The following is a 225,966-nucleotide window of genomic DNA, read 5'->3' on the forward strand; positions in this document are numbered from 1 at the left end:
TGGCAGTGGTCCGTGATTGGGTGGGCGCGCGTTCGGTGGCTGACATCCTCGCCCTGCTCGACGCCATCGATATCCCCAGTGCCAAGGTCCAGCGCATCGACGAGGTGCTGGCCGACCCGCAAATCCAGGCGCGCAATATGGTCATCGAGCAGCAGCACCCGCGCTATGGCACCTTGCGCCTGCCCAACCTGCCGTTTCGCTTTTCCGACTGTGACACCACGATCCACCAAGTGGCCCCGGACCTCGGCCAGCACAATGCCGAAGTGGCCGCGGCGCTTGGCTTCAGCCCTGAAGAAATCACCGCCATGCAGGCAGACGGTGTGCTGTTTACCCACGGAGATGCACGATGAGCGACTGTTACGCAGTGATCGGCCGGCCGATCAACCATACCAAGTCACCGCTGATTCATGGCCTGTTCGCCCAGGCCAGCGGCCAGCACCTGGAATATGGAGCCATCGAGGGCTCGTTGGAAGGCTTCGAGGCCCAGGTGCTGCAGTTTCGCGGTGACGGCGGGCTGGGCATGAACATCACTGCGCCGTTCAAGCTGCGCGCCTTCGAGTTGGCTGACCGGCGCAGTGAGCGTGCGCAATTGGCCCGTGCTGCCAACGCACTCAAGTTCGAAGATGGCTGCATCGTGGCCGAAAACTTCGATGGTATCGGGTTGCTGCGCGACATCGAAGACAACCTCGGTGAACCGCTGCGCAACCGCCGCGTGTTGCTGCTCGGTGCCGGTGGTGCAGTACGTGGGTCACTTTTGCCCTTTCTGCAGGCGGGGCCCAGCGAGCTGGTGATTGCCAACCGCGACATGAGCAAAGCCCTTGCTTTGCGAAACGAACTGGATCACCCGAGGTTGCGTATCAGCCGATACGAAGCGCTGCAAGGGCAAACCTTCGACATCGTGGTCAACGCCACTTCCGCCAGCCTGGTCGGGGAACTGCCGCCGTTACCTGGCGCGGTACTGGGCGAGACGCGGCTGGCCTATGAGCTTGCGTATGGCAAAGGCCTCACGCCGTTCCTGCACCTGGCGCGGGAGGCCGGTGTGGCACGGGTTGCTGATGGCGTGGGCATGCTGGTCGAACAGGCCGCAGAGGCGTTTGCCTGGTGGCGAGGGATACGGCCCGAAACCCGTGCTGTGATCGATCGCCTGACGATCCCGCTGGAGTGAGCCATGGCCGCCAATGTCCTGATGCTGCACGGCATCAACCACAACATGTTCGGCAAGCGCGACCCGCGCCAATACGGCTCCGCGACCCTGGCCGACATTGATCAGGCCTTGCAGGCGCTGGGAGAAGAGCTGGGGGCGAGGGTCGAGAGCTTCCAGACCAACTTCGAAGGTGCCCTGTGCGAACGTATCCACCAGGCCGTTGAGGGCCGGGTGGATGCGGTGCTGATCAATGCCGGGGCATGGACCCATTACAGCTATGGTATTCGTGACGCATTGGCCATTCTCGAAGCGCCGGTGGTTGAAGTACATATGTCCAACATCCATGCTAGGGAGCCGTTCCGACATCATTCGGTATTTGCCGAAGTGGTGCGCGGGCAGATCTGCGGGTTTGGCGTCGAGACCTACCTGCTGGCATTGCGTGCGGCCATGAAGATGATCTGAACGTTCGCGTTGCATGGCACCGGCTGTGCCGGTGTTCGCGGGTTAACCCGCTCCCGCAGGATGAGCGGTTTGCTCAGGTCCCGGTAGCGTCCCGACGCGACAGAGCCCCATGACCCACCAGAAGGATTTGTAACCTTGGCCAGCCTGGCAACAACCAACACCCCCCGCCAAGCCACGTGCATCGCCTTGCTGGTCGCTATCACCTTCTTCATGGAAAACCTCGACGCCACCGTGATTGCCACGGCCTTGCCGCAAATGGCCAGTGACTTCGGTGAAAGCGCTGTCAGCCTGAACATCGGCATCAGTGCCTACTTGTTGGCAGTTGCGGTGTTCATTCCGCTCAGTGGCTGGGTGGCCGACCGCTTCGGACCGCGACAGGTATTTGCCGGGGCCATCGGCCTGTTCACCGTGGCGTCGTTGCTGTGCGGCATGGCCCCGACCCTGGAAACCTTCGTCGCCGCCCGGGTGCTTCAGGGCATTGGCGGTGCCCTGATGGTACCTGTGGGCCGGCTGGTGGTGCTGCGCACGACCGAGAAGAAGGACCTGGTGAAAATGCTCGCAGTGATCACCTGGCCCGGCCTGGTGGCGCCCGTATTGGGCCCGCCACTCGGCGGCCTGATCGTCACGCATTGGTCGTGGCCCTGGATCTTCTACCTGAACATCCCCCTCGGGTTGCTGGCCATTGCGGCTGCCTGGGTACTGATTCCGAATGCGCGGTCAGATGAAAAACGCCGTTTCGACACGCTGGGGTTCGTTTTCCTGGCATCGTCCTGTGCAGCGTGGCTAGTCGGCCTGGAAATGCTTGGCTCGCTGGCGGGTGGCAGCTTGGGCGCCGGGCTGGGACTGGTGTCGCTGGGCGGCTTGCTGACTTGGTTGGCAATTCGCCATTGCCGGCGTCATGCTTCGCCGCTATTGCCACTGGATACCCTGTCTATTCCCACGTTCAGGGTCAGCATCGTGGGGGGGACCTTGTTCCGCCTGTCGATCAGCGCCTTGCCGTTCCTGATCCCGTTGCTGCTGCAGATTGGTTTCGGCTTGTCGCCAGTGGATGCCGGGCTGCTGGTACTGGCGATCTTCGCCGGCAACCTGGCGATGAAGCCGTTTACCACCGGGTTGCTGCGCCGCTATGGTTTCCGCCGCGTGTTGCTGGTCAACGGGCTGATCGGGGTTGGTTGCATTCTGGCCTGCCTGGGCTTGCAGCAAGGCATGCCGTGGTACTGGATGGCCGTGGTGTTGTTCGTGGGCGGGCTTTCGCGCTCGATGCAGTTCACCACGTACAACGCTGTCGGTTTTGCCGAAGTGCCCAAGCAGCAGATGGGCGAGGCTTCGACGCTGTTCAGCATGTGCTTCCAGCTGGCGATGGCGTTGGGTGTGGCGGTGGTGGCACTGCTGTTGCGCGTGGCGATGATGGTGCGGGGCGGCGAAGGCGAGATGACAGTCAGCGACTTCCACTGGGCGTTGATTGGCGTTGCGTTGATTGCCTGCGTGGCGTTGGCGGATGCCATTCGCTTGCCGAGCAATGCCGGGGAGCAGGTCCTGCGCACCTGAAACCTGGGGCTGCTTCGCACCCCATCGCCGGCAAGCCAGCTCCCACATAGCCCGCGCTAAATCTGGCCGGTGACATGGGCGGTACAGGCAATGCAACTCTGCAAGGTATCGCGTAGCTTGACAACGCCATCAAGCGCCAGCGCCTGGGCCGCAAGCTGTGGCATGGGCTCGATGCGCACGCCGAGGTGCTCGGTGGCCAGCGATTCGTCTTCCGGACGAGGTGAAGCGGGAGAGGTCATGGTGAGTAGCTCGCTTTGTTATTTATGCGTCTAACAGCACGGTCTCAGTCGCATTCGTTGAGTTTTGAATGGGAGGTGTGGGCTACTGCAACCGGCTTTGGCCGCAGCAGCCCGGGTACATCAGTTGCCGCTGACCAGCTGGTGTGCCAACTGGTTGTGGCGCTCCAGCACGCGTGGCAGGTCGACGGTGGCCAGCTGGCCGTCCTTCACCACGACGCGGCCGTTGATCACGCTGGTGTGCACCTGGGTCGGGGTGCAGAACACCAGTGCCGCCAGCGGGTCGTGGTGGCCACCGGCATAGGCGACGTGGCCGAGGTCGAAGGCGACGAAGTCGGCCACCATGCCCGGGGCAAGGGCGCCGATGTCATTGCGGTTGAGCACCTTGGCGCCGCCGAGGGTGGCGATTTCCAGTGCTTCGCGGGCGGTCATGGCGTCGGGGCCGAAGCCTACCCGCTGCAGCAGCAGGGCCTGGCGCACTTCACCGATCATGCTGGCGCCGTCGTTGGAGGCAGAGCCGTCGACCCCAAGGCCCACCGGTACGCCGTGGTCGCGCATCTTGCGTATCGGGGCAATGCCCGAGGCCAGGCGCATGTTCGAGCATGGGCAGTGGGCGACGCCGGTGCCGGTGCGGGCGAACAGCTCGATGCCGTGCTGGTCGAGCTGCACGCAGTGGGCATGCCATACGTCGTGGCCGACCCAGCCGAGGTCCTCGGCGTACTCGGCAGGGGTCATGCCAAACTTCTCGCGGCTGTAGGCGATGTCGTTGACGTTTTCGGCCAGGTGGGTGTGCAGCGACACCCCGTACTGGCGCGCCAGCACGGCGGCTTCACGCATCAGGTCGCGGCTGACCGAGAAGGGCGAGCACGGCGCTACCACGATGCGGCGCATCGAGCCGTGGCTGGCATCGTGGTAATCCTCGATCAGGCGCTGGGACTCCTTGAGGATGTCAGCTTCCTTTTCCACCACCGAATCAGGCGGCAGGCCACCCTGGCTCTGGCCCACGCTCATGCTGCCGCGCGCGGCGTGGAAGCGCATGCCGATCTCGGCGGCGGCGTGGATGCTGTCGTCGAGCTTGCAGCCGTTGGGGTAGATGTACAGGTGGTCGCTGGAGGTGGTGCAGCCCGACAGGATCAGTTCGGCCATGGCGGTCTGGGTCGACACCGCGATCATTTCGGGGGTGAGGCGTGCCCAGATCGGGTACAGGTTGGTCAGCCAGTTGAACAGCTCGCCGTCCTGGGCTGCTGGCACCACGCGGGTGAGGCTCTGGTACATGTGGTGGTGGGTGTTGACCAGGCCTGGGATGACCACTTTGCCGGCCATGTCGAGGATGACGTCGGCCTGTTGTGGCAGGGTATCGGTGGGGCCGACTTGTTTGATCAGGTTGTCTTCGATGTACAGTCCGCCGTTCTTGATCTCGCGGCGTTCGCCGTCCATGGTGACCAGAAGTGCAGCGTTTTTGACGAGGAGGGTTTTCTTACCGGTTGCAGATAACATGGCTTAAGCCCGTTGCAATACGCCTTGGCGATTACCGAGGTCGTAGGCGAGGGATAATGTAATCAGGAACCCAGTAAGTTGTATACACTCAAGTGCTATTAATGATTTTGATTCATTCAATTCGTGAAAAATAACCAAAAATAGGAATTTAATTTATCAATAGACTGGCAGGATCTTTTCTGGAGCCTGTTTCGATGTCTGCTTTTGAATCCCGCCTTGGGGCTACTCCCACTGGCCGTATTGCTGCAATCAGCGTCGCGGTCCTTGCCTTTTCGGCCTTCTTGATCGTGACCACCGAGTTCCTGATTGTCGGCTTGTTGCCCGCGCTCAGCCAGGACCTTGGGGTTTCCATTTCGATGGCGGGGCAGTTGGTCACGCTGTTTGCCTTTACTGTGATGCTTGCCGGCCCGTTCTTGACAGCGGCATTGGCGCACCTGGACCGCAAGCGTTTATTCATCACCATTCTGCTGGTATTTGCCGCAGCCAATGCATTGGCTGCGGCCTCGACCAGTTTCTGGGTGCTGGCCATTGCCCGGGTCGTCCCGGCACTGGCGTTGCCGGTGTTCTGGGGCACGGCCAGTGAAACGGCCGGCCAGTTGGCCGGGCCTGATAAAGCAGGGCAAGCCATTTCCAAGGTGTACCTGGGCATCTCGGCGGCGATGTTGCTGGGTATTCCGCTGGGCACCGTGGCGTCCAATGCCGTGGGTTGGCGTGGCGCATTCTGGATACTGGCCGCGCTGTCATTGCTGATGGCGCTGGCCATGTGGGTGTGGATGCCGCACGTTGCCCGCGCGGCAAAAGTCGACTTCATGCAGCAGGCACGCATTTTCAAGGAGCGCTATTTCCTCGCCAATGTCCTGCTTTCGGTGGTGGTGTTCACCGCAATGTTCACAGGCTACAGCTACCTGGCCGAGCTGCTGCAGCGGGTTGCGGGTGTACCACCCGCGCATACCGGTTGGTGGCTGATGGGCTTTGGCGCGGTGGGCCTGCTCGGCAACTGGATCGGTGGACGGGTCGTGGACCGTTCACCGCTCAGGGCAACGGCGCTGTTTCTGCTGCTGCTGGCCATCGGCATGGCGGCGATCGTGCCGCTGGCCCATGCAGGCCTGGTGTTCTGCCTGGCACTGGGGGTGTGGGGTGTGGCCAACACCGCGCTATACCCCATCAGCCAGGTACGGGTGATGGGGTCTGTGACGCATGCCCAGGCTTTGGCCGGTAGCACCAATGTGTCGGCGGCCAATGCGGGCATTGGCCTGGGCGCCGTCCTCGGTGGCTTGACCATCCCTGGCCTGGGTATCGAATACCTGGGCTACGTAGCCGCAGGCGTGGCCGTGGTGGCGCTGGGGCTTGTGCCGCTGGTCGGCGGCCTTGCGCATCAGCGCGCATCGCTGGCCCGGGTACCATGAGGCGCCAGCCGAGGCAGCAGGTAGTCGAGCAGGGCGCGGACCTTGGGTAGCCCCTCGCGGCTTTTGAGCCATACCAGATTCATTGGCAGGCCGTCGGTGGCCAGCGCGGGCAACACTTCGACCAGCCGCCCTTGATCGAGGTGTTGCTGGGTCAGCCAGGTTGGTAGCTGGCCGATACCATGACCGGCCAGCACTGCTGCAACTTCCCCTTCACCGTCCCCCACCGCGATGCGGGGTTGTACGCTGCGTCGTTCCATTTCGCCAGGTTGGCGGCCCTTGAACAGCCAGGGGCTGACCATGCCATCGGTATGGCCATAGCCGACGCAGTGGTGGTATTCCAGGTCGCGTTCGTCTTGTGGCACGCCGTGCTTTTCCAGGTAGGCGGGTGCGGCACAGAACATCAGGCGCTGGGCACCGAAGTACTGGTGGCCAAGTGCGGCCGGCCAAGCATCCGGGCCACCGATTCGCACCACGATGTCGATACCTTCGTGCACCGGGTCGACAAAACGGTCAGAGAAAGACACGTGCGGTTGCAGCAATGGGTGCAGGCGGATGAAGTCCAGAATCAAGGGCAGCACATGCAGGCGGCCGTAGGAGGCTGGCAGTTCTATCCGGATTTTGCCATGGGGTTCGTTGTCGCTGGCGACCAGTGCGTGCTCGACCTCTTCCAGGTCGGCCAGGACCGAGGTGCAGGTACGGTAGAAGATGACGCCAGCCTCGCTGAGCGACAAGGTGCGTGTGGTGCGGTTGAACAGCCGTGTGCCCAGGCGGGCCTCCAGCCGGGCCACGCTCTTGCTGATGGCCGAGCTGGTGAGGTTGAGCCGCTCTGCGGCTGCCGTGAAGCTGCCCAGATCAGCGACGGCAACGAATACGTCGATGCCTTTAAGGCGTTCGGAGGAGTACATGGCTGGCCTTGTTGATGAATTGAGTTCCATTGTCAGTGGAGCATAGTGAATTCTGACAATGAAATTTCATCAATGGCCTGCGCCTGTAACGGCCTCTTCGCGCAGGCCGGCTCCCCCATTGGCCGTGTGAGCTTTCGAGGGTATGCGGCAGCCTGCACGCCTGGCACGGCTAAGTTGCACCGTGCCTGCTCAGCAGGCTCCCTATCACACCGCGTCGCGGCTGCTTACGCCATCGAGCAACCGCGCAATCCTCAGCGGGTTACCGTTTTTCAACGCATCCGGCAGCAGTGCATCGGGGTAGTTCTGGAAGCAAACCGGGCGCAGGAAGCGGTCGATGGCCAAGGTACCGACCGAGGTGCCGCGTGCGTCGGAGGTGGCCGGGTAAGGTCCGCCATGCACCATTGCATCGGAAACCTCTACACCGGTCGGGTAGCCGTTGAGCAGCAGGCGCCCGGCCTTGCGCTCCAGCAACGGCACCAGCGAGGCAAAGGCCTCCAGGTCATCAGGCTCGGCAATCAGGGTGGCGGTCAGCTGGCCCTGCAGGTGGCGCAGCGCTTCGGCCAGTTGCTCGGCATCGGCCACCTCCACCACTACGGTGGTCGGGCCGAACACTTCCTCCTGCAACAGCGGGTCGCCGTTCAGTAACAGGCTTACGTCTGCCTTGAACAGCTGCGGCTGGGCCTGGTTGCCGGTTTGTGGCTGCCCGGCCAGGTGCTGGATACCCGGGTGTGCCAGCAGGTGCTGGACACCGTTCTGGTAGCTGCGCAGGGTGCCGGCGTTGAGCATGGTCTGGGGGCCCTGGTCGGCCATGCGGGCTACCAACGTTTGCAGGAAAAGCGCGAATTGCGGCGACTGGATGCCTACCACCAGGCCCGGATTGGTGCAGAACTGCCCGCAACCCATCACCACCGAGGCGGCCAGTTCGCTGGCTACCTGCTCGCCACGGGCTTGCAGCGCCTGAGGCAGGACGATCACCGGGTTGATGCTGCTCATTTCGGCAAACACCGGGATCGGCTGCGGGCGTGCCGCCGCCATGTCGCACAGGGCGCGGCCACCGCGCAGCGAGCCGGTGAAACCGACCGCCTGGATGGCCGGGTGCTTGACCAGCGCTTCGCCCACGCCGGCACCGTAGATCAGGTTGAAAACACCTGCCGGCATACCGCTGCTGGCCACCGCGCGGTCAATGGCACCAGCCACATGGGCGGCAGTAAGCATGTGCCCGCTGTGGGCCTTGAACACCACCGGGCAGCCAGCGGCCAGCGCCGAGGCGGTGTCACCGCCAGCGGTGGAGAAGGCCAGCGGGAAGTTACTGGCACCGAACACGGCCACCGGGCCCACGCCGATGCGGTACTGGCGCAGGTCCGGGCGCGGCAGCGGGGTACGCTGGGGCTGGGCACGGTCGATGCGTGCGGCGTAGAAATCGCCTCGGCGTACCACCTCGGCAAACAGGCGCAGCTGGTTGCTGGTACGGCTGCGTTCGCCACGGATGCGGGCTTCGGCCAGCGCGGTTTCGCGCATCACATGCTGGATGAAGTCGTCACCCAGTGCGTCCAGCTCGTTGGCAATGGCGTCGAGGAAAGCGGCACGCTGGGCCGGGCTGGTGGTGCGGTAGGCGGGGTAGGCGGCGTCGGCGGCCTGCACGGCAGCCTCTACTTCGTCGCCGGTCGCCTGGTGGAAGGCGTAAGGCAGCGGCTCGCCGGTGTGGGCGTCGACGCTGTTCAGCAGCACGTCACCGTTGCCGCTGAGTTGGCCGGCGATATGGTTCAGGCGATGTTCGATGGACATTTCGTTTCCCGTTGGCAATGACAGTCGTTGCACCGGGACTGTAGGTGGCGAACGGGGGGCTGAATAATGATTAATGCGGATCGGGTGATAACGACCAGTTATCACCCAGCGTGTAGCGTCACTCCGCCATCTGCAATTCCGGCAGCTTCACCCGGAACGCGCGGGTCAGCCCCATCAGCACCACCAGGCCCATGCCCATCCAGCACAGGCCGATGGTGAACGACAGGCTGGTCAGGCTGCTCCACAGCCACAGCGTGCTGAGGAAGCCCAGGCCGGGGATGGCGCCGTACAGCAGGTAGTTGCGGCCACCGCGCAGTTTCTGGTCGACCAGGTAGTGCTTGACCACCGCCAGGTTCACCGCCGAAAAGGCGAACAGCGCGCCAAAGCTGATCATGTTGGCAACGGTGTCGAGGGTGATCACCAGGGCGATCAGCGACAGCAGGCTGACCACCAGGATGGCAGTGGCTGGCACGCGTTTTTTCGTCACCAGTTGGCCGAACGCCCGCGGCAACGCGCCGTCGCGGCCCATGGCGAACAGCACGCGCGACACGCTGGCCTGGGACACCATGGCCGAGGCGAAGCAGCCGGCCACGTAGGTGGCAGTGAAGGCCGTTACCAGCAGTTCGCCGCCGACACGGCGCATCACATCCACCGAGGCCGAATCCGGGTCGGCGAAGCTGCCCCAGTCGGGGAACACCATCTGCGCGCAGTACGACACCACCAGAAACAGCAAGCCGCCGATCAGCGAAACCGTCAGGATCGCCACCGGAATGCGGTAGGTCGGGTTGGTCGTTTCTTCGGCCATGGTCGAGACGGCATCAAACCCCAGGAAGGACAGGCACAGTACGGCAGCGCCGGTCATGATCAGCGGCACGCTGAAGCCTTCGTGGTGGAAGGGCGCCAGCAGCGACACCGGCTCCGCCTGCCCACTGAGCTTGAGCACGGACAGGGCGACGAAGACGACGATGAACACCAGCTGCACCACCACCAGGATCCAGTTGACCCGGGTGATGGACTCGATGCCGATCAGGTTGAGGAAGGTGACCAGGGCAATGGAGCCTGCCACCCACACCCAGGCGTGGATGGCCGGGAAGTATTCCGACATGTAGATGCCGATCAGCAGGTAGCTGAGCAGCGGCAGGAAGATGTAGTCGAGCAGCAGCGTCCAGCCGGTAATAAAGCCGATGTGGCTGCCGAAGGCCTTGCGCGTATAGGTGTAGACCGAGCCGGAGTAGGGGTGGGCCTGGACCATGCGGCCATAGCTGTAGGCAGTCAGCAGCATGGCGGCGAGGGTGAGCAGGTAGGCGGTGGGCAGGTGCCCTTTGGTCATCTGGGTGACCAGCCCGTAGGTGGTGAATACGGCCAGGGGCACCATGTAGGCCAGGCCGAACAGGACCAGGGCAGTCAGCCCCATGGACTTGCGGAAGCGGCCGGTGTTGGCGCCGGGATGCGCGGCGGTGTCATGTGAGGGGCTATGGGCTGTACTTGTTGTTGTATGCATTGCTAACTCCTGGAAGGGGATGCAAGACACCGCAGTACGCGAGCAGGCTCGTTACCGGTGGGTGAAGTGCAAGGAGGTCGAGCGGAAGGCTCGCAGCGCTGGGGTGGGTTGATGCTCCCACACCCTGCAGGTACCCGGAATCACCCTTTGGGGTGAGCGGGTACAGCCTCGCCCGGCTCACCCCAAAGGGTGATTTCGGCGCCTGCAGTGGCGTGGGAGTATCTGGTCAACAACGCACCGCACTGGCGGCGGTGCCACTGAATAGAAACGGCAGGCCCACAGTGACTAATCAATTGCTTTCAGAACAGTGGTTCGAGCACCTGGCCAAGGTCACCGAGGCAATCGGCCGACCGGGCTTTGCCGCCAACCTGTTTGCCGCACTTGGCGTTATCCGGCCGATCCAGGCGACCACGGTGTACCTGTACCCGCACGACGGCATGCCTTGTGCGCTGTTCGAGCAGGACGACAAGGCGCCCTGGCAGCCTGAGGGCAATGTCAGCCGCTACTTGTCCGGCTTCTACCTGCTCGACCCGTTCTACGGTGCCTGTGTGGAGCAGGTAGCGTCGGGGTGCTATGGGTTGTTCGAAGTGGCACCCGACCATTTCGAGGTCAGCGAGTACTACCAGTCGTTCTACCGGCACTCGCACCTGGAGGATGAGCTCAACTACATCCTGCAGGTTGCGCCTGGGCAGAGCCTGGCGGTGTCGCTGGCGTTCACCGAGAAGCTGGATGCACACAGCCGCGAGCTGTACGGGCGCATCACGCCCTGGGTGCTGGCGGTGCTGAGCAAGCACTTCGCCGGGCTGGACAGCCGCGCCGGGCGCTTCGAGAACATCCTCGAACAACGCATCCACGCGGCGCTGAACAACTTTGGCAGCTCGCTGCTGACCGAGCGTGAGTGCCGTATCGCCCAGTTGATCCTGCGTGGCCACTCGACCAAGTCGCTGGCCGAGCGCCTGGGCGTGTCGGAAGACACCATCAAGTCGCACCGCAAGAACGTCTACGCCAAGCTCGACATCGGCACCCAGTCCGAGCTGTTTTCCCTGTTCATCGACGCGCTGGCCAATGCGCAGGGCGTGCTGGGCAAGGACCCGCTGGAAAGCTACATGGGCAAGCTGCGCTGAGCGACAGCCACCCTGCAACCCCACCGCAAAGGAAAACCAACAATGAATGCGCCTTTCGCCCCGCAACGCCAGACCCGCGACTACCAGGCAGCCGATGCCGCGCACCATATCCATGCCTTCCTCGACCAGAAGGCGCTGAATGCCGAAGGCCCGCGGGTGATCGTCGGTGGCGAACGCCTGCACCTGTGGGACAGCGAGGGCAAGCGCTACCTGGATGGCATGTCTGGCCTGTGGTGCACCCAGCTCGGCTACGGGCGCCGCGACCTGACTGTCGCTGCCGCCACGCAGATGGACCAGCTGGCCTACTACAACATGTTTTTCCACACCACCCACCCGGCGGTGATCGAACTGTCCGAGCTGCTGTTCAGCCTGCTGCCCGGCCACTACAGCCATGCGATCTACACCAACTCCGGCTCTGAAGCCAACGAAGTGTTGATCCGTACCGTACGCCGCTACTGGCAAGTGGTCGGCCAGCCGAACAAGAAGGTCATGATTGGCCGCTGGAACGGTTACCACGGCTCGACCCTGGCGGCTACGGCGCTGGGCGGCATGAAGTTCATGCACGAAATGGGCGGGCTGATCCCGGATGTTGCGCACATCGATGAGCCGTACTGGTACGCCGAGGGGGGCGAGCTGACCCCGGCCGAGTTCGGCCGCCGCTGCGCCTTGCAGCTGGAGGAAAAGATCCTGGAACTGGGCGCCGAGAATGTTGCCGGCTTTATCGCCGAGCCGTTCCAGGGCGCAGGCGGCATGATTTTCCCGCCGGAAAGCTACTGGCCGGAAATCCAGCGCATCTGCCGCCAGTATGACGTGCTGTTGTGCGCCGATGAGGTGATTGGTGGCTTTGGCCGCACCGGCGAGTGGTTTGCCCATGAATACTTCGGTTTCGAGCCCGACACCCTGTCGATCGCCAAGGGCCTGACCAGCGGCTATGTGCCCATGGGTGGCTTGGTGCTGAGCAAGCGTATTGCCGAGGCGCTGGTGGAACGTGGCGGGGTGTTTGCCCACGGCCTGACCTATTCCGGCCACCCGGTGGCGGCGGCGGTGGCGATTGCCAACCTGAAGGCGCTGCGCGACGAAGGCATCGTCACCCAGGTGAAGGATGACACCGGGCCGTACCTGCAGCGCATCCTGCGCGAGGTGTTCGCCGACCACCCGTTGATCGGCCAGGTGCAGGGGGCCGGCTTGGTGGCAGCGTTGCAGTTCGCCGAGCACAAGCCGACGCGCAAACGCTTCGCCAACGAGAACGACCTGGCCTGGCAATGCCGCACCTTTGGTTTCGAGGAAGGGGTGATCATTCGCTCGACCCTGGGCCGGATGATCATGGCACCGGCCTTGATCGCCAACCACAGCGAGCTGGATGAGCTGGTGGAGAAAACCCGCATTGCCGTGGACCGCACCGCTCGGTTGGTTGGCAAGCTCTAAGCCGTTGCCAAGGGCAACCGGTTTCCCCTGTGGGAGCGGGCATGCCCGCGAACACCGGCGAAGCCGGTGCCATCCTCCGTGTCGCCTGATTCGCGGGCACGCCCGCTCCCACAGAGGAGGCGAGGCGCGCTTGCGGACTGTGTGGTACCTGTTACTTCCGCAAAAATGATCGCCACCGCGGTCGCCTGGAGTACAAATGTACACCCTCGAATTCTGGCAACAACGCGCCTCGGACCTGTACCTGCCATCCCAGGCGCTGATCAACGGCAAACCCGTCAACGCACAGGATGGCGCCACGTTCGCCGCCATCAACCCCGCAACCAACACCGTACTGGCCCAGGTCGCCGCCTGCGGCCAGGCCGAGGTCGACCTTGCCGTGGCCAGCGCACGTCGGGCCTTCGAACAAGGCCCCTGGCCGCGCATGGCCCCAGGCGAGCGCAAGAAGGTGCTGCTGCGCCTGGCCGAGCTGATCATGGCCCATCGCGAAGAACTGGCGTTGCTTGACTCGCTGAACATGGGCAAGCCGGTGATGGACGCCTACAACATCGACGTGCCGGGCTCGGCCCATGTGTTCGCCTGGTACGGCGAGGCGCTGGACAAGCTGTATGACCAGGTGGCGCCCACTGCTGCCAATGCGCTGGCCACCATCACCCGCGAAGCCCTCGGCGTGGTCGCTGCAGTGGTGCCATGGAACTTCCCGCTCGACATGGCCGCCTGGAAGCTCGCCCCGGCGCTGGCTGCCGGTAACAGCGTGGTGCTCAAACCTGCCGAACAATCACCGTTCTCGGCCCTGCGCCTGGCCCAGCTGGCGCTGGAAGCCGGTGTGCCGGAAGGCGTGCTGAACGTGGTGCCTGGCTTGGGCGAGCAGGCTGGGCAGGCGCTGGGCCTGCACCCGGATGTGGACTGCCTGGTGTTCACCGGCTCCACCCAGGTGGGCAAGTACTTCATGCAGTACTCGGCGCAGTCCAACCTCAAGCAGGTGTGGCTGGAGTGCGGCGGCAAGAGCCCCAACCTGGTGTTCGAAAACTGCCAGGACCTGGACCTGGCGGCGGAAAAGGCCGCATTCGGTATTTTCTTCAACCAGGGCGAAGTGTGTTCGGCCAACTCGCGGCTGTACGTGCAGCGCTCCATCCATGACGAATTTGTCGAGCGCCTGCAAGCCAAAGCCCGCCAGTGGTTGCCGGGCAACCCGCTGGACCCGGCGAGCCGTGCTGGTGCCATTGTCGATGCCGAACAAACCGGCCGCATCGAAGCCGCCATTGTGCGCGCCGGGCAAGAGGGCGCACGGTTGGTGTGTGGCGGTCGGCGCCTGACCATCGAAGGGTCGGACAACTACATCGAGCCGACCATTTTTGCCGGTGTCCATGGCCGCATGAGCCTGGCGCGGGAGGAAGTGTTCGGGCCGGTGCTGGCAGTCAGCGCCTTCGACACGGAAGAAGAAGCGGTGCGCCTGGCCAACGACAGTATCTATGGCCTGGCGGCTTCGATGTGGAGCGATGACTTCAACCAGGTGCACCGGGTAGCGCGGGCGTTGAAAGCCGGTACCGTGTCGGTGAACACGGTCGACGCGCTGGATGTGACGGTGCCCTTCGGCGGTGGCAAGCAGTCGGGGTTCGGGCGCGACCTGTCGTTGCATTCGTTCGACAAGTATTCGCAGCTCAAGACCACCTGGTACCAGCTGCGCGCCTGAGGTTCGCAGAGCACCTGGTCGGTTGCAGAAGCGGCTTGTGTCGCGAAAGGGCCGCAGAGCGATCAGAGAGGGAAGTGGAGTTGCCTGAGGGCATGCAGGCGCTGATTGTCGGGGCGTTGGTCATGCTGGAACAGCGGGTTTGAAGCTTATGTGACGGCTGTGCGGCTTTTACTGGCCCAGGTTAATTTTTTGTCATCTCGGCAGAAAGCCCACGCGCGCTCTACACTGCTGCCAAGATGGACCAGGGCTACTTGCCACCATTCGGCCCGTCACGCTGCCTGCGAATGGCCCTGGCCAGCATGATCGTTCTGGCTGCTCCTTCAAACTGCCACACATGGAGTACCTGGAATGGGCTGCGTGTCGAATGGCCGTGTTGCCGGTAAAGCCGGGCGTGGCATCTCGCTGCAATGGCTGGTAGCGCTGGCCGTCGTGCTGGGCATGCTGTTGCTCGGCGCCGCCTTGGCTTGGCAGGGTTATCGCGGCATTCGCCAGACCCTGGTAGCCGCTGCCGGCGATGCCGCCCAGCAAGTTGGCAAGACCATCGACGAACGCGCCCGGCGCCTGATCGACCCGGCACAAAGCAGTATCCGCCTGCTGGCCCACAACCCCGCTGCACATACCCAGGCACAGCGCTTCGAACGGCTGCCACAGCTGGTCGAGACGCTGGATGCCAACCGCATGCTCAGTGCTGCCTACATCGGTTACACCAATGGTGATTTCCTGCTGGTGCGCCGGCTGCGGGACCCACAGCTGCTGCAGCGCTTTGCCGCGCCGGCGGGCACGGCGTTTCTGGTGCAGAGTGTCAGCCGGGGTGAAGGCGGGGTGGTACAGGGCGAGTGGCGCTACTACGACATGGCGTTGAACCTGTTGCAGGCTCAGGCCAAACCCGAATACCGCTACGACCCACGCACGCGGCCGTGGTTCGCCGAAGCCAGCGCACAGCCCGGTACCGCGCTAACCCCGCCCTATGTGTTCTTCACCACCCGCGAGATCGGCCTGACCATGGCGCAGCGCAGCGTTGATGGTGGTGCAGTGATCGGCATGGATGTTTCGGTCAACGACCTGGCCAGCGAAACCCAGGGGCTGCGCATCACCCCCAGCACCGAGATTGCCGTGGTCGACGACCAGGGCAGCGTGGTGGCCTACCCGAACCTGCAGCGGGTAATCGTGCATGAAGGGCAGGGCCTGCGCCTGTCGCGTGTTGGCGAACTGGGCGTTGCAAGCCTGCAACACCTTTACGCTGACCAGCAGCAAGGCACCCGGGCACAGCCCTATCACGTGCATGGCCAGACCTGGTATGGCATGCGCATCCCGCTGACCAACCTGGCCGGGCAGGACCTGCAGGTGCTGATTGCCGTGCCGGCCCATGAGTTATTGGCCGGTGCGCGCAAGGTGCTGTTCGAACAGTTGCTCTGGACCGCTGCGCTGATGGCCGTGCTGCTGGTGCTCGGCGGGGTACTTGGGCGGCGCATCGGTCGCCCGTTGAAGGTGCTGGCCGAGCAGGTGCAAGGCTTGGCCGGCTTCGACTTCAGCCGCGAAGTGGGGGTGAAGTCGCGGGTGACCGAAGTACGCGAACTGAGCCATGTACTGAGCCGCATGTCTGGCACCATCCGCAGCTTTCAGGCCATTACCCTCGCGCTCAGTCGCGAGCGCGACCTCGAGCATATGCTCGATGGCGTACTCACCCACCTGGTGCAGGCTGCCGGGGCCGATGCTGGTGTGGTGTACCTGTTTGACGCCGAGCACGCGCTGCTACGCCTGGCCGCCTCCTGCCGCGGTGAGCAATACCCGGCCGAGCTGGCCGTGGATGAAGCTGCCCGGCCCACGCTGCCTGCTGCCGTGAACCAAGCCCTCGGCCTGCACGAGCGCAGCCTGGCTGTGGTGCTGAAAGACCGTAGCCAGGCGCTGTTGGGCATCCTGGTGCTGCAACTGGACGACGACCAGCTGGGCCAGCCGTTCCGGCAGTTTGTCGAGGAGCTGTCGGGTGTGGTGGCTGTGGCCATCGAGACGCGCCAGCTGGTCGAAGCCCAGCAACGCCTGATGGATGCCATGATCAAGCTGCTGGCCGACGCCATCGACGCCAAAAGCCCTTATACCGGCGGCCATTGCGAGCGGGTGCCGCAGCTGGCGCAGATGCTGCTGGACCAGGTAGTAGCCGCCGACACCGGCCCCTATGCCAGCTTCAACATGACCGAAGCCGAGCGCTATGAATTTCGCGTGGCGGCCTGGCTGCACGATTGTGGCAAGGTCACCAGCCCCGAGTATGTGGTGGACAAGGCGACAAAGCTGGAAACCCTGCACAACCGCATTCACGAGGTGCGCATGCGCTTTGAAGTGCTGTGGCGCGATGCCGAGCTCGCGTACTGGCAGGGCCTGGCCAGCGGTGCCGATCAGCGGGCGCTGCAAGCCAGCCTGGTACAAAGCCAGGATCGGCTGCAGAATGACTTCGCCTTCGTCGCCCAGGCCAACATCGGCGGCGAGTTCATGCAGGACGCCGACATCGAGCGTTTGCAGCAGATTGGCCAGCGCCGCTGGCAGCGCCACTTCGACAACCGCCTGGGCATTTCCCGCGACGAGGCGGAGCGTTTTGCAGGTTTACCGCAACCTGCACTGCCGGTAGACGAACCCCTGCTGGCCGACCGGCCGGAGCACCGCGTGCCCTGGGGTGAACGCAAACCACCGGTGGCCAAGGGCGACCCGCGCAACCACTGGGGGTTCGACATGCGCCTGCCAGCCCATGCCAGCGACCATGGCGAGCTGTACAACCTGTCGATTCGACGCGGCACGCTGAATGACGAGGAACGCTTCAAGATCAATGAGCACATCGTGCAGACCATAATCATGCTCAGCGCGCTGCCGTTTCCACGCCAGCTGAAAAGGGTACCGGCCATTGCCGGCAACCACCATGAGAAGATGGATGGCAGCGGTTACCCGCGCCGGCTGGGGGAGCAAGACCTGGGCATTGCCGAACGGGTGATGGCGATTGCCGACATCTTCGAAGCGCTGACCGCAGCCGACCGGCCGTACAAGCCACCGAAGACGCTGTCCGAATCAGTAAAAATCCTGGTGTTCATGGCCCGCGACAGGCACATCGACGGGCAACTGCTGCACCTGTTCTTGAGCAGCGGGGTGTACCGCCAGTATGCCGAGCGTTTCCTGCGCGCCGAGCAGATCGACGAGGTAGATGTGCCTTACTGGCTGGCGCAGATATCCGCTTCGAGCGCAGCAATGCCTGCCACCTGATGCAAGCATCGGCGACAAAACATCAGATAAGGCTGACCGGTGTCCGCCGCAGCAGTTTCAGCGCCTGTAAGATCGAGCGCCGCCCGCGCGGCGCTCGATCTTACAAACGCTGCAAACCTTTCGGCGTACCTCACTCGTACCCTTGCACCCCGGCAATGTGCCGCCCGGCCACATAACCAAAAGTCAGCGCCGGGCCCAGGTTGATGCCACCCGACGGGTACCAGCCACCAAACACGCTGGCCATGTCGGTACCTGCAGCATACAGCCCCGGGATCGGCTGCCCGGTCTCGTCCAGCACGCGGGCACTGCCATCGGTGCGCAGCCCGGCAAAGGTGCCAAAGCAGCCAGGCTTCACCTTCACCGCATAGAACGGCCCATGCTCGATGGGCGCTACACAAGGGTTGGGCCCTTTGTGCTGCGGGTCCCCCTGTTTGCGGTTGAACGGTGTGGAACCACGGCCGAATGCCGGGTCCTGGCCGTTGCGGGCGTGGCTGTTGAAGTCATCGACCGTGGCGCGTAACCCGGACGGGTCGATGCCACACGCCTGGGCGAGTTGTTCGAGCGTGGCGCCGCGCTTGAGGTAGCCGCTGCGCACATGCGGCCCTACCGGCAGCGGTGCCGGGCGGGCGTAACCCAGGCCATAGCGGCGCAAGAAGCGATGGTCGCAAACCAGCCACGAGCACACCTCCTCGTCCGACGGCACCGCCGCGACCATGGCTGACACATAGTCGTAATAGCCATGCGCTTCGTTGACAAAGCGCTTGCCGTTGGCCAGCACGCCAATGATGCCGGGCTTGCCGCGCTCGATGATGTGCGGGAAGTGGCCGACGCTGCCGTCGCGGTGCGGCACCTGCGAAACCGGTGCCCACGCCACTGGCGATTTGAGGTCGGTGGCAACCACGCCACCGGCCGACTCGCCCAGGCGCAGCCCGTCACCGGAACAACCCTGCGGCGGCAGGGCCAGGTTGTCGTGGCCGCTGGCATCACGCGGGAAAAGCTGCCGGCGCCGGGCGCTGTCGTTGGGGAAGCCACCTGCCGCGAGTACCACGGCCTTGGCCCGGATCTGCCGGTCGCCCTGCGGTGTGCCCACCAGCACCCCGCGTACCTGGCCCTCTTCGACCAGCAGGCGTTTGGCCGGCGCCGACTCCTGCAGGTGCACGCCCAGGTCTTGTGCCGACTTGGCCAGGCGCGCCACCAATGCCACGCCGTTGACCAGGTGCATCGCCCGGCCATACCGGGCCAGGTGATACAGGTGGCGGCCAAAGCGCTTGCACACGTGCAGCAAGGCCTTGGGCGAGCGGGTCAGGTTGAGGAAGGCGGCCAGGTCTGCGCCGGCCATGATCGGCATGCCCATGAATGAGGTTTCGCGCAGGGTCTTGCGCAGGCGCGGCAGCAAGGCGCCCACCTGGCGGGCGTCGTACGGCGCGGCAATTACCTGGTGCCCGCCCTGGGCCGCACCGGGTGTGTCGCCATGCATGTCCGGGATGCCGTTGCCGTCGGCAAACTGCAACGCTGTGTGTTTTTCGAAGAACGCCACCATATGCGGGCAGGCTTCGAGGAACGCATCCACACGCTCGGCGTTGTAATTCGCCCCCAGCTCATTGCGCAGGTAGGTGCGTGGCTGCTCGATGTCTTCCACAATGCCAGCCCGCTGGGCCAGCGGGTTGCGTGGCACCCATGCCCAGCCGCCCGACCACGCGGTGGCGCCGCCAAACACGGGTTCCTTCTCAAGCACGATCACCTTCTGCCCGTGCCAGGCAGCTGTCACGGCCGCAGCCAGCCCGGCGGCGCCGGAGCCTATGACCAGTACATCGTATTCGGTATCGAGAGCAGCAGAAGGCATTGCGGCGTTCCTGTTTTGTTATTAGAACAAGGTTCCATATTTTTATCCGCAGCTGCTCGGCCCGCAATGGCCTGGCAGCCTGGAAGGGCAACTAATGGGCGATAACCGGACATTTCCCGGGAGGCTGGCTGCGCGCTCTACCGCTTATATGGAATCATCTTCTAGAATCCGCAAAAAAATCAGGGAACTGTGTCATGGCTGGTAGTCAGATCGAACGCGCCTTCAGTCTTGTAGAGAGCCTTACCGGCGAACCTCAGGGGCTGCCCTTGCAAACCCTGGCCGAGCGCCTGGACATCCCCAAAAGCGCGGCCCACCGCATGCTCACCGAGCTGGTGCGGCTAGGCTACGTGCGGCAGAACCGCGATAACAGCCGCTACCAGCTATCGGCCAAGCTGGTGGCGCTGGGCTTTCGTTACCTGTCCAGCAACGGTGCCGACATCATCCAGCCGATTCTCGACCGCCTGGCCCAGGACAGCGGCGAACTGGTGCGCCTTGGCGTGATCGACGGTACCCGCCAGACCTGGATCGCCAAGTCCCAAGGCGCCCGCTCCGGGCTGCGCTACGACCCGGACATGGGCCGCGATGCGCCACTGTTCTACACCGCCTCCGGGCATGCCTGGCTGGCCAGCCTGGACGATGAACAGGCGCTGCAGATGGTGTTGCGCCAAGGCATTGCCGACCCTGCGCAGTTCGGCCCGAACGCGCCACGTTCCACCGAGGAGCTGCTTGCCTACCTGCACCGTGCCCGCGAACAGGGTTATGCCTGGGTCCAGGAAACCTCGGCCATCGGTACCTCGGCCCTGGCGGCGGTGGTGCGTCGCCCGCAAACGGACGAGGTGATTGGCGTATTGAGCATCGCCGGGCCTAGCGCACGGATGGCGCAAAGCCGCCTGGCAGAGCTGGCGCCGCTGTTGCTGGCGGCGGCGCAAGAGCTGTCCGCAGCCAGCCGGGCAAGCGAATTGTTTGCCTGAAGGCACATTACTGGTCGATTACCGCACAGTCTGTTCTACCGGTTCTTCTGAAAAGCTGAACTTGGTTCTAAATTGTCGATTGTTGATTCTGGAATTCGGTTTCAGAATCTGCCCAACAACAACAACGACAAGAGGACAGGCTGTTGAAAGCACCCCTTCGTATTGCCTTGATTGGCGCCGGCATCATGGGCCGCCAGCACTATCAGCACCTGCGTAACGTGCCGCAAGCCCAATTGTGCGCGGTGGCCGACCCGGGCCCGCAGGCCGAGGCCTTTGCCGCCGAGTGCGGCGTGCCCTGTTTTGACGACCACCGGCAGATGCTGGAGCGTGTGCGTCCCGAGGCGGTGATCGTTGCCAACCCGAACAACCTGCATGTGGCTACCGCGCTGGATTGCATTGAGGCCGGCGTGCCAGTGCTGGTCGAGAAGCCGGTGGGCGTGCACCTGGATGAAGTCCGTGCGTTGGTAGAGGCATCGCGTAGTCGGGATGTACCCGTGCTGGTTGGCCATCACCGGCGCCACAACCCACTGATCGCCAAGGCGCACCAGGTGATTGCCGACGGCAAGCTCGGCCGGCTGATCAATGTCACCGCATTGTGGCAACTGCAAAAGCCAGACAGCTACTTCGACACCCCATGGCGTCGCGAGCCGGGGGCCGGCTTCTTGCTGACCAACCTGATCCACGACCTCGACCTGCTGCGCCATCTGTGCGGCGAGGTGGTGCAGGTGCAGGCGTTCACCCGTAACGATGTACGCGGTTTTGCCAACGAAGACAGCGCCGCGGTGCTGTTGCAGTTCGCCAACGGCGCATTGGGCAGCCTGACCGGCTCCGACGCGGTGGCCGCTCCGTGGAGCTGGGAGCTGGACTCCGGCGAAAGCCCGATCTACCCGCGCCAGGATGGCCAGCCTTGCTACCTGCTGGCTGGCACCCAAGGGGCGCTGAGTATTCCCCAGCTCAAGCGCTGGCACTACGCCGAGGCGGGGTCTGGCTGGCACACACCGCTGCTGCAGAGCGAAGAAACCATTCCTGCCGGCGAGGCATTGACCTTGCAGTTGCAGCATTTCGTGCGGGTTGCCCGGGGTGAGCAGGCGCCGCTGATCGACGCTGCCGACGGTGGCCGCACCCTGGCGCTGATCGAAGCCATCCGCCAGGCAGCTGAAAGCGGCCAGGCGTGTGCCCCCGAGCAGATTGCCTAAGCAGACCCTGACTTGATTTTGGTGACGAACAATGACTGATCGAATTTTCTCCCTCGCCGCCCTGACGGTGCTCGAACTGTCCCCGCCGGACATGGTTGAGGCAGCTGCCCGCGCCGGTTACAGCCACGTTGGCCTGCGCCTGGTGCCGGCCACCGAGCAGGAGCAGCACTTCCCGCTTGTGGCCGACGCCGACCTGCGCCGGCAAACCCAGGCGCGCCTGCGCGACACCGGTATCAAGGTGCTCGACCTGGAAATACTGCGCCTGAAGCCCGAAACCTGCGTGGCCGATTTCGAACCGATTCTGGCGGTAGGCGCTGAGCTGGGTGGCACAGAGCTGCTGGTAGCCGGCAACGACCCGGATGAAGCCCGTCTCACCGAGCGCTTTGCCGCGTTGTGTGACCTGGCAGCGAGGTATGGCATTTACCCGCATCTGGAGTTCATGCCCTGGACCGATGTGCGTGACCTGAGCCAGGCCATGCGGGTGGTGGCCAACGCCGACCGCAGCAATGGCTGCGTGCTGGTGGATGCCTTCCACTTCAATCGCTCCCGGTCTTCGCTGGGCGACCTGGCACAACTGGCGCCGCAGCGCATGCGCTACGCCCAGCTGTGCGACGTCGCCGGCCCGGTACCCGCCGACATGGACGAGATTCTGCGCCAGGCGCGAAACGAGCGGCGCTTCCCTGGTGACGGCGATGCCGACCTGGTCAGCCTGCTGCGCGGCCTGCCGCCCACGGTGCCGCTGAGCCTGGAAATCCCCACACGGCAGCTGCTGGAGCAAGGAATCAGCGGCGAACAGCGCGCGCGCATGGCGCTGGAGAAGGCCATGGCGGTGCTGGCCACCGTCTGATTTCGGAACCATCACACAGTCTCCCGCTTAACCCCTGTAGGAGCAGCCTTGTGCTGCGAAGAGGCCGGTAAGGCTAAAGATTATCTTCGGCTGCAATGGCCTCTTCGCAGCGCAAGGCTGCTCCTACAGGGCTTGTGTTTCCCCTTGCAATCAACGCTGCCCCGACAGAAAACGCGCTTTCACGGTCTGATCAGCAGACCAAAAAAAGGGCCCGCAAGGGCCCCGTAGAGGTAAGTGGCTAGCGCCCTCAGGCGCTCTCCTGTGCTGGCCACCGTCTGATTTCGGAACCATCACGCAATCTCCCGCTCAACCCCTGTAGGAGCAGCCTTGTGCTGCGAAGAGGCCGGTAAGGCTAAAGATCATCGTCGGCTGCAATGGCCTCTTCGCAGCGCAAGGCTGCTCCTACAGGACTTGTGTTTCCCCTTGCAATCAACGCTGCCCCACAGAAAACGCGCTTTCACGGTCTGATCAGCAGACCAGAAAAAGGGCCCGCAAGGGCCCCGTAGAGGTAAGTGGCTAGCGCCCTCAGGCGCTCTCCTGTGCTGGCCACCGTCTGATTTCGGAACCATCACGCAATCTCCCGCTCAACCCCTGTAGGAGCAGCCTTGTGCTGCGAAGAGGCCGATAAGGCTAAAGATCATCTTCGGCTGCAATGGCCTCTTCGCAGCGCAAGGCTGCTCCTACAGGACTTGTGTTTCCCCTTGCAATCAACGCTGCCCCACAGAAAACGCGCTTTCACGGTCTGATCAGCAGACCAGAAAAAGGGCCCGCAAGGGCCCCGTAGAGGTAAGTGGCTAGCGCCCTCAGGCGCTCTCCTGTGCTGGCCACCGTCTGATTTCGGAACCATCACGCAATCTCCCGCTTAACCCCTGTAGGAGCAGCCTTGTGCTGCGAAGAGGCCGGTAAGGCTAAAGATCATCTTCGGCTGCAATGGCCTCTTCGCAGCGCAAGGCTGCTCCTACAGGACTTGTGTTTCCCCTTGCAATCAACGCTGCCCCGACAGAAAACGCGCATTCATGGTCTGATCATCAGACCAGAAAAAGGGCCCGCAAGGGCCCCGTAGAGGTAAGTGGCTAGCGCCCTCAGGCGCTCTCCTGTGCTGGCCACCGTCTGATTTCGGAACCATCACGCAATCTCCCGCTTAACCCCTGTAGGAGCAGCCTTGTGCTGCGAAGAGGCCGGTAAGGCTAAAGATCATCTTCGGCTGCAATGGCCTCTTCGCAGCGCAAGGCTGCTCCTACAGGGCTTGTGTTTCCCCTTGTAATCAACGCTGCCCCGACAGAAAACGCGCTTTCACGGTCTGATCAGCAGACCAAAAAAAGGGCCCGCAAGGGCCCCGTAGAGGTAAGTGGCTAGCGCCCTCAGGCGCTCTCGACCTTGCGTGGTGCCATGAAGTACATCCACACCAGCGCCAGGAAATACATGGCCGGAATCATCGTGAACAACACGGCATAGTTGTTGTTGGTGGCGGTCAGCACGCTGCCGACGATCTGCGTCATGAACATCCCGCCAATCGCCGCGCACATGCTGCCGAAGCCGAACACCGTGCTCACCAGGTGCTTGGGCGTGTAGTCCATCACCAGGCTCCAGATATTCGCTGTCCAAGCCTGATGCGCGCCGACCGCCAGCGAGATGGCGGCCACTGCGACCCACAGGCCACTTGCGTTGGCGGCAAAGACGACGCTGACCATGGTGCAGGCAAAGATCAGCATCGACACCAGCCGTGCGGTGGTGGCCCGCACGCCACGGCCGATCAGCCAGGACGACAGGATGCCGCCGCCGATGCTGCCAAAGTCCGCCGTCAGCCAGATGATGATCAGCGGGATGCCCATCTGGGTCACATTGATGCCCAGGCTGTATTGCTGGTTCAGAAACGGCGGCAGCCAGTACAGGTAGAACCAGAATACCGGCGCAGTGATCGCATAGGCCACCGCAAACGCCCAGGTGCCACGCAGGCGCAGGATACGGCTGAACGGCACGCGGGTAGGCTCGGGTTCATCGTCCTGCTGGATGTACTGCACCTCGCTCTGGCGCACGCTGGGGTGGTCTTCAGGGTTGTAGTACTTCAGCACCCACAACACCACCCACACCAGGCCCAGGCAGCCCATGGCGATGAACGCGGCCTGCCAGCCCCACACGGCGAGGATCAGCGGCAGCAGGGCCGGGGTGACCATGGCGCCGACGTTGGTGCCGGCGTTGAACAGGCCGGTAGCGATGGCCCGCTCACCCGCCGGGAACCACAACCGCACGGTCTTCACACAGGCCGGGTAGTTGGCGGCCTCGGTCAGGCCCAGGATGAAACGGCAGACCATGAAGCCCGCCGCTGAAGTGGCCAGGCCATGGGCGCCAGTGGCCAGGCTCCACAGCAGTACGGCGAAGAAGAAGGCGCGTTTAACCCCAACCTTGTCGATCAGCCGGCCCTGCAGCAGAAAGCCGATGGCATAGCCGACCTGGAACCAGAAGTTGATGTTGGCGTAGTCCATCGCCGTCCAGCTCATCTCCTTGGCCAGCACGGGCTGCATGATGCCAAGGGCGGCGCGGTCGATGTAGTTCAGGGTGGTGGCGAAGAACACCAGGGCAAGCATGCCCCAACGGGTCTTGCCGACGCCGAAGGCGCCGCGAAGCTTGTCGCCAATCGAACCCTGGTGCATCCGGGGCGCGGCGGGGGTGGTCTTGGTGTGGTTCATAAACTGCTCGTTTCTTGAAATTGTATTCAGCTGCGGTACTACAGGTGCGTGACCAAGTCCAAGGCAGGGGGCACGCAAGGCCGGTGCATGGTGCGCAGTGAAGGCGGCAGCGTCAATTCGAGAGACGGGCTACTGTTCGGTTACCGAACGGTTGCGTTGCCCTGTGGGCGCGGCAGGGATTCACGTCATTAAAGGGTAGAAGGCTTTCACCCTTGTTGCTTGATGGGCGCAGTCCAAGCAGGGAAGGGCAGGCTGTGCTGCACAGCATGGCTACAGGCCAGGTTTGTGGGTGCACACCGACCATGCAGTTGCCCAGCTTTCGACCTCGGCACGGCCATACTGCTTGATCCACAACCTTACGGTTTTGTGCAGGGTGCTTTTTGCTTCTACTTCCTCCCCGGTATGAGGGTTTATGTAGTATTTGCTTTGCCGAGCCCTGTAACGTGCGGGCGATACGACAGGGGGCGGTTGTTGATAGACACCGTAATCCTGGTTCGCGATTTCACTCTCGATGATGGCCAGTATGTTCGATAGATTGAACTGATATTCGGCAAGCAGGTTGTGGAGTTTGCTTTCGAATTCGAATTCGCGGATGAGGCGCGGGTCGATTTTTATGAATGAGAGTTCGGACTTTTTGGTCGCGAGTAGTCGTTCGAGGGCGCGGAACTCGGCGAGGCGGGACATGGTTAATCTCCATCGGGTGATGAGGTTAGTGTTAGGGGTTGCCGAACGGAAATGCAAGCGACGAAATAATTTGAAGGATTTTTCTTGGTAAACCACCATGGCTTTGTTTTTCGTGGAGTTGTTTAGCTTTATGAGCTTTGTGTAAGGATATTCCGACGCCGGAGGAACTAATGGTTTCAGGAGATTACCGCGGCTATGTCATGACCTACGACTACGCCGGTTACAACGCGCTGGCCGCATAGGACGGCGTGGAGCGATTGGGCTGCTGGGCGCACGCACGGCGCAAGTTCGTTGAAGCACAGAAAGTGCAACCCAAGGGCAAAACCGGGCGGGCAGACATCGCACTGAATTTGATCAACAAGCTTTATGGTATCGAGCGCGACCTTAAGGACGGCAGCGATGAAGATCGCAAGCTGACCCGCCAGGCGCGTAGCCAACCGGTGCTGGCCCAGTTGAAAAACTGGATAGAGAAAACGCAGCCACAGTTCACGACCCAGAATGCGTTGGGTAAAGCCATCAGCTATCTGGCCAGCAACTGGAGCAAGTTGGAACGCTACGTTGAGCACCGCTACTTGCCTATCCACAACAACACAGCCGAACGTGCCATCCGGCCGTTTGTCATTGGCAGAAAGAACTGGCTTTTCAGTGACACGCCCAAAGGCGCTACAGCCAGCGCACAACTTTACAGTCTGGTCGAAACCGCCAAAGCCAACGGTCAAGAGCCCTGTGCGTGGCTGCGCCACGCACTGGAATGCCTGCCGCATGCGTCTTCAGTTGAAGACTACGAAGCGCTGCTACCGTGGAATTGCACGCCTCAAATACGTAGCTGAGTGCTTTGCCCATCTTTGGCAAGGTGGTCCCATCGGACTTCATGACCAACGTGGATTTGCCCACCGTGATACTCAGCTCGTCGCCTGCGGTGATGTTGAAGCGGTTGCCGACGATCACGGACTTGTGGATGCCGACCTGTTCGCTTTGGCTGAGGCCAACCGTCGTGTTCATGACCGCGCCGACACTGACCTGATACCCCGCCCCAATGGTCAACGCCTTCGCCAGTCCGATCGTCTCCGCCTTGGCAAGCACGATGGTTTCGGTCTTGTTCGCACCGATGGTCACACTGCGGTTGGCGCCGATGCTGATGGTTTCGTTCTTGCCAACGTCTTCGGTACGGGGGTCACCAATGGAAATGGTTTCGTTGTGGTCTACGCGTTCGCTGCGGTTGTTGCCAACGGGCAGGTGCGTGTCGATGCCGGCGTTGCGCTCGAACCGCGTAACGTCGAGCTCATGTTCCAGTCCGCGGATGGTGCCCTGCGGGCATGGTCGACCAAAGGTAAGCGCTCCATGAACCGTTCGAGATGCGCGCTCTCATCATTGGCAGCGTTGGTCATGCCACGACGCTGGGTCTGGGTCAGTACCTCGGCAATCAGGTTGTCGCTGGCATCGTAGCGATAGGCCTTGTCCAGCAGCGGCAGCACTTCAACAGAGGCATCGCGGTAATGGATGGCCTTGCCGGCCAGGCGACCGCTGTTGTCGTAGTGCGTGCGCGTGACCAGCTTGCCTTGAGTGCGCAGGACTTCGTCATGCACCGCATCGCGCTCGAAATCACTGATGACCCGGCCGTTGAGGTTGATCTGGTGCAGGTGCCCGCTGCCGTAGTACAGGTGGTTGAGTTCGCGCTGGTCGGGCAGGACCAGCGTCTGCAGGTTGCCCAGCTCGTCATAGCGGTACTGCAGCAGGCCCGCGCTGTTGGTTTCGCTGAGCAATTGCTCGTTGGCGTCGTAGGTGTAGTCGAGTTGCTGTTGTTCTCCTTTGTTGTCCGTGAAGGTGATGGACAGGAGATTGTCGGCAGCGTCGTAGCGGTAGTCGGTGGTGCCATCTTCAGTGCGCTTGCTGAGAAGACGGCCGATTGCGTCGCGCTCGAAGTCATGGCGGATGGCGGTCGTGCGTGTCGGCGGAGCGTTGTCGGACAGGGGCGGCTGTTCGTCAGGCGAGGGCACATGGGTAAGACGAGTGACCTCATCCAGCAAGTTGTAGGCATAGAGGCGGCCACTGCCATCCAGGTCCTGTTGCGCGACCAGCCGGTCCAGTTCATCCCAACCGAAGCGGTATGACTCGCCATTCTCGTTGGTGAGTTGCAGTAACCGACCATAGGCGTCGTAGCGGAACTTGACGCTGTAACCCATGGCGTCCGTACGCTCGACTAACCGGCCGCTGCGGTTGTAACGGAACTGCAGGCTTTTTTGCGCAGGGTCGATGTAGCGCGTCAGTTGACCAGCGACGTCAATTTCATAGCGATCGATGCGACCGTCCGGGCGTTCGCTTTCTACCAGATAACCACGTGCGTCATAGCGGAAGTGGGTATGTTCGCCCCGGGCGTTGATGCTTTCGCGCAAGCGGCCATGGGCGTCGTAGTGATACAGCGTCTGGGCATTGCTGCAGTCGCGGTAGCTGAGCAACTGACCGCAGGTGTTCCAGCTCAGGTACTTGTTCTTTTCGAGGACATCGGTGATCTGGGTAACGCGGCCTTCCGGGTTGTACTGATAGTGTGTTTTGCGGCCCAGCGGGTCCTGCTGCCAAAGCAGGTTGCCGTGGTTGTCGTAGCCGTATTGCCGAGTCCGCCCGCCTGTATCGGTGACCTGGACCGGCAATGCCCAATGTCGCAAGTATTTGATGTGTTCGCTGCGGCCGAGGGCGTCGCGGGTTTCGATCAGGCGACCGATATCATCGTAGCTGTAGCGCCATTCGCCCCCTTGTGGGTCGATGCTTTTCAGCAGTTGGCCGGCGACGGTCTCCTCTTGCCAGCAATTGCCGAAAGGGCGATGTATTTGTACACCTCGTACATCGCCCTCCAATAACAACGAAGGATGTTGGCCAAGGCTATCGATGACGAAGATCTTGCCGTACTCGAGGTGCCGGGTCGCGTGGCAAAACAGATTTTAATCTTATTCCTCAAATTGAATTTTGACGCCGTGACATGTTATGCCGGTTTCAAATGTTTTTCGTATTGCTAGTTCGATGCTGTCTGTGATGAACTCGTCAAGGCTTTTGTAATTTGAGTATTGAGGTGTAATTGCTATAAATTTTTTCTCGTCTATAGCTAGGAAGTAACCGAGCTCCTTTGGGGGTAGGCCATATAATGCGTTTTCAAGGCTGGGGGCTGGGATAGAGATTGAGATTTCAAATTCGTTGTCAGATGGGTATCTTGTTGTGCGCTTGTAAATGCCAATCTTATCAGTGGTTCTAATGGTTGCGGAGATTAAAATATTCCACCCATTAAGCTGTTCAGTGTTTATAGTTGGTCGCATTTTTGCTATGTATTGATTGATTCGGTCAGTAATGTCCTTGATGTTGATTAAATCGTTAATGCATGGTGCCTCATTGGAGATAATGCATTTTATCGAGTTTGGCATGGTTGTCCTCTGGGGTTGTTCAGATTTTGGTTCAACTAAGGGCACGGTTTAGGATTGTAGCGGTTATCTCGCTCTTTGTTGTGCGGTAACGCAAGCCCCTGATTTCTAAGGGTGCGAACTCTTTCTGCTTCAATTTCTTTCATTTCGCCCTTGGTGATGCTTTGGTGCGTGCTGATGATTTTCGCGTATGCATTCTCGAAGGTAGGGTCTTTTCGCACTTTCCTTGCGCTTGCATGAGCTCTTCTATTTGCCCCATTAGCCATGACATCTTCTGCTTTGCCGATGCCAGTTTTGGCATGACCACCCACCGGGTCAATTATGTCGTACAATACCCAGTCCCCGATAGAGCTGTGATTGTTCTTATTCCACCCCCATGGATCGATCCAAGTGAGACCGTTTGATGCGTATAAGTATAGGTTTGTGCCGCCCGCTAGTCCTATCGGATCTGTCTGTATAAATCGAGCTATATCTGGATCATAAAATCTAAAAGTGTTGTAGTGCAGTCCCGTTTCTCGATCAAGACTCTGCCCTTGATACCGTAGGTTCTGCTCTCTCGCCTGACATGGACTGCGCCACTCCTCCCGCGTCTTCCCCCATCCCTGGTAGTCGCTGCGCCAGATTGCATTGCCATCAGCGTCAGTCAGCTGCTCTGGCAGGCCTGCCAAGTTGGTGTGGAAATAGTGAATTGCCTCGCGACCCGGTCTACCGTCGATGCGTGCTAGCGGTTCATAGCTATTCGGAGTGGCATACACATACAAGCTGGCCAAACCACTCTGCACCTCTTGAAGCAAGCGCAGCCCTTGCCAGTGGAACAACACCCGCCGGTGCGGCTCTGGGTAATCCTTCTGATAAACCTCCTTGCTTATCCGCCTCCCCAACGGGTCATAGGCGAACACCACACGCTCCCGCTCGCCACTGCGGTACTGCTCCACGCAAACCAGCCGCTGCTCGGCGTCATACTCGAAATACTGCACCCAGTTGCTGCCGATCCGCTTCTCGCACAGCCGCCCAAAGCGGTCATAGCGGTAGCGCTTGTCCTGATACACCAACACCCGGTTGTGCTTGATCAGGCCATTGAGCTTGGGCCCGTCGAACAGGTTACCGGCCTTGTCATACTTGAAATCCTCGACCTGCGTGGCTTGCCAGTGGGGGCGCGACTGTTGGACGGTTTGCAGTTGCTCGTTGAGGTCGTAGCCGTAACGGTTGCGTCCCGAGTAGCTCTTGCCGGTGTGTGGCAGGTCATTGAAGCACCCGATGATCCGTTCGAGATGCGCGCTCTCATCGTTGGCAGCGTTGGTCATGCCACGGCGCTGGGTCTGGGTCAGTACCTCGGCAACCAGGTTGTCGCTGGCATCGTAGCGATAGGCCTTGTCCAGCAGCGGCAGCACTTCAACAGGGGCGTCGCGGTAATGGATGGCCTTGCCGGCCAGGCGACCGCTGTTGTCGTAGTGCGTGCGCGTGACCAGCTTGCCTTGAGTGCGCAGGACTTCGTCATGCACCGCATCGCGCTCGAAATCACTGATGACCCGGCCGTTGAGGTTGATCTGGTGCAGGTGTCCGCTGCCGTAGTAAAGGTGGTTGAGCTCACGCTGGTCGGGCAGGACCAGCGTCTGCAGGTTGCCCAGCTCGTCATAGCGATACTGCAGCAAGCCCGCGCTGTTGGTTTCGCTGAGCAATTGCCCGTTGGCGTCGTAGGTGTAGTCGAGTTGCTGTTGTTCTCCTTTGTTGTCCGTGAAGGTGATGGACAGCAGATTGTCGGCAGCGTCGTAGCGGTAGTCGGTGGTGCCATCTTCAGTGCGCTTGCTGAGAAGACGGCCGATTGCGTCGCGCTCGAAGTCATGGCGGATGGCGGTCGTGCGTGTCGGCGGAGCGTTGTCGGACAATGGCGGCTGTTCGTCAGGCGAGGGCACATGGGTAAGGCCAGTGACCTCATCCAGCACGTTGTAGGCATAGAGGCGGCCACTGCCATCCAGGTCCTGTTGCGCGACCAGCCGGTCCAGTTCATCCCAACCGAAGCGGTATGACTCGCCATTCTCGTTGGTGAGTTGCAGTAACCGACCATAGGCGTCGTAGCGGAACTTGACGCTGTAACCCATGGCGTCCGTACGCTCGACTAACCGGCCGCTGCGGTTGTAGCGGAACTGCAGGCTTTTTTGCGCAGGGTCGATGTAGCGCGTCAGTTGACCAGCGACGTCAATTTCATAGCGATCGATGCGACCGTCCGGGCGTTCGCTTTCTACCAGATAACCACGTGCGTCATAGCGAAAGTGGGTATGTTCGCCCCGGGCGTTGATGCTTTCGCGCAAGCGGCCATGGGCGTCGTAGTGATATAGCGTCTGGGCATTGCTGCAGTCGCGGTAGCTGAGCAACTGACCGCAGGTGTTCCAGCTCAGGTACTTGTTCTTTTCGAGGGCATCGGTGACCTGGGTAACGCGGCCTTCCGGGTTGTACTGATAGTGTGTTTTGCGGCCCAGCGGGTCCTGCTGCCAAAGCAGGTTGCCGTGGTTGTCATAGCCGTATTGCCGAGTCCGCCCGCCTGTATCGGTGACCTGGACCGGCAATGCCCAATGTCGCAAGTATTTGATGTGTTCGCTGCGGCCGAGGGGGTCGCGGGTTTCGATCAGGCGACCGATATCATCATAGCTGTAGCGCCATTCGCCTCCTTGTGGGTCGATGCGCTTGATTAGCTGCCCCGCGATAACTTCCGCCTGCCAGCAGTTGCCCACAGGGTCGATGTGTTTGTAGACCTCGTACAGTGGGCCCCAGTAGTAGTGATCACGACGGTTGAGGTTGTCCGTGACGAGGGTTTCGCCGTCTTCCAGGTTGTACTCGAACCGGTACTCTTCTCCATCGCTGCCCCAGTGGCGAATCACCCGCCACTCGTGATCGGGTTGGGGTTCCAGCAGCGGTGGCAAGCGGTAGGGCGTACCGTCTAAGCGCTTGGGAGTAGGGCGCTTTGAGGGAGTGTCGAAGCGAGCCCATTCGTATTCACGGACAGCACCGCTAGCCAGTTGATGGCTATTGAGATAGCCCTCGGGGGTGTAAGTGAAGCGGCGGACCCGTTGCTCCGTCGCATCCAGTACCTCGTGCAGTTGCCCGCTGTCGGTGTAGCGATAGCTAACCAGCAGTTCGCTGTGTTCTACAGTCGGTGTTCCGCCGCCCTTCAGGAACACCCGCGATATGTCTCTGACCCGTCGGGAATGCCTGGCGTCATAATGAAGCTGCACGACCGTTTGGCCGTAGTTGTCATAGAGGGCTTTCAGGCGCCCTTGTTCGTCGTACAGCAGGTCTATGCAATTGAGGTTGCGGTCGCCGAGCCTGATCAGCCGTGAGCGTTTCGGGTTCAGCGGGTCGGTATCGAAGACCCGATAAAGCCCTTCATTGATATCTTCGACAACGGTCTGACCGTCCTCCAGCTGAAAGAAGGCCAAGCCGTCCACTACACTGACGAAAGCGTCACCGGCACTGATGCGTCCCAGTTCCAGTCGGTTACCGGCGTTGTCGATGTAGATCCATAGCTCTCCGCCTTGTGGATGTGGAACGCGAGCTAACTCCACCTCATAGGGAATACTCCAGCCCATCCCGAATAGGCCTTCAGCACGCATGTCTTTGCTGTCGTAGCGCCGCGCCCATTGGATGCCCAGCAAACCTGGGAGGCTGAAATCGATGTCCTCCGGGCCCTCCTGCAGCTTGCTCCCCGTCGCAACGGCAACCGGATTCCCTACTGTGCATCCTTTGGTGCGCCCAAACCTTCGGGAGATGAGTATCCCCGCAATGATTCCCGTGAACATCGCAATCTTGCTCTTGCCATTGCGAATATCCCGTACTGTCGCTGTGCCTCCACCAATGCGCACATTCGGTGAGACGTTTTCATTCACATCAATCGTGGCATCACAGGTGGTCTTGTCACCTGAGCGCGCAGCAGGTTGACCTTGGATGAATACTTTGTCTGACCCTTGCGCGATATAGGTTTCGGGCATGGGCGGATGGCGGCTGCATGAGATCTGATCCTTGCTTTTGTCTTGCGCGCCAGCGTCCTTTGGTGTGGTGACGGGTGGCTGGAAGATATCGCGGATCGCCATGCCTAGTCCCACAAACGGGACTAGGTAGGGCACCGCTGCCATGGCCATGGAACCCACGTTCTCCAGAATTGAGGGTTCTACCTGCCCGCCATCGGCTGCTCCTCCGCCAGGTGGCCCAGTTATTCCAGCGGCCCGTGCAGCAGGCTTACTGTTGATGAATACCTTATCTGATCCGCTTTCGATCTTTCCGAAGGGCGTGGGTCCTTGCACGCTGTTACCTAGATTGTCGCAAAAACTGGAGATGGCATCGCCGATAGATTGGTTGTCATCAACGGAGAGAGTGCTCAACGCACCGATCGCCGCCCCCACGACAATACCGATGACGATACCTCCTGTGCCGGCAGTGGCGACAGTGCCGAAAACGGCAAAACTTATGGCGGTCGCTGCGGCTGCAGTGGCTGCGGCATAAATAGCGGCCTCGGCGACCGCGCTGATTATTTCAGCCCAGAGGGAGGGATGCAGTATTTCGTCGCCCATGCGGGCGGCGTGAACGATCTGCGCCATGGGTGGGTAACTCCAAGCGATGGGGAAGGTGTTGTTTTGCCCAGGCTAGGGCCTTAGTTGAATCGAAGCTTTTGCTTAATTGCGCGCCAGTGCTTGATGTCATCGGTGCTCAGTGGGCCTGGCTTGCTGTAATTGAGTACCAGTAGGCGATGCTGACTTGGAATCAGGCAGGCTACTTGGAGCTGGAAGTGAGTCCTGGCGCCCACCAGGAATTCAATGGCCATCTCGCGGGCTTCAACCGGATGATCATCAGCACCCAAATGCGCGATCTTTGCAGGCGTGATGATTATTGCCTTGGACTTTTCACGCAGTATTCGCAGTTGGTCTTCGACGGCGTCGTCCAACGTCTTGTCATTGGCGACGGGGCTACGAGCCATCACCAATGTGGTGTCTCGGGCACGAAAGCGCAGCATGTTCAGCGTCAGGTCTTCGGGTAGTTCCTCACCTAGGTCAAGGATCAGGTCGTGAGTCAGGTATTCAGTCATTGTGGGAGTCCTTTCAGGAACTAATCAGGTGCCAGTACGTGTGATTCGCTACTCAAAGTGCCCATCTACATCGGCCTTGAGTGCACCGCTGTCGCGGCCATTCGCGGTGATAGCCGCGGCTCCGCCTTCAGGATTGAGGTCGAGCTTCGCAGCAGGTGTGTTGATCTGGCCGCTCTGCTGGCCAGTAAGGTTGAAGGTCTCGCAGGTGATGTTGAGCGTGCCATTGGCCTGCATCTCGATCAGGGTCTTGCCGCACTTGAGGCGCAGGGTGTTGCCTGCTTCGACTTCGTAGTCGCCCGCGATGAGGTCGTTCTTGCCGCCACCTACTTTCAAGGTGTCGTTGGCTTTTACGGCGCGCAGTCGGTTGCGGCCGATGGCGACCGATTCGTCCTGGCCAATCTGGTGTGTACGATCGACGCCCACGGAGAGGGACTGGTTGTTATTGACCAAGGTGTTCTGATCTTTCTGGGCGTGAACGAACACCTCCTCCTTGCCCAACTCATCCTCGAACCGCAGCTCGTTAAATCCATCGCCCTTGTGGGTCTGGCTCTTGATGGTCATGCGCGTTTTGTGATCGGGCAGGTCGTAGGGCGGCAGTTGGTCACCGCAGTAGGTGCGCCCGGTGATCATCGGCTGGTCGGGGTCACCATTGACGTACTGGATGATCACGTCCTGGCCGATGCGCGGGATGGCCATCGAGCCCCAGCTGCCACCGGCCCAGCTTTGAGATACGCGCAGCCAGCAGGAACTGAACTCGTTGTTCTGGCTTTCGCGGTCCCAGGGGAAACTGACTTTTACCCGGCCCCATTCATCGCAATAGATCTCTTCGCCCGGTGGGCCGACGACGGTGGCCATGTGTGGGCCGTCGATTCGCGGTTTTTCCAATGGCGCAGGGCGCCATTCGGTCCGACCGGGGACCAGCACGGCGGTCTGCTCGTAGCGCGTGCTTGCATCGACGTCGGCGGCTTCTTCCTGCAGGCTGGTGAACTGGGTGCCTTTATGGATGACCGTGTTCACCCGCCAGTGCGCATTGAGGTCTTTACGCGGATGGCCGGTCAGGGTGAAGCTAAGACCAGGCTGTAGGCGCACGTCATCGCCCTGGACCTCGGCAATACGTACATCATGGCGCAGCGCTGTGATGCGGTTTTCAGTGAACGGCTTGCCCACGGCATCGCGTTTATAGCGGCCTGGGTATTCGAAGTATTCGTACTCTTTGGACTGATGGTCCAGGAAGGGCCCGGCGGCTCTGTGCTCCTGGCGGTAGGCAGGGTTGGTAAAGGTGTAGTCGCGCTGCACTTGGCGGGCAGTACGCACCTGCTCGCTGTAGCGCAAGCGGCGAAGGCAAGGCGTGGCTTGATCGCCGCCGCTGTCGGCGTGGTACAGCACGCTGTCAGGGCCTACAGGCTCGTTGTCATCGTAGAAGCCTTCGTCTTCATCTTCGGCCTTGATGGCACCATGGCTGATCAGGCCGAAGGACTGCAGCCGATCCGTGATGATCAGCTTGTGCAGCTTTTCACTGTGCGCGAAGCGGTAGACGAAGCCTTCTTCAGCCGCCAGGCGGGCGATGAACGCCAGGTCCGTCTCGCCGGCCTGAACGCAGAACTCGCGGACCTGATGGTCCATGCTGGCGCGCAGTTCGTACTGGTTGATACCTTGGCGCTGGAGCATCAGCTCAAGAATTTGCGGCACGGTCTTGTGCTGGAAGATGCGCCAGTTCGAACGCAGGTTGGCGCGGGCCAGCTGGGGCTCGATCAGCGCGTCATAGTAGGTGCGGTAGAAGCCACTTTCCGCCTGGCTGAAACGACTGACCAGACCGTGCACGTAACGCACCGGGCGTTCCGCTTCCCAGATGGTGAAGAGCACGGGTTTGTCGAGCAGGTGGCCGAAATCGATATCGTTTTCGAAGCTGATCAACTTCAGCTCCAGTTCGAAAGGTGTGCTGATCCCTTCTCGGAGTTCGAACGACACCACTTCGAATTCAGCTTCGCCAACCAGCGGCTGGAGGCTGTAACGCAAATCAGATTGGCTAGGCATGAGTAGTCCTTGTCAGCCGGCTAAGACTCAGAGCTCAGGCAAGCTCAAGGTAATGAGGACCACTTTAAAGTCGGAAGTCGAATGGCTAAACAAACAAGGTGTTGGGCAGTTTAAGAAAACATCAGAAACTTCTGAAATCTGTAAGTGGATGTGATTTTTCCACGACGCGATGTGGCAGGGTGGAGGGATGAGTGAATGGTGAGTGCTTTGAAGTAAATGAAGTATTGGGAAGCCGTGTGCTCTGAGGGGTAGAGCGTGGCAGGCGGCGTACCTGACGCCTGGGAGAGGAGCTGTAGCAACTGCCTTGTGCGGGGTTCTCTACTGGTTTTCAGGCCTTACCATCAACGTGCGAATTCAAAGCGCTGTGCCTTATCTTTATCGCTGCTCTGGTCATTGATTGGTTACGTAATGATTAGGCTCACACCCGCATTTGCGGGTCTTCTTGCTTTTTTACAGCCTCGTCTTCCCCATCTGGAACTTGAAGCTGTTGGCTGTTTTCGACTACCAATTTTCCCCCCCGCGTCTTGACCAACGAAACCACCACCCCACCCAGCAACAACCCGAACGTCACCCCCAACGACAGCAGCGCCGGCACCTTGCCCACCATGCCGTGATAGAAAATCTTGCAACCAATAAAGATAAGCACCAGCGCCAACGCATACTTGAGGTAAACAAACCGGTGCATCAACGCCGACAGCGCGAAGTACAACGAACGCAGCCCAAGAATGGCAAAGATGTTCGAGGTGTAGACAATGAAGGGGTCCTGGGTAATGGCGAAGATTGCGGGCACGCTGTCGACGGCAAACACCAGGTCGGCCAACTCGATCAGCACCAGTGCCAGGAACAACGGGGTGGCATAGCGCAGCGCCTTGCTGTGGCCGGCCGGGGTCTGGTGTACGAAGAAGTGCGAACCGTGGATCTGGTCGGTGACCCGCATGTGCCGGCGAACGAACTTGAGGATCGGGTTGTTGGCCAGATCAGGGTGGCTGTCTTCCTTCGATAGCGCCATCTTCACCCCGGTAAACAGCAGGAAGGCACCGAAGATATACAGCACCCAGGCAAAGTTCTGCACCAGCGCGGCGCCCACGCCAATCATGATCGCCCGCAGGAACACCACCCCCAGGATGCCCCAGAACAGCACACGATGCTGGTAGCGTCGGGGGATGGCAAAGTAGCTGAAGATCATCGCCATGACGAACACGTTGTCCATCGACAGCGACTGCTCGACCAGGAAACCGGTGTAGAACTCCAGCGCCGACTGGGCGCCCAGCTGGTACCAGACCCCGGCGCCGAACAACACGCCAACGCTGAAGTAGCCCGTGTACAGCAGCAGGCTTTCGCGCATTTCGATTTCCCGGTCGTGGCGGTGCAGCACGCCCAGGTCGAGCACCAGCAAACCGATGACGATGGCCATGAACACCAGCCACAACCAGGCGTTGGTACCGAGTACAGGGGTGGTGAGGAATGCTTGCAGAGCTGTCATGAGCCCCTCCTTGAATGTCGACGTTGCATGGCAACAGTGATCCGACATGGCGGCTTGGCAGCCGTCAGAGGGGCCCGGTATCACATGAATTTGAGCCTAGACCCGATTGCAGGAGATACCGAATGGGGAGCTGTTACATTTCTTTGCCAGAGCCCCCTGCATCAATTCAATACACCCACACCTCGACCCGCCGATTGCGCAGTCGCCCTTGCTCCAGCTCATTGCCGGCCACCGGCAGTTCATCGCCCATACCCGTCACTTCCAGCAACTCCACGCCATCGCGCGCCAGCTCGCGGCGCACTGCCTGGGCCCGAAGGCGCGAGAGCAGGGCGGCGCGGCCAGGCGTTTCCTTGGGGTCGCCAAACCCTACCAGCACCGCTTTGCTCTGCAGCTTGCCAGCCTGGCGCAGGTACTCGGCCACCCGCTGCACGTCGCGCAGGGCCTTGTTGTCGAGGCTGGCGCTGCCTTCCTGGAAACGGAAGTTCACGCTCAGCCGTTGCGCCCGCTGGGCCAGGGTGCGGTAGCGCGGCGGCATGTCGGCCAGGGGCGCTACTGCCAGGGCCTTGATCTGCTGCGAAACAAAGCCCTGCTGGGCGACGATCGCCTGGCCGGCCGGGCTCTGGGCAAAGTCGGCCAGGGCCCTGGCCTGTGGCTTGGGGTTGGCCGGCAAGTAGAAGTACAGGCGCCGTGACAGCGGGTAATCTTCACTGGCTACCAGCGCGCGCTCCGGCAGCATGGCCGGTGCGTCACCTTCGGCTACCGCCAGCACCTTGGCCCCGTGCACCGCAGCCAGGCTGCTGAAGCCGATGGCCTTGCGGTCGGTGGCCACCTGCGCGGCCAGTTCGTCACTGGACTCGAAACGCCGGGCCTTGGCTGATAGCTCGTTGTGCTGGGGCTCTAGCACCAGCGCCTTGAACGTCTCGAAGGTGCCGGAGCGGTCGTCACGGGCGTACAGGTGGATGGCGCCGCCAGCAATGCCCAATTGCTCCCAGCGTTGGATCTGCCCGGAGAAAATCTGCGCCAGTTGCTGCGTGTTCAACCGAGGTAGCGGGTTGTCGGGGTGGACGATGACCGCGACACCGTCCAGCCCGATCACTTGCTCGGCGCTGGCAGCACGCAGGTCGCCAAGGGCCTGAAGCTGGCGCACCTCGCTGTCGTTGATCGGCCGCGAGGCAGCTGCCAGGTCGGCGTCGCCACGGCCGAGGGCGGCGAAGCCGGTGCTGGACCCGTGGGCGGCGATGTCGATGCGCACGGATTGGCCATGTGCATCGCGTGCGGTGATCACGGTCTCGTTGGCCCGCTTGCCGGGTTGCTGCTCGATGGCGGTGGCTTGCTGCGCGCGCAATTGCCCCTGCACCAGCGCTGGCAGCAAGGCCGCGCCGATGGTGTTGGAGCCTTGCGCACGCATGTGCATGGGCTCGGCCAAGGTCGCAAACGGGATCAGGGTGAGCAGCAATACAAGCAGGCGGGGCATGCCGGGTGGCCCTGTGGCATAGAGTTGGCCGGCAGATTACGACAGTGGCGTGATGATAATGTGACAGTCCGTAGGGGAGGGCTCTGCCCTCCATTCGCGACACAAGGCCGCTCCCACAGGCGACCGCGATTCCTTGTGGGAGCGGCCTTGCGTCGCGATAGGGCCGCAAAGCGGCCCCGGTTATCTCAATGCGCCCCGGCGGATTTGCTCAGGTCACTCTCGGCCCACTCGGTATAGATGCACGCATCCGCCACCGCCCAGCGCACTTTCACGCTGTCGCCCGGCTGCATCGGCATGCCCGCGGCCGACAGTGCCTTCACCGTCAGCTCGGTACCCCCTGCAGTCACCACATGGCAGGTCTGGCTTTCACCCAGGAACAGCACTTCGCCAACCTTGGCACTGACCTCGTTCCAGCCCGCCGGCAGCGGCTCGCGCGCAGCCTGTTCGGCGGTCAGGGCCAGGGCTTTTTCCGGGCGCACCATGATCAGTGCATCTTGCGAGGCGGCCAGGCCCGGGGTCAGGCGAATGGCCACTGGTTGGCCCTCGAAGCTGCCGGCGCCATTGCTGCTGGCCTTGATGCGCAGGAAGTTGGAGTTGCCCAGGAATGAGGCGACAAAGGCATTCGGTGGGTTCTGGTACAGGTCGTAACCGGTGCCCAGGCCGACGATCTTGCCATGGCTGAAGATGGCGATGCGCTGCGACAGGCGCATGGCTTCCTCCTGGTCATGGGTGACGTAGACAATGGTGATACCCAGCCGGCGGTGCAGTTGGCGCAGTTCGTCCTGCAGGTCTTCGCGCAGTTTCTTGTCCAGCGCGCCGAGCGGCTCGTCCATCAGCAGGATGCGTGGTTCGTACACCAGTGCCCGGGCAATCGCCACGCGCTGCTGTTGCCCGCCAGACATCTGCGACGGCTTGCGGTGGGCGAACTGCTCCAGCTGTACCAGCTTGAGCATGGCGTCGACCCGCTTTTTGGTCTCGCTGGCGCTCAGCTTGCGGATGGCCAGCGGGAAGGCGATGTTGTCGCGCACGTTCAGGTGTGGGAACAGCGAATAACGCTGGAACACCATGCCGATGTCACGCTTGTGCGGTGGTACATTCACCAGCGACTGGCCATCGACCAGGATTTCGCCGCTGCTGGGGGTTTCGAAGCCGGCCAGCATCGACAGGGTGGTGGATTTGCCCGAGCCGCTGGAACCGAGGAAGGTCAGGAACTCGCCGTCCTGGATTTCCAGGTCGAGGTTGTCCACGGCGGTGAAGTCGCCGTAGTGCTTGTTCAGGCCGCGCAGGCTGACCAGGGTCTTGCCTGGCGCGTTGTCTTTGATCACTGCACTCATTGTTGTTTTCTCCGCGCGCTCAGGCGTTTGTTTCGGTGCGCCGGCGCAAGGCGGCGGCAATGAACATGACAAGCAGCGACAGGCCGATCAGCAGGGTCGAGGCCACGGCGATGACCGGGCTCAGGTCCTGGCGCAGGGTGGTCCACATCTTCACCGGCAGGGTCTGCAGGTCGGGGCTGGCCATCATCACACTCAGCACCACCTCATCCCACGACACCAGGAAGGCGAACAGGCCGCCAGCGATCATCCCCGGGCGAATGGCCGGAAAGGTGACCTTGAAAATCGCCTGCAGGCGCGAGGCACCGCAGATCACCGCCGCATCCTCGATCGACTGGTCGAACAGCTTCAGCGAGTTGATGATCGAGATGATGGTGAAGGGCAGGGCGACGATCACGTGGCTGACCACGAAGGCGAACAGCGTGCCGGTGTAGCCGAGCTTGAGAAACAGTGCGTACACCGCCACGGCGATGATCACCAGCGGCACGATCATCGGCATGGTGAACAGCCCGTACAGCAGCTCGCGGCCGGGGAAGCGGCCACGCACCAGGGCGAATGCGCTGGGCAGGCCCAGCAGCACGGCGGCGACGGTGGTCAGCACGGCCACTTTCAGGCTGGCCAGTGCGGCGTCCATCCACTCCGGGTTGGAGAAGAACTGGCCGTACCACTTGAAGGTCCAGCCCGGGGGCGGAAACACCAGCCACTGGGACGAGCCGAACGACAGCAACACGATGAACACCACCGGCAGCAGCAGGAAGGCCGCAATGACCCCGGTGGTCAGGTACAGGCCCGTACGCAGCGGGCGGCCCATGGCATTGGGAGACAGGAGCATGGCGGTTTACCTCGCGTTGCCAACCGGGGATTCCGGCTGCAGCTTCAGGTACAGGTAGAAGAGCACCAGGGTGATCGCCACCAGCAGTGCGGCAGCGGCGCTGGCCAGGCCCCAGTTAAGGAACGACTGCACCTGCTGGATGATGAATTCGGGCAGCATCATGTTCTGCGCCCCGCCCAGCAGTGCCGGGGTGACGTAGTAACCGAGCGACATCACGAACACCATCAGCGCGCCGGAGAACAGCCCCGAACGGCACAGTGGCAGGAACACCTTCCAGAAGTTGGTCCACGGGCTGGCGCCGCAGATGGACCCGGCCTGCAGCACCATCGGGTCGATGGCGTGCATGGTGGCCTGCAGCGGCAGCACGATGAACGGGATCATGATGTAGCTCATGCCGATTACCACGCCGGTGAGGTTGTGCACCATTTCCAGCGGGGTATCGATGATACCCATGGCCATCAACGCCTTGTTGATCACACCCGAGCTTTGCAGCAACACCAGCCACGAGTAGGTGCGCGCCAGCAGGCTGGTCCACATCGACAGCAGCACGATGTTCAGCAGCCAGCGGCCCCAGCCCTTGGGCACCAGGGTGATCGCCCAGGCCAGCGGGAAGCCCAGCAGCACGCTGATCAGGGTGACCACACCGGCCACCGAGAAGGTGTTGAACAGCACCCGTGCGTAGGCCGAGTTGGCGAACAGCTGCTCGTAGTTGCCCAGCCCCGGCGTTGGCTCCAGCACCCCGCGCAGCAACAGGCCGACCAGTGGGGCGAAGAAGAACAGGCCAAGGAACAGCAGGGCCGGCAGCAGGTTGCGGCTGCCCTTCCAGCGCTGGCTCATGCTGGCGCGGCGAGGGGCCGTCCCGGGGGCGCCGGTGCCCGTGGGGGCACCTTGCGCGTTATGCAGGGCGTTGATGGCGACTTTCATTTGACCAACCACTCATTCCAGCGGGCCGCGATGGCCTGACCGTTCTTGGCCCAGTAGGCGAAGTCGAGGGTGACCTGGTCCTGGGCGTAGGCAGTTGGCAGGTTGGGCGCAAGGTCCTTGTCCAGCTTGGCCACGCTGTCGACGTTGACCGGGGCGTAGGCGGTCTTGTTGGCGAACTCGGCCTGGCCCTCGGCGCTGCTGGCGTTGGCCAGAAACTTCATGGCCGCGTCCTTGTTCTTTGCGCCTTTGGGGATGACCAGGAAATCGGCCATGACCAGGTTCTGTTTCCAGCTCACACCTACCGGTGCACCGTCTTGCTGCAGGGCATAGACACGGCCGTTCCAGAACTGGCCGAGCGAGGCTTCACCCGAGGCCAGCAGCTGCTGCGACTGGGCGCCACCGCCCCACCAGACGATATCTTTCTTGATGGTGTCGAGTTTCTTGAAGGAGCGGTCCAGGTCCAGCGGGTACAGCTTGTCCGGCGCTACGCCGTCGGCCAGCAGGGCCAGTTCCAGCACGCCCGGGCTGGGCCATTTGTACAGGGCGCGTTTACCCGGGTAGGTCTTGGTGTCGAACAGTGCAGTCCAGTCCACCGGCTTGTTGGCACCGAGCTTGCCTTCGTTGTAGCCCAGTACGAAGGAGAAGAAGAACGAGCCGACGCCATGGTCGGAGACGAAGCGCGGGTCGATCTTGTCGCGCTTGATCTGGGTGAAGTCGAGGGGTTCCAGCAGGCCTTCGCTGGCGGCGCGCAGGGCAAAGTCGGCTTCGACATCGACCACGTCCCATTGCACGTTGCCGCTTTCGACCATGGCCTTGAGCTTGCCGTAGTCGGTGGGGCCGTCCTGCACGACCTTGATGTCGGTGGCTTTGGTGAAGGGTACGGCCCACGCTTCTTTCTGGGCGTCCTGGGTGGTACCGCCCCAGCTGACGAAGTTCAGGCTGTCAGCGGCCTGGGCGGCCTGACATGCCAGGGTCAGCAGGCTGGCGGACAGCACTGCGGTTACACGTTTGCTCAACAGCATGGTTACGCCCTCGTTGCTTTTGTTATTCGAGGCGGGGCTTGTGGTGCGCCCGCCAACAGTGTTCGGGGAGCAGCTAAAACAAAGTGTCTTGGTGGCCGTTTGTAATTGTAGGTGCCGGCCTGCAGATTCAAGGTCTACGGGATATCATATTATGGTATTCCAAACTTTTGGCAAGGGGTATGAGGCGACCGGCCATCACCCCGGCCTTTGCCAACTGCCGCAACCCTTTGTAGGAGCGGCCTTGTGCCGCGAAAGGGCCGCTCCTACAAGGGGGCTGTGTCAGGTCGGGAGGCCTGGCTCGAACGGGATGCTCTGCACCACTTCCAGCTCATACCCTGCCAGGCCGGCGTACTTCAGTGGTGGCCCCAGGTGACGCAGCTTGCCCACACCCAGGTCCTGCAGGATCTGCGCCCCGGTGCCTACTTCGGAGTACACCTTCGACTGCCCACGCTGGTACGGCCTTACCGGCTGTGTCAGCTGTGGTATACGCTCAAGCAAGGCTTGGGAGGATTCATGGTTGGCCAGGATCACCACCACGCCAGCGCCTTCCTCGGCCACCTTCTGTAGCGCCGCCCACAGTGTCCAGTTGGCGGGGCCTGCGTATTCGGCACCGACCAGATCGCGCAACGGGTCGATGACGTGCACCCGCACCAGGGTCGGTTGCTCGCGGCGGATGTCGCCCATGACCATGGCCATGTGCACGCCACCTTCAATGCGGTCCTCATAGGTGACCAGACGGAAGGTGCCGTGCACGGTCGGCAGCTCGCGCTCGCCGATGCGCTTGATGGTCTGCTCGGTGCTCAGGCGGTAGTGGATCAGGTCGGCGATGGTGCCGATCTTGATGCCATGCCGGGCGGCGAACACTTCCAGGTCGGGGCGCCGGGCCATGGTGCCGTCGTCATTCAGCACCTCAACGATTACCGACGCCGGGCTGAAGCCGGCCAGGCGCGCCAGGTCGCAACCTGCTTCGGTGTGGCCGGCGCGGGTCAGCACGCCGCCTTCGCGGGCGCGCAAGGGGAAGATGTGGCCGGGTTGCACCAGGTCTTCGGGGCGGGCGTTGGCAGCCATGGCCGCCGCCACGGTGCGCGCCCGGTCGGCGGCGGAAATGCCGGTGGTGACGCCGGTGGCCGCCTCGATCGACACGGTGAACGCCGTGCTGAACACGCTGCCGTTGGCCGGTACCATCTGCTCCAGGCCCAGGCGCTGGCAGTGTTCGTCGGTCAGGGTCAGGCAGATCAGGCCACGCGCTTCGCGGGCCATGAAGTTGATGGCCTGGGCGTCGCAACGCTCGGCGGCGATCAGCAGGTCGCCTTCGTTTTCCCGGTCCTCGTCATCCACCAGCAGGACCATCTTGCCTTGCCGGTAGTCCTCGAGAAGCTCCTCGATGGTGTTGAATGCCATGTTGCACGCTCACTGTGGTGGGGTGATTTTTATGGTATACCATCATACACAAATATCGCCGTAACAGGAGAGCAGCGCATGAAGGCCTACTGGATCGCCCATGTGGACGTGACCAACCCCGAGCAGTACCAGCAGTACACCCAACGCGCGCCGGCAGCCTTCGAGGCATTCGGCGGTCGCTTCCTGGCACGTGGCGGGCGCAGCGAGGCGATGGAAGGGCGGCCTACCCCACAGCGTAGCGTGGTGATCGAGTTCGATTCGTACGAGCAGGCGGTGGCGTGTTATCGGTCCGCGCTGTACCAGGAGGCGTGCAGCCATCGCCAAGATGTGGCTAAAGCCGAGGTGATCATTGTCGAAGGGTTTGAACCCTGATGTTGAGCTGATGGCCCTTTCGCGGGTTTACCCGCGAAGAGGCCGGACCTGCCTGACGGCATTCCAGCCTCTGCTGCATGGGTGGATAAGGTTATTGAAGGTGGACTTTGAGTTCACCGGCCGCCTGGCGCATCGCCGCCTTCACTGCCGGTACCTCGCTCAGCGGGTTGAGCAGGCCGTAGTCGTGGATCATGCCGTTGTAGCGCACCGATGTAACGGTTACCCCAGCAGCGTTCAACTTGCGGGCATACGCTTCGCCTTCATCACGCAACACATCGAACTCAGCCGTTTGCACCAGCGCTGGCGGCAAGCCCTTGAGCTGTTCACTGCTGGCCCGCAGCGGCGAGGCGTAGATCTGTTCCCGCGCCTTGGCATCGGTGGTGTAGCTGTCCCAGAACCACTTCATCATCCCGGTGGTCAGAAAGTGCCCTTCGGCAAACTGCTTGTACGATGCCGTCTCGAAGCTGGCATCGGTCACCGGCCACAGCAACAGCTGGAAGCGCAGGGCAGGGGTGCCGGCCTGTTTGGCTTTCAGCGCCACGACTGCCGCCATGTTGCCGCCGACGCTGTTGCCGGCCACCGCCAGGCGCTTGCCGTCCACGCCGATCTCCTTGCCATGCTCGGCCACCCAGCGGGTCGCAGCGTAGGCCTGGTTGATCGCCGTCGGGTAGTGCGCTTCCGGCGACGGGGTGTAGTCCACATAGACCGCCACCGCACCCGAGCCGACCACCAGGTCGCGAATCAGCCGCTGGTGGGTCGGGAAGTCGCCAAGCACCCAACCGCCGCCGTGGAAGAACATGAATACTGGCAGGTCACCCTTCACATTGGCCGGGCGTACCACTTGCAGCTTGATCGACTCGCCGCTGGCCTGGACGGTGCGTTCCTTTACTTCGATACCGGAGAGGTCGACCTTGACCGAAGCCTGGGCCCCCGTCAGCACTGCCCGGGCGTCTTTCGGGCTGAGTTGTTCCAGAGGCTTGCCGCCGCCTTGTTCCAGGGCTTCGAGAAACGCCTGGGTGTGCTGCTCGACACCTGGGCTACCAGCAGCGAAAGCGCTGGAAACGGACAGGGCCAGAAGGGAGGCGGTAAGGGTTTTGTGGACAATGTTCATGAGCGAATCCTTTTCCATGCAAGTGTTGGTAGTGGGCGTCTTGCCTGGCCTGTTGGGCCATCGCTGCGACTTGTGCGTAGGTTAGGCAGATGCACTGGCGGGAAAAAGCCGCTATAAAGCGTTTTACTGTCACCATGAGCGAGACAATGAACCCCTACGAAGACATGCGCATCTTTGCCCAGGTCCTGGAGGCCGGCAGTTTTACCGCCGCCGCCGACCGCCTGGGCATGTCCAAGCAATCGGTCAGCCGGCGCCTGATGCAGCTCGAAGAGCGCTTGGGCGTACGCCTGCTCAACCGTTCCACCCGGCGCCTGGACGCCACGCCGCTGGGCCAGCACTACTACCAGTCGGCGCTGCGCCTGCTGGGCGAGGTGCAGCAGGTGGAACACGACATCAGCGGCCAGGCCCAGGCCCTGCGCGGCACCTTGCGGTTGAGCGCACCGCTGTCGTTCGCCATGTCGCACCTGGGCTGCCTGTTGACCGAGTTTTTGCAATTGCACCCGCAAGTCGATGTCGAGGTGGACCTCAGTGATCGTGCCGTGGACCTGATCGGCGAAGGCTACGACCTGGCGCTGCGGATTGGCGCGCTGGAGGACTCCAGCCTGATTGCGCGGCGTATTGCCAGTGTCGAGCGGGTGTATTGCGCGAGCCCGGCGTACCTGCAGGCGCGGGGTGTACCGCTAACACCGGAGGATCTGGCCGGGCACGACTGCCTGCCCTATGGTCATTCTCGACAGGTGCAATGGCAGTTCCGCCAGGGCGGCAAGGCGCAGGCGATTCAGGTGACAGGGCGCATGCGTGCGAACAACGGCGAGTTGCTCAGGGATGCCGCTATCGCCGGGATGGGGGTGACCTACCTGCCGACCTTCATCGTTGGGCAGGCGTTGGCGGATGGGCGGCTGGTGAATGTGCTTGAAGAGTGGACGCCGCCTGCCTTGCAGTTATCAGCGGTGTATCCGCAGCACAGGCAGGTGGCGCGGCCGGTGCAGGGGTTTGTGAGCTTTTTGCGCGAGCGCTTGGTGCAGTTGTAGGCCAGCCTCGGCACCTTGCCGCGAAGCGCAACGCCAGCGGCAAGGCGAGCGCCCAGATCGGCGCCAGGATCAAGCCAGATGGCGGCCCAGCTTGAGGCGCCAGCGCGCCGGCAAAGCGCCCAGCAGGCGCAGCACCAGTATGAAGGTGGCGGGGAAGGCGATTTCCAGCGGCCGGCGTGGCAGGCGCGCGATGATATGAGTGGCGGCGCGTTCGGCGCTCCATAGCTGGGGCATGGGGAAGTCGTTGCGTCGGGTGAGGGGGGTGTCGACGAAGCCGGGACTGACCAGGGTGACATCGATACCTTCGCCCGCCAGGTCGATGCGCAGGGACTCGACCAGATACCGCAATGCCGCCTTCGACGCGCCATAGGCGCCGGCGCGCGGCAGCGCCAACCAGCTGACCGAACTGCCCATCACCACCAGGTGTGGCTGCTGGCCGCGGCGTAGTAACGGTAGGGCGGCGGCCAGGCAAAGGCTGGTGCCGGTCAGGTTGGTACGTATCACTCGCTCGACCAGCGCCGGGTCGAAGTGCCCCGGCTCCAGGTACTCGCAGGTGCCCGCATTGAGGATCACCTGGTCCAGTGCGCCCCAGGCGCGCTCGATCTGCCCGGCCATCTGCGCCACTTGCCCAGGCTGGTCGATATCGCCCACGGTCAGCAGTACTTGCCCCGGGAACTGCGCGGCCAGTGCCGTCAGCTTGTCTGCGTGGCGTGCACCCAACGCCACCTGATGGCCTTGCTCCAGCAAGTGCAATGCCAGCGCAGCACCAATGCCGCTGCTGGCACCGGTGAGCCAGCAACGGCTCATGCCAGCCTGCCTTTGAGCCAGCGAATGGCGCTGCCCATGACCGGCACATGCTCGTACAGCAGCGCGCCGGCGTCGAAGTAATCCTGGTGAAAGTGCACCCGCTCATGCCAGCGCAGGTGGCTGCACCCCTGCAGGCTGATCAGTTGCCCACGGGCCAGCTGCGGGTGGCGATATTGCAAGGTCCAGCGAATGTAGCCGTGGCCCGGTTCCAGCTCGTCGGTGCCTTCGAAGCGGTAATGGCACTCGGGCACCTTCGCGTACAACTGGGCGAAATAAGCCCGCAGTGCGGGTAGGCCGGTTACCTGGTGCAGAGGGTCGCGAAATGCTACGTCCTCGCTGTACAGGTCGTTCAGCAAGTCGAGGTTGTGTGTATCGAGCGTGGCAAAGCGTTCGGCGAAGGATTGCAGGTAGCTGGACATGCACAATACCTGTACAAATTAGGTTCTTTGTACAAGGTATAGTGCAGGTCGCTGTAGAAATCTATACAGAATAATTTTTCTGTATAGTTTTTTCGTTCGACATGAGATTTTCAGCGCCTGGGAGATCGAGCGCCGCCCGCGCGGCGCTTCGCAGCACAAGGCTGCTCCTACATTTGTTTCGGGCCAGTAACGCCTGTGGCTGGCGCGCTCGACCGCCTTGTTCAAGCCCTGCGCCAAGGCGTTCGCGCGAAGATCTCACAGAAATAATTGGCCCGACATAGTTGTAGGAGCAGCCTTGTGCTGCGAAGCGCCGCGCGGGCGGCGCTCGATCTCCCAGGCGCTGAAAATCATGTGGTGAACTCACCCAGCCCGATCAAACCGCCATCGAACTCATCCATGGCATCCAGCATCGCTTCGCGCAAGTAAGCCAGCGATGCCCGATCGAACAGCAACTGCAACGCCGGCCGCTCGTCACTGCCCACATTCACCACAATCACATTGATCCGTGCCGCTGAAGTCTGCGCTACCGCCCCGACCGGAAACGCCTCGGCACGTAAATCCACCCCGCACAACTTGGCCATCACCGCACTGCCATGCACCCCTGACAGCTGCAACCAGGCATGGCTGTCCTGGCGCGGCAGCAGGTAGTTACGCTGTGCATCCTGCACCCACTCGGCTTCTGCGGCAGCCACCCGTGCGCCTTCGTCGGCCAGGCTGCCCAGCAACAGGTACTCGGTCTGCGACAACCGCGCTACCCAGCCGCCGTCGTCCTGACGCGCGGCCTGGTTCGGCTGCTGAGGTAAACGGTAGCCACGTTGCTGCAGGTAGGCAGCACTGTCGCCCCCGCGAAAGCCGACCCGTGCCACATCGGTCAGGTCAGTCAACGCACAGGTGTGCAACAACTCGGCCCGCGGGCTGCGAGGGATAAACGCTTCGGCTTGCAAACTGGTCATGGCTCAGAGCTCCTGGCGCAGGTTGTCGGGATCGTGGAACGGCAGTTGCACCACCTTGGCGTGCACCATCGCGCCGCCTTCCACGCGGATCGGGATGTGCATGCCGGGGGTGGCCTGGTGGGCGCCGGCATAGGCCAGGCCGATGATTTGCCCCAAGGTTTGCGAGTACTCGCAGGAAGTGACATTGCCGGTGATGTCCGGCCCGTCCAGTACCAGGTGCCCCTCAAGTGGCTGCGGGCTGCCCTGTGGCAGGGTGAAGCCGACCAGCTTGCGCTTGAGCGGCTGCGCCTCAAGGATTTCGATGGAACGCTTACCGACGAAGAACGGCTTCTTGCGGCCGATGGCCCACTGCATGTCGATCTCTGCCGGGTGGGTCATGCCGTCGGTGTCCTGGCTAATGATCACATGGCCTTTTTCCAGGCGCAGCAGGCGCTGGGTCTCGACACCGAACGGGCGAATACCCAGGTCCGTACCGGCTTGCATCAGGGCGTCCCACAAGCGTTCGGCATGGCGCGCCGGCACATGCACTTCATAGCCCAGTTCACCGACGAAACCGACCCGCAGGATGCGCGCCGAAATGCCAGCCACCTCGCCCTGGCGTACGCCGAGGTAGGGGAAGGCTTCTGCCGACAGGTTCACGTCTTCGCACACCTTGGCCAGCACCTGGCGTGACAGTGGCCCGGCCAGGTTGACGGCGGCCAGGGCAGCGGTGACGTTGGTGATGTCCACGTCCAGGCGCCACTGCGCGTTCCACTTCAGCATCTGTTGGTAGATGCGGTCGACACCGCTGGTAGTGGCGGTGACATAGAAGTGTTGCTCGCCCAGGCGTGCGCAGACGCCGTCGTCTATCACCACGCCCTGTTCGTTGGTCATCAGCGCATAGCGGGTGCGGCCGACAGGCAGCTTGGCAAAGCCGAAGGTGTACACGCGCTCCAGCAGTTCTGCAGCGTCGGGGCCGCGTACGTCCAGGCCGCCCAGGGTAGAAACGTCGATCAGGCCGACTTTTTCGCGCACATGGCGGGCTTCTTCCTGCATGCAGCGCTCACGTTCCTCTGGCTTGCCGTAGTAGGCCGGACGTTGCCAGATACCGGCAGGCATCATTTTCGCCCCGGCTTGCAGGTGGCGACGGTGCATGGGTGTTTGCCGGTATGGGTCGAAGGCACGACCGGCGACATGCGCCAGCTTTTCGGCCTGGAACGGTGGGCGCGCGGTGGTCACCCCGGTCTCGCTGATGCTGCGGCCAGTGGCATGGGCGACCAGGCGTGCAGTGGGCAGCGCCGAGTGGCGCCCCTGGGACGGGCCCATGCCGACCGTGGAGAAGCGCTTGACCAGTTGTATGTCACGGTAGCCACTGCGGGTGGCGTTGACGATGTCGCGCACTTGCAGGTCTTCGTCGAAGTCGACGAAATCCTTGCCTTTGGGGTGCGGGAAAATCGGCCAGGGGAAATTGACCTTGGCTTCGGCGCTGAACACCGGCTGCGACGGCGCTTGCAGGCCCAGCGCTGCCAGTGCATCGGCGGCCCCGCGTGTGGCATCGGCCAGCACGTTGGCCAGCGCGTGACGGCCGTTCACCGAGCCTGCGATATCCAGCCCGGCCGGCAGGTGGCTGAGGGTGAACTCGTCACGGTTGACGTCATAGGCCAGCTTGCCACCGGCCTGGCACAGCAACTGATACACCGGCATGTAGCCCGCCGACATGCACAGCAAGTCGCAGGCCAGGCGCAGGCCATGCGCGCCGACCTTGCCCTGGCCGGTGATCGGGCGAATGTCCACGCCGCTGACATGGCGCATGCCTGTTTCGTGCAGCGCTTCGTACACCGTGCTGCCCAGGTGCACGGGGATATCGCGGCGCTTCAGTTCGGCAGCCAGTGCGGCATCGGCTGGCGCTGCGCGCATATCGACCACGGCAGCCACGGCCACGCCTTGCTCCTGCAGGTCGAGGGCGGCCAGGTAGCCATCATCGTGGCCGGTGAGGATCACCGCGCGCTGGCCCGGCTTGACCGCGTACAGCTTCATCAGCCGCTGGGCGGCGCTGGTCAGCATCACCCCCGGCAGGTCGTTGTTGCGGAACACCACCGGCTGGTCGAACGAACCGGCCGCCACCAGGCAACGGCTGGCGCGTACCTTGTACAAGCGCTTGTGCTGGATCACCGGCAGGTAATTATCGGTGAACCAGCCGTTGCAGGTGGCCTCCAGCAGCACCTGGATGTTCGGGTGGCCCTCGAGGGTGGCCAGCAGCTCCTGGCGCAGGCTGGCGGCGCGGGTGCCGGCGATGTCGAAGCGGGCGTAGGTAAGCGAGCCACCCAGCACAGGCTGTTGTTCGATCAGCAGCACCTTGGCCCCGGCATTGGCCGCGTCCAGCGCGGCGCGCAGGCCGGCGGGGCCGCCGCCGATGACCGCCACATCAACGAACAGGTAGGCTTTGTCGTAGTACTGCGGCTTGAAGCCAAGGTCGAGCACGCCCAGGCCGGCCTTCTTGCGAATCAGCGGCTCCCACACCTTCCACATGCCCTTGGGCTTGTAGAAAGAGCGGTAGTAGAAGCCCACCGGCATGAAGCGTGAGAACTTGCCCAGGTAGGCGTCACGGTCATGCGTCAGGCTGCCGTTGAAGTTCTGCCCTTCGACCACCTGGCCCTCGCGGGCGGCTTCCAGGTCGGCCAGCACGTTGGGTTCTTCAGGCAATTGCACCAAGGTGTTGGCGTCCTGGCCGGCCATGCTCAGCGGGCCGCGTGGGCGATGGTATTTGAACGAGCGCGACAGCAGCCAGCGGCCGTTACCCAGCAGGGCGCTGGCAATGGTGTCACCGGCAAAGCCTTGGCAGGCCTGGCCGTCGAACTCGAAGCGCAGGGGCCGCTCGCGGTCGATCAGCAGGCCCATGGGCACGGGGAGGCGGGTAGGGCTGTTCATCCGGCGATCTCCGGGGTGGCGGCGGGGGTGAAGTCGACGCGGCGGTCGAACAGTGCTTTCGGGTCGAAGGTGCGCAGCACCTGGTCGCTTCCCGTGTGGCGCTCGGCCAGGAACCAGTAGCTGGAAGCGTTGTGCAGCCACCACTCGGTCACCACCCCGGCCAGGTTGTCGCTGTTGAACACATAGTCGGCCCACTCGGCGTCGCTGCAGCTGGCCGGGTCGGGCATGTGCTTGAACTCGCCGCCGTAGGTGAACTCGCTGATGTTGCGCGGGCCGTTCAAGGGGCAGGTCAGGATCTTCATCGTCGTTGCTCCTAGTGGCTGGCCGCAGTGGCGCCCATTTCGTTGACTTGCTGGAAGCGGCTGAAGCGCTCCAGGGCGAAGGGGGCGATCATTTCGGGTACCTTGCCGCCGCTGGCCACCAGCTCGGCCATGGTCTTGCCGCAGATGGGCGTGGCCTTGAAGCCCCAGGTTCCCCAGCCGGCGTCCAGGTAGTAGTTGTGCACTGGCGACAGGCCCATGATCGGGCTGTAATCCGGGGTCATGTCGGTCATCCCGGCCCACTGGCGCATCAGCTTGGCGTTGGCCATGAACGGGAACATCTCGATGGCGTGGGCCAGCAGGCTTTCCTTGAGGTCGAGGGTGGAGCGGGTGTTGTACAGCGGGTAAGGGTCGGAGCCGCCGCCAAAGACGATTTCCCCACGGCTGGTCTGTTGCACATAACAATGCAGCGCCGACGAGCTGACCAGCGGATCGAGAAATGGCTTGAACGGTTGGGTGACCATGGCCTGCAGCGGGTAGGTGTGGATCGGCGCACGGATGCCTGCCTTGGCCATCAGCAGCGAACTGGCGCCGGCCACGGCCTGGACCACGCAGCCGCACTGCACCGTGCCACGGTTGGTCTTCACCGCTTCGATGCGGCCATTGCGAATCAGCAGGTCCTGTACTTCGGTCAGCTGGTGGATTTCCACGCCGCGCTTGGCCGCCTGTTTGGCGTAGCCCCAGGCCACTGCGTCATGGCGTGCGGTGGCACCGTCGATGTGCCACAGGCCTGCCAGCACCGGCAGGTGGCCAGGGTCGAGGTTGAGGCTGGGCACCAGTTCGCGAATCTGTTGGCGGTCGATCATTTCGGTGCGCCCGCCAAAGTGTTTGTTGACCTCGGCACGCTGGCGGAAGGCGCGCACGGTGGCATCGGTGTGCGCCAGGGTGAGCTGGCCGCGCTCGGAATACATGATGTTGAAGTCGAACTCGTTCGACAGGTTCTGGAACATGCGCACCGATTCTGCGTAAAAGCGCACACCCTCGCTGGTGAGGTAGTTGGAGCGGATAACCGCGGTGTTGCGTGCGGTGTTTCCGCCTCCCAGGTAGGCCTTTTCCAGCACGGCGACGTTGGTCACGCCGTGGTACTTGGCCAGGTAGTAGGCGATGGCCAGGCCGTGGCCGCCGCCGCCAATGATCACCACGTCATAACGAGGCTTGAGTTCGCACGGTGGCGGCAGGTCGACCTCCACCGGGTAGTCGGCACTCAGGCCGTATTTCAGCAGGGCGAAAGGCATGCGGTGCGCTCCTGGTGGGCGGCCTGTTGCTGCAGGTCGAGGGCGAGCAGGGTGTTTTTCATCAGGTAGGCGATGGTCATCGGGCCGACGCCACCGGGCACCGGAGTAATGCCGGCGACCTGGGGCAGGGCAGCGGCGAAGTCGACATCACCGACCAGGCGGCTGTGGCCGCCATCATCGACGCGGTTGATGCCGACGTCGATCACCACCGCGCCGGGCTTGAGCCAGTCGGCACCTATCAGCCGAGGTTTGCCCACTGCGGCCACCAGGATGTCGGCCTGGCGGCACAGCGCCGGCAGGTCGCGGCTGCGCGAGTGCACCACGGTCACCGTGCAGTCGGCCTGCAGCAGCAGGGCAGCCATGGGCTTGCCGACAATGTTCGAGCGGCCGACCACCACCGCATGCTTGCCGCGCAGCTCGCCACAGGCGTCGCGCAGCAGGCGCATGCAACCGTTGGGGGTGCACGGGGTAAGCACATCGCGGCCCTGGGCCAGGCCACCAACGTTCTCGCTGTGGAAGCCGTCCACGTCCTTGAGCGGGCTGATGGCTTGCAACACAAAGTGCTCGTCGATGTGCGCGGGCAACGGCAGTTGCACGAGGATGCCGTTTACTTCCGGGTCGCGGTTAAGGCGGTCGATCAAGGTCAGCAGGTGGGCCTGGGTGGTGTCGGCGGGCAGGCGATGTTCCAACGAGCGGATGCCCACCTCTTCGGCGCGCAGCACCTTGTTGCGTACGTACACCTGGCTGGCGGCATCGGCGCCCACCAGCACCACGGCCAGGCCTGGTTGCACGCCGCCCTGGCGCAGTTCCTGCACCTGCGCGCGCACTTCGGCCAGCACCCGCGCGGCGGTGGCCTTGCCGTCGATCAGCTTGACGCTGGGAAGGGCGCTCATTTGAAGATCACCGTGCGGTCGTGGTTAAGGAACACCCGGTGTTCCAGGTGGTATTTCACGGCGCGGGACAGGGCGATGGTCTCGGTGTCGCGGCCAATGGCCACCAGGTCGTCTGGCGCGTAGGCGTGGTCAACGCGCTGTACTTCCTGCTCGATGATCGGGCCCTCGTCCAGGTCGCTGGTCACATAGTGGGCGGTGGCGCCGATCAGCTTGACCCCGCGCTGGTAGGCCTGGTGGTAGGGCTTGGCCCCTTTGAAACCGGGCAGGAACGAGTGATGGATGTTGATCGCCCGGCCCGACAGCTGGCGGCACAGGTCATCGGAGAGGATTTGCATGTAGCGCGCCAGCACCACCAGTTCGGTGCCGGTGTCCTCGACGATGCGCAGCAGCGCGGCTTCCTGTTCGGCCTTGGTGTCTTTGCTCACCGGCAGGTAGACGAAGCGAATGCCCTGGCGCTCGGCCATCGGGCGCAGGTCCAGGTGGTTGGAAACCACGGCGGTGATGTGCATGTCCAGCTCGCCCTTGGCGTGGCGGTACAGCAGGTCGGACAGGCAGTGGTCAAACTTGCTCACCATCAGCAGCACACGCATGGGCCGGGCGCTGCTGTGCAGGCTCCATTGCATGTCGAAGCGTTGGGCCACGTCGGTAAAGCCGGCCTCCAGCTGCGGCGTGTCACCGCTGATACCGGTGTTGAAGCGGAACACGGCGCGCATGAAGAAGCGCCCATTGTCCTCGTCGTCGAACTGCGCCATCTCGCTGATGTAGCAACCGTGCTCGGCCAGGTAGGTGGTCACCGCGGCGACGATGCCAGACACGGCCGGGCAACTGACGCGCAGGATGAAGTGATCGGGAGCGGGGTGCATGTCGGATAGGCCTCGTGATGGAGTGGGGCAGGTCGGGCACAAGGGCAAAAGAAGCTTCGCGAGAGCGCGAAGTGGTGTTTCTTCGTAGGAATATAAATTTCCTTTAGGCGATTTATAGGCGAAATGAGGGGTGCCGGTCTAGCGGTTTGTGAAATTTTTTATCCTGACAGGAAAGTTTTTTTGAAGCCTTTGCCGGGCTATGCTTGCTCCATGACTACACCACCGCCTCTGCGCCAACCTTGCCCTCCTGGTGCCTGCGACTGCGGCCGCGAATACTTGGTCGATCACCCGCAGGCGGCCCGGCGCATCCTCCTGCTGACCCGACAGGAAGAAAAGCGCCTGCTTGAACGCCTGGAAAACCTCAAGGACCTCGAGGACCTGCAACGCCTGCAGCAACGCCTGTACGAAAACCTCGGCATCCGCGTGCACATTGCCCCCGGCTACAACGAAGTGCGGACCATGCGCGGTATCGTCATTGAACTGGATGACCAGCCGGGTCTGTGCCGCAAGACCCGGCAGTCGATCCCGGCAGCAATTCGGCGCGGGCTGGAGCGCAACCCGCAGGTGGCCTTCCGTCTGCTGGATACCCACGACCTGCTGCGTGATGCCTGAAGTGGTAGCCGCTCCTACAGGGGCTCGAGTCAGGCCTACACTAATTTTTTTGCCACTTGCTACGTCTACTTGAAAGCCCCCCCTGCACCAGGCGTGCGGCGGCACTTACCATTCAAGGAGACAGGCAATGACTTCCGTTTTCGACCGCGACGATATTCAGTTCCAGGTAGTGGTCAACCACGAAGAGCAGTACTCGATCTGGCCGGACTACAAGGCCATCCCCAACGGCTGGCGTGCCGTGGGCAAGAGTGGTTTGAAAAAGGACTGCCTGGCCTACATCGACGAGGTGTGGACCGACATGCGCCCGCTGAGCCTGCGTCAGAAAATGGCCGAAGCCGCTACTCAGTGACTGCCCTGAACCTGCTGTGCCTTCCGTATTCCGGGGCCAGCGCCATGGTCTACAGCCGCTGGCGGCGCAAGCTGCCAGCCTGGCTGCAAGTACGCCCGGTGGAGCTGCCCGGTCGTGGTGCGCGCATGGCCGAGCCGCTGCACACCGACATGCAAGCCCTGGCCCGGCAACTGGCCAGCGAGCAGCGCCTGGCGGCCAATGCCCCCTATGCGCTGCTTGGGCACAGCCTGGGCGCGCTGCTGGCCTTCGAGCTGGCCCATGAACTGCAGGCATTGGGCTGCCCGCCACCCTTGGCGCTGTTCGCCTGCGGCACGGCGGCGCCCACGCGTCGTGAGGACTACGACGGCAAGAGCTGGCGCGAGCCCAAGAGTGACGCCGAGCTGATCAGCGAGTTGCGCGAGCTTCAGGGTACGCCCGAGGAAGTGCTGGCCAATGCGGAGCTGATGAGCCTGACCTTGCCGACCCTGCGCGCGGACTTTTTGCTCTGCGGCACCTACGCCTACCGCCAGCGACCGGCGTTGCAGTGCCCGCTGCACGTGCTGGGCGGCGCGGATGACCGGGCCAGCGACGAGCAATTGCAGGCCTGGCGCCAGGAAACCCACGGCGAGTTCTCGCTGCGGATGTTCCCCGGCGGCCACTTCTTCATCCATGAGCAGGAGGACCATGTGCTCGGCGCGCTGACTGCTTCGCTGGAACCGCTTCGGCTTTCTGCCTGATTGACGTCACCGCTTGCCTGGGGGAGGCTAGGCCTTTTCCCAGGCAAGGGGCGGACAATGCTGATCGATTCACACAAGGCCACGCTGCTGGTCGTCGACATCCAGGAAAAACTCATCGGCGCCATGAGCGACCCCGAGGGCACCCGGGCACGGGCGCGCTGGTTGCTGGCTGCGACTACCGAGCTGGAGTTGCCGACGGTGATTTCCGAGCAGTATCCCAAGGGGCTGGGGCATACCGTGGCGGATCTTCTGGCCGCAGCCCCGGCAGCCGAAGTGGTGGAAAAAAGCCATTTTTCCTGCGTGGCCGCCGAGTGCCTGCCGGCCAGCCTGATGGCGCGGGAGCAGGTGATCGTTTGTGGTATGGAAACCCATGTCTGCGTGCTGCAGACGGTGCTTGGCCTGCTGGCGTTGGGCAAGCAGGTGTTCGTGGTCGAGGATGCCTGCGACAGCCGCACGCCGGCCAGCAAGGCGGCGGGGCTGGCGCGCATGCGTGCTGCCGGGGCCCAGGTGGTGACCCGCGAGATGGTGCTGTTCGAATTGATGGGCAGTGCTAGCCACCCGCTGTTCCGCCACATCAGCAAAACCTACCTGGTCGGTGAACAGCCCTGAACGGCCGGTTACTGGCTGCCGGGTTGATGGCCCTGGCGCTGCTGCAAGGTTGTGCCGGGCGCCGTGAACAAGCACCGGAAGCAGACCCGGCCAAGGTCCGCGCCCAGCTGCTGCGGTTGCTGCCTGCGCAGGCCAGGGACCGCGAGGGCTGGGCCAGGGACATTCAAGTGGCATTCGAAGCCCAGCGCATTGCACCGAGTAAAAGCAACCTGTGCGCCGTGTTGGCGGTGACCGAGCAAGAGTCGACCTTCACTGCCGACCCGCAGGTGCCCAACCTGGGGCGTATCGCCCGTGAGGAAATCGACCGCCGTGCCGCACGCCTGCATATTCCCAGGCTGCTGGTCGACGGCGCTCTGAAAACACCTTCGGGCAACGGCCAGAGCTACCAGCAGCGTTTGCAGGCAGTGCGCAGCGAGAAGCAGCTGAGCGAGCTGTATGACGAGGTCATTGCCCGTGTGCCGCTGGGCAAGACTTTGCTGGGCGGGCTGAACCCGGTGCACACCGGCGGGCCGATGCAGGTCAGCATCGACTTCGCCGAAAAGCATGCGCAGGCTTACCCCTACAGCCATGACGGCACGATTCGCCAGGAAGTGTTCACCCGGCGCGGCGGTATGTATTTCGGTATTGCCCACCTGTTGGGCTACCCGGCCAGTTATGAACGCCAGTTGTACCGTTTTGCCGACTTCAACGCAGGCTGGTACGCCAGCCGCAACGCGGCGTTCCAGGCGGCATTGAGCAAGGCGACCGGCGTGCCGCTTGCCCTGGACGGCGACCTGATTGCACCGGGGGCGATCATGCCAGGCACCACCGAGCAGGCCGCGAGAAAGTTGGGGGTGAAGCTGGGGCTGCGTAACCCGCAGATTCGCAGCCAGCTGGAGGAGGGCGACAGCCTGGCGTTCGAAGACAGCAAACTGTACAGCGGAGTATTTGCCCTGGCGGATGCCAAGGCCGGTAAACCGGTGCCACGGGCGGTATTGCCGGGGATCGAGCTGAAGAGCCCGAAGATCACCCGCAAGCTGACCACGGCATGGTTTGCCGGGCGGGTGGATGAGCGTTATCAGCGGTGCATGAAGCGTTAGTCATGTGTTGCCTGTGCCGGCCTCTTCGCGGGTAGACCCGCGAAGAGGCCAGAGCAGGCACCGTCAGCTTTCGCCCAATGCCCCAACCACCTGGTCGACACTGGCCTTCAACCCTGCAAACGCATCGTCAGGGTCACTTTCCACCACCACCAGTTTCGCCCCGGCTGCCTTGATCACTTCGGCCACTGCCGCGTCCGGCTGTCGGTGGTCCAGCACCAGCGCCACATCCTGCGCTTTCAGATTTTCCTCCAATGCCTTGAGCGCGACAGCATCCCACTCGGCCGGCAGCGGCTGCTCCACCACGTCCAGGTTCAACCCGCTGGCGAGGTAACCCAGCCGCTCGGACAGGCTCACCACGGTCAGGTTGTCGACCTTGGCCAGGCGTGTCTGGCTGCTGGCCGAAAGCTCCAGCAACTTGCGTTTGAGGCCCGCCAGGTTGCCCTGGATTTTCGCTTTGTCACTTGGGGCCAAGCGCTCCAGATCGTTGGCCACCACATCGGCCATACGCCCCAGGTTGGTCGGGTTGAGCCAGGGGTAGGCGCCATAGGCGTCATCACCCGAGACCGCAATCCCTGGCAGCGCACCATCCACCGGCCGTGCGGCATCGATTTCGACGATGCGGATGTTGCTGCGCCGGGCCATCGGGTACAGCGGGTCGTCACGCCAGATCGAACGCACGCCGATCACTGCGTCGGCCTGTTGTGCGGCTTTTTCCAGGCTGGCCCCACCGCGCCCGCTGAAGTACGACGGCTGGCGGCTGGCCGGCAGGTTGGCCGGCGCCGCACGTTTTAGCTGTACGGCAGTGCCGTCGAGCAGGGCGCTGGCCAGGCTGTGGGTGACGGGCAGGGTGGTCAGCACTTGTGTGGCAAAAGACAGCGACGGCAGGCCGGCCAGGGCCAGCGTCAGGGTCAGGCGTTTGAAGTTCATGCCGGGTTTCCTTGCAGGCGGGGGACGAGGGCGCGGGCCAGGGCGGCCAGGGCAAAGCACATGCCGGCGACCAGGATGATCGCGGCGCCTGACGGCACCGGCAGGTCGAAAACGATCGGCAGCAGGATGCCAAACAGGGTGCTGATGGTGGCAATCACCACCGACAGGAAGAAAAAGCCCTTGAGCGACTGGCTGACCAGGCGAGCGGCGGCAGCGGGGATGACCAGTAGCGCACCGACCAGGATGGCCCCGATCACCTTCACGGCGGCCACGGTCACCAGGGTCACCAGCACCACGAACAGGTAGTCCAGGGTTTTCACCGCCACCCCGCGCACGGCCGCCAGCTGTGGGTTGAAGCTGGCCAGCATGATGCGGTTGTACAGCGGCAGCGCCAAGGCCAGCACCAGTACCGCGACGATGCCCAACACCACCAGGTCCTGGCCGCTGACGGTCAGCACCGAGCCGAACAGCACGTTTTCGAGGATGTGTACGTTGATCTTGCCAGCCAGCATCAGCAGCAAGCTGGCACCCAGCGCCAGCGACACCGACAGGAACACGCCGATCAGCGTGTCCGGCGACAGCCCGGTGCGGTTGCGCAGGAAGTTGAGCAAGATGCCGAACAGCAGGCAGTAGCCGAACAGGCTGCCATAGGGGCCGGTGTAGGGCTCGCCCAGCAGGATGCCGATGGCCACGCCGGTCAGCGCGGCATGGCCCACTGCCTCGGAGAAGAAGGCAAAGCGCTTGACCACCACCAGGGTGCCCAGGCCGCCCAGCACCGGGCCGATCATCATGCCGGCCAGCAGGGCGTTGACCACGAAACCGTAGGCCAGTGCCTCGGGCAGGTAACCAGCGGTAGCCCATTCCTGGACCAGTTGGCGAAATGCTTCAAAACTCATGAGGCAAGGCTCTCGCTACGCGGGTGAACAGAGAACAGGCCGAGCAGGCGCTCCGGGGTCAGGGCCTGGACGGGTGGGGCGTCGAACAGCACCTTGCGGCTCAGGCCGGTTACCCGGTCAGCAAGGCGCAGCACGGCTTCCAAGTCGTGTTCGATCCACAGCACGGTGGTGCCAGCCTGGCGCCAGCCCTTGAGCAACTGCTCGAACACCTGGATACCGGCTTCATCGAGTGCCGACATGGGCTCGTCCAGCACCAGCAACTGCGGCTCGGGGATCAGGCCCTGGGCCAGCAGCACGCGCTGGCGCTCGCCCCCGGACAACGCACCCATGCGCCGCTTGCGCTTGTCGAGCATGCCGACCCGCGCCAGCGCCGCGTCGATGGCCGGTTGCACGCGCCGCGACAGGCCGAGAAAGGCCGGGCGGCGCTGGCACATGGCGGCCATGAAGTCGTCCACGGTCATTGGCAGGCCGCGGTCGAACTCCAATGCCTGCGGCACATAGCCGATCACTTCGCGTTCGCTTGGCCAATGCAGGGTGAGTTGGCCCTGATGCGGCATCTGCCCGAGCAGGGTCTTGATCAGCGAGCTCTTGCCGCCGCCGTTGGGGCCGACGATGGCGTGCACGCTGCCAGCGGCCACGCTGAAACCGACCTGTTCCAGGATGCGTGTGCGGCCCAGCGTCAGGTCGATGCCGGCGAACTCGATGCGCGGCCCGAAGCCCGTCACCAGGTTGGCGGCGGCGGTCATGCGCGGTTCTCCTGGATGGCGCGGACCACGGTGTCGAGGTTGCGCTTCATTTCCACTTCGTACTTGTCCTTGGTGTATTCGCCATAGGAGATGTGCGTGAGCGGGTACAGACGCACGCCAGATTCGCGCTGGATGGTCTCGACGTAGGCCGACGGGAAGTCCATTTCCGAGAAGATCACCCGCACGTCCAGGGCCTTGAGCTGGTCGATGGTCTTTTTCAGCTGGGCCGGGCTGGGCTCGATGCCATGGGCAGGCTCGACCACGGCCGTCACCTCCAGGCCGAAGTCGCGTACCAGGTAGTCGTAGGCGGCATGGATGGTGGCAACCCGGAAGGTGGCGCTGGGCGCCTCGGTGACCTTGGCCAGGGCTTCGGCACGCAGCCCGCGCAGGCGCTTGGCGTAGGCGCGGGCGTTTTGCGTGTACAGCTTGGCGTTGTCCGGGTCGAGCTTGCCCAGTTCGCGGGCGATGTTGTTGACCTGGGCGATGGTGGTGCTGATCGACAGGAAAGTGTGCGGGTTGACCACCTTGCCTGCGCCACGGGCGGCAATGCCGGTGGCCGCCAGCAACGGCACGTTCTGGTTGGCTTCAATGGTGTTGATGCCGGGCTTTTCGCTGGCGGCGATCATGCGGTCGGCGAAGTCGTCGTGGCCGACACCGTTGAGCACCACCACATCCAGGGTGCCGATGCGCTTGATGTCCTCGGCCCGTGGTTCGTAGGCGTGGGGGTTGAAGCCCGCTGGAATCAGCGGTACCACTTCGGCCTTGTCGCCGACGATGTTGGTCACGTAGCTGTAGTAGGGGTGCAGGGTGATGCCGATGCGCAGCGGCTTGCCGTTATCGGCCAGGGCCATTGCCGGCAGGGCAAGGGCCAGGAGCAGGGCGAGGGCGGAGCGGAACATGGGGAAGTCCTTGGGTTCAGTGACGGTGTTCGCGGGTAACCCCGGCGTCGTAGTGGCTGACCACCTGCTGCCAGCCAGCGGCGATCAGGGCCGCCTGGCCGAGGTCGTCCGGGGTCATGGCGGCGCTGTCGCGGCGCAGCCAGACATCGGCCTGGCCAGTGCTGTCGGCCGGCAGGATCAGCAGCAGGCTGCCGGCGACTTCCGGGGCCTGGCTGCGGCCCAGGTAAGCGCCGGGCTCCAGCCACGACCATTGGTGGCCGCCGCGGCTCTGGCTGCCGGCATCGACCACGAAGGGTGGCAGGCCTTCTTCGGCCAGGGCCTGCACGCTAGGCACGGCAGCGTTTTCTTCACGCAACAGCTGGATTTCGTCGAAGGCCACCCGCAGGTCGGTGTACAGGCCTTGTTCGGCGGCGGTGAGGTCACGCCGGGCGTCGATCTGGTGGCTGGCGATGGTCTGTTCGTCTTCGCGCTCGCCACGCAGCAGCACTACGCTGGCAGCGAGCACCACAATCAGCAGGCTGATCAAAAGCACGTACAGGGTTTCGTGCCCGGCGCCGGCCGGGCGAATCACTTGGGCGCGGCTCATGGCTGGGCGATATCGGCGTAGTCGACTTCAACCACGTGCCCGGGGCCTGCATCGAACAGCACGTAGAACTCGCCGTCCGGGCGCTTGAAGGTGAGCGTCGAGTCGTCGCCAAGCTTGCCGCCGACCAGCACTTGCTCGTCATAGCCGATCACATCCAGGGTCACCCCCGGGGCACCGCTGCCGTCCGAGAAACCGCCGGTGCACTTGACCTGGCCGCCGGCCGTTTCTTCGCATTCGCACATCGGGTTGTGCGCCAGGGCGGGGCCGGCGGCCAGCACCAGCAAGGGCAGGGCGAGGGATCGCATCAGCTGTTTCATTTCTTGCCTCCTTGTTTTTCGAGCCAGGCCACGGTGGCTGGCGATGCTTTGGCCAGGGGGACCGACGCCTGGTGCATGCTGCCGTCCCAGCCTTCCAGGGTGATCCAGATCTGTGCGTCGGGTTTGGTGCGGGGCGGGATGGGCAGGTTGGTGCCCATGCGATAAGGCGCACCGAAGAAGATCGTGCCGGCGGCACGCAGGCTGCGCGGTTTGCCTATGCGCAGGTAAACGGCCTTGACGTCATTGATGCAGGCTTTGCATAGCGCCGCGTTGAAGGATTTGAAATTGCCAGCCGGGCCGTCTTGGCGTGGTGCTTCGTCACGCAGTTCAGCCAGGTCCAGGGTATAGGGGCCTGCCTGGATACCGGTGATCATGTTGGCCCCCAGCCCGGCGTCGCCACGGAACAGCTTTGCGTCGTTGAAATACTTGGGCATGAAGCCCAGCGGCACCAGGATCAACAGGATGTTCAGGTGAAAACGCCACTTCAGCCACCATTGCTTCAGTGGGCGGGCGGGCACGGCCTGGGCGTGGCTCATGGTTGGGTCTCCAGGGAGGTCTGGGCGCGCGCAGCGCGGGGTGTGCGTTCGCTGCGCTTGAGGGCGGCGGCGGTGGCCTGCGCGGTGCGTTTGGTCCAGATCAGCAAGCCGCTGAACACCATCAGGGTGAGCACCAGGCCGAAGAAGAACCAGATCAGCTTGATCGGCAGGCCGCCGAAGTCGCCGGTGTGCAAGGGGCGCATGGACTCGGTGACGAACTCCAGCGTCGAGCGGTCGCTGAGCAGGAACTGGCTGTCGACGTTGCGCGTGTAAGGGTTGACGTGGGCGCTCTGGAACATCAGCGGATACCAACCGCGCCCGCCCATTGAAACATGGCTGTAAGCGGTGGACGGCAACGAAACGAAGCTGATTTCGAGGCCCGGGATGGCCAGGCCGGCGATGCGCGCTGCCTCATCAATGTCAATGCGCGGGGCAGGGCTGCCATCGGGTGTTTGTGGCACATCTTCGCGGGCGATCACTGGCACGATGGGCCGGCTGGAAATGGTGATGTGGTTGTCGAACAGGATTGCCTGGATCAGGAACCAGGTACCGGTAATGGAAATGACCGCAATGAACCAGATCGACCAGACGCCCGCCAGGCGATGCAGGTCGCCCCAGAAGATGCGCGAGCCATGCCCCGTGCGTACCGGTTTGAAGAAGCCCTTCCAGAACTTCTTGTACACCACCAGCCCGGTCACCAGCGATGCCAGCATGGGCAAGCCGAGAATCGACACCAGGTACCAGCCCCAGCTGAAACCGTTGGTGAAGGGCACCAGCCACCAGCCGTGCAGGGCGCGGGTGAAGCCTTCGAAGTTGAAGTCGGGGGATTTGCCCTGGATGGCGCCGGTGTACGGGTTGACGTACAGCGTCGGGCTGGTGCCGTCTGGCAATGTCACATCCGCCGTGAGGGCAAAGTGAGAGCCGTCGGGTTGTCTGAGCGACTCCACGACCATGTCCGGATCGGCTTTGTGCATGGCGTCCAGCACCTGCTGGAAGCTGAGGCGCTCGGCGTCGGCGTAGGGCTTGCTGGCACGCACATCGGAGTTGGCGAGCCAGACAATTTCCTGGCTGACCACGGCGAGCATGCCGGTAAAGCAGACGATCAGCACAAAGAACCAGATCGGCAGGGCGAGCCAGCTATGGACCAGGAACCACAGCCTGGATTTGGATTTTTTCGGTGATTTGGCCATCAGACGGTCTTCTGCATTGGGTGGTCGAGCGTGTGCCCAACCAAAGAGGGCTGTACTGATAAGGACGAATGAGAATTGAAAACCTGCCGTTTTAAATGCAAGCAAATGTTTCTAAGCGCAAAGCCGGCCTGCGCGCGAGGCGTCAGCCGGCCTTGAAAGGAGATGTTGCAGAGGGGTCAGGCGCGGGTCAGGGCCACGGCAGGTTGCGGTTTGCCGTGCAGCTGCGCCAGGTCCTGGTACAGCGCACGGCCAATTTCCGCAGCGCGGGCCGGCAGCACCGAGAGCAGCGTGTCGCTCAGGCCGTGGCTGTTCTCGCAGAAGCCCTGCAGGTACACCGAGGCCTGCAGGTCGGGGCTGGCCAGCACTCGGTAGTTGCGGTCGACGCTGAAGTCGTCCAGGTAACCGGCCAGCGGTGCCAGCAAGTCACGGTGCGAGCGGCGCTCGTAGCCGGTGGCGAGAATCACCGCGTCGTAGCGGTGGGTTTGCTGCTGGCCGGTGGCGAGGTCGCGCAGGGTCAGTTCCAGGCCTTCGCGGGTAGCCACAACGGCTTCGACCTGGCGGCGGCACAGCACGTTGTGACGGTGCTGGTGGGCGACCTTCTGCCGGTACAGGATGCCGTAGATACGTTCGATCAGGTTAAGGTCCACCACGGAGTAGTTGGTGTTGTGATATTCGCCCAGCAGTTTGCTGCGCTGGTCGGCCGGTTCGTTGTAGACCAGGTCGGTGTAGTCCGGCGAGAAGATCTCGTTGACGAACGGGCTGTCGTCTGCGGGTTTGAGCGCCGAGCCACGTAGAATCATGTCGACCTTGACCGACGGGTAGCTGTCGTTGAGGTCGATGAATGCCTCGGCGGCGCTTTGCCCCGACCCGATCACCGCGATGCGCATCGGTTTGCCGGCGGTGCACGGCAGCTTATTTAGGCTGCTCAGGTACTGGGAGTGATGGAATACCCGCGGGTCGTCCTTGAAGGCACCGAACTTTTCCGGGATTTTTGGCGTGCCGCCGCTGCCGACCACCACTGAGCGGGTGCGGCGGCTGTATTCGCGGCCCTGGGCGTCGCGCGAGACCAGGCGCAGGTGCTCGACCCGGCCAGCCTGCACCTCCGGTTCGATGCGCAGCACTTCCTGGCCATACACCGCCTGGGTGGCGAAGTGTTCGGCGGCCCAGCGCAGGTAGTCGTTGTACTCCAGGCGGCAGGGGTAGAAGGTGCCGAGGTTGATGAAGTCGGCCAGGCGCTGCTTCTGGTGCAGGTAGTTGACGAAGCTGTAGGGGCTGGTGGGGTTGCGCAACGACACCAGGTCCTTGAGGAACGAGATCTGCAGCTCGCTCTGGGTGGCCAGGGTTTCGCCGTGCCAGCGGTAGTCCTGCTGCTTGTCGATGAACAGTGCGTCGAGGGCATGGCCCTGGGACTCGGCGAGTTCTTCCAGGGCAATGGCCAAGGCCAGGTTGGAAGGGCCGAAGCCCACGCCGATCAGATCTTTGATGGTTTCCTGCTGTGAGGACTGGCTCATGGCTGCGATTCCCTGAATGGTCGAATATGGACGCCCGCCGGGGCTCCGGCTCCTGCGCAAGTACATGTGTTGGAACGAGCCAGTCGCGGGGGAATTTAAGCGGGCTAAAGAACTGCGAGGGGGGGCCGATAGGGTGGTTACGGCAAGGACCTATCTTTCGGCAGGGAATCGACATGAGCGGCATCACGGCAAGCAACCTGATGATCAATGGCATTTCAGCGCAGACGCTGAGCGCGAACGCAACGACCGAACGCGAACAGGCAAAACAGGCTGGCGAGGCACTGGGCCCCTTGAGCATCAGTAGCGATAGCATGAAGGTTTCTGCGGGTAGCCAGGCGCAACCTACGGACAGTGAAGATAGTGGTGAGTCCGAGGCCGTAACCGAGCTGCGTCAGCTGATCAAGGACCTGCAGAAGCAGCTTGTCGAGGAGCAGAAGCAGTTGGCCGCATTGCAGAACAGCAAGATGGATGACGCTGCCAAGGCGGCTGCGGTGGGCGCCAAGCAGGCGAGCATTGCCACCATCAATGGGCAGATCATGGCTGCCACGGCGCAGTTGCTGGAGCTGTTGCAGCAAGAGGGTGGCAGCAGCTCGGGCGGGATGGTCAGCGCCACGGCCTGACTGTCTTACGCAACAACCTGTAGGAGCGGCCTTGCGTCGCGATGGGCCGCAAGGCCGCTCCTACACACAGCGCCAGATACAGGCGGTTATTCGGACGCCAAGCGCCCCTTGCTCTGCCGGTCGCTCTTGTACTGCATGGCCACTGCCGGTGCCGGCTTGGCGGCACCGGTCTCTAGCCACTGGCGCATGCGGCTGGCATCGGCGAAGTGCGTGTACTTGCCGAAGGCGTCGAGGATGACCATGGCCACCGGGCGGTTGTCCATGCGGGTCAACAGCACCAGGCAGTGCCCGGCTTCGTTGGTGAAGCCAGTCTTGGTCAGTTTGATGTCCCAGTTGCTTTTGTTTACCAGGTGGTCTGTGTTGCGGAAGCCCAGGGTGTAGTTGGGCTTGCGGAAGGCCACGGTCTTCTCGCGGGTGGTCGACAACTCGCTCAGCATCGGGTACTTGCGCGAAGCCATCAGCAATTTGGCCAGGTCGCGGGCGGTGGACACGTTCTGCGTCGACAGGCCGGTCGGCTCTACGTAGCGGGTATGTGCCATACCCAGGCTGCGGGCCTTGGCATTCATCGCCTTGATGAACGCCGGATAGCCGCCGGGGTAGGCGTTGGCCAGGCTGTTGGCGGCACGGTTTTCCGACGACATCAGGGTAATCAGCAGGGTTTCGCGGCGGTCGAGCTGGCTGCCCAGGCGCACGCGCGAATACACGCCTTTCATTTCCGGGTTGTTGGCAATGGTCATGGTGAGCATGTCATCCATGGGCAGCTTGGCATCCAGCACCACCATCGCTGTCATCAGCTTGGTTACCGAAGCGATCGGCACCACGCGGTCGGCGTGGCTCGAATACAGCTCCTGGTTGGTATTCAGGTCGATCAGCAGGGCGCTGCCTGAAGCCAGATGCAACTTGGACGGGTCACGTTGGACTTGGGCCGGGGGTTGTGCAGCAGCAGTCGACGGAAGGGTCGCGGTACCTGTGAGCAACAGCAGCAGGCTGAGGATGGACAGGGATGTTTTCACGTTGAGGCTCACTAAAAGTTGGTATGTCGTTGGCTGTGCAAGGGTTTTCCCCAAAAACCGATACATTCTGGAGTATGGCTGAATTGCTGTCGAATGCCTTATGACTAAAGGGCGTAAGGTGAACGAAATTTAATCCTTTACCAATTCTGTACCAATTACGTTCTTTTCCAGTTTCGCTCGTAGAACGCCGCGAACACCTGGTTGCACCGGGAAAAGTTATCGTGCATCCACTGGATCAAGGGCTCTGCCTCTTCGAGCGTGAAGGGGTCTACCTGCTTCTATTTCTTGCGCGGCAATTCAATCGATGCCGCCGGGTTCCTGTCCACCACTTCGTCATACACTGCAGCGCATGGCCACAACCACGGCAGGCCTCGCAGCGCGGTAGTGAATAGAGGGCAGTGGGGTAAAAAAATGGAGCTTTCGTTCGTGGCCAGTGGTCAAGCTAGTTGGATAGGCCTAATTCCAAATGAAGGGGTCTGCCAGTCCGGGTTACACCAACCACCAGCCGGCGATGAAGGAGGGCTTTATGCGAATGAGGGGCCACGTGTACTGGGCTTGGGCTGACCCGACACTGCACCACCAAAGTCATGAAGAAACACTGAGTGACGGCACTCGTATTGATGTTCGGGTGAGGCTTTGCCGACCTGGCGGGACGCAGATGTTCTTGGGGATTTATGCGCGGTCAGGGATGGCGTTATACGAAGAGGCATACACCTCTCAGCCAGGCGAGTCGATGACGAGGATGCTTGCTAGGGGAGTGGCTCAAGCTCGTCGCATCGCTGCCGAGGGCGCGTCAGGATGCGATGAGGTGGGCCGCTATGCCCTTGGCCAAGCGCCAAGGTTTCCAGATTGAAAGATGATCGAACAATCGGCTGTAGTTACCCGCCAGCCCTGCAACCGCGAGGTATACAAACCACTTTCGCAGCATTCTGGAGAACTTTCTTTTAATGAATCGCAACAATCGGCACACCTTGAAAAATGGCCCTGTCGCAAAAACGAAAAAGCCCAACCAAGTGTTGGGCTTCAGGTCACTCCTCAACACCAGCAGGAATGACAGGATCGGGCAAATTTACGGCACGGCGACATGACACTGCAAGCCCTTTCGAGCGCCTGTTTCCTGCCGCTTCACCGGGCGGACTGATCCGCTGCTGCCGCTAGCGTTAAGGCAGCGTGATACCGCACATCAATCTGTGCGCAAGATCGGGAACTGCGCCGCTGGATTGCGTGATTCGGCGTTCATCAATGCGCACGCAGTCGCGGCCTCGGACTTGTTGATAAAGCTGCGCTTGAGCCGCTGTTTCTCCTGATTGTCGTAGATATCGAAGCCGCCCGAAGTTGTGGCGGCATAGAACCGGTTGCCAATGCAGAAGGACTCGCCTTCCACTGGCACAGCAGGAACGATAACGAATCTTGGTTGCATGTTTCGCGCCTCCCCAGGCAGATAGCTAATTATTAGTCTGAGAGCGGGAAGGCAACAATATGACTCATCGAGACTAATCAATGGCGTGGCGTGTCACGCGTGTCAACCACGCGCTTTTGGTCAGCCGGCATCCCGATGCAATCTGTGACGGGCGGGGCATCGGGATGCCCCTCCCGGCTTTCAAGGCTCAGCGATGGATCAGCGAGAGCTCGCTGATGATGCAGACCGAGCCGTCAGTGGCCGGCGTTGCATCGGTATAGTCAACCTGGTTGTAGATGCCGCCGTGGAATTCGAACAGGCGCGACGCCCAGGTGCTGTCGAGCTGTAAATCACCAGAGGCGCCGGACACCCCGTTGCATTTGGCCGATACATTCACCACGCCTGCAGACGTGGTGTGGATGCTCACGTTGAACTGCGCCCCCAGAGGCACCCCTTTGAGCACAGTCGAGTTTACCGGGTCGGTCTGGTTGTAGGTCTGCCGAAACCCCAGGGTGATGTTGCCTTTGTTCCAGAACACCTTCAACGGCGGGCTGTCATCCCCACGCACGTGCATCTGGGCGATCACCACCTTCAGCGCCGAGTTGACCTTGGTCAGGGTCATGGTTTGGCGATTCCAGTGATCCTGGGCGCTGGACAATGTCCAGTCTTCGGTTTCTGTCCACTCGCAGCGGGTCCTGCGGGTGCTTTTGCTCGAAGCACCTTTGGTAGGGGCTGAAAGCTGGATTGAGCCATCGCTGAGTACCGTTACCACACTCGGCAACCGCGCGATCGCTTCGGCGCCGTTGAGTTCGAGTGCTACAGGATTGGTTGAGGAGACGGCCACCGGGGTGGCGATGGTGAGGTTGCTGATGTCTACGGTCATGGGAGCTCCTGACGAAAAAGTGGCTTGAATGACGAACCGATCGAGCAGCCTTGTATCTGGCTGTCGAATTGAACATTAGCCACAAGCTAAAAAATGGTCAATAGCCAGCAGCTAAATAATTTCGCTCTGAGACAAATTACCTGCTGGCGAAATTTTTCTGTGACAGGGCTTTACGCTGGATTTGGCGGTGAGATAAGCTTTCCTCGAGCACTGTACGAATATACAGCTATCAGGATGAGAATATGTCTAAGCACATGAAGGCAGCACCCCAGCAGCATCAGGAAATGACCGGAGTAGAGCGGCTTAGCCTGCGGGTGTCGTCGATGATCAACCACCCGCTCGCACAGACGCAGCGCTGGGTCGTTGTGCATCGCCTGGATACCGACGGTGATGCGGAGTGGGAGGAAGTGATGGGCCTGCTGTCCGACACGCCAGAGTTGGACCTGACGTTCAACGACGACGAAAGCGTCACCGTGCGCTGGGAGCGTAGCAGTGTGGAGGAGCGTGACGACTTTATCGTCGAGCAGTTCAGCAAGGAGGAGGTTGAAGCGGCAGCGCCTTTCTGAGCGTTATGCAAAGCCCGCCTGGGTGGCGGGCTTCGGCTTCATACCAGGTGCGCATTCCACACCAACAGCACCCTGGCCTGAATGTAGGTTTCTTCCCGGCGAATCATGCGGTCCTTGTGCCGCGAGTTGTCGGAAATCATCTCGAAGTGGTCATCGTCAGCGATCTGCAATCGCTTGATGTAGATGTGATCACCCCAAGAGAAGAAGTAGATGCCATCGCCGACAAACTCGCGGATGCTGACATCGACGATCAGCGGGTCGCGGTGCTTGATGGTCGGCTCCATCGACTGACCCCAGCCGGTGATCATCTTCAGGTGGTGGTGTTCAGTGAACGCCACACCCAGCTCGCGAAGATGGCTGGGGCTGACGCGAACATCCTTGAACATCTCAGGGTAGTCGTGGGGGATCTGGCCGCCGCCCATGGCGGCCCGCACATCGTAGTGGGCGATCCACACTTCGTCACCGACCAGGCCCGGGCGAACAAAGTCAGCCTTTACCAGCGTGGCATCCTGCGGTTCTTCTGCAGCGGCCAGCAACCTTTGCCGGGTTTCTTCAGGGATTCCCTTGCCGCTTCGGGCAAGCATCTGCTTGACCAGGTCGGCCGCCGAAAGCTTGCCTTCGCCCGCTTCGACCGACGGCTGCACGGGGTCGCCTGCCGACAGTGCGTCGAACCAACCCCGGGGCAGGTCTTCGATGCCCTCGATTCTGCGGGCCACATCATCGCCCAGGTTTTTCGCGGTCTTGTCGGAAAGAATCTGGCTCAGGTGTGCAGGCGCCATCCCCCAGCGTTCTGCGCAGGATCCCTTCTTCTGGCTGCCGATAAGCTTGACCAGGTTGTGCTTGCGAATGTCGTAGATGTCCATAGGGCGAAGCATGCCAGTGTTTAGCTTGCTGCTAAATGTGCGCATGGCTAAATTAGCTCTTGTTGAAATGTTAGCTGTAGGCTAAATTAAATCCATCAACAAGAAAAGCCACTGAGGCATTTTTGTCCAGGGCTCGTCGCATCATCATCGGTAATGAGGTTTACATGGATCCGACCGACCTCGGCCCGGGCACAGTCACTTGGCTGAGCGGCACGGGCACTGTGTTGCTAGGTGCATTTCTATGGCTGCGCAAGTGGCTGTCCCGGGATGCAGCCGAGCGTGCGATGGACAACGCAGATATTGCAGTTATCCGCCGCCTGACCGAGTTGCTGGATAGTGAGCGGGACGCCCGCCGAGAGGCAGAAGCCAAAGCTGATCAGTTCGCCAGGGAGCGCAACGATCTGGTGCTCACCGTAGGGCGGCTGCAAGGCAAAGTACTGGCGCTGACCAGCCAGCTGCGGCGTAGCTCACAACGCTGAGCCAACACTGAGGTGACAGGGCCGGCAAAAACCAAAAAAAAAGCCCGCCAAATTGGCGGGCCATAAGGGCGTAGGGAGCAACGCACAACAAATTCGGTCAGGCAACCAGGGTGCCTGGTTGCAGCTGTTCAGCCAGGGCTTGGGCCGAGGCAAGGGATGGCATTGGCCCGCTCACGGCTTCGCCGTTGCGCACCAGGTACCAGCATGCCAGCAGGCCCTGCTCACGCAGTGAAGTGGGGACGGCGCTGCCGACAACGGACATGATCTGGATAGTGGCCATGAGGACCTCCTGTGAAACATGGCTCTACCATACGCAGCGGCCTGGGCGGTTTGAAATCAACTTCCTCGATAGTGGTCATTAGTTCTATCAACCGTTACCAGCGCGGTGGGCCGTAATACACCGGGGGCGGGCCGTAGTAGGTGCGGTAGCCTGGGGGCGGTGGCGCCGGCGCGTAGTACGGCTGGTAATACACCGGCTGCGGCGGTGGTTGCACGTACACCGGCGGCGGCGCGTAATAGACCGGCTGGCGTTCGACGTACACCGTACGGTCACGCCCGCCATAAACCGTCGCGCCGACCACTGCGCCGACCACCGCCGCACCCAGGAGCGGGCCCGGCCCATACCAGCCACCGCCGCCATGGCCGCCGTGGGCAGCAGCGGGCCCGCTGATGGCCAAGGCGCCGACCAGCAGGGCGATTCCGGGAATGTGACGGTTCATAAAGCAACCTCGCAGAGAAACCCCACGTTCGGGGCCTTATTAATATGACTCCAGTCTCTGTCAGCTGAGCACAGGGGAACGGTAAAGGTTGTGTAAGGGACGACCAGTGGTTGGCTCTGTTACGCTGAACAAACGTTTCAGTTATGACAAAGGAGCAGGTTATGTCGACAACTCCCAGCAGGGATACCGTGCTGTGCATCTCCCTGGCCGGGCGCCCCGGCACCTTCGGCGTTCGTTTTCACAACCACCTGTACCAGCAGTTGGGCCTGGACTTCTACTACAAGGCCATGCGCACCGATGACCTGCCTGCGGCGGTGGCGGGGATCCGCGCGCTGGGTATCCGCGGTTGCGGCGTGTCGATGCCGTACAAGGAGGCCTGCATGGCACTGGTCGACGAAATCGACCCGTCGGCAGCGGCCATCGAGTCGGTCAATACCTTGGTCAATACCGATGGCCACCTGAAAGCCTACAACACCGATTACCTGGCCGTGCGCCAGTTGCTGGCGCAGCATCAGGTCGATCCGGGCACCGCCTTTGCCTTGCGTGGCAGTGGTGGGATGGCCAAGGCCGTGGCCAGTGCCCTGCGTGATGCCGGCTTTGCAGAAGGCATCATCGTTGCGCGCAACGAGCAGGCCGGTCGGCAACTGGCGGATGTGTGCGGCTATCGATGGGTGGCGGAGCTGGGCGACATCTGCCCGCCGATGCTGGTGAACGTGACGCCGATCGGTATGGCAGGCGGGCCGGAGGCAGAGGCGCTGGCGTTTGCCGAGCAGGCCATAGCGGCGGCGGAGCGGGTGTTCGATGTGGTGGCGATGCCGGCACAGACGCCGTTGATCCGCCGGGCCCAGGCCTTGGGCAAGCCGGTGATCACCGGGTTGGAGGTCATTGCGCTGCAGGCGCTGGAGCAGTTTGTGCTGTACACGGGTATCAGGCCGACGCGGGCGCAGGTGGATGCCGCAGTGGCTTACGCCCGGGATATCTAGTTACTCCTGTGCTGGCCCCTTCGCGGCTTTAGCCGCGAAAGGGCCAGTACAGACCATAGAAGGGTCAGAACACCCTGTGCCCGTCATCCAGCTGCTGGTCGACCAGGGCGCGGCCATGGGCCAGCGACACATGCTGCGCATTCTCAAGGCTGGAGAAAAACTTCATCGGCATCGACAGGCGCTTGCTGGTATGCCCGTCGGGCGCGGTGATCAGGCAGCCGGCGGCATAGGGCAGGGGGGAGTCGGGGTGGGGCATCACGCTGGCGGTGATGGTGTGCTCGCGGTATTCACAGTGAAGAGATTGCATCGTCCTTACCTCGCTGTGGCATGTGAAGCAGTTACCTTCATATACCACAGCAAGGGGCCGGGAGTTCCCGGCCCGACGAGCGAACGGCGACGAACGCTTAGCCCTTGAGCTCGGTCGGCTGGATCACTTCGACCCAGTAACCGTCCGGGTCCTTGACGAAGGCCAGGTGGTTCATGCGCCCGTCCTGCAGGCGTTTCTGGAAGGGTACTTCCAGTGCTTCGAAGCGCGCACAGGCGGCGCGCACATCCGGCACGGAGATGCAGATGTGGCCAAACCCGCGCGGGTCGGTGTTGCCGTTGTGGTAAGCAAACTCGGCATCGTTTTCGGTGCCGTGGTTGTGGGTCAGCTCCAGTACGCCAGGGATCGACTTCATCCACTGGTGGCGTGCGGCGTCATCGGCGGGAATCTGCGCCGGGTCAACCAGGGCCAGGAAGTACAGGCTGAAGGCGGCTTCCGGGAAATCGCGCTTGTCCACCAGGCGGAAGCCCAGCACGCGGGTGTAGAAGTCCAGCGACTTCTCGATGTCCTTGACCCGCAGCATGGTGTGGTTGAAGACGAATTGGGCGGTAGCGGCATCCGGTTGGGCGGTGACGCCAGGCAGGGTTTGCAGATCGTGCAGGCTCATGGGAACTCCTGAGACGGGGCCGGGCGCAGGGCACCGGCAAAACAGACAGGCTGGCCATGATACGGCAGTGCGCTGATTGCGCAAATGAAAGCGCCCTGCACAAGGCAGGGCGCTAGAATTAGAGGCCCGCATGTGCGGGCGCGTGGGGTCGCTAGTCCTTTAGCTGTCTCGATACTGAGCCAGCCCTTGTGAAAAAAGTGTGAAGCAAGTGTGGACGTTTCATCAGCGTACCCAGCTTTCTACCGTGGCGCCCCCGTACTGTTCTTTCCAGGCCTTGAGGCCCCGGTGGTTGCCACCTTTGGTCTCGATCCGCTCGCCGGTGTGCGGGTTCTGATAAACCTTTACCACGCGCGGGCGGCGCTGTTGCTTGGGCGCTGTGCTGGTACCCCTGCTTACCGCCTTGGGGTCGAGGATGGCGATGATATCGCGCAGGCTCTTGTCATAGCTTTTCATCAGGCCGACTAGTTTCTGCTCGAATTCGATTTCGCGTTTGAGGCCGGCATCCTTTTTCAAGGCTTCCAGTTGCGCCATCTGCTCCTGGAGCGCTTTTTCGGCAGCACGAAACTCTGCAAGTCTGGACACTGTAATCACTCCTGTACGTCGGTCGTGGCAGGGCGTGACGAACATTGAATACGCATAAAAACGCCAGCCACGCGGGTGGGTTCCGCTGTTCGCTGATATCGAGTGTAGTCATTCATGGGTACTTGGTAAACTGCTAACTTTTGTAAGTAAGGCGGGAACTTTCCTAGTTTTGCGTGCGGTATTTTCCGGGTTTTTTGCACCTGCCCTTCGGCACGTTTAGACCATGGTCCAATGGCCTGTGCCAGAGCCTTTGCGCGATCATTTCAGATGATGGCCGGCGATTGTTCGGCCTTGTCGCAGTGCCGTGGCCAGTTCGTGCCACAGTGTGTTAACTCGCCTTTGATTCTGGATGTTTCCTCGCATGTTTTCCCCTTTCCCCCTCGCCCCTGGGCGCCGTGTTGCCGGCCTGTTCCTGTTGTGTGCCGGCGTCAACGCCCAGGCCGCCGGTTTTCTTGAAGACAGCAGCGCCAAGATTGAAGCACGCAATGTCTATTTCAACCGGGATTTTCGTGACGGCCATAGCAGTTCCAGCCAAGGTGCGTCCAAGCGGGAAGAATGGGCGCAAGGTTTCATCCTTAATGTCCAGTCGGGTTATACCCAGGGCCCGGTAGGTTTTGGCGTGGATGCGCTGGGCATGTTCGGTTTCAAACTCGACTCCAGCCCGGCCGACAGTAACAGCGGCTTGCTGCCTTCTTCCGGGCATGATCCTCGGCACTCGGCTGACCAGTACGCGAAGATGGGGCTGGCGGCCAAGGTCAAAGTGTCCAATACCGTGTTCAAGTACGGCTCGATGATGCCCGATGTGCCCTTGCTCAAATACAACGATGGCCGCCTGCTGCCTACCATGTTCCATGGCGCCATGCTCACGTCTGAGGAAGTGCGCGACTTGAAGTTCACCCTGGCCCGCCTGGACAAATACACAGCGCGGGATTCCACCGACCGCCAGGACATTCGCGTGCACTGCAAGAACAAGCGCTATGCCTGCGATACAGAAGCCGACCACTTCGACCTGGCCGGTGTCGATTACCGCTTCAACGAGCGAATCAGTGCCCAGTACCAGGTGGCCAAGCTGGAAAACATCTACCGCCAGCACTTCCTCGGCCTGGTCGCCAGCCAGCCGTTGGCGGTGGGCAGCCTGTCGGCCGACCTGCGCCTGATCAAGAGTGATGACATTGGCAATGCCCGCGCGGGTGCAATCGACCATCGCGCCTTCAGCGGCATGCTCGGCTACAGCCTGGGCGGCCACAAGATCAGTGCCGGCTGGCAGCGGATGTATGGCGACAGCGCCATGCCCTACCTGGATGGCAGCAACCCGTACCTGGTCAACTATGCCCAGGTCAACGACTTCGCCGCCGCTCAGGAGCGTTCCTGGCAGGTGCGTTACGACTATGACTTCAAGGCGCTGGGCGTGCCCGGCCTGACCTTCTTCACCCGGTACATCAACGGCGACAATATAAAGGTGCCGGGCAGCAGCGCCGAAGGCAAGGAATGGGAGCGCGACACCGAGTTCAAGTACCAGGTGCAAAGTGGCACTTTCAAGGATGTCAGCGTGCGCCTGCGTAATTCCACCTACCGCAGCAACTATGAAAAGTGGGCGCGTGACATGGATGAAACACGGGTCATTGTCAGCTACAACTTCTCGATCTTCTAAGCGGGCATTTTGCCAAATACCAGTAGCCGCCTGACAATGGCTGCTGGTTCCCGCAAAGGGCAGGGCGATGAAAGACCTGTTGTTGATCGGAATTGGCGCGGGTGACCCGCGCCAGATCACGTATGAAGCCGTTGATGCGCTGCGTAGCGCTTGTGTGTTCTTCGTGCTCGACAAGGGCAGCGACAAGGATGAACTGGTACGCCTGCGCAAGGCCATTGTGCAACGTTACCGTCCCGAAGGTGGCTATCGCCTGGTGCAGGTGGCCGACCCCTCGCGCGATGGCCAGGCGGATGACTACCTTGGCGCGGTGCAGGACTGGCACCGGCAGCGTGCTGCGCTGTACGCCCAGCTGATCGAGCGAGAGATTGGCGATGGGGAAACCGGCGCTTTTCTGCTGTGGGGCGAGCCGACCCTGTACGACAGCACCCTGCGTATTCTCGATCTGGTCCGCGAACGCGGCGTGGCGCTGCGCCTGCAGATAATCCCTGGCATCAGCAGTGTGCAGGCGCTGGCGGCGCGGCACCAGGTGCCGCTCAACCGCATCGGCGAGCCTCTGACCGTGCTGCCAGGGCGGCGCCTGGCCGGGCAGGGGCCTATCGACAATGTGGTGGTAATGCTCGACGGGCAGTGCGCGTTTGCCCAGCTTGATGACCCGGAGCTGGTGATCTACTGGGGCGCGTACCTGGGGACCGAGGATGAAGTGCTGATTGCCGGGCCCTTGCAGGCGGTGAAGGCACGCATACTGGAAGTGCGGGAGCAGGAGAGGCGGCGCAAGGGGTGGATCATGGATACCTATCTATTGCGCAGGGAGCTGTGAGCTGTGTTGCCTGTACTGGCCGCTTCGCGGGTAAACCCGCGAAGGGGCCGGCCCAGGCCGCCCCAATCTCAAACCGGACCGAGAATGGCCATCACCTTGTCGCGCAACTGGTCGATGCTGAACGGCTTGCCGATCAGGTGCATGCCCTCGGGCACATTGATACTGTCGGCATAGCCACTGGCGAACAGCACGGGCAGCAACGGGCGCAACTCGCGTGCTTTAACCGCCAGTACCTCACCGCGCATGTCCGGCAAACCCACATCGGTCATCATCAGTGCCAGTGTCTGGTTCGGGTCTTCGAGCACGCGCAGCGCGGCTGCGGCGTCTTCGGCTTCGATGACCGAGTAGCCCAACTCGTCGAGCACTTCGACCATCAGCATACGGACGATGTCGTCATCTTCGACTACCAGAAGGTGCATGGCTTGGGTCCTGTGCAATGAATGTCTTTAATCTGTGCTCCGGTTGGCAGCAGAAGTTCCCGAGGATACCGATCCCTGCAATCAGATGGAACGATTGGCGCACTGCGCCTTCAAATACTGGCTAAATGCCCTGCCAGACCCGGTAAAGCTGGTTAGACTCGCTTATCAGGACGGCGCAGTGGCAGATAACAACAATCCGCCACTCTTTTCCAATGGACTTTTCTTGCTCGGGCGTTTTCACATGATTCAAGCAGCCTCGATGGACCAGCGAAGCTTCCGCAAACTGTTGAGCCGTAACATCGGCCTACCCTTGGGGGTTGGCCTGCTGGGCGCGGTGGCCTTCGTCGCGGTTATCAATTACCTGCTTTCGGCCATGCAGTGGGTCGAGCATACCGACCGGGTGATCGGCAATGCCAACGAGACGGTCAAACTGTCGATCGACATGGAAACCGGTATGCGCGGCTTCCTGATCACGGGTGACGAGCGTTTCCTTGACCCCTACGAGGTGGCCAAGCCACGTATTCTCGGTAGCCTGCAAAGCCTGCGCGCGATGGTCGAGGACAACCCGCAGCAGGTTGATCGCATCGACCGGCTGATTGCCTTGCAGCACGCCTGGAACGACTTCGGCAACGAGATGATCACCCTGCGCCGCAGCCAGGGCGATTACCAGGCCTCAATCGGCAATGGCCGGGGCAAGCGCATCACCGATGAAATCCGCAAGGAATTCGATGGCCTGATCAGCACCGAACAACAGCTGCGCATGGCCCGGAACGAAACAGTCAGCTCGGTTACTGTGACGGCGATTTCGGCCTTCGTGCTGTTCATCGTCAGCCTCAGTGGTTTGCTGGCGTACCTCGGCCGTCGAGACCTGCTGGCCCTGTCGACCAGCTACGATGAAAACCTTCAGGCCCAGCAGCGCTCGGCGCAGCGTCTGGAGCACCAGGCCTGGTTGCGCAACGGCCAGACCCAGCTGGCTCAACAGGTGCTCGGTCAACTGACCTTGCCCATGCTCGGCGACAACATCCTGCGCTTCTTCGCTTCTTATCTGGGCAGCGTGGTGGGCGCCGTGTATGTGCGCGACGAGCATGGCCGCCTGGTGCGCGTGGCCTGTTATGGCATGGGCGCCGAAGAGCAGGCCCGCGAGCAGATCAGGCTGGACCACGACGGCCTGTTGGCCCAGGCGGTGCGCGAAGGCCGCCTTTTGCGCCTGGACGACCTGCCAGAAGACTTCTATCGCCTCAGTTCCGGCCTGGGCAGCGGCTTGCCGCGCAGTGCGCTGCTGATGCCGGCCACCGAAGACGGTCAGATCAACGGGGTGATTGAGCTGGGTTTCCTGCGCCCCCTGCAAGAACGCGATGAAGAGCTGCTGGAACGCGTCGGCGGCAACCTCGGCATGTCCATCGAAAGCGCCCGTTATCGTCAGCGCCTGCAGGAAGTGCTGGCCGAAACCCAGCAACTGAATGAAGAGCTGCAGGTGCAGCAGGAAGAACTCAAGACTGCCAACGAAGAGCTTGAAGAGCAGTCACGAGTGCTTAAGGAGTCCCAAGCCCACCTGGAGACCCAACAGGCCGAGCTGGAGCAGACCAATGAGCAGTTGTCGGAACGCACCGATGCGCTCGACCGCAAGAACGATGAACTGGGCCGGGCGCAGCTGGAATTGCAGGCCCGCGCCGACGATTTGCAGCGATCGAGCAAATACAAGTCCGAATTCCTCGCCAACATGTCCCACGAGCTGCGCACGCCGCTGAACAGCTCGTTGATCCTGGCCAAGCTGTTGGCAGAAAACGGCGAAGGCAACCTCAGCGAGGAGCAGGTCAAGTTCGCCGAATCCATCTACTCGGCCGGCAACGACCTGCTCAACCTGATCAACGACATTCTCGACATCGCCAAGGTCGAGGCCGGCAAACTCGAAGTACGCCCCGAAACTACCCAGGTCGAGCGCTTGGCAGAAGGCTTGCGCGGCATGTTCCAGCCGCTTGCCGGCCACAAAGGCCTGGCCTTCGAGGTCAAGGTCGAGCCGCAGGTGCCGGCCACCCTCTTCACGGACCGTCAGCGCCTGGAGCAGATCCTCAAGAACCTGTTGTCCAACGCCATCAAGTTCACCGAGCGTGGCCAGGTCAGCATGAACGTCAGCTTCCAGGCTGGCAGCGGTATCGTGTTCGCCGTGCGCGACAGCGGCATCGGTATTGCTGCCGATCAGCAGCAGGCGATCTTCGGCGCCTTCCATCAGGTCGATGGCACCAGTAACCGCCGCTACGGTGGCACCGGCCTGGGCCTGTCGATCTCCCGTGACCTGGCGCATTTGCTCGGTGGCCAGATCAATGTCGAAAGCACCCCTGGCCAAGGCAGTGTGTTCAGCCTGATTCTGCCGGAACGCTACGCCGCCGAGGCCGAAGACATCGAGCCGCAAAGCCTGCGCCCTGCCGTCGACGCGTTGCCGCCTGCACCGCAAGTGCCGGTGTCCTCTGCTGCCATGCGCCCGGCACCGACCTTTGCCGACGACCGCGAGCGGGCACCCTTCGATACCCGGTGCATTCTGGTGATCGAAGACGAGCCCAACTTTGCCCGCATCCTCTTTGACCTTGCGCACGAACTGGGCTACAGCTGCCTGGTGGCTCATGGTGCCGACGAAGGCTTCGAACTGGCGGCCCAGTACATACCGGATGCCATCCTGCTGGACATGCGCCTGCCCGACCACTCGGGCCTGACCGTGCTGCAGCGCCTCAAGGAGCAGGCCGGCACCCGCCATATCCCGGTGCACATCATTTCGGTGGAAGACCGCGTCGAGGCGGCCATGCACATGGGCGCGGTGGGGTATGCGGTGAAGCCCACCAGCCGCGAGGAGCTCAAGGAAGTCTTCGCTCGCCTGGAAGCCAAGCTTACGCAAAAGCTCAAGCATATCCTGCTGGTGGAGGACGACGACCTGCAGCGCGAAAGCATCGCCCGGCTGATTGGCGACGACGACATCGAGATCACTGCCGTGGCCATGGCTCAGGATGCCTTGGCGCTGTTGCGCGAGAACATCTACGACTGCATGATCATCGACCTCAAGCTGCCCGACATGCTCGGTAACGAGCTGCTCAAGCGCATGACCGCCGAGGATATCCGCTCCTTCCCGCCAGTAATCGTGTACACCGGGCGCAACCTGACCCGCGAAGAAGAAGCCGATCTGCTCAAGTACTCGCGGTCGATCATCATCAAGGGCGCGCGTTCGCCGGAGCGCCTGCTCGACGAAGTGACGCTGTTCCTGCACAAGGTAGAATCGCAGCTGTCCAACGAACGCCAGCGCATGCTCAAGACTGCGCGTAGCCGCGACAAGGTGTTCGAGGGGCGCAAGGTGCTGCTGGTGGACGACGACGTGCGTAATATCTTCGCCCTGACCAGTGCCCTGGAGCACAAGGGTGCCATCGTCGAGATTGGCCGTAACGGCCGCGAGGCCATCGAGCGCCTGGAGCAGCATGACGACATCGACCTGGTGCTGATGGACGTGATGATGCCGGAAATGGACGGCTTCGAGGCCACCCGGCTGATCCGCCAGCAACCGCGCTGGCGCAAACTGCCGATCATCGCCGTGACCGCCAAGGCCATGAAGGATGACCAGCAGCGTTGCCTGCAGGCCGGAGCCAATGATTACCTGGCCAAACCGATCGACCTGGACCGTTTGTTCTCGTTGATTCGTGTATGGCTGCCGCAACTGGAGCGAATTTGATTAGCGAACGTAACACCGACATTGAAATCCGCTTGCTGATCGAGGCCATCTACCTCAAGTACAGCTACGATTTTCGCAATTATTCCGGCGCCTCGATCAAGCGCCGGATCCTGCATGCGCTGCGCCAGTTCGACTGCCTGACGGTATCGGCGCTGCAGGAGCGCGTACTGCACGACCCCGGCATGTTCATGCAGTTGCTGCAGTACCTGACGATCCCGGTCAGCGAGATGTTCCGCGACCCTGACCACTTCCTTGCCGTGCGCAACGAAGTGGTGCCGCTGCTGCGTACCTGGCCCTCGATCAAGGTCTGGATCGCGGGCTGCAGCACAGGCGAGGAGGTGTATTCGATGGCCATCCTGTTGCGTGAGGAGGGCCTGCTCGAGCGCACCATCATCTACGCCACCGACATCAACCCGCATTCGCTGGACCGGGCCAAGCAGGGTATCTACTCGATGCAGAGCATGCGCGAGTACGAGGAAAACTACCGTCTGGCCGGCGGCCGTCGTGACTTTACCGAGTACTACACAGCGGCCTATGGCAACGCCATCATGGACAGCAGCCTGCGCGACAACGTGACCTTCGCCGACCACAGCCTGGCCACCGACAGCGTGTTCTCCGAGACCCAGCTGGTGTCGTGCCGCAATGTGCTGATCTACTTCAACAAGGAGCTGCAGGACCGCGCCCTCGGGCTATTCCATGAGTCGCTCTGCCACCGGGGTTTCCTGGTGCTGGGCAGCAAGGAGTCGGTGGACTTTTCGGCCTACAGCGACCGGTTCGAGCCGCTGGTCAAGCCCGAACGGATCTTCCGGAAATCATGAACGGCGTACGCGCAGTGGTGATCGGCGCCTCGGCTGGAGGCGTGGCGGCATTGTTTGAAGTGCTCGGCGCGCTGTCACCTGCGTTTGCCCTACCCGTGCTCTGCGTGCTGCACCTGCCGGACGACCGCCATAGCCAACTGGCCGAAGTGCTGCAGCGTCGGCTGCATCGGCCGGTGCACGAGGCACGTGACAAGGAACGCATCAGCAGCGGGCAGATCTATGTGGCGGGTCCGAGTTACCACCTGTCGGTGGAGCACGACCTGACGCTGTCGCTGAGCCAGGAAGAACCCGTTCATTTCTCGCGTCCAGCAATCGATTTTCTGTTCATCTCGGCGGCCGATGCCTATGGCGACGGCCTGCTTGGCGTGCTGCTCACCGGTGCCAACGAAGACGGCGCCAGGGGCCTTGCCTATATCAAGAACAATGGGGGCCGCACGATAGTCCAAGACCCTCGCGACGCACAGGTCGCCCTGATGCCGGAGGCCGCCCTGGCCCTGCACCAGCCCGACCATATCCTTACTCTGAGTGGTATCGGGCAGCTGCTCGCGACCCTGGAATACAGCGCATGCTAAGCCACACCACCGCCAAACTGCTGATTGTCGACGACCTGCCGGAAAACCTGCTGGCGCTCGATGCCCTGATCCAGGGCGACGACCGCGAGGTGCACCAGGCCCAGTCTGCCGAAGCGGCGTTGTCGTTGCTGCTCGAGCACGAGTTCGCGCTGGCCATCCTGGATGTGCAGATGCCGGGCATGAACGGTTTCGAACTTGCGGAGCTGATGCGCGGCACCGACAAGACCAAGAACATCCCGATCGTTTTCGTCAGCGCCGCAGGTCGCGAGATGAACTATGCCTTCAAGGGCTACGAGAGCGGCGCCGTGGACTTTCTGCACAAGCCGCTCGATACCCTGGCGGTAAAAAGCAAGGTCTCGGTGTTCGTCGACCTGTTCCGCCAGCGCAAGGTGCTGGGCCGGCAGCTGGAAGCCCTGGAGCATAGCCGCCAGGAGCAGGAGCTGTTGCTCAGCCAGCTGCAGGTGGCGCGATGTGAGCTGGAGCATGCAGTGCGCATGCGTGACGACTTCATGTCGATCGTCTCCCACGAAGTGCGTACGCCGCTCAATGGTCTGATCCTGGAAACCCAGTTGCGCAAGATGCACCTGGCACGGGGCAACCTGGATGCCTTCAGCGCCGACAAGCTGCAGGCCATGGTCGAGCGCGACGAGCGGCAGATCAACAGCCTGATCCGGTTGGTCGAAGACATGCTGGATGTTTCGCGCATCCGTACCGGTAAATTGTCGCTGCGTCCCAGGCTGTTCGACCTCGGCCAACTGGTGCGCGGGTTGGTGGAAAACTTCACCGCCCAGGCGATGGCCCTGGAAACACACATCGAACTGCAGCGCTGTGAAGCATTGAAGGGTGAGTGGGACGAATTCCGGATTGAACAAGTAGTGGCCAACCTGTTGTCCAATGCCATGCGTTACGGCGAACGCAAACCGGTGCAGGTGCGGGTGTTCGAGCAGGAGGGCATGGCCTGGGTGCAGGTGCAGGACCACGGCATCGGTATCAGCGCCGCCAACCAGCAGCGGATCTTCCAGCAATTCGAGCGGGTCGCTGCCCAGCAAGCCACCGGGGGCTTGGGTTTGGGGTTGTACATCTCCGAACAGATCGTGCAGGCGCACGGTGGCCGGATACGGGTTGAAAGCGAGGAAGGCAAGGGCGCCACATTCACCCTGCAATTGCCGCTGGCAACATTCAAAGAACAAAACGACCAGGCTCGGGCAACCTCTGCGTAAGCCTGGGGTCTGATGGCCAACTGTAAGAATTTCAAGGCGTTAACATGAGTGAAGATGCACAAGATGTGGTGTTGGTCGTCGAGGATGAACCGGCGATTCGCATGATTTTGCGTGATTACCTGGCAGGTGAGGGTTACCACGTGCTGGTGGCCGAAGATGGCGAGCAGGCGTTTGCCATCCTGGCCAGCAAACCGCACCTGGACCTGATGGTGACGGACTTCCGCTTGCCGGGTGGCATCTCCGGGGTGGAGATTGCCGAGCCCGCGGTGAAGCTGCGCCCGGACCTGAAGGTAATCTTCATCAGTGGCTACCCGGCAGAGATTCTCGAGTCAGGCAGCCCGATCACCCGCAAGGCACCGATCCTGGCCAAACCGTTTGACCTGGACACCTTGCACGAGCAGATCCAGAGACTTTTGCGTTAAAGCGGGTGGCCCTATCGCCGGCAAGCCAGCTCCCACAAGTACTGCACAGGCCTTGAGATCTGCAGCGTAACTGTGGGAGCTGGCTTGCCGGCGATAGGGCCAGTACAGGCTATCGCAGGGTCCGCTCTATACCACCTGCCAACATGCTCTCCATCAGCCCCAGCCCCTGTTCCTCGGGCAATGCCTTCAACATCCCCGGCAACTGGTTCAGCAGCGTCGCCACCACATGCGCTGTGGCCACCAATGCCTGCCCCTGCAACTTCGCCTGCGGCGCGATCAGCCTCAGCAACCCCGCCTCATAACGTTTGCGCAACAAGGCCAGGCGCGCCTGCTGGTCATCGCTCAGGCAGCACAAGTCGCGCTCTGCCAGCCGAAACTGCATCGGCCGCTCGGCATGCAATTGCCAGTGTGCTGCAATCAGGCAGCCCAGTGCCGAGGCCCCGCGTGCCATGGCCCGGCGGCCTTGGTCCAAAGTGGCCTGCAGTTCTTCGTATAACTCCTCGATCAAGTCGTACAACAGGTCCTGCTTGCTGGGAAAGTGGTGGTACAGCGAGCCTGCCGTCAGCCCCACATGGGCCGCCAGCTCGCGCATGCTGACCTGGCCAAAGCCCTTTTCGGCAAACAGCGCCATGGCCCGGTCACGTCGCTCCTCAAAGCTGGCACAGCGCATTGCGGCATTGACCGGGGGCATGGCGGCTTGTCCTCAGTAGGTGAAGAAACCGCGGCCGGTCTTGCGCCCCAGCCAACCGGCCGCGACCATTTCCTTGAGCAGCGGGGCAGGTCGGTACTTGCTGTCGCTGAAGCCTTCATGGAAGGCCTCCATGATCGCCAGCAGGGTGTCCAGGCCGATCAGGTCGGCCAGGGCCAGCGGGCCGATGGGCTGGTTGCAGCCCAGGCGCATGCCGGTGTCGATGTCCTCGGCGCTGGCCAGGCCTTCCTGGCGCACGAAGATCGCTTCGTTGATCATCGGCACCAGGATGCGATTGACCACGAAGCCTGGGCGGTTACCGGCGGTGATCGGCGTCTTGCCGACCTTTTCGGTGACCACCAGTGCCTGGGCATAGGTGCTGTCGCTGGTCTGCAGGCCGCGGATGATCTCGACCAGCGCCATCATCGGCACCGGGTTGAAGAAGTGCACGCCAATGAAACGCTCGGGGTGCTCGATGCTGGCGGCCAGCTGGGTGACCGACAGCGACGAGGTATTGGTAGCGATCAGGCAGTCGTTGGCGACGTTGGCGGCCACTTGCTGCAGGATGCGCTGCTTGAGCTGCAGGCTTTCGGTGGCGGCCTCGATCACCAGCTGCGCGCTGCTGAGCTGGGCGTAGTCGGTGCTGGTGCGGATGCGCGTTTTTGCCGCTGCCGCTTTGTCCGCATCCAGGGTGCCTTTGCTGACCTGGCGCTCGAGGTTCTTGCTCAAGGTGGCCACGCCGCGCTCCAGCGCCGCGTCGGAAACATCCACCAGCAGCACCTGGTAGCCAGCTACTGCACACACCTGGGCAATACCATTGCCCATGGTGCCGGCGCCGATCACGGCGATCTGTTCAATACTCATGTGTCAGGCTCCCTCAGACGCGCTCGAAGACCACGGCAATGCCTTGGCCGCCACCGATGCACATGGTGGCCAGGGCGTAGCGACCCTGGATGCGCTGCAGTTCATGGATGGCCTTGGTCGCGATGATCGCGCCAGTGGCACCCACCGGGTGGCCCAGGGAAATGCCCGAACCGTTGGGGTTGACCTTATCCGGGTCGAAGCCCAGCTCGCGGGCCACGGCGCAGGCCTGGGCGGCGAACGCTTCGTTGGACTCGATCACGTCCAGGTCCTGCAGTTTCAGGCCGGTCTTTTCCAGCACCTTGCGGGTGGCCGGGATCGGGCCCAGGCCCATCAGCTCGGGCTCGACACCGGCGTGGGCGTAGCCCACCAGGCGCGCCAGCGGCTTCAGGCCCAGGCGACGCACCGCGTCACCGCTGGCCAGCACCAGGCCGGCCGCGCCATCGTTGATGCCGCTGGCGTTGCCTGCAGTCACGGTGCCGTCCTTCTTGAACACGGTCTTCATGCTGGCCAGTTGCTCGGCGGTAACGTCGCCACGCACGTGCTCGTCCACGGCGAACTGTACGGTGCCTTTGCGGCTTTTCAGCTCCACCGGGACGATCTGGCTGTCGAAACGGCCTTCGGCAATGGCGCGGGCGGCGCGGCGCTGGCTGGTCAGGGCCAGTTCATCCTGCATTTCGCGGGTAATGCCGTGTTTGGCGGCGACGTTTTCTGCGGTGATGCCCATGTGGAAGTGTTCGAACGGGTCCTGCAGCACGCCGACCGTGTAGTCGATGCCTTGCAGGTCGCCCATGCGCGCGCCCCAGCGTGCCTGCGGCAGCAGGTACGGGCCACGGCTCATGGACTCGGCACCGGCGGCAACGGCCACATCGGCATCACCGAGCAGCAGGCACTGGGTGGCAGAGACGATGGCCTGCAGGCCCGAGCCGCACAGGCGGTTGACGTTGAAGGCAGGTGTTTCCTTGGGGATGCCGGCGTTCATCGCGGCAACCCGCGACAGGTAGGCATCGCGCGGTTCGGTCGGGATCACCGTGCCCATGACCATATGGCCGATCTGCTCGGCGGCCACGCCCGAGCGCTCGATGGCGGCGCGGGTGATGGTAGTGGCCAGGTCGGCCAGGGGCAGGTCCTTGAGCGAGCCTCCAAAACCACCGATGGCGGAACGCACGGCACTGACGACGTAGATTTCTGGGCTGCTCATAGAGGCTCCGTAAGCTTAGGCATGGCGGGACCGGGCCAGGCTCTGCGAGAATGGCCGGCGGTCCCGGAGTGGGATCGAGTCTAGGCAAAGGCTCTGTTGCAGCCTATGCCGGATCTGTTCAAACAACCTGGCACTTTTTGCCACTCAGCATAGACAGCGAAAACCACCATGCGCGCTAGCGATTCGGTCGCCGTGTACTTTCTCAATGCCATGCTCCACGCCCTGCGCGACTGCCCAGCCGAGCGTGATGCGCAGCTGCGTGCCGTTGGCATCGACCCGCAATTGCTCGAACAGCCCCAGGCACGCGTACCGGCCAAGGCGTTCTCCGAGCTGTGGTTGGCACAGATTCAGCGCCTGGACGATGAGTTCTTCCGCCTCGACAGCCATGGCATGCCGCTGGGCAGTTTCGCCCTGATCTGCCGGGGGCTGATCCTTGAACCGAACCTGGAAAAGGCCTTGCGTCAGTGCCTGGGTGGCTTCGGCCTGTTCCTGCGCGACCTGCGCGGCAGCCTGACGGTGCGCGCTGGGCGCGCGCTGATCAGCGTGCAGTCGAACATTGCCGACCCACTGACCCGGGTGTATGCCGAGGAAACCTACCTGGTGCTGATGATCGGCATGCTGTGCTGGCTGGCCGGGCGGCGCATCGCCATCGACCGCACCGAGCTGGCCGTGTCGCGCCCGGCCCAGGAAGACGACCTGCTGCTGTGGGGGCCGGACTTGCGCCTGGGCAGCGGGCGTACCGAAGTGGAGTTCGACAGCGCCTACCTGCGTTTGCCAGTGGTGCAGGACCTGGCGACCCTGAAAACCTTTCTGCGCAGTGCGCCGCAGGGGTTGGTGATCCGCTTTCGCAACCAGAACGGGCTGGTGGCGGAGGTGTACCGGCATTTGCGCGCCCGGCACTATGGGCAGTGGCCGACCTTGGCGGCGCTGGCGCAGCTGCAGGGGATCAGTGCCAGCACGTTCCGCCGGCAGCTGGAGCGGGAAGGGCGGTCGTACCAGCAGATCAAGGATGAGGTGCGCCGGGCGATGGCCTTCGAGCGGTTGCGCGAGGGGGTGTTGAGCATTGCCGAGATAGCCGAGCAGGCCGGGTTCCAGGAGCCGAGTGCGTTTCACCGGGCGTTCAAGAAGTGGACCGGGCAGAGCCCCGGCAGCTATAGGGCGCGGTTGGCCGGGCGTTAGTTGTTCCCTGTACCGGCCCTATCGCCGGTACGGTGATCAATGAATGATCAGGCCGGTACCATGGCAAACCCGACCCCGAAGCGGTTCCAGGCATTGATGGTGGCAATCGCCAGGGTCAGGTTGGCCACTTCGGTCGGTTCGAAGTGCTCCTGCAAGGCTTCATATTCCCCCTGGGGTGCCCCACGCTCCGGCAGGCGGGTCAGGCTCTCGACCCAGGCCAGCGCCACACGTTCACGGGGGGTGAAGTAGGCGGTTTCGCGCCACACGCTCAAGGTCTGCAAGCGTGCTTCGGTCTCACCGGCCTTGCGGGCATCGTTGGCGTGCAGGTTGACGCAGTAGGCGCAGCCGTTGATCTGCGAGGCCCGCAGGCGCACCAGCTCCAGCAGGGAGCTCTCCAGGCCGCTCTTGGCCAGGGCCTGTTCCAGGCCGACCATGGCTTTGTAGGCTTCCGGGGCGTGCTTGGCCCATTCGATACGGTTGTGCATGGCTGTCTCCAAAAGGTGTGGGGTGGGAATGGCTCTACTGTAGCGCTGCCCTTTGGCCTCCCCGATAGCCAATTGCACACATAAGCCGGAGGCCAATCGTCCATTCAGGTGGCCACTGGCAAGCATCCAATCTCTTCATTTCTGCCAGGGTTGGCAAGCCGGGATAATGGCCCGGTCCTGCTACCAGAGAACCGATGCACAATGAGAGCTGCTTTGAACCTGTTGCTGGTGATTCTGCTGGCGCTGAACCTGCGGCCGATCCTGACCAGTATCGGCCCGTTACTCGAACCCATGCGCGCCAGCACCGGCTTGGGCTACCAACAGGCCGCCCTGCTGACGGCGTTGCCGGTGCTGTGCATGGGCCTGGTGCCGTTGCTGCAGCCGTGGCTGCGACGCTGGATCAGCGAGCATGGCGGCATGCTCGGTGGCCTGGCTGCAATTGCCCTGGCCTGCCTGTGGCGCCTGCAACTGGACAGCGCCTGGGCGTTGATTGCCAGTGCGGTGGTCGCCGGCCTGGGCGTGGCGGTGGTGCAGGGCATGATGCCGGGCCTGGTCAACCGCTGGTTTCCAAGCCGCCTGGCGGGGGCGATGGGGCTGTACTCGGCAGCGTTGATGAGTGGTGGCGGCATGGCTGCCGTGCTTGGCCCGCATATCAGCGGCCACTTCGGTCACTGGCAGGTCGGCCTGGGCCTGTGGGCGATCCCGGCACTGCTGGCGCTGCTGGCCTGGGCCGTGCTGCGGCCTCGGCAGGGGCCGCCAAAGCTGGCCGGGGCCGCTGGCGGGCACTGGTTCGGCACGCGCCGGGCCTGGTTGCTGGCCTTGTACTTCGGCCTGATCAATGGCGGCTACACCAGCATGGTGGCGTGGCTGCCGGCGTACCATATCGAGCACGGCGGCAGTGCTCAGGGCGGCGCAGACCTGGTTGGCCTGATGACGGTCTTCCAGGTAGCCGGTGCACTGGGCTTGCCGCTGTTGCTGCGGTGCTGGGCTGACCGCCGCCCAGGCCTGTGGTTGGCGCTGGCAATCCAGCTGTCCGGCTTCCTTGGCCTGCTGCTGGCACCTACGCAGGCTTCGGGGCTGTGGGTTGCGATGATCGGTTTTGGCCTGGGCGCCTGCTTCAGCCAAAGCCTGACGCTGACCCTGGAGCACCTGAAGACGCCCGCCGAGGCCGGCAGCCTGGCGGCGTTCGTGCAGGGCATCGGCTTCATCATCACCGGTATCGTGCCGTATATCACCGGCTGGCTGCGTGACATGAGTGGCGACTTCCAGGCGTCGTGGACGCTGCTCACCGTGACGGTACTGGCCATGCTGCTGGTGACCACCTGCTTCAACCCGCGTGGCTATGCCGCAGCCATCGCGCGCCCAGTCCCAACAGGCAAGCCCGTGCCAGTCAACTGAGGCGTTGCAGGGTATCGCGCACCCGGTCCAGTGCCGGGTCGATGTCCAGCAGTTCGATGGCGCCGAAGCCTAGCAACAGCCCCGGGCGTGCCGGCGCTTCGCTGAAGAATGGCGCCAGTGAATACAGGCCGACCTCTACCTTGCGTGCGAGGTTGGCCAGCACTTCCACATCCACCCCGGGCGCAGCCAAGGCGCTGAGGTGAAACCCGGCGCTGGCGGGGATTGCGCTGAACCATGGTGCCAGGTCGCCACCCAGGCGCGCCAGGATGCGCTCGCGGCGAGCGCTGTAGACCTCGTGGCAGCGGCGGATGTGCTTGTTCAGGTGGCCTTCGCCCAAAAAGCGCGCCAACGCCCACTGCAGCAAAGTCGGGCTGTGCCAGTCACTGAGGTGCTTTGCCACGCAGGCGGCCTGCAGCACGGCTGGTGGCAGCACGGCATAACCCAGCCGCAACTCGGGTAGCAGGGTTTTGGAAAAGGTCCCCACGTAGGCCACCAGGCCATGCCGGTCGAGGCGCTGCAGGGCATCCGAGGCTGGCCCGTGGTAGCGGAACTCGCAGTCGTAGTCATCTTCGATGATCAGTGCGCCCAACTCGGCGGCTCGCGCCAGCAGGGCATGCCGGCGCGGCTCGCTCATGGGCATGCCCAGCGGGAACTGGTGCGAGGGTGTTACGTAGATCAGCCGGGTGCCGTCGGCGATCTGCTCCACGCACAGGCCTTCATCATCTACCGGCACCGATTGCAGGTGTGCCCCGAGGGCCAGGAACAGTTGCCGTGCCGGCGGGTAGCCGGGGTCTTCCATGGCCACCTGGCAGCCTGGCTCGACCAGTACCCGGGCAATCAGGTCCAGCGCTTGCTGGGCGCCGTTGCACACCAGCAGGTCGGCCGCGCTGCAGTGCACGCCGCGGGCGTAGGCGATGTGGTGGGCAATGGCTTCGCGCAGCTCCGGCAGGCCCTGCGCCTGGAACTGCCGCTCGGGGTGACGCTGGCTGCGGCGCAGGGCGTAATTCAGGCAGCTGCGCCATTGGTCGAACGGGAACTGCGACTTGCTCGATGCCCCGCCGACAAAGTCATAGCGCGAGGGCGTTTGCAGCTGGCGTTGGGCGAGCACGGTGGCGCGCTGCTGCCAGCGTTCAAGGGATGCGGCACCGGCCAGGGGAACGCTGGCGGACTCATGGCTGCGCCGTGGTTGGCGCGGGGTGATGAACGTGCCACGGCCGACCACGCCGCTGAGCAGGTTGTCGTAGCTCAGCCGTGAGTAGGCCTCGGCCACGGTCTTGCGCGATACGCCCAGTTGTTCAGCCAGCAGGCGGGTGGGCGGCAGTTGGGTGCCAGCGGCCAGGTGGCCGCTGTCGATACCGGCGCGCAGTTGCTGGTAAAGCTGATCGGCCAGGCCTTTGCGGCCTTCCAGACGAATGTGCAGTTCCATGGGGTGGTCCGGAGCGGGGGAGTGCTCAGGATAGCGGATTGGACAGGGAAGGGCATGGGGCTGCAAAGCAGCCCCAAAATGCTCAGAACCGGGCGGTGCTCACGGTGATATAGCCCTTGTCCGCCACCGCGATGCGGATCACTGTCTCGTCCGCTGGCGCCTGGCGGTTGCGCTTGATACGCACGCCATCCACTGCGGCAGCTTTCAGGTGTTCGGTAATGGCCCGCCCGTTCGGGTCGAAGAACACCTCGCTGGCCAGCAACTCGATACGTTCGATCAGTTGCCGAGAGTGCTCGTCGGTGGCGCAGAAGAACATCACCCCCGACAGGTGGGGGTCTTCGTCGGGGTTGCTGATGTCATGGGTCAGCATTTCGCGCAGGCTGCTGCGCAGTTCGGCAATGGAGCGGGCGTACAGGTGCATACGGAACCTCCTCTGGATCGCGACCTTGCGTTGTCCAACACCGATCTTGTTTTCTGTGTGCAGAGGCAGCAAGTAGGACGCTTCTGAGAGGGCTGTGGGAAATTTCTGAATGCGCCGAACTACCGCCCTTGACTGGCAGGTGGTAGAGGCCGGCGGCAAAATTCGCCGGCCTCCACCGATCCCGTGTTGTGGCCGCGTAGCCTCATCTAGCGTTGAACCTCCTGCTTGAAGCGCAACCGCCAGCCATGCAACAACGGTTCGGTATAGCCACTCGGCTGCTCACGCCCCTTGAACACCAGCTCCCGCGCAGCGCGGAAGGCATGCGATGCCTCGAAACCGGCCGCCATCGGCCGATACGCCGGGTCCCCTGCATTCTGCTGGTCGACCACCCTGGCCATGCGCTGCAGGGTCGCTTCGACCTGTTCGTCATCCACCACCCCATGGTGCAGCCAGTTGGCAATGTGCTGCGCCGAAATGCGCAGGGTGGCGCGGTCCTCCATCAGGCCCACATCGTGAATGTCAGGCACCTTGGAGCAGCCGACCCCTTGCTCGACCCAGCGCACCACGTAACCGAGGATGCCTTGGCAGTTGTTGTCCAGCTCGGCCTGGATATCTGCGGCACTCCACGCCCGTTCCGGGCTGACCGGAATGCTCAGCAGATCATGCAGCAACGCCTGGCGCTGGGCGCCCAGGTCAACCTGTTCAAGCGCCTGTTGCACGGCGGCGACGTCTACCTGGTGGTAGTGCAGCGCATGCAGCGTGGCGGCAGTGGGCGACGGTACCCAAGCGGTGTTGGCACCGGCCTTTGGCTGGGCAACCTTTTGTTCGAGCATGGCCGCCATAAGGTCAGGCATGGCCCACATGCCCTTGCCGATCTGCGCCTTGCCGCGCAGGCCACAGGCCAGGCCGACCAGCACGTTGCTGCGTTCGTAGGCCTGGATCCAGGCGGTGCCTTTCATGTCGCCCTTGCGCAGCATGGCGCCGGCTTCCATGGCGCTGTGCATCTCGTCCCCGGTGCGGTCGAGGAAGCCGGTGTTGATGAACACCACCCGTGATGCGGCACTGGCGATGCAGGCCATGAGGTTGACGCTGGTGCGCCGCTCCTCGTCCATGATGCCCATCTTCAGGGTATGCGCAGGCAAGCCCAGCAGGGCCTCGACACGGCCGAACAGCTGGTCGGCGAAGGCCACTTCGGCCGGCCCGTGCATCTTCGGCTTGACGATGTACAGGCTGCCTTCGCGGGAGTTGCCGCGGCGCTTGAGATCGTGCAGGCCGATCAGGCTGGTGACCACGGCATCGAGGATGCCTTCGGGGATTTCCCGGCCATCGCGGTCATGGATGGCCGGGTTGGTCATCAGGTGGCCGACGTTGCGGATGAACAGCAGCGAGCGGCCCGGCAGCGTCAGGGGTTGGCCGTTTGCACCCTGGTACTGGCGGTCGGCGGCCAGGGTGCGGCTGAAGGTCTTGCCGCCTTTGCTGACCTGCTCGCTGAGGTCGCCCTTCATCAGGCCCAGCCAGTTGCGGTAGACGTTGACCTTGTCGTCGGCATCCACGGCAGCTACCGAGTCTTCGCAGTCGATGATGGTGGTCAGTGCGGCTTCCAGGGCGATGTCCTTGACCCCGGCCAGGTCCTGTTGGCCGATTGCACTGGTCGGGTCGATTCGGATTTCGAAATGCAGCCGGTGGTGCTGCAACAGGATCGCCGTGGGTGTGCTCGGCTCACCCTGGTGGCCATGAAGTTGTGCTGGATTCTGCAACCCGACCTGGCGGCCGTCGGCCAACGTCACGTGCAGCGTACCCTGGTTAATCGCATAGGCCTTGGCGTCGCTGTGTGATGCACCGTCGAGTGGGGCGCTAGCGTCGAGGAACTGCCGGCCATAGGCAATCACCTTGGCGCCGCGTACCGGGTTGTAGCCCTGGCCGCGTTCGGCGCCAGCGGTTTCGGCAATGGCATCGGTGCCGTACAGCGCATCGTAGAGGGAACCCCAGCGTGCGTTGGCGGCGTTGAGGGCGTAGCGAGCATTGCTGAGCGGCACGACCAGCTGCGGGCCGGCTTGCACGGCGATTTCGCGGTCGACGTTGGCGGTGTTGATCTGCACGTTTTCGGGGGCGTCGACGATGTAGCCGATGCCTTGCAGGAAGTGCTGGTAGGCGGCTATGTCGTGGATCGGGCCGGGATGCTGGCGGTGCCAGTTGTCCAGCTCGGTTTGCAGGCGCTGGCGTTCGGCGAGCAGGGCGCGGTTTTGCGGGGCGAGGTCGTGGACCAGGGTGCTGAAACCTTGCCAGAAGGCGTTGGCTTCGATGCCGGTGCCGGGGAGGACTTCGTCTTCGATGAAGCGCTGGAGGGTGGGGGCGATCTGGAGTTCGTTTGGCATTGTGTGTTCGCTCGATGTTCGGTCTTCGGAAATTCAGTCGCCTGTGCGGGCTTCTTCGCGGGCTTGCCCGCTCCCACAGGTACTGTGCAGGGATTCAGACCTGTGCGATGCCGGTGGGAGCGGGCAAGCCCGCGAAGAGGCCGGTACAGAATTTACAGGGCAGCAGCCCCAGCCTTGGCCACCTGGGCGTCCTGTTCGGACTTGACCCCGGACACGCCAATGGCACCCACCACCTGGCCATCCACCCGCAATGGCACGCCACCTTCCAGGCTGGTCAGCAGCGGTGCGGTGACGAATGCGGTACGGCCACCGTTGACCATTTCCTCGTAATCCCGTGTTTCCTTGCTCCCCAGCGCGGAAGTCCGGGCTTTTTCCACGGCAATGTAGGCACTGGCCGGCGCACAACCATCCATGCGCTCCAAGGCCAGGGGATGGCCACCGTCGTCGACCACGGCGATGGTCACGTTCCAGTGTTGGGCCAGGGCTTCCTGGCGGGCGGCGGTCAGCACACGGGCGACTTCGGCCTGGCCGATAACGAACTTGCTATGCATGAGGGGTCTCCGGGTTCAAGGCTGCTTCGACGATTTCGATCCAGTGCCGTACTGGCGTGCGCCCGGCCCCGTCGAGGTGGGCCTGGCAGCCGATGTTGGCGGTGGCGATGACTTGCGGTTTGCCGCTTTCTAGTGCGTTGAGGCGGTTGTCACGCAGTTGCAGCGATAGCGCTGGCTGGGTCAGCGAATAGGTGCCAGCCGAGCCGCAGCACAGGTGGCCGTCCGGCACCGGGGTCAGGGTAAAGCCCAGGCGCGTCAGCAGCGCCTCTACCGCGCCCCCCAGTTTCAGGGCGTGTTGCAGCGTACAGGGGCAATGGAAGGCCAGGCGTTGTTCGGCGCACAGGCCCAGTTGCTCGACCGGCTCATCGCGCAATACTTCTACCAGATCGCGGGACAGGGCGCTGACCCTTGCTGCTTTGGCTGCGTAGCGCGGGTCGTGCTCCAGCAGGTGGCCATAGTCGCGCACGAACGCGCCGCAGCCGCTGGCGGTTTGCACGATGGCCTCGGCGCCTGCTTCGATGGCCGGCCACCAAGCGTCGATATTGCGCCGTGCACGTTGCAGGCCTTGCTCCTGGGCATTGAGGTGGTAGTCCACCGCGCCACAGCAGCCGGCTTGGTGGATGGGTTCGATGCTGATGCCCAGGCGGTCCAGCAGGCGTGCGGCGGCGGCATTGGTATTGGGCGACAGTGCCGGCTGCACGCAGCCTTCCAGCATCAGCACCCGGCGTACATGGCGCGGTGCCGGGCGCTGGCCGGGTGGGGTCATCCGCGCCGGCAGCTTGCGCTTGAGCGTGGCCGGCAACAGCGGGCGCAGGGCTTGGCCGCCGCGGGTCAGGGCCTTGAACAGTGCCGGGCGCGGCACCACCGCGCGCAGGCCCTGGCGCAGCAGGCGCTGGCCAAGCGGGCGTGGTACCTGCTGTTCGACCACGGCGCGGCCGATGTCCAGCAGGTCGTGGTACTTGACCCCGGATGGGCAGGTGGTTTCGCAGTTGCGGCAGGTCAGGCAGCGGTCCAGGTGCAGTTGGGTGCTGGCGGTTACCGGCTCGCCTTCGAGCATCTGCTTGATCAGGTAGATACGCCCGCGCGGGCCGTCCAGTTCATCGCCCAGCAGCTGGTAAGTGGGGCAGGTGGCGGTGCAGAAACCACAGTGCACGCAGGACCGCAGGATGCTTTCGGCTTCGTCGGCGCGGGCCAGCTGGCGGGATGTTTCGCTCAGGTTGGTTTGCATGGTCTGGCCTCACAGGTCCGGGTACAGGCGGCCAGGGTTGAATACCCCCTGGGGGTCGAGCTGCTGCTTGAGGGCGCGGTGGTAACGCATCAGTGCGGCGGGCAGGGGCGGGCTGCTGGCTGCACCGGGGGCGTAGCAGGTGGCGTGGCCACCCACCTTGGCGACGTGGTCGCGAATTGCCTGCGCCGGTGCGCTGGATTTCAGCCAGCGCTGGGCCCCCCCCCAGTCGATCAGTTGCCGGCCGGGCAGGTGCAGCTCGCCGGTGGCGTTGGGCAGTGACAAGCGCCAGAGCGGCGCAGGGTCGTTGAAGAACGCCAGGCGCTGTTCGCGCAGGTCGCTCCAGAAACCGCTGTCGAGGGTATCGCCGCCCAGGCGCTGACGTGCCGACTGCACCGAGCCTTCACCGCCTTCCAGGCGCAGGTACAGCGCGTCGCCGTCATGGCAGGCGGCGCTGATCGGCAGTGGCTGCTGCCCCCACTCGGCCAGCGCTTCCAATGCCTGGTGGCAGCCCATCGGCAGGCGCAGGCTCAGGCATTCGCGCGGCCGGGGCAGCACTTTCAGGGACACCTCCGTCAACAACCCCAGGCAACCAAAGCTGCCCGCCATCAGCCGAGATACATCGTAACCGGCCACGTTCTTCATCACCTCGCCACCAAAGCGCAGCAGTTTGCCGTGACCGGTGATCACCCGCGTGCCGAGCACGTAGTCACGTACCGACCCGGCCCACGGCCGCCTGGGGCCGGACAGGCCCGTCGCGACCATGCCGCCCAAAGTGGCCTCGGGGCCCAGGTGCGGGGGTTCGCAGGGCAGCATCTGGCCAGCCTCGTGCAGGGCTGCTTCTATGTCGCGCAGCGGTGTGCCTGTCCGGGCGGTGAGCACCAGTTCGGTCGGGTCGTAACTGACGATGCCACGGTGGCTGCGGGTGTCGAGTACTTCGCCGGCCACCGGGTTGCCGAGCATGGCCTTACTGTTGCTGCCCTGGATACGCAGTGGCGTGCCCTGGTTCAAGGCCTGGTTGACCTGCTCCAGCAGGGCCTGGCTGATGTCGCGGTTCATGCTCATCAGAAGCGCTCCAGGTCGGGGAACGGCAGTTGGCCGTGGTGCACGTGCATGGCGCCGAACTCGGCGCAGCGGTGCAAGGTGGGAATGTTCTTGCCGGGGTTGAGCAGGCCCTGGGGGTCGAAGGCGGCCTTGACCGCGTGGAACAAGGTGATTTCATCGCTGTTGAACTGCGCGCACATCTGGTTGATTTTTTCGCGGCCTACGCCGTGCTCGCCGGTAATGCTGCCGCCCACCGCCACGCACAGTTCGAGGATCTTGCCGCCGATGGCTTCGGCCCGCTCCAGCTCGCCGGGCAGGTTGGCATCGAACAGGATCAACGGGTGCATGTTGCCGTCGCCGGCGTGGAACACGTTGGCCACGCGCAGGCCGTATTCGCTGGACAGGTCACTGATGCCCTTGAGCACCCGCGGCAGTTCGCGGCGTGGGATGGTGCCGTCCATGCAGTAGTAGTCCGGGGAGATGCGCCCCACCGCCGGGAAGGCGTTCTTGCGCCCGGCCCAAAAACGCACCCGCTCGGCCTCGTCGCAGGCCAGCCGTACCTCGCGGGCGCCGGCTTGGGTCAGCACGGCGGCCACCCGTTCGCAGTCGTCGTGCACATCGGCCTCCACGCCATCCAGTTCGCACAACAGGATGGCCGCCGCGTCCACGGGGTAGCCGGCGTGGATGAAGTCTTCGGCGGCGCGGATTGCCAGGTTGTCCATCATCTCCAGGCCGCCTGGAATGATGCCGGCAGCGATGATTTCGGCCACCGCCCGGCCAGCGTCTTCGACACTGTCGAAACTGGCCAGCAGCACCCGCGCCACCTGAGGTTTGGGCAGCAGTTTCACGGTAACTTCGGTGACGATGCCGAGCATGCCTTCAGAACCGGTGAACAGCGCCAGCAAGTCGAAGCCGGGGCTGTCCAGGGCGTCGCTGCCCAAGGTCAGGTGTTCCCCTTCGACCGTGAGAATGTCCACCTTGAGCAGGTTGTGCACGGTCAGGCCGTACTTCAGGCAGTGCACGCCTCCAGCGTTCTCGGCGACGTTGCCACCGATGGAGCAGGCAATTTGCGAGGAGGGGTCTGGTGCGTAGTACATACCATGGGGTGCGGCGGCCTGGGAGATGGCCAGGTTACGTACGCCGGGCTGCACACGGGCGTAGCGGCCCTGCGGGTTGACCTCCAGGATACGGTTGAAGCGTGCCATCACCAGCAGGATACCCTTGGCCAGCGGCAGGGCACCGCCCGACAGGCCGGTACCGGCGCCACGCGCGACCACCGGTACGCCGCGCTGGTGGCACAGCTTGAGCAGCGTCTGCACCTGCTCCAGGCGCTCGGGCAGTACTACCAGCAGCGGTACCGTGCGATAGGCCGACAGGCCATCGCATTCGTAAGGTTTGAGGTCTTCTTCGCGGTGCAGGATATCGAGGTCCGGCAGGGCACTGCGCAGTGCCTGCAGCAGCTCTGCCTGGTCCACGGCGGGCAGCGCGCCATCGACGCGTTCGTCGTACAGGATATTCATCGGCTTACTCGGCAACGGTTTTTGTTGTTGTTGGCAAAGCGGTCACCGTTGCAGCCTGCGCGTGCCAGCAGCAGTGGTCGAGCATGGCAGGCACTGGTCCTACCAGTTTTTCTTCGGTCTACTGGTTATTGATGGGTTTACCCGGCTAGATTGGAGCACGTTGTCTAACTGGTCCTACCAGCAGGAGGGTGCGCAGTGGTTACTGATGGCAAGGCCAAGGTCGCCGACCAGGTGGCCGAGCGGGTGGAGCGACTGATCGTCGACGGCGTGCTGAAGGTGGGCCAGGCCCTGCCTTCGGAGCGGCGGCTGGTAGAGAAGCTGGGTTGTTCACGCTCGGCCCTGCGCGAAGGGCTACGCATTTTGCGTGGGCGCGGCATCATCGACACCGAGCAGGGGCGAGGCTCGTTCGTTGCCGACCTGACGGGGCAGGCGGGTACCACACCGTTGATGCACCTGTTCAGCTCGCAGCCACGCACGCTGTTCGACCTGCTGGAGGTGCGGGCGTTGCTGGAGGCCGAGTCGGCGCGGCTGGCGGCGTTACGCGCCACCGAGGTCGACCGCTTGCTGATTCGCCGGCGTTATGAAGAAATGCTGGCGGCCCACGAGGCGGCAGAGGCGCTGGACGCCCGTGAGCACGCCCGCCGTGACCATGCCTTCCACCGGGCTATCAGCGAGGCGTCGCACAACCCGGTGCTGGTACATACCCTGCAATCGCTCAGTGACCTGACCTTGAGCACGGTGTTTGCGTCGGTCAACAACCTGTATTGCCGGCCGGCGCAGAAACGCCAGATTGATCGGCAGCATGCGCGGCTGTATCACGCGGTGATGGAGCAACTGCCGGAGCAGGCGCAGCGGGCGGCGCGTGAGCATATCAACGGGATACGCGACAGTTTGCGGGAGATCGAACAGGAAGAGCAGCGTTTGGTGCGGGCAACCATGCGCATGGATGGTTGGGGGTGATGCTGCCTGTGCCAGCCCTTTCGCGGGCTTGCCCGCGAAAGGGCTGGCACAGGATTGCCTCAATGATCGGCTATGCGGTCATCCTGGGAAAGAATAGCCCTGGCCAGCTCTTCATCATTGGCCTGCAGCCCAGGATGGTCCTTGCGGGCCTGTTCCAGCGCCGACTCTACATAGGCGCCACGGATTGCACCGCCGCTTGCTACGAAGGCAGAAAGCTCGTCACGGGCCGGGATGATCCGTTTGTCGTCCTTGAAGGTCGAATACAGCGAAGCGGAAACACCGGCTGAGGTGGCGACGTCGCCCGCATCGACGCGGGCCAGGGCAGCACCAGCAGGCAGCAGGAGCAGCAGCGCAGGGGCGAGGAGTAGGTGGCGCATGTCGAGTTCTCCAATAGCGTGAAGCACAGGGAAATAAACCACTCAGTGTTTAAGAGGGCCGGGGGGGCGGGTAGTTCCCTTTGCTGGCTGGAGATTGTCGGGGCCGCCGCGCGGCCCCCGAGGTAGGGTCAGGCCAACTGGTAGGTGGTCTTCACCCGGGTAAAGAACACGAAGGCGCCATCGACGTAGCGGTTTTTGGTGACAAGGGTCATGCAGTGCGAGTCCTTTTCTCAGAAACCTGGCGGGCGACGAAGTCGCTGATGTTGTCCACGGCGCTGTCCATCAGCTGCTGCATGGCGTCTTCGCTGCTCCAGGCGATGTGCGGGTTGAGCAGGAAGTCGTCGCGGTCGATCAGTTCGAACAACGGGTTGCTGGGGTGCAGCGGCTCCACTTCCACTACATCCAGCGCCACACCGCCCAGGCGCCGCTGTTGCAGCGCCTGAATCAGCGCCGCTTCGTTGACCACGCCGCCGCGGCCGGTGTTGACCACGATGGCATCGGGCTTCATCAATGCCAGCTGCCCGGCATCAATGAGGTTGTGGGTTTCTGGCGTGAGCGGGCAATTGATCGACAGCACGTCGCAGCTTTTCAGCAGCTCGGCCAGCGGCCGGCAATCGGCGCCCTGGCGCTTGCCGCTGCGGTCTTCGAACAGCACCTGCATGCCGAATGCCCGCGCCAGGTGTGCCAGGCGCAGGGCAATCGGGCCGCTGCCGATGATTGCCAACTGCTTGTCGCGCACATCGCGGATGCGGTGGTTGAAGTAGATGTTCTGGTACGGCTTGTCGCCGGCATGCACCTGGCGCATCAGGCGGGTGAACGCGGCCGGGCGGCGGAACAGCTCAAGGATCATCGCCAGGCTGTGCTCGGCCACGGTGTTGGCGGCATAGCCCGGTACGCTCGACACTTCGATGCCGTGGGCTTCGCAGTAGTCGACATCGACGATGTCGCGGCCGGTCAGGGCCAGCGAGATCATCTTCAGCCTGGGCAGCTGGCGCAGGTGCTCTTCGCGCAGGGGTACGCTGCAGGTCAGCGCCACCGTCGCGTCTTTCAGGTGCTCAAGCATCTGGTCGGGGTGGGTGTAGGCGTACTGCTGCCAGGTGTGATCGCAGTCGGGGCGCTTGAGGCGGGTGGAAGGCGCCAAGCCTTCGTCGTCAAGGAAGACGATATGTTCGCTCACGGTCTTGTCCTTATTTTTTCTGCGCGGGCACGTAACCGGCGGGCGCCATGCCCACAAGCTGGCGGGTGATGAAGCCGGCATCCTGGTCGTGGTCTTCCAGCGATTCCTTGCGCACCAGTGCATCGCGAACCAGATGCGCGCCAAAGAAGCGCAACGGCTCTGGCGGCAGCAGCTTCATCTTCTGGTTGACCAGGCCACAGTTGGTCCACTCGTCGTTGGCATGGGTGGCCAAGGACTTGATGATGCGGCTGGCAAACACGGTGGTGGCCACGCCGTTGCCGGAAAAACCGATGCCATAGCTGACGGTCTGGTGATGGTCGAGGTAGCCGAAGTTGGGCAGGCCCTTCATGGCCCGGTCAATCGGCCCGGTCCAACTGCTGACCACCGGTACATCCTGCAACTGCGGGTACAGGCGGCGCAGTTCGGCAGCGACCTTGTCGGCGGCCGGCGAGGGTTTTTCATACAGGTCGCCGATGCGCCCGGCATAGGCGAACTGGCCCAGCGGCTTGCCGAACACCACGCGCCCGTCAGGGGTGTTGCGCCAGTAGTTGAGCACGGTGCGCGAGTCGGTCATGCATTCGCCGCCGCTGAAACCGATGGCGTCGAGCTTGGCCTTGACCGGCGCGGTGGCAACCATGTCGCTGGACATGATCGCGATCATCCGGCGCAGCTCGGGAAATTGCGCGCCCCAGGCGTTGAGCGCCAGCACCACGTGGTTGGCTTTTACATGGCCTTTGGCGGTGTGCACCACCGGGTGCTTGCCACGCTGCAGGTGAGTGAACGGCGATTTCTCGAAAATCTGCACGCCCAGTTTCAGTGCCACGCAGCGCAGGCCGCGGGCCAGCATGGCGGGCTGTACGGTCGCGGCGTTGGGGTCGAAGATGCCGCCCAGCACCAGTGGCGAGCCGACGCGGCCGCGAATGGTCTGGCGGTCCAGTTCCTGGAACGGGTTTACGTCGAGTTTCTGCAGGCCGTCGGTGAGCACGCGCCAGGAGTTCATCTGCCGCTGGTTGGTGGCCGTCCACAGCCAGCCGTCCTTGCGGTACTGGGCGTCGATGCCGTGCTCCTGGCAGAAGCTGCCGATCTCGTCGATGGCCGACTCCGCCGCCTCGCAGATGCGCCGCGCCTCGACATCCCCGCAGATGGTGCGCACCGACAGGTACTTGCCCCACCAGTTGGTGGCCACGCCACCGTTGCGCCCGCTGGCCCCCGAGCCGCAGCGGTCGCGCTCGACGATGACGATGGTTTTTTCCGGGTGCGCCTGTTTTAGGCGGATGGCCGACCACAAGCCAAGGAAGCCACCGCCGACGATGCACACGTCGGCTTGAATCGAGTCCTGCAGGGCAGGGGCCAGGTCGTTGTCCAGGTCCAGCGCCTGGGCATACCAGAATCCACGGTACATGAGGGGTGCCTCTGAGCATGTTTGTCTTGTGCCTACATGATGCTCAGCCGGGGCTGGGGGCTGATATTACAGCCATGACAATTGATAGAACGGCGCCGCCTTTTGTCACGGATTTCCTATTTGTGGGGATGCATATGATATGACGGACGCAGGGCGCGCTTTAGAATGGCACCATTACCGATGTAACGAGGCCAGCGTCCATGTTTGCCGAACAACAAGAACAACCGGTACAAGCCCACGCCATCACTGCGCAGGTCAAGCCCGAACTACGGGTAGGCTTCGTGCTGATGAACCACTTCACCCTGGTGCCGGTGGCGGGGTTGGTGGACTCGCTGCGCTTTGCTGCGGACAAGTCATTCCGCAGCCAGCAGGTGTTGTGCCAGTGGGACTGGATGACGCTGGACGACCAGCCGATCACCGCCAGTTGCGGCATGCCCATTTCGCCGACCAAGCCGCTCAACCTGTTTGCCCAGTACGACTATGTGGTGCTGGCCGGTGGCCTGCTGGACGAAACCCGCAACCCGCCGGCCTGGCTGCTGGATGCGCTGCGTGAGGTGCATGCGGCGAATATCCCGATAATCGCCTTGTGCTCGGGGTCGTTCGTGCTTGGCAAAGCCGGGCTGCTCGATGGCCGGCGCTGTGCGCTGCATTTCACCTTGCGTGACGAGTTCAAGGAGCGTTTTCCACTGGCCACGGCGGTGATCGACAAGAGCTACGTGGACGACCGCGGCATCATCACTTGCCCGGGCGGCACGGCCATTGACCTGGCGGCCAACCTGATCCGCCGGCATTGCGGCGCAGTGCGGGCGCAGAAGGGGCTGGAATACCTGCTGGTGGATGAGCGCGCCGAAGAGCAGGAGAAGACGGCCAGCGAATGCGTGTACCAGAACGACCGCGTGCAGCGGGCGATCAGCTTCATGCGCGCCAACCTGGATGCCTCGATGACGCTCAAGGCCGTGGCTGAAGCGGTGGGCACCCACCCCCGGCAGTTGCACCGTGAATTTGTGGCTAATACTCAGGAGCCGCCGGCCAACTACTGGCGCAAGTTGCGCCTGGACCATGCCCGGCGGTTGCTGGTGAACACCAGCCAGAACATCACCACCATTGCGTTGGCGTGCGGGTTTTCCGATGCGTCGCACTTTATCTTGTGGTTCCGCAAGCAGTATGGCGAGACGCCGTATAGCTTCCGCAAGCGCAGGCATGAAGTGGAGCGGTTTGACTGGCATGGCGACAAGGCGGGGTTGGACCCGGAGCTCTAACAAGTTATCGCGGTCAGCGGTAGGAGCGCGTGGGTATCAGGGCTGGCCGATGGCCTGCATCCCCATCCGGCTGGTCCGTTTGCCGGGGCTGATACGTTCGATCATCCATTTGTTCCTTAGAACAGCACGTAAGTCTTGCGCAGGGTTTCGCGAATGTCCCAGACACCCTCGCAGTTCTCCGGGAACAGCACTGCGTCGCCGGCGCGCAGCTCTACCGGCTCGCCACCGTCGGGGGTGAAGGTGCACCAGCCGCTGACAATGTGGCTGAACTCACGGTTTTTCAGGTGCCGGCGGAACACGCCCGGGCCGCTTTCCCATACGCCGATGCTGGCGCCGACGGCTTCGTCGGTCTGGTCCTGGGCGGTGGCTGCCTGGGCGACGGGTTCACCGATCGGCAGGCGGGCCGGGGCAGGGGCACCCAGCGACGCGAGAGGGGCATTGCGCACGACAGTCAGTACTTGGTTCACGAAAAGGCCCCTTCAGGCTTTACGAACAGCGGGTTTGGCAGCGGTAGTGGTGCGGGTGGGGTTACCAAGCGCCGCGGCTTGCTGCAGGTCGAGCTTGCTGGTCTCGGGGGCGAGCCACCAGGAAATCAGGGCGCCGAACAGCGAGATCAGGGCGGCAGCGAACATGGTGTTGGCAATGCCGTAGGAGGCCAGGGATATCGGCACCAGGTACGTGCCCACGGCCGCGCCGATGCGTGACAACGAAGTGGCCAGGCCCACCGCTGACGCACGGATTTCGGTGGGGAACAGCTCGTTGGGGTAGACGTATTCAAGCACCTGGGCGCCGCCGATCAGCACGGCATAGGCGCCGAACAGCACCAGTACGGTGGTTGGCGAGGCATCCGGGAACACCCCCAGCAGCACCAGCGACATACCCGACCAGAGGAAGCTGTGGATCAGCATGTTGCGCCGGCCCAGGCGGTTGATCAGTTTGGTGGCCACCAGGCAGCCCAGGGTGAACAGCAAGGTGATGGCGATGGAGCCAAAGGCCGCCCAGTCACCGGTCAGTTGCAGTGCCTGCAGCACTTTGGGGGCAAACGAGTAGATGGCGAACAGCGGCACGATCGCGCAGGTCCAGAACAGGGTGACAAAGGCCATGCGCTTGCCGTAACCGGAGTGGAACAGCGACCACACCGACACCGGTTTGTCGCTGGTCTGCTCTGGCAGGTCAGCAATGGAGTAGTCCGGGCCGTAGACTTTCTTGATCACGGCGTCGGCTTCGGCGGTTCGGCCTTTGCTCAGCAGCCAGCGAGGCGATTCTGGTGTGCCACTGCGGGCAACCAGGAACAGCGCACCGGGTATCAGGGCGCTGGCCAATACATAGCGCCAACCGTCTTCACCGCCCACGCGCAGCAGCAGTTCGCCGACCATGTAGGCCACGGCGGCACCGGCAAACCACATCAGCACCATGGCCGCCAGCAACGGCCCACGTTGCTTGCGTGGCAGGAACTCGGCCAGCAACGACGTGGCGATCGGGTAGTCGGCACCGACCGCGATACCGATCAGCAACCGCCAGGCGAACAGGGCCCAGGCCGACTCGACCCAGAACTGCGCCACTGAAAAACCGACGATGGCGACCAGGTCGATCAGGTACAGGACCTTGCGCCCGTACTTGTCAGTGAACCAGCCACCGAGAAAACCACCCAGGAAGACACCAATCAATGCTGACGCGGCGATCAGCCCTTCCCACAGGGCCGACAGCTGCAAGGCATTGGTAATTTGCAGCATGGCGACGCCGATGATGCTCAGTACGTAGCCATCGAGAAATGGCCCGCCAGCGGAATAGACCGTTAGTTTGCGGTGGAACCCGTTGAGCGGCGCATCTTCTACGGAGCGTTTGGAAACGGACATACGGCTTACCTCTTGTTGTTATGTGGTGCACTAACGTGGCGGCACTATGGCACCGGCTGGCGCGGGCGCCCTATAACGGCTCGGACGAGTCATGGGATGGGATGACCGGGTGTGCCGAGGACTGGCGGATACCACTGGCCTACCGGCACCAGGCGGAATTGAGGCATTTCGAGGAGGATACGGCACGCGTCTGTCGGCAGCTGTAGTGGGGGAGCTGAGTCATGGGCTGTTATTTTTGCCAGTAGATCTTGTAATTGATCGAGATCATCCTCCAGCTCAGAGGACTAGCGAAGTGAGGTGAGCCGTGAGCGATGTGACACCGTTACGAACCCAGGCATATGACCCTTATGGTTTTTCTCCATTGGGCTTGGAACAGGGGGCGCTCGGTTTTAACGGGTGGTCCAGGCAGTCCATTGCTGGGCTGTATTTGCTAGGTAATGGATACAGAGCATACACCCCGGCCCTCAGGCGCTTTCTATCACCAGACAGTTGGAGCCCATTTGGTCGAGCTGAAATCAATAGTTATGTTTACTGCAAGTGCGATCCTGTCAATTTTCAAGATGACTCTGGACATATGCCTGGCAGGGAGCGGGGGCGGCCGGTTGCTCGAAACAATCACAGGCGTCTCAATTCTAGAGGCTCATCTTCGTCGGATAGCACGTCAAGATCCAGGTCACTCATTAATCTAGGTCATTACTCGACACATCCTATAGTGAGACAAAGAGGGGGCAGTCCCGTGAATAATGCGGGCCAGTCCCCGTCACCTCATCGGCGCTCGTCTTCGTCTGCAGTGATAGATATGACCCCCCCGGAGGCTTTGCAGCGAGTTCCTGTGGATATTGGGAGCTTGAGTGATTTTACTGACGTTTTTTCCAGAGAGTCGCTCGACGGTGCTGGAGGTAATTTAAGTATGCAGCGTCCTGAAAGCGCCCATTTAAATAGTATGATTAACGCCGGTTTGGGATTGGATGAGGAGCTGTTTCTAAGGAATATTGATATTCGTACGACTGCAGGTATACAAGGGGGGGAAAGCTTGTCGAGTCAAACCCTTGAAAGCATAAATCGAGAGCGTATGGACCAAATCAAAAGAAAAACGGGCTCGCAATAATTAAAAATCTATCAAGGCGAGCCATGCAGTTATCGTTCACGACAGTAGTGGGCAGTTTATCCCTCTGCCTGCCCTGAGCGTGTCAACAACCCGTCCAGCACCACTTCGCATGCCGCACCCCAGGTAGCGCTTACCGGCTGATGCATCAGCACCGCCAAACCATCAGCGGTGAAAGTGCCCGGCGTGGCAATGGCCTGGCCCAAGGCCTTCAGCGTGTACGCCGGCTGCTGCCCGGCACTGGCCACGCAGTCTTGCAGGTTACCCAGCACCAGCGCACGTGCTTCGGCTGCGGGCAGGCCTTTGTCCATCAGCCACTGTTGCAGGTCGTGTAGCAGGAAGTAGAACCAGCCATTCATACACGCCGCCACGGTGGCCAGCTCGAATTCTGGCTCGCCGTGCAGCACCACCAGTTTGCCCAGTGGCCCCAGGTACTGCGTGGTGAGCGCATCGGGTGGGCAAACCACTACCGTGGACTGGTTGTACTGCGCCGCGTACGACAGCATCGCACGCACACAGAGGGCGCCAGGGAACGCAGTGGACAGCTGTGCAAGGTTGACCCCGGCGGCGAGCGAAACCAGGCGTTGGCCGGGGCGCAGGTGTAGCTCATCTGCCAGTTCGGCGAGCGAATGCGGGCGCACGCCAAGGATCAGCAGTTCTGCCTGGTCGACCACTGCCTGGTTGCTCGGCAACACCTGGCAACCATGCTCCTGGGCCAGCAGGGCTGCCCGTTGCGCATTGCGCGGTGACAGCAGGATGGGGCCCTCGAAACCGCTGCGACGCAGGCCGATGACCACTTTTTCGGTGAGTTCGCCCACCCCGAGAATGCCAAGGCTATGCATGGTGCCTCCTTGTCAGCTTTCCAGGCCGGCACGGCGCTGGCCCCAGTGCAGGTTGAGGTTGACGCCCGCGCTCAGCAGCGGCTCCGGCGGGTTGCGGTTGGGGCCTGCGGAGCCCAGCAGGAAGTCGATCAGCTCGTCGCGTTCGCCGCTCAGCCAGTCAGCCAGCAGGCTGCCGGTAGCGGTGCCACGGGTGATGCCAAGGCCGTTGCAGCACAGCGCCGCGTGCACGTTGGGTGCGAGGGTGCCGAAGTGCGACAGGTGGTTGCGCGACAGGCACATCGAGCCACCCCAGGTGTATTCGAACGCCATGCCCGAAAGCATCGGGAAGCGCCGCTCGAACGAATCGCGATGCTGGCGCCCGGCACGGGCGATGTGGCGTGGGTTGGCGCGGCCGTCGGCATTGAAGCTGAAGCTGTTGCGCACCAGCAGGCGCTGGTCCGGGGTGCGCCGCAGGGTGCTGCCGAACGGGTCTGCCGGGATGATGCCCCAGGTGTTCTTGCCGCCCAGGCGGGCTTGTTCGTCCTCGGTCAGCGGGCGGGTCATGCTGGCGTAAGTGAAGATCGGCAGCAGGCGGCCAGGCAGGAAGCCGAAGTACGAGGCGAAGGCATTGTTGGTCAGCAACAGCTGGTCGGCGACGATCTCACCATTGGCGTGCTTGAGGGTGATGCGCCGGCCCTGCTCGATGTGGGTGATGGTGGTGCGTTCATGCAGGGTCACGTTGCCCGGCAGGCTGTCGGCCAGGCCTTTGGCCAGGGCGGCGGGTTGCAGCAACTGGGTGCCCGGGGTGTACAGCGCCTTGCGGTAGAAGGTGGTGCCGAAGTGCTCGGGCAGGTCGCGGGCATCGATCATCTGGTAAGGCTGGCCGAGTTTTTCCAGGCCGCTGCGGTAGGCTTCGAGCACCGCCAGGCCTTTGTCTTCGACGGCCGCCTGGTACTTGCCGTCCGGGCGGATCTGGCAGTCGATGCCGTGCTGGTTGATCAGCTCGCGCAAGATCGCCTGCGCGCGCAAGTTGAGCTTGAGGTTCATCCGCGCCGTGGGCAGGTCGCCGATGTAGTCGGCGGCGCCGATATCGTGGGGCAGGTCGATGGCAAAGCCGGAGTTGCGCCCCGAGGCGCCGAAGCCGACTTCCTGGGCGTCGACCAGGATCACCTCGTCGTCAGGGTGATGCAGGGCCAGTTGGCGCGCAGCGGCAAGCCCGGTGAAACCCGCGCCAAGCACCACCCAGCGCGCCTCGCTCCGCCCCCGGTGCGCAACGCGTGGCTGGCGCGGCGGGCTGAGGTGGAACCAGCCGCAACCGTTGTCGTCCGCAGGGGTAGAGGTGTTTCTGTACATGGTTTTTATCCCTGTTGTTTTCTCCACTATGGCATTGGCGGCTGGGCGGGGACTATGACGGGAGGGACGGGGAATGGGATGTTTTGGCTGAGGGCATTGACCGTTCCGGGCCGGGCGTGATCTGCTCGGGCTTCATGATCATTCAAAGGAAATTGAAGGTCCCACCATGCCCGACTACAAGCTGCATTGCTTCGCCGAATCCGGCAACGCCTACAAGGCTGCGCTGATGCTTGAACTCACGGGCCAGGACTGGCAGCCGGTGTTCGTCGACTTCTTTCATGGCCAGACCCGGGAGCAAACCTGGCGTGACGAGGTGAACGAGCAGGGCGAGGTGCCGGTGCTGGAGCACGCGGGCAAAACCTTCACCCAGTCTGCGCTGATACTGGAATACCTTGTCGAACAGACCGGCCAGTTCGGCCCGCGTGACGATGACGAAAAGCGCGAGATCTGGCGCTGGATGCTGTTCGACAACCACAAGTTCACCAGCTATTACGCCGCGCTGCGCTTTCTGTTCTGCCTGAAAAATACCGGCGAAACGGACGTGACCCGGTTCCTGCGCGAGCGTGCCACGGCGGCTTACCGCATTGTCGACGCGCATTTGGCGAAGACGCCGTTCATGGTTGGCGGCCGGCTGACCATCGCCGACCTGTCGTTGGCGGGGTATGTATTCATGCCGGAGGACACCGGCATCCCGTTGGCGGAGTTCACCCATATCGAAGCGTGGAAGGCGCGGATCCAGGCGCTGCCAGGCTGGAAGCACCCGTATGAGCTGATGCCGCGCACGGCATCCTGACCCCTTCGCGGGCACGCCCGCTCCCACAGGGGCAGCGCAGGCTCAACCTTTACGAGGCCCTTTATGGGAGCAGCTGTCTTGCACCATCACTCAGGTTGCCGCATCGCCTTGTAGGAGCAGCCTTGTGCTGCGAAGAGGCCGGTAAGGCTAAACATTATCTTTGCCTGCAATGGCCTCTTCGCAGCACAAGGCTGCTCCTACAGGGCTTGTGTTTGCCTAAATTACACATGCACTACCAGCCTCAGATCGACAACCGCACCACCCGGTTGTCCAGCACCTGCTGCTCCTGCCCGCGCCGCTTGTTCACCACCAGCTCGCCAATTGCAATCAGCCGCGTGCGCGTGATGTTGCGTGACAACCCCAGCAACTGCGCGGTATGCACCTGGTTGTAATGGCAGAACCGATAGGCCGAGCGCAGCAGGGCGTTTTCCACTTTCTCGTACAGGTCGCCCGACTGCTCCTCGTACAACCGGTTGAACGCCCGCTGCAGCAAGTCCTCCACACCATTGCCTGCTGGCTCCTCTTCTTGCCGCTCGATGCGCAGGTTGGACAAACGCAGGTCTTGTGCCTGTATCGTACCGTCGCCACAGGTCAGCAAGCTGTGGTGAATCACGTTTTCCAGCTCGCGGATATTGCCCGGCCAACTGTATTCCACCAGCTTGGCCTGGGCCTTGGGGCTCAGTTCCACCGGCCCGTAGCCCAGCCGGTCGCTGTAACTGCGGATGAAGTGCCTGGCCAGCGGCAGGATGTCACCCGGGCGGTCGCGCAACGGGTGCAACTGCAAGGTCACTACGTTCAGCCGGTAGTACAGGTCCTCACGGAAATGCCCGGCGTTGATGGCCTTTTCCAGCTGCACGTTGGTTGCGGCCAATACCCGAACGTTGATCGGGATGCTCTTGCGCGACCCGAGCCGCACCACCTCGCGCTCCTGCAGCACGCGCAGCAGCTTGACCTGGATCGGCAGCGGCAGGTCGCCGATCTCGTCGAGGAACAGCGTGCCGCCGTTGGCCTCCTCGAACCAGCCGGCCTTGGCCGACAGGGCGCCGGTGAAGGCGCCTTTTTCATGGCCGAACAGTTCGGCTTCCACCAGCGATTCAGAGAACGCGCCGCAGTTGACCGCAACGAACGGCCCGTTGCGCCGGCCGCTGAGGTTGTGGATGTGGCGTGCCACCAGCTCCTTGCCCGTGCCGGTTTCGCCAATGATCAGGACGCTGGCCTCGCTGGGGGCGACCTGTTGCAAGTGGGCGAGCAGCGCCTGCGACCTGGGGTCTTCGAAGACCTGTGCGGTCGCCCTGATCGAGGTAGCCAGTGTCGGTGACGGGGGGAGGGTCAGCAGTTGCATGGGCAGTCCTCAGGAGTAGAAGGATGGGGCAGGGCGTTTGCCGTTGAGGGCCCACTCGCCGAGTTCGTGGATGCGGTAGTCCACCGGGTCGTGCAGGGTTTGCGTGCGCAGGTTGCGCCAGTGCCGGTCGAAGCGCAGCGAGGCATGGGTGGCACGGGCACCGGTGACTTCGAACAGGCGGTTGCAGATGTCCAGGCCGTGGCGGCTGGCGGCGACCTTGGCGGTGCCGATGGCCAGCGCGAGGTCGCCGCGCTCCTCGGCGGTGAGCGCATGTTCCTTGGCCCAGGCGGCGTCCAGTTGGCGTGCGGCCCGTTCGATCAGCAGGCGCACGCTTTCCAGGCCGATCCAGAACTCGCCGTAATGGCGCAGCACGTAAGGGTCTTCGGCACTGCTGGCGGCGCTGGAGCGGAACCACGGCCGGCTTTCCTTCAGGGTGTACTGGCGGGCTTCGTCGAAGGCGCCCTCGGCAATGCCGAGGAACAGATTGGCGAAGTGCAGCTGGGCAATCAGCGGCCGCAGGGCAGCAAACGGCGTGCTCAGGGGGCCCGGGTCGAGCAGCAGTTCATTGTGCTCGACCCGCACCCGCTCGAACGTGGCGCTGCCACTGTCGGTCTGGCGCTGGCCGATGTTGTTCCAGTCGCGGTGCAGGCTGATGCCGGTGCGGCCGCTGGGAATGGCGGCGATCAACAGTTTGCCGCCGACACGTTCGTCCACCGCCGAGGCGATGAGCATCTCCGAGTCGCTGGCGCCGGAGCAGAAGCTTTTCTTGCCAGAAAACTCGCACCAGCCGTCGAAGTGCTTGACCACCGTGCGCGTGTCCAGCGGGTTCAGGGCATTACCCCAGAACCACTGTTTGCGGGCGGTCTGTTCAAACCACGGCTGCCACTGGTCCGGGCGTGCGAACAGGCGCACGGTCGCCAGCATCAGGTGGTGAAAGCCGAATACATGGGCGATGGAGCTGTCGACCCGGGCGAACTCGCGCACCACCGCGAAGGTTTCGTGCCAGTTGGCGCCCTGGCCGCCGAAGGCCTGCGGGATTGCCAGCGACAGCAGGCCGCTGCCTCGCAAAGCATCGCGCTCGGCTTTTGGCGTGCCGCCGCGCTCGTCGCGCTCGACGGCGGTCTGGGCAAACTGCCCGGCCAGTTCGCGGGCGATGGCCAGGGCCGGGCGCAGGGGGGCATTTACAGGTGCATTCATGGCCGCTCCTCAGGCGCTTTTACGCAATGCGTGGTGGGCGCCGAACAGCGGCACGGCACGTTCGGCGGCCAAGCGGATACGGGCGGCGAGGGCATCGCTGGAAACCCGGTAGTCGGCCAGTTCCGCCTGGCTGGCGAACACGCCGATGGGCAGGGTCAGGGCCTGCAGGAAGCTGAACAGCGGGCGCAGCTGGTGGTCGAGCACCAGTGCATGGCGTTCGCTGCCACCGGTGGCGGCGAGCAGTACCGGGGTGTCGACCAGGGCGTCCTGGCCGATCAGGTCGAACAAGTGCTTGAAGTGGCCGGTGAAGCTGCCGCGGTACACGGGGGTGGTCACCACCAGCAGGTCGGCCTTTTCCACCAGGCGCAGTTGCTGTTCGACGGTGTCGGGCAGCTCGCTGCGCCACAGTGCGCTACCCAGCGGGCGGGCGATGTCGCCCAATTCGATCAGGTGCGGCTTGATGTGCAGGTGTTCGGCCAGTTCGGCGAGGATCGCCTCGGTCAAGGCCAGGGTGCGCGATGGGCGGGAAGTGCCGCCGGACAGGGCTACGACGTTCAGTGGGGTGCTCATGGGCAGGTCTCCGGTTCTGGTTGAGCGGGACTTTGCGTGAGCAATCGTCGTGCCTGGTTTTAATGTTCTTTGGGATCAACGGGTTAGCGCAAGTTCGTGTCTGCGCGGGTGTTGCCGTGCGGGCGTTTTCTGTTGATCGGGTGTTGCGCTGCAGACAGTTGGCCGGGTGTTGGCTGCTGTACAGTTGGGAAGGTTATAAAGGATTACTCTTCTCAAAAAAAAGAATAAGAAGTCATATTCTTATGCGACTAATTTTTTTTTGCGCCTGTCTGGGCAACGCAGGGCGGATAGGAGCGACCTTGCGCCGCGACGGGGCGCGGAGCGGCCCCGGCAATCTCAAGTGTGCGGCACGCCCCGAGCAGGCACCCCGCCCGCATACTCCGGCTTCAGATGCCCTTGCTCATCCAGCAGGTAAGCATCCATTACCTCGCGCACCACCGGCCCCGCCACCCGGCCCCCAGCCTCACCGTTCTCGATCATCACCGCCACCACCACACTCGGGTGGTCGGCCGGTGCAAAGCCGACAAACAGGGCGTTGTCGCGGTGGCGCTCCAGGGTCTTGTTGCGGTTGTAACGCTCACCCTGCTTGATCGCCACCACCTGCGCGGTACCACTCTTGCCGGCGATCCGGTACTGCGCGCCTGCCGCAGCGGCGCGGGCAATACCGCGCGGGTCGTGCATGACCATCTGCATGCCCTGGCTGACCTGGTCCCAGGCATGCTTGTCGTGCAGCACGATGTTGGGCATCGGGTTGGGGTCCACCGGCGCATCGCCACCCACGGTCATGGCCAGATGCGGGCGATGCCACACGCCCTTGCTCGCCAGCAGGCTGGTGGCCTGGGCCAGCTGCAGCGGGGTGACCTGCATGTAGCCCTGGCCGATACCCAGGATAAGGGTTTCGCCCGGGAACCATGCCTGGCGCCGGGTGGCGCGCTTCCACTGGGCCGACGGCATCAGCCCGGAGGCCTCTTCGAACATGTCCAGCGACACCTTCTGACCCAGGCCGAATTCGGCCATGTAGTCATGCAGGCGGTCGATGCCCAGCTTGTGCGCCAGGTCGTAGAAGTAGGTGTCGTTGGACCGCATGATGGCGGTGTACATGTCCACCCAGCCGTCGCCGCTGCGGTTCCAGTTGCGGTACTTGTGGTCGTAGTTGGGCAGCTCGTAATAGCCCGGGTCGAACACCCGGCTGCCGGGGGTGATCACGCCGCTGTCGAGGCCGGCGATGGCCACTTCCGGCTTCACCGTAGAGCCCGGGGCATACAGGCCGCGCAGCACTCGGTTGAACAGCGGGCGGTCGATGGAATCGCGCAGTTCGGCGTACTGCTTGAAGCTGATGCCCTTGACGAACAGGTTGGGGTCGAAGCTGGGGTTGCTGACCATTGCCAGCACATCGCCGTTGGCCGGGTCCAGTACCACCACCGAGCCACGCCGGTCGCCCAGCGCCTTTTCTGCGGCCACCTGCAAGTGGGCGTCCAGGGTCAGGACAATGTCCTGGCCCGGGGTCGGGGCCTTGTGGTTGAGCACGCGCATCACCCGGCCCTGGGCGTTGGTCTCGACCTCCTCGTAGCCCACATGGCCGTGCAGTTGGCTTTCGTAGAAGTGCTCGATACCGGTCTTGCCGATTGACTGGGTGCCACGGTACTCGGTGCTGTCCAGGACCTTGGCTTCTTTCTCGTTGATGCGCCCCACGTAGCCTACCGAGTGGGCGAAATGCCCAGCCAGCGGGTATTCGCGGATGAACTGCGGTTCCACCTCCAGGCCCGGCAGGCGGAACTGATTCACCGCCACCAGGGCGATCTGCTCTTCGCTCAGGCCCACCATCAGGGTCACCGGTTCGAACGGCTTGCGGCCACGGCGCAGGTCTTTGTCGAACTGCTTGCGGTCGTCTTCGGTCAGGCCTAGCACCTGGGTGAGGGTGTCGAGCACCTTGGCCGAGTCGCCACCGGCCCGCTCGCGGGTCATGGTCAGGTCGAAGCTGGGTTTGTTGTCGGCCAGCACCACGCCGTTGCGGTCGTAGATTAGCCCGCGTTCGGGGGCGATGGGCAGCACGTGCACACGGTTGTTTTCCGACACGGCGGTCTGCTGGTCGTGCTGCAGCACCTGCAAGACATACAGCCGCCCCACCAGCACGGCGACCAGGCTGAAGACCAGGATGGCGCAGGCCAGGAGCCGACGATTGACCAGGTGTTTTTCCTTTTCGTGGTCCTTGAGGGGGATGGGTTGTGGCATCAGTAGCTCTTTTCAGCAGGTATCGCGGTGGCTGTGCGGGCGCGCGATCGGGCCGGGGATGCTACGCAACCGCTACCGCGCCCTCAAGGCGAGCGGCGGCTGGCGCTGGGTGGATAACGGCTGTTCGCCCCGCAATCAGGGCGCTGGCGGGGAACATGAAGATTTGTTCATGGCAGCTCAGTCCTTAAGGGCCAGGTATGGATTTTTAGTGTTTTATGGATCCATAGATCTGGAGTGTTCGGTAAACGAACAAAAATTGGACTAGGTGTTAAATTATTAAGTCGCTGATAAACAAGCAGAAAATGTAATGACTATCAATTTTCAGTCTTGGTCATAAGAGATTTTCTGGGAGTGAGCGCATGCGGCCTGTTGTTTGTGGATCCATTATCTGGTTGATTAGCGCCTGACAACGGCCGGAGCCCTCCTGCCGTACGCAATAACAATTACAAAAAGGGTTCAGTCATGAATGGCTATCCAGCGGCCCGGAACTGTCAGGGTTCCCCCCGTCTTGCCTGCGCGTGCGCATCTGTCCTCCCGCCTGTGGCCAACCGGCAGGTGACTCCATGAATACCGATCTCAAGCAACGCCTGGACAACGACCCGATGGGCCGCTTCCAGTACTTGGCCATTGGTATTTGCATCGTCCTCAACATGATCGATGGCTTTGACGTACTGGTCATGGCCTTCACTGCGTCGTCGGTGTCCGCCGAGTGGAACCTGAACGGCGCACAGGTCGGGCTGCTGCTCAGCGCCGGCCTGTTCGGCATGGCGGCCGGTTCGTTGTTCCTCGCACCGTGGGCCGACCGCTTTGGCCGTCGCCCGCTGATCCTGCTGTGCCTGGCGCTTTCCGGCATCGGCATGCTGCTCTCGGCAATGAGCCAGAGCCCGTTGCAACTGGCGCTGCTGCGTGGCCTGACCGGGCTGGGCATCGGCGGCATCCTGGCCAGCAGCAACGTGATTGCCAGTGAGTACGCCAGCAAACGCTGGCGCGGCCTGGCGGTGAGTTTGCAGTCAACCGGTTATGCCCTGGGGGCGACGCTGGGTGGTTTGCTGGCGGTATGGCTGCTGGGGCATTGGGGCTGGCGCTCGGTGTTCCTGTTTGGCGGCATTGTCACCGTGCTGGTGATCCCGCTGGTGCTGTTGTGGCTGCCAGAGTCGCTGGACTTTCTGCTGGCGCGTCGCCCGGCCAATGCCTTGGCACGGGTCAACCGCCTGGCCGTGCGCCTTGGCCAGCCGGCGCTGGCACAACTGCCAACAGCCATGGCAAGGGAGCAGGGCGCTCCCCGCGGCTTCCGGCAACTGCTGACACCTGCCATGCGCCGTACCACACTGGTGATCTGGTTGCTGTTTTTCCTGGTCATGTTCGGCTTCTACTTCGTCATGAGCTGGACGCCGAAACTGTTGGTCGCCGCCGGCCTGTCGGCACAGCAGGGCATCACCGGCGGGGTGCTGTTGAGTGTTGGCGGCATCCTCGGCGCGGCGCTGATCGGTGGCCTGGCTTCGCGCTGGCCACTCACCCGCGTGCTGGCCCTGTTCATGCTGATCACGGCGGCGCTGCTGGTGCTGTTCGTGGTCAATGGCGCGTCGGTCAGTGCCGCCTTGGCGCTGGGGTTGCTGATCGGGCTGTTCTCCAATGGCTGCGTGGCCGGCCTGTATGCCCTGTCGCCGGTGGTTTATGACGCCTCGGTGCGCGCTACCGGCGTGGGCTGGGGCATCGGCATCGGCCGTATGGGCGCAATCCTTTCGCCAACCGTGGCCGGCATGTTGCTCGATGGCGGCTGGCAACCGCTGCACCTGTACGGGGTGTTTGCCAGCGTCTTCGTGCTTGCCGCCGGTTGCCTGCTGTTGCTGCGCCCCGCGGCCAGCACGGCGCGGCCAGTGCTGGCCGACGCCTAAGCCTGGCCATCGATGATCGCCTGGGCGACCGTGGCGTAGAACCATTGCAGGGCGGCGGAGTTGTCGCTGTTGGGGTGCCAGTTCAGCGACACGTTGAACTCGGCAACCTGGAACGGCAGCTCAAGCATTTTCAAACCCCCGTCCTGCATGAACAGCCGGCCGATCTGTGCCGGCAGCACGGCGAGCAGGTCGGTACCGGGGATGATCTTCGGCAGCACCGAGAAGTGCGGCACCTGCAAGCTGATGCGCCGCTGCAGCTGCATGCTGGTGAGCACGTCTTCGACACTGCCGTGGCCGGTGGTGCGGGTAACGCTGATATGGCGCTCGGCAATGAACTGCTCCAGGCTCAGTTCATTGCTGATGCGTGGGTGGTCGCAGCTGAGCAGGCATACATAACGTTCGCGCATCAGTACCTGGCTACGCGTGCCCGGCACCGGCGGGCGGCAAATGGCGGCGTCGATCTTGCCGCTGGCCAGCCAGTCGCCCACCTGGTCGACCTGCAATGGCAGCACCTCGACTTCAGCCTGCGGGGCATCGCGGTTCAGGCGCGCCAGAATCAGCGGCAAAAAGCCCATTTCGCCAAGGTCGGAAAGGGCGATGCGAAACCTGCGTTCGGTGGTCGCGGGGTCGAACTGGCGGGTGCTCTGCACGGCACCTTCTATGCGCGTCAGTGCGTCACGCAGGGTGCCGTACAGCTGCTCGGCAACAAAGGTCGGCTGAATGCCGTCACGCGTGCGGCTGAACAGGGCGTCGTCAAAAAGCTCGCGCAGGCGGGCCAGACCATAGCTGACCGAGGGCTGGGTGACGAACAGGCGCTCGGCGGCAAGGGTGACGCTGCGGGCCTCGTACAGGGTGACGAAGGTGCGGATCAGGTTCAGGTCGATGTGGCTCATGGGGCGCTGGCTTCACATAGATAGGTTTTATTTTTAGTAAAGATAGTATCAATTTGATCAATCTGGCCGTGGCTGCAAAAGTAACCCGAATTCCAAAAACAAGCTGCAAGGGGCTTTATGAAAACTGTTCACGGCGCCACTTACGACATTCTTCGCCAGCATGGCCTGACCACCATCTTCGGCAACCCCGGCTCCAACGAGCTGCCGTTTCTAAAGGGCTTCCCGGAGGATTTCCGCTACGTCCTCGGCCTGCACGAAGGCGCCGTGGTCGGCATGGCCGATGGCTACGCACTGGCCAGCGGCCAGCCCACTTTCGTCAACTTGCACGCTGCTGCTGGTACCGGCAATGGTATGGGCGCCCTGACCAATGCCTGGTACTCGCACAGCCCGCTGGTGATCACCGCCGGCCAGCAGGTGCGCTCGATGATCGGGGTGGAAGCGATGCTGGCCAATGTCGATGCCGCACAGCTGCCCAAACCACTGGTCAAGTGGAGCCACGAGCCCGCTACCGCGCAGGACGTGCCGCGCGCCCTGAGCCAGGCGATCCACACCGCCAGCCTGCCACCACGCGGGCCGGTGTACGTGTCGATCCCATATGACGACTGGGCGTGCGAAGCGCCAAGCGGTGTCGAGCACCTGGCACGGCGCCAGGTGAGCAGTGCCGGGCTGCCGTCGCCGGCGCAGCTGCAGCACCTGTGCGAACGCCTGGCAGCGGCGCGCAACCCGGTGCTGGTGCTGGGCCCGGATGTCGATGGCAGCGCCGCCAATGGCCTGGCTGTGCAGTTGGCCGAGAAGCTGCGCATGCCGGCCTGGGTCGCGCCTTCTGCGTCGCGCTGCCCGTTCCCCACTCGGCATGCGTGCTTTCGCGGGGTATTGCCGGCAGCCATTGCCGGCATCAGCCACAATTTGGCCGGGCACGACCTGGTCCTGGTGGTGGGGGCTCCGGTGTTCCGCTACCACCAGTTCGCCCCAGGCAACTACCTGCCGGCCGGCTGCGAGCTGCTGCACCTGACCTGTGACCCGGGCGAAGCGGCGCGCGCGCCCATGGGCGACGCCCTGGTCGGCGACATTGCGCTTACCCTCGAAGCCGTGCTGGACGGCGTGCCGCAGAGCGTGCGGCCGATGCCCACCGCTTTGCCTGCTGCTGAACCGGTGGTGGATGACGGTGGCCTGTTGCGCCCTGAAACAGTGTTCGACCTGCTCAACGCTCTGGCGCCCAAGGACGCCATCTACGTCAAGGAGTCCACCTCTACCGTGGGGGCGTTCTGGCGCCGCGTGGAAATGCGTGAGCCGGGCAGTTATTTCTTCCCCGCAGCCGGTGGCCTGGGTTTTGGCCTGCCAGCTGCCGTAGGCGTGCAGCTGGCATCGCCTGGCCGGCGGGTGATCGGCGTGATCGGCGACGGCTCGGCCAACTATGGCATCACCGCGTTGTGGACCGCCGCGCAATACAACATCCCGGTGGTGTTCATCATCCTCAAGAACGGCACCTACGGCGCGTTGCGCTGGTTCGCCGATGTGCTGGACGTCAACGATGCGCCCGGGCTGGACGTGCCTGGCCTGGACTTCTGCGCCATCGCCCGTGGCTATGGCGTGCAGGCGGTGCATGCGGCCACTGGCAGCGCCTTCGCCCAGGCCTTGCGTGAAGCGCTGGAGAGCGACCGGCCAGTGCTGATCGAAGTGCCGACCCAGACCATCGAGCCCTGAACCCGACACACACGCACACCACGCGACACCCACAAAAACAAGAACCGAGGTGGCTATGAAGACGACTTCCGTAAGTGAAGTGATCGATGCTGCACCCTTCAATCGCACGCACCTGCTGATACTGCTGTGGGGCTGTTTCATCATGCTGTTCGACGGCTATGACATGGTGATTTACGGCTCGGTGGTGCCACGCCTGATGCAGGAATGGCAACTTAGCGCCATCGAAGCCGGCACGCTCGGCAGCTGTGCGCTGTTCGGCATGCTGTTCGGCGGTACTTTGCTGGCGCCACTGGCCGACCGTTTCGGCCGGCGCAAACTGATCATCCTCACCACACTGCTGGCCAGCCTGGCGGCGTTCATGACCGGGCATGCAGAAACCCCGCTGGAGCTCGGTGCCTGCCGCCTGGTGACTGGGCTGGCCCTGGGCGCGCTGGTGCCCAGCGCCGTCAACCTGATCAGCGAGTTCGCCCCGCAAGGGCGGCGCAGCACCATGATCACCGTGATGTCCAGCTTCTATTCGGTGGGCGCAGTGCTGTCGGCTTTGCTGGCGATCGCGGTGATCCCGCAGTGGGGGTGGCAAGCTGTGTTCTATGTGGCTGTGCTGCCGGTGCTGGCCGTACCGTTCATGCTGCGCTACCTGCCGGAGTCGGCTGCGTTTCTTGAACTCAAGGGGCGCCGCGCCGAGCTTGAGCGGTTGCTGGTGAAGGTCGACCCGGCGTTTCGCCCGGGCACCGAGTTACGTTTGGCGGGCAGCGACCAACCGGTAGACAAGGCGCGCCTGGCGCAGTTGTTCGGCCCTGGTCAGGCCCTGGCCACCTTGTTGCTATGGGTGGCGTTCGCCATGTGCATGCTGATGAGCTACGGCCTCAATACCTGGTTGCCCAAGCTGATGGCGCAGGGCGGCTACCCCTTGGGCTCGAGCCTGGCGTTTCTGGTGACGCTGAACATTGGCGCCACGGTGGGTGCATTGTTTGGTGGCTGGCTCGCCGACCGCCTGGGGGTGCAGCGCACGCTGGCGCTGTTCTTCGTGCTGGCAGCGCTGTCGCTGGCGGCGCTGGGGCTCAACCCGGGCCCGCTGTTGCTGAACCTGCTGTTGCTGATCGCCGGCGCTACCACCATCGGCACGCTGGCGGTAATCCATGCCTATGCCTCTATCGCCTACCCGGCGCATATCCGCTCCACCGGGGTGGGCTGGGCTGCGGGTATCGGCCGCCTCGGCGCCATCGCCGGGCCCATGCTGGGTGGCAGCCTGCTGTCGATGCAACTGCCGATCCAGCAAAACTTCCTCGCCTTCGCCCTGCCTGGGGTGATCGGTGCGCTTGCCATCGCCTTCATCCAGGTGCGTGCGCCACAACAGGCCAGTGAGCCTGAAGCTGCCAACAAACCTACGTGCTGACCAAGGAGCCTTGCATGTCTGCCAATTGCCCTCGTTATCAAGACCTTCAACTGCTGCCGATTGCCGGCCAGTGGCGCGCCGGCAGTGCCGGCAAGCCCCTGAATGTGTACAACCCGTACAACGACGACTTGTTGCTTGAGGTCCAACAGGCCAGTCGTGCCGACCTGGATGCCGCCTATCAGGAGGCAGCCCGGGCACAGTCGAAATGGGCGGCACTGGGCCCCGCCGCACGCGCGGCGGTGCTGTACGAAGTAGTGGCGATATTTGATCGTCGGCGCGACGAGATCATCGACTGGATCATCCGCGAATCCGGCAGTACCCGGCTCAAGGCGCAGCTGGAATGGGGAGCGGCGCGGGCAATTGCGCTGGAGTCGGCATCGTTTCCGTCGCGGGTGCACGGGCGCATCGTCGAGTCCAACGTGCCGGGCAAGGAAAGCCGCGTGTACCGCAGTGCCCTGGGTGTGGTCGGGGTCATCAGCCCGTGGAACTTCCCGCTGCACCTGACCCAGCGCTCGATTGCCCCGGCGCTGGCGCTGGGCAATGCCGTGGTGGTCAAGCCTGCCAGCGACACCCCGGTGTGCGGCGGCCTGCTGCTGGCGCGCATCTTCGAAGAGGCAGGGCTGCCAGCCGGGGTGCTCAGTGTGGTGGTCGGCGCGGGCGGCGATATCGGTGATGCCTTTGTCGAGCACCCGGTGCCGGCGCTGATCACCTTCACTGGCTCCACCCCGGTGGGGCGTGGCATTGGCCGTATTGCGAGCGGTGGCGAACACCTCAAGCACGTTGCCCTGGAGCTGGGCGGCAATAGCCCGTTCGTGGTGCTGGACGATGCCGACCTTGAACAGGCGGTGAATGCTGCCGTGTTCGGCAAGTTCCTGCATCAGGGGCAGATCTGCATGGCGGTGAACCGGATCATCGTTGACGACAGCCTCTACGACGCTTTTGCGCAGCGCTTCGTCGAGCGTGTCAGGGCGCTGGTGGTAGGCGATCCGGACTCGTCAGCTACGGTGATCGGGCCGGTAATCAATGCCCGGCAACTGCAGGGCCTGCTGGACAAGATCAGCCTGGCACGCGGCGAAGGTGCCGAGCCGCTGTACGAGGGCGGGGTCGACGGCAACTTGCTGGCGCCGCATGTGTATGGCGAGGTCACCGTCGACATGGACCTTGCGCGTAACGAAATCTTCGGCCCCTTGGTGGGCTTGCTGCGCGCGCGTGACGAAGCGCATGCCCTGGAGCTGGCCAATGCCAGCGAATTCGGCCTTTCCAGCGCGGTATTCAGCCGCAACCTGGAGCGTGCCGTGCGCTTTGCCCGCCAGGTGCGTGCAGGCATGAGCCACATCAACGACATCCCGGTGAACGACGAGGCCAACGCGCCGTTCGGCGGTGAGAAGAACTCGGGGCTTGGCCGTTTCAACGGGGACTGGGCCATCGACGAGTTCACCCGCGATCACTGGGTAAGCGTGCAGCACGTGCCGCGCCAGTATCCGTTCTGATGCATTGAACCACTGAGTAGCGCCCGGCCCGGGCCGGGCATTCATGCAGCCATTCGACCACGGGCTCTGGGCAGCCTGCGGGGGGGCGGCTGCGCCCAAGTAACGCGGAGAACAATAATAATGATGCACACACACTGCACCCTGGCCCGTTCGGCCTTGGCGGTTTCGCTGGCGCTTGGCCTGGGTTTGCCGGCCTGGGCCGAGGAGGGGGGCTTCCTTGAAGATGCCAAGGCCGGGCTGACGCTGCGCAACTACTACTTCAACCGCGATTTCCGTGACCCGGGGGCGGCCAAGAGCAAAGTCGAAGAATGGGCCCAGGGCTTCATCCTCAAGTTCAGCTCTGGCTACACCCCGGGGCTAATTGGTGTTGGCCTGGACGGCATCGCCATGTTCGGCATGAAGCTGGACAGTGGCCGCGGTACCAGCGGTTCCGAACTGCTGCCGGTGCACGACGACGGGCGTGCGGCCGACAACTATGGCCGCGCAGGGCTGGCGGCCAAGCTGCGTATTTCATCGACCGAGCTGAAGGTGGGTGAACTGCTGCCGGATATCCCGCTGCTGCGTTACGACGATGGCCGCCTGCTGCCGCAAACCTTCCGTGGCGCCATGCTCGACTCGCGGGAAATCGAAGGCCTGAGCCTGCAAGCCGGCCAGTACCGCGAGGTCAGCCTGCGCAACTCGTCCGATATGCAGGACCTTTCTGCCTGGGCCGCGCCCGGGGTCACCTCGGACGGCTTCAACTACGCTGGCGCCGAGTACCGCTTCAACCAACAGCGCACCCTGATCGGCGCGTGGCATTCGCAGTTGGAGGACATCTACCAGCAAAGCTACTTCAACCTGCTGCACAGCCAGCGAGTGGGCGAGTGGACGCTGGGGGCCAACCTGGGTTACTTCATCGACCGTGATGACGGCCAGGCGCGCATCGGCGATATCCAGAGCCGCACGGGCTACGCCTTGCTGTCAGCTTCGCACAGTGGTCACACGTTGTACGTGGGGTTGCAGAAAGTGAGTGGCGACAGCCAGTGGATGTCGGTGTACGGCAGCAGCGGGCGCACCTTGGGCAACGACATGTTCAACGGCAACTTCAGCAACGCCGACGAGCGTTCGTGGCAAGTGCGCTACGACTATAACTTTGCCGCGCTGGGTGTGCCGGGGTTGCTGGCCATGGTGCGTTACGGCCATGGCGAGAATGCCACCACGGCGGCAGGCAGTAATGGCAAGGAGTGGGAGCGTGATACCGAGGTGAACTACACGGTCCAGAGCGGAGCGTTGAAGAACCTCAACATCCGCCTGAACAACGCCACCAACCGGCGCAGCTTCAACAGCGATTTCGACCAGACGCGCCTGATCGTCAGCTACCCGCTGACGCTCTAAGCCGCAATATGCCCGGTGAGCACGGTCCTTGTAGGAGCGGCCTTGTGTCGCGATGGGCTGCAAAGCAGCCCCCGGGTTTCAGCACAGATGCATCAAATGAGGGGCTGCTTCGCAGCCCATCGCGACACAAGGCCGCTCCTACAGGTACCGCGCAGACTTTTAGAATTTGAGCAAGTTACCAGGCCAGCAACAACCCCTCACCTTGCGCTAAGATGCTCGCTCATGTCCCTGGAAGTAGCCTGGATGAGCAAGCCCGGTCAAATGGTGCTGGTCGCGTTGCGCAAGATGATCGCCTCGGGCGAGCTGGCGGCCGGCGAGCGCTTGATGGAAGTCCCCACCGCCGAGCTGTTCGGCGTCTCACGCATGCCGGTGCGCATGGCGTTTCGTACCCTCGAGCAGGAAGGCCTGCTGGTGCGTTTTGGTGGCCGGGGTTTTCAGGTGCGCTCGGTCAGCGCCGATGACATCGCAGGTGCGGTCGAGGTGCGCGGGGTGCTGGAGGGGTTGGCCGCTCGCCAGGCCGCAGAGCGTGGCTTGTCAGCGCAAGCACGCGCGGCGCTGCAGCAGTGCCTGGTCGATGGCGACCAGCTGTTCGACAAGGGCTTTGTGACCGAAGACGACCTGCAGGCCTATCACGACCTGAACATGCGCTTTCACCAGGTGATCATCGAAGCCAGCCACAACCCGGCCATCGCCGATGCCCTGGCACGCAACGACCACCTGCCGTTCGCCTCGGTCACCGCACTGGCCGTGGACCGCCATGACCTGGCCCGCGAGTACCGGCGCTTCAACTTTGCCCATATGCAGCATCACGCGGTGTTCGACGCCCTGGCCAATCGTCAGGGTGCTCGCGCCGAAGCGATCATGCGCGAGCACGCCAATGCCACCTTGCGCTACGCCGAAACTTTTGGTGGGGCAACGGCGGACGCGAGCATGAAAGTCATCCTGCCCTCGTCGTAAACCGGTTCAGATATCCAGCACCAGCAGGGGCGACTTCGAGCGCGAGCAGCAGGGCGTGAACTGATCGTTCAGCGCCTGCTCCTCTTCGGTGAGGAACATGTCGCGATGGTCCGGCGTGCCTTGCAGCACGCGGGTCAGGCAGGTGCCGCAAATACCCTGCTCGCACGACATGGCGATCTCGATACCGTGCTGTTCCAGTACCTGCACCACGGTCTGGTCGGCTGGCACCTCGAACACTTGCCCCGTGCTGTTCACCTGCACCGAAAAACTACCGTCGTTGCTGGCATCCACGGGCGCCGCGGCAAAGTATTCGCGGTGCAGGTTGGCCTCCTGCCACCCCAGCCCCTTGGCGCTGGCCAGCACATGCTGCATGAAACCGCCGGGCCCACATACATACAGGTGCACATCGTCTTGCGGGTTGCCCAGCACCCGGGCGATATCCAGCGCGGTTTCCGGTTGCTCGTCAAAGTGCACGAACAGGCGGTCAGCGAACGGCGCGTTGTGAATGCGCTCGACAAAGGCCGCACGCTCGCTGGAGCGGGCACAGTAGTGCAGCTCGAAATCATGGCCGCCGTGGGACAACTGCTCGGCCATGCACAGGATCGGTGTAATGCCGATGCCACCGGCAAACAAAAGGCTGCGCCGCGCGCCCTCGGCCAGCGGGAACAGGTTGCGCGGCGTGCTGATGCGCAGCCGTGCACCGGCCTGCACCTGCTCATGCAGGCTGCGTGAGCCGCCCCGCGAGGCCGGATCGTTTAGCACGCCAATCAGGTAGCGGTGGCGCTCTTCGGGGTGATTGCACAGCGAATACTGGCGCACCAGCCCATCGGGCAAGTGCACGTCGATATGTGCGCCAGCGCTGAACGGCGGCAGCAGGCTGCCATCCGCCGCCGCCAGCTCGAAGCTGCAGATACCTTGCGCTTCATCGTTACGGGACACCACTACGGCATCGATCATTTCGGCTGTTCCTCAGGCAGGGGTGGCGCTGGTAGCGATCAGTTGCGGTTGCGGCGCACGCTCTTTGGCGATGATCCGCTCCAGCACCTTGCGCGACTGCACGCCGCCAGCATCGATGTTCAGCTTCAGCAGGTTGCGCTCGGGGTAGGCCAGCAGGTTCTGTTGCTGGCGTTCGAGCATCTCCAGGTCTTCGCTGAAAATCTTGCCCTGGCCCTCACGAATGTCGTCGGTCAGGGCCTGGTCGTGCGCGGCGAAGTTGCGCGCCATGCCCCAGAAGTACCAGATCGAGGTGTCGGTTTCCGGAGTGATGAAATCGACCACGATGCTCGACGCCTTGTGCTGCGCTTCGGCGTGGTAGCCACCCTTGCCGGCATGGGCTACGCCCACTTCGATCAGCACATGGCTCGGCGGAGTGAAGCGACAGATCTGCCAGCGATCCACCGGCACGTCGTCGGCCAGGCCGTTGCCACGCAAGGCCATGCGCCAGAAGGGCGGGGCCATGATGTTTTCCATGTGCCGGGAGGTAACCACCTCGTCGCCGGTGACGGTGGTGACTGGCGGCGCCTCGTCGATTTCCTTCTGGCCGATGCTGGAGGCATGCACGTAGGTTTCGTGGGTGAGGTCCATCAGGTTGTCGATCATCAGCCGGTAGTCACAACCAATGTGGAACAGCCCGCCGCCGTACGCCCACTCATCATTCACCGCCCATTCCAGATGCGGGATCAGCGCCGGGTCGGCCTGCGCCTGGTCGCCGGGCCAGACCCAGATGAAGCCATAGCGTTCGACGGCCGCAAAGGTCTTGTTGCAGGGAAAGCCACGCACTCGCTGGCCCGGCATCGAGACGGTCTTGCCGTCGCAACCCATGACCAGGCCGTGGTAGCCACACACCAGGTTGCCGTCCTCGACATAGCCCAACGACAACGGCGCGCCGCGGTGGGGGCAGAAGTCCTCGACGGCGGCCACTTTGTTTTCTTGGGCGCGGTAGAACACGATCTTCTCGCCGCAGATCTGCCGTCCAAGGGGCTTGGTGGTGATCTCGTCGGGGGTGCAGGCGACGTACCAGGTGTTTTTGGGGTACATGGGGAGGCTCTCCAGGGTTTTGTTTTTATTTAATGGATCCATTAGAGGCATGATGCAGACTTGTGGTCAATAAAATCTAGCGGTTTATGCTGGGTATTGTGCGATTATCGAATTTATATGGATCCATTAACTTCGTGGCGTAAGAGATAACCATACGACGAGGCGGGGGAGGATGGCTTCGCACCACTGCGTGTCGGACCTGCTATTACTAAGCAAACGCATACCATAAAGGCCCGTCGATGCTCGCCATCGAACAGCTCCACAAATCATTCCCCACCCCCCAAGGCCCGCTCCCTGTCCTGCAGGGCGTGGACCTGCGTCTGGCACGCGGTAGCAGCCTGGCGCTGATGGGGGAGTCGGGCAGCGGCAAGAGCACGTTGCTGCACCTGATTGCCGGCCTGGACCGTGCCGACAGCGGCCGTATCCTGATCGATGGCGTCCCGCTCGACGGCCGTTCGGAGGCGTCGCTGGCGCAGTGGCGACGGGAGGGGATTGGCCTGGTGTTCCAGCAATACAACCTGATCAGTAGCCTGGACGTGGCGGCGAACCTCGCCTTTCAGGCCAGGCTGGCTGGCAGGCATGACCCACAATGGGTGGGTTACCTGGCAGAGCAGTTGGGCTTGGCAGGTTTGCTGGCGCGCTACCCTGAGCAGTTGTCCGGTGGCCAGCAGCAACGGGTCGCCATCGGCCGCGCCCTGGCTGGGCGCCCGGCTTGGCTGCTGGCCGACGAACCCACCGGCAGCCTTGACGAAGCCAGCAGCGATGAGGTGCTGAGCCTGTTGCTGCAACTGGTCGCCGAGGCCGGCAGCGGTGTGCTGATGGTGACCCACAGCCCCCGGCTGGCGGCACGCTTGCAGGGGCGTTGCCAGCTGCAGGCCGGTCGCGTTCAGCCAGAGTCGGGGTGATGAGGCTTTTGTCGCTGGCCCTGTTGGCGTTGTTCAGCCATTGGCGGCGCCATCGTGTGCAGTTTTTCAGCATCTTCACCGGGCTGTGGCTGGCCACGGCGCTGTGGACGGGCGTGCAGGCGCTGAACAGCCAGGCACGCAGCGACTACGCCCGCGCCAGTGCCGTGCTGGCCGGGCCGCTGCAGGCGCAGCTGGTGCCGCGCAACGGTGAGCGCTTCGACCAAGGGCTTTACGTGCAATTGCGCAAGCAGGGTTGGCCAGTAACGCCCGTGCTGGAAGGGCGCTTGCGTTTGCCTGGGGGGCCCGCGCGCAGTGTGCGCTTGTTGGGCATCGAACCTTTGAGCCTGCCGCCGGCCAGCAGCATTGCCGGTGTGCAGCCGCAAGCATTCGATGTGCAAGCGTTCATCGGCACGCCCGGGCAAGCGTGGGCCGGGCCAGACACCTTGCGGCAACTGGGCGCAGAGCGTGGGGCAGCGGTGCGCGACAGCGAAGGGCAATTGCTACCCCCCATGATCCTGCAGCCTGCATTGGCGCCTGGGGTGATCGTGGTCGATATCGGCCATGCCCAGCGGTTGCTGCACGCGCCTGGGCAGTTGTCGCGGTTGCTGGTGGCCGGAAAGCCAGGGCCGCTGCCTGCTGATATTGCGGTTTACCTCGAACTGCAACCGCAACAGGACGACGGCGGGTTGCAGCGGCTGACTGAGAGCTTTCACCTCAACCTGACTGCTCTCGGCCTGCTGGCGTTCGTCGTAGGCCTGTTTATCGCCCATGCCGCAATCGGTCTGGCGCTAGAACAGCGGCGTGGGTTGATCCGCAATCTGCGCGCCTGTGGCGTCAGCTTGAACACCCTGCTGTGCGCCTTGATGCTGGAGCTGGGTCTGTTCGCCGTCCTGGGCGGGCTGGCCGGTGTGGCCAGCGGGTATGTGCTGGCCGCGTGGTTGTTGCCCGATGTGGCAGCCAGTTTGCGCGGCCTGTACGGCGCCCAGGTTGCCGGTACCCTGAGCCTGCCCGCGTGGTGGTGGCTGGTGGGGGTGCTTGTGAGTGTGCTGGGGGCATTGCTGGCAGGGCTGGGCAGTGTGTTACGTGCAGCCCGGTTGCCATTGCTGGCGTTGGCGCAGCCTCAGGCTTGGCGGCTGGCGCAGGGACCATGGTTGAGGCGCCAGGCTTGCATAGCGGGCGTCCTGTTGCTGCTGGCCTTGGGCTGTGGCGTGCTGGGTAACCGCCTGGCCAGCGCGTTTGCCATGCTGGCTGGGCTGTTGCTGGCGGCGGCGCTGTTGTTGCCGGCCTTGCTCGACCGGGCTCTGGCCTTGCTGACGCGGTATTGCCGGCGGCCTTTGGCGCAATGGTTCGTCGCCGATAGCCGCCAGCAACTGCCGGCACTGAGTTTGGCACTGATGGCACTGTTGCTGGCGCTGGCTGCCAGTGCCGGCGTGGGCAGCATGACCGAAGGCTTTCGCAAGACCTTTGTCGGCTGGCTGGACCTGCGCCTGTCTGCCGACCTGTACGTCAGCCCTCGGGATACAGGCCAAGGTCTGGAAATTGCGCAATGGCTAGGGCAGCAATCGGCAGCCAGTGTGGTGCTGCCCGGCTGGCGGGTAGAAACGCAGTTGCAGGGCTGGCCGGTGCAGCTTCAGGGCATCGTCGATCACCCGGGCTACCTCAAGCGTTGGCCGTTGCTGCAGGAGCAGCCTCACGCCTGGGAAGCGTTGGCCGGCGGGCATGCGGTGATGCTCAGCGAACAGCTGGCCAGGCGCCTGAAGGTGCAACTGGGCGACCGCCTGGCGCTGCCTTCAGAGGCGATGACAGTGGTGGGGATCTATGCCGATTACGGTAACCCCAAGGGGCACGTGCTGGTCAATGCCAGCTGGTTGCGCACGCACTGGCCGCAGGCCACGCTGACCGGTTTGAGCGTTGATCTGCCCGCTGAGCAATTGCCCGTCATCAAGGCTGCGTTGCAGCAGCGTTTCGCCCTGGACGACAGCCGCGTAGTGGAGCAGGCGCGCCTGAAACGCTGGTCTACCGAGGTGTTCAACCGCACCTTTGCCGCCACTGCCGCGCTCAACAGCCTCACGCTTGGCGTGGCCGGCGTGGCGCTGTTCATCAACTTGCTGACGTTGGGCCAAACGCGGCTGAGCCAACTGGCACCCCTGTGGGCGCTGGGTGTGCAGCGCAGGCAACTGGTGTGGTTGAGCCTGGGGCAGACACTGATGCTGAGCAGTTTCACGGTACTGCTGGCCATTCCGTTGGGGGTGTTGCTGGCCTGGTGCCTGGTGGCGGTGGTCAACGTGCAGGCGTTCGGCTGGCGCCTGCCGCTTTACGTATTCCCCGTGCAGCTGCTGCAACTGGCCGCCTTGGGGTTGTTCTCCAGCCTGTTGGCCAGCGCCTGGCCGCTGTGGCAACTGGCGCGCCGCCAGCCCCGCGAACTGTTGAGGCCGTTTACCGATGAAGCGTAACGCCTTGCTGTTGCTATGCGGCCTGCTATGCGCTTGTGACCCGCCAGCGCCACAAAGCTATGCCGGGCTGGGGCAGCAGGCAGACGGTTTCAGCCAGGTGGCCCGCGCGCATCGCCTGGAATTCCCGCGTGACCATGGCGCGCACGATGGCTTTCGCATCGAATGGTGGTACGTCACCGCCAACCTCAAGGACGTCCAGGGGCGTGACTGGGGCGCCCAGTGGACCCTGTTCCGCTCGGCCCTGCGCCCCGGCCCTGAAACCACCGACTGGAACAGCCCCAACCTGTGGATGGGGCACGCGGCCCTGACCGGGCCGGGTGGCCACCAGTCTGGCGAAACCCTGGCCCGCGGCGGTATCGGCCAGGCCGGCGTGCAGGCCCAGCCGTTCCGGGCGTGGATCAATGATTGGTCGTTGCAGGGCAGGGCGGGCATCGAAAGCCTGCAAATGGCTGCCGGTGGCGAAGGTTTTCGCTACGCCTTGCGTTTGCGCAGTGATCGCCCCCTGGTGCTGCACGGCGACCAGGGTTACAGCGAGAAATCCGGCAAGGGGCAGGCTTCTTACTATTACAGCCAGCCGTTTTACCGTGTGCACGGGGAGGTAGAGCGTGATGGCATGTGCATCGCGGTCACCGGCCAGGCCTGGCTGGACCGGGAATGGAGCAGCCAGCCGCTGGCGGCCGGGCAAACGGGGTGGGACTGGTTTTCCCTGCACCTGGACAGTGGTGCCAGGCTGATGTTGTTCCAGGTGCGTCAGGCTGAGGGCGATGCCTACCGCGCCGGCACGTGGGTTGGCCCGCAAGGTGAAGTGGTAGCGCTGCAAGGCGCGCAGGTTCAGTTGCAGGCCCTGGCCTGGGCCGAGCAGAAGCATGGCAAACAGGTACCGACGCGCTGGCGGGTGCAGGTGCCGGCGCATGGGGTGGATGTGCAGGTCGAGGCGGTGGAACCACGGGCCTGGATGGACACACGGTTCCCGTACTGGGAAGGGCCGGTGCGGTTGAGCGGGAGTGCCGGTGGGCGCGGGTATCTGGAGATGACCGGGTACTAGTGCAATACATTCCCGCGATCATGCACCCACAAGGGACGCGTCATCGTTTCAGTCTTTGATCAGACGCTGTAGCACGGCCCGTGCTTCTTCGGTGCGCAAGCACTCGATGAACAACTGGCTTTCCCGCGCCACCGTGGCCTCCAGCTCCGCCCGCTGGCTGTCCTTCATCAGCCGCTTGCTGATGCGCAGCGCCGCCTGCGGGTAAGTTTGCAGCTGCCGCGCCAGCTTGCGCGCTGCGGCCAGGCACTGCTCGCCATCTTCATGCAGCTCATTGGCCAACCCCCAGGCCACCGCCTGTTCGCCATCCAGCAACACGTTACCCAGCAGCAGGCCAGCGGCGCGGGCCTGGCCAAGCAAGCGTGGCAGCAACAGGCTGGAGCCAAACTCCGGGCACACCCCCAACGGTGCGAAAGGCATGCGCAGCTTGGTCGAGCGGCTGACCAGCACTTGGTCGCAATGCAACAGCAAGGTGGCGCCGATGCCGATTGCTGCGCCACTGACTGCCGCGATCAGCGGCTTGTCCAGCCCCATGACCACCCGCATCAGGCGGAACACCGGGCTGTCCAGGTCAGTGGGCGGGTTGTCGAGGAAGTCGCGCAGGTCGTTGCCAGCGGTGAAGCAGTGGGCGCCACCGGTGATGATAATGGCATCGACGCCAGGGTCTTCACCCGCTGCCAGCAGCAGGTCGCCCAGTTGCTGGTACATGGCGGTGTTCAAGGCGTTGAGCTTGTCGGGGCGGTTGAAGGCCAGGGTCAGCAGGCCTTGGTCCAGCTCGCGTGTGATCAGGTCGTTCATGGCAGCCGCTTTTGTTGTTGTGGGTACGTGTGCCAAGGGTTTATCACGCAGTCCGGCTTGTTGTACAGTCGTTCAGTCCAGCCCCTGAACCGAGAACCCTTGATGAGCCAGGAAGCCCGCTACCACCGCATGCTGCCGGAATTGCGCAAGGCCAACCTGGTCGAAGCGACCCTGGTGTGCCTCAAACGCCACGGATTCCAAGGGGCTTCGATCCGCAAGATTTCGGCCGAGGCCGGGGTCTCGGTCGGGCTGATCAGCCACCACTACGCCGGCAAGGACGAACTGGTTGCCGAAGCCTACCTGGCCGTCACCGGCCGGGTGATGGGGCTGCTGCGTGAAGCCATGGCGCAGGCTGCGCCCAATGCCCGCGAGCGGTTGTCGGCGTTTTTCCGCGCCTCGTTCTGTGCAGAGTTGCTCGACCCGCAGTTGCTCGACGCCTGGTTGGCGTTTTGGGGCGCGGTAAAGACGGCCGACGCGATCAACCAGGTGCATGACCATTCCTATGGCGAGTACCGCAAGGAGCTGAGCCGGTTGCTGGCCGAGTTGGCCACGCAGGAGGGCTGGCAGGGCTTCGATGCCGACCTCGCGGCCATCAGCCTCAGTGCCCTGCTCGATGGCCTGTGGCTGGAGTCGGGGCTCAACCCCGGCACCTTCACCCCCGAGCAGGGCGTGATTATCTGCGAGGCCTGGGTCGATGGCCTGCAGGCCGGTGGTCGGCGGCGCTTCAGCCTGCCCGAGGGCTGTTGATCGTCTGTTCAGTAACGAGTACGCTGCTGGCGCGAGTGTGTAGAACAACACCAATAAAAAGAGACAACACGCGATGACGCCTCGGGTATTGATCGTCGATGACGATCCGCTTATTCGTGACTTGCTGCAGGCCTATCTGTCCCAGGAAGGCTATGACGTGCACTGCGCCGATACGGCGGAAAAGGCCGAAGCCTTGCTCGCCAGCCAGGATGTCGACCTGGTGCTGCTGGATATCCGCCTGCCTGGCAAGGACGGCCTCACCCTGACCCGCGAGCTGCGCGTGCGCTCGGAGGTGGGCATCATCCTCATCACCGGCCGCAACGATGACATCGACCGCATTGTCGGCCTGGAGTGCGGCGCCGACGATTATGTGATCAAACCGCTCAACCCCCGCGAGCTGGTATCACGCGCCAAAAACCTGATCCGCCGCGTGCGCCATGCCCGCGAAGTGCACCCGGCACCGGCCTGCGCGCAGTCGTTGAAGCAGTTTGCCGACTGGGCGCTGGACACCGACCGCCGGCGCCTGATCGACCCACGCGGCGGGCAAACCCTGCTGACCCACGGTGAGTTCCAGTTGCTCAGCGTGTTCCTGCGCAACAGCGGCCATACCCTGAGCCGCGACCAGCTGATGGACCAGATTCGCAACCGCGAGTGGGTGCCCAACGACCGCTCCATCGACGTGCTGGTCGGTCGCCTGCGGCGCAAGCTGCACGATGACCCGGCCGAGCCGCAACTGATCATCACCATTCACGGCACCGGCTACCTGTTCACTGCCAGCGTGGCCGCATGATCTACCGCGCCCGCCGTGCCTGGGCGATGGTGCTGGCGTTGCTTGCCGTGCCAGCCGGTGCTGCAGAAACGGTGCGCTACTGCGATTACCCGGTGTACCCGCCGATGTCCTGGAGCGACGGCCACCAGGTGCGTGGCCTGGCGCCAACCGTGGTGCGCGAACTGTTCGCCCGCATGGGCTACCAAGTGCAGAACGTGGTGCTGGGCAACTGGAAACGCTGCCTGATGGACGCTGCCGCCGGGAGGGTGGACGTGGTGCTGGCCTACAACAGCGACCAACGTGACCAGCGCATGCATTTTTCCACGGAGCCGGTAATGCGCGAGGAAGTGGCTGTGTTCTACAACCGCAAACGGCCAGTGCAGTTCCAGCAGTTGGAGGACCTGGCCGGTTACCGCGGCGGCCTGTTGTACGGCGAAAGCTACGGCGCCGAATTCGACCGCTTCGTCGCCCGGCATCAGAACATCGAGCGGGTGTCTTCCAGCCAGCAGAACTTCGGCAAGCTGATCCGCGGGCGCATCGACTACGTGATCCAGGAGCGGCGCACCGGTCAACTGTTCATCGAGCACCTGGCAGGCGCGCAGGACATCCGCGTATTGCCCAGCGCGCTGAGCGTGGACTACCTGCGCGTTGCCGTATCGCGGCAATCACCCCTGAGCCAGCACATGGACGAAATCGACGCTCAGTTGCGGCGCATGAACCAGGCTGGCGAGATCGCGCGCTGGCTGGAGCAGAGCGAGGTCACCTACCGCGACATGATCAACCTGCCGGCAGATGCCCGATGATTCGCCTGCACACCGATGGCCTGCTGCGCCGCCTGCTGCGGTTCATCCTGTTGTTCAGCCTGTGTTTCACGGTGCTGGCCAGTGGCGTGCAGCTGTATTTCGAATACCGCCGCGAGATGCGCGACATCGAGGCGCGCATGGCGTTGATCCGCGCCGGCTACCTCGCCAGCCTGGAGCGCAGCCTGTGGGACCTGGACGAGGCCCAGCTCGATACGCAATTGCGCGGTTTGGTGGATTTTTCCGACGTGGCCCGGGTGCGCCTGGTCAGCGACGATTTTCAACTGCTACGAGGGGAGGCCGAACCCAAAGGGCCGCTGCGCATCGAGCGCTTCCCCCTGGACTATCAGCCCCCCTCGGGGCCGGCCAGGCACCTGGGTGAGCTGGAAGTCAGTATCGACCTGGGAGCTGTGCACCGTCGGCTTTACGCCACCGGCCTTGCCAGCCTGCTGTGGATGGGGGTGTTCCTGTGCGGCCTGGCAGTGGCGCTGTCGGGGCTGTTCTATCGTCTGGTCACCCGCCATCTGCAAGTGATGGCCGAGTTCGCCCGGCGTATTGGCGCCGGCCAATGGCAGGAACCGTTGCGCCTGGGGCGCCGCCGTTCATCGCGCCCTGACGAAATCGATACGGTGGCCAATGCCCTGGACGATATGCGCCGCGCCATCCTCAGCGACATTGAACGCCGCGAGCGCGACCGCCTGGCGTTGCAAGACAAGCGCGACGAACTGCTGGCCATGGTCGAGCGACGTACCGCCAGCCTGGCCCGGGCCAAGGATGAAGCCGAGGCCGCCAACCTGGCCAAGTCGCGCTTTCTGGCGACCATGAGCCACGAGCTGCGCACCCCGCTCAACGGTATCCTGGGCATGGCCGAGCTGCTACGCGGTGGCCGGCTGGATGCGGCCGACCGTCAGCGCCTGGAAGCCTTGTACAAGGCCGGCGAGGGGCTGTTGGCGATTCTCAACGAAGTGCTGTATTTCGCCCGGCTCGAAGAAGGTGAGAGCCGCGCCGAGCTGGTCGGCTTTTCGCTGCGCCAGTTGTGCCAGGAAGTGCTGGCGCTGCTCGAACCCATGGCTGCGGACAACGGCGACACACTGAATCTGGAGGTTGATGAGCAATTAGCCGGTTACCAGCACGGCGCCGAGCAGTACCTGCGTCAGGTGCTCAGCAACCTGCTGGCCAATGCCATCAAATTCACCGAGCACGGCCAGGTGCGGCTCAAGGTACAGGTGCTGGCCAGCGATGCGACCACGCAGCGCCTGCGGCTGTCTGTCAGTGACAATGGCATCGGCATCGAGCCGGCCGTCCAGGCAAAAATCTTCGACCGCTTCGTCCAGGCCAGCGAAGCCGTGGCACGCCGCTACGGCGGCACCGGTCTGGGCCTGGCGATCTGCAAGCACCTCGTGGAAAAGCTGGGGGGCTGCATTGGCCTGGACAGTGTACAAGGGCAGGGCAGCTGCTTCTGGTTCGAGCTCGACATCGCCCTTGGGCAGCCGGATTCACCTCCTAAGCTAGCCCAGTCGGTCAGCGCCAGCCTGGATATCCTGGTGGTCGAGGACGTCGCGCTGAACCGTGAGGTGGCGGGCGGCCTGCTGGTGCGCGATGGCCACCGGGTGAGCTTTGCCGAGCATGCCGGGCAGGCCCTGCAGCTGTGTGCACAGCGGCGCTTCGACCTGATCCTGCTCGACGTTCACCTGCCCGGCATGAGCGGGGTGGAACTGTGCCGGCAGCTTCGTGCCACCCCCGGGCCAAACCACCACAGCCGGATAGTGGCGCTGACTGCTGGCGTGCAACCGGGGCAAGTGTCGGGTTACCTGGAAGCCGGCATGCAAGGTGTGCTGGCCAAGCCTCTGCGGCTAGCCAACCTGCGCCAGGCGCTGGCCGACGCGAAGCCGACTGAAGAGGCCGGTATTGACGCGAACATGGACTGGTCGCTGCTGGCCACCCACCGCTCGCTGCTGGGCGAGCAGAAGCTGCAAGGCCTGCTGAAGGTGTTGCGCCAGTCACTGGAGCAGCACGCCACGGCGTTGGCCGAGGCGCTGCCGGCCCAGGACTTTACCGAAGTGCTGCACCTGGCCCATCGCCTGGCTGGCAGTTGCGACTCCCTGGGTTTTTCTGGCCTGGCTGCGCTGTTGCGACGCCTGGAAGACGCAGCCCGCCAGCATGACGGGCAGGGGCTGAACGCACTTGCCGAACCACTGGCAAACCAGCTCGGCCAGGCCCGTGCGACCCTGGAACAGTTGATCCAGAGCTGACGTACAAAAAACTTACGACTTTTTACATCTTCGATCCGTTCGTACAACGGCACCTTACATCCGTTTCCAATAATCCATGGCAACCGTGTTGCACGCGGTCCATGAGGCTTATTGGAGACAAGAATAATGACATGCCGTAGCGCTCAGCCCCTCCTTCGTACCGCCCCCCGCACCTGCCGCAATGGCGAGGTGCGCCATGACTGACAACCACGAAAAAATCCAGCTCACCCGCGCCCTGAAAAGCCGGCACATCTTCATGCTGTCGCTGGGCGGGGTGATCGGCACCGGCCTGTTCATGGGTTCGGGCGTGACCATCAACCAGGGCGGGCCGGTGGGCGCGATCCTGGCGTACCTGGTGGCCGGCTTGCTGATGTACCTGGTGATGGTCTGCCTGGGTGAACTGTCGGTGCAGATGCCGGTGTCCGGCTCGTTCCAGGCCCACGCCACGAAGTTCATCGGCCCGGCCACCGGCTTCATGATTGGCTGGGTGTACTGGATGAGCTGGGCCACTACCGTGGGCCTGGAGTTCACCGCTGCCGGCATGCTGATGACCCGATGGTTCCCCGAGGTGCCGATCTGGTACTGGTCGGCATTGTTCGTGGTCGTGCTGTTCGGCCTCAACGCCCTGGCCACCCGCGCTTTTGGCGAGGCCGAGTACTGGTTCTCGGGCATCAAGGTGGCGACCATCCTTGGTTTTATCATCATTGGCCTGCTGGTGATCTTCGGCGCCATTCCGCTGAGCAGCGGGGCACCGGCGCCAATGCTGGACAACCTGGTGGGCGAGTCGCTGTTCCCTCACGGTCTGTCGGCGGTGTTCGCGGTGATGATGACCGTGGTCTATGCCTTCCAGGGCTGCGAAATCATGGGCGTGGCGGCCGGCGAGACCGAGCACCCGGAAAAAAGCATCCCGCGGGCGGTGCGCAACGTGGTGTTCCGCGTGCTGATTTTCTATGTGCTGGCGATTGCCGTGCTGTCGGCCATTGTGCCGTTCGAGCAGGCCGGCCTGATGGAAAGCCCGTTCGTGCAGGTGTTCGACATGGTCGGCATCCCCTTTGCTGCCGACGTGATGAACTTCGTCATCCTCACCGCCATCCTGTCGGTGGGCAACTCCGGGCTGTATGCCTCTACGCGCATTCTCTGGGCGATGTCCAAGAGCGGCATGGCGCCGAAAAGCCTGGCACCGCTGAGCAAGCGCGGCGTGCCGCTGCGGGCGCTGAGCATCACCCTGTGCTTTGCCCTGGTGTCGCTGATGACCAGCTTCATTGCCGCCGACACCCTGTTCATGGTGCTGATGGCGGTGAGCGGCATGTCCGGCACCGTAACCTGGATCGTCATCGCCCTGGCGCAGTACCGCTTCCGCAAGGCCTACCTGCGTGAAGGTGGGCAACTGCAGGACCTGAAGTACAGGGCGCCGCTGTACCCACTGGTGCCGCTGCTGTGCATCACCCTGTGCAGCTCGCTGTTTGTGTTCCTGGCACTGGATGGAACCCAGCGGCCGTCGCTGTACTGGGGCTTTGGCTTTATTGCCCTGTGCTACGCGGCGTACTTCTTCGTCAATCGCCGCCGGCAGGGTGCCTTTGAGCCCAGCGCGCCTGGCGTTTGATGCCGTGGGTCGTTGGTTGTAAGTGTTCGTCGAAACATTTTTATTGTCTGTGAGATCGAGCGCCGCCCGCGCGGCGCTTCGCAGCACAAGGCTGCTCCTACATCTGTTTCGGGCCAGTCACGCCTGTGCCTGCGCACGCGATCGCCTTGTTTGCCTGACGCGATATCGCGGTGGAAGCAAAGGGGCCGCGCGCCTTCGTCTCAGGAATAACTGGCCCGAAACAGATGTAGGAGCAGCCTTGTGCTGCGAAGCGCCGCGCGGGCGGCGCTCGATCTCACAGGCAACGAAAATGCAATGCCAAAAGAAACCCGCGTAACAGCAAAAACCGAGTTGTGCGAAGTTGTAACAGCCCATCCCGCCTTGTTGAACACTCGTTTAGTATCTCCCTCATCAAGCCCTCCCAAAACCATCACAACAACACCGAGGCCCCCCATGACCACCCCGTCGTCGTCACTGTTGAGCAAAGTCGAAGCCGGCGTTGCCTGGATCACCCTCAACCGCCCCGAGCAACGCAACGCGCTGGACATCCCCACCCTCAAGCAACTGCACGCCTTGCTCGAAAGCCACAACAGCGATCCGGCCGTACGCGTGGTGGTGCTCACCGGCGGCGGCCGCACCTTCTGTGCCGGTGCCGACCTGGCCGAGTGGGCCGCCGCCGAAGCTGCGGGCACCCTGGAAAGCTACGGCTGGACCGAAACCGCCCACGCCCTGATGTTGCGCCTGCACAGCCTCGACAAGCCCACCATCGCCGCCATCAACGGCACCGCCGTGGGCGGTGGCATGGACCTCAGCCTGTGCTGCGACCTGCGTATCGCCGCCGCCTCTGCGCGTTTCAAGGCTGGCTACACCAGCATGGGCTACAGCCCCGATGCCGGCGCCAGCTGGCACTTGCCACGGCTGATCGGCAGCGAGCAGGCCAAGCGCCTGTTGTTCCTCGATGAACTGTGGGGCGCCGAGCGCGCCCTGTCGGCCGGGCTGGTCAGCGAAGTCTGCGCCGACGAGCAACTGCCCGCCGTGGCGGCCGAGCTGGCCGGGCGCCTGGCCAATGGCCCGACGTTCGCCTATGCGCAGACCAAGCAGCTGATCCGCGACGGCGCCCGGCGCACCCTGGCCGAGCAGCTGGAGGCCGAGCGCCACGCCGGCCTGCTGTGCGGCCGCAGCCAGGATGGCGCCGAGGCGCTGCAAGCCTCGGTTGAACGCCGCGCCCCCCGTTTCACCGGCCAGTAACCCGATACCGACCCTGACCAGGACCTTCGCAGATGAATTTCCAACTGACCCAAGAACAAGAAATGTTGGTGGAAGCGGTACGCAGCTTTGTTGCCAAAGAGTTGCTGCCCCATGAGGAAGCGGTGGACCGCGCCGATGCCGTGTCGCCAGAGCTGGCCGCGCACATCCGTGGCAAGGCCATCGCCGCCGGGTTCTATGCCTTCAACATGCCTGAGGAAGTCGGCGGCGGTGGCCTGGACTACCTGTCCCAGGCGCTGATCGAACGTGAGCTGTCCAAGGTGTCCTGGGCGCTGCATGTGTTTGTCGCACGCCCGTCGAAAATCCTCATGGCCTGCAAGGACGAGCAGGTTAACGACTACCTGCTGCCTTGCGTGCAGGGCGAGAAAACCGACTGTTTCGCCCTCACCGAACCGGGTGCCGGTTCCGATGCCAACGCCATCAAGACCCGCGCCGTGCGCCAGGGCGATGACTTTGTCATCAACGGCAGCAAGCACTTCATCAGCCACGCCGGCCATGCCGATTTTGCCATTGTCTTCGCCGTCACCGACACCTACGAGCACAACGGCCGCAAGCGCAATGCGGTCACGGCCTTGCTGGTCGACCGCGGCACACCGGGCATGACCATCCGCCGCGGCCCCAAGTGCGTGAGCAACCGTGGCTACCACACCTACGAGCTGTTCTTCGACGACTGCCGGGTGCCGGCCAACAAGGTGCTGGGCGAAGTCGGCAAGGGCTGGGAAGTGGCTAACGCCTGGCTGACCGCCGGCCGGGTGATGGTTGCCGCCAACTGCGTGGGCCAGGCCCAGCGCGCCCTCGACCTGTCGCTGCAGTGGGCCGCCGACCGCAAGCAGTTCGGCCAGGCCATCGGCAGCTACCAGGGGGTGTCGTTCAAGCTCGCCGACATGGCCACGCAGATCCGCGCTGCGGAGATGCTCACCCTGCACACCGCCTGGAAGATGGACCAGGGCAACATGACCGACGGTGAGGCCGGTATGGCCAAGCTGTTTGCCAGCGAAGTGCTGGGCAAGGTCGCGGACGAAGCCGTGCAGATCTTCGGTGGCATGGGCCTGATGGATGAAGGGCCGGTTGAGCGCATCTGGCGCAACGCGCGTATCGAGCGCATCTGGGAGGGCACTTCGGAAATCCAGCGGCATATCATCGCCCGCGAACTGCTGCGCCCGCTGCTGCGCTGAGCGCCAGGAGAACACCCATGTCGCAATCGATTCGTGACAACCTCAAGCGCCTGCTGGCGCCCCGGCACCTGGCCTTCGTTGGCGGGCGCAGCATGGCGCGGGCGCTCAAGCGCTGCGCCGAAGGCGGCTTTGGCGGTGAGCTGTGGCTGGTCAACCCGCAGCATGAAAGCCTGGAAGGTATCCCTTGCGTGGCCCGCGTGGCCGACTTGCCTTACGCCCCGGACGCGGTGTTCATCGCCACCAACCGTGAGCTGACCTTGCAGTGCGTTGCCGAGCTGGCCGCGCGTGGCGCCGGGGGTGCCATCTGCTATGCCTCCGGCTTTGCCGAAAGCGGCGAAGAGGGCCGCCAGTTGCAGCAGCGCCTGCTCGCTGCGGCCGGCAACATGGCCCTGCTCGGCCCCAACTGCTATGGACTGCTCGATTACCTGCACGGTGCCGCCCTGTGGCCGGTGGCCCATGGCGGCCAGCAGGTGGAGAAGGGCGTGGCGATCCTCACCCAGAGCGGCAACTTTGCCTACAACCTGTCCATGAGCGACCGCTCGCTGCCGGTGGCCTACATGGCCTCGGTCGGCAACCAGGCGCAATTGGGCGTGGCCGAGCTGATGGACGTGCTGCTCGACGACCCACGGGTAACGGCCATCGGGCTGCACCTGGAAGGCTTGAAGAACGTGCCGGGCTTTTCACGCGCAGCCTACAAGGCATTGCAGCAGGGTACACCGGTCATTGCCCTGAAGACTGGCGTGTCGCAGATCGGCGCTGAACTGGCGCTGAGCCACACCAGCTCGTTGTCTGGCTCCGATGCCTTGTACGACAGCCTGTTCCAGCGCCTGGGCGTGATCCGCGTCAGCGGCCCGGTGAGCTTTGTCGAAACGCTCAAGGCCGCAGCCTGCGGACGCTTGCCGGCAGATGGCGAGCTGATTGCGCTGGCCTGCTCAGGCGGCGATGCCGGCCTGATTGCCGACTATGCCGAACGCAACCGGTTGCAACTGCCGAAGCTCGCGCAAGGGCAGGTGGCGGCACTGGCCGAGGTGTTGCCGGGCTATGCCAACCTGGTAAACCCACTGGACTTCACCACTGCCATCTGGGGCGATGAAGCCGCCCTGCAACGCATGCTCGACAGCACCCTGAGCGGCGCCGCGGGCGCGGCGATGCTGGTGCTGGACTACCCGGCGGCGTTCACCGGCGAGCGCAAGGAATGCGACCTGCTGCTTGGACTGTACTGCGATGCCGTTGAACGCCACGGAAAGATCGGCTTCGTCACCTCGGCTTTCCCGGAACTGTTGCCTGCCAGTGCGCGTGAGCGCCTGCATGCGCGGGGCATCGCAGCCCTGCAGGGCGTGGAAGATGGCCTGGCGGCCTGGGGGCGCATCGTCGCTTACCAAAGGAACCGCCCCCGCTTGCTGGACCAGGGCGAGGCTGCGCGGGTACCGCTGTGCCCGCAGGCCCTCACGGGCGAAAGCCGACTGTTGGACGAATGGCAATCCAAGCAGGCCCTGCGCGCCTTCGGTCTGCCGGTGCCGGCAGGTGTGCTGAGTACGCCCGAGCGCGCTGTGGCAGACGCCGCCTGCGTGGGTTACCCGCTGGTACTGAAGGCGGTCAGCGCACAGCTGCCGCACAAGACCGAAGCCGGTGCGGTGGCGCTGAACCTGCGTGATGCCGCCGCCCTGGAAGCTGCACTGTTGCAGATGCGCCAGCGCATCGCTGCCTACGCCCCGCACGTCGCGTTCGACCAGGTACTGCTCGAACCCATGGCCGAGCCGCCGCTGGCCGAGCTGATAGTGGGCATCAAACGTGAACACGACTTTGCCCTGGCCTTGGTGATCGGTGCCGGTGGGGTGCTGGTCGAACTGCTCAAGGACAGTGTCAGCCTCTTGTTGCCCACCACCGACAGCGCCATCCGCGCCGCACTGCTGAACCTGCGCAGTGCCAGCCTGCTGCAAGGCTTTCGTGGCCGCCCGGCCGCCGACCTCGACGCCTTGGTCGCAGCTATCCGTGCGGTGGCCGACTACGCCTGCGAAAACGCCGGGCAGCTGTTGGAGCTGGATGTGAACCCATTGATGGTCGGTGCCCACGGCACCACCGCGGTCGACGCGCTGATCCGCCTCGGCCAGGCGCAAGGAGAACGACATGAATGACCTTACCCTGACGGCCGGCCAGGCGCTGGTGCGCCTGTTGGCCAACTACGGCGTGCAGACCGTGTTCGGCATCCCCGGGGTGCACACCCTGGAGCTGTACCGTGGCCTGCCAGGCAGCGGTATCCGCCATGTGCTGACCCGCCACGAGCAGGGCGCCGGCTTCATGGCTGACGGCTATGCGCGCGTGAGCGGCAAGCCGGGGGTGTGCTTCGTCATCACCGGCCCGGGGGTGACCAACGCCGCCACCGCCATCGGCCAGGCCTATGCTGACTCCATCCCGATGCTGGTGATTTCCAGCGTCAACCATACCGCCAGCCTGGGCAAAGGCTGGGGCTGCCTGCATGAAACCCAGGACCAGCGCGCCATGACTGCGCCGATCACCGCGTTTTCGGCCGTGGCGTTGCGCGGCGATGACCTGCCCGAGCTGATCGCCCGTGCCTGGGCCGTGTTCGACAGCGAGCGGCCGCGCCCGGTGCACATTTCGGTGCCCCTGGACGTGCTGGCTGCGCCTGTCAGTCGTGACTGGAGCCATGAGGTGGCACGCCGCCCCGAGCGTGGCCAGCCGTGCCGCGAAATGCTCGACCAGGCTGCCCTGAAGCTGGCAGCGGCCAAGCGGCCGATGATCATCGCGGGTGGTGGTGCGCTGCACGCGGCCGAGCAACTGGCGCAGTTGAGCACCCGGCTGGCGGCACCGGTATTCACCAGCGTGGCCGGCAAGGGCCTGCTGCCGCCGCAGGCGCCCCTGAATGCCGGTTCCAGCCTGTGCGTGGAACCCGGCTGGCAGCTGATCAGCCAGGCTGATGTGCTGCTGGCCGTGGGCACCGAAATGGCCGACACCGACTTCTGGCGCGAGCGCCTGCCGATCACTGGCGAGCTGCTGCGCGTGGACATCGACCCGCGCAAGTTCAACGACTTCTACCCCTGTGCCATTGCCTTGCAAGGTGATGCCCGGCAAACCCTGGCCGGCTTGCTCGAACACCTGCCAGCACTCGACCGAGACCCGGCCCAGGCCAGCGAAGCGGTGAGCAACCTGCGCCAGGCCATTCGTAATGGGCATGCACCGTTGCAGGCCACCCATCAGGCGATTCTTGACCGCATTGCCGCCGTGCTGCCCGACGATGCGTTCATCAGCAGCGACATGACCCAACTGGCCTACACCGGCAACTACGCCTTCGCCAGCCGGGCACCACGTAGCTGGCTGCACCCCACCGGCTACGGCACCCTCGGCTACGGCCTGCCGGCTGGCATCGGTGGCATGTTCGCCAGCGACCACCGTCCCGGCCTGGTACTTGTGGGTGATGGCGGCTTCCTGTACACCGCCCAGGAACTGGCCACTGCCGTCGAGGAGCTGAACCGGCCGCTGGTGGTGTTGCTTTGGAACAATGACGCCCTCGGCCAGATCCGCGACGATATGCTCGGTCTGGATATCGAGCCGGTCGGCGTGCTGCCGCGCAACCCGGATTTCATCGGCCTGGCCCGCGCCTTCGGCTGCACCGTGCACCAGCCACGCGACCTGGACGCATTGCAAGCCGACCTGGTCAGCGGCTTCGCCACCCCCGGCGTGACGTTCATCGAACTCAAACACACCTGCGTCTGTTAAGGCGCGTACAACGAAAAGAACACGAGTAACCACCATGCCCTTTCGCCGTACCCTTCTGGCTGCATCCCTGGCACTTCTGATCACCGGACAGGCCCCCCTGTATGCGGCCCCCCCGTTGTCGATGGACAACGGCACCAACACCCTGACCGTGCAGAACAGCAACGCCTGGGTTGAGGTCAGTGCCAGCGCTCTGCAACACAATATCCGCACCCTGCAGGCCGAGCTGGCCGGCAAGTCCAAGCTGTGCGCCGTGCTCAAGGCCGATGCCTATGGCCACGGTATCGGCCTGGTAATGCCATCGATCATCGGCCAGGGCGTGCCCTGCGTGGCGGTGGCCAGCAACGAGGAGGCCCGCGTGGTCCGCGCCAGTGGCTTCACCGGGCAACTGGTGCGGGTACGCCTGGCCAGCCTCAGCGAGCTGGAAGATGCCTTGCAGTACGACATGGAAGAGCTGGTGGGCAGCGCCGAATTTGCCCGCCAGGCCGATGCCGTCGCCGCGCGCCATGGCAAGACCTTGCGCATTCACATGGCGCTCAACTCCAGCGGCATGAGCCGCAACGGGGTGGAGATGGCCACCTGGTCCGGCCGTGGCGAAGCGCTGCAGATCACCGATCAGAAGCACCTCAAACTGGTCGCGCTGATGACCCACTTCGCCGTGGAAGACAAGGACGATGTGCGCAAGGGCCTGGCGGCCTTCAACGAGCAGACCGACTGGTTGATCAAGCACGCGAAGCTCGACCGCAGCAAGCTTACCCTGCACGCCGCCAACTCGTTCGCTACGCTGGAGGTGCCGGAGGCGCGCCTGGACATGGTACGCACCGGTGGCGCGCTGTTCGGTGACACCGTACCGGCGCGCACCGAATACAAACGCGCCATGCAGTTCAAATCGCACGTGGCGGCGGTGCACAGTTACCCGGCTGGCAACACCGTCGGCTACGACCGCACCTTCACCCTGGCCCGTGATTCGCGCCTGGCCAACATCACCGTCGGCTATTCCGATGGCTATCGCCGGGTGTTCACCAACAAGGGCCATGTGCTGATCAACGGCCACCGCATACCGGTGGTGGGCAAGGTGTCGATGAACACGCTGATGGTCGATGTCACCGACTTCCCGGACGTGAAGGGTGGCAACGAAGTGGTGCTGTTCGGCAAGCAGGCCGGGGGCGAAATCACCCAGGCTGAGATGGAAGAAATCAACGGCGCGCTGCTGGCCGACCTGTACACCGTGTGGGGCAGTTCCAACCCGAAGATCCTCGTCGACTGAAACCGCCAAAGAAGGGAGATTGCCATGCGCTACGCCAAGCTTACCCAACGCATCGCCGGCGACGGGGCTGCGGCCTGGGACATCCACTACCGCGCCCTGGCGCTGCAGGCCGAGGGCAAGGACATCCTGCTGCTGTCGGTGGGGGACCCGGACTTCGACACCCCCGCGCCGATTGTCGAGGCGGCCATCGACAGCCTGCAGGCGGGTCACACCCATTACGCCGATGTACGCGGCAAGCTGGCCCTGCGCCAGGCCATCGCCAGGCGCCACCAGCAGCGTAGCGGCCAGGCCGTCGACGCCGATCAGGTGACGGTGCTGGCAGGGGCCCAGTGCGCGCTGTACTGCGTGGCCCAGTGCGTACTGGACCCAGGCGACGAGGTGCTTGTCGCCGAACCGATGTATGTGACCTATGAGGCGGTGTTCGGTGCCTGTGGTGCCAAGGTGGTGCCGGTGCCGGTCAGGCCGGAAAACGGCTTTCGGGTATGCCCGCAAGACGTGGCCGAGCGCATCACCCCGCGCACCCGCGCGCTGGCCTTGAACAGCCCGCACAACCCGTCGGGGGCAAGCCTGCCCCGTACTACCTGGGAAGCACTGGCCGAACTGTGCATCGCCCACGACCTGTGGCTGATCTCTGACGAGGTGTACAGCGAATTGCTGTACGAGGGCGAGCATGTCAGCCCTGCCAGCCTGCCGGGAATGGCCGAACGCACAGCCACCCTCAACAGCTTGTCGAAGTCGCATGCCATGACGGGCTGGCGGGTGGGCTGGGTGGTCGGTTCGGCCGAGTTGGCCGCCCACCTGGAAAACCTTGCCCTGTGCATGTTGTATGGCTCGCCCGACTTCATTCAGGACGCCGCCGTGGTGGCGCTGGAGCAGCCGTTGCCCGAGCTGGCCGCCATGCGCGAGGCCTACCGCCAGCGCCGTGACCTGGTGTGCGAACAGCTGGCCGGCTGCCCGGGCCTGAAGGCGCTGAAGCCCGATGGTGGCATGTTCGTGATGGTTGATATCCGTGAGACCGGCGTAAGTGCCCAGGCCTTTGCCGACCGCCTGCTGGACCGCCAGGGCGTGTCGGTGCTCGCCGGCGAAGCGTTCGGCCCCAGCGCTGCCGGGCATATCCGCCTGGGCCTGGTGCTGGGCGATGCGGCGCTGGTCGATGCCTGCCAGCGCATCGCCCGCTGTGCCGACGAGCTGAAACGGGAGTACGGCCATGCGTGAGTATGCGCGGCTGTACATCGATGGCGCCTGGCAGGTGCCGAGCGGGCAGGGCATGGCTGAGGTGTTCGACCCGGCCACCGAACAGGCCATTGGCCGGGTACCCTTGGGCGCCGAGGCCGATGTCGAGCGGGCGGTGATGGCGGCGCGGCGGGCCTTCGACGGCTGGTCGCGCACGCCGTCCAGCGTGCGCGCCGGGTACATCCGGGCATTGGTCGCACAGCTGAAAAACCGTGCGGCGAAAATGGCCGAGGTTATTACCGACGAGCTGGGCATGCCGGTGCAGTGGTGCCAGGCGGTGCAGGTCGAAGGCCCGATTGTGGGCCTTGCGCAGTACGCCGAACTGGCCGGGCTGATGGATGAGGTGCGCGAAGTCGGCAATTCGCTGGTGTACCGCGAGGCCGTTGGCGTGTGCGCATTCATCAACCCGTGGAACTACCCGCTGCACCAGATGATCGGCAAGCTGGCGCCGGCCCTGGCTGCCGGGTGCACGGTGGTGGTCAAACCCAGCCAGGAAACGCCGCTGCACGCGTTTGTGCTGGCCGAGATGATCGACGCCATCGGCCTGCCGGCAGGGGTGTTCAACCTGGTCAGCGGCCCAGGTGCCAAGGTCGGTGAAGCCCTCGCCCGGCACCCGCAGGTGGACATGGTGTCGTTCACCGGCTCGACCGGTGCCGGGGTGCGGGTGGCACAAGCGGCTGCGCCGACGGTGAAGCGGGTGTGCCTGGAACTGGGTGGCAAATCACCGTTGCTGATTACCGCCGATGCCGACCTGCACGCTGCGGTGCGCCACGGCGTGCAGGACGTGATGATCAACTCGGGGCAGACCTGCACGGCACTGACCCGCATGCTGCTGCCGGCCAGCCGCTACGCCGAGGCGCTGGAAATCGCCGAGGCCGAAACCCGCGCACTGGTCATGGGCGACCCGCGTGACCCGGCCAGTTTCCTCGGGCCGATGTGTTCGGCAGGCCAGCGGCGCACAGTGCTCGAGTACATTCGCCAGGGCCAGGAGGAGGGCGCGCGCTTGTTGTGCGGTGGTGATCACGGCGGCTTCGAGCGCGGGTTCTACGTGGCGCCCACGTTGTTCACCGACGTCGACAACCGCATGCGCATTGCCCAGGAAGAAATCTTCGGCCCGGTGCTGTGCCTGATCCCCTACGCCGACGAGGCTCAGGCGCTGGCGCTGGCCAATGACTCGCCGTTCGGCCTTTCCAGCGCGGTGTGGGCGGGCAGCCGCGAGCATGGCCTGGCGCTGGCGCGGCAGATACGGGCCGGGCAGTGCTTCATCAACGGGGGCGGGTTCAACTACCAGGCGCCATTCGGTGGCTACAAGCAGTCGGGCAACGGCCGCGAGTGGGGCGAAGAGGGCCTGGCGGAGTTCGTCGAGGTGAAAGCCGTACAATGCTGAGCCACCGCTGCAAGACAACCTGTTTTGTGTAAGGAGAATGTTTGTGAATGTACTGATCGTCCACGCTCACCCCGAGCCGCAATCGTTCACCGCTGCCCTGCGGGACCAGGCCGTGGATACCTTCCGCGCCCAGGGCCACCAGGTGCAGGTCAGCGACCTGTACGCCATGGGCTGGAACCCGGTGGCCAGTGCCGATGACTTCACCCAGCGTGAGAACCCCGAGTACCTGGTGTATGCCCTGGAGCAGCGCCAGGGGGTCAAGCGCGGCGCCATTGCCGAGGATATCCAGCAGGAGCTGGACAAGTTGTTGTGGGCCGACTTGCTGGTGCTGAACTTCCCGATCTTCTGGTTCTCGGCCCCGGCCATGCTCAAGGGCTGGATCGACCGGGTGCTGGTGTCGGGGGTGTGCTATGGCGGCAAGCGTTTCTACGACCAGGGCGGGTTGGCGGGCAAGAAGGCGCTGGTGACCGTGACCTTGGGCGGGCGGGCGCACATGTTTGGCGAAGGGGCGATTCATGGCCCGCTGGAAGACATGCTGCGGCCGATACTGCGGGGTACGCTGGCCTATGTCGGTTTCGAGGTGCTACCGCCGTTTGTGGCCTGGCATGTGCCTTACATCAGCGCTGAGGCGCGGCAGGACTTTTTGCAGCAATACCGGCAGCGCCTGGAGCAGCTCTCGGACGACCAGCCATTGGTGTTCCCCCGCCTGGCCCAGTTCGATGAGGCGTTGTACCCGCTGGTGTGATCGCCTGTACTGGCCTCATGCCGGCAAGCCAGCTCCCACAGGGAAACCACAGTCCTGAGGCCTCGTGGTTTCCCTGTGGGAGCTGGCTTGCCGGCGATGAGGCCAGTTGCCTTGTTACAAGACTTACCTGCCCAAAAACGACCACCCACACATTCGGGGTATGTTGCCCCTCGGCAAATCCCTCGATAGTGAACCCATCGGCTCGTTCCGGAGCATTCACACGATGGAGTTGCCATGCGCAAGGTACTGAAGGTGATTGGTGGTCTGCTGCTGGCGTCTGGTGCCAGCCTGGCCCAGGCGGCAGAGGTGGACAACGCCAACACGCTACGGCTGTACAACTGGACCGACTACATCGGCGAAACCACCCTGGCCGATTTCGAGAAGGCCACCGGCATCAAGGTCATCTACGACACCTTCGACGGCTACGAAACGGTACAGACCAAGCTGCTGACCGGCCGCTCCGGCTACGACCTGGTCATGCTCAACGCCTCGCTGGTCCCCCCGCTGATCAGCGCCGGCGTGTTCCAGGCACTGGACAAGCAGCAACTGCCCAGCTGGCAAAACCTCGATCAGCAGGTGGTCAACAACCTGCAGGGATACGACCCTGGCCTGAAGTACTCGGCGCCCTATACCTGGGGCAGCTCGGGGGTCACCTACAACGTCGACAAGATCACCGCGCGCATGCCCGACGCACCGATCGGTTCGCTGGCCATGCTGTTCGACCCCAAGATCGTCTCGCGCTTCGCCGACTGTGGCGTCACCCTGATGGACGCGCCCACCGAGGTCATCCCGCTGGCCCTGCAGTACCTGGGCAAGGACCCGCGCAGCGCGTCGGCCGCCGACCTCAAGGCCGCCGAACAACTGCTGCTGGGCATCCGCCCCTACATTCGCAAGTTCGACTCGGTCAACTACCTCACCAGCCTGCCCAACGGCGATGTGTGCCTGGCGCTGACCTGGTCCGGTGACTACGCCACCGCCCAGGCCCGTGCGGTGGAAGCGAAGAAGGACATCAAACTGTCGTTCTTCATCCCCCAGGAAGGTTCGCTGATCTGGTTCGACAACCTGTACATCCCCAGGGATGCGCCGCACGCGGCCAACGCCCACCGCTTCATCGAGTTTCTGCTGCAGCCGCAGACCATGGCCAAGGTCACTGACTACATCCACTACGCCAACAGCAACGCCGCCGCCACCGCGCTGGTGCGTGACGATATCCGCCAGGACCCGGCCATCTACCCCGACGCACAAACCCGTGAGCGCCTGTTCGCGCAGAAAACCCAGAGCCCCAAGGACATGCGCGCCATCACCCGGGTCTGGAGCACGGTCAAGACCGGTTTCTGAACACTGCCCAAAAGTTCTCGCCAAGGAGCTGCCCATGGCCACCCCAAGCAAAGCATTCGCTATCGCCCACGACCCGCTGGTGGAGGCCGACAAGGCCCACTACATGCACGGCTACCATGTGTTCGACGAGCACCGCGAGCAAGGCGCGCTGAACATCGTCGCCGGCGAGGGCGCCTACATTCGTGACACCCACGGCAACCGCTTCCTCGATGCCGTCGGCGGCATGTGGTGCACCAATATCGGCCTGGGCCGCGAGGAAATGGCCCTGGCCATTGCCGATCAGGTGCGCCAGTTGGCGTATTCAAACCCGTTCTCCGACATGGCCAACGACGTGGCCATCGAACTGTGCCAGAAGCTCGCGCAGCTGGCACCGGGCGACCTGAACCACGTGTTCCTCACCACCGGCGGCTCGACTGCTGTCGACACCGCCTACCGGCTGATCCAGTACTACCAGAACTGCCGCGGCAAGCCACACAAGAAGCACATCATTGCCCGCTACAACGCCTACCACGGCTCCACCACCCTGACCATGTCCATCGGCAACAAGGCCGCCGACCGGGTGCCGGAGTTCGACTATCACCACGACCTGATCCACCACGTCTCCAACCCCAACCCGTACCGTGCCCCGCACGACATGGACGAGGCGGAATTCCTCGACTACCTGGTGGCCGAGTTCGAGGACAAGATCCTGTCGCTGGGGGCCGACAACGTGGCGGCGTTCTTCGCCGAGCCGATCATGGGCTCGGGCGGGGTGATCATTCCGCCCGAGGGCTACTTCCAGCGCATGTGGCAACTGTGCCAGACCTACGACATCCTGTTCGTCGCCGACGAAGTGGTGACCTCGTTCGGGCGCCTGGGCACCTTCTTCGCCAGCGAAGAACTGTTTGGCGTTACCCCCGACATCATCACCACCGCCAAGGGCCTGACCTCGGCCTACCTGCCGCTGGGCGCGTGTATCTTCTCCGAGCGTATCTGGGAAGTGGTTGCCGAGCCGGGCAAGGGCCGCTGCTTCACCCATGGCTTTACCTACAGTGGTCACCCGGTGTGCTGTACAGCGGCGCTGAAGAACATCGAGATCATCGAGCGCGAGCAACTGCTCGATCACGTCAAGGACGTGGGTGGCTACCTGGAGCAGCGCCTGCAGAGCCTGCGCGAGTTGCCGCTGGTGGGTGATGTGCGTTGCATGAAGCTGATGGCCTGCGTTGAGTTCGTGGCCGACAAGGCCAGCAAGGCGCTGTTCCCGGATGAGGTGAACATCGGTGAGCGCATCCACAGCAAGGCCCAGGCCCGCGGGTTGCTGGTGCGCCCGATCATGCACCTGAACGTGATGTCGCCACCGCTGATCGTCACCCATGCGCAGGTGGACGAGATCGTCGAGACCTTGCGCCAGTGCATCCTCGAAACCGCGCGCGAACTGACTGCGCTTGGCTTGTACCAAGGCCGATGAACCTGGCGCAAAGGGCTGTGCGGGGGCGTGCCTGGCAGGCTAGACTGCCGGGCATGACCCAGGCCACTCCCGACACCCCGCTTACCCTGACAATGGGCGCGCTGCAGCAATGGCATGCGGCGCTGCAGCGTGCGCTGGCCAATAGCGATACGCCCGAGGCGCTGGAGTATGTGGCTGCTGCCATCGGCCAGCTGGTGCAGGTTGAATCGATGATGATCAGCCTTGAGTGCCAAGGGCGGGCGCCGCAGCTGCTGTACCAGCAAGGCATCCCCGAGCTGCACCACGCCGCGGTGCTTGAGCGTTATTTCAGTGCCGGCTACCTGCTCGACCCATTCTGCCTGGCCGTGCAAAGCGGCTTGGCCGAAGGCTTTTACCACCTGCAGGAAATCGCCCCCGACAACTTCTTCGACAGCGACTACTACAAGGCCTATTACCTGGGCACCGGTTGCAGCGAAGACAGCTACTACATTGTCGACCTCAGCCCTGGCCGCAAGTTGTCGCTGAGCCTGTTCCAAGGTTACAGCGGCACGCCTCTGAGTGCCGGGCAGGTCGACCTGCTGCGGGCGCTGGAGCCCATGGTGCGGGAACTGTTGGGGCGTTATGCCCGGCATAACCTGGAGCCCGGCGCAGCATCGGCCGAACACGGCAGCCTGCAGGCGGCGTTCGACAGCTTTGGTTGCCAGGTGCTGACCGACCGTGAGCGGGAGGTGGCACACATGATCCTGCGCGGGCACTCGGTGAAGTCGACCGCGCTGGAGCTGGGCATCTCACCGGAGACGGTGCGCATGCACCGCAAGAACCTGTACCTGAAACTGGAGATCAACTCGCAGTCCGAGTTGTTTGCACGGTTTATCGACTGGCTGCGCGGCGATCAATCGGGGCCGTGATGTTTCGCGTAAGCCTGCTCACGAAGCCGCCAGGCGGGCTTCCAGGGCGGCAATGTGCGCCTGTAGCCGTTCGTGTTCCTGGCGCTCGGCGCTGATGTCTTCGAAAACGCTGATCAGGTGTTCCGGTTCGCCATTGCCACGGCGCTGCAGCGAGGTGCGGGCGCGTACCCAGATGTACTCTCCGTTCTTGTGGCGCACGCGTTTTTCCACTTCGTAGCGCTCGGTTTCACCGGCCAGCATGCGTTGCAGCAGTTGCAGGTTCTGCGTCAGGTCGTCGGCGTGGGTGATCTGCTGGAAGGTCATGCCGTAGAGTTCATCGGCGCTGTAGCCCAGCAACTCGCACAGGCTGTTGTTGACCCGCTGCCAGGTGCCGTCCGGGTCGATGTAGGCCAGGGCACCCCAGGCCAGCTCGAAGATCGCCCGGAAGCGTTCCTCGCTCTGGCTTAGCGCCTGTTGGGCCACCTGGCGTTCGGTGTTGTCCATGCTGATGCCAACCATCTTTACCGAGCGCCCGGCGCTGTCGCGCACCACTGTGGCGCGGGAAGAAATCCAGCGGACTTCACCGTCCGGGCGGGTGATGCGGAAGTCGCATTCACAGCCACTGCCGTCGGCCACCGCATCGGCGTACATCACCTGCATGCGCTGCACATCTTCGTCGGGCAGGTGCTTCCAGAAGTCTTCGTTGTGATGGACGGGCCAGCCATAGACCTGCTCGACGTTGGGCGAGTAGGTGACTTCGTCGCGGTGCCTGGACGGGCGCGGGATACTGCTGCGTTCATGGTGGGACGTGCACGACAGCTTGCAGGACGGGCGCCTGGTGCAGGTGTTGGAGGCTTATCACCAGCCGGCGGACATCTGGGCGGTGTACACCTCGCCGCTGGCCAGCTCGGCCAAGGTGCGGGTGGCGGTGGACTTTTTCCGCCAGTACTTTGCCGAGCGCTACAGCTTGCCGGAGTAGGCTGCACCCAAATCATGCGCGGTCTGCTTTTGATTTTTTGTGGGATCGACTGTCTTGCACCATCAATCAGGCTAACGCATCACCCGGTAGGAGCAGCCTTGTGCTGCGAAGAGGCCGGTAAGGCTGAAGATTATCTTCAGTTGCAATGGCCTCTTCGCAGCACAAGGCTGCTCCTACAAAAATCAAAAGCGCAGCGCGGTGGGTTTCAGGGCACGGGTATTCGGGAAACCGCCTTCACTTCGCGCAACGCCAGGCTCGACTGGATCGAGGCAATGCCTGGCTGACGGCGCAACACCTCTTCCACGAATCGCCCATAACTCTCCAGGTCATTTGCCAACACCGTCAGCACATAGTCAGCCTCGCCGGTCACCTTGTGGCAGGACAGCACCTGCGGCAGCTTCAGGATCACCTGCTCGAACTCATCCGGTGCGTTGGCCGAATGGTTGCCAAAGCGCACCTGGGCAAACGCCATCACGTCGTAGCCCAGCTTCCTGCGGTCGAGGTTGGCCTGGTAATCCTTGATGATGCCCAGCTCCTCCAGCCGTTTGCGCCTGCGCCAGCAGGGCGTCACGGTCATCGACAAACGCTCGCCCAGCGCAGCGCTCGACAGGGTGCCGTCCTCCTGCAGAAAGCGCAGCAGCTCGCGGTCTGTGTCGTCCAGTTGTTCAATAGCAAAGGCTTTGCTCATAGGTGGCCAACCTTGTGAATACTTTGCTCAAGCATCCAGTTTGATTGAGCATAAAGCAAAGCATTTTCACCGCTCTGTCGCGAAAATTGGTTATCCGGTAACCCCTTGAAAAGGACATTCGTGTGCTGACAGTTTTTAGCAACAACCACCGCTTGCACCATGGCTCGGAACTCAAGGACGGCGCCATTACGCCATCGTTCGAAAACCCCCAGCGTGCCGACACCGTGCTGGCCCGGGTGCACAGCACCGGCCTTGGCGATGTCATTGCCGAACAGGCCTTCGACCGTGGCTGCTACGTGGCGGCGCACAGCGAGCGCTATGTAAGCTTCCTGGAAAACGCCTGGTCGGAATGGGCCGATACCGGCAAAACCCACGATGCGCTGCCGCTGGTGTGGCCAGTGCGCGACCTGGCCATTGACCGTGAGCCCGGCTTCATCGACGGCAAGCTGGGCTTCTATGCCATGGACGCGGGGGCCCCGATCACCGCCGGCACCTGGGAGGCGGTGCGCAGCAGCGCCAACGTTGCCTTGACCGGCATGCAGCGCATCATCGACGGTGCCGACAGCGCCTTCGCCCTGTGCCGCCCACCGGGGCACCATGCAGCACGGGAATACATGGGCGGCTACTGCTACCTGAACAACGCCGCCATCGCAGCCGAGCGCTGCCTGAGCCAAGGCGCCAAACGCGTTGCCGTGCTGGATGTGGACTTCCACCACGGCAACGGCACACAGAACATCTTTTACCATCGCCCCGATGTGTTCTTCGCCTCCCTGCATGGCGACCCGCACGTGTCCTACCCGTACTTTTCCGGCTACGCCCATGAACAAGGCGCAGGCGCTGGCGAGGGTTTCAACGCCAATTACCCGATGGGCAAGGGCACGCGCTGGGCCCAGTACCAGCCGGCTTTGCAGGATGCACTCAAGCGCATTGTCGCGCACAAGCCGCAGTTTCTGGTTGTGTCGCTGGGGGTCGACACCTTCGAGGATGACCCGATCAGCCACTTCAAGCTCATCAGCGAAGACTTCCTGCGCATGGGCGCCGAGATCGCCAGTGCGGGTATCCCGACCCTGTTCGTGATGGAAGGCGGCTACATGGTCGACGAAATCGGCATCAACGCCGTGAACACCCTGCAAGGGTTCGAAAGCGCGCGCTAACCCGCGTAACCAGCCGTGGCGAAGCCTGTAAAGGGCTTTGTTACGGCACCGCGACATGTGACAGGCCAACAATAACAAGAGGTCGCCATGCAAGACATGCCCGCAAGCCTTGAGCAAAGCAAACCGGTAACGCCCGACCGTGAAGGGCACCTGCAACGCACACTGGAAAACCGCCACATTCAGCTGATTTCCATAGGCGGCGCCATCGGCACCGGCCTGTTCATGGGCTCCGGCAAGGTGATCGCGCTGTCCGGCACCTCGATTCTGCTGGTGTACGCCATCCTCGGGTTTTTCGTGTTCTTCGTCATGCGCGCCATGGGCGAGCTGCTGTTGTCCGACCTGCGCTTCAAGTCGTTCGCCGACATCGTTGCCCATTACCTGGGGCCGCGCGCCGGCTTTGTGCTGAGCTGGTCGTACTGGCTGAGCTGGAGCGTGGCGGTGGTCGGCGACGTGGTCGTGGTGGCCGGGTTCTTCCAGTACTGGTACCCCGATGCACCGGCCTGGCTACCCGCGTTCTTCACCCTGTTCGTGCTGCTGGGGCTGAACATGCTGGCGGTGCGGATTTTTGGCGAGGTGGAGTTCTGGTTCGGCATCATCAAGATCGTCGCCATCGTGCTGTTGATCATCACAGCGGCGGTGATGATCGCCACCTCCTATACCTCACCCAATGGCGTGGTTGCTTCGCTGTCGAACGTGGTCGCGCCGGGCGCCGTGCTCCCCCATGGCATCAGCGGGTTCTTTGCCGGCTTCCAGATTGCCGTGTTTTCCTTTGCCGGCACCGAACTGATCGGCACCACCGCCGCCGAGGCAAAGAACCCGCATCGCTCGCTGCCCAAGGCCATCAACACTATCCCCTTGCGCATTCTGCTGTTCTACATCCTGGCGCTGGTGTGCATCATCAGCGTGGTGTCGTGGGCCGAGGTGCCGGCCAACCGCAGCCCCTTCGTCGAGCTGTTCCTGCTGGCCGGCTTCCCCGCGGCGGCCGGCATGATCAACTTCGTGGTGCTGACCTCGGCAGCCTCTTCGGCCAACAGCGGTGTCTACTCGGGCTGCCGGATGCTGTTCGGGCTGGCCGAGCGGCGTAACGCGCCGGCCCTGTTCGCCAGGCTTTCGGCGTTGAGCGTGCCGGTGTACAGCCTGGTGTTTTCCGGCGTGTGCATGCTGATCGGGTTGAGCCTGCTGTTCATCATCCCGGAGGTGATGACGGTGTTCACGCTGATTTCCACCGTGTCGGCAATCCTGGTGATCTTTACCTGGTCGATGATCCTTGCGGCGTACCTTGCCTATCGCAAACGCAACCCGACTGCGCACGACGCCTCGGCGTTCAAGTTGCCGGGCGGGGTGCCGATGGCCATCACCACCCTGGGTTTCCTCGGCTTTGTGCTGGTGCTGCTGGCGCTGCAGCCGGATACCCGGTTGGCGCTGTGCGTGATGCCGTTGTGGTTCGTGTTCCTGCTGCTGGCCTACCGCCGCCGCGCTCAAGCACATTCCTGAGCACAACACATACCCTGTGGGAGCGGGCATGCCCGCGAAGCAGGCGACTCGGTGGATGGCACGGGCTCTGCCCGTGTTCGCGGGCGCGCCCGCTCCCACAGGGTGCAAGGTTTGTTCATGGTGCCTGTTGCTCGATCAACCCCAGGCACCGCTGCACGATCGGGCTCACGTCACCCTTGCGCCGGCTAAGTATGATCGGGCTCACGGCGCTGCTATCAAGCAAGCCGACATACTCGATATCGGTGCGGTGCTGCTGTTGTACCGATGCTGGCACCAGGGTTACCCCCACGCCGACGGCCACCAGGCCGATGGCCGTCTGCAGTTCGTTGGCCCACTGGCTGACGCGGATGCTCATGCCGTGCTGGGCGAACAGCGCAAGCACGTGGTCGGCATAACTGGGCCGGGGGTTGGCCGGGTAAAGGATGAACGCCTCGCCAGCCAGCTGGGCGAGGCTGAGCGGGCTGCCCGCCAGCGGGTGGCCCTTGGGCAGCACGGCCACCAGCGGGTCTTCACGCAGGACCTGTTGCGCAATGGCCGGGTCCTCGATACGAATGCGCCCGAAGGCGATGTCGATGCGCCCGCTCTTCAGCGCTTCCACCTGCTGCAGCGTGGTCATCTCGCTCAGGCCCAGTTCCAGCTCGCTGTCCTGGCGCAGCTCGCGGATCAGCTCTGGCAGCACGTTGTACAGGGTCGAGGGGGCAAAGCCGATGCCCAGCCACTGGCGCTGGCCCTGGCCAATGCGGCGGGTGTTGTCGCTGATGTTCTGCAGTTGCTGCAGTACGGTGCAGGTCTGCTCGTAGAAGAAGCGGCCGGCCTCGGTCAGCCGCAGAGGGCGTTCGCGCGCTACCAGCAAGGTGCCGAGCTCGTCCTCCAGCTGGCTGATCTGCCGGCTCAAGGGCGGTTGGGCAATGTGCAGCAGCTCGGCGGCGCGGGTGAAGTTCAGGGTCTCGGCCAAGACCTTGAAGTAACGCAGGTGGCGCAGCTCCATCAGACCTCCAGGGTATGGTGGGAGATTCATTTGATATTGGACGTTCATCAGGGTCTCGCGCAATCCTTGAACAATCAAGTAAATGCACCATTCGGGCCTGCAACTGGCAGCCCCACCTGACGGGACCTGGCAACAATGACAAGCGCGCTGATTGAACGTATTGATGCAATTATCGTCGACCTGCCGACCATTCGCCCGCACAAGCTGGCAATGCACACCATGCAGCAGCAGACCCTGGTGGTATTGCGTGTGCGTTGCAGCGATGGCGTGGAAGGTATCGGTGAGGCCACCACCATCGGTGGCCTGGCCTATGGCTACGAAAGCCCCGAGGGCATCAAGGCCAACATCGACGCCCACCTGGCCCCGGCACTGATCGGCCTGGCGGCGGACAACATCAACGCCGCCATGCTCAAGCTTGACAAGCTGGCCAAGGGCAACACTTTTGCCAAGTCGGGTATCGAAAGCGCCTTGCTCGACGCCCAGGGCAAACGCCTGGGCCTGCCGGTCAGCGAACTGCTGGGCGGCCGCGTGCGCGACAGCCTGGAAGTGGCCTGGACCCTGGCCAGTGGCGACACGGCCCGTGATATCGCCGAAGCCCGGCACATGCTGGAAATTCGCCGCCACCGGGTGTTCAAGCTGAAGATTGGCGCCAACCCGGTGGAGCAGGACCTCAAACACGTGGTGACGATAAAACGCGAACTGGGCGACAGCGCCAGTGTGCGAGTGGACGTGAATCAGTACTGGGACGAATCCCAAGCCATCCGCGCTTGCCAGGTGCTTGGCGACAACGGCATCGACCTGATCGAGCAACCGATTTCGCGTATCAACCGCGGTGGCCAGGTGCGCCTGAACCAGCGCAGCCCTGCACCGATCATGGCCGATGAGTCCATCGAAAGCGTCGAGGATGCCTTCAGCCTGGCCGCCGACGGCGCCGCCAGCATCTTTGCCCTGAAAATCGCCAAGAACGGCGGCCCGCGTGCCGTGCTGCGCACCGCGCAAATCGCTGAGGCCGCCGGTATCGGCCTGTATGGCGGCACCATGCTCGAGGGCTCGATCGGCACCCTGGCCTCGGCCCACGCCTTCCTCACCCTACGCCAACTGACCTGGGGCACCGAGCTGTTCGGCCCGCTGCTGCTGACCGAAGAAATCGTCAACGAGCCGCCGCAATATCGCGACTTCCAGCTGCACATTCCCCGTACCCCAGGCCTGGGCCTGACCCTGGACGAACAGCGCCTGGCGCGCTTCGCCCGTCGCTGATCAGCAAACAAGGAGATAATCATGCTGTTCCACGTGAAGATGACCGTGAAACTGCCGGTGGACATGGACCCGGCCAAGGCCACCCAGCTCAAGGCCGATGAAAAGGAACTGGCCCAGCGCCTGCAACGTGAAGGGACCTGGCGCCACCTGTGGCGCATTGCCGGGCACTACGCCAACTACAGCGTGTTCGATGTGCCCAGCGTCGAGTCGTTGCACGACACCCTGATGCAACTGCCGTTGTTCCCGTACATGGACATCGAGGTCGACGGCCTGTGCCGGCATCCCTCGTCGATCCACAGCGACGACCGCTGATACGCACCTGTCTACCTGACAAGAACAATATGAGGTACGCACGATGACCGTGAAAATTTCCCACACTGCCGACATTCAAGCCTTCTTCAACAAAGTGGCGGGCCTGGACCACGCCGAAGGCAACCCACGCTTCAAGCAGATCATCCTGCGTGTGCTGCAAGACACCGCGCGCCTGGTCGAAGACCTGGAAATCACCGAAGACGAGTTCTGGCACGCCATTGATTATCTCAACCGCCTGGGTGGCCGTAACGAAGCTGGCCTGCTGGCTGCAGGCCTGGGCATCGAGCACTTCCTCGACCTGCTGCAGGACGCCAAGGATGCCGAAGCCGGCCTGGGTGGCGGCACCCCGCGTACCATCGAAGGCCCGCTGTATGTCGCCGGGGCGCCGCTGGTACAAGGCGAAGCGCGCATGGACGACGGCACCGACCCAGGGGTGGTGATGTTCCTGAAAGGCCAGGTGTTCGACGCCGAAGGCAAGCCGCTGGCCGGCGCCACCGTCGACCTCTGGCACGCCAACACCCAAGGTACATATTCGTACTTCGACTCGACCCAGTCCGAGTACAACCTGCGCCGCCGCATCATCACCGATGCCGAGGGCCGCTACCGTGCGCGCTCCATCGTGCCATCGGGATATGGCTGCGACCCGCAGGGCCCGACCCAGGAATGCCTGGACCTGCTCGGGCGTCATGGCCAGCGTCCGGCGCATGTGCACTTCTTCATCTCGGCACCCGGGCACCGCCACCTGACCACGCAGATCAACTTCGAGGGTGACAAGTACCTGTGGGACGACTTTGCCTACGCCACCCGTGACGGGCTGATCGGCGAGCTGCGCTTTGTCGAGGATGCTGCGGCGGCGCGTGACCGCGGCGTTCAAGGCGAGCGTTTTGCCGAACTGGCGTTCGACTTCCACCTGCAGGGGGCCACGGCGTTGGAGGCCGAGGCACGCAGCCACCGGCCGCGTGCGTTGCAGGAAGGCTGAAACCGTTGGGGCTGCTGCGCAGCCCATTCGCGGCCTTGTGTCGCGAAAGGGGCGCGTAGCGCCCCCAAAGTGCTGACCATTTTTCGCTGTGTTTTTGCCTGGGCCTTTCCGTGCGGGGAGGGCCTGGGCTTTTTGCTGTTGGGCCCGGTGATCTAGAATCGACCTTTTGCCTGAGCCCCACCCCATGCTGCCCATCGCGCTGCTGCCAACCACCGCTGACCAGGCCCCGCTGATCCGCAACCTCTACCAGTTCTATTCCTACGAGTCCTCCGACTGGGAGCAGGAGGACGTCGAAGTGGACGGCCGCTTCTATATCCACGACGAGCACCTGCACCGCTACTGGCAGGACGACGGCTGGGGCGCCTACCTGGTGCTGGCGGACGGCTTCATCGCCGGCTTCGTACTGGTGGAACGCAGCGAATTGCCGGGCATCGACGCGCTGGAACTGGCTGACCTGTTCATCCTGAAAAAATACCGCCGCCAGGGCATCGGCCAAGCGGTGGCGTTGCAGTTGCTGTGCGGCGAGGGCGACTGGTGGCTGCGGTGCTACGCACAAGATGCCCCGGCCGTGGCGTTCTGCAAGGCCGTGCTGGCGAACCTGTCGCGCCCGGCGCAGGCCATTGCCCTGGCTGATGAACCGGACCTGCTCAGTTTCCTGGTGAGCGGCGCCCGCCATTGAGGGCTTGCCCGCCTTCGTTCGTCCTTGAAGAGGAATAGCGACATTTTTGTGAGCTACTTCACAAAATCGTCATGAGCGGCATAATGCCATCAACGCTTTCAGAAGCCCGGCCACTGCTTGCCGGGGTCCCTTTTCATGCGCTTCGAAGGTTCAGGTAAAGTTCATGTCGTTAGTCGCAAGCCCCGACATCATGTACCGGCTATTGATTCAGAGTGTGGTGGACTATGCCATCTACATGCTCACCCCCGAAGGTGTCGTCGCCAACTGGAACCCCGGCGCTCAGCGTGCCAAGGGGTACCACGCCGAGGAAATCGTCGGCCAGCATTACTCGCTGTTCTACACCGATGCCGAGCGCGCCGCCGGGTTGCCCGCGCATAACCTGGAGCAGGCGCGCAGCACCGGGCGCTTTGAAGAAATCGGTTCGCGCATGCGCAAGGATGGCTCGGCCTTCCACGCCCATGTGGTGATCGACGCGGTGTACGACGATGCCGGCCAACTGGTGGGTTTTGCCAAGGTTACCCGCGACATTTCCGAACGCCGCCGTCAGGAGCTGGAGCTGCTGCAGGCCAAGGAACTCGCCGAGCAGTACAGCCAGGAAATGGCCAAGCTTTCGCAGTTCCTGGATTCGGTCATTGCCAATATCCCCGCCAGCGTCATCGTCCAGGACCTGGAGAGCCAGCGTATCCTGCTGGCCAACCAGCAGGCCGAGCGCCTGTTCGGCGGGCCAGAGCGCAGCATGATTGGCCAACTGCCTGGCGAGTGCCTGAGCCCGGCGGCTGCCGACTACCTTGAGCAGCAGCTGGCCCGTGGCGCCCGTAGCACCAAGGGCCATGCTGCCGAGACCCGGGTCGACACCGCCCGTGGCCCGCGTACCCTGCGCAGCCGTACCTTGCTCAGCCAGAACCGCGAAGGCCAGGCTGATTACGTGCTGTTTGTTGCCGAGGATGCCACCGAGGAACTGGCCGCCCACGCGCAGATCCACCACATGGCGCACCATGACGCGCTCACGGGGCTGCCCAACCGCACGCTGTTCAACGAACGCCTGCGCCAGGCGCTGGTGCGTGGCAGCGAGAACGCCAAGCTGACCGCTGCGCTGTGCCTGGACCTGGATAACTTCAAGAACATCAACGATTCCCTGGGCCATGCCTTCGGCGACAAGCTGCTGCGTGAGTTGGGTAAGCGCCTGCGCCGTGAGCTGCGTGAACACGACACCCTGGCCCGCCTGGGCGGTGACGAGTTTGCCGTGGTGCTGACCGGGCTTGATGGCCGCGATGCCGCGTGCAACACCGCACAGCGCCTGATCAATGCCATTTGCCCGCCGTTCCAGATCGAAGGCCACCAGTTCACGGTGGGGGTGAGCATCGGCGTTGCCATTGCCCCCGATGACAATGACCAGGCCGAGCAGTTGCTCGGCTATGCCGACATGGCGCTGTACGAGGCCAAGCGCAACGGGCGAAACCGCTACGAGTGCTTCGAGGTCGAACTGGACGTTGCAGCCCGCCAGCGCCGCCTGGTGGAAACCGACCTGCGTACTGCGCTGCACCTGGGCCAGTTGCTACTGCACTACCAGCCGGTGGTCGACCAGCAGACCCACTGCATCACCGGCTACGAGGCTTTGCTGCGCTGGGAGCACCCGAGCCGTGGCATGGTGATGCCCATGGACTTCATCCCCATTGCCGAGGAAACCGGGTTGATTCATGAGCTGGGCACCCGGGCCTTGAACCTGGCCTGCCAGGAAGCGGCCAGCTGGGACAGCGAGCAGACGGTGTCGGTCAACCTGTCGCCGGTGCAGTTCAAGAATGCCAACCTGGTGCAGGTTGTGGCCTTGGCCCTGGCCGACTCGGGCCTACCGGCGCAGCGCCTGGAGCTGGAAATCACCGAGTCGGTGCTGCTGGGTAACAGCGAGGAAAACGTGCGCACCTTGCGCGCGCTGAAAGACCTGGGCGTGTCCATTTCGCTGGACGATTTCGGCACCGGGTATTCATCGCTCGGCTACCTGCGGTCGTTCCCGTTCGACCGGATCAAGATCGACAAGTCGTTCGTGCATGACATGTGCGAAAGCCGTGAGGCGATGTCGATCATCCGTGCCATTACCGACCTGTCCAACAGCCTGATGATCAAGACCACGGCCGAGGGGGTGGAGTCGGAAGAGCAGATGCGCCGGCTGGCGGCGGAAGGGTGCTCGCATTTCCAGGGCTACCTGTACGGGCGGCCGGCACCGGCGAGTGAGCGGTTGAAGCAGGTCATAACGCCTAGCTGACGGCTCACGCAGCCCATTGTGGGGGTAATTGTCTTGCTCAAATTTTAAGAGCTTGTGCAATCCTTGTGGGAGCGGGCATGCCCGCGAACACCGGCGCAGCCGGTGCCAGCCACCGAGTTGGCTTCTTCGCGGGCACGCCCGCTCCCACAAGGTCCGTGTCGCGCTTACGAATTTCAGCTATTCCAGTCTGGCGCAAACGCCGGGCTCACCACCCGCTGGTCTTTCGGTAATTGGGCAATCGCCGCGCGATCCTCGTCGTCCAGTTGCACGTTCAATGCTGCCAGGTTGGCCAGCTGGTTCTCGCGGCTACTGGCCTTTGGGATCGCCGCCACACCGTCCTGGTCCAGTAACCACTTCAGCGCCACCTGGCTGGGCAGCACGCCGTGCTTGCGGGCAATCGCCTGGATCACCGGCTGCGCCGCCGCCTGGCCGCGGGCCAGCGGGGTGTAGGCGGTGAGCAACAGGTCATGATGGCGGGCGTAGTCGAGCAGCGGTTGCTGGCCGAGCAGTACGTGGTATTCCACCTGGATCGCCGACAACGGCGCACCCAGGGTTTCCACCACCTGGCGCAGCAGGCCCAGCGGGAAGTTGGCCACGCCAATGTGGCGCGCCTTGCCCTCGTCACGCAGCGCTACCAAGGTGTCGATGCTGCGTGCCAGGTCCCAATCCTTGCCGGGCCAGTGAATGTGGAACAGGTCGACCTGCTCGGTGCCCAGGGCGCGCAGGCTGTCTTCCAGCGACTGGCGCATGGCCTTGGGCTCCAGGCGGTCCCACCACACCTTGGTGGTGAGGTGGATCTGCTCGCGTGGCACGTCGCTGTCGCGCAGGGCCTGGCCAACGGCCGCTTCGTTTTCGTAGGCGGTGGCAGTGTCGATGTGCCGGTAACCCACGTCCAGCGCCCGGTGCACGGCCTGGGTACATTCGGTGCCGGTCATTGGCCAGGTGCCCAGGCCGATTGCTGGCAGGTCCAGACCGTTACGGGTGGTGAGCCTTTGCATGTAAATTCCTTGTAGGGTGTGCAGGGTTCGCACTCGATGGTGGGTGATCAGCGAGGCCCGGGCCATGCGTTCAAGGCACAAAGTGGTCGATCAGCGAACAGTAATTGCAGCCGGCGTGGACAAGCGGCAAATGAACTTCCTTATGCTGCGGCATCTCTTCTAGAATTCGAGCAGTCGCATCCGCCAGGCCACGCCTGTGCGGCCTTCCCTGGGCTTGCCTGCTGGCGGGCCGTCATCGAGAGAGCCATGAGTTCCAGTACACCGCTGTCCGGCGTCAACCAACCCCTGCGCGGCATCGCCTTGGTGGTGGTGGCGACGTTGCTGTTTGCCAGCCACGATGCTTTGTCCAAATTCCTCGGCGGCCTGTACCCGATCGTCATGGTGGTGTGGGCCCGGTACGTGGTGCATACGCTGCTGATGGCCGGCATCTTCCTGCCCAAGTCAGGCCTTAACGTGCTGCGTACGCGCCGCCCGGTGTTGCAGACGCTGCGGGCCTTGAGCCTGCTGAGCACCAGCCTGCTGTTTACCACTGGCCTGCAATACTTGCCGCTGGCCGAGGCCACTGCGGTCAACTTTCTTGCCCCGGTGCTGGTCACCGCGTTATCGGCACCCCTGTTGAAAGAACGGGTGACGGTGGGGCAGTGGGTGGCGGTGGTGATGGGCTTTATCGGCGTGCTGGTGGTGGTGCACCCGGGTGGGGCGATGTTTACCCCGGCCATTCTGTATCCTTTCGGTTCGGCGTTGGGCTTCTGCTTCTATCAGTTGCTGACGCGCATTCTGGCTGCGCATGACAGCCCGACCACCAGCAACTTCTATGCAGGGCTGTGTAACACCCTGGCAATGAGTGCACTGGTGCCGTTCTTCTGGGTGGTGCCGCGTTGGGACCATGCGCTGCTGATGCTGGCGCTGGGTGGCTTTGGCATGACTGCGCACCTGCTGCTGACCCAGGCCTTCCGCCATGCGGCACCGGCGTTGCTGGCACCGTTCAGCTACTGCCAGATCGTGTTTGCCGGGTTGCTTGGGCTTCTATTCTATAGCCAGGTGCCGGATAGCCTGAGCCTGGCGGGAATTTCGGTGATCTGCCTCAGTGGGCTGGGCGCGGCGTGGATGCAGCGCAAGAAGTGAGTGATTACCTACCGGGCCATGAACTGCAGGATGCGTTCGCGTAGCCAGCGCTCGGCCGGGTCGTTGTCCTGGGCGCCGCTCCAGACCATGGACAGCTCGGCCTCGGAGATGTCGAACGGCGCCGGGTCGGCGCGCAGGCTACCGTCGTCGGCCAGGGCGCAGGCGGCGTAGTCCGGCACGGTGGCAATCAGCTCGGTGTTGCGCAGCAGGGCGCGCAGGCTGCCGAACTGCGGCACCGCCAGCACCACCTTGCGGCAACGGCCGATGCGCGCCAGGTCCAGGTCGATGTTGCCGCTCATGTCGCCGGAGAACGACACCATCACATGCGGGCGCGCGCAGTATTCGTCGAGGGTCAGCGGGCCGGGGCGGTCGTCGGCGCGCAGCACGCGCACGCCGATGTCGCGCAGCTTGCGGCGTTTGGCCGTGGCTGGCAGGTCGGTGGTGTAGCTCACACCTACCGAGATTTCGCCGCTGGCCAGCAGGCCAGGCATCAGCAGGAAGTTGGCGCGCCGCACAACCACACTGATATCCGGGGCTTCTTCGCGCAGGGCCTGCAGCAAGGCCGGGAACAGGCCGAACTCGGCATCGTCCGACAGGCCCAGGCGGAACACATTGCAGCTGCTGGCCGGGTCGAATTCGCGGGCGCGGCTGATGGCGGCGGAAATCACGTCCATCGCTGGCGCCAGTTCGGCAAAAATCTGCAGGGCCCTTGGCGTGGGTTCCATGGCCCGGCCACTGCGGATCAGCAACGGATCGTCGAACAGCTCGCGCAGGCGGGCGAGGGCGGCGCTGACGGTGGACTGGGTGATGAACAGCTTTTCACCGACGCGGGTCAGGTTGCGTTCGATCATCAAGGCTTCGAACAGCACCAGCAGGTTCATGTCAACGCGGCGCAGGTCGTTGCGGTTCATTGGGCTCAGGTTCCGGAATAGAGGGCTTGGCGGTGTATTGAAGCACGCCGCTGGCCTGCTTGCCTTGTATGAATGTGCTGGCCTCTTCGCAGGTTCACCCGCGAAGAGGCCAGCACAGGCAAACCTGACAGAGCCAGCCTATCAACCCCTAACAGCCACTCTATTAGAACTCTGCCCAAGCTCGTCTAGTCTTTCCCGTGGCCCCGTGTAGACCTGATGAGGGGTAGCACGAGCCCACACGCTCGGCTGAAAGAACACCTGGCATAGACCGGAAATCTGGATAACCGACCCAAAGGTACCCGCAGATGTCGAACGAATCGAAATGCCCGTTCCATCAAACCGCAGGTGGCGGCACCACCAACCGTGACTGGTGGCCTGACCAGCTCAACCTTCGCATTCTTCACCAGCATTCGTCGAAATCCAGCCCCGATCCGGACTTCGATTATGCCAAGGCGTTCAAGAGCCTCGACTTCCAGGCCCTGAAGCAAGACCTGACCGCCTTGATGACCGACTCGCAGGACTGGTGGCCCGCCGACTTCGGCCACTACGGTCCGCTGTTCATCCGCATGGCCTGGCATAGCGCGGGCACCTACCGCATCGGCGATGGCCGCGGTGGCGCGGGTTCTGGCCAGCAACGTTTCGCCCCTCTGAACAGCTGGCCGGACAACGTCAGCCTGGACAAGGCCCGGCGCCTGCTGTGGCCGATCAAGCAGAAATACGGCAACAAGATTTCCTGGGCCGACCTGATCGTGCTCACGGGTAACGTTGCTCTCGAATCCATGGGCTTCAAGACCTTTGGTTTCTCTGGCGGGCGCGCCGATGTGTGGGAGCCGGACGAAGATGTGTATTGGGGCTCGGAAAAGGTCTGGTTGGGCGGCGATACCCGCTACGGCAAGGAGCAGGTCAAGGCCCAGCCGCCAGGCCAGGGGGACCTGGTGGCCGAGCCGGCCAAGCACGGCGAAGAACAGAATCGCGACCTGTCGGCCGAGCGGAACCTGGAAAACCCGCTCGCCGCCGTGCAGATGGGCCTGATCTACGTGAACCCGGAAGGCCCGGAAGGTAACCCCGACCCGGTGGCCTCGGGCAAGGATATCCGTGAAACCTTTGGCCGCATGGCCATGAACGATGAAGAAACGGTGGCGCTGATCGCCGGCGGCCACGCCTTTGGCAAGACCCACGGTGCCGGCCCTGCCGACAATGTCGGCCCCGAGCCGGAAGCTGCTGGCCTTGAGCTGCAGGGCCTGGGCTGGCCCAACAAGTTTGGTACCGGCAAAGGCGGGGATACCATCACCAGCGGCTTGGAAGTGACCTGGACTTCTACCCCGACCAAGTGGAGCAACGAGTACCTCAACAACCTGTTCAACTTTGAGTGGGAATTGACCAAGAGCCCGGCCGGTGCGCACCAGTGGCGGCCGAAAGAGGGCAAAGGCGCAGGCACCGTGCCGGATGCCCACGATCCGGGCAAGAAACACGCACCGTCGATGCTTACTTCCGACCTGGCGCTGCGTTTCGACCCGATCTACGAGCCGATCGCCCGTCGCTTCAAGGACAACCCTGACCAGCTGGCGGATGCCTTTGCCCGTGCCTGGTACAAGCTGATCCACCGCGACATGGGCCCGCTGGCCCGCTACCTGGGCCCGGAAATGCCCAACGAAGAGTTGCTTTGGCAAGACCCGTTGCCCAAGGCAGATCCAGCCACGATCAGCGAGCAAGACATCGCAGATCTCAAAACCAAGATCCTGGCTTCGGGCTTGAGCGTGGGCGAACTGGTCGCCACCGCCTGGGCGTCGGCGTCGACCTTCCGCGGCTCCGACAAGCGCGGTGGGGCCAATGGCGCCCGCGTGCGCCTGGCACCGCAGAAGGACTGGGCTGCAAACCAGGGGGTAGATAAGGTGCTGGCGGCGCTGGAAAAGATCCAGGGCGAGTTCAACAACGGCGGCAAGAGGGTTTCTCTGGCCGACCTGATCGTGCTGGCCGGTACCGCAGCCGTTGAAAAAGCCGCCAAGGACGCCGGTTACACGGGCAGCGTAGGGTTCCGCCCGGGCCGCGTCGATGCGTCTCAGGCGCAGACCGATGTCGAGTCGTTTGCCGTGCTAGAGCCGTTGGCCGATGGCTTCCGCAACTTCACCAAGGCCCGCTATAGCGTCAAGGCTGAGAAGCTGCTGCTGGACAAGGCCCAGTTGCTGACGCTGACGGCGCCGGAGCTGACCGTGCTGATTGGCGGCCTGCGCGTGCTGGGCGCCAACCATGGCGGCAGCAAGCAGGGCGTGTTCACCGACAAGCCCGGCACCCTGAGCAACGACTTCTTCCGCAACCTGCTGGACATGGGCGTGGAATGGAAGCCGACCTCGGCGGACAACGAGGCCTTCGAAGGCCGCGACCGCAAGACCGGGCAGGTGAAGTGGAGTGGTAGCCGGGTTGACCTGGTGTTTGGTTCGCATGCCCAGCTGCGGGCGTTGAGCGAGGTGTATGGCAGCAGTGATGGGGGTGACAAGTTCGTGCGGGACTTTGTGGCCGCTTGGCAGAAGGTCATGGAGCTGGATCGTTTTGACCTGAAGTAACGGTGTTGCGGGGGGCTGCAGAGCAGCCCCCTTGGCCCTGGTGATCCCGCCAATTCCAGGTCGGATAGATACAAAAGCGTCCTCGTCGGTTCTGTTGCAATGCTTCTCAGGCGGCCGGCCTGAACAGCGTGCTCACAACGACAAGGAACCCCGACCATGCAAATGCCCAAGACCCTGAAAATCCGCAATGGCGACAAGGTGCAGCCGACCTTTTCGGCGCAGGAATATGCAGCCCGCCACGCCCGGCTGCGGGCCTACATGGCCGAGCAGGACATCGAAGCGGCGATCTTCACGTCGTATCACAACGTCAACTACTACAGCGACTTCCTCTACTGCTCGTTCGGCCGCCCGTATGCGCTGGTGATCACCCAGGACAAGGTCGTCTCGATCAGCGCCAATATCGATGGCGGGCAGCCCTGGCGGCGCACGGTCGGCACTGACAACATCGTCTACACCGACTGGCAACGCGACAACTACTTCGTTGCCATCCAGCAGGCGCTGCCGCTGGCCTCGCGCATCGGCGTCGAACACGACCACCTCAACCTGCAGAACCACGCCAAGCTGGCCGCCTGCTACCCCAGAGCCGAGTTGTTGGACATTGGCGCGCCGTGCATGCGCATGCGCATGATCAAGTCGGCTGAGGAGCAGGCGCTGATCCGCCACGGTGCGCAGGTGGCCGACATTGGCGGTGCGGCGGTGGTGGAGGCGCTGCGCGAGCAGGTGCCGGAGTATGAAGTGGCGCTGCATGCCACCCAGGCGATGGTCCGTGAAATTGCCAGGCGCTTCCCCGATGCGGAGCTGATGGACACCTGGACCTGGTTCCAGTCCGGGCTCAACACCGATGGCGCGCACAACCCGGTGACCAGCCGTCGCGTCGGCAAGGGTGAAATCCTTAGCCTCAACTGTTTCCCGATGATCGCTGGCTACTACACCGCGCTGGAGCGCACACTGTTCCTCGACCATTGCCCGGATGAATACCTGCGCCTGTGGCAGGCCAACGTGGAGGTGCACGAGGCTGGGTTGAAACTGGTACGCCCGGGCATGCGCTGCAGCGACATCGCCCGTGAACTGAACGAAATCTTCCTGCGCCACGACCTGCTGCAGTACCGCACCTTTGGCTATGGCCACTCGTTCGGCACCTTGAGCCACTACTACGGCCGCGAAGCGGGGCTGGAGCTGCGCGAAGACATCGACACGGTGCTGGAGCCTGGCATGGTGGTGTCGATCGAACCGATGATCATGCTGCCCGAAGGGCGACCGGGGGCGGGCGGGTACCGCGAGCATGACATCCTGATCGTCAATGACAACGGCGCCGAGAACATCACCAGGTTCCCGTATGGGCCGGAGCACAACATCATTCGCAAATAAAGACCGCAGCAGGCCTCATCGCCGGCAAGCCAGCGCCCGCAGATACTGCACAGCATGCAATGCCTGTGAAGTCCCGTGTGGGAGCTGGCTTGCCGGCGATGAGGCCAACCCGGACAACAAAAATATCACTGTATGACCACCAGACCCTGCCTCCAATTAAAAGAACCAGAGGGTACCCGTCATGTCCAGCACCACACTTGACCCATCCGCCGTCGCCGGTCCCGCACACAATGCCGAACGCCAGGCCCTGCGCAAGGCCGCCCGGGCCAGTTTCATGGGCAACTTCGTCGAGTGGTTCGACTACGCCGCCTACGGCTACCTGGCCACCATCATCGCCGCCACCTTCTTCCCGCAGACCGACAAGACCAACGGCCTGCTGGCAACCTTCGCCGTGTTTGCCCTGTCGTTCCTGGTCCGCCCGCTAGGCGGTATCGTCTGGGGGCACTTTGGCGACCGCCATGGCCGGCGCAACGCACTGTCGTGGTCGATCCTGATCATGTCGGTATCGACCTTCTGCATCGGCCTGCTGCCTGGTTATGCGCAAATCGGTTTGTGGGCGCCGGCGCTGCTGTTGCTGATCCGCCTGGTGCAGGGTTTTTCTGCGTCGGGCGAGTACGCCGGTGCTGCGGCGTTCCTGGCCGAATACGCGCCGCCCGGCCGTCGTGGCCTGTACACCAGTATCGTGCCGGCCAGCACGGCAGCGGGGTTGCTGTTTGGTGCGGCGTTCGTGGCGGTACTGCACGAACTGCTCAGCAGCGAAGCCCTGCATGAATGGGGCTGGCGCCTGCCGTTCCTGCTGGCGGCGCCGTTCGGCCTGGTGGGGCGCTATATCCGCATGAGCCTGCAGGACACGCCCAAGTTCCTGGAGATGGAGCAGCGCCTGGAACACAAGGCCGGCATGGCCCCGACGCCGCTGCGCGAGCTGCTGGGCCAGCACCGCCGCAGCCTGGCCATCGGCATTGGCGTTACCTGCCTGAACGCGGTGGCGTTCTACCTGCTGCTCAGCTACATGCCGACCTACCTGTCCAGTGAAATGGGCATGAGCGAGCGGGATTCATTCATTGCTTCGACAGTATCGCTCGCCACTTATATTGGCTTGATCTTCCTGATGGGGCGGCTTTCCGACCGGTTTGGCCGCAAGACCATGCTGGTGGTGGCTTCGCTGTTGTTCCTGGGGCTGACCGTGCCGTTGTTCCGCCTGCTTGACGGGCAACCGCTGCTGGTCATCCTGGCGATCCAGATTTGCTTCGGGGCGATACTGGCAATGAACGACGGAACCTTGCCGTGCCTGCTGGCCGAGATTTTCCCGACCCGGGTGCGCTTCAGTGGGTTTGCCCTCAGCTTCAATGTGGCCAACGCGCTGTTTGGCGGGACCGCACCGTTCATTGCCACCTGGCTGATTCAGGTGACTGGCAGCAAGCTGGCGCCGGCGGGGTATTTGCTGGCGGCAGCACTGGTGGCACTGGTGGCGATGCTGATGTGCCGGGAAACGGCGCACTCGGCACTGGAAGATTGATAAGCCTGTACTGGCTTCTTCGCGGGTTTACCCGCGAAGAGGCCGGCAAAACTAGTGCAAGATCTGGATCAGTGTAAAGAGGCCTGCCGCCGCTCCCCCAGCGGCGACAAGCCAAAGAACCGGCTGTAACTCTTGGAAAAATGCGCCGGCGAGCTGAACCCGCAGGCCAGCGCCACCTCGCGCACCTGCACATCGCTGCGCAGCAGCAACTCCCGCGCCCGCGACAGCCGCAGCTCCAGGTAATACTGGCTGGGCGTGCGCTGCAGGTACTTGTGGAACAGCCGCTCCAGCTGGCGCACGGTCACCTCGTTGAGGCTGGCAAGCTCCTCGAGCCCCAGTGGTTCTTCCAGGTTGGCCTCCATGATCGCCACCACCTGGCTCAGCTTGGGTTGAGCGCTGCCAAGCAGGGTGCGCAGCGGTATCCGCTGGCGATCGCGCTCGCCCCGCACCCGGTCGCACAGCAACAGCTCTGCCGCCTTGGCCGCAATGTCCTGGCCCCCGGGTTCGCGGGCCACCAGTTGCAGCATCATGTCCATGGCTGCCACACCGCCCGAGCAGGTATAACGGTCGCGGTCCAGTTCGAACAGCTGGCTGGAAATGACAATGCCGGGGAAGTGCGCCTGCAATGTCGGCAGGTCTTCCCAGTGGATGGTGCAGCGGTAGCCTTTGAGCAGTTCGGCCTTGGCCAGCAGGTAGCTACCGGTGCAGATACCGCCCAATGGCAGGTGCTGGCGGGCCAGCTTGCGCAACCAGTCGATCAGCGGGCGGCTGCTACGGCCACGGTCGATCGGGTTGGCGCCGACCACCAGCAACGTGTCCAGCTCCGGGGCGTTGGCGATGCTGTAGTCGGGCAGTACCCGCATGCCGTTGCTGGCGACCACGGGTGCCTCGTCCGCAGCAATCAGCACGCTGCGAAACAGTGGCTTGCGCGCGGCCAGGTTGGCCATGCGCAGGGTTTCCACCGCCGACGCCAGACCGATGGTGGTGAAGTTGGGCAAAATCAGAAAGCCGAAGGTCTTTACGGAACAACTCTTTACAATAGACGGCGACAGGTTTGTAGAAGCGGGGTGGACCATTGCGCTGTTCCTGTGCAAGCTGAGGCAGAGTTCGTCAGGGGCAGAGAGAAATACAGCCTCGCGTGGTTCTTGTTGTTATAGGTCGTTGCCGGGTTGATCTTACACCCCGGGCGCAGCGGCCAGGAATGGCCCCGCCGGCTGGCAGGGCCGACAGTGATTGCACAGAGAAGGTGATCGTTCGTGAACCCCGAATCCATGCTGGCGGCATTGCCAGGCTACGCCATATCGCCCGAGTCGATCCAGGTGCTGCCCGATGCCAAGGCATACCGCGCCTGCCTGCTCGAGCGCATCCGCACCGCGACCCGGCGCATCGTCATCGTCGCACTGTACCTGCAGCAAGACGAGGCTGGCCAGGAAGTGCTGGATGCCTTGTACCAGGCCAAGGCCGAGCGGCCAGGGCTGGAAATCACCATCGTGGTCGACTGGTTCCGTGCCCGCCGTGGTCTGCTGGGGGGCGGGCGTCAGCCGGGTAACGCCGCCTGGTATCAGGCCCAGCGCCAGTTGCGCGGGCTGGATATCGTCATTCACGGGGTGCCGGTGCAGACCCGCGAGCTGTTCGGCGTGCTGCACTTGAAGGGCAGCATCATCGACGATTGCGTGATCTACACCGGCGCCAGCCTGAACAACGTCTACCTGCACCGCTTCGACCGCTATCGCCTGGACCGCTACCACCTGTTCCAGTCGCCGGGGCTTGCCGACGCCATGGTCGACCTGGTACAGCGCCTGTTGCACCACACCGCCACACCACGCCTCGACTTGCCTGCACAACCTGCCACCCGCAGCCTGCGCGGCGATATCCGGCGCTTGCGAGCGCGGTTGCGGCGCATGGCCTACGAGGCACCATCCAGCGTGGCAGGGCAGGGGTTGCGGGTGATTCCGCTGTTGGGCGTGGGCCGTGGCAACCCGTTGAACCGGGCAATGTGCGCCCTGTTGGCGGCGGCGCGCACGCAACTCATCATCAGTACGCCGTATTTCAACCCGCCGCGGGTGGTTATGCGCGAGCTTGACCATGCGCTGGAGCGGGGGGTGCACGTTGAGCTGATCGTCGGTGATCGCACGGCCAACGACTTCTACATCGCCCCGGGTGAGCCGTTCAGTGCCAGTGGCGCCTTGCCTTATCTGTACGAAGACAACCTGCGTGCCTTCGCCCGACGCCGCCATGCGGCGATTGCCAGCGGCCAGCTACAAGTGCGGATCTGGAACGATCCCGGGCATACCTTCCATGCCAAGGGCGTGTGGGTCGACCAACGCTATTCGCTGCTGACCGGGAACAACCTGAACCCGCGCGGGTTCAACCTGGACCTGGAAAACGGCCTGCTGATCGATGACCCGCAAGGGCAATGGCTGGCGCCAAGGGAAGCGGAGCTGAGCGAGCTGCGCCGGCATGCGCCGAAGATTGCCTCGGCAGAGGCGTTGGGGGTGAAGGCCGAACACCCCAAGGAAGTACGCAAGCTTCTGCGGCGGTTGCGTTTCAGCCGGTTGGAGCCGTTGATCAAGCGCGTGCTCTGAGGCATTGCACCAGTCGATGCTGTACGTTTTTTGGGGGGAGCGGCCTTGTGTCGCGAAAGGCCAGTGAGGGCGTGGTATCGCTGCCGTTTCGCACCGAGCGCCTGGTGATGCTGGTGCCTGCCGGTCATCCACTGGCCGGGCGCGGGGGGCGAGACCACTGCGATTTCTGTAGTGAACACGGTGCCTTGATGTCAAAATGATATTGCTGGCATGCCTCCATCTAGAGGGGCTGGGCTATCATTTGCAGTCAACCGTGCAAGGCCCCTCTGAAAAGTCATCACGAGCGCATACAATCGGGCCTTTTCCTCGTTAACCAGATAGGCCAATGCGTATATGGCGCTAGATCCACCCACGATGCTGACCATCTCGGTCGCCCTGGCAGCTGCGGCTGCCCTGTACCTGGCGATTGAGTGGCGCAGTGTCCGCGAAACATCACTGCTGTTCTGGAGTGCCGGGTTTGCCACTATTACTGTCGGTTGTATCCTGGCCTTGTTGCGCGGGGTCGGGTTGTTGTTCATCGGTATCTGGTTTGCCAACGGTTTGCTGGTGGTGGCGCACTGGTTTTTCCTGCTAGGCGTACTGCGTTTTACCCAGGACCGCTTGTCGCGGGCCTGGCTGATTATTGTGGTGGTCTGGTTCGCCTTGCTGCTGCTGCCCGTAGGGCCGCAGTGGTCGAAGGTGATGCTGATGGTCAACTCGTTGCTGGTCGCCTCGCTGACGCTCAAGGCCAGCTTCCTGCTGCGGCCGCATGGCAAGTCGCTGAGTGTCGGGGCAGTGCAGTTGCGCTATGTGTTGTTGATCCATGGGCTGTTCTATGTAGCGAAGGCGATCATTGCGATCACGCCGGGTACGTTGATTGACCTGGCCACCTTTGGCGGGCTGATCATTCAGGTTTCCCTGGTCGAGGGGGCGATGGCGATCATGCTGATTGCCTTGTCGATGACCGGCACTGTGCGCTATCGGCGCGAGGAGCGGATTGCCCGGCTGGCAGCCCGCGACCCGCTGACCGCGCTGTACAACCGGCGCGCGCTGGAGGTGCGGGCGGGGCAATTCTTCAAGGACGTGAGCCCGGCGCAGCCTGGGGCGTTGCTGCTGATCGACATTGACAACTTCAAGCTGGTCAACGACCTGCATGGGCACATTGCCGGGGACCGGTTGCTGATTGCCCTGAGCGAGATGATTCGCACGGCGCTGCCCGAGCGGGCGCTGGCCGCGCGATTGGGCGGTGATGAGTTCGTCATCTTGTTGAGCGGGGCGAGTAGCGAGCAGGTAGTGGAGCTGGGTGGGATGTTGCGCGAGCTATTCCAGCAGTATGCCGGCAAGACCGTTCCCACCCCGCACGCGGTTACCTTGAGCATCGGCGTGAACCTGTTCGACCAGCCACCGGCGAGCCTGGCGGCGTTGATCGAGCAGGGGGATGTGGCCTTGTACCAGTCCAAACGCAGTGGGCGCGATAGCATTCGGTTTGTTGAGCGGCCGATGGCTGACCTCAACCAATAGACTAATGGGGCTGCGCAGCAGCCCCAATAGCCTGGGATGACTGTTTAGGCAGCGGGTGTCAGGTCACTACCTGGTAGCACGGCACATACGCCGCGCCGCCCGGCAGCTTCATGCGGTGCTGGTCGACGAAGGCCTGCAGCAGCCGGCCCAGTGGATCCAGCACAGCGCTGTCGCCGCGGATCTGGTACGGCCCGTGCTCTTCGATCAGGCGGATGCCCTTGTCCTTCACGTTACCCGCTACAACGCCGGAAAAGGCCCGGCGCAGGTTGGCAGCCAGTTCATGGGGTGGCAGCTCGCGGCGCAGGTCCAGCTCGGCCATGGCCTGGTGGGTCGGGTCGAACGGGCGCTGGAAGCTCTCTTCGATCTTCAGCAGCCAGTTGAAGTGAAAGGCGTCGTTGCGCTCACGGCGGAACTGCTTGACCTCCTTGAGCCCTTCGACCATGTGCCGGGCAACCTCGGCCGGGTCATCAATGATGATTTCGTACAAGCGGTGCGCCGCCTCGCCCAGGGTGGCGCCGACGAAGGCATGCAACTGTTGCAGGTAAGGCTCGGCGCTGCGCGGGCCGGTGAGCACCACCGGGAACGGCACGTCGTGGTTGTCCGGGTGCATGAGGATGCCCAGCAGGTAGAGGAACTCCTCGGCCGTGCCGGCACCGCCCGGGAAGATGATGATGCCGTGACCGACACGCACGAAGGCTTCCAGGCGTTTCTCGATGTCCGGCAGGATCACCAGCTCGTTGACGATCGGGTTGGGCGCCTCGGCGGCGATGATGCCCGGCTCGGTCAGGCCCAGGTAGCGGCTGCCATGCATGCGCTGCTTGGCGTGGGCGATGGTGGCGCCTTTCATCGGCCCCTTCATCACGCCAGGGCCGCAGCCGGTGCACACGTCCAGTTTGCGCAGGCCAAGTTCGTGGCCGACCTTCTTGGTGTACTGGTATTCCTCGGTGCTGATCGAGTGGCCGCCCCAGCACACCACCATCTTCGGCTCTACACCCGGGCGCAGGGTGCGCGCGTTGCGCAGCAGGTGGAACACGTAATCGGTGATGCCCTGCGAGCTTTCCAGGTCGATACGCTGGCTGGCCAGCTCGCTCTCGGTGTAGACGATGTCGCGCAGGGCGCTGAACAGCATTTCACGGGTGCTGGCGATCATTTCGCCATCGACGAAGGCGTCGGCCGGGGCATTCAGCAGCTCCAGGCGCACGCCGCGGTCCTGTTGGTGGATTTTAACCTCGAAGTCCTTGTAGGCCTCGAGGATAGTCTTGGCATTGTCGACATGGGCGCCGGTGTTGAGGATGGCCAGGGCGCACTGGCGGAACAGGGTGTAAAGGCTACCGGTACCGACTTCACTCAGTTGCTGCACTTCACGTTGTGACAGCGTTTCCAGGCTGCCTTTGGGGCTGACGGATGCATTGATGACATTGCGTTGAGGCATCTAAGTCTTTCCTGTGCGGGTAAAACATCCTTCTTTGACAACACCATACCGAGAAATGTGGACGGCAACGAGGGGGCTGGTGAAAAACCTTGAGACCGGGTTGGCTTCTTCGCGGGCTTGCCCGCTCTCACAGGTGCAGTGCGGATCCCTGTGGGAGCGGGCAAGCCCGCGAAGAAGCCAACCCGGTCCCGATTTATCCCAACAGCTTCTGCACGCCGAGGGTAATTGCCAAGCCACCGCCTACCAGCCACAGGTTCAGAATCGCCCCGGTAGCCAGCGCCTTTGGCCCGGCCTGGCGAATCTGGCTGAAACGGGTTTCCATACCCAGTGCAGTCATGGCCATGGTCAGGGCAAAAGTGTCGAGGCTGTTCACCGCCTGGGTAACGCTACCCGGCAGTACCTGCAGCGAATTCACCAGCACCAGGGCAAGGAAGCCGAAGGCGAACCAGGGCATCGCAATGCGCCCATTGCCCTGCGCCTGGCCGGCCTTGCGCGAGCGGCTGATCCACAGGCCTACCACCAGCAGTACGGGCACCAGCAGCATCACCCGGGTCATCTTGACGATGGTGGCGATATGGGTGGCTTCAGGGCTGACGTTACTGGCTGCGCCCACTACTTGGGCGACTTCGTGGATAGTGCCGCCCAGGAAAAGCCCGGCGCCCATGGTGTCCAGGTGCAGCCAGCCGGCGTTGATGGCCAGCGGGTAGAGGAACATCGACAAGGTGCCGAACAACACCACGCTGCCGACGGCCATGGCGCTCTTGTGCGGGGCACTGCGCAGTGCCGATTCGAAGGCCAGCACGGCAGCGGCACCACAGATGGCGCTGCCAGCGGCGGTCAGCAGAGCGGTATCGCGGTCCAGCTTGAACAGCTTCATGCCACACCACAGGCCGATCAGCAGGGTGCTGGACACCACCAGCAACGACACGAGCAGCCCCGACCAGCCGACTTCGGCGATTTCCTGCAGGCTGACCCGCAGGCCAAAGAAGGCCACGGCAATGCGCAGCAGGCCGCGGGCCGAAAAGTTGATGCCGGCAGCCCAGCTGGCCGGTACACCATCGCGCAAGGCATTGCCGTACAGCGCGCCGGCGACGATTCCGACAATCAACGGGCTGATGCCCAGGTTGGCGATGGCAGGCAAGGCCGCCAGCTGAGTGACCGCAAGCGCAAAAAGCGCGACGAACAGGATGCCGTTGAGCCGCCCTCGGGTAGAGAGGGTAGGCGAATAAGCGGGGTGGGACGGAACCGTGGCCATGTGAGTCCTCCGGACAGGTGTTTCGACAAGGCCTACGTTAATCTGGTTATAAGCTTATAAAAAATCGTAATTTGGGATGGCAAATATCCGTTTATCTGATATTTTTTAATCATGACCCCAGAACAGCTGATAACGTTTGCCACTGTCGCCGAGCACGGCAACATCAGCCATGCGGCCCAGGCGCTGCACCTGTCGCAGCCGGCGGTGTCCGGCCAGCTCAAGCTGCTGCAGGAGGCTTTTGGCGAGCCGCTGTATCAGCGTGCCGGCCGTGGTGTGCGGTTGACGGCAGCCGGCGAGCAGTTGCTGGCCCATGCCGAGCGCCTGCGCGAAACCTTCCGCCAGGCCAAGGCACTGCGTGAGGCCATGCGTGGCCTGGAGCGCGGTACCTTGCGTATCGGTGCCAGTACCACACCTGCCAGCTACCTGCTGCCTTACCTGATCGCCGACTTCCATGCCCGCCACCCGGACGTGCTGGTGACTACATCGCACGGCAACACGGCAGAGATCGTCGCTGCGCTGGACAGTGTCGACATCGCCCTGATCGAAGGGCCGCCTGGGCAGGAGTTGCCCTTGGGTACGCAAGTGACGGCCTGGCGCGAGGACGAGATCGTTGCCATCGTGCCCAGTGGTCATCCGCTGGCAGGCAGTGACCAGCAGGTCTTGGCGTCGCTGGGTGCTTACCCGTTGGTGCTGCGCGAGAGCGGCTCGGGGGTGCGGCAGATTGTCGAGCGGGCGTTTGCCCGCGATGGTGTGGCGATGCGCGTAGCGCTGGAAATTGCCGGGGTGGAAGGGGTGAAGGAGGCGGTGCGTGCGGGGATGGGGGTTGGCTTTGTGTCGGCGATGTCCATCCGCCATGAGGATGGGGCGCTGCACAGGTTGCAGGTTGCGCCGCAGCCTTTGGTCAGGCGGTTTTCCATTCTGATGCCGCATGCCGCGACGCCATCGCGGGCGGCGGCGCGGTTTCTTGAGTTGTGTGTGGGTATGCAACAGGTCGGTTGACTGTGCTGGCCTTTTCGCGGCACAAGGCCGCTCCTACAGGGGTACGTAGCAATCAATGGCTTTGTACATGCAGGAGCGGCCTTTTGCCGCGAAGAAGCCGGTGCAGGCAACCTCAATTCAAATGAAAGACATGCTTCAGATAAGCAACAAAATTCTCGTCCCGGCATTGCGTCTTGCCCGGGCTGTCGGAAATCTTCGCCACTGGCGCCCCATTACAGCCGGTCATCTTGATCACCATGTTCATCGGCTCAACCCCCGGGATATCACACGTGAGCTTGGTACCAATGCCAAAGCTCACATTGATCCGTTCATGCAACGCCCGGTACAGCCCCAGCGCCTTGGAAAAATCCAGCCCGTCGGAAAAGATCAGGGTCTTGCTCCTCGGGTCGATCCCCAGCCGCTCATAGTGGGCAATGGCTTTTTCCGCCCACGCCAGTGGATCGCCCGAGTCGTGCCGCAAGCCATCGAATAGCTTGGCGAAGTACAGATCGAAATCGCCAATGAAGGCATCCATGGTGATGCAGTCGGTTAACGCAATACCCAACAGCCCGCGGTACTCTCTTACCCAGCATTCCAGCGCAGCGGCCTGGCTGTCGACCAGGCGTGGGCCGAGCTGTTGGTGGGCCATGAACCATTCGTGGGCCATGGTGCCGAGTGGCTTGAGCTCGAACTCGCGGGCCAGGTGCACATTGCTGGTGCCGACGAAGCGCCCGGGGAAATCGTGCTTGAGGATGTGCACCACCTCTTCCTGCACGCGGTAGGAGAAGCGCCGCCGGGTTCCGAAGTCCGCCAGCTGGAAGCCGGCCAGCTCATCGGTGCTGGCTTCGGCTTTGAGCCAGTCCAGCTTCTGGTAGAGGCGTTCGCCAACTTGCTCGATCACCACTTCGCGATAGCGGTAGCGGTTGCGTACTTCGCTGATGATCGCCAGCAGCGGGATCTCATAGAGGATCACGTGCAACCACGGCCCACGTACGCGGATTGCCAGTTGCCCGGTGCCATCCAGGCCCACCTGGACATAGCGCAGGTTGAAGCGAAACAGGCTGAGGAAGCGAATGAAGTCCGGTTTGAGGAAGGGGATTTTTTCCAGATAGGCCAGTTGGTCGTGGGTGACGGTAACCTCGGCCAGTTGCTCCACCTGATAGCGGATCTCGGCCAGGTAGGGGGAAAGGTCTTCGCCATTGCGGCAGCGAAACTCCCATTCCACCTCGGCGTTGGGGTAGTTGTGCAGCACCGCCTGCATCATGGTGATCTTGTAGAAGTCGGTGTCCAGCAAGTTCTGGATGATGCGTGGGCCAAAAACACTGTCGCTCATGGGCGGTCTTCCTTGATCAGGGCAAGCTGGTGGTCAAGCGCGTCCTCGTCGCCGCAGAGGATCACGCCCTCGGCGGCCAACGCACCACACGCCTCGATGGCGCCGGCCTGGGTAAGCGCGCGGCAGGCCGGCAGGTACAGCAGCACCTGGAAGCCGGCCTGGCGCAATTGGCGGGCGGTGGTCTTGACGCAGTAGTCCAGGGCCAGGCCGCCGACGATCACCGCGCCCACCTGCTGCACCTTGAGGTATTCGATCACCCCGGTAGAGCGGCGCTCGGCAAGGTCGTGGTAGCAGGCGCCGTAGGGGTGCAGGTCAGGTTCGACGCCTTTCCACACGAAGTAGTCGTAGTCGATGGGGGCGGGCAGGCCGGGCAGCAGCGCGAAGCCCGGTGTGCCGGGGACGCAGTGGCTGACCCAGGTCAGGTCGGCGTTGGCCAGTTGCAGGGATTGCAGCATGTGCGCAGGGTCGGCGACCACCCAGGCGGCGTTGGCCGGGTGCGCGTCCTTGCTGCCCAGGCGCAGGTCGGCGCGCAAGGCCATCGCATTCAGGTCATCCGCAATTTCGTCGCCTTCGGGCACGGGCAGCTCCAGCGGGGCGTTGGCAGTGAAGCCGTTTTGCGCGTCGACATCGAAACTGGCGATCTTCATGGCGGTTCTCCTTGCTGGAATGGCTATATAATTCACCTGGTGTATTAAGTATGTCAAGTGGCAAACGATATGGGGTTGGTGGTTGCCTTACTTAGATGCTCTGGTGGATTATTGTGCTACTGAACAAGGAGCTGCACGGTGAGTACAGTCGAAGTCCTGGCCAGTGTCGACATTGTCGCCCTGCGCCTGGCCCCTGATGCCCAGCATCTGCAAGTGTTGTTGCACCGTCGTGAGCGCGAGCCGCATGCCGGGCAATGGGCCTTGCCCGGGGTCATCGTAAATGGGCGTACCCCCGACACCAGCCTGGAAGATGCCGCCAGCCGGGCCCTGCACGAGAAGGCCCGGGTGCAACCGTGCTACATGGAGCAGGTGGGTACCGAGGGCAATGCATTCCGCGATCCACGAGGGTGGTCGTTGAGCACCTGTTACCTGGCGTTGCTCGACCCCGCGCAGGCCGTCGAAGGCGAGCAACTGGCATTTTTTGATCTGGACAGTGTGCTGGGGCGCAAGGTGTTGTTGCCCTTTGACCACAACCTGCTGGTGGAGCGGGCCCGCGAACGGCTGGCGGCAAAGACGGTGTACAGCAGCCTGCCGCTTTACCTGTTGGCGCAGAAGTTTACTGTGCAGGATGCGCTCGGGGCGGTGCAGGCCTGCCTGGGCCAGGCGGTGAACGGTACTTCTGTGCGCAAGCGTCTGGAGCGTTTACGCGAGCTGGGTTGGGTAAGGGATACCGGCGAGAAGCACCAGCCAAAACTGGGCCGGCCGCAGCAGTTGTACCAGTACACGCCGCAAGGGGAGCGGGCATTCATGTTTGACCGCAGTTTGTTACCTGAAGGCGGATAACTGAAGGCCAGGCTGACCTGGCAGATCTACCAGTATCGACCCTGTCATCTACCGTGTACTGTCAAACACCTCTGCTAAAGGTGACGTAGAAATGAGCACGATAGATAACAAGGTCCCCAGTGTGCGCCTGTTCTACGCCAACACCAGACTGGTTTGTTTGATCGGCTTGGAAAACACGCGGTTAATGCGTGCTGATAGCAGGGCGCTAGCCCAGTTACAAACATCGGCCACGCTGTTGCAAAGCGACGCAGCCAATACCGTATTGGCAGCCCACGCTATTAACCTTCACGATTGCGAGGCTTATTCACCCTATGGTTTTTCGCCTGTCCAGGAAAAACTGGCAATGGTTGGTTTCACTGGCGAATGGCGTGATACACAGACGGGGTGCTATCCGTTGGGTAACGGGTATCGACTGTTCAGCCCATCACTCAGGCGTTTGACAGGGCCTGACGTATTGAGCCCGTTTGACAGAGGAGGGCTGAATGCATACGCCTATTGCACAGGTGACCCCATCAATTACTCAGACCCTTCAGGTCAGTTGAGAGTCAGCCTTTCTGGAATGGCTAAAACTTTGGGTGCAATGAAGAAGACCGGTGCCACCGCTCTGCTGCGGGAAAATAATGCGCCTATGACGCTCAAACCTTTTATCCGACATTTAGCTCAAGAACCGTCTGATGTTAACGCTTTGCTGGCCTTACCCGCAGGAAATAATCATGTATTCACAAAACTGTCCAAGGTTGAAGGGATAATTCGCTTCCAACGGCCGGATGTTGATTTTGTTGCAAACTTTGTTCCGACCGTATCTGTGCACAAAGAAGGGCAGGTCTTCGCAGTGAACAGAGGGCAGCTTCCCAGAGGGGTCAAGGGATACGAATACACATGGCATGGTAGATATAACAATACCCCTCTCTTTGCTATAAGGCGCCCTAGCTCCTCTAGCACTGATCCTTCGCTCAATGGCCCACCGCCTGAATACGTTCCACCGCCCTCTTATGAAGATGCGACAGCAAAAGGGTTTGGCATCAGGACAGCAAGTTGATCATCCCCGCCGCCAGAATGGTCGCCAGCACGATCAACGCAGCCCCCGCCGCCATGCGCAAGCTCGGCTGGTTACCAAACAACCACCACGCGCCGATGATTGCGTACACCGGCTCCAGCGCGATATACACCGCGCTCGATCATGGCAATGAACGCCGGGAAGTCATTCCAGCGCCTTTTCCGCTGTGTGGGATGCCGAGCGTGTTCGAGCAAGGCCCCGTCCTCAAACACTTGCCTTAGGCGATAGCTGTCGCTCAACCGCATTCAGTAACTGGTCAAGCGTCCAGGGTTTGGACAGGAACGTTGAACACTCAGGCAGGCGAACGCCGGGATCAAGTTGGCCGGCCGACATCACCATCACGGCGGTGGCCGGCCAGCGATGAATGATCAGGTGCGCAAGATCCACGCCATTGAGTTGGCCAGGCATCTGGATATCGGTCAATACGAGGTCCAGGTGGGCCATTGTTTCCAGCACCGTTATCGCCTCATCGACGCAGCCACAGCTGTGCACGTCGAGGTCGAGCGATTCCAGCGCCTCGCAGGCGAGGGTTCGGATCAACTCGTCATCCTCTACTACCAATACACTGCGAGCCATAATAAAAACCCCGATCCTGTAGCCATACGGCCAGCGGCCATGACCAGTGGTTTCACGCGGCTGACGGGTGGCGCTTGGGTTGTTGGCAAGCCGAGCGATCTATACTTGCCCATTACCGTCGCGCTTAGATGGTTTTCGTCATTGCCATCGATCCAGGATCGTTGGTAAATGAAGACCCGAAACTTTTTCGATCCCTGTCCGGCACGCCCGCAGGCTCCACGGTGTCAAAAGGCGCTCTCGAAAATAATCTTCCATATTGGCCAGCTGTGGATGAGAACCCATGCATCAACTGCCTCCCGATGAAATGATCAGGCTTGCACTACAAAAGTCACAGGCCCGTTTACACAAGCAGCATCAGTTGGTGGTGGAGTATGGCGTGTCGTCGCTCAGGTCGACGAATCTCGATACTTTGCTCACGCAGGCTTGTACCGTGGTAGCCAACGGCATGAACACGCGTTTTGCCAAGGTGTTGATGCCCTTGCCTGGGAGTGACGATTTTTTGCTGACCCATGGCGTCGGTTGGGATCCCTCGGATATCGGCCACGCCAAGGTCGGTGGGGATGTGGCCAGTCCGGCGGGTTATGCCATTTCCACCTACCGGCCGGTGCTTTCCAACCATCTGGGCCAGGAGCAACGCTTCCGCACGCCGGACCTGTTGAAAAAATACGGTATCGAACGCGCCATCAATGTGCCTATCCGGGGGGCGCTCAGGCCCTTTGGTGTGCTTGAGGCGGATAGCACCGACGGTGACGACTTCATCGAAAGCGACCTGGTTTTCCTCGAGGGTATCTCCAACGTCATCTCCATGGCCGTGGAGCGCCTGGCAAATGCGGCGGATGACCAGTTACCGGATCGCTATTCCGAGAGCATGCTCAATGCCAGTCCGGACTGCGTAAAGATCCTCACCACGCACGGCGACATCGAATTCATGAATGAGGCCGGGATGTGCCTCATGCACATCGGCGAGCTGGCAGAGGTGCGCGGCAAACCGTGGACCCAGCTGTGGCCTGATGACTCCAAGGCGGTGGTGCGTGATGCCATGGCGCGTTCCGTGGCCGGCGAGCCGGCAAGGTTTGAGGCCTACTGCCCTACGGCCACCGATGAGCCGAGATGGTGGGACGTCACTATCGCGCCCATTCTGAGTACCGAGGGCAAGGTGGACAGACTGATCGCGGTGTCGCGGGACATTACCGAGCGGCACCAGCATGAGGCTCAGCTGCTGTCGCTGATTGCCGTGCAGAACACCAAGCTGAGCGACAGCCATCTCTATCTCGAAGAGATTCACCATCGGGTCAAGAACAGCCTGCACCTGGTGAACACCCTGCTGCAGCTTCAAGCCAATCTGTCGGCGGATGAGGCGGTCAAGATCCAGCTGCAGACGGCAGCCAGCCGTGTGCTGACGATTGCCAGTGTGCATGAACGCCTCTATCGGACCGCAGAAACCCAGGGCGTCCTGGCATCAGAGTATCTTGGCGCCTTGTTGAGTGACCTGGGGTCGGCGCTGGCTGAGCGAAAGATCGTTCTCGATGCCGACGCTTTCATTCTCCCTCCACAGCGGATGGCGCCGTTGGGCCTGGTCATTTCCGAGCTGATCACCAATGCCCTCAAGTACGGCAAGGGCACCATAGACGTGAGCGTCCAGGATGCAGGCGACCATGCTTTCATTACGGTAAGGGACGAGGGGGAGGGCTTTCCTGAGTCTTATCCCGAACCAAGCGGAACAGGCCTGGGCATGCGGCTGGTGAAAAGCTATTCAGGGTATGGAGCCAATGCAATCACGCTGGACCGGCTCGCCCGGAACAGTACGATTTGTGTGAAGTTCAAGCTGTAGGAGTAGGCCGCTTCCCCAGAATGCGGTCTCGACAGACGCTGAGCACTTCATCGGCCAGTGGCGAATCGTCCGGGCAAGCACGCGATAAAACCAAGGCACCAAGGATATGGGCGAAGGTATTGATAATATCCTCACGGCTTTTTGCTGGTTGTATCAAGGCCTCCAGCAAGTCCTCGATTCCGGCCGCATAAGCGGTTTTGATGTCATCAGACTGGCGTGCGGCGTCTCCACCAAGGGCCGCTAGCGTGCAACCCGTACCCTTCTCGTCCCGGTGTTTTCGTGAGAGGTAGTAGCTCACGAATTCAGTCAGTTCGAGGCCCTGCACCTGATCGATTGTCTTGGCAATGCCACACGCTGCCGACTCCTCTATCAGATCCGCCTTGGATTTGAAGTGCTTGTAGAAGCCTCCATGGGTAAAGCCGGCAGCTGCCATGAGATCGGCAACACCCACGCCATCGTAACCGCGCTCACGAAAAAGCGTAGAGGACGTCTCTACGATACGGGCCCGGTTCGCCTGGGCCTGGGCCTTTGTGACCTTCATTTCTCCGCGCTCTCTGCTATCAAGCCAAGCAATAGCTTACATTGATTACGTTCATCATCAAAGTCGTTGACCAAATGGATTACGATCATCATCATTAAGCCAGGTCTTCCACCGAGAGAGCAAAACGTCATGAGCTATACCCATCTCACCGTTCCGACCCGCACAGTACAAGTAGGCGGCGACACCTTCACTTACCGCCGCTGGGGTAATGCTGCGGGTGTGCCTCTGGTCTTCATCGCCCACTTCCGTGGCGGTCTCGATCACTGGGACCCGATAATCACCGATGGTCTGGCTGCGGGCCGTGAAGTGATCCTGCTGAACGGCAGGGGGGTGGCTTCGTCGTCGGGTATTCCGGCCACGACCATTGAGCAAATGGCGGATGACATCGCAGCAGCCATCAGTGCTCTGGGGCTGACCCAGGTCGACCTGCTTGGCTTCTCCATCGGTGGTCTGCAGGTTCAGGAAGTGGCGCTGCGTCACCCTGGGTTGGTGCGCAAGCTTCTGCTGATAGGCACCGGTCTGCGCGGTGGTGATCCAAGCATGGCGGAGGGTGTGAGAGAAGCCGCGTCAAACCCTGTGCCCACCATCGAAGACTTCCTGTTCCTCTTCTTCGGTCGCTCGGATGCTGCCAGACGCGCGGGCCTGGCGTTCTGGGAGCGACGCAATCAGCGTGCCGATCAGGACGCGCCAAGTTCCGTTGAGGTTGCCATGGCTCAGGGGGCTGCTTTTGCGGCCTATGTCCAGTCGGCACAGGGTGAGAACCGCTTCTCCTACCTCAACGCACTCAAGCAACCCACCTTGGTGGTCAATGGCGTCGATGACGTCATGATCCCTTCGATCAATTCGTGGAGCCTGGTGCAGAGCATTCCAAATGCCCAGCTGCTGATCTACCCCGACTCCGGTCACGCCGCTCACTTCCAGTTCCCTGAGCGCTTCCTGAAACACGCCCTTCAATTCCTGGAAGAGTAAGGCCAGGCCGGCCTGTGCTGTTGCACACGAGGGGCAACGTGAACGGGTGAGGCCATCATTGCCTGGAGTCGGATAAATGAGGCACGTCTACATTGTGGAATCTTGAAGGTATGAAAGCGTTTCTGATTGACCGCTACGGCAAAGAGGTCGAGGGTGACATCACTGAAGTGCCACAGCCCAAGGTGGGTGATTTCGATGTGCTGGTCGAGACGCACGCTGCAAGCGTGAATGTCCTTGATATCAAAATCAGGAAAGGCGAGTTCAAGTTGATTCTGCCTTTCCGGATGCCGCTGATCCTGGGTAACGATATTGCTGGTACGGTGAAGCGGGTGGGTGGGAAAGTCAGTCGGTTCCGGGTTGGGGACGAGGTCTACGCACGTGTAGATCAGGCGCGCATGGGCGGTTTCGCGGAGTTCGTGGCCGTCAACGAAGCGGCAGTCGCCCTCAAGCCTGCCAACCTGAGTATGCAGGACGCGGCGTCGCTGCCATTGGTGGCTCTGACGGCCTGGCAGGCTTTAGTGGAAATTGCCAAGGTTCATCCAGGCCAGAAGGTACTGATCCATGCTGGTTCCGGTGGCGTCGGTAGCATCGCCATTCAGGTTGCGAAGCATCTGGGAGCATTCGTCGCGACAACCACGAGTACCGTCAACGTGCCGTGGGTCAAGGCGCTGGGTGCGGACGTGGTGATCGATTACAAGACGCAGCCGTTCGAATCGCAACTGAGTGATTACGATGTGGTGCTCAGTGGCCTGGGGGCGGACGTTCTCGATAAATCGCTCAAGGTGCTGAAGCCGGGTGGTCAGTTGATTTCCATCTCAGGCCCACCCACCCCTGAGTTCGCTGAGCAGCTTCGTCTCTCCTGGCTGTTCCAGCAGATCGTTCGTTTGATCAGCCGGGGGATCCGGAAAAAGTCGGAGCAGAAGGGGGTCAGTTACAGGTTTCTGTTCATGAGGGAGAGTGGTGCGCAACTTGCTGAGCTGGCGAAGCTGGTTGAAGCCGGGGTCATCAAGCCTGTAGTGGATCGTACCTTCCCGTTGAACGCGACACGCGATGCCTTGGCTTACGTCGCGCAAGGCAGAGCTAAAGGTAAGGTCGTAGTGACGATGAAGTGACCACCTGAGCACAAAGGGGAGCGAAAGCTTCCCTTTGTGTGGGGCGGTTCAGCCCTGAGTCACTGCTGTCGGAAAGACGCTCCATAAGCAAACGATGGCAGGCGGTCCGAGCGGTCATCTCTGAGGCGAGACCGGAAGGTGCCGCTTTGCGCTTATGTGATCGAGCGTGCTGAAGCGCCGGGCATGCGTGAAGGGATGCTCGTAGGTCGTGGTAACGGTAGCGCCGAATGCCAGATTCCTGGTGATCGCAGCTAGCCCCGGAATGATCATCAACGGGTCGTTCGCAGGCCCTTCTACCGCCCACTTCACTGCTGCTTCAGCGCTCCCGCCGAACACGTCGTAGAAGCCCAGGACATCTGCGAAGAAGAGCATGTCGAGGTTAGCCTGGTCGGCGATACGGGCTTGGTTTGACCAGAAATCAAAAGTGTTGGCGGCCAGGCGCTCATCCGCTGGATGAGTCCATAGGCTGGGTGCTCCACCGCAGCCAACGCTCGCTTGTTCGTATAGCGCAAACTATCCACAGTGCATTGATCAGTGCGGGCAGCGGCTGGTATTGCAATGCACGGCCGGTGCCTTGCGCGCCGCTGCCGGAAGGGTGGCCAGCACGATAAGCCCAGCACCAGCGGCCATGCGCCGCCTCACTCGTCGCTGTAGTTCATGATCGACAGCAGCCGTATGGGCACCTGCACCAACTGCTCCGGGCCGTGCGGGGTTTCGCCGTCGAAGGTCAGGCTGTCGCCGGCGTGCATGTGATAGAGCTGGTTGCCATGGCGGTACACCAGTTCGCCCTCCAGCAAGTGGAGGAACTCGGTGCCGGGGTGGGCGAAGGTGGGGAACTCTTCGCTGGCGTCGTCCATGCTCACCATATAGGCCTCGAAGTTCTTCTTCGGCCCCCTGGCGTGATTGAGCAAGTGGTAGGTGTGGCCCTTCTCGGTGCCGCGGCGTACCACTTCCAGCCCTTCGCCGGCCTTCACCAGCAGGGCATTGCCATCGGGCTGGTCATATTGGCTGAACAGCTTGGCCATCGGCATGCCCAGCACGTCGCACAGGCGGCTGAGGGTGTCGAGGCTGGTGGATACCTGGGCGTTCTCGATCTTGCTCAGCATGCCCTGGCTGATGCCGGCAATGCGTGCCACATCGGCGAGCTTGAGGGACTGGGCCTGGCGCTGGCGCTTGATCTGCAGGCCAAGGTACTGCTCCAGGCGAAGGCGCGGTTCGGTTTCAGTCGACATCGAATGTCCTGCACGGTTTCAGTTCAAGAAAAAAGTTTTCGCACTGGGAAAGTGCGAAATGCAGCTGCGCTGGCCGCTTCTTTCCTCAGGTGAAAACAAGTTTCCCATAAATAGAACAGAAAAACCTGCCTGGGTTTTGTCTTGCCTGTGCCGGCCTCTTCGCGGGCAAGTCCGCTCCCATACGGCTTTGCGGCGAATCCTGTGGGAGCGGGCTTGCCCGCGCAGAGGCCCGAACAGACACCCAAGGTCGCACCTTGAACAAACTTGGCAAGCGCATTGCATTCCTGAGAGGAAAGTAAGTTTCCCTTGCGGAATTATTGCCCCTTGCCCAGGAGTGTTCAACCATGTTGCCAGCAGAAACCCAACGCACCCTCGACCAACACGGCATCAAGTACGTGCTGGCGCAGTTCGTCGACATCCATGGTTCGGCGAAGACCAAATCGGTGCCGGTATCGGGCCTGAAGATGGTAGCCGAGGAGGGCGCCGGCTTTGCCGGGTTCGCCATCTGCGGCATGGGCATGGAGCCGCACGGCCCGGACTTCATGGCCCGCGGCGACCTGTCCACGCTGGTTCCGGTGCCTTGGCAGCCGGGCTATGGCCGGGTGGTGTGCGTGGGCCATGTCAACGGCCAGCCTTGGCCCTACGACACCCGTTACGTGTTGCAGCAGCAGGTGCAGCGCCTGGCCGACAAGGGCTGGACCCTGAATACCGGCCTTGAGCCTGAGTTCAGCCTGTTCCGCCGCGACGAAGGCGGCAAGCTGCAACTGGTGGACGCCTCCGACAACCTCGACAAACCCTGCTACGACTACAAGGGCCTGTCGCGCTCGCGGCTGTTCCTCGAGCGCCTGACCGAGGCGCTGCAGCCGGTGGGCTTCGACATCTACCAGATCGACCACGAAGACGCCAACGGCCAGTTCGAGATCAACTACACCTACAGCGATGCCATGGAGTCGGCCGACCGTTTCACCTTTTTCCGCATGGCCGCCGGTGAGATCGCCAACGACCTGGGCATGATCTGCTCGTTCATGCCCAAGCCCGACCCCAAGCGCGCCGGCAACGGCATGCACTTTCACCTGTCGCTGGCCAGCAGCACCCACAAGAACCTGTTCCACGACCCGTCCGACAGCAGCGGCATGGGCCTGTCGAAGTTGGCCTACCACTTTGCCGCAGGGCTGATGGCACACGGCCCGGCGCTGTGTGCCTTTGCGGCGCCGACGGTCAATTCCTACAAGCGTCTGGTGGTGGGCCGGTCGCTGTCGGGCTCCACCTGGGCCCCGGCCTTCGTTGCCTGGGGGGCCAACAACCGTTCGGCGATGGTACGCATTCCTTATGGTCGCCTGGAGTTTCGCCTGCCGGACGCCGGCTGCAACCCGTACCTGGTCACCGCCGCGATCATTGCCGCCGGCCTGGATGGCATCGACCGCCAGCTGGACCCGGGCGAGATGTGCAATGAAAACCTCTACAACCTCAGCCTTGAAGAGATTGCCGCACGCGGCATCAAGACCCTGCCGCAATCGCTGAAGGAGGCCGCCGACGCGCTCGAAGCCGACCCGTTGTTCCGCGAGGTGCTGGGCGCCGAGATCGTCGACGAGTTCATCAAGCTCAAGCGCATGGAGTGGGTGGAGTACTGCCGCCACGTCTCCGACTGGGAAATCCAGCGTTACACCGAGTTCTTCTGACCGCCCCCAATCCCCTGGGCGGCCAATACGAGAGCGGTCGCCCACTGCCTAGTAAGGAGCATCACCATGTGTGGAATTGTAGGCCTGTACCTGAAAAAGCCCGAGCTGGAAGCCCAGCTTGGCAAGCTGTTCGAACCCATGCTCGAAGCCATGACCGACCGTGGCCCGGACAGCGCCGGCTTTGCCATCTACGGCGACGAAGTGGCCGATGGCTGGGTCAAACTGACCCTGCAAGCGGCCGATATAAATTACCCGTGGACAACCCTGATGGGCCAGCTGGAAGGGCACCTGGGCTGCTCGCTGGACTGGTTCCAGAACGCCAGCGCCGCAGTGCTCAAGGTGCATACCGATGAAGCTGCGGCCCGCGGCGCGCTGGCTGCGCTCGCGCCGGACGTGCGCATCATGAGCGCCGGGCAGAGCATCGAAATCCTCAAGGGCATGGGCTTGCCGGCGGAAATTTCCAGTCGCTTCGGCCTGGCCGGCATGAAGGGCAGCCACATTATCGGCCACACCCGCATGGCCACCGAAAGCGCCGTGACCATGGAAGGCAGCCACCCGTTTTCCACCGGCGCCGACCTGTGCCTGGTGCACAACGGCTCGCTGTCCAACCACTTTCGCCTGCGCCAGGAGCTCAAGCGCGAAGGCATCAGTTTCGAAACCGACAACGACACCGAAGTGGCCGCCGGCTACCTGACCTGGCGCCTGCAGCAGGGTGACAGCCTGGCCCAGGCCCTGGATGGCGCACTGGAAGACCTGGACGGCTTCTTCACCTTTGCCATCGGCACCCGCAACGGCTTTGCCGTGATCCGCGACCCGATTGCCTGCAAGCCGGCGGTGCTGGCCGAGACGGAAGACTACGTGGCCATGGCCTCGGAATACCAGGCACTGGCCGGCCTGCCAGGCATCGAGCACGCCAAGGTCTGGGAACCGGCCCCGGCCACGCTGTACGTCTGGGAGCGCGAAAGCGCCTGACCTGCCACCGAACCCTTGGAGAACCTTATGAAGACAATCGACCTGTCCAGCACTTCGGTGCGTGTGCTCAACCAGTCCTTGCACGACGAGGTGCAGGACCTTGAATGGCAAGTGACCCACCCTGGCGGCAAGCACAACCTGGCTGTGGGCATCAACGCTGCCGTGGCGGTGGATATCGAAGGCCATGCCGGCTACTACTGCGCCGGCATGAACCAGCAGGCCAGTGTCACCGTGCACGGCAACGTCGGTGTGGGTGTGGCCGAGAACATGATGTCCGGTTCGGTGCGGGTCAAAGGCAGTGCCTCCCAGGCCGCTGGTGCCACTGCCCATGGCGGGCTGCTGGTGATCGAGGGTGACGCCGGTGCCCGTTGCGGTATTTCCATGAAAGGCGTGGACATCGTGGTAGGCGGCAACATCGGGCACATGAGCTGCTTCATGGGCCAGGCCGGGCGCCTGGTGGTGTGTGGCGATGCCGGCGATGCGCTGGGCGACTCGCTGTATGAGGTGCGCATCTACGTCAAGGGCTCGGTGCAGTCACTGGGTTCGGACTGCATCGAAAAGGAAATGCGCGCCGAACACCTGCAAGAGCTGCAGGAACTGCTGAACAAGGCTGGCCTTGACCACAAGGCCGCCGATTTCAAACGTTACGGCTCGGCCCGCCAGCTGTACAACTTCAAAGTCGACAACGCCAGCGCGTACTGATCCAGGAGCATTCCCATGAGCGAGCAATTCCCCCCGGTACTGCGTGAGTCGGCCACCTTCGATCGCCTGACCATCCAGGAAATCCAGCGTGCCGCCGAAACCGGCATCTACGACATTCGCGGTGGTGGCACCAAGCGCCGTGTGCCGCACTTCGACGACCTGCTGCTGCTGGGCGCCAGCGTGTCGCGTTACCCCCTGGAAGGCTACCGCGAGAAGTGCGGCACGGACGTGGTGCTTGGCAACCGGTTTGCGAAAAAGCCGATTCACCTGAAAATCCCGGTGACCATCGCCGGCATGAGCTTCGGTGCGCTGTCGGCCAATGCCAAGGAAGCGCTGGGCCGTGGTGCGACCATCGCGGGCACCAGCACCACAACCGGCGACGGCGGCATGACCCCGGAAGAGCGCGGCCAGTCGCAGCATCTGGTGTATCAATACCTGCCATCGCGCTACGGTATGAATCCCGATGACCTGCGCAAGGCCGACGCCATCGAGATCGTCCTCGGGCAGGGCGCCAAGCCGGGCGGTGGCGGCATGCTGCTGGGCATGAAAGTGACCGAGCGGGTGGCCGGCATGCGCACCTTGCCGATCGGCGTCGACCAGCGCAGCGCCTGCCGCCACCCGGACTGGACCGGCCCGGACGACCTGGCGATCAAGATTGCCGAGATCCGCGAGATCACCGACTGGGAAAAACCCATCTACGTGAAGATCGGCGCCAGCCGGCCGTACTACGACGTCAAGCTGGCGGTGAAGGCCGGTGCTGACGTGATCGTGCTCGACGGCATGCAGGGCGGTACAGCAGCGACTCAGGAAGTGTTCATCGAACACGTCGGCATCCCGATCTTGCCGGCGATACCGCAGGCGGTGCAGGCGCTGCAGGAAATGGGCATGCACCGCAAGGTGCAGCTGATTGTCTCTGGCGGTATCCGCAACGGTGCCGACGTGGCCAAGGCCATGGCCCTGGGCGCTGACGCGGTGGCCATTGGTACGGCGGCGCTGATCGCCCTGGGTGACAACCACCCCCGCCTGGACAGCGAGCTGAGGAAGATTGGCTCGGCCGCCGGCTTTTATGACGACTGGCAAAACGGCCGCGACCCGGCCGGCATCACCACCCAGGACCCGGAGCTGGCCAAGCGCCTGAACCCGGAGGAGGCGGGGCGACGGCTGGCGAACTATCTGCGTGTGCTGGTGCTGGAGGCGCAGACCATGGCCCGGGCGTGTGGCAAGTCGCACCTGCACAACCTTGACCCGGAGGACCTGGTGGCATTGACCGTGGAAGCGGCGGCGATGGCGCGGGTGCCGTTGGCGGGGACGGCCTGGGTGCCGGGGCAGGCGCAGTACTGATCCATCGGTTACTGGAGTCGCTTTGCGACCCTTTCGCGGCACAAGGCCGCTCCTACAGGGGATTGCAGTGCCTGAGCTTGCGCGCTCCCCTGTAGGAGCGACCTTGTGTCGCGAAAGGGCTGCAAAGCAGCCCCACGGGCCCCCACCATTTCCACAGGAGTGACTCGATGAAGCACCTCAGCCTCGCTGTAATGTTGTTAGCCCTGGCCACCCAGGCCACTGCCGCCGAAACCACCCTGGACACCGGCAACACCGCCTGGATGATCTGCGCCGCGATGTTTGTGTTGATGATGTGCATCCCTGGCCTGGCGCTGTTCTATGGCGGCATGGTGCGTGCCAAGAACTTCCTCTCCGTGTTCACCCAGCTGTTCGCCGTGGCCGGGGTTATCGGCATCCTCTGGGTATTGTTCGGTTACAGCCTGGTGGTCGATACCACCGGCATGGTCGAGGGCCAGCTCACCTTCAACAGTTTTATCGGCGGGCTGGACAAGGCACTGATGCTGGATATCGGCCATGACAGCCTGGTCGGCACCATCCCCGAAGGCGTGTTTGCGGTGTTCCAGCTGACGTTCGCCATCATCACCCCGGCGCTGATTGCCGGCGGCTTTGCCGAGCGCATGAAGTTCAGCGCTTCGTTGCTGTTCATGGCGGCGTGGTTCGTGCTGGTGTACGCACCAATCGCCCATATGGTGTGGGGCGGGCCGGGGGCGTTGATGGTCAACTGGGGCGTGCTGGATTTCGCCGGTGGTACTGCGGTGCATATCAACTCTGGCGTGGCTGCCTTGGCTGCAGCGTTGATGTTGGGCAAACGCAAGGGCTACCCGCAGGTGGCCATGCCGCCGCACAACCTCGGCTTTACCCTGGTGGGTGCGGGGTTGCTGTGGGTGGGCTGGTTCGGCTTCAACGTGGGTTCGGGGCTGGCGGCCAACGAGGGGGCCGGGGTGGTGATGCTGGCGACCATGGTGGCGGCTTGTGCGGGGATTGTCGGTTGGTTGCTGACCGAGAAGGTGATGCATGGCCGGCCGACTGCCTTGGGTGCAGCTTCGGGGGCATTGGCCGGGTTGGTGGGCATCACACCGGCTTGCGCGTTCGTCGGGCCCCTGGGTGCGCTGGTGATCGGTGTGCTGACGGGGGCCATCTGCTTCTTTGCCGTGACCCGGCTCAAGCAGGCGCTGGGGTATGACGACAGCCTCGATGTGTTCGGGCTGCATGGCGTTGGCGGGATGGTCGGGGCGGTGCTGGCCGGGGTGTTCGCAGCGCCATCGCTGGGTGGCTATGTGGAGGGCGTATCGCCCATTGGGCAGGCACTGGTGCAGCTCAAGGGGGTGGCGTTCACCTTCGTGTACTGCTTCGTGGTGAGCTGGGCGATTCTCGGGGCGATCAAGCTGACTGTCGGGCTGCGGGCCAGCCGGGAGGAAGAAGAGCAGGGGCTGGACCTGGCGGAGCACAATGAGCGGGCTTACAACCTCTGATGGATTTGCCTCCTGCCTGGCATCGCCTTCAAGCCATGTACAGGCGTTGTAGGAGCAGCCTTGTGCTGCGAAGAGGCCATTTCTGCTGAAGAAGATCTTGTTCCTTACTGGCCTCTTCGCAGCACAAGGCTGCTCCTACAAGTACTGACGTAGCCTGGGTAGGGGGCGGGCTTGCCCGCGAAGAGGCCGTTACAGGTTGAATCAGTGCCCCATGGCCAACTTGGCACTCGTCTGCCGACGACGGTAGGCACTGTCACGGCTGGCCAGCCACCAGTACAGCGGCGAGGTAATTGCCAGCCCTACCAGCCACGACAGGTCAGCCCCGTTGATGTGCTCGGAAATCGGCCCGACATACAGCGGCGTGTTCATGAACGGGATCTGCACCACGATACCTACCGCATAGGCAATCAACGCCTGTGGGTTGTAACGCCCGTAGATACCGCCATCGACCTGGAAGATCGACTGGATGTCGTAGTCACCTTTGTGGATGACATAAAAGTCGATCAGGTTGATCGCTGTCCACGGCACCAGCACTACCAGCAGCACCAGCACCATGTCGACGAAGTGGCCGATGAAGTCTGCCGAGGCGAACACCGCCACCACGCAGCAGGCCGACAGCACGATCAGCGACAGCACCGCACGGCTCTTGGCAGTAGGAATCCAGCGATAAGCGAAGGTTTGCACCAGGGTGATGATCGACAGCACCGCGCCATACAGATTGAGGGCGTTGTGGCTGATGACGCTGAGCAGGAACAGCACCAGCATGATCGGGCCCAGGGTGCCGGTGGCCAGCTTGACCGCATCCATGGTGTCCATGCCTGCCGGGATCGCCAGTACCGCCACGGCGCCGAAGATGAACGACAGGCTCGAGCCCAGGGCAGAGCCCAGGTAGGTGGTCCAGAACGTAGAGCTGACTTTCACATCCGCCGGCAGGTAGCGCGAGTAGTCCGACACGTAGGGCGCAAAGGCGATCTGCCACAGCGCCGCCAGCGACACGGTGGCCAGCCAGCCGGCCAGGTTGAAGCTGCCACGGGTCAGGAAGTCGTCGCTTTGCACGTGGGTGAAGATGTAGCCGAAGCCCACCACGATGCCGATGCCCAGCACCCAGGTGCCGATACGGTTGAGCACGTGGATGAAGCGGTAGCCGATGATACCGATGATGCCCGACCCCAGCGCACCGATGACGATGCCCACCGGTACCGGCACGGTGTCTACCACGCCATGCAGCGACTTGCCGGCGAGCACGATGTTGGAAGCGAAGAAGCCGATGTACATGACGCCGGCGATCACCACCACCAGCAGCGCACCGAGGGTGCCGAACTGGGCGCGGCTCTGGATCATCTGCGGGATGCCCATTTGCGGGCCCTGGGCCGAGTGCAGTGCCATCAGTACCCCGCCGACCAGGTGGCCGACCAGGATGGCGACGATGCCCCATATCAGGTTCAGGTGAAACAGCTGCACGCCCAGCGCGCCGGTGACGATGGGCAGCGGCGCGATATTGCCGCCGAACCACAGTGTGAACAGATCCCTTACCTTTCCATGGCGGTCTTGCGGGGGCACGTAGCCGATTGTGTGTTTTTCTATCAGGGGTGCCGAATTGGCTGCACTGGTCATGACTGACTCCAAGGCAAGGTAGGGCATCGGGAGCTGCCCGGGGGCGTGCCGGCGATGGGCGACGCGTTCTTGTTGGAGGGATGATGCGGGGCGCGGGGATAACGAGAAATTAGTAAATATGTACCCATAAACCTTAAAAAACCTAAGGCTGACAAAAGCTTAAGCGGGTGACGGTAGCAAGGACGGTGCCAGTTGGCGGCAGGGCCTGGGCTAGAGGGGTTGAGCCCTGTATCGGTAGAAAGCGGTGGGCTTTGATGGTGCGTGATGCGCGTTTTCAGGGCAGCTGAATCGTTGCCTGTATCGGCCCTTTCGCGAGCTTGCCCGATGCCACAGGTATGGCGCAGCGTTCAGTACCTGTGGTGAACCTGTGGCAGCGGCCGAGCCCGCGAAAGGGCCACTACAGGCGATGGAGCTACATCGGCAGCAACCGGTCCTGAATCACTTCTTTCATTACCAGGGTCGAGCTCAGGCGCTTCACGTTGGGAATGCTGGTCAGTTTCTCGTCGTACAGCTTCTGAAACGCCGGTAGGTCCTTGGCCACCACATGCAGCAGGTAATCCGGATCGCCAAACAACCGCTGCGCTTCGACAATCTGCGGGATCTCCGAAAGTGCCGCTTCAAAATTCGCCACTGGCTGGCGGGTGACCTCGCGCAGGGTCACGAACACCAGCGCAGCAAAGTTCAGCCCCAAGGCGCTCGGCGCCAGGCGGGCGTGATAGCCGAGTATCGCCCCGGACTCCTCCAGTGCCTTCAAGCGCCGATGGCACGGCGACAGGCTGAGCCCCACACGCTCGGCCAGCTCGGTTACCGACAGCCGACCGTCTTTTTGCAGCTCGGCAAGTATTTTTCTGTCAGTTCTGTCCATTGAGAAGGATCTTCCGGTAATTGAACGATTGCAGGGAATATACGAAAGAAAATCCCCGAGCGGAATCCGTAATCTTTCGACATCCCAAGGCAGTAGATAAGGAAGATTCAAGTGGCTATCAGTGTGCTGACGGCATTTTGGGCCGTGTCGATGCTGTTCGTGATTACCCCCGGTGCAGACTGGGCTTACGCCATTTCGGCAGGCATGCGCGGGCGCTGGGTGATGCCCGCAGTGGCGGGAATGTTGTCGGGGCATTTCCTGGCGACACTGGTGGTGGCTGCGGGTGTAGGCAGCCTGTTGGCAGGCCACCCGCTGGCGCTCACCCTGCTGACCTTGGCAGGGTGCAGCTACCTGCTGTGGCTGGGCGGCAACCTGTTGCTGAGCCCGGCATTGCCCGAGGCCGGGCAGGGTGGTGAGGGGGAGTCGGGTTCGCGTTGGGCGTTGAAAGGGTTTTGCGTCAGCGGCTTGAACCCGAAAGTGTTCCTGCTGTTCCTGGCCTTGCTGCCGCAGTTCACCGACCCGCAGTCGAGCTGGCCGGTGCCTTTGCAGATCTTGCTGCTAGGCCTGGTGCACCTGTGCAGCTCGCTGGTGATCTACTCACTGGTCGGCTATGGCGCCAAAGCCGTGCTGAGCACCCGGCCGGGGGCGGCGAAGCTGGTCGGGCGGGTATCGGGGGTGGCGATGATTACCGTGGCCCTGGGTTTGATAGCCGGGCAGATCAACTGATTTCACCCGTGACAAATGGCTTCAGATACACTCGCCGCAAACCCACGCACAACCAGGATGTGCCCCATGCCTGAAACCACCCAACTGCTTACCTTCGCCCTGATCTGCCTCGGCATGGTGCTGACCCCGGGGCCGAACATGATCTACCTGATCTCCCGTTCGATCTGCCAGGGCCGCAAGGCCGGGTTGATTTCCCTGGGGGGTGTGGCTCTGGGCTTTGTCATCTACATGTTTTGCGCGGCCCTGGGCATCACGGCGCTGGTAATGGCAGTTCCCTTTGCCTACGACGCGCTGCGTATCGGTGGCGCGCTGTACTTGCTGTACCTGGCCTGGCAGGCGCTGCGGCCCGGTGGCCGTTCACCCTTCCAGGTCCGTGAACTGCCCGCCGATAGCCCGCGGCGGCTGTTCACAATGGGGTTTGCCACCAGCCTGCTCAACCCTAAGATCGCCGTCATGTACCTGTCGCTGATGCCGCAGTTCATCGAACCGGGCCATGGCAGCGTACTGGTGCAGTCGCTGGTGCTGGGTTCGACACAGATCGCCATCAGCGTCACGGTCAACGCGATGATTGCGGTCATGGCTGGGTCCATCGCCGTGTTTCTGGCTGGCAGGCCGCTGTGGCAACAGGTTCAGCGGTGGTTGATGGGCACCGTGCTGGCAGGGCTGGCGCTGCGCATGCTGGCAGAAGGGCGCCGTTGATCGTCCATTGCGCTGCAATGGTATCAGTGGCTGCTGGCCGAGGCGTCTTCGGCCGAGGCCGCAGGCGGATCCTCCTGTGGCAGGTAAAGGGTGAAGGTGGTGCCCTGGCCGGGGATGCTTGCTACCTGTACATCGCCCCCGGACTGCTTGGCAAAACCGAACACCTGCGACAACCCGAGCCCGGTACCCTCACCCGGGGCTTTTGTGGTGAAAAACGGGTCGAAGATGCGCTCCAGCAGTTCGGCGGCAATACCCACACCGCTGTCGCTCACCGAAATCGCCGCGAACCGGGCTGGCGGTGAAGGCTGGCCGCGCAGGGCAGGCAGACGCTGGTCAGCCTGCAGGCGCAGCTGCAAGGTGCCTTCGCCGGCCATGGCGTCGCGCCCGTTGAGCATCAGGTTGATCACCGCGGTTTCCAGCTGGCTGAGATCGGCGCGGATGTGGCACGGCGCCTGCGGTAGTTGCAGCTCGACCTGGATGCGCGCCCCGGTGGCGGTGTCGAGCATGTCGGCCATGGCTTCCAGCCGTGGCCCGGCCTCGAACACTTCGGGGCTGAGGGCCTGGCGGCGGGCGAAGGCCAGTAGCTGGCCGGTCAGTTTGGCACCACGGTGGACTGTGTCAGATATGGTCTTGATGTAGCGCTCGCGGCGTTTTTCATCAAGGTTGGGGCGCTGCAGAAAGTGCAACGACGAGCGAATGATCGTCAGCAGGTTGTTGAAGTCGTGCGCCACGCCACCGGTCAGCTGGCCGATGGCTTCCAGCTTCTGGGCCTGGCGCAACACTGCCTCGGTGTGCACCAGCTGGGTGGTGCGCTCGTCGACGCGGTGTTCGAGGGTGGCATTCAGCGCCTCCAGTGCAGCCATGGCCTCACGCACTTCGGCATGGGCCTGAACCCGCTGGATATGCGCCCAGCAACGCTCGGTCACTTCGCTGATCAGCGCCTGTTCGTAGGGTGTCCATGTGCGCGGTGCGTTGTCATGGATCGCCATCAGCGCGATGAGGCGGCCGCCTTTGATCAGCGGCATGCAGATGGTGGCGGTAATGCCGATGGCCTGGAAGGTGGCGGCTTCGTCGGCGGCCAGTTCACTGAGGTTGTCGTTGATCACCAGCGGCAGGCCGCTGCGCAGGCGGCTGAGTGCCAGACGGCCGAAGTCGTGCAGTTGGTACTGGCCCACCAGCCTCGGCGAGCCGGGGGCCACCGCGTCGCCACAGATGGTAAAACCGTCCTCGTCAGCGTCCATCACCGCATACGCGCAACTGGAAAGGCTCAGGTGCTCGACCATCATGCGCGTGGTGGTGTCCAGGATCTGGTCCGCGGCGGTGGCGTCGGCTATGGCACGGCCGAGTGCGTCGAGAAAGTTGAGGCGCTTGTTGGCGAGCACGCTGGTGGTGGTTTCGGTGACCGTGTCGATCATGCCCAGCACCTCGCCATCAAGGCCGCGAATCGGGCTGTAGCAGAAGGTGAAATAGGCCCGCTCCGGGCCGCCGTTGCGGTCGATGATCAGCGGAAAGTCTTCGATGTACACCGCTTCGCCAGCCAGGGCACGGTCAGCCATGCTGCCAATGTCGGCCCAGGCTTCCTGCCACACCTCGCGGAAGGGGATGCCAAGGGCCAGGGGCTTGCGCCCGAGAATCTGGGTGAAGGCATCGTTGTGCAGGGTGAGCAGGTCAGGGCCCCAGAGTACGGCCTGCGGAAAGCGCGAGGCCAGGCACAGGGCCATGGTGGTCTTCAGCGCATCGGGCCAATGTTCCAGTGGGCCCAGGGGGGTACTGGCCCAGTCGTGGTTGCGGATGCGTTCGGCCATCAGCCCGCCGCCGTCTAGCCATTTCGCCATGTGCTCTGTCGGTCCTTTATTTCAAGGTCTTTAGGGTGCACCGAGAATAGACGGTTGGCGAGTATTTTGTGGTGGTCTGTGCTAGCGAATGAAGTGCACCTTGCCGGTGTCATCATTGCCCATGTAAATGCCATACACCCCAGCCTGCCGCTCAAGGATGTAGCGCTCGAGAATCTGCCGGATTGCCGGGTAGTAGATCTCGTCCCACGGAATCTCGTCGGGTTCGAAGAACTTGTACGCCAGGGTCTCCGGCCCGTACTGCCCGGTTTCTTCGGTGACGCTGGCGCGGAAGATGATGTACACCTCGCTGATTTTCGGCACGCTGAAGATGGAGTAGGGCGAGACGATGTCGGCACGCACGCCGCTTTCTTCCCAGACTTCGCGCAGCGCAGCCTGCTCGGTGGTTTCGCCAGCCTCCATGAACCCGGCCGGCAAGGTCCAGGTGCCGGGGCGTGGCGGGATGGCGCGCTGGCACAACAGGTATTTGCCATCGCGCTCAATGATGCAGCCGGCGATGATCTTCGGGTTGATGTAGTGGATGTAGCCGCAGCCGGTACAGTGCAGGCGTTCGTGGGTGTCGCCTGTGGGAACGCCCCGGGCCAGTTCCGTGGTGCAGTGCGGGCAATAGCGCGGGGCGGTAGGCATGATCAGCGACCTATGCGGGGTTCCTTGAGGGCCAGGGGCTCGACGATGTCGCGCACCTTGGGGTTGTCATCCTGCTTCTGGCGCAGGTAGTCCAGGGCCACCTTGGCGGCAGCGCGGACGTGGTCGACCGAAGCCTGGTGGGCCACCAGCGGGTCGCCGCCCTTGATGGCTTCGACGATCTTTTCCATTTCGCGGTTGCTGGCGCCACGGCGGTTTTCCTGCGAGACCGAGGTGGCCCGCAGGTAGCTGATGCGTGCCTGCAACTGGCGCAGCTGCTGGGCCGCCACCTGGTTGCCGGAGCCTTCCAGCAGCACATCGTAGAAACCTTGTACCGAATCCAGCACCTGTTGCAGCTCGCCTTCTTCCAGCGCTTCGCGGTTGACCTCCAACGCACGTTCAAGGGCACGAATGTCCTTGGCCTTGGCGTTGAGAGTGAACAGCTGCACGATCAGGCCCTCGAGCACGCAACGCAGCTCGTAGATGTCGCGGGCGTCTTCCAGGGTGATGATGGCCACGCGCGGGCCCTTGGCGTCGGCAAACTCCACCAGGCCTTCAGACTCCAGATGACGCAGGGCTTCGCGTACCGAGGTGCGGCTGACGCCAAGGCGGTCACAGAGGTCGCGCTCGACCAGGCGGTCGCCCGGGAGCAGGTGGAAGTTCATGATCGCCGCGCGCAGCTTGTCTAGCACGATTTCACGCAGGGTAACGGGGTTGCGGTTGACCTTGAAGCTGTCGTCGAGTGGCTGGCGTTTCATCAGGTGCGCTCTTTAAGAGGCTGTTGCGCCAACATCGCGGAACGCCCCGAACCGAGGCTTTCCATGCAGTGGTTCGAACAGCCCGTTGTTATCGGGTTGACTCCGCATCGGCTTCGGCAAACGCTTCACGGGCCAGGCGGAAACTGTCCACCGCCGCGGGTACGCCGCAATAAATACCGACCTGGAGCAGAATTTCGCGAATCTGTTCACGGCTCAGGCCATTACGCAATGCACCGCGAATGTGCAGCTTGAGCTCGTGGGGCCTGTTGAGCGCGGAAATCATGGCCAAGTTTATCATGCTGCGCTCTTTGAGCGACAAGCCTTCGCGGCCCCAGACGTGGCCCCAGCAGTATTCGGTGACCAGCTCCTGCAACGGCTTGGTGAACTCGTCGGCGTTCTGGATCGAGCGGTTGACGTAATCCTCGCCCAGCACCTGGGTGCGGATGGCCAGGCCTTTGTCGTACTTCTCGTTACTCATGTGCCGTACTCCGGAAGAAAAAAGGGAACGGGGGCAGCAAAGCAGCCCCGGCGGTCTCAAGGTCAGCCCAGGGGCGGCAGGGCGCCCAGTTTGCCCTTGTGATAAACCATCGGCGTCACCGGCTCGGCCGGCAGCACCAGGTTCTTCACTGCGCCGACGATGATCGCGTGGTCACCGCCGTCATACTCGCGCCACAGTTCGCACTCGATGATCGCCGTCGCCTTGGCCAGCAGCGGGTTGCCCAGCTCGCTCAAGTGCCACTCGACGCCCTTGGCCTTGTCCTTGCCCTTGCCCGCAAAGGCATAGGCTTCGGCGGTCTGCTCGGCGGACAGCAGGTGAATCGCGAACTGCTTGCTGTCACGCAGGATCGGGTAGGTGTCGGAGGCGTAGTTGGGGCAGAACAGTACCAGCGCCGGGTCGATCGACAGCGCGCTGAAGGCGCTGGCGGTGATGCCGACAATGGCGCCGTCGGCGTCCAGGGTGGTGACTACCGTGACGCCGGACGGGAAAGAGCCCATCACGTCTTTGTAGATGCCGGGTTCGATCATCTCGTGTTCCTCCTAGCGCATCACGAACGGGTCGGGCATCGGCGCGGTGGACAGGTTGATCCACACGGTCTTCAGCTCGGTATAGGCCAGCACCGAATCGATGCCGCTCTCACGGCCGTAGCCGCTGTTCTTGAAACCACCAATTGGCGCCATGGCCGACACGGCGCGGTAGGTGTTGACCCAGATGATCCCCGAGCGCACGTCGCGGGCCAGGCGATGGGCACGGCCCAGGTCGCGGGTCCAGATGCCGGCTGCCAGGCCGAACTGCGAGTCATTGGCGATGGCCAGGGCTTCCTCTTCGGTCTTGAAGCGGATGACCGCAGCGACCGGGCCGAACACTTCTTCCTGCATGATGGTCATCGAGTTGCTGTCGCACTCGAACAGGGTCGGCTCGTAGAACCAGCCGTCACCGTCGACCTCGGCACGCTTGCCGCCCATGTGCAACTTGGCGCCTTCAGCCTTGGCCGCAGCCACCAGGCCTTCGACCACGGCCAGCTGCTGTGCGGTGGCCATGGGGCCCATTTCGCTGGCGTCGTCTTGCGGGTTGCCGATGCGGATGCGCTTGGCGCGGGCAATCAGGCGCTCGACGAACACATCGAAGATCTCGTCCTGCACCAGCAGGCGCGAACCGGCCACGCAGCTTTGCCCGGAGGCGGCATAGATGCCGGCCACTGCACCGTTGATGGCGCTGTCCAGGTCGGCGTCGGCGAAGATGATGTTCGGCGACTTGCCGCCTAGCTCCAGGGAGAGCTTGGCAAAGTTCTCGGCACTGCTGCGCACCACATGGCGGGCTGTAGCGGCGCCGCCGGTGAAGGCGATCTTGCGCACCAGCGGGTGGCGGCTGAGTGCTGCGCCGGTGGTTGGGCCGTAGCCGGTGACCACGTTGACCACGCCAGCCGGGAAGCCGGCTTCGAGGGCCAGGCGGGCCAGCTCGAGGATGGTCGCCGAGGCGTGCTCGGAAGGTTTGAGCACGATGGTATTGCCGGCAGCCAGGGCCGGGGCCAGCTTGATCGCGGTGAGGTACAGCGGGCTGTTCCACGGGATGATCCCGGCCACCACGCCGATGGGCTCGTGCACGGTGTAGGCGAACAGGTCGGGTTTATCCAGCGGCAGGGTGCCGCCTTCAAGCTTGTCGGCCAGGCCTGCGGTGTAGTGGAAGAATTCTGGCAGGTAGCCGACCTGGCCGCGGGTTTCGCGGATCAGCTTGCCGTTGTCACGGCTTTCCAGCTGGGCCAGGTGTTCCTTGTTCTCGGTAATCAGGTCACCCAGGCGACGCAGCAGCTTGCCACGCGCGGTGGCAGTGATGCTGCGCCATTCCTTGCTTTCGAAGGCACGCTGGGCGGCCTGCACGGCCAGCTCGACGTCGGTTTCGTCAGCGTCGGGAAGCTGTGCCCAGGCCTGGGCGGTGGCCGGGTTGAGGCTGTCGAAGGTCTTGCCGCTCTGGGCATCGCGCCATTGGCCGTCGATGCACATCTGGAAACGAACGAGGGTCATGCAACAATCCCCTTGGCGGATTCGGTGAGGGTGCGGGCTTGCGCGAGGAAGTCCAGCAGCATCTTGTTGACTTCACGGGGTGCTTCTACCGGCATCATATGCCGTTGCTCGGCGAGGACCACACTGTGCGCACCCGGGATGCTGGCGGCGAGCTGGCGGGTCATGGCCGGTGTGGAGCCCGAGTCGAGTTCGCCCGTGGCGATCAGCGTCGGCACCTGGATGCTGCCCAGGTCGCCGGCGCGGTACATGTCCTGGGTGGCAAACAGCGAATACGTGGTGTGGTAGCCCTGCGGGTCGTTGCTCGCCAGCACTTGGCGAATGGCGGCGACTTGCGCCGGGTTGGCAGCCTTGTATTCACGGCTGAACCAGCGGTCGAGGGCAGCATCGACGTTGGCGTCGGGGCCCAGCTCGGCCGCCTGGGCAGCGCGGGCGATCACGCCGGCACTTTGCTCGGGGGTGCGGTTGAACACGCTGTTGAGCACGACCAGTGCAGCCAGGCGCTGCGGGTAGTTAAGGGCAAAGGCACGGGCAACCAGCCCGCCCATGGAGAAGCCGATCACGGTCGCTTGTTGAATTTGCAGGTGGTCGAGCAGTTCGGCGAGCTGGTCGGCGTAGCCTTCCAGTGGCGTGTCGGCAGCCGGTACGCGGCTTTGACCATGGCCGAGCATGTCGTAGGCGATGACACGGTAGTCGTTGGCCAGGCCAACGATCTGACCGCCCCACATTTCCTTGTTCAGGCCTACGCCGTGGATCAGTACCACGGGTTGGCCCTGGCCTACGGACAGGTAGCTGGTGCCGGCAGGTGTACGTTCAGCGACAGGCTGAATCATGGAGGGCGCTCCTTGAAGGTCGGGCACGGCGGGAAAGCACGCCACGCCCCGGCCCGTCTTGGTTGTTGTTATTGAGCGTTGGCTTTTTCGGCAGCCAGTTCTTCCAGGTCGATGTAGCGGTTGCCGATGCGCGGGTGCAGGCGGCCACCGTCGGCAGCGCCCAGCACCACGACGATTTCATCGGCGCGCGGGGCGTCTTCGATCTGCATTTCCAGGGTGATGTAGTGCGAACGCAGGCCTTCGTCGTCCTTCTGCATCATCGGGATCTGGATCGAAGTGCCAGGGCCGCCGCGCTTGTTGGTGAAGCTCAGGTAGCTCTTGGCCTGGACCGCTTCGCGGTAGTGGTTGCCGAAGCGCAGGGTGTGGATCACGGCCGAGGCATGCTCGATCTCGCCGTCGGCGCCGACCACGGCAGCTTTACCGTAGGCTTCGATCTTGTCGGCACCGCCGATGGCAGCGGTGAGGCGCTCGACCATCAGTGCACCCAGCTCCGAGCAGTTGGCGCGGATTTCGGGCTTCAGATCTTCAACGAAACCGCGACCGGCCCATGGGTTCTTGATCACCACGGCCAGGCCGACCATGGTCACCGGCTTGTCGGTGGCCTTGCCGCCTTCGATGCGGGTCTCTTCGGAGTAGGTGACGATCTTGCGGATTTCGAAACTCATGGGTGGCTCCTGGTGAGGGTTATCAGCTCTTGTTGTCTGATGGTATACCATAATATTTGTTGTGCAAGAGGTGTCTGGAAATTTCTCTCGGTGGGGGGACGAAAGGTGGCCTGATGCCTTGATTTCTCTGCTGTCTGTACTGGCCTCTTCGCGGGCTTGCCCGCTCCCACAGGGACTGCACAGGTTTCAAAAAAAAGCCCGCTCACGCAGGCCGAAGGGGCCCACGGGAGCGGGCGCGTCCCGCAATGATTCAGGCAATGGGAATTCAGGCGAACGCCGGCACCACTTCCTTGATGAACAGCTCCAGCGACTTCTTCTTTTCGGCGTGGGGCAGGCTGTTGTCGCACCAGAAGCTGAACTCGTCGACGCCGAGCTCCTGGTAGTACTTGATGCGCGCGATGATTTCTTCCGGGGTGCCGATCATGGTGTTCTTGCGGATGTTCTCCAGCTGGAATGCCGGCACTTCGGCAAACTTCGATTCCGGGCTCGGCTCCAGAAAGCCGTTGACCGGTACGGTCTTGTTGCCGAACCAGGCATCGAACGTCCGGTAGAAGCGCGAAATGGCCTGGGCGCCGATTTTCCAGCCATCTGGCTCGGCCGGGCTGTGCACGTGGGTGTGGCGCAGCACCATCAGTTGTGGGCGCGGCACGTCCGGGTTGTTGTCCAGGGCGGCCTGGAACTTGTTCTTCAGGTCGAGCACTTCTTCGTCACCCTTCATCAGCGGGGTGACCATGACATTGCAGCCGTTGGCCACGGCGAAGTTGTGCGAGTCCGGGTCGCGGGCAGCGATCCACATCGGCGGCGTTGCGTTGAACGGCTTCGGCACGCTGGTGGAGGTGGGGAACTTGTAGACTTCGCCGTCATGGGCGTAGTCGCCTTCCCACAACTTGCGTACCACCGGCACCATCTCGCGCAGCGCCTTGCCGCCGTCGGTGGCCGGCATGCCATTGGCCATGCGGTCGAACTCGAACTGGTAGGCGCCACGGGCCAGGCCCACTTCCATGCGGCCATTGCTGATTACGTCGAGCAGGGCGCATTCGCCGGCGACGCGGATCGGGTTCCAGAACGGCGCGATGATGGTGCCGGCGCCCAGGCGGATCTTCTCGGTGCGCGCGGCCAGGTAGGCCAGCAGCGGCATCGGGCTTGGCGAAATGGTGTACTCCATGGCGTGGTGCTCGCCAATCCATACCGTGCTGAAACCGCCGTTTTCGGCCATCAGGGTCAGTTCGGTCAGGTCTTCGAACAACTGGCGGTGGCTGACCTGTTCATCCCAACGTTCCATGTGTACGAACAACGAAAATTTCATGGGGCTTTCCTCAACGCTTGAAAGGGGCTGGCGCCTGGCAGGGTGGGCACCAGTGGTCACGATTCAGAATAGGCTTCAGGCAAAGGCCGGCAGGCTGGCCATCTTGCCGCGGCAGTACACCATCGGCCGTGGCGCTTCTTCGGGCACGATCAGGTTATGCACCTTGCCGACCATGATGGCGTGGTCGCCACCTTCATATTCACGCCACAGTTCGCATTCGATAACGGCGGTGGCGCCGGCCAGGATCGGGTTGCCCAGTTGGCTCATGGACCACTCGATACCGCTGGCCTTGTCCTTGCCCTTCTTGGCAAACGCATAGGCTTCGGCTTGCTGTTCACCGGACAGCAGGTGAATGGCAAAGCGCTTCTGCTTGATGAGCACCGGGTAGGAGTCGGAGGTGTAGTTGGGGCAGAACAGCACCAGCGGCGGGTCCATCGACAGGGAGGAGAAGGCGCTGGCGGTCAGGCCGACAACCGAGCCGTCGTCGTCCAGGGTGGTGATGACGGTAACGCCGGACGGGAAGGAGCCCAGGACGTGCTTGTAGACGGTTGCGTCGATCATCGGGAGTACCTCTAAAAGGCTGCGGTGGTCCGCGGTTTTTATCGTTGATGTGTCTGATGGTATACCGTAATACCTATTTTGCAAGCGGAATTTTCAAGCAAGGGTATTGCGCGATGAACGGCTCTAAGCCACGTGGAACGTGGCTTAGAGCGGTGAGGCGGTTTGTCGCAGGGGTTTCCAAAGCAGATCAGTGGACGCTTTTTCGTGCGGATCAGTGTTGTCAAAAGTTTGGAATACCATAATATGGTCCGCAGCTGAGAGGCCGCCTAGATGCGGTTTCCTTACAAAGATAAAAACGACCTTTCGAGCTGAATCCTATGTCCCAACCGTCATCGCAACACCAGTTTGTCGAGAATCACACGGTCGATTACGTTCCGCCTGCCGAGCGCCACGGGAAGGCGCGCGACCTGTTCACCCTCTGGTTCAGTACCAACATTGCGCCATTGCCTATCGTTACCGGCGCCATGGTGGTCCAGGTGTTCCACCTGAACCTGTTGTGGGGGCTGATCGCCATTGTGCTGGGCCATCTGGTCGGGGGCGTGGTCATCGCCCTGGCCTCTGCGCAGGGACCGCAGCTGGGCATTCCACAGATGGTGCAAAGCCGTGGCCAGTTCGGCCGCTACGGCGCGTTGCTGATCGTGTTCTTCACCGCGCTGATCTATGTCGGCTTCTTTATTTCCAATATCGTGCTGGCGGGCAAGACCATTCACGGCATTGCCCCGAGCATGCCGATGCCGGGTGCGATCGTGATCGGTGCCCTGAGCGCCACTGCCATTGGCGTGATCGGCTACCGCTTCATCCATGTCCTGAACCGCATCGGTACCTGGGTGATGGGGTCCGCGCTGCTGGCGGGCTTCATCATGATGTTCGCCCAGGAGCTGCCGGCCGACTTCTTCAGCCGTGGTGCATTCAACCTGTCGGGCTTTATCGCCACGGTGTCGCTGGGCACCATCTGGCAGATCAGCTTCTCGCCGTACACGTCCGACTATTCGCGTTACCTGCCGCGTGAAGTGGGCATTGCCAGGCCGTTCTGGGCCACTTACTTCGGCGCGACCCTGGGCACGATCCTATGCTTCAGCTTTGGTGCCGTGGCGGTGCTGTGCGTGCCGGAAGGTACCGACGCCATGGACGCGGTCAAGCAGGCCACCGGCTGGCTGGGCCCGATTCTGATGGTGCTGTTCCTACTCAACATCATCAGCCACAACGCCCTCAACCTGTATGGCGCGGTGCTGTCGATCGTCACCGCGATCCAGACCTTCATCGCCGAATGGACGCCGAGCATCAAGGTGCGGGTGATGCTGGCCACGGTGATTCTGGTGGGCTGCGGGATGGTTGCACTGAACGCCTCGGCGGACTTCATCGGCCAGTTCATCGGCCTGATCCTGGCGCTGCTGCTTGTGCTGGTACCGTGGGCTTCGATCAACCTGATCGACTTCTACCTGATCAAGAAGGGCCAGTACGACATTGCGTCGATCTTCAGTGCCGACGGCGGTATCTATGGCCGTTTCAACCATCACGCCATCATTGCCTATGCCTGCGGCATCCTGGTGCAGCTGCCGTTTGCCAATACTTCGCTGTATGTGGGGCCGTATTCGAACATTGTCGAAGGGGCGGACTTGTCCTGGCTGTTCGGGCTGCTGGTGACGGTGCCGCTGTATTACTGCCTGGCGACTCGCGGCAAGGCTGCCGAGCAGGCGGGGCGGGTTGTGAGTGTCAACGACTGACAGATTGATGTTGCGGTAACAGTGGCCGCTTTGCTGCCCTTTCGCGACACGAGGCCGCTCCTACAGGGCGTACGCGGTTCTTTGTAGGAGCAGCCTTGTGCTGCGAATGGGCCGCAAGGCGGCCCCAGCTGTTTTGGATCAAACCTTGAACTGCGCCACCATGCCGTTCAAATCCACCGCCAACCGCGACAGGTCCTGTGCCGCCGCGCTCGTCTGGTTGGCCCCCGCCGACGTCTGCATCGCCAAGTCGCGAATGTTCACCAAATTGCGGTCGACTTCACGCGCCACCTGCGCCTGCTCCTCCGAAGCGCTGGCAATCACCAGGTTACGCTGGTTGATCGAAGCAATCGCCTCGGCAATCACTTCCAATGCCTGACCGGCGCCCTGGGCCACTTCCAGCGTGCCCGTCGCACGCCCCTGGCTGCTGTGCATCGCCGTCACGGCCCGCTCGGTACCGTTCTGGATACCGGCGATCATCTGCTCGATCTCTGCGGTCGATTGCTGGGTGCGGTGGGCGAGGGCGCGGACTTCGTCGGCGACCACGGCAAAGCCACGGCCCGCCTCGCCGGCGCGCGCGGCCTCGATGGCGGCGTTCAGTGCCAGCAGGTTGGTCTGCCCGGCAATTGCGCCGATCACATCCAGCACGCGGCTGATCTCATTGGCATTGCTGGCCAGCTGTTCGATTTCGGTCGAGGTACCTGTCACGTCGGCCACCAGGTGCTGGATGGAGGCCAGTGCCTGGTTGACCCGGTCACGGCCATCGCGGGTGGTCTGGTCGGCGCCTTTCGAGGCATCGGCGGTGCTGACCGCATTGTTGGCCACTTCCTCGACCGCAGCGGTCATCTGGTTGACGGCCGTGGCGGCCTGGTCGATTTCGGCACTCTGCTGGTGCAGCCCGCGGCTGGTGTCTTCGGTGACCGTGTGCAGTTCTTCCGAGGCCGAAGCCAGCTGGTCGGACGACGCAGCGATCTTGCGCAAGGTGTCACGCAGGCTTCCCTGCATGCGGCCCAGGGCGCGCAACAGCATGGCGGGCTCGTCGCGGCCGGTAACGCTGATTTCGCGTGTGAGGTCGCCGGTGGCTACGCGTTCGGCGACAGCCACGGCATCGGCCAGCGGCACCACGATGCTGCGGGTGAGCACGGTGGCAATGGCGGCCAGGGCAAACATGATCACCAGCAATGAGACGATGATGGCAGTGAACGCTTCGTCGGCCACATCGCTGCTGCGCTGCGAGGCCTCTTCGGCACCTTTGCTGTTATAGGCGATCAGCGCGGTCATGGCCTTCATCATGGTGTCGGCGCGCTGCGTGAGCGGGCCGCTTATCTGCTGCTTGGCCTCGTCCATGCGGCCTGCGGCAATGTCCTGCAGCACGCGCACCTGCAGGTCCAGGTACTGTCGGTGCGCCTCATCGAAGGTGTTGAACAGGGCGCTGTCGTCGGCGGCGATGATGGTGTCGGCGTAGTCTTTCAAGCCGTCCTTGAGCTCGGCATTGATGCCATCGAGCATCTGCAGGTTGCGAGAACGTTCGGCGGGGTTGTCGTCCAGTGCGGCGCGCAGGGTGACGGCGCGGGCGCGCCCGAGGTTGCTGCTGATCTCACCCAGCGCTACCACGGCGGGCATCCAGGTGACTCGGATTTCGTCGGTGGCCTCGTCCATCTGGCGGGTTTCGTAAAGTGCGGTAAGGCCCATGACCAGGACCAGGATGCCCAACAGGGCGAATACGCCGGCAGCGCGAATGCCGATCTTCAAATTCCGTAACTGCATGGAATGCTCCTTGACGGTGGCTGCAGGCGTCAGGAGCTGGCCGCAAAGCCAGGACACCGAGGTGGCGCCAGGCTCTTGATGCACTGCGGGTTAGTAGATTTTTCTCACCCTCTTGCATGGTTTTTCTTTAAATGATGCCATATGGCCATCATTGTTGAACAGTCATTCAATGTAACGGGATAATTGACAAAACCGTCATTTTTTGACGGTTTTGTCAGGTTCTTCACATCAAGCGATTGCAATCATCGGGTCGGCAGCAGCCAGGGCCAAGGCGCGGTCGGCTGCCGGCGGGTAGATCCACACCGAGTTGATCTGACGCTTCAGTTCCTTGCCCTCCTGGCCTTGCAGTTTCAATGCTCGCTCCCAACCTTCGCTGTACGCCGCCCCCCACTCACCCAGGTCGAGGCAGGTGACGTACTTGGGTTGGCGGTACACCACTGGTGCCACCCCAAGCAGGTCGGCCATGGCGTTGTTGCCACTGTGGCGACCCATCGGGATGGCGTGCTGGCAGGTCATCAGGGCGTGGTTGCCAATGTCGTCGACAGCAGCCCAGGCGGTATCGCCGGTCGCATAGATGTGGTCCTGGCCAATGACCTTGAGGTGCCCGTCGACCTTGAGCCGGCCGAAGTTGTCCCGCTCGCCGGCAACCTGCGCGGTCAACGGGCTGGCCTTGACGCCGACGGTCCAGATCACGGTGTTGCTGGCGATGTATTCGCCGTTGTCCAGGGTTACGCCACCGGCATCGACAGCCACCACCGAGGTGCCGGTCAGCCATTGGACGCCGGCAACCCGCGAGGCGGCCACAATCGACGGCTTGATGCCTGCCCCCAATGCCGCGCCGATGCTGGCGCCACGGTCTACCAGCAGCACCCGCACATCGGCGTCTGCGAGGATGGCGCGCAGCCGGGCGGGCATTTCGGTGGCCGTTTCGATGCCGGTGAAACCACCGCCGCAGACCACCACGGTATTGCGGGCAGGTGAAGCGGGCAGGGCGGCCAGGCTTGTCAGATGCTGCTCGAGGCGTACGGCCGACGCCATCTTGTCGACGTCGAAGGTGTGCTCGGCCAGGCCCGGGACTGCCGGGCGTGCGACCTGACTGCCAGCGGCGAGGATGAGGCGATCGTAGCTGATCTGCTGGCGCTGGCCTTGGCTGTCGATGTAGCTCACGGTGCGCGCACCGGCATCGATGGCTTCGGCGTTACCGGTGATGAAGTGCACGCCCACCGCATTGAACAGCTCACCTACGGGGGCCTTCAACGTGTGTGCGTTGGCCTCGTAGAAGCGCGGGCGAATGTGCAGTTCCGCTTGCGGCGCTAGCACGCTGATGCTCAGGTCGTCGCGCTGGGCCTGGTCGAGTAGCCGGGCGGCGCTCAGGGCGCTCCACACACCGGCAAAGCCGGCACCGATGATCAGGATGTTGGATTTCATGCAGGTGCTCCGCAAAGGTCGGGGGATGAAAAGGTGGCTTCGACCACACGATTGGTGTGCCTCGAATAACTACGACTCTATTTGTCGTAGTTTGTCTCTGCAAGTTTTTTTTCGTCATTGCGATGAGGCGAGCACCGGAGGGGGGTCAGGAAAGGCCGTATTTCGTGCTGCCGTGTCTGCTGCGGCCAAGGCCGCAAACCTTGCTATCCCCACCCCCATCCGTTATAGATAAAAAAGAAACCATAAAGAAAAGAGGCCATTTCAGCCCCCATGCACGAGATCACACGTATCTTCTCCCCCTCAGGCCCCCATTTCGCGTCCAGCGCAGATGGATACGGGCCAGCCCCCATGACCCTCTCTCCGCTTTCGAGCCTGTACCACGTGTTGTCGATCCCTCCGGTCAAGCTCCTGCTGACCCAGATGCGCAAACGCCCCGTCCCTCCACCTGCACCGTAGCGCCTGAATTCTCTATCACCCCCGGTCTTTTGCCGTTTGGGGTTGGGGAGCCTTTGCATTTTTTCAGCGTTCAACTGTTCAGGAATCACTATGACTCTTCGTGTCGCTATCATCGGTGCCGGCCCGTCCGGCCTTGCGCAACTGCGTGCCTTCCAATCCGCCCATGCCCAAGGCGCACCCATGCCCGAAATCGTATGCTTCGAAAAGCAGGCCGACTGGGGCGGTATGTGGAACTACACCTGGCGCACCGGCCTCGACCAGCATGGCGAGCCGGTGCACGGCAGCATGTACCGCTACCTGTGGTCCAACGGCCCCAAGGAATGCCTGGAGTTCGCCGACTACAGCTTCGATGAGCACTTTGGCAGGCCGATTTCCTCGTACCCGCCGCGCGAGGTGCTGTGGGACTACATCCAAGGCCGCGTGAAGAAGGCCGGGGTGCGTGACTACATTCGCTTCAATACTGCGGTCAAGAACGTCAGCTTTGATGAAAACACCCGCGAGTTCACCGTCAGCGCCCACGACTACAGCGCGGGGCTTGGCATCGAGCAGGTGTTCGATTACGTGGTGGTGGCCAGCGGGCACTTCTCTACCCCGCACGTGCCGGAGTTTGAAGGGTTCGAGCGTTTCACCGGCCGTATCCTGCACGCCCACGACTTCCGCGAAGCGATGGAATTCAACGGCCAGGACCTGCTCATTGTCGGCAGCAGCTACTCGGCCGAAGACATCGGCTCGCAGTGCTACAAGTACGGCGCGCGCTCGATCACCACGGCTTACCGTACCCAACCGATGGGCTACAAATGGCCCAAGGGCTGGGAAGAGCGCCCGCAACTGATGCGCGTCGAAAACGACCTGGCGTTTTTCGCCGATGGCTCGAACAAGCGCGTAGATGCGATCATCCTGTGCACGGGCTACCAGCATCACTTCCCGTTCCTGCCCGATGAACTCACCCTCAAGACCAACAACCGCCTGTGGCCTGCCGGGCTGTACCAAGGCGTGGTGTGGGAGCAGAACCCGCAGTTGCTCTACCTGGGCATGCAGGACCTCTGGTACAGCTTCAACCTGTTCGATGCGCAAGCCTGGTTTGCTCGCGACTACATGCTGGGGCGCATCAAGCTGCCGACCAAGGCGTGCATGCAGGCCGACAGCGCGCGCTGGCGCGAGGATGAGGAGCAGCTGGCAACCACTGCTTCGATGTATGAATTCCAGGGCCGATACATCAAGCACCTGATCGAGCAGACGGATTACCCGCGCTTCGACATCGATGCGGTCAACCGCATCTTCCTGCAATGGAAGACCGACAAGAAGCACGACATCATGGGCTACCGCGACAAATCGTACCGCTCGGTGATCACCGGCACCCAAGCGGTACCACACCATACCCGCTGGATGCAGGCGATGGACGACTCGCTGCAGGAGTACCTGCGCGAAACGAATGGCAAGCAAGGCGAGGTGAAGGTGCTGCGCGGGTAGCTGCGTGCTTTGAAGCTTCTGAAAACACCGTCCCATTGGATCACCCCTGACTTTATTGCGCGTGAGGCAGAACACAATCGTCATTGATTGCAAGCAGCACACGATCTATTGTGGTTGTTATCCACTATGCAAAATTATAATTTGCTATGCGAATAGCTTCCGCTTGTTCATGTGAAAAATGCTCGTATTCAACGGTCGGAGAACAACAACAATGAGCAGCACGAATCTTCGGTTTGACGGTGAGGTAGCAATAGTTTCAGGGGCTGGTCGTGGGTTGGGGCGAGCTATCGCGTTGAACCTCGCTGCTCGGGGGGCCGCGGTAGTCGTCAATGACCTCGGTTGCGCTTTGACGGGCGATCAAGGCGGTGACCGAGGGCCCGCCGAGGCTGTAGTTGAGGAAATTCGGGCGGCGGGTGGTGTTGCAGTGCCCGTGGTTGCCGACATCGGCAGTGCCCAGGGCGTAGCAGAAGTGGTCAAAGCCGCGGTGCAACTCGGCGGGGTCCATATAGTGGTGCACAACGCAAGTCCTGTCATGCCCATGACTTCCCTTGAACAAGCAACCGAGGAGGGCTTCAGCACGAGCCTGCGCGTGAATGCCGTCGGCAGCTGGGAACTTGCGCGTCAGTGCTGGCCTGTTTTTCGTGAACAGGGCCACGCGCGAGTCGTGCTGATCAACTCCGCTGCAGGGTTGTGGGGAAGAAAGGGCATGCCCGCTTACTCGCTGGCCAAGTCATCAATGTCCGGGTTCGCCAAATACCTGGCCAGTGAGGGTGAAGAATATGATATTCGCGTCAACTGTGTTGCCCCAGTAGCGGCAACGCGCGCTTGGGAAGGGCAAAACGTGCCTGAGGGCCTGGCTGAAATGATGGCGGTTGACTACGTTGCCGAATCCGTTGCGCTTTTCGCCCACCGGTCATGCCCAGTCAATGGAGAGCTTTTCCACAGCGTGGGTCAGCATCTTTCCAGGGTGGTCGTAGGTCAGACTCGGGGCAGGGCGTTCGACTCCGCCGAAGCGCTGCTCGACGGTTTTGATGACGTAATGAATGTGACGGATATGGACCTGCCTCGAGAATCCAACGAAGCCGGGGCAGTGATAGCTGCTCGGCTGTTTGAGCGCGCCGCTGGTTGTCGATAACCACCCAGCATGAGAAGGCGCCGCTGAGCAGGCTGCGGGGGCGGCGAGGAATAGGTTCCGGCTGTGGTCCGCACTGGGCCCCAGCCCGGTCTTAGATCAGCTTGACCATCACGTTCTATCGTTTATATTATCGACCATCGTTCACAAAGACGCATGGAGATAATATGAATAAGCACCTCCGTAGCACTGAATACCTACTGTTCAGCGTTGAGAACCGAATTGCCCGCATCACCCTGAATCGTCCCGAAAAACGCAACGCTTTGCATCCCGCGATGCTCACTGAGCTGCGCGATGCCTTGCTCGAGGCCGATGACCGTAATGATGTCACCGTGGTCATTCTTGAAGGCGCGGGTAAAGACTTCTGCGCTGGCTATGACCTGGCAGGTGCCTATGCGGGTTTCGAAGGCGGTACGCCGCCGTGGGATCAAACGCGTTACCGCACCACGAACAAGACCATCGATGACGATTGCTGGAACCTTGAGCAGACACAGAAGCTGAACATGGTGCTGTTCGACATGCACAAGCCGGTCATCGCGAAGGTGCAAGGTAACTGCTTGGCAGGTGGTACCGATTTGGCACTCATGTGCGACTTCGTGATTTGTGCGGAAAACGCCAAGATCGGCTTCCCGGCAGCCCGTGCCAATGGCACGCCGCCTGTGCAAATGTGGGTGTACCACGTAGGTCCGCAGTGGGCGAAGCGTATGTTGATGACCGGCGACAACCTGTGGGGGCGTGAAGCTGCTCGCATTGGTCTGGTGCTCGATGCCGTACCGGTAGAGCAACTGGACAGCGCCGTCGATGAGCTGGCGCGGCGTATCAGTTTCGTCGACGCCGAACTGCTATCGGCGCACAAGCGTATCGTCAACACTGCACTTGAACTGCAGGGTGCTAGAACCTTGCAACGTTTCGCGGCGGAGATGGATGCCCGAGCCCACCTGACCCAAGGTCCACGCCGCACACAATTCAAGGCGGACATGGCAGACCTGGGCCTGAAAGACGCCCTGAAAAAGCGCGACGAGCCTTACGGCGATGGCATGGTCAAAGCACACTGGTTGAATGGTGAGAAAGGAGCAGAATGATGAGTGACAACTTCCTGATTGACGAGCCGATCGAAGGCGTCAAACGCATCACCATCAACCGACCTGATGCTACCAATGCCTTCCAGTTCGAGATGTATACCGAGCTTGCGGACCTTTTCAAGCAGATCAAATACGACCCTACAGTCCGGGTCGTGATCCTGACCGCAGCGGGTAACCGCCATTTCTGTACTGGCCATGATCTGAAAAACCCAGGTAAGGCTGACTGGGTACCGGAGGGCGTGGGTAAGCCGTTCTATTCACGCTATACGATCGATGTGATCGCTTCGCTGCCCGTGTTGATGCGCAACTTGCCGCAACCGATCATCTGTGGCGTCAACGGCACCGTGGCAGGCATGGCACTGGCATTCCCACTGGCGGCCGACATCACTCTGGCGGCTAGATCTGCCAAGTTTGTCAATGCCATTCACAACGCCGGGTCGGGTGCCGAGCTGGGTATCAGCTACCTGCTGCCCCGTGCGGTTGGCGCACAGCGTGCAGCGGAGATTCTGTTGACCGCGCGGCCAGTACTGGCCGAAGAAGCCGAACGTATTGGCATGGTGCTCAGGGCAGTACCCGATGAAGAACTTCAGGATGCCTGCCTGGAAATTGCCAAGAATATCGTGGTCAACGTGCCGATGGGCATTTGGGTGACCAAGCAATCGCTATGGCACAACATGAATGCGGGCAGCCTGGAGCAGGCCATCGAGTTCGAGGGTCGAGGGGTTTACGTAGCACAGTCCACCGAAGACAAAGTAGAGAAGCAAAAGGCGTTCTTCGAGAAGCGCGCGCCAAATTTCTCTTACAAGTAACCGCGCCCTGAGGCTGCGGTTTCCCTGGGTACTGCAAGCTGGCGGCGGTGATACGCCGTCAATGAGGAGATGGAACTGTGACTTACGAAACTATCCGCTACCAGGTCGAAAACGGTATCGCCACGGTGACGCTTAACCGTCCTGAGGTGTTTAACGCAATGAACTCGCTGATGATGAACGAGCTCATTGCGCTATTTGATGAGACTGACCGGGATGACGCGGTACGCGTCGTCGTGGTGACGGGGGAGGGCAAAGGTTTTTGCGGTGGCGCCGATCTTTCCAAAGGCGCTGACATCTTTGACAAGGACAAGAATGGCAGCGCTGACAAAGATACGCCGATTCGCCCCGACGGCTCGTTCGACTACAGCAAAGAGTCGGCGCGAGATGGCGGCGGCAGGCTTGCGCTGCGCATCTTTGACAGCCTCAAACCGGTGATCGGCGCCATCAACGGTGCTGGCGTGGGCATTGGGGCATCCATGCTGCTGCCAATGGACATCCGCATTGCAAGCGAGAAGGCGAGACTGGGCTTCGTCTATGCCCGTCGAGGTATCGTGTTCGAATGCTGCTCGTCCTGGTTCCTGCCGCGTATCGTAGGCATTACCAAGGCGCTTGAGTGGAGTTACAGCGGGCGTGTCATGCCGGCCAATGAACTCAAGGCGGGTGGCCTGGTGAGTGAAGTTGTAGCGCATGAACAGCTACTGCCGCGGGCCTACGAAATCGCCCGGGAGATTGCCGATAACACCGCCCCGGTCTCAATCGCACTGATGCGGCAGATGGCCTGGCGCAGCCTCGGCATGTCTCACCCCATGGAAGCCCACCGTATTGAAAGCCGGGGCATCTGCACCCGAGGCCGCAGCCCGGATGCCAAGGAAGGTGTGCAGTCGTTTATGGAGAAACGCCTGCCGGAGTTCGCCTGCACGGTGTCTGAAGACATGCCGGACTACTTCCCTTGGTGGGACGAGCCCGCTTACTCGTAATCCTTGAAAACCCAACAATAACGCTTGGTCCAGGCCAGCGTCCAAGGACTCAGATAATGAAAACTGCGATTACCGAACTGTTCGGCATCCAATACCCGTTACTTAACGCGGGGATGGGCAGGGTCGCGTTTCCGAATATGGTTGCGGCTGTCTCGAATGCTGGCGGCCTTGGGGTGTACGGTGCGGGCTCCAATCCCCCCGAAGTGACGCGCGCCGCCATTCGGGAAATTCGCACCTTGACTGATAAACCCTTTGGCGCCAACGCGCCACTTGCGCTGCCTAACGGTATGGCTAACGCGAAGGTGATGCTCGAGGAAGGTGTGCCCGTCATCAATTACTCGATGGGCAAGGGCGACTGGATCGTCAAGGCCGCGCATGCCTACGGTGGTAAGGTCATGGCATCGGTCAGTGATGTCAGACTGGCGCAGCGGGCAGAAGCGCACGGTTGCGATGCGGTGATTGCAGCAGGCTATGAGGCCGCCGGGCATGCGGGGGAAATCGGCAGCTTCGTGCTGATCCCTCGCTTGGCTGAACTTCTAAGCATTCCCATCATTGCCGCAGGTGGCGTAGCCAACGGTGCCGGTTTGGTGGGGGCCCTGGCGCTCGGCGCCTCGGGGGTATCAATGGGTACCCGGTTCTGGGTTACCCAGGAAGGCCCAATGCATGCCAACTTCAAGAACAAAGCCTTGGAGCTGGATGTGCAGGACACCATCTTCTCGGACCGATTCGATGGCATCCCCTGCCGCCAGATGAAAACGGCAGCTGCCGAGCGTATGGTCAATGCGAAGATGTTGAATATCTGGGAGATCTTCCTCAACTCATTCACCATCGCCAAAGAGCTCAACACGCCTTGGCTAAAGCTCGTCAAGCACACACTGTCGCTGGGCCCGCGCCAGATCGAGTCAATGATGCGCATGTCCAAGATGCTGCAGATGCATGGCTTGACCATGTCTACCGGCGACCTGGATAAAGGCATGACCGCTTCGGGCCAGTCGGTTGGCTTGGTTCACGACTTGCCCACCATCGCCGAATTGATCAAGACCATTATCGCCGAAGCCGAAGCGGTTCAGCGTCGGCTTGCGCTCCAGATCCCCGTCGATGGGGTAGCCCCGCAATCCGAAATACGCTTGGTTACCCCGCGGACATAGGTTCTACGGGTTACGAAAACGCCCCTGGAGCTTGTCTCCGGGGGCGTTTTATTTGCAGTGCAGGTTATTGGCTTTAACTCTGCTTGAGTTTTTGTTGCTCGATGAACTGGGTAGCGATTGCGTGGTGTTCAGGGCTGACGGTGGCGGCCAACTGGCGGCCAAGTGTGGCGTCGAGCACTTGTGCTGCGCTGTTATGCAGGTGCAGGTTCATCAGCTTTTTGGTCTCGCGCAGCGCTTGGGTCGGTTGCTTGAGCAGCTTTGCGGCCAATGCCCGTGCCTCCTCAAGCAATTTGTCAGGCGCTACCACGCGATTGGCCAGGCCGAATTCCACCGCCTGCTGTGGAGTGATCCGGTCACCCGTGAAAATCAGCTCCTTGGCGCGTAGCAGGCTGGTGTAAAGCGGCCACGATACTGAGATACCGTCACCCACCACCAGCCCGATATTGATGTGGGGCTCGGCCACAAATGCTGTTTCAGATATCAGCACAATGTCGCACAAGGTGGCCATCGTCGCCCCCCAGCCAACGGCCGGCCCATTGACGGCGGCGATGATCGGTATCGGCAGGTCGATGAAGCTGTGGATGGTACGGCGTGCGTTCTCCTGCACACTGCGGGCGAAGTCGGTGTCGTCCAGCGTCTTGACGAAGTGATTCATGTCGCCGCCTGCGCTGAACGCACGCCCTGCGCCAGTCAGAATGGCGACCCTGGCCTCAGGGTCCTCGGCCAGGGCACGAAAAAGCTTGGGGTAAGAGAACAGCATCTCGGTAGTAGACGCGTTCAGGTGGTCTGGCCGGTTAAGCGTAATGATGCGTAGGCCGCCCTCGGCGGTGACCTGGATGTCTTCGGGAAGGTCGTAGAGATTGGTCATGGTTGTACTCTTATTGTTGGTGAACCACGAGCGATGTCGGTCATGCGTCGATCTGGATCTCTGCAGCGTGGCGCTCAATCCAGGTGGCGAAGGGCGTCAGCACGATGCCGCGATCGCCCAGTGCTTGAGTGAGCGCCGGGATATCTGCGCGATAGCCCACTTCGTTCGTCCACTCCTGGGAACGCACCCACCCGGCGAACAACCCGGCCTCGACCGCCTGCCCAGGGCTCACGGACTGGGCTGACACAGGTTTGCCCAGCGCCTGTGACAGTGCGTCTGCCACCTCTTCCATGGTGAGTGCTTCAACCGCCAGGTCGATGTTTTTACCCGAAAAATGCTGCGGATCCTTGAAGGCGGCGTGAGCAAGCCTGCCGACGTCGTCAGCTGCGACAAGCTGCATACGTGTCGCGGGGCCCAGGGCCGTGATGATCTGACCTTGCTGTAAGTGCGGGAACATGTAGCGGGCTTTGGGCTGAGCGAAGTTGTCCATCATGAAAGCTGGCTTCAATACCGTCCAATGGTTGAAGCCGGCGCTGCGTACGGCCTCTTCTACGTCCCATTTGTCGGTCCAGTACTTTTGCCACCAGTAATCATTGCCCCAGCGTGGAAATGCGGTGTGCTTGCCCGCTTCGCAGACCGAAGTGTGAACGAAATGGGTCACTCCAGCGGCTTTGGCAGCTTCAATCAATGCAAATCCATGACGGCGCTCTGCATCTGTTCCGGCAGCATCGGGTATCTGGACCGAAAATACGCCCGATGCACCTGCGACGGCGCTCGCTAACGAGGCTGCATCCTCCATGTCACCCGCCACGGCTTCAGCGCCAGCGGCGACCAGGGCTACAGCCGCTGGCGAGTCAGGATTGCGCGTCAGAAAGCGCACGCGAAAATGCTCTGCGAGCAGCGCTCGGGCAGTGGCGCCGCCTTGTGCACCTGTGGCCCCGGTAACGAGGATCAGGGGTTTGATCGCTGACATTGATAACTCCTTAGGTGATGAACAAAAGGCTGCTTCAGTCGGCCGCGACTGCAAGTTGTCTGGCCAACTCGACCAGCTGACGGCCCTCGGCCATGAGTCTTTCTTCTGGCCACTCTGCAGCAAGGCCCGATGCGGAAAGCGCGTAGACAGTGCCACTGCGCAATGAGCGGATGGGTACTGCCACCGCATTGAGGTGCTCGTGGATCACGCCAATGCTGGTGATGAACCCATGCTGCGCATACTGCGTACACGCCTGGTCGAGCAGGGCGCGCACGCTGGGCATTGCATTAGGGTCATGATGCTCAAGGGCCTCAAGGACTTCGTTGCGCTCATTCGTGTCGTAAGCGGCGAAGCAAGCCCAGCCGGTCGGCGCGGTGGCGAAAGGGCGCCGGGCGCCCACGGGGTCGTTCATGTACACGAAGTCACCATGTGTGCGCTGTATGTACAGCATCGACAGGCCGTCGCGAACGGCCAGCGACATACCCACACGCAGGCTGTCGGTGAGCGCCTGCATATGCGGCAGGGCAATTTTCGGCAGCGACTGCCGCACTAGGGCTGCATAGCCCAAAGCCAGCGCAGGCAAACCGAGCGCCATGCGGTTGTTTTCGCCTGCGCAAACGATGAAGCCCTCTTTGCTGAGGGTATGGCAGAGCCGCCAAATCGTAGGCTGCGGGAGGCCAGTCATGCGCACGATTTCCTGGGGTGTCAGCTCGGGCTTTTCATGGCTGAAGCATCGCAATATCTGAAGCCCGCGGGCCAAGGCGGTGACGTATTGGCGATCTTTCTCGCCCTCGGGTGCTGGGTTTTTCGAAGTTTCTGAACTCATTAACTTGCGCTCGACTGAGATGATCGGAGTATAGTCAAAATTCACTAAGTGGATACAGAATTTGCACAGCGAATAAAAATAGAAGGGAACACAATGACCGTATCTTCCTTGTTTGACCTGCGCGGCAAAGTGGCAATCATCACCGGTTCCAGCCGCGGCTTGGGGCTGGCCAGTGCCAAAGGTATGGCAGAGCATGGCGCCCGGGTAGTGATCTCCGGCCGCAAAGCCGAAGCCTGTGAAACAGCTGCGGCCGAGATTCGGGCGGCGGGCGGTGAAGCGATCGCGGTGCCTTGTAACATCGGCAGCAAGGAAGAGTTACAGCATTTGGTCGACACTGCCATGGCCCAGTGGGGGCGCGTGGATATTGTCATGGCCAATGCCGCGATCCACCCTTGGATTGGCTCGGTGCTGGACTTGCCGGAGGCAACCTTCAACAAATTCATGCAAGTAAACGTGCAGAGCAGTATCTGGCTGGCGCAAATGACCATGCCAGGCATGCTGGAGCGCGGCTACGGGCGTTTCATCGTGGTGGCCTCCGTTGTCGGCCTTTTAGGCGACCCGGTGACCGGCACTTATGGCTTGACCAAGGCAGCGGATATGCAGCTGGTGCGCAACATGGCCAATGAGTTCGCCAGCAAAGGCGTCACTGCCAACTGCATTGCCCCAGGTACCTTCAAGACAGAGATGGCGCGGTCGCAGTGGGAAGACGATGCGATGGTGCAATGGTACCGCGGGCGCAATCCGTCCCAGCGCTTTGGCGAGGTAGAAGAACTGGCGGGCCTGGCCGTATTGCTGGCATCCCCCTCGGGTGGCTACATCAATGGCCAGACGATTGCGGTCGACGGCGGCCATACGATTTCCTTCCGC

The 225,966-nt window shown here is 62.8% G+C and carries 200 protein-coding genes and 7 pseudogenes (2 of these 207 only partly in view); 100 read left to right on the forward strand and 107 right to left on the reverse strand.

All coding sequences use genetic code 11. The annotated features are described in order from the left end of the window. The 4 genes from MRBLPB4O_RS10260 to MRBLPB4O_RS10275 all read left to right on the forward strand — a co-directional run. A protein-coding gene (locus MRBLPB4O_RS10260) for a CoA transferase (protein WP_341798315.1) crosses the window boundary here: on the forward strand, positions 1–350 show its 3' end. It extends 883 nt beyond the left edge of the window; 350 of the gene's 1,233 nt are visible here — the last part of the coding sequence; its start codon lies off the left edge, out of view; the stop codon is at positions 348–350. Continuing rightward, entirely contained in the window at positions 347–1,165 is an 819-nt protein-coding gene (aroE, locus tag MRBLPB4O_RS10265; RefSeq protein ID WP_341798316.1) for a shikimate dehydrogenase, read from the forward strand. Before MRBLPB4O_RS10260 ends, aroE begins: the two co-directional genes overlap by 4 nt. 3 nt (positions 1,166–1,168) lie before the next feature. Beyond that, a complete protein-coding gene (aroQ, locus tag MRBLPB4O_RS10270) occupies positions 1,169–1,606 on the forward strand; it encodes a type II 3-dehydroquinate dehydratase (protein WP_341798317.1) in 438 nt (145 codons plus the stop codon). 135 nt (positions 1,607–1,741) lie between these two features. Further along, complete coding sequence (locus tag MRBLPB4O_RS10275) at positions 1,742–3,154, forward strand: MFS transporter (RefSeq protein WP_341798318.1); 1,413 nt, start codon at positions 1,742–1,744, stop codon at positions 3,152–3,154. A 56-nt stretch (positions 3,155–3,210) separates the two neighbouring features. On the opposite strand, the gene MRBLPB4O_RS10280 is transcribed toward MRBLPB4O_RS10275, so the two are convergent. Then, a complete protein-coding gene (locus MRBLPB4O_RS10280) occupies positions 3,211–3,393 on the reverse strand; it encodes a hypothetical protein (RefSeq protein WP_341798319.1) in 183 nt (60 codons plus the stop codon). Positions 3,394–3,513: 120 nt separating this feature from the next. Beyond that, on the reverse strand, positions 3,514–4,887 hold the full coding sequence (locus tag MRBLPB4O_RS10285) for an 8-oxoguanine deaminase (RefSeq protein WP_338746946.1): 1,374 nt from the start codon (positions 4,885–4,887) through the stop codon (positions 3,514–3,516). A gap of 194 nt (positions 4,888–5,081) precedes the next feature. On the opposite strand from MRBLPB4O_RS10285, the gene MRBLPB4O_RS10290 reads away from it, so the two are divergent. Continuing rightward, positions 5,082–6,293: an MFS transporter gene (locus MRBLPB4O_RS10290; protein ID WP_341798320.1), complete on the forward strand. Its 1,212-nt coding sequence runs from the start codon at positions 5,082–5,084 to the stop codon at positions 6,291–6,293. Here the strand turns inward: MRBLPB4O_RS10290 and MRBLPB4O_RS10295 are convergent. The 3 genes from MRBLPB4O_RS10295 to MRBLPB4O_RS10305 all read right to left on the reverse strand — a co-directional run bounded on the left by MRBLPB4O_RS10295 (position 6,263) and on the right by MRBLPB4O_RS10305 (position 10,484). Beyond that, positions 6,263–7,198 (reverse strand): LysR family transcriptional regulator, encoded by a 936-nt coding sequence (locus tag MRBLPB4O_RS10295; RefSeq protein WP_341798321.1) that lies wholly within the window; start codon positions 7,196–7,198, stop codon positions 6,263–6,265. The genes MRBLPB4O_RS10290 and MRBLPB4O_RS10295 overlap by 31 nt on opposite strands. A gap of 204 nt (positions 7,199–7,402) precedes the next feature. Then, the gene (locus tag MRBLPB4O_RS10300) at positions 7,403–8,983 is read right to left on the reverse strand and encodes an aldehyde dehydrogenase (NADP(+)) (RefSeq protein ID WP_341798322.1); all 1,581 of its coding nucleotides are present in this window, start codon (positions 8,981–8,983) and stop codon (positions 7,403–7,405) included. A 118-nt stretch (positions 8,984–9,101) separates the two neighbouring features. After that, positions 9,102–10,484 (reverse strand): APC family permease, encoded by a 1,383-nt coding sequence (locus tag MRBLPB4O_RS10305; RefSeq protein WP_341798323.1) that lies wholly within the window; start codon positions 10,482–10,484, stop codon positions 9,102–9,104. Positions 10,485–10,765: 281 nt separating this feature from the next. Here MRBLPB4O_RS10305 and MRBLPB4O_RS10310 point away from each other — a divergent pair, with 281 nt between their 5' ends. From MRBLPB4O_RS10310 to MRBLPB4O_RS10325, 4 genes are all read left to right on the forward strand, one after another. Continuing rightward, positions 10,766–11,608 (forward strand): LuxR C-terminal-related transcriptional regulator, encoded by an 843-nt coding sequence (locus tag MRBLPB4O_RS10310; protein WP_341798324.1) that lies wholly within the window; start codon positions 10,766–10,768, stop codon positions 11,606–11,608. 42 nt (positions 11,609–11,650) lie between these two features. Further along, positions 11,651–13,033 (forward strand): aspartate aminotransferase family protein, encoded by a 1,383-nt coding sequence (locus MRBLPB4O_RS10315; protein WP_028613596.1) that lies wholly within the window; start codon positions 11,651–11,653, stop codon positions 13,031–13,033. Positions 13,034–13,229: 196 nt separating this feature from the next. Then, entirely contained in the window at positions 13,230–14,723 is a 1,494-nt protein-coding gene (locus tag MRBLPB4O_RS10320; RefSeq protein WP_341798325.1) for an aldehyde dehydrogenase, read from the forward strand. A gap of 348 nt (positions 14,724–15,071) precedes the next feature. Further along, positions 15,072–17,966: an HD domain-containing phosphohydrolase gene (locus MRBLPB4O_RS10325; protein WP_341798326.1), complete on the forward strand. Its 2,895-nt coding sequence runs from the start codon at positions 15,072–15,074 to the stop codon at positions 17,964–17,966. 130 nt (positions 17,967–18,096) lie between these two features. Here the strand turns inward: MRBLPB4O_RS10325 and MRBLPB4O_RS10330 are convergent, their stop codons facing one another. Then, positions 18,097–19,809 carry an FAD-dependent oxidoreductase gene (locus MRBLPB4O_RS10330; RefSeq protein ID WP_341798327.1) on the reverse strand — a complete coding sequence of 571 codons (1,713 nt, stop codon included), beginning with the start codon at positions 19,807–19,809 and terminating at the stop codon, positions 18,097–18,099. A 194-nt stretch (positions 19,810–20,003) separates the two neighbouring features. Between MRBLPB4O_RS10330 and MRBLPB4O_RS10335 the strand changes: the two genes are divergently transcribed. The 3 genes from MRBLPB4O_RS10335 to MRBLPB4O_RS10345 all read left to right on the forward strand — a co-directional run bounded on the left by MRBLPB4O_RS10335 (position 20,004) and on the right by MRBLPB4O_RS10345 (position 22,823). Next, the gene (locus MRBLPB4O_RS10335) at positions 20,004–20,780 is read left to right on the forward strand and encodes an IclR family transcriptional regulator (RefSeq protein ID WP_341798328.1); all 777 of its coding nucleotides are present in this window, start codon (positions 20,004–20,006) and stop codon (positions 20,778–20,780) included. Positions 20,781–20,923: 143 nt separating this feature from the next. Then, positions 20,924–21,976: a Gfo/Idh/MocA family oxidoreductase gene (locus MRBLPB4O_RS10340; RefSeq protein WP_341798329.1), complete on the forward strand. Its 1,053-nt coding sequence runs from the start codon at positions 20,924–20,926 to the stop codon at positions 21,974–21,976. Between the two features lie 31 nt (positions 21,977–22,007). Beyond that, positions 22,008–22,823 (forward strand): sugar phosphate isomerase/epimerase, encoded by an 816-nt coding sequence (locus MRBLPB4O_RS10345; protein WP_341798330.1) that lies wholly within the window; start codon positions 22,008–22,010, stop codon positions 22,821–22,823. Positions 22,824–24,184: 1,361 nt separating this feature from the next. Here MRBLPB4O_RS10345 and MRBLPB4O_RS10350 read toward each other — a convergent pair. Continuing rightward, on the reverse strand, positions 24,185–25,510 hold the full coding sequence (locus tag MRBLPB4O_RS10350; protein WP_016486116.1) for an MFS transporter: 1,326 nt from the start codon (positions 25,508–25,510) through the stop codon (positions 24,185–24,187). A gap of 270 nt (positions 25,511–25,780) precedes the next feature. Beyond that, on the reverse strand, positions 25,781–26,194 hold the full coding sequence (locus MRBLPB4O_RS10355; protein WP_341798331.1) for a histone-like nucleoid-structuring protein, MvaT/MvaU family: 414 nt from the start codon (positions 26,192–26,194) through the stop codon (positions 25,781–25,783). A gap of 185 nt (positions 26,195–26,379) precedes the next feature. Here MRBLPB4O_RS10355 and MRBLPB4O_RS10360 point away from each other — a divergent pair. Beyond that, positions 26,380–27,024 (forward strand): annotated as a pseudogene (locus MRBLPB4O_RS10360) (IS66 family transposase); the annotation flags it as partial. A gap of 283 nt (positions 27,025–27,307) precedes the next feature. Here MRBLPB4O_RS10360 and MRBLPB4O_RS10365 read toward each other — a convergent pair. The 13 genes and pseudogenes from MRBLPB4O_RS10365 to ribBA form a co-directional block, all read right to left on the reverse strand. Next, positions 27,308–27,442: pseudogene (locus MRBLPB4O_RS10365) on the reverse strand (hypothetical protein); the annotation flags it as partial. Next, positions 27,397–29,052, reverse strand: coding sequence for a hypothetical protein (locus MRBLPB4O_RS10370; RefSeq protein ID WP_341798332.1), 1,656 nt, complete (start codon positions 29,050–29,052; stop codon positions 27,397–27,399). The gene MRBLPB4O_RS10370 and the pseudogene MRBLPB4O_RS10365, both read right to left, overlap by 46 nt. 84 nt (positions 29,053–29,136) lie before the next feature. Continuing rightward, on the reverse strand, positions 29,137–29,604 hold the full coding sequence (gene imm9 / locus MRBLPB4O_RS10375; protein ID WP_341798333.1) for an Imm9 family immunity protein: 468 nt from the start codon (positions 29,602–29,604) through the stop codon (positions 29,137–29,139). A 35-nt stretch (positions 29,605–29,639) separates the two neighbouring features. Continuing rightward, the gene (locus tag MRBLPB4O_RS10380) at positions 29,640–34,190 is read right to left on the reverse strand and encodes an RHS repeat-associated core domain-containing protein (protein ID WP_341798334.1); all 4,551 of its coding nucleotides are present in this window, start codon (positions 34,188–34,190) and stop codon (positions 29,640–29,642) included. A 53-nt stretch (positions 34,191–34,243) separates the two neighbouring features. Next, positions 34,244–34,675 (reverse strand): DcrB-related protein, encoded by a 432-nt coding sequence (locus tag MRBLPB4O_RS10385; RefSeq protein ID WP_341796012.1) that lies wholly within the window; start codon positions 34,673–34,675, stop codon positions 34,244–34,246. 48 nt (positions 34,676–34,723) lie between these two features. After that, positions 34,724–36,709, reverse strand: coding sequence for a type VI secretion system tip protein TssI/VgrG (gene tssI, locus MRBLPB4O_RS10390; RefSeq protein ID WP_341798335.1), 1,986 nt, complete (start codon positions 36,707–36,709; stop codon positions 34,724–34,726). A gap of 418 nt (positions 36,710–37,127) precedes the next feature. Next, entirely contained in the window at positions 37,128–38,192 is a 1,065-nt protein-coding gene (locus tag MRBLPB4O_RS10395) for a TerC family protein (RefSeq protein WP_341798336.1), read from the reverse strand. Between the two features lie 166 nt (positions 38,193–38,358). Further along, a complete protein-coding gene (locus tag MRBLPB4O_RS10400) occupies positions 38,359–39,666 on the reverse strand; it encodes a phosphate ABC transporter substrate-binding/OmpA family protein (RefSeq protein WP_341798337.1) in 1,308 nt (435 codons plus the stop codon). A 185-nt stretch (positions 39,667–39,851) separates the two neighbouring features. Then, positions 39,852–41,000 (reverse strand): ABC transporter ATP-binding protein, encoded by a 1,149-nt coding sequence (locus MRBLPB4O_RS10405; RefSeq protein ID WP_341798338.1) that lies wholly within the window; start codon positions 40,998–41,000, stop codon positions 39,852–39,854. A gap of 19 nt (positions 41,001–41,019) precedes the next feature. After that, a complete protein-coding gene (locus MRBLPB4O_RS10410; protein ID WP_016499074.1) occupies positions 41,020–41,829 on the reverse strand; it encodes an ABC transporter permease in 810 nt (269 codons plus the stop codon). A gap of 6 nt (positions 41,830–41,835) precedes the next feature. Beyond that, complete coding sequence (locus MRBLPB4O_RS10415; RefSeq protein ID WP_341798339.1) at positions 41,836–42,753, reverse strand: ABC transporter permease; 918 nt, start codon at positions 42,751–42,753, stop codon at positions 41,836–41,838. Then, complete coding sequence (locus MRBLPB4O_RS10420; protein ID WP_341798340.1) at positions 42,750–43,775, reverse strand: polyamine ABC transporter substrate-binding protein; 1,026 nt, start codon at positions 43,773–43,775, stop codon at positions 42,750–42,752. The genes MRBLPB4O_RS10415 and MRBLPB4O_RS10420 overlap by 4 nt, the downstream gene beginning before the upstream one ends. A 279-nt stretch (positions 43,776–44,054) precedes the next feature. After that, positions 44,055–45,176: a bifunctional 3,4-dihydroxy-2-butanone-4-phosphate synthase/GTP cyclohydrolase II gene (ribBA, locus tag MRBLPB4O_RS10425; RefSeq protein WP_016499077.1), complete on the reverse strand. Its 1,122-nt coding sequence runs from the start codon at positions 45,174–45,176 to the stop codon at positions 44,055–44,057. A gap of 78 nt (positions 45,177–45,254) precedes the next feature. Here ribBA and MRBLPB4O_RS10430 point away from each other — a divergent pair, with 78 nt between their 5' ends. Beyond that, on the forward strand, positions 45,255–45,548 hold the full coding sequence (locus tag MRBLPB4O_RS10430) for a DUF1330 domain-containing protein (protein WP_341798341.1): 294 nt from the start codon (positions 45,255–45,257) through the stop codon (positions 45,546–45,548). A gap of 91 nt (positions 45,549–45,639) precedes the next feature. On the opposite strand, the gene MRBLPB4O_RS10435 is transcribed toward MRBLPB4O_RS10430, so the two are convergent. After that, positions 45,640–46,659: an alpha/beta hydrolase gene (locus tag MRBLPB4O_RS10435; protein ID WP_341798342.1), complete on the reverse strand. Its 1,020-nt coding sequence runs from the start codon at positions 46,657–46,659 to the stop codon at positions 45,640–45,642. Between the two features lie 146 nt (positions 46,660–46,805). Between MRBLPB4O_RS10435 and MRBLPB4O_RS10440 the strand changes: the two genes are divergently transcribed. Further along, positions 46,806–47,690, forward strand: coding sequence for a LysR family transcriptional regulator (locus MRBLPB4O_RS10440; RefSeq protein WP_341798343.1), 885 nt, complete (start codon positions 46,806–46,808; stop codon positions 47,688–47,690). 69 nt (positions 47,691–47,759) lie between these two features. Here the strand turns inward: MRBLPB4O_RS10440 and MRBLPB4O_RS10445 are convergent, their stop codons facing one another. The 8 genes from MRBLPB4O_RS10445 to purU form a co-directional block, all read right to left on the reverse strand. Continuing rightward, entirely contained in the window at positions 47,760–48,497 is a 738-nt protein-coding gene (locus tag MRBLPB4O_RS10445) for an SDR family NAD(P)-dependent oxidoreductase (protein WP_341798344.1), read from the reverse strand. Then, positions 48,494–48,916: a nuclear transport factor 2 family protein gene (locus MRBLPB4O_RS10450; protein WP_341798345.1), complete on the reverse strand. Its 423-nt coding sequence runs from the start codon at positions 48,914–48,916 to the stop codon at positions 48,494–48,496. The genes MRBLPB4O_RS10445 and MRBLPB4O_RS10450 overlap by 4 nt, the downstream gene beginning before the upstream one ends. Before the next feature lie 347 nt (positions 48,917–49,263). Further along, entirely contained in the window at positions 49,264–49,869 is a 606-nt protein-coding gene (locus MRBLPB4O_RS10455) for a sarcosine oxidase (RefSeq protein ID WP_341798346.1), read from the reverse strand. A 3-nt stretch (positions 49,870–49,872) separates the two neighbouring features. Continuing rightward, positions 49,873–52,776 (reverse strand): 2Fe-2S iron-sulfur cluster-binding protein, encoded by a 2,904-nt coding sequence (locus MRBLPB4O_RS10460; protein WP_341798347.1) that lies wholly within the window; start codon positions 52,774–52,776, stop codon positions 49,873–49,875. Beyond that, on the reverse strand, positions 52,773–53,078 hold the full coding sequence (locus MRBLPB4O_RS10465; protein WP_016499085.1) for a sarcosine oxidase subunit delta: 306 nt from the start codon (positions 53,076–53,078) through the stop codon (positions 52,773–52,775). Before MRBLPB4O_RS10465 ends, MRBLPB4O_RS10460 begins: the two co-directional genes overlap by 4 nt. A gap of 11 nt (positions 53,079–53,089) precedes the next feature. Further along, positions 53,090–54,331, reverse strand: a complete 1,242-nt coding sequence (locus MRBLPB4O_RS10470; RefSeq protein WP_016499086.1) for an FAD-dependent oxidoreductase — start codon at positions 54,329–54,331, stop codon at positions 53,090–53,092. After that, entirely contained in the window at positions 54,313–55,224 is a 912-nt protein-coding gene (gene folD, locus MRBLPB4O_RS10475) for a bifunctional methylenetetrahydrofolate dehydrogenase/methenyltetrahydrofolate cyclohydrolase FolD (protein ID WP_016499087.1), read from the reverse strand. The genes MRBLPB4O_RS10470 and folD overlap by 19 nt, the downstream gene beginning before the upstream one ends. Continuing rightward, complete coding sequence (gene purU / locus MRBLPB4O_RS10480) at positions 55,221–56,087, reverse strand: formyltetrahydrofolate deformylase (RefSeq protein WP_016499088.1); 867 nt, start codon at positions 56,085–56,087, stop codon at positions 55,221–55,223. The genes folD and purU overlap by 4 nt, the downstream gene beginning before the upstream one ends. Positions 56,088–56,297: 210 nt before the next feature. On the opposite strand from purU, the gene MRBLPB4O_RS10485 reads away from it, so the two are divergent. The 5 genes from MRBLPB4O_RS10485 (at position 56,298) to MRBLPB4O_RS10505 (ending at position 59,452) form a co-directional block, all read left to right on the forward strand. Beyond that, positions 56,298–56,699, forward strand: coding sequence for a hypothetical protein (locus MRBLPB4O_RS10485; RefSeq protein WP_341798348.1), 402 nt, complete (start codon positions 56,298–56,300; stop codon positions 56,697–56,699). 127 nt (positions 56,700–56,826) lie between these two features. After that, entirely contained in the window at positions 56,827–57,048 is a 222-nt protein-coding gene (locus tag MRBLPB4O_RS10490; RefSeq protein ID WP_016499090.1) for an MbtH family protein, read from the forward strand. Next, complete coding sequence (locus tag MRBLPB4O_RS10495; protein ID WP_341798349.1) at positions 57,045–57,764, forward strand: alpha/beta fold hydrolase; 720 nt, start codon at positions 57,045–57,047, stop codon at positions 57,762–57,764. The genes MRBLPB4O_RS10490 and MRBLPB4O_RS10495 overlap by 4 nt, the downstream gene beginning before the upstream one ends. Positions 57,765–57,821: 57 nt before the next feature. Continuing rightward, complete coding sequence (locus MRBLPB4O_RS10500; RefSeq protein WP_341798350.1) at positions 57,822–58,373, forward strand: hydrolase; 552 nt, start codon at positions 57,822–57,824, stop codon at positions 58,371–58,373. Between the two features lie 26 nt (positions 58,374–58,399). Continuing rightward, positions 58,400–59,452 carry a DUF1615 domain-containing protein gene (locus MRBLPB4O_RS10505; protein ID WP_341798351.1) on the forward strand — a complete coding sequence of 351 codons (1,053 nt, stop codon included), beginning with the start codon at positions 58,400–58,402 and terminating at the stop codon, positions 59,450–59,452. Positions 59,453–59,515: 63 nt separating this feature from the next. Here the strand turns inward: MRBLPB4O_RS10505 and MRBLPB4O_RS10510 are convergent, their stop codons facing one another. The 9 genes from MRBLPB4O_RS10510 to MRBLPB4O_RS10550 all read right to left on the reverse strand — a co-directional run bounded on the left by MRBLPB4O_RS10510 (position 59,516) and on the right by MRBLPB4O_RS10550 (position 67,060). Then, on the reverse strand, positions 59,516–60,379 hold the full coding sequence (locus MRBLPB4O_RS10510; protein ID WP_341798352.1) for a zinc ABC transporter substrate-binding protein: 864 nt from the start codon (positions 60,377–60,379) through the stop codon (positions 59,516–59,518). Further along, entirely contained in the window at positions 60,376–61,275 is a 900-nt protein-coding gene (locus MRBLPB4O_RS10515; RefSeq protein WP_016499095.1) for a metal ABC transporter permease, read from the reverse strand. Before MRBLPB4O_RS10515 ends, MRBLPB4O_RS10510 begins: the two co-directional genes overlap by 4 nt. Further along, complete coding sequence (locus MRBLPB4O_RS10520) at positions 61,272–62,021, reverse strand: metal ABC transporter ATP-binding protein (protein ID WP_338744402.1); 750 nt, start codon at positions 62,019–62,021, stop codon at positions 61,272–61,274. Before MRBLPB4O_RS10520 ends, MRBLPB4O_RS10515 begins: the two co-directional genes overlap by 4 nt. After that, positions 62,018–62,920, reverse strand: a complete 903-nt coding sequence (locus tag MRBLPB4O_RS10525) for a metal ABC transporter substrate-binding protein (RefSeq protein ID WP_341798353.1) — start codon at positions 62,918–62,920, stop codon at positions 62,018–62,020. The genes MRBLPB4O_RS10520 and MRBLPB4O_RS10525 overlap by 4 nt, the downstream gene beginning before the upstream one ends. 16 nt (positions 62,921–62,936) lie before the next feature. Beyond that, positions 62,937–63,506 (reverse strand): DUF6162 family protein, encoded by a 570-nt coding sequence (locus MRBLPB4O_RS10530; RefSeq protein ID WP_016499098.1) that lies wholly within the window; start codon positions 63,504–63,506, stop codon positions 62,937–62,939. Then, the gene (locus MRBLPB4O_RS10535; RefSeq protein ID WP_341798354.1) at positions 63,503–63,823 is read right to left on the reverse strand and encodes a hypothetical protein; all 321 of its coding nucleotides are present in this window, start codon (positions 63,821–63,823) and stop codon (positions 63,503–63,505) included. The genes MRBLPB4O_RS10530 and MRBLPB4O_RS10535 overlap by 4 nt, the downstream gene beginning before the upstream one ends. Beyond that, a complete protein-coding gene (locus tag MRBLPB4O_RS10540) occupies positions 63,820–64,359 on the reverse strand; it encodes a thiamine pyrophosphate-binding protein (protein ID WP_341798355.1) in 540 nt (179 codons plus the stop codon). Before MRBLPB4O_RS10540 ends, MRBLPB4O_RS10535 begins: the two co-directional genes overlap by 4 nt. Continuing rightward, positions 64,356–65,549, reverse strand: a complete 1,194-nt coding sequence (locus MRBLPB4O_RS10545) for a PepSY domain-containing protein (RefSeq protein ID WP_341798356.1) — start codon at positions 65,547–65,549, stop codon at positions 64,356–64,358. The genes MRBLPB4O_RS10540 and MRBLPB4O_RS10545 overlap by 4 nt, the downstream gene beginning before the upstream one ends. A gap of 176 nt (positions 65,550–65,725) precedes the next feature. After that, a complete protein-coding gene (locus MRBLPB4O_RS10550) occupies positions 65,726–67,060 on the reverse strand; it encodes a SidA/IucD/PvdA family monooxygenase (protein WP_341798357.1) in 1,335 nt (444 codons plus the stop codon). Between the two features lie 173 nt (positions 67,061–67,233). On the opposite strand from MRBLPB4O_RS10550, the gene MRBLPB4O_RS10555 reads away from it, so the two are divergent. Further along, positions 67,234–67,680, forward strand: coding sequence for a hypothetical protein (locus MRBLPB4O_RS10555; RefSeq protein ID WP_016499103.1), 447 nt, complete (start codon positions 67,234–67,236; stop codon positions 67,678–67,680). An 86-nt stretch (positions 67,681–67,766) separates the two neighbouring features. On the opposite strand, the gene pbpG is transcribed toward MRBLPB4O_RS10555, so the two are convergent. Beyond that, positions 67,767–68,693: a D-alanyl-D-alanine endopeptidase gene (gene pbpG, locus MRBLPB4O_RS10560; protein WP_341798358.1), complete on the reverse strand. Its 927-nt coding sequence runs from the start codon at positions 68,691–68,693 to the stop codon at positions 67,767–67,769. A gap of 526 nt (positions 68,694–69,219) precedes the next feature. Here pbpG and MRBLPB4O_RS10565 point away from each other — a divergent pair. After that, positions 69,220–69,546, forward strand: a complete 327-nt coding sequence (locus tag MRBLPB4O_RS10565) for a hypothetical protein (RefSeq protein ID WP_341798871.1) — start codon at positions 69,220–69,222, stop codon at positions 69,544–69,546. Between the two features lie 3 nt (positions 69,547–69,549). After that, a complete protein-coding gene (locus MRBLPB4O_RS10570; protein WP_341798359.1) occupies positions 69,550–69,747 on the forward strand; it encodes a hypothetical protein in 198 nt (65 codons plus the stop codon). A gap of 129 nt (positions 69,748–69,876) precedes the next feature. Here MRBLPB4O_RS10570 and MRBLPB4O_RS10575 read toward each other — a convergent pair whose 3' ends face one another. Continuing rightward, on the reverse strand, positions 69,877–70,113 hold the full coding sequence (locus MRBLPB4O_RS10575) for a hypothetical protein (protein WP_341798360.1): 237 nt from the start codon (positions 70,111–70,113) through the stop codon (positions 69,877–69,879). A gap of 187 nt (positions 70,114–70,300) precedes the next feature. Continuing rightward, on the reverse strand, positions 70,301–70,975 hold the full coding sequence (locus tag MRBLPB4O_RS10580) for a polysaccharide lyase family 7 protein (RefSeq protein ID WP_341798361.1): 675 nt from the start codon (positions 70,973–70,975) through the stop codon (positions 70,301–70,303). Positions 70,976–71,217: 242 nt separating this feature from the next. Here MRBLPB4O_RS10580 and MRBLPB4O_RS10585 point away from each other — a divergent pair, with 242 nt between their 5' ends. Next, positions 71,218–71,541: a DUF1654 domain-containing protein gene (locus MRBLPB4O_RS10585; protein ID WP_049276605.1), complete on the forward strand. Its 324-nt coding sequence runs from the start codon at positions 71,218–71,220 to the stop codon at positions 71,539–71,541. Positions 71,542–71,579: 38 nt separating this feature from the next. Here MRBLPB4O_RS10585 and MRBLPB4O_RS10590 read toward each other — a convergent pair whose 3' ends face one another. Next, positions 71,580–72,404: a S24 family peptidase gene (locus tag MRBLPB4O_RS10590; protein ID WP_341798872.1), complete on the reverse strand. Its 825-nt coding sequence runs from the start codon at positions 72,402–72,404 to the stop codon at positions 71,580–71,582. 164 nt (positions 72,405–72,568) lie between these two features. On the opposite strand from MRBLPB4O_RS10590, the gene MRBLPB4O_RS10595 reads away from it, so the two are divergent. Continuing rightward, positions 72,569–72,883: a chemotaxis protein gene (locus tag MRBLPB4O_RS10595; RefSeq protein ID WP_341798362.1), complete on the forward strand. Its 315-nt coding sequence runs from the start codon at positions 72,569–72,571 to the stop codon at positions 72,881–72,883. Positions 72,884–72,980: 97 nt separating this feature from the next. Here MRBLPB4O_RS10595 and MRBLPB4O_RS10600 read toward each other — a convergent pair whose 3' ends face one another. Next, on the reverse strand, positions 72,981–73,163 hold the full coding sequence (locus MRBLPB4O_RS10600; RefSeq protein WP_016499110.1) for a hypothetical protein: 183 nt from the start codon (positions 73,161–73,163) through the stop codon (positions 72,981–72,983). A 94-nt stretch (positions 73,164–73,257) separates the two neighbouring features. Continuing rightward, positions 73,258–73,602, reverse strand: a complete 345-nt coding sequence (locus tag MRBLPB4O_RS10605) for a hypothetical protein (protein ID WP_341798363.1) — start codon at positions 73,600–73,602, stop codon at positions 73,258–73,260. 161 nt (positions 73,603–73,763) lie between these two features. Between MRBLPB4O_RS10605 and MRBLPB4O_RS10610 the strand changes: the two genes are divergently transcribed. Beyond that, on the forward strand, positions 73,764–74,585 hold the full coding sequence (locus MRBLPB4O_RS10610) for a shikimate 5-dehydrogenase (protein WP_341798364.1): 822 nt from the start codon (positions 73,764–73,766) through the stop codon (positions 74,583–74,585). Positions 74,586–74,649: 64 nt separating this feature from the next. On the opposite strand, the gene MRBLPB4O_RS10615 is transcribed toward MRBLPB4O_RS10610, so the two are convergent. The 3 genes from MRBLPB4O_RS10615 to MRBLPB4O_RS10625 form a co-directional block, all read right to left on the reverse strand. After that, positions 74,650–74,892 carry a hypothetical protein gene (locus MRBLPB4O_RS10615; RefSeq protein ID WP_341798365.1) on the reverse strand — a complete coding sequence of 81 codons (243 nt, stop codon included), beginning with the start codon at positions 74,890–74,892 and terminating at the stop codon, positions 74,650–74,652. A 97-nt stretch (positions 74,893–74,989) separates the two neighbouring features. Beyond that, positions 74,990–75,517, reverse strand: a complete 528-nt coding sequence (gene gloA / locus MRBLPB4O_RS10620; protein WP_043196134.1) for a lactoylglutathione lyase — start codon at positions 75,515–75,517, stop codon at positions 74,990–74,992. Positions 75,518–75,739: 222 nt separating this feature from the next. Further along, entirely contained in the window at positions 75,740–76,099 is a 360-nt protein-coding gene (locus MRBLPB4O_RS10625; RefSeq protein WP_338744391.1) for a histone-like nucleoid-structuring protein, MvaT/MvaU family, read from the reverse strand. Positions 76,100–76,460: 361 nt separating this feature from the next. Here MRBLPB4O_RS10625 and MRBLPB4O_RS10630 point away from each other — a divergent pair, with 361 nt between their 5' ends. Next, positions 76,461–77,750 (forward strand): OprD family porin, encoded by a 1,290-nt coding sequence (locus MRBLPB4O_RS10630; protein ID WP_341798366.1) that lies wholly within the window; start codon positions 76,461–76,463, stop codon positions 77,748–77,750. Between the two features lie 67 nt (positions 77,751–77,817). Continuing rightward, on the forward strand, positions 77,818–78,567 hold the full coding sequence (gene cobF / locus MRBLPB4O_RS10635; RefSeq protein ID WP_341798367.1) for a precorrin-6A synthase (deacetylating): 750 nt from the start codon (positions 77,818–77,820) through the stop codon (positions 78,565–78,567). A 68-nt stretch (positions 78,568–78,635) separates the two neighbouring features. On the opposite strand, the gene MRBLPB4O_RS10640 is transcribed toward cobF, so the two are convergent. Further along, the gene (locus MRBLPB4O_RS10640) at positions 78,636–78,986 is read right to left on the reverse strand and encodes a response regulator (protein WP_341798368.1); all 351 of its coding nucleotides are present in this window, start codon (positions 78,984–78,986) and stop codon (positions 78,636–78,638) included. Positions 78,987–79,227: 241 nt separating this feature from the next. On the opposite strand from MRBLPB4O_RS10640, the gene MRBLPB4O_RS10645 reads away from it, so the two are divergent. The 5 genes from MRBLPB4O_RS10645 to MRBLPB4O_RS10665 are packed head-to-tail and all read left to right on the forward strand — an operon-like array spanning position 79,228 to position 85,727. Beyond that, a complete protein-coding gene (locus MRBLPB4O_RS10645) occupies positions 79,228–82,695 on the forward strand; it encodes a response regulator (protein ID WP_341798369.1) in 3,468 nt (1,155 codons plus the stop codon). Beyond that, complete coding sequence (locus MRBLPB4O_RS10650) at positions 82,692–83,513, forward strand: protein-glutamate O-methyltransferase CheR (protein WP_341798370.1); 822 nt, start codon at positions 82,692–82,694, stop codon at positions 83,511–83,513. Before MRBLPB4O_RS10645 ends, MRBLPB4O_RS10650 begins: the two co-directional genes overlap by 4 nt. Continuing rightward, positions 83,510–84,085, forward strand: coding sequence for a chemotaxis protein CheB (locus MRBLPB4O_RS10655; protein ID WP_341798371.1), 576 nt, complete (start codon positions 83,510–83,512; stop codon positions 84,083–84,085). The genes MRBLPB4O_RS10650 and MRBLPB4O_RS10655 overlap by 4 nt, the downstream gene beginning before the upstream one ends. After that, complete coding sequence (locus MRBLPB4O_RS10660) at positions 84,079–85,305, forward strand: hybrid sensor histidine kinase/response regulator (RefSeq protein WP_341798372.1); 1,227 nt, start codon at positions 84,079–84,081, stop codon at positions 85,303–85,305. Before MRBLPB4O_RS10655 ends, MRBLPB4O_RS10660 begins: the two co-directional genes overlap by 7 nt. 44 nt (positions 85,306–85,349) lie before the next feature. Beyond that, complete coding sequence (locus tag MRBLPB4O_RS10665) at positions 85,350–85,727, forward strand: response regulator (protein WP_016487624.1); 378 nt, start codon at positions 85,350–85,352, stop codon at positions 85,725–85,727. A 109-nt stretch (positions 85,728–85,836) separates the two neighbouring features. On the opposite strand, the gene MRBLPB4O_RS10670 is transcribed toward MRBLPB4O_RS10665, so the two are convergent. Genes MRBLPB4O_RS10670 through MRBLPB4O_RS10680 form a run of 3 tightly spaced genes read right to left on the reverse strand, consistent with a single transcriptional unit; the run spans position 85,837 to position 88,477 of the window. After that, positions 85,837–86,418 (reverse strand): TetR/AcrR family transcriptional regulator, encoded by a 582-nt coding sequence (locus MRBLPB4O_RS10670; RefSeq protein WP_016499123.1) that lies wholly within the window; start codon positions 86,416–86,418, stop codon positions 85,837–85,839. Positions 86,419–86,430: 12 nt separating this feature from the next. After that, entirely contained in the window at positions 86,431–87,279 is an 849-nt protein-coding gene (locus MRBLPB4O_RS10675; RefSeq protein WP_049275465.1) for a 3-hydroxybutyryl-CoA dehydrogenase, read from the reverse strand. A gap of 13 nt (positions 87,280–87,292) precedes the next feature. Then, positions 87,293–88,477: an acetyl-CoA C-acyltransferase family protein gene (locus tag MRBLPB4O_RS10680; RefSeq protein WP_341798373.1), complete on the reverse strand. Its 1,185-nt coding sequence runs from the start codon at positions 88,475–88,477 to the stop codon at positions 87,293–87,295. 168 nt (positions 88,478–88,645) lie between these two features. On the opposite strand from MRBLPB4O_RS10680, the gene MRBLPB4O_RS10685 reads away from it, so the two are divergent. Beyond that, positions 88,646–89,656, forward strand: a complete 1,011-nt coding sequence (locus tag MRBLPB4O_RS10685) for an AraC family transcriptional regulator ligand-binding domain-containing protein (RefSeq protein ID WP_341798374.1) — start codon at positions 88,646–88,648, stop codon at positions 89,654–89,656. Positions 89,657–89,703: 47 nt separating this feature from the next. Here MRBLPB4O_RS10685 and MRBLPB4O_RS10690 read toward each other — a convergent pair whose 3' ends face one another. Beyond that, positions 89,704–90,141 carry a carboxymuconolactone decarboxylase family protein gene (locus MRBLPB4O_RS10690; RefSeq protein WP_016499127.1) on the reverse strand — a complete coding sequence of 146 codons (438 nt, stop codon included), beginning with the start codon at positions 90,139–90,141 and terminating at the stop codon, positions 89,704–89,706. A 201-nt stretch (positions 90,142–90,342) separates the two neighbouring features. Between MRBLPB4O_RS10690 and MRBLPB4O_RS10695 the strand changes: the two genes are divergently transcribed. Next, on the forward strand, positions 90,343–91,539 hold the full coding sequence (locus MRBLPB4O_RS10695; protein ID WP_341798375.1) for a cyanate transporter: 1,197 nt from the start codon (positions 90,343–90,345) through the stop codon (positions 91,537–91,539). On the opposite strand, the gene MRBLPB4O_RS10700 is transcribed toward MRBLPB4O_RS10695, so the two are convergent. From MRBLPB4O_RS10700 to glcD, 7 genes are all read right to left on the reverse strand, one after another. Then, complete coding sequence (locus MRBLPB4O_RS10700) at positions 91,532–92,965, reverse strand: PLP-dependent aminotransferase family protein (RefSeq protein ID WP_341798376.1); 1,434 nt, start codon at positions 92,963–92,965, stop codon at positions 91,532–91,534. The two genes, MRBLPB4O_RS10695 and MRBLPB4O_RS10700, sit on opposite strands and share 8 nt — an antisense overlap. 82 nt (positions 92,966–93,047) lie before the next feature. Next, positions 93,048–93,386 carry a hypothetical protein gene (locus tag MRBLPB4O_RS10705; protein ID WP_016499130.1) on the reverse strand — a complete coding sequence of 113 codons (339 nt, stop codon included), beginning with the start codon at positions 93,384–93,386 and terminating at the stop codon, positions 93,048–93,050. A gap of 206 nt (positions 93,387–93,592) precedes the next feature. Beyond that, a complete protein-coding gene (locus tag MRBLPB4O_RS10710) occupies positions 93,593–95,761 on the reverse strand; it encodes a malate synthase G (RefSeq protein WP_341798377.1) in 2,169 nt (722 codons plus the stop codon). A 152-nt stretch (positions 95,762–95,913) separates the two neighbouring features. After that, entirely contained in the window at positions 95,914–96,312 is a 399-nt protein-coding gene (locus MRBLPB4O_RS10715) for a heme-binding protein (protein WP_341798378.1), read from the reverse strand. Beyond that, positions 96,305–97,540 (reverse strand): glycolate oxidase subunit GlcF, encoded by a 1,236-nt coding sequence (gene glcF, locus MRBLPB4O_RS10720; RefSeq protein WP_341798379.1) that lies wholly within the window; start codon positions 97,538–97,540, stop codon positions 96,305–96,307. The genes MRBLPB4O_RS10715 and glcF overlap by 8 nt, the downstream gene beginning before the upstream one ends. Before the next feature lie 9 nt (positions 97,541–97,549). Beyond that, positions 97,550–98,602: a glycolate oxidase subunit GlcE gene (gene glcE, locus MRBLPB4O_RS10725; RefSeq protein ID WP_341798380.1), complete on the reverse strand. Its 1,053-nt coding sequence runs from the start codon at positions 98,600–98,602 to the stop codon at positions 97,550–97,552. Further along, complete coding sequence (gene glcD / locus MRBLPB4O_RS10730; protein WP_016499135.1) at positions 98,602–100,101, reverse strand: glycolate oxidase subunit GlcD; 1,500 nt, start codon at positions 100,099–100,101, stop codon at positions 98,602–98,604. The genes glcE and glcD overlap by 1 nt, the downstream gene beginning before the upstream one ends. 195 nt (positions 100,102–100,296) lie before the next feature. Between glcD and glcC the strand changes: the two genes are divergently transcribed. Beyond that, positions 100,297–101,061: a transcriptional regulator GlcC gene (gene glcC / locus MRBLPB4O_RS10735; RefSeq protein WP_341798381.1), complete on the forward strand. Its 765-nt coding sequence runs from the start codon at positions 100,297–100,299 to the stop codon at positions 101,059–101,061. Between the two features lie 59 nt (positions 101,062–101,120). Here glcC and MRBLPB4O_RS10740 read toward each other — a convergent pair whose 3' ends face one another. The 3 genes from MRBLPB4O_RS10740 to MRBLPB4O_RS10750 all read right to left on the reverse strand — a co-directional run bounded on the left by MRBLPB4O_RS10740 (position 101,121) and on the right by MRBLPB4O_RS10750 (position 104,017). Then, entirely contained in the window at positions 101,121–101,438 is a 318-nt protein-coding gene (locus tag MRBLPB4O_RS10740) for a DUF2388 domain-containing protein (RefSeq protein WP_016487609.1), read from the reverse strand. Positions 101,439–101,646: 208 nt separating this feature from the next. Next, a complete protein-coding gene (locus MRBLPB4O_RS10745) occupies positions 101,647–102,615 on the reverse strand; it encodes an NAD(P)-dependent oxidoreductase (RefSeq protein ID WP_341798382.1) in 969 nt (322 codons plus the stop codon). A 10-nt stretch (positions 102,616–102,625) separates the two neighbouring features. Then, a complete protein-coding gene (locus MRBLPB4O_RS10750; protein WP_341798383.1) occupies positions 102,626–104,017 on the reverse strand; it encodes an FAD-binding oxidoreductase in 1,392 nt (463 codons plus the stop codon). Between the two features lie 200 nt (positions 104,018–104,217). Between MRBLPB4O_RS10750 and MRBLPB4O_RS10755 the strand changes: the two genes are divergently transcribed. Then, on the forward strand, positions 104,218–105,276 hold the full coding sequence (locus MRBLPB4O_RS10755; protein WP_341798384.1) for a GlxA family transcriptional regulator: 1,059 nt from the start codon (positions 104,218–104,220) through the stop codon (positions 105,274–105,276). A 116-nt stretch (positions 105,277–105,392) separates the two neighbouring features. On the opposite strand, the gene MRBLPB4O_RS10760 is transcribed toward MRBLPB4O_RS10755, so the two are convergent. After that, the gene (locus MRBLPB4O_RS10760; protein WP_341798385.1) at positions 105,393–105,743 is read right to left on the reverse strand and encodes a cupin domain-containing protein; all 351 of its coding nucleotides are present in this window, start codon (positions 105,741–105,743) and stop codon (positions 105,393–105,395) included. Positions 105,744–105,755: 12 nt separating this feature from the next. Further along, positions 105,756–107,132: an MFS transporter gene (locus MRBLPB4O_RS10765; protein WP_341798386.1), complete on the reverse strand. Its 1,377-nt coding sequence runs from the start codon at positions 107,130–107,132 to the stop codon at positions 105,756–105,758. A 313-nt stretch (positions 107,133–107,445) separates the two neighbouring features. Between MRBLPB4O_RS10765 and MRBLPB4O_RS10770 the strand changes: the two are divergent. Continuing rightward, positions 107,446–107,694, forward strand: a pseudogene (locus MRBLPB4O_RS10770) (RHS repeat-associated core domain-containing protein); the annotation flags it as partial. Positions 107,695–107,979: 285 nt separating this feature from the next. Further along, the gene (locus MRBLPB4O_RS10775) at positions 107,980–108,240 is read left to right on the forward strand and encodes a hypothetical protein (RefSeq protein ID WP_341798945.1); all 261 of its coding nucleotides are present in this window, start codon (positions 107,980–107,982) and stop codon (positions 108,238–108,240) included. A 56-nt stretch (positions 108,241–108,296) separates the two neighbouring features. Here MRBLPB4O_RS10775 and MRBLPB4O_RS10780 read toward each other — a convergent pair whose 3' ends face one another. Beyond that, complete coding sequence (locus MRBLPB4O_RS10780) at positions 108,297–109,079, reverse strand: NAD(P)-binding domain-containing protein (protein ID WP_063426637.1); 783 nt, start codon at positions 109,077–109,079, stop codon at positions 108,297–108,299. Between the two features lie 12 nt (positions 109,080–109,091). After that, positions 109,092–110,411, reverse strand: a complete 1,320-nt coding sequence (locus MRBLPB4O_RS10785) for an FAD-binding oxidoreductase (protein WP_341798387.1) — start codon at positions 110,409–110,411, stop codon at positions 109,092–109,094. Between the two features lie 166 nt (positions 110,412–110,577). Here MRBLPB4O_RS10785 and MRBLPB4O_RS10790 point away from each other — a divergent pair, with 166 nt between their 5' ends. After that, positions 110,578–111,204, forward strand: coding sequence for a glutathione S-transferase (locus MRBLPB4O_RS10790; protein ID WP_341798388.1), 627 nt, complete (start codon positions 110,578–110,580; stop codon positions 111,202–111,204). 241 nt (positions 111,205–111,445) lie between these two features. Here the strand turns inward: MRBLPB4O_RS10790 and sfnR are convergent, their stop codons facing one another. The 4 genes from sfnR to mrdA form a co-directional block, all read right to left on the reverse strand. After that, the gene (gene sfnR, locus MRBLPB4O_RS10795) at positions 111,446–112,546 is read right to left on the reverse strand and encodes a sigma54-dependent transcriptional activator SfnR (protein WP_341798389.1); all 1,101 of its coding nucleotides are present in this window, start codon (positions 112,544–112,546) and stop codon (positions 111,446–111,448) included. Between the two features lie 9 nt (positions 112,547–112,555). Next, the gene (locus MRBLPB4O_RS10800) at positions 112,556–113,743 is read right to left on the reverse strand and encodes an acyl-CoA dehydrogenase family protein (protein ID WP_341798390.1); all 1,188 of its coding nucleotides are present in this window, start codon (positions 113,741–113,743) and stop codon (positions 112,556–112,558) included. A 9-nt stretch (positions 113,744–113,752) separates the two neighbouring features. Further along, positions 113,753–114,313, reverse strand: coding sequence for an FMN reductase (gene msuE / locus MRBLPB4O_RS10805; RefSeq protein WP_016711107.1), 561 nt, complete (start codon positions 114,311–114,313; stop codon positions 113,753–113,755). A gap of 336 nt (positions 114,314–114,649) precedes the next feature. Further along, positions 114,650–116,545, reverse strand: a complete 1,896-nt coding sequence (gene mrdA, locus MRBLPB4O_RS10810; RefSeq protein WP_341798391.1) for a penicillin-binding protein 2 — start codon at positions 116,543–116,545, stop codon at positions 114,650–114,652. Between the two features lie 563 nt (positions 116,546–117,108). Here mrdA and MRBLPB4O_RS10815 point away from each other — a divergent pair. Then, positions 117,109–118,440, forward strand: coding sequence for an MFS transporter (locus MRBLPB4O_RS10815; RefSeq protein WP_341798392.1), 1,332 nt, complete (start codon positions 117,109–117,111; stop codon positions 118,438–118,440). Here the strand turns inward: MRBLPB4O_RS10815 and MRBLPB4O_RS10820 are convergent. Next, entirely contained in the window at positions 118,437–119,333 is an 897-nt protein-coding gene (locus MRBLPB4O_RS10820) for a LysR family transcriptional regulator (protein ID WP_341798393.1), read from the reverse strand. The genes MRBLPB4O_RS10815 and MRBLPB4O_RS10820 overlap by 4 nt on opposite strands. A 117-nt stretch (positions 119,334–119,450) precedes the next feature. Here MRBLPB4O_RS10820 and mdlC point away from each other — a divergent pair, with 117 nt between their 5' ends. From mdlC to MRBLPB4O_RS10845, 5 genes are all read left to right on the forward strand, one after another. Next, entirely contained in the window at positions 119,451–121,037 is a 1,587-nt protein-coding gene (mdlC, locus tag MRBLPB4O_RS10825) for a benzoylformate decarboxylase (protein WP_341798394.1), read from the forward strand. Between the two features lie 55 nt (positions 121,038–121,092). Beyond that, complete coding sequence (locus tag MRBLPB4O_RS10830; RefSeq protein WP_341798395.1) at positions 121,093–122,433, forward strand: aromatic acid/H+ symport family MFS transporter; 1,341 nt, start codon at positions 121,093–121,095, stop codon at positions 122,431–122,433. Between the two features lie 14 nt (positions 122,434–122,447). Then, positions 122,448–123,923 carry an aldehyde dehydrogenase family protein gene (locus tag MRBLPB4O_RS10835; protein WP_341798396.1) on the forward strand — a complete coding sequence of 492 codons (1,476 nt, stop codon included), beginning with the start codon at positions 122,448–122,450 and terminating at the stop codon, positions 123,921–123,923. A 120-nt stretch (positions 123,924–124,043) separates the two neighbouring features. Beyond that, positions 124,044–125,297, forward strand: a complete 1,254-nt coding sequence (locus MRBLPB4O_RS10840; RefSeq protein ID WP_341798397.1) for an OprD family porin — start codon at positions 124,044–124,046, stop codon at positions 125,295–125,297. Positions 125,298–125,540: 243 nt separating this feature from the next. Continuing rightward, complete coding sequence (locus MRBLPB4O_RS10845) at positions 125,541–126,254, forward strand: GntR family transcriptional regulator (protein ID WP_341798873.1); 714 nt, start codon at positions 125,541–125,543, stop codon at positions 126,252–126,254. 6 nt (positions 126,255–126,260) lie between these two features. Here MRBLPB4O_RS10845 and MRBLPB4O_RS10850 read toward each other — a convergent pair whose 3' ends face one another. Beyond that, positions 126,261–127,211 (reverse strand): PDR/VanB family oxidoreductase, encoded by a 951-nt coding sequence (locus MRBLPB4O_RS10850; protein ID WP_341798398.1) that lies wholly within the window; start codon positions 127,209–127,211, stop codon positions 126,261–126,263. Positions 127,212–127,223: 12 nt separating this feature from the next. After that, the gene (locus tag MRBLPB4O_RS10855; RefSeq protein ID WP_341798399.1) at positions 127,224–128,291 is read right to left on the reverse strand and encodes an aromatic ring-hydroxylating dioxygenase subunit alpha; all 1,068 of its coding nucleotides are present in this window, start codon (positions 128,289–128,291) and stop codon (positions 127,224–127,226) included. Between the two features lie 239 nt (positions 128,292–128,530). Between MRBLPB4O_RS10855 and MRBLPB4O_RS10860 the strand changes: the two genes are divergently transcribed. The 3 genes from MRBLPB4O_RS10860 to MRBLPB4O_RS10870 are packed head-to-tail and all read left to right on the forward strand — an operon-like array spanning position 128,531 to position 132,694. Next, the gene (locus MRBLPB4O_RS10860; protein ID WP_341798400.1) at positions 128,531–129,196 is read left to right on the forward strand and encodes an ABC transporter ATP-binding protein; all 666 of its coding nucleotides are present in this window, start codon (positions 128,531–128,533) and stop codon (positions 129,194–129,196) included. Beyond that, positions 129,196–131,649 (forward strand): FtsX-like permease family protein, encoded by a 2,454-nt coding sequence (locus tag MRBLPB4O_RS10865; RefSeq protein ID WP_341798401.1) that lies wholly within the window; start codon positions 129,196–129,198, stop codon positions 131,647–131,649. The genes MRBLPB4O_RS10860 and MRBLPB4O_RS10865 overlap by 1 nt, the downstream gene beginning before the upstream one ends. After that, entirely contained in the window at positions 131,639–132,694 is a 1,056-nt protein-coding gene (locus MRBLPB4O_RS10870) for a lipocalin-like domain-containing protein (protein ID WP_341798402.1), read from the forward strand. Before MRBLPB4O_RS10865 ends, MRBLPB4O_RS10870 begins: the two co-directional genes overlap by 11 nt. 48 nt (positions 132,695–132,742) lie before the next feature. Here the strand turns inward: MRBLPB4O_RS10870 and MRBLPB4O_RS10875 are convergent, their stop codons facing one another. Then, positions 132,743–133,489, reverse strand: a complete 747-nt coding sequence (locus tag MRBLPB4O_RS10875; RefSeq protein WP_341798403.1) for an enoyl-CoA hydratase — start codon at positions 133,487–133,489, stop codon at positions 132,743–132,745. A 102-nt stretch (positions 133,490–133,591) separates the two neighbouring features. Here MRBLPB4O_RS10875 and MRBLPB4O_RS10880 point away from each other — a divergent pair, with 102 nt between their 5' ends. The 16 genes from MRBLPB4O_RS10880 to MRBLPB4O_RS10955 all read left to right on the forward strand — a co-directional run bounded on the left by MRBLPB4O_RS10880 (position 133,592) and on the right by MRBLPB4O_RS10955 (position 154,116). Beyond that, the gene (locus MRBLPB4O_RS10880) at positions 133,592–134,236 is read left to right on the forward strand and encodes a TetR family transcriptional regulator C-terminal domain-containing protein (protein WP_016499178.1); all 645 of its coding nucleotides are present in this window, start codon (positions 133,592–133,594) and stop codon (positions 134,234–134,236) included. Between the two features lie 73 nt (positions 134,237–134,309). Then, positions 134,310–135,026 carry a response regulator gene (locus MRBLPB4O_RS10885; RefSeq protein WP_341798404.1) on the forward strand — a complete coding sequence of 239 codons (717 nt, stop codon included), beginning with the start codon at positions 134,310–134,312 and terminating at the stop codon, positions 135,024–135,026. Continuing rightward, positions 135,023–135,808, forward strand: coding sequence for a transporter substrate-binding domain-containing protein (locus MRBLPB4O_RS10890; RefSeq protein WP_341798405.1), 786 nt, complete (start codon positions 135,023–135,025; stop codon positions 135,806–135,808). The genes MRBLPB4O_RS10885 and MRBLPB4O_RS10890 overlap by 4 nt, the downstream gene beginning before the upstream one ends. Continuing rightward, positions 135,805–138,057, forward strand: coding sequence for an ATP-binding protein (locus MRBLPB4O_RS10895; protein WP_341798406.1), 2,253 nt, complete (start codon positions 135,805–135,807; stop codon positions 138,055–138,057). Before MRBLPB4O_RS10890 ends, MRBLPB4O_RS10895 begins: the two co-directional genes overlap by 4 nt. A 196-nt stretch (positions 138,058–138,253) precedes the next feature. Continuing rightward, a complete protein-coding gene (locus tag MRBLPB4O_RS10900) occupies positions 138,254–139,660 on the forward strand; it encodes an amino acid permease (RefSeq protein ID WP_341798407.1) in 1,407 nt (468 codons plus the stop codon). A 432-nt stretch (positions 139,661–140,092) separates the two neighbouring features. Next, on the forward strand, positions 140,093–140,887 hold the full coding sequence (locus MRBLPB4O_RS10905; protein ID WP_341798408.1) for an enoyl-CoA hydratase-related protein: 795 nt from the start codon (positions 140,093–140,095) through the stop codon (positions 140,885–140,887). A gap of 32 nt (positions 140,888–140,919) precedes the next feature. Further along, a complete protein-coding gene (locus MRBLPB4O_RS10910; RefSeq protein ID WP_341798409.1) occupies positions 140,920–142,080 on the forward strand; it encodes an acyl-CoA dehydrogenase family protein in 1,161 nt (386 codons plus the stop codon). Between the two features lie 17 nt (positions 142,081–142,097). Continuing rightward, positions 142,098–144,215 carry an acetate--CoA ligase family protein gene (locus tag MRBLPB4O_RS10915; RefSeq protein ID WP_341798410.1) on the forward strand — a complete coding sequence of 706 codons (2,118 nt, stop codon included), beginning with the start codon at positions 142,098–142,100 and terminating at the stop codon, positions 144,213–144,215. Beyond that, positions 144,208–145,815: a 5-guanidino-2-oxopentanoate decarboxylase gene (locus MRBLPB4O_RS10920; protein WP_341798411.1), complete on the forward strand. Its 1,608-nt coding sequence runs from the start codon at positions 144,208–144,210 to the stop codon at positions 145,813–145,815. Before MRBLPB4O_RS10915 ends, MRBLPB4O_RS10920 begins: the two co-directional genes overlap by 8 nt. A 34-nt stretch (positions 145,816–145,849) precedes the next feature. Next, entirely contained in the window at positions 145,850–147,079 is a 1,230-nt protein-coding gene (alr, locus tag MRBLPB4O_RS10925; protein WP_341798412.1) for an alanine racemase, read from the forward strand. A 24-nt stretch (positions 147,080–147,103) separates the two neighbouring features. Further along, positions 147,104–148,294 carry a pyridoxal phosphate-dependent aminotransferase gene (locus MRBLPB4O_RS10930; protein ID WP_341798413.1) on the forward strand — a complete coding sequence of 397 codons (1,191 nt, stop codon included), beginning with the start codon at positions 147,104–147,106 and terminating at the stop codon, positions 148,292–148,294. Further along, positions 148,287–149,699 (forward strand): aldehyde dehydrogenase family protein, encoded by a 1,413-nt coding sequence (locus MRBLPB4O_RS10935; RefSeq protein ID WP_341798414.1) that lies wholly within the window; start codon positions 148,287–148,289, stop codon positions 149,697–149,699. Before MRBLPB4O_RS10930 ends, MRBLPB4O_RS10935 begins: the two co-directional genes overlap by 8 nt. Before the next feature lie 43 nt (positions 149,700–149,742). Beyond that, entirely contained in the window at positions 149,743–150,444 is a 702-nt protein-coding gene (locus tag MRBLPB4O_RS10940; protein ID WP_341798415.1) for an NAD(P)H-dependent oxidoreductase, read from the forward strand. 234 nt (positions 150,445–150,678) lie between these two features. Beyond that, positions 150,679–151,782, forward strand: coding sequence for a polyamine ABC transporter substrate-binding protein (locus MRBLPB4O_RS10945; RefSeq protein ID WP_341798416.1), 1,104 nt, complete (start codon positions 150,679–150,681; stop codon positions 151,780–151,782). A gap of 34 nt (positions 151,783–151,816) precedes the next feature. Continuing rightward, complete coding sequence (locus tag MRBLPB4O_RS10950) at positions 151,817–153,229, forward strand: aminotransferase (RefSeq protein ID WP_341798417.1); 1,413 nt, start codon at positions 151,817–151,819, stop codon at positions 153,227–153,229. 53 nt (positions 153,230–153,282) lie between these two features. Then, on the forward strand, positions 153,283–154,116 hold the full coding sequence (locus MRBLPB4O_RS10955; RefSeq protein ID WP_341798418.1) for a LuxR C-terminal-related transcriptional regulator: 834 nt from the start codon (positions 153,283–153,285) through the stop codon (positions 154,114–154,116). 18 nt (positions 154,117–154,134) lie between these two features. On the opposite strand, the pseudogene MRBLPB4O_RS10960 reads toward MRBLPB4O_RS10955, so the two are convergent. Then, positions 154,135–154,857: pseudogene (locus MRBLPB4O_RS10960) on the reverse strand (PAS domain S-box protein); the annotation flags it as partial. A 4-nt stretch (positions 154,858–154,861) separates the two neighbouring features. On the opposite strand from MRBLPB4O_RS10960, the pseudogene MRBLPB4O_RS10965 reads away from it, so the two are divergent. Continuing rightward, positions 154,862–155,074: pseudogene (locus MRBLPB4O_RS10965) on the forward strand (LysR family transcriptional regulator); the annotation flags it as partial. A 205-nt stretch (positions 155,075–155,279) separates the two neighbouring features. Here MRBLPB4O_RS10965 and MRBLPB4O_RS10970 read toward each other — a convergent pair. Then, complete coding sequence (locus MRBLPB4O_RS10970; protein ID WP_341798419.1) at positions 155,280–155,762, reverse strand: Lrp/AsnC family transcriptional regulator; 483 nt, start codon at positions 155,760–155,762, stop codon at positions 155,280–155,282. 122 nt (positions 155,763–155,884) lie between these two features. Here MRBLPB4O_RS10970 and MRBLPB4O_RS10975 point away from each other — a divergent pair, with 122 nt between their 5' ends. Both MRBLPB4O_RS10975 and MRBLPB4O_RS10980 read left to right on the forward strand, forming a co-directional pair. After that, positions 155,885–156,916, forward strand: a complete 1,032-nt coding sequence (locus MRBLPB4O_RS10975; RefSeq protein ID WP_341798420.1) for a histone deacetylase family protein — start codon at positions 155,885–155,887, stop codon at positions 156,914–156,916. Between the two features lie 87 nt (positions 156,917–157,003). Further along, positions 157,004–158,410, forward strand: coding sequence for an amino acid permease (locus MRBLPB4O_RS10980; RefSeq protein ID WP_341798421.1), 1,407 nt, complete (start codon positions 157,004–157,006; stop codon positions 158,408–158,410). Positions 158,411–158,525: 115 nt separating this feature from the next. Here MRBLPB4O_RS10980 and MRBLPB4O_RS10985 read toward each other — a convergent pair whose 3' ends face one another. Beyond that, positions 158,526–159,398, reverse strand: coding sequence for a LysR family transcriptional regulator (locus MRBLPB4O_RS10985; RefSeq protein ID WP_341798422.1), 873 nt, complete (start codon positions 159,396–159,398; stop codon positions 158,526–158,528). A gap of 135 nt (positions 159,399–159,533) precedes the next feature. Here MRBLPB4O_RS10985 and MRBLPB4O_RS10990 point away from each other — a divergent pair, with 135 nt between their 5' ends. From MRBLPB4O_RS10990 to MRBLPB4O_RS11010, 5 genes are all read left to right on the forward strand, one after another. Further along, positions 159,534–160,655, forward strand: coding sequence for a muconate cycloisomerase family protein (locus tag MRBLPB4O_RS10990; protein ID WP_016499204.1), 1,122 nt, complete (start codon positions 159,534–159,536; stop codon positions 160,653–160,655). Between the two features lie 21 nt (positions 160,656–160,676). Next, on the forward strand, positions 160,677–160,967 hold the full coding sequence (gene catC, locus MRBLPB4O_RS10995; RefSeq protein ID WP_234228043.1) for a muconolactone Delta-isomerase: 291 nt from the start codon (positions 160,677–160,679) through the stop codon (positions 160,965–160,967). A 43-nt stretch (positions 160,968–161,010) separates the two neighbouring features. Continuing rightward, positions 161,011–161,946: a catechol 1,2-dioxygenase gene (gene catA / locus MRBLPB4O_RS11000; RefSeq protein ID WP_341798423.1), complete on the forward strand. Its 936-nt coding sequence runs from the start codon at positions 161,011–161,013 to the stop codon at positions 161,944–161,946. Between the two features lie 184 nt (positions 161,947–162,130). Then, positions 162,131–162,625, forward strand: coding sequence for a GNAT family N-acetyltransferase (locus tag MRBLPB4O_RS11005; protein ID WP_341798424.1), 495 nt, complete (start codon positions 162,131–162,133; stop codon positions 162,623–162,625). Positions 162,626–162,788: 163 nt separating this feature from the next. Beyond that, positions 162,789–164,885 (forward strand): EAL domain-containing protein, encoded by a 2,097-nt coding sequence (locus MRBLPB4O_RS11010; protein ID WP_341798425.1) that lies wholly within the window; start codon positions 162,789–162,791, stop codon positions 164,883–164,885. A 173-nt stretch (positions 164,886–165,058) separates the two neighbouring features. Here the strand turns inward: MRBLPB4O_RS11010 and MRBLPB4O_RS11015 are convergent, their stop codons facing one another. After that, positions 165,059–165,883, reverse strand: coding sequence for an aldo/keto reductase (locus tag MRBLPB4O_RS11015; protein WP_341798426.1), 825 nt, complete (start codon positions 165,881–165,883; stop codon positions 165,059–165,061). 246 nt (positions 165,884–166,129) lie between these two features. Between MRBLPB4O_RS11015 and MRBLPB4O_RS11020 the strand changes: the two genes are divergently transcribed. Further along, positions 166,130–167,008 carry a DMT family transporter gene (locus MRBLPB4O_RS11020; protein ID WP_341798427.1) on the forward strand — a complete coding sequence of 293 codons (879 nt, stop codon included), beginning with the start codon at positions 166,130–166,132 and terminating at the stop codon, positions 167,006–167,008. Positions 167,009–167,016: 8 nt separating this feature from the next. Here the strand turns inward: MRBLPB4O_RS11020 and MRBLPB4O_RS11025 are convergent, their stop codons facing one another. After that, positions 167,017–167,919, reverse strand: coding sequence for a LysR family transcriptional regulator (locus tag MRBLPB4O_RS11025; protein WP_341798428.1), 903 nt, complete (start codon positions 167,917–167,919; stop codon positions 167,017–167,019). 305 nt (positions 167,920–168,224) lie between these two features. On the opposite strand from MRBLPB4O_RS11025, the gene katG reads away from it, so the two are divergent. The 3 genes from katG (at position 168,225) to MRBLPB4O_RS11040 (ending at position 173,364) form a co-directional block, all read left to right on the forward strand. Next, complete coding sequence (gene katG, locus MRBLPB4O_RS11030) at positions 168,225–170,480, forward strand: catalase/peroxidase HPI (RefSeq protein ID WP_341798429.1); 2,256 nt, start codon at positions 168,225–168,227, stop codon at positions 170,478–170,480. A 156-nt stretch (positions 170,481–170,636) separates the two neighbouring features. Continuing rightward, entirely contained in the window at positions 170,637–171,848 is a 1,212-nt protein-coding gene (locus MRBLPB4O_RS11035; RefSeq protein ID WP_341798430.1) for a M24 family metallopeptidase, read from the forward strand. A gap of 181 nt (positions 171,849–172,029) precedes the next feature. Then, entirely contained in the window at positions 172,030–173,364 is a 1,335-nt protein-coding gene (locus tag MRBLPB4O_RS11040) for an MFS transporter (protein ID WP_341798431.1), read from the forward strand. A gap of 68 nt (positions 173,365–173,432) precedes the next feature. Here MRBLPB4O_RS11040 and MRBLPB4O_RS11045 read toward each other — a convergent pair whose 3' ends face one another. After that, positions 173,433–174,440: a GlxA family transcriptional regulator gene (locus MRBLPB4O_RS11045; RefSeq protein WP_341798432.1), complete on the reverse strand. Its 1,008-nt coding sequence runs from the start codon at positions 174,438–174,440 to the stop codon at positions 173,433–173,435. Between the two features lie 180 nt (positions 174,441–174,620). Here MRBLPB4O_RS11045 and pssA point away from each other — a divergent pair, with 180 nt between their 5' ends. Both pssA and MRBLPB4O_RS11055 read left to right on the forward strand, forming a co-directional pair. Continuing rightward, positions 174,621–175,949, forward strand: a complete 1,329-nt coding sequence (pssA, locus tag MRBLPB4O_RS11050; protein WP_341798433.1) for a CDP-diacylglycerol--serine O-phosphatidyltransferase — start codon at positions 174,621–174,623, stop codon at positions 175,947–175,949. A gap of 354 nt (positions 175,950–176,303) precedes the next feature. After that, entirely contained in the window at positions 176,304–177,449 is a 1,146-nt protein-coding gene (locus MRBLPB4O_RS11055) for a GGDEF domain-containing protein (RefSeq protein WP_341798434.1), read from the forward strand. Between the two features lie 58 nt (positions 177,450–177,507). On the opposite strand, the gene ppnN is transcribed toward MRBLPB4O_RS11055, so the two are convergent. Next, positions 177,508–178,881 (reverse strand): nucleotide 5'-monophosphate nucleosidase PpnN, encoded by a 1,374-nt coding sequence (gene ppnN, locus MRBLPB4O_RS11060; protein WP_086975190.1) that lies wholly within the window; start codon positions 178,879–178,881, stop codon positions 177,508–177,510. Positions 178,882–179,074: 193 nt separating this feature from the next. Beyond that, positions 179,075–180,136, reverse strand: coding sequence for a YeiH family protein (locus MRBLPB4O_RS11065; protein WP_341798435.1), 1,062 nt, complete (start codon positions 180,134–180,136; stop codon positions 179,075–179,077). 111 nt (positions 180,137–180,247) lie between these two features. Here MRBLPB4O_RS11065 and MRBLPB4O_RS11070 point away from each other — a divergent pair, with 111 nt between their 5' ends. Further along, complete coding sequence (locus tag MRBLPB4O_RS11070) at positions 180,248–181,135, forward strand: LysR family transcriptional regulator (RefSeq protein WP_341798436.1); 888 nt, start codon at positions 180,248–180,250, stop codon at positions 181,133–181,135. 112 nt (positions 181,136–181,247) lie between these two features. Here the strand turns inward: MRBLPB4O_RS11070 and pncB are convergent, their stop codons facing one another. Continuing rightward, positions 181,248–182,447, reverse strand: coding sequence for a nicotinate phosphoribosyltransferase (gene pncB / locus MRBLPB4O_RS11075; protein ID WP_341798437.1), 1,200 nt, complete (start codon positions 182,445–182,447; stop codon positions 181,248–181,250). After that, positions 182,444–183,094, reverse strand: coding sequence for an isochorismatase family protein (locus MRBLPB4O_RS11080; protein WP_341798438.1), 651 nt, complete (start codon positions 183,092–183,094; stop codon positions 182,444–182,446). Before MRBLPB4O_RS11080 ends, pncB begins: the two co-directional genes overlap by 4 nt. A gap of 138 nt (positions 183,095–183,232) precedes the next feature. On the opposite strand from MRBLPB4O_RS11080, the gene MRBLPB4O_RS11085 reads away from it, so the two are divergent. Beyond that, positions 183,233–183,937, forward strand: coding sequence for an NUDIX hydrolase (locus tag MRBLPB4O_RS11085; RefSeq protein ID WP_341798439.1), 705 nt, complete (start codon positions 183,233–183,235; stop codon positions 183,935–183,937). 91 nt (positions 183,938–184,028) lie between these two features. Next, positions 184,029–184,976, forward strand: a complete 948-nt coding sequence (locus tag MRBLPB4O_RS11090) for an RHS repeat-associated core domain-containing protein (RefSeq protein ID WP_341798440.1) — start codon at positions 184,029–184,031, stop codon at positions 184,974–184,976. Here MRBLPB4O_RS11090 and MRBLPB4O_RS11095 read toward each other — a convergent pair. Together MRBLPB4O_RS11095 and MRBLPB4O_RS11100 are read right to left on the reverse strand one after the other, a co-directional pair. Next, positions 184,960–185,115, reverse strand: a pseudogene (locus MRBLPB4O_RS11095) (EamA family transporter); the annotation flags it as partial. The gene MRBLPB4O_RS11090 and the pseudogene MRBLPB4O_RS11095 sit on opposite strands and share 17 nt — an antisense overlap. A gap of 83 nt (positions 185,116–185,198) precedes the next feature. Next, entirely contained in the window at positions 185,199–185,570 is a 372-nt protein-coding gene (locus tag MRBLPB4O_RS11100; protein ID WP_341798441.1) for a response regulator, read from the reverse strand. A gap of 280 nt (positions 185,571–185,850) precedes the next feature. Here MRBLPB4O_RS11100 and MRBLPB4O_RS11105 point away from each other — a divergent pair, with 280 nt between their 5' ends. Then, a complete protein-coding gene (locus MRBLPB4O_RS11105) occupies positions 185,851–187,401 on the forward strand; it encodes a PAS domain-containing protein (protein ID WP_341798442.1) in 1,551 nt (516 codons plus the stop codon). Here the strand turns inward: MRBLPB4O_RS11105 and MRBLPB4O_RS11110 are convergent. Continuing rightward, positions 187,391–187,942 (reverse strand): TetR/AcrR family transcriptional regulator, encoded by a 552-nt coding sequence (locus tag MRBLPB4O_RS11110; protein ID WP_341798443.1) that lies wholly within the window; start codon positions 187,940–187,942, stop codon positions 187,391–187,393. The two genes, MRBLPB4O_RS11105 and MRBLPB4O_RS11110, sit on opposite strands and share 11 nt — an antisense overlap. A 129-nt stretch (positions 187,943–188,071) precedes the next feature. Here MRBLPB4O_RS11110 and MRBLPB4O_RS11115 point away from each other — a divergent pair, with 129 nt between their 5' ends. Beyond that, positions 188,072–188,911: an alpha/beta hydrolase gene (locus MRBLPB4O_RS11115; protein WP_341798444.1), complete on the forward strand. Its 840-nt coding sequence runs from the start codon at positions 188,072–188,074 to the stop codon at positions 188,909–188,911. Positions 188,912–189,021: 110 nt separating this feature from the next. Next, on the forward strand, positions 189,022–190,023 hold the full coding sequence (locus tag MRBLPB4O_RS11120; RefSeq protein ID WP_341798445.1) for an NADP-dependent oxidoreductase: 1,002 nt from the start codon (positions 189,022–189,024) through the stop codon (positions 190,021–190,023). A gap of 150 nt (positions 190,024–190,173) precedes the next feature. Here MRBLPB4O_RS11120 and MRBLPB4O_RS11125 read toward each other — a convergent pair. Both MRBLPB4O_RS11125 and MRBLPB4O_RS11130 read right to left on the reverse strand, forming a co-directional pair. Beyond that, a pseudogene (locus tag MRBLPB4O_RS11125) lies at positions 190,174–190,536 on the reverse strand (LLM class flavin-dependent oxidoreductase); the annotation flags it as partial. Positions 190,537–190,661: 125 nt separating this feature from the next. Then, complete coding sequence (locus MRBLPB4O_RS11130; protein WP_341798446.1) at positions 190,662–191,255, reverse strand: cupin domain-containing protein; 594 nt, start codon at positions 191,253–191,255, stop codon at positions 190,662–190,664. A gap of 344 nt (positions 191,256–191,599) precedes the next feature. Here MRBLPB4O_RS11130 and glnT point away from each other — a divergent pair, with 344 nt between their 5' ends. The 5 genes from glnT to MRBLPB4O_RS11155 all read left to right on the forward strand — a co-directional run bounded on the left by glnT (position 191,600) and on the right by MRBLPB4O_RS11155 (position 197,421). Further along, entirely contained in the window at positions 191,600–192,934 is a 1,335-nt protein-coding gene (gene glnT, locus MRBLPB4O_RS11135) for a type III glutamate--ammonia ligase (protein ID WP_341798447.1), read from the forward strand. 66 nt (positions 192,935–193,000) lie between these two features. Beyond that, positions 193,001–193,906: a glutamine amidotransferase family protein gene (locus MRBLPB4O_RS11140; protein ID WP_341798448.1), complete on the forward strand. Its 906-nt coding sequence runs from the start codon at positions 193,001–193,003 to the stop codon at positions 193,904–193,906. 27 nt (positions 193,907–193,933) lie between these two features. Further along, positions 193,934–194,608 (forward strand): protein glxC, encoded by a 675-nt coding sequence (locus tag MRBLPB4O_RS11145; RefSeq protein ID WP_341798449.1) that lies wholly within the window; start codon positions 193,934–193,936, stop codon positions 194,606–194,608. A gap of 15 nt (positions 194,609–194,623) precedes the next feature. Next, positions 194,624–195,949, forward strand: a complete 1,326-nt coding sequence (locus MRBLPB4O_RS11150) for an FMN-binding glutamate synthase family protein (RefSeq protein ID WP_016499251.1) — start codon at positions 194,624–194,626, stop codon at positions 195,947–195,949. A 167-nt stretch (positions 195,950–196,116) separates the two neighbouring features. After that, entirely contained in the window at positions 196,117–197,421 is a 1,305-nt protein-coding gene (locus tag MRBLPB4O_RS11155; protein ID WP_341798450.1) for an ammonium transporter, read from the forward strand. Positions 197,422–197,622: 201 nt separating this feature from the next. On the opposite strand, the gene MRBLPB4O_RS11160 is transcribed toward MRBLPB4O_RS11155, so the two are convergent. Then, a complete protein-coding gene (locus tag MRBLPB4O_RS11160) occupies positions 197,623–199,035 on the reverse strand; it encodes a cytosine permease (RefSeq protein ID WP_016499253.1) in 1,413 nt (470 codons plus the stop codon). Between the two features lie 412 nt (positions 199,036–199,447). Further along, positions 199,448–199,900 (reverse strand): Lrp/AsnC family transcriptional regulator, encoded by a 453-nt coding sequence (locus MRBLPB4O_RS11165; RefSeq protein WP_341798451.1) that lies wholly within the window; start codon positions 199,898–199,900, stop codon positions 199,448–199,450. Between the two features lie 111 nt (positions 199,901–200,011). Between MRBLPB4O_RS11165 and MRBLPB4O_RS11170 the strand changes: the two genes are divergently transcribed. Together MRBLPB4O_RS11170 and MRBLPB4O_RS11175 are read left to right on the forward strand one after the other, a co-directional pair. Then, positions 200,012–200,626 (forward strand): LysE family translocator, encoded by a 615-nt coding sequence (locus MRBLPB4O_RS11170; RefSeq protein WP_016499255.1) that lies wholly within the window; start codon positions 200,012–200,014, stop codon positions 200,624–200,626. 66 nt (positions 200,627–200,692) lie between these two features. After that, positions 200,693–201,325 (forward strand): LysE family translocator, encoded by a 633-nt coding sequence (locus MRBLPB4O_RS11175; RefSeq protein WP_341798452.1) that lies wholly within the window; start codon positions 200,693–200,695, stop codon positions 201,323–201,325. A gap of 23 nt (positions 201,326–201,348) precedes the next feature. Here MRBLPB4O_RS11175 and MRBLPB4O_RS11180 read toward each other — a convergent pair whose 3' ends face one another. The 10 genes from MRBLPB4O_RS11180 to MRBLPB4O_RS11225 all read right to left on the reverse strand — a co-directional run bounded on the left by MRBLPB4O_RS11180 (position 201,349) and on the right by MRBLPB4O_RS11225 (position 210,442). After that, a complete protein-coding gene (locus MRBLPB4O_RS11180) occupies positions 201,349–203,160 on the reverse strand; it encodes an ATP-binding protein (RefSeq protein WP_341798453.1) in 1,812 nt (603 codons plus the stop codon). Positions 203,161–203,241: 81 nt separating this feature from the next. Continuing rightward, the gene (locus tag MRBLPB4O_RS11185) at positions 203,242–203,805 is read right to left on the reverse strand and encodes an NUDIX hydrolase (protein ID WP_049275823.1); all 564 of its coding nucleotides are present in this window, start codon (positions 203,803–203,805) and stop codon (positions 203,242–203,244) included. Between the two features lie 2 nt (positions 203,806–203,807). Then, positions 203,808–204,560: a GntR family transcriptional regulator gene (locus tag MRBLPB4O_RS11190; RefSeq protein WP_016499259.1), complete on the reverse strand. Its 753-nt coding sequence runs from the start codon at positions 204,558–204,560 to the stop codon at positions 203,808–203,810. A gap of 88 nt (positions 204,561–204,648) precedes the next feature. Continuing rightward, positions 204,649–205,038 carry a carboxymuconolactone decarboxylase family protein gene (locus MRBLPB4O_RS11195; protein WP_023047056.1) on the reverse strand — a complete coding sequence of 130 codons (390 nt, stop codon included), beginning with the start codon at positions 205,036–205,038 and terminating at the stop codon, positions 204,649–204,651. 62 nt (positions 205,039–205,100) lie between these two features. After that, complete coding sequence (locus MRBLPB4O_RS11200) at positions 205,101–205,586, reverse strand: flavin reductase family protein (RefSeq protein ID WP_016487520.1); 486 nt, start codon at positions 205,584–205,586, stop codon at positions 205,101–205,103. A 12-nt stretch (positions 205,587–205,598) separates the two neighbouring features. Next, the gene (locus MRBLPB4O_RS11205; RefSeq protein ID WP_341798454.1) at positions 205,599–207,080 is read right to left on the reverse strand and encodes an aldehyde dehydrogenase; all 1,482 of its coding nucleotides are present in this window, start codon (positions 207,078–207,080) and stop codon (positions 205,599–205,601) included. Continuing rightward, positions 207,077–207,910, reverse strand: a complete 834-nt coding sequence (locus MRBLPB4O_RS11210; protein ID WP_028613140.1) for an alpha/beta fold hydrolase — start codon at positions 207,908–207,910, stop codon at positions 207,077–207,079. Before MRBLPB4O_RS11210 ends, MRBLPB4O_RS11205 begins: the two co-directional genes overlap by 4 nt. Positions 207,911–207,978: 68 nt before the next feature. Then, a complete protein-coding gene (locus MRBLPB4O_RS11215; RefSeq protein WP_003256068.1) occupies positions 207,979–208,575 on the reverse strand; it encodes an amino acid synthesis family protein in 597 nt (198 codons plus the stop codon). A 265-nt stretch (positions 208,576–208,840) separates the two neighbouring features. After that, positions 208,841–209,881 carry an LLM class flavin-dependent oxidoreductase gene (locus MRBLPB4O_RS11220; RefSeq protein ID WP_341798455.1) on the reverse strand — a complete coding sequence of 347 codons (1,041 nt, stop codon included), beginning with the start codon at positions 209,879–209,881 and terminating at the stop codon, positions 208,841–208,843. A 75-nt stretch (positions 209,882–209,956) separates the two neighbouring features. After that, positions 209,957–210,442, reverse strand: a complete 486-nt coding sequence (locus MRBLPB4O_RS11225; protein WP_341798456.1) for a flavin reductase family protein — start codon at positions 210,440–210,442, stop codon at positions 209,957–209,959. A gap of 317 nt (positions 210,443–210,759) precedes the next feature. On the opposite strand from MRBLPB4O_RS11225, the gene MRBLPB4O_RS11230 reads away from it, so the two are divergent. Next, complete coding sequence (locus MRBLPB4O_RS11230) at positions 210,760–212,166, forward strand: cytosine permease (protein ID WP_341798457.1); 1,407 nt, start codon at positions 210,760–210,762, stop codon at positions 212,164–212,166. A gap of 138 nt (positions 212,167–212,304) precedes the next feature. Here the strand turns inward: MRBLPB4O_RS11230 and MRBLPB4O_RS11235 are convergent, their stop codons facing one another. Beyond that, complete coding sequence (locus MRBLPB4O_RS11235) at positions 212,305–213,930, reverse strand: methyl-accepting chemotaxis protein (RefSeq protein WP_341798458.1); 1,626 nt, start codon at positions 213,928–213,930, stop codon at positions 212,305–212,307. 228 nt (positions 213,931–214,158) lie between these two features. After that, on the reverse strand, positions 214,159–215,358 hold the full coding sequence (locus tag MRBLPB4O_RS11240) for an NAD(P)/FAD-dependent oxidoreductase (RefSeq protein ID WP_341798459.1): 1,200 nt from the start codon (positions 215,356–215,358) through the stop codon (positions 214,159–214,161). Positions 215,359–215,904: 546 nt separating this feature from the next. On the opposite strand from MRBLPB4O_RS11240, the gene MRBLPB4O_RS11245 reads away from it, so the two are divergent. From MRBLPB4O_RS11245 to MRBLPB4O_RS11270, 6 genes are all read left to right on the forward strand, one after another. Further along, on the forward strand, positions 215,905–217,284 hold the full coding sequence (locus MRBLPB4O_RS11245; protein WP_341798460.1) for an NAD(P)/FAD-dependent oxidoreductase: 1,380 nt from the start codon (positions 215,905–215,907) through the stop codon (positions 217,282–217,284). A gap of 211 nt (positions 217,285–217,495) precedes the next feature. Further along, on the forward strand, positions 217,496–218,419 hold the full coding sequence (locus MRBLPB4O_RS11250; protein ID WP_341798461.1) for an SDR family NAD(P)-dependent oxidoreductase: 924 nt from the start codon (positions 217,496–217,498) through the stop codon (positions 218,417–218,419). A 164-nt stretch (positions 218,420–218,583) separates the two neighbouring features. Beyond that, on the forward strand, positions 218,584–219,498 hold the full coding sequence (locus MRBLPB4O_RS11255) for a crotonase/enoyl-CoA hydratase family protein (RefSeq protein ID WP_341798462.1): 915 nt from the start codon (positions 218,584–218,586) through the stop codon (positions 219,496–219,498). After that, on the forward strand, positions 219,498–220,307 hold the full coding sequence (locus MRBLPB4O_RS11260; protein ID WP_341798463.1) for an enoyl-CoA hydratase-related protein: 810 nt from the start codon (positions 219,498–219,500) through the stop codon (positions 220,305–220,307). The genes MRBLPB4O_RS11255 and MRBLPB4O_RS11260 overlap by 1 nt, the downstream gene beginning before the upstream one ends. A 77-nt stretch (positions 220,308–220,384) precedes the next feature. Next, positions 220,385–221,284: a crotonase/enoyl-CoA hydratase family protein gene (locus MRBLPB4O_RS11265; RefSeq protein ID WP_341798464.1), complete on the forward strand. Its 900-nt coding sequence runs from the start codon at positions 220,385–220,387 to the stop codon at positions 221,282–221,284. 56 nt (positions 221,285–221,340) lie between these two features. Then, positions 221,341–222,432: a nitronate monooxygenase gene (locus MRBLPB4O_RS11270; protein WP_341798465.1), complete on the forward strand. Its 1,092-nt coding sequence runs from the start codon at positions 221,341–221,343 to the stop codon at positions 222,430–222,432. A 73-nt stretch (positions 222,433–222,505) separates the two neighbouring features. On the opposite strand, the gene MRBLPB4O_RS11275 is transcribed toward MRBLPB4O_RS11270, so the two are convergent. From MRBLPB4O_RS11275 to MRBLPB4O_RS11285, 3 genes are read right to left on the reverse strand one after another with little or no spacing between them, the layout of a single operon-like run. Continuing rightward, the gene (locus MRBLPB4O_RS11275) at positions 222,506–223,300 is read right to left on the reverse strand and encodes an enoyl-CoA hydratase/isomerase family protein (RefSeq protein WP_341798466.1); all 795 of its coding nucleotides are present in this window, start codon (positions 223,298–223,300) and stop codon (positions 222,506–222,508) included. 40 nt (positions 223,301–223,340) lie between these two features. Then, positions 223,341–224,273 (reverse strand): NmrA/HSCARG family protein, encoded by a 933-nt coding sequence (locus MRBLPB4O_RS11280; protein WP_341798467.1) that lies wholly within the window; start codon positions 224,271–224,273, stop codon positions 223,341–223,343. 34 nt (positions 224,274–224,307) lie between these two features. Continuing rightward, a complete protein-coding gene (locus MRBLPB4O_RS11285) occupies positions 224,308–225,144 on the reverse strand; it encodes an IclR family transcriptional regulator (RefSeq protein WP_341798468.1) in 837 nt (278 codons plus the stop codon). A gap of 48 nt (positions 225,145–225,192) precedes the next feature. Here MRBLPB4O_RS11285 and MRBLPB4O_RS11290 point away from each other — a divergent pair, with 48 nt between their 5' ends. Then, positions 225,193–225,966 carry the 5' portion of a glucose 1-dehydrogenase gene (locus MRBLPB4O_RS11290; RefSeq protein WP_341798469.1) on the forward strand. 3 nt of this gene lie beyond the right edge of the window, so the window shows 774 of its 777 coding nt (coding positions 1–774); it begins with the start codon at positions 225,193–225,195; the stop codon falls past the right edge of the window.

The organism is Pseudomonas sp. LPB4.O (assembly GCF_038383825.1).
Classification (GTDB): domain Bacteria; phylum Pseudomonadota; class Gammaproteobacteria; order Pseudomonadales; family Pseudomonadaceae; genus Aquipseudomonas; species Aquipseudomonas putida.

Coding starts and splice junctions, on each gene's coding strand:
- aroE (WP_341798316.1), top strand. CDS start 347: ATGAGCGACTGTTACGCAGTGATCGGCCGGCCGATCAACCATACCAAG.
- aroQ (WP_341798317.1), top strand. CDS start 1,169: ATGGCCGCCAATGTCCTGATGCTGCACGGCATCAACCACAACATGTTC.
- MRBLPB4O_RS10280 (WP_341798319.1), bottom strand. CDS start 3,393: ATGACCTCTCCCGCTTCACCTCGTCCGGAAGACGAATCGCTGGCCACC.
- MRBLPB4O_RS10285 (WP_338746946.1), bottom strand. CDS start 4,887: ATGTTATCTGCAACCGGTAAGAAAACCCTCCTCGTCAAAAACGCTGCA.
- MRBLPB4O_RS10290 (WP_341798320.1), top strand. CDS start 5,082: ATGTCTGCTTTTGAATCCCGCCTTGGGGCTACTCCCACTGGCCGTATT.
- MRBLPB4O_RS10295 (WP_341798321.1), bottom strand. CDS start 7,198: ATGTACTCCTCCGAACGCCTTAAAGGCATCGACGTATTCGTTGCCGTC.
- MRBLPB4O_RS10300 (WP_341798322.1), bottom strand. CDS start 8,983: ATGTCCATCGAACATCGCCTGAACCATATCGCCGGCCAACTCAGCGGC.
- MRBLPB4O_RS10305 (WP_341798323.1), bottom strand. CDS start 10,484: ATGCATACAACAACAAGTACAGCCCATAGCCCCTCACATGACACCGCC.
- MRBLPB4O_RS10315 (WP_028613596.1), top strand. CDS start 11,651: ATGAATGCGCCTTTCGCCCCGCAACGCCAGACCCGCGACTACCAGGCA.
- MRBLPB4O_RS10320 (WP_341798325.1), top strand. CDS start 13,230: ATGTACACCCTCGAATTCTGGCAACAACGCGCCTCGGACCTGTACCTG.
- MRBLPB4O_RS10325 (WP_341798326.1), top strand. CDS start 15,072: ATGGGCTGCGTGTCGAATGGCCGTGTTGCCGGTAAAGCCGGGCGTGGC.
- MRBLPB4O_RS10330 (WP_341798327.1), bottom strand. CDS start 19,809: ATGCCTTCTGCTGCTCTCGATACCGAATACGATGTACTGGTCATAGGC.
- MRBLPB4O_RS10335 (WP_341798328.1), top strand. CDS start 20,004: ATGGCTGGTAGTCAGATCGAACGCGCCTTCAGTCTTGTAGAGAGCCTT.
- MRBLPB4O_RS10345 (WP_341798330.1), top strand. CDS start 22,008: ATGACTGATCGAATTTTCTCCCTCGCCGCCCTGACGGTGCTCGAACTG.
- MRBLPB4O_RS10350 (WP_016486116.1), bottom strand. CDS start 25,510: ATGAACCACACCAAGACCACCCCCGCCGCGCCCCGGATGCACCAGGGT.
- MRBLPB4O_RS10355 (WP_341798331.1), bottom strand. CDS start 26,194: ATGTCCCGCCTCGCCGAGTTCCGCGCCCTCGAACGACTACTCGCGACC.
- imm9 (WP_341798333.1), bottom strand. CDS start 29,604: ATGCCAAACTCGATAAAATGCATTATCTCCAATGAGGCACCATGCATT.
- MRBLPB4O_RS10380 (WP_341798334.1), bottom strand. CDS start 34,190: ATGGCGCAGATCGTTCACGCCGCCCGCATGGGCGACGAAATACTGCAT.
- MRBLPB4O_RS10385 (WP_341796012.1), bottom strand. CDS start 34,675: ATGACTGAATACCTGACTCACGACCTGATCCTTGACCTAGGTGAGGAA.
- tssI (WP_341798335.1), bottom strand. CDS start 36,709: ATGCCTAGCCAATCTGATTTGCGTTACAGCCTCCAGCCGCTGGTTGGC.
- MRBLPB4O_RS10395 (WP_341798336.1), bottom strand. CDS start 38,192: ATGACAGCTCTGCAAGCATTCCTCACCACCCCTGTACTCGGTACCAAC.
- MRBLPB4O_RS10400 (WP_341798337.1), bottom strand. CDS start 39,666: ATGCCCCGCCTGCTTGTATTGCTGCTCACCCTGATCCCGTTTGCGACC.
- MRBLPB4O_RS10405 (WP_341798338.1), bottom strand. CDS start 41,000: ATGAGTGCAGTGATCAAAGACAACGCGCCAGGCAAGACCCTGGTCAGC.
- MRBLPB4O_RS10410 (WP_016499074.1), bottom strand. CDS start 41,829: ATGCTCCTGTCTCCCAATGCCATGGGCCGCCCGCTGCGTACGGGCCTG.
- MRBLPB4O_RS10415 (WP_341798339.1), bottom strand. CDS start 42,753: ATGAAAGTCGCCATCAACGCCCTGCATAACGCGCAAGGTGCCCCCACG.
- MRBLPB4O_RS10420 (WP_341798340.1), bottom strand. CDS start 43,775: ATGCTGTTGAGCAAACGTGTAACCGCAGTGCTGTCCGCCAGCCTGCTG.
- ribBA (WP_016499077.1), bottom strand. CDS start 45,176: ATGGCATTCAACACCATCGAGGAGCTTCTCGAGGACTACCGGCAAGGC.
- MRBLPB4O_RS10430 (WP_341798341.1), top strand. CDS start 45,255: ATGAAGGCCTACTGGATCGCCCATGTGGACGTGACCAACCCCGAGCAG.
- MRBLPB4O_RS10435 (WP_341798342.1), bottom strand. CDS start 46,659: ATGAACATTGTCCACAAAACCCTTACCGCCTCCCTTCTGGCCCTGTCC.
- MRBLPB4O_RS10440 (WP_341798343.1), top strand. CDS start 46,806: ATGAACCCCTACGAAGACATGCGCATCTTTGCCCAGGTCCTGGAGGCC.
- MRBLPB4O_RS10445 (WP_341798344.1), bottom strand. CDS start 48,497: ATGAGCCGTTGCTGGCTCACCGGTGCCAGCAGCGGCATTGGTGCTGCG.
- MRBLPB4O_RS10450 (WP_341798345.1), bottom strand. CDS start 48,916: ATGTCCAGCTACCTGCAATCCTTCGCCGAACGCTTTGCCACGCTCGAT.
- MRBLPB4O_RS10455 (WP_341798346.1), bottom strand. CDS start 49,869: ATGACCAGTTTGCAAGCCGAAGCGTTTATCCCTCGCAGCCCGCGGGCC.
- MRBLPB4O_RS10460 (WP_341798347.1), bottom strand. CDS start 52,776: ATGAACAGCCCTACCCGCCTCCCCGTGCCCATGGGCCTGCTGATCGAC.
- MRBLPB4O_RS10465 (WP_016499085.1), bottom strand. CDS start 53,078: ATGAAGATCCTGACCTGCCCCTTGAACGGCCCGCGCAACATCAGCGAG.
- MRBLPB4O_RS10470 (WP_016499086.1), bottom strand. CDS start 54,331: ATGCCTTTCGCCCTGCTGAAATACGGCCTGAGTGCCGACTACCCGGTG.
- folD (WP_016499087.1), bottom strand. CDS start 55,224: ATGAGCGCCCTTCCCAGCGTCAAGCTGATCGACGGCAAGGCCACCGCC.
- purU (WP_016499088.1), bottom strand. CDS start 56,087: ATGCACCCCGCTCCCGATCACTTCATCCTGCGCGTCAGTTGCCCGGCC.
- MRBLPB4O_RS10485 (WP_341798348.1), top strand. CDS start 56,298: ATGACTACACCACCGCCTCTGCGCCAACCTTGCCCTCCTGGTGCCTGC.
- MRBLPB4O_RS10490 (WP_016499090.1), top strand. CDS start 56,827: ATGACTTCCGTTTTCGACCGCGACGATATTCAGTTCCAGGTAGTGGTC.
- MRBLPB4O_RS10500 (WP_341798350.1), top strand. CDS start 57,822: ATGCTGATCGATTCACACAAGGCCACGCTGCTGGTCGTCGACATCCAG.
- MRBLPB4O_RS10505 (WP_341798351.1), top strand. CDS start 58,400: ATGGCCCTGGCGCTGCTGCAAGGTTGTGCCGGGCGCCGTGAACAAGCA.
- MRBLPB4O_RS10510 (WP_341798352.1), bottom strand. CDS start 60,379: ATGAACTTCAAACGCCTGACCCTGACGCTGGCCCTGGCCGGCCTGCCG.
- MRBLPB4O_RS10515 (WP_016499095.1), bottom strand. CDS start 61,275: ATGAGTTTTGAAGCATTTCGCCAACTGGTCCAGGAATGGGCTACCGCT.
- MRBLPB4O_RS10520 (WP_338744402.1), bottom strand. CDS start 62,021: ATGACCGCCGCCGCCAACCTGGTGACGGGCTTCGGGCCGCGCATCGAG.
- MRBLPB4O_RS10525 (WP_341798353.1), bottom strand. CDS start 62,920: ATGTTCCGCTCCGCCCTCGCCCTGCTCCTGGCCCTTGCCCTGCCGGCA.
- MRBLPB4O_RS10530 (WP_016499098.1), bottom strand. CDS start 63,506: ATGAGCCGCGCCCAAGTGATTCGCCCGGCCGGCGCCGGGCACGAAACC.
- MRBLPB4O_RS10535 (WP_341798354.1), bottom strand. CDS start 63,823: ATGAAACAGCTGATGCGATCCCTCGCCCTGCCCTTGCTGGTGCTGGCC.
- MRBLPB4O_RS10540 (WP_341798355.1), bottom strand. CDS start 64,359: ATGAGCCACGCCCAGGCCGTGCCCGCCCGCCCACTGAAGCAATGGTGG.
- MRBLPB4O_RS10545 (WP_341798356.1), bottom strand. CDS start 65,549: ATGGCCAAATCACCGAAAAAATCCAAATCCAGGCTGTGGTTCCTGGTC.
- MRBLPB4O_RS10550 (WP_341798357.1), bottom strand. CDS start 67,060: ATGAGCCAGTCCTCACAGCAGGAAACCATCAAAGATCTGATCGGCGTG.
- MRBLPB4O_RS10555 (WP_016499103.1), top strand. CDS start 67,234: ATGAGCGGCATCACGGCAAGCAACCTGATGATCAATGGCATTTCAGCG.
- MRBLPB4O_RS10565 (WP_341798871.1), top strand. CDS start 69,220: ATGCGAATGAGGGGCCACGTGTACTGGGCTTGGGCTGACCCGACACTG.
- MRBLPB4O_RS10570 (WP_341798359.1), top strand. CDS start 69,550: ATGATCGAACAATCGGCTGTAGTTACCCGCCAGCCCTGCAACCGCGAG.
- MRBLPB4O_RS10575 (WP_341798360.1), bottom strand. CDS start 70,113: ATGCAACCAAGATTCGTTATCGTTCCTGCTGTGCCAGTGGAAGGCGAG.
- MRBLPB4O_RS10580 (WP_341798361.1), bottom strand. CDS start 70,975: ATGACCGTAGACATCAGCAACCTCACCATCGCCACCCCGGTGGCCGTC.
- MRBLPB4O_RS10585 (WP_049276605.1), top strand. CDS start 71,218: ATGTCTAAGCACATGAAGGCAGCACCCCAGCAGCATCAGGAAATGACC.
- MRBLPB4O_RS10590 (WP_341798872.1), bottom strand. CDS start 72,404: ATGGACATCTACGACATTCGCAAGCACAACCTGGTCAAGCTTATCGGC.
- MRBLPB4O_RS10595 (WP_341798362.1), top strand. CDS start 72,569: ATGGATCCGACCGACCTCGGCCCGGGCACAGTCACTTGGCTGAGCGGC.
- MRBLPB4O_RS10600 (WP_016499110.1), bottom strand. CDS start 73,163: ATGGCCACTATCCAGATCATGTCCGTTGTCGGCAGCGCCGTCCCCACT.
- MRBLPB4O_RS10605 (WP_341798363.1), bottom strand. CDS start 73,602: ATGAACCGTCACATTCCCGGAATCGCCCTGCTGGTCGGCGCCTTGGCC.
- MRBLPB4O_RS10610 (WP_341798364.1), top strand. CDS start 73,764: ATGTCGACAACTCCCAGCAGGGATACCGTGCTGTGCATCTCCCTGGCC.
- MRBLPB4O_RS10615 (WP_341798365.1), bottom strand. CDS start 74,892: ATGCAATCTCTTCACTGTGAATACCGCGAGCACACCATCACCGCCAGC.
- gloA (WP_043196134.1), bottom strand. CDS start 75,517: ATGAGCCTGCACGATCTGCAAACCCTGCCTGGCGTCACCGCCCAACCG.
- MRBLPB4O_RS10630 (WP_341798366.1), top strand. CDS start 76,461: ATGTTTTCCCCTTTCCCCCTCGCCCCTGGGCGCCGTGTTGCCGGCCTG.
- cobF (WP_341798367.1), top strand. CDS start 77,818: ATGAAAGACCTGTTGTTGATCGGAATTGGCGCGGGTGACCCGCGCCAG.
- MRBLPB4O_RS10640 (WP_341798368.1), bottom strand. CDS start 78,986: ATGCACCTTCTGGTAGTCGAAGATGACGACATCGTCCGTATGCTGATG.
- MRBLPB4O_RS10645 (WP_341798369.1), top strand. CDS start 79,228: ATGATTCAAGCAGCCTCGATGGACCAGCGAAGCTTCCGCAAACTGTTG.
- MRBLPB4O_RS10655 (WP_341798371.1), top strand. CDS start 83,510: ATGAACGGCGTACGCGCAGTGGTGATCGGCGCCTCGGCTGGAGGCGTG.
- MRBLPB4O_RS10660 (WP_341798372.1), top strand. CDS start 84,079: ATGCTAAGCCACACCACCGCCAAACTGCTGATTGTCGACGACCTGCCG.
- MRBLPB4O_RS10665 (WP_016487624.1), top strand. CDS start 85,350: ATGAGTGAAGATGCACAAGATGTGGTGTTGGTCGTCGAGGATGAACCG.
- MRBLPB4O_RS10670 (WP_016499123.1), bottom strand. CDS start 86,418: ATGCCCCCGGTCAATGCCGCAATGCGCTGTGCCAGCTTTGAGGAGCGA.
- MRBLPB4O_RS10675 (WP_049275465.1), bottom strand. CDS start 87,279: ATGAGTATTGAACAGATCGCCGTGATCGGCGCCGGCACCATGGGCAAT.
- MRBLPB4O_RS10680 (WP_341798373.1), bottom strand. CDS start 88,477: ATGAGCAGCCCAGAAATCTACGTCGTCAGTGCCGTGCGTTCCGCCATC.
- MRBLPB4O_RS10685 (WP_341798374.1), top strand. CDS start 88,646: ATGCGCGCTAGCGATTCGGTCGCCGTGTACTTTCTCAATGCCATGCTC.
- MRBLPB4O_RS10690 (WP_016499127.1), bottom strand. CDS start 90,141: ATGCACAACCGTATCGAATGGGCCAAGCACGCCCCGGAAGCCTACAAA.
- MRBLPB4O_RS10695 (WP_341798375.1), top strand. CDS start 90,343: ATGAGAGCTGCTTTGAACCTGTTGCTGGTGATTCTGCTGGCGCTGAAC.
- MRBLPB4O_RS10700 (WP_341798376.1), bottom strand. CDS start 92,965: ATGGAACTGCACATTCGTCTGGAAGGCCGCAAAGGCCTGGCCGATCAG.
- MRBLPB4O_RS10705 (WP_016499130.1), bottom strand. CDS start 93,386: ATGCACCTGTACGCCCGCTCCATTGCCGAACTGCGCAGCAGCCTGCGC.
- MRBLPB4O_RS10710 (WP_341798377.1), bottom strand. CDS start 95,761: ATGCCAAACGAACTCCAGATCGCCCCCACCCTCCAGCGCTTCATCGAA.
- MRBLPB4O_RS10715 (WP_341798378.1), bottom strand. CDS start 96,312: ATGCATAGCAAGTTCGTTATCGGCCAGGCCGAAGTCGCCCGTGTGCTG.
- glcF (WP_341798379.1), bottom strand. CDS start 97,540: ATGCAAACCAACCTGAGCGAAACATCCCGCCAGCTGGCCCGCGCCGAC.
- glcE (WP_341798380.1), bottom strand. CDS start 98,602: ATGAGCATGAACCGCGACATCAGCCAGGCCCTGCTGGAGCAGGTCAAC.
- glcD (WP_016499135.1), bottom strand. CDS start 100,101: ATGAATATCCTGTACGACGAACGCGTCGATGGCGCGCTGCCCGCCGTG.
- MRBLPB4O_RS10740 (WP_016487609.1), bottom strand. CDS start 101,438: ATGCGCCACCTACTCCTCGCCCCTGCGCTGCTGCTCCTGCTGCCTGCT.
- MRBLPB4O_RS10750 (WP_341798383.1), bottom strand. CDS start 104,017: ATGTACCGTGGATTCTGGTATGCCCAGGCGCTGGACCTGGACAACGAC.
- MRBLPB4O_RS10755 (WP_341798384.1), top strand. CDS start 104,218: ATGTTTGCCGAACAACAAGAACAACCGGTACAAGCCCACGCCATCACT.
- MRBLPB4O_RS10765 (WP_341798386.1), bottom strand. CDS start 107,132: ATGTCCGTTTCCAAACGCTCCGTAGAAGATGCGCCGCTCAACGGGTTC.
- MRBLPB4O_RS10780 (WP_063426637.1), bottom strand. CDS start 109,079: ATGCATAGCCTTGGCATTCTCGGGGTGGGCGAACTCACCGAAAAAGTG.
- MRBLPB4O_RS10785 (WP_341798387.1), bottom strand. CDS start 110,411: ATGTACAGAAACACCTCTACCCCTGCGGACGACAACGGTTGCGGCTGG.
- MRBLPB4O_RS10790 (WP_341798388.1), top strand. CDS start 110,578: ATGCCCGACTACAAGCTGCATTGCTTCGCCGAATCCGGCAACGCCTAC.
- sfnR (WP_341798389.1), bottom strand. CDS start 112,546: ATGCAACTGCTGACCCTCCCCCCGTCACCGACACTGGCTACCTCGATC.
- MRBLPB4O_RS10800 (WP_341798390.1), bottom strand. CDS start 113,743: ATGAATGCACCTGTAAATGCCCCCCTGCGCCCGGCCCTGGCCATCGCC.
- msuE (WP_016711107.1), bottom strand. CDS start 114,313: ATGAGCACCCCACTGAACGTCGTAGCCCTGTCCGGCGGCACTTCCCGC.
- mrdA (WP_341798391.1), bottom strand. CDS start 116,545: ATGCCACAACCCATCCCCCTCAAGGACCACGAAAAGGAAAAACACCTG.
- MRBLPB4O_RS10815 (WP_341798392.1), top strand. CDS start 117,109: ATGAATACCGATCTCAAGCAACGCCTGGACAACGACCCGATGGGCCGC.
- MRBLPB4O_RS10820 (WP_341798393.1), bottom strand. CDS start 119,333: ATGAGCCACATCGACCTGAACCTGATCCGCACCTTCGTCACCCTGTAC.
- mdlC (WP_341798394.1), top strand. CDS start 119,451: ATGAAAACTGTTCACGGCGCCACTTACGACATTCTTCGCCAGCATGGC.
- MRBLPB4O_RS10830 (WP_341798395.1), top strand. CDS start 121,093: ATGAAGACGACTTCCGTAAGTGAAGTGATCGATGCTGCACCCTTCAAT.
- MRBLPB4O_RS10835 (WP_341798396.1), top strand. CDS start 122,448: ATGTCTGCCAATTGCCCTCGTTATCAAGACCTTCAACTGCTGCCGATT.
- MRBLPB4O_RS10840 (WP_341798397.1), top strand. CDS start 124,044: ATGATGCACACACACTGCACCCTGGCCCGTTCGGCCTTGGCGGTTTCG.
- MRBLPB4O_RS10845 (WP_341798873.1), top strand. CDS start 125,541: ATGAGCAAGCCCGGTCAAATGGTGCTGGTCGCGTTGCGCAAGATGATC.
- MRBLPB4O_RS10850 (WP_341798398.1), bottom strand. CDS start 127,211: ATGATCGATGCCGTAGTGGTGTCCCGTAACGATGAAGCGCAAGGTATC.
- MRBLPB4O_RS10855 (WP_341798399.1), bottom strand. CDS start 128,291: ATGTACCCCAAAAACACCTGGTACGTCGCCTGCACCCCCGACGAGATC.
- MRBLPB4O_RS10860 (WP_341798400.1), top strand. CDS start 128,531: ATGCTCGCCATCGAACAGCTCCACAAATCATTCCCCACCCCCCAAGGC.
- MRBLPB4O_RS10865 (WP_341798401.1), top strand. CDS start 129,196: ATGAGGCTTTTGTCGCTGGCCCTGTTGGCGTTGTTCAGCCATTGGCGG.
- MRBLPB4O_RS10870 (WP_341798402.1), top strand. CDS start 131,639: ATGAAGCGTAACGCCTTGCTGTTGCTATGCGGCCTGCTATGCGCTTGT.
- MRBLPB4O_RS10875 (WP_341798403.1), bottom strand. CDS start 133,489: ATGAACGACCTGATCACACGCGAGCTGGACCAAGGCCTGCTGACCCTG.
- MRBLPB4O_RS10880 (WP_016499178.1), top strand. CDS start 133,592: ATGAGCCAGGAAGCCCGCTACCACCGCATGCTGCCGGAATTGCGCAAG.
- MRBLPB4O_RS10885 (WP_341798404.1), top strand. CDS start 134,310: ATGACGCCTCGGGTATTGATCGTCGATGACGATCCGCTTATTCGTGAC.
- MRBLPB4O_RS10890 (WP_341798405.1), top strand. CDS start 135,023: ATGATCTACCGCGCCCGCCGTGCCTGGGCGATGGTGCTGGCGTTGCTT.
- MRBLPB4O_RS10895 (WP_341798406.1), top strand. CDS start 135,805: ATGATTCGCCTGCACACCGATGGCCTGCTGCGCCGCCTGCTGCGGTTC.
- MRBLPB4O_RS10900 (WP_341798407.1), top strand. CDS start 138,254: ATGACTGACAACCACGAAAAAATCCAGCTCACCCGCGCCCTGAAAAGC.
- MRBLPB4O_RS10905 (WP_341798408.1), top strand. CDS start 140,093: ATGACCACCCCGTCGTCGTCACTGTTGAGCAAAGTCGAAGCCGGCGTT.
- MRBLPB4O_RS10910 (WP_341798409.1), top strand. CDS start 140,920: ATGAATTTCCAACTGACCCAAGAACAAGAAATGTTGGTGGAAGCGGTA.
- MRBLPB4O_RS10915 (WP_341798410.1), top strand. CDS start 142,098: ATGTCGCAATCGATTCGTGACAACCTCAAGCGCCTGCTGGCGCCCCGG.
- MRBLPB4O_RS10920 (WP_341798411.1), top strand. CDS start 144,208: ATGAATGACCTTACCCTGACGGCCGGCCAGGCGCTGGTGCGCCTGTTG.
- alr (WP_341798412.1), top strand. CDS start 145,850: ATGCCCTTTCGCCGTACCCTTCTGGCTGCATCCCTGGCACTTCTGATC.
- MRBLPB4O_RS10930 (WP_341798413.1), top strand. CDS start 147,104: ATGCGCTACGCCAAGCTTACCCAACGCATCGCCGGCGACGGGGCTGCG.
- MRBLPB4O_RS10935 (WP_341798414.1), top strand. CDS start 148,287: ATGCGTGAGTATGCGCGGCTGTACATCGATGGCGCCTGGCAGGTGCCG.
- MRBLPB4O_RS10945 (WP_341798416.1), top strand. CDS start 150,679: ATGCGCAAGGTACTGAAGGTGATTGGTGGTCTGCTGCTGGCGTCTGGT.
- MRBLPB4O_RS10950 (WP_341798417.1), top strand. CDS start 151,817: ATGGCCACCCCAAGCAAAGCATTCGCTATCGCCCACGACCCGCTGGTG.
- MRBLPB4O_RS10955 (WP_341798418.1), top strand. CDS start 153,283: ATGACCCAGGCCACTCCCGACACCCCGCTTACCCTGACAATGGGCGCG.
- MRBLPB4O_RS10970 (WP_341798419.1), bottom strand. CDS start 155,762: ATGAGCAAAGCCTTTGCTATTGAACAACTGGACGACACAGACCGCGAG.
- MRBLPB4O_RS10980 (WP_341798421.1), top strand. CDS start 157,004: ATGCAAGACATGCCCGCAAGCCTTGAGCAAAGCAAACCGGTAACGCCC.
- MRBLPB4O_RS10985 (WP_341798422.1), bottom strand. CDS start 159,398: ATGGAGCTGCGCCACCTGCGTTACTTCAAGGTCTTGGCCGAGACCCTG.
- MRBLPB4O_RS10990 (WP_016499204.1), top strand. CDS start 159,534: ATGACAAGCGCGCTGATTGAACGTATTGATGCAATTATCGTCGACCTG.
- catC (WP_234228043.1), top strand. CDS start 160,677: ATGCTGTTCCACGTGAAGATGACCGTGAAACTGCCGGTGGACATGGAC.
- catA (WP_341798423.1), top strand. CDS start 161,011: ATGACCGTGAAAATTTCCCACACTGCCGACATTCAAGCCTTCTTCAAC.
- MRBLPB4O_RS11005 (WP_341798424.1), top strand. CDS start 162,131: ATGCTGCCCATCGCGCTGCTGCCAACCACCGCTGACCAGGCCCCGCTG.
- MRBLPB4O_RS11010 (WP_341798425.1), top strand. CDS start 162,789: ATGTCGTTAGTCGCAAGCCCCGACATCATGTACCGGCTATTGATTCAG.
- MRBLPB4O_RS11015 (WP_341798426.1), bottom strand. CDS start 165,883: ATGCAAAGGCTCACCACCCGTAACGGTCTGGACCTGCCAGCAATCGGC.
- MRBLPB4O_RS11020 (WP_341798427.1), top strand. CDS start 166,130: ATGAGTTCCAGTACACCGCTGTCCGGCGTCAACCAACCCCTGCGCGGC.
- MRBLPB4O_RS11025 (WP_341798428.1), bottom strand. CDS start 167,919: ATGAACCGCAACGACCTGCGCCGCGTTGACATGAACCTGCTGGTGCTG.
- katG (WP_341798429.1), top strand. CDS start 168,225: ATGTCGAACGAATCGAAATGCCCGTTCCATCAAACCGCAGGTGGCGGC.
- MRBLPB4O_RS11035 (WP_341798430.1), top strand. CDS start 170,637: ATGCAAATGCCCAAGACCCTGAAAATCCGCAATGGCGACAAGGTGCAG.
- MRBLPB4O_RS11040 (WP_341798431.1), top strand. CDS start 172,030: ATGTCCAGCACCACACTTGACCCATCCGCCGTCGCCGGTCCCGCACAC.
- MRBLPB4O_RS11045 (WP_341798432.1), bottom strand. CDS start 174,440: ATGGTCCACCCCGCTTCTACAAACCTGTCGCCGTCTATTGTAAAGAGT.
- MRBLPB4O_RS11055 (WP_341798434.1), top strand. CDS start 176,304: ATGCTGACCATCTCGGTCGCCCTGGCAGCTGCGGCTGCCCTGTACCTG.
- ppnN (WP_086975190.1), bottom strand. CDS start 178,881: ATGCCTCAACGCAATGTCATCAATGCATCCGTCAGCCCCAAAGGCAGC.
- MRBLPB4O_RS11065 (WP_341798435.1), bottom strand. CDS start 180,136: ATGGCCACGGTTCCGTCCCACCCCGCTTATTCGCCTACCCTCTCTACC.
- MRBLPB4O_RS11070 (WP_341798436.1), top strand. CDS start 180,248: ATGACCCCAGAACAGCTGATAACGTTTGCCACTGTCGCCGAGCACGGC.
- pncB (WP_341798437.1), bottom strand. CDS start 182,447: ATGAGCGACAGTGTTTTTGGCCCACGCATCATCCAGAACTTGCTGGAC.
- MRBLPB4O_RS11080 (WP_341798438.1), bottom strand. CDS start 183,094: ATGAAGATCGCCAGTTTCGATGTCGACGCGCAAAACGGCTTCACTGCC.
- MRBLPB4O_RS11090 (WP_341798440.1), top strand. CDS start 184,029: ATGAGCACGATAGATAACAAGGTCCCCAGTGTGCGCCTGTTCTACGCC.
- MRBLPB4O_RS11100 (WP_341798441.1), bottom strand. CDS start 185,570: ATGGCTCGCAGTGTATTGGTAGTAGAGGATGACGAGTTGATCCGAACC.
- MRBLPB4O_RS11105 (WP_341798442.1), top strand. CDS start 185,851: ATGCATCAACTGCCTCCCGATGAAATGATCAGGCTTGCACTACAAAAG.
- MRBLPB4O_RS11110 (WP_341798443.1), bottom strand. CDS start 187,942: ATGAAGGTCACAAAGGCCCAGGCCCAGGCGAACCGGGCCCGTATCGTA.
- MRBLPB4O_RS11115 (WP_341798444.1), top strand. CDS start 188,072: ATGAGCTATACCCATCTCACCGTTCCGACCCGCACAGTACAAGTAGGC.
- MRBLPB4O_RS11120 (WP_341798445.1), top strand. CDS start 189,022: ATGAAAGCGTTTCTGATTGACCGCTACGGCAAAGAGGTCGAGGGTGAC.
- MRBLPB4O_RS11130 (WP_341798446.1), bottom strand. CDS start 191,255: ATGTCGACTGAAACCGAACCGCGCCTTCGCCTGGAGCAGTACCTTGGC.
- glnT (WP_341798447.1), top strand. CDS start 191,600: ATGTTGCCAGCAGAAACCCAACGCACCCTCGACCAACACGGCATCAAG.
- MRBLPB4O_RS11140 (WP_341798448.1), top strand. CDS start 193,001: ATGTGTGGAATTGTAGGCCTGTACCTGAAAAAGCCCGAGCTGGAAGCC.
- MRBLPB4O_RS11145 (WP_341798449.1), top strand. CDS start 193,934: ATGAAGACAATCGACCTGTCCAGCACTTCGGTGCGTGTGCTCAACCAG.
- MRBLPB4O_RS11150 (WP_016499251.1), top strand. CDS start 194,624: ATGAGCGAGCAATTCCCCCCGGTACTGCGTGAGTCGGCCACCTTCGAT.
- MRBLPB4O_RS11155 (WP_341798450.1), top strand. CDS start 196,117: ATGAAGCACCTCAGCCTCGCTGTAATGTTGTTAGCCCTGGCCACCCAG.
- MRBLPB4O_RS11160 (WP_016499253.1), bottom strand. CDS start 199,035: ATGACCAGTGCAGCCAATTCGGCACCCCTGATAGAAAAACACACAATC.
- MRBLPB4O_RS11165 (WP_341798451.1), bottom strand. CDS start 199,900: ATGGACAGAACTGACAGAAAAATACTTGCCGAGCTGCAAAAAGACGGT.
- MRBLPB4O_RS11175 (WP_341798452.1), top strand. CDS start 200,693: ATGCCTGAAACCACCCAACTGCTTACCTTCGCCCTGATCTGCCTCGGC.
- MRBLPB4O_RS11180 (WP_341798453.1), bottom strand. CDS start 203,160: ATGGCGAAATGGCTAGACGGCGGCGGGCTGATGGCCGAACGCATCCGC.
- MRBLPB4O_RS11185 (WP_049275823.1), bottom strand. CDS start 203,805: ATGCCTACCGCCCCGCGCTATTGCCCGCACTGCACCACGGAACTGGCC.
- MRBLPB4O_RS11190 (WP_016499259.1), bottom strand. CDS start 204,560: ATGAAACGCCAGCCACTCGACGACAGCTTCAAGGTCAACCGCAACCCC.
- MRBLPB4O_RS11195 (WP_023047056.1), bottom strand. CDS start 205,038: ATGAGTAACGAGAAGTACGACAAAGGCCTGGCCATCCGCACCCAGGTG.
- MRBLPB4O_RS11200 (WP_016487520.1), bottom strand. CDS start 205,586: ATGATCGAACCCGGCATCTACAAAGACGTGATGGGCTCTTTCCCGTCC.
- MRBLPB4O_RS11205 (WP_341798454.1), bottom strand. CDS start 207,080: ATGACCCTCGTTCGTTTCCAGATGTGCATCGACGGCCAATGGCGCGAT.
- MRBLPB4O_RS11210 (WP_028613140.1), bottom strand. CDS start 207,910: ATGATTCAGCCTGTCGCTGAACGTACACCTGCCGGCACCAGCTACCTG.
- MRBLPB4O_RS11215 (WP_003256068.1), bottom strand. CDS start 208,575: ATGAGTTTCGAAATCCGCAAGATCGTCACCTACTCCGAAGAGACCCGC.
- MRBLPB4O_RS11220 (WP_341798455.1), bottom strand. CDS start 209,881: ATGAAATTTTCGTTGTTCGTACACATGGAACGTTGGGATGAACAGGTC.
- MRBLPB4O_RS11225 (WP_341798456.1), bottom strand. CDS start 210,442: ATGATCGACGCAACCGTCTACAAGCACGTCCTGGGCTCCTTCCCGTCC.
- MRBLPB4O_RS11230 (WP_341798457.1), top strand. CDS start 210,760: ATGTCCCAACCGTCATCGCAACACCAGTTTGTCGAGAATCACACGGTC.
- MRBLPB4O_RS11235 (WP_341798458.1), bottom strand. CDS start 213,930: ATGCAGTTACGGAATTTGAAGATCGGCATTCGCGCTGCCGGCGTATTC.
- MRBLPB4O_RS11240 (WP_341798459.1), bottom strand. CDS start 215,358: ATGAAATCCAACATCCTGATCATCGGTGCCGGCTTTGCCGGTGTGTGG.
- MRBLPB4O_RS11245 (WP_341798460.1), top strand. CDS start 215,905: ATGACTCTTCGTGTCGCTATCATCGGTGCCGGCCCGTCCGGCCTTGCG.
- MRBLPB4O_RS11250 (WP_341798461.1), top strand. CDS start 217,496: ATGAGCAGCACGAATCTTCGGTTTGACGGTGAGGTAGCAATAGTTTCA.
- MRBLPB4O_RS11255 (WP_341798462.1), top strand. CDS start 218,584: ATGAATAAGCACCTCCGTAGCACTGAATACCTACTGTTCAGCGTTGAG.
- MRBLPB4O_RS11260 (WP_341798463.1), top strand. CDS start 219,498: ATGAGTGACAACTTCCTGATTGACGAGCCGATCGAAGGCGTCAAACGC.
- MRBLPB4O_RS11270 (WP_341798465.1), top strand. CDS start 221,341: ATGAAAACTGCGATTACCGAACTGTTCGGCATCCAATACCCGTTACTT.
- MRBLPB4O_RS11275 (WP_341798466.1), bottom strand. CDS start 223,300: ATGACCAATCTCTACGACCTTCCCGAAGACATCCAGGTCACCGCCGAG.
- MRBLPB4O_RS11280 (WP_341798467.1), bottom strand. CDS start 224,273: ATGTCAGCGATCAAACCCCTGATCCTCGTTACCGGGGCCACAGGTGCA.